This is a genomic window from Helicobacter pylori Shi112 (assembly GCF_000277405.1).
GTDB classification, from domain to species: domain Bacteria; phylum Campylobacterota; class Campylobacteria; order Campylobacterales; family Helicobacteraceae; genus Helicobacter; species Helicobacter pylori_C.
Map to the genome: position 1 here is coordinate 749,284 of NC_017741.1, position 230,686 is coordinate 979,969.

Sequence of the window (230,686 nt, forward strand, 5' to 3'; positions counted from 1 at the left end):
GTAGCGTTATTATAACTAATCATTCTTAAAAACGCTAAAAATTATTAAAATTTCTGTATAAAATTATACAAACTATCCCTTTCTACCGCAACAAAACCAGCGTCCTTGATTTTAAATATCAAATCTTCTTTTTCCAAACCATGCCGGCTCTTCGCGCCTGCTGCGCTTTGAATGCTCTCTATTTCTATCGTGCCGTCTAAATCGTTAGCGCCAAATTCTTGAGCCACTAAAGCTAAATTCAAGCCCAAAGTCGCCCAATAAGCTTTAATGTGGGGGATATTATTTAAAAGAATGCGAGATATGGCGATGGTTTTTAAGATTTCTATCGCGCTAGGGGATTTTTCCACTTTCAAATAATTGTTTTCTTTTTGATACAATAAGGGGATAAAAGCGTTAAAGCCCCCTTCTTTATTTTCTACTTTATCTTTAGGGCTTTGGATTTTTTTGATTCTTAGCATGTGATCGATGCGATGGATTTTATTTTCAATATGCCCAAAAAGCATGGTAGCGTTACTCATTTTGCCTAATTTGTGCCAATAAGCATGGATTTCTAACCACCGAGAAGATCCCACCTTACCATTACAGATTTTACGCCTGATCTCTTCATCAAAAATCTCCGCTCCCCCACCAGGCATGGAATCCACCCCGGCTTTGAGCATGTCTTCTAGCACCAATTCAAAAGGTTTGTTGAATTTGGCACTCAAAAAATGCACTTCTGCAGCGGTCATGGCCTTTAAATGCAAATTAGGCATTTCTTGCTTGATGGTTTCAAACACCTTTAAATACCATTCATAAGAGTAATTAGGGTTATGAGCGCTCACGATATGGACTTCTTTAATCCCTTTGTTGTAGGAGTTTTTAACCTTTTCTAGGATTTCTTCTAGGCTCATTTCATAAGGGTTAGGGTTTTTTCTGTGGGCTGAAAAAGCGCAAAATTTGCAAGCGTCCGCGCAAATATTGCTAGGGTTTAAATGCCTATTGACATTAAAATACACGATTTTTTGGTGCATGTTCTGGCGTATGCGATCCGCTACTTCCCCTAGCGTGTATAAATCATAACCATAAAGCCTGACTAATTCCTTACTTTCAGTCACTTGATTGTCTAATACTTTTTCTAAAAAGTCCATGGTTAAATTGCCCTTTCGTTTTAAAAATAAACATTGTAGCATTTTTAGATTTAAGAATGCTTTTTATATATTATATAATAATACCCCCTTTTAACCCCCTAATTACCAACCCCTTTTTTCACATAATTCTCATTAAAAGAATTTTTATGATAAAATCTAAGCTCTATCAAGCCATTAGCTGGTGTTCTCTCTCATTTTTGTAAGTTTTTAAAAATTTTCATACTCCTATTTACTTTTTCATTATCATTTATGCTATAATTATGGGACAACTTAAACCAACACAAAGGAGATACTATGTTATCAAAAGACATCATTAAGTTGCTAAACGAACAAGTGAATAAGGAAATGAACTCTTCCAACTTGTATATGAGCATGAGTTCTTGGTGCTATACCCATAGCTTAGATGGCGCGGGGCTTTTCTTATTTGACCATGCGGCTGAAGAATACGAGCATGCTAAAAAGCTTATCGTCTTCTTGAATGAAAACAATGTGCCTGTGCAATTGACCAGCATCAGCGCCCCTGAGCATAAGTTTGAAAGTTTGACTCAAATTTTCCAAAAAGCCTATGGACATGAGCAACACATCAGCGAGTCTATTAATAATATCGTCGATCACGCCATAAAAAGCAAAGATCATGCGACTTTCAATTTCTTGCAATGGTATGTGGCTGAACAGCATGAAGAAGAAGTGCTTTTCAAGGATATTTTGGATAAAATTGAGTTGATTGGTAATGAAAACCATGGCTTGTATTTGGCTGATCAGTATGTCAAAGGGATCGCTAAAAGCAGGAAATCTTAATTTTAGGGTCATTGAGTGCAAAAACTAGCCGTTTTTGATTTTGACTCCACGCTAGTCAATGCTGAGACGATTGAGTCTTTAGCGAGGGCGTGGGGGGTTTTTGATGAAGTGAGAAAAATCACTTCACAAGCCATGAATGGCGAAACAGATTTTCATAAAAGTCTTATTTTAAGGGTTTCTAAACTCAAAAACATGCCCTTAAAACTAGCCAAAGAAGTTTGTGAAAGTCTGCCTTTATTTAAAGGAGCGCTTGAGCTTATTAGCGCCTTAAAAGAGAAAAATTACAAGGTGGTTTGCTTCAGCGGGGGCTTTGATCTAGCGACGAATTATTATAGGGATTTATTAAAATTAGATGCGGCTTTCAGTAACACGCTGATAGTGGAAAATGGCGCCTTAAACGGCTTGGTTACGGGGCATATGATGTTTTCACATTCTAAAGGCGAAATGCTTCTCGCCCTACAACGCTTATTAAATATCAGTAAAACGAACACTTTAGTCGTGGGCGATGGAGCGAATGACTTGAGCATGTTCAAACATGCCTATATTAAAATCGCTTTCAACGCTAAAGAGGTTTTAAAACAGCACGCCACGCATTGCATCAATGAGCCTGATTTAGCCCTAATCAAGCCTTTGATTTAAAAAATTTTTTTTGTAAAATACTCCTTTAAACCATAAGGATAAGAGAATGTTCCAACCTTTACTAGACGCCTTCATAGAAAGCGCTTCAATTAAAAAAAAATTGCCTCTAAATCTCCCCCCCCCCCTAAAAAATCGCTGTGGCGAATTGGTTTAACGGCCCTAAAGAGTTTAAAGCGAGCGTTCTTTATTTCATCCTAAAACAACGCTATAAAATCATTCTCCACAGCAACCCCAACGAACCCTCAGATCTAGTCTTTGGCAGTCCTTTGGGACAGGCTAGAAAAATCTTATCCTATCAAAACACCAAAAGAGTGTTTTACACCGGCGAGAATGAAGCGCCTAATTTCAACCTTTTTGATTACGCTATAGGCTTTGATGAATTAAATTTCAACGATCGTTATTTGAGAATGCCTTTGTATTACGCTTCTTTGCATTATAAAGCCGAGATTGTTAATGACACCACTTCACCCTATAAACTCAAAGCTGACAGCCTTTATGCTTTAAAAAAACCCTCCCATCAATTTAAAGAAAACCACCCACATTTATGCGCGCTAATCAAAAATGAAAGCGATCCTTTGAAAAGAGGGTTTGCCAGTTTTGTAGCGAGCAACGCTAACGCTCCTGTTAGGAACGCTTTCTATGAGGCTTTAAATTCTATTGAGCCAGTGGCTGGGGGAGGAGCCGTGAAAAACACTCTGGGCTATAATGTCAAAAACAAAAACGAATTTTTAAGCCAATACAAGTTCAACCTCTGTTTTGAAAACTCACAAGGCTATGGCTATGTAACCGAAAAAATCCTTGATTCGTATTTTAGCCATACCATCCCTATTTATTGGGGGAGTCCTAGCGTGGCGAAAGATTTTAACCCTAAAAGTTTTGTGAATGTCCATGATTTCAACAACTTTGATGAAGCGATTGATTATATCAAATACTTGCACGCGCACCAAAACGCTTATTTAGACATGCTCTATGAAAACCCTTTAAACACCATTGATGGGAAAGCTGGTTTTTACCAAGATTTGAGTTTTGAAAAGATCTTAGATTTTTTTAAAACGATTTTAGAGAACGATACGATTTATCGCAACCCTTCCGCTCTTTGTCGTGATTTGAATGAGCCGTTAGTGTCTGTTGATGATTTGAGGGTTAATTATGATGATTTGAGGGTTAATTATGATGATTTGAGGGTTAATTATGATGATTTGAGGGTTAATTATGATGATTTGAGGGTTAATTATGATGATTTGAGGGTTAATTATGATGATTTGAGAAGAGATTACGAACGCCTCTTATCAAAGGCTACCCCTCTTTTGGAGCTATCCCAGAACACCTCTTTTAAAATCTATCGCAAAGCTTATCAAAAATCCTTACCCTTGCTATGCACCATAAGGAGATGGGTTAAAAAATAAGGCGTATTTTAAGACTGGTTAAGAAATTGGAGCGCTGTTTTAAAATGCGCTAACGCTTCTTTTTTGAGCGTGGGGTTTTTGAGCATGTCCTCTAAAGCATGGGTGCTTAAAAAATGTTTTGTTTTTAAAGACACGATGCGCCCAAAGGATTCTTCTTTAGAAAGGTTTAAAAGGCGTTGGGGCAAAATCTCGCCAAATACCACAATGACTTTTGAAGCGCTGTTGTCTAATTGCCAGGTTAAATGAAATAGGCATGCGTTGATTTCTTCTTCTAAATTAAGGCTGTTAGAGTCGCATTTAAGGAGCGATAAAATACTGCAATCTTTTAAGGGGCAGTTAAAAACTTTTTGGATAATGCTCTCTAACATGGCCGCTTTTAAATTGTTTAAGAAATTCAATTGGCTATCCAGCATGGGGGTTAGCGTGATGAAAGTGAGCTTGGAAGTGGGGTTAAAAAGCCCGATCACCGGTTTTGAATTTTGATGGCGTTTGCACAGATTGCAATTTTCTATGCCCTCATAAACTTGTTTGTTAAGGGGTTTATTTTGGGGCTTGGTAAGGTTGATATTGGTGTAAGTTTCACCCAAAAGACGCTCCATATAAAGGGAGCGTAAAGTTTGAAGGCGTGAAAGTTGCAAAGCGTTCAGTCTTTATGCTTTTTGAAAGCGTGAGGGCTTAGCATGTTTTCTGGCTTGAAAATATCGTCCAGTTGCTCTTTAGTTAAGATTTTCTTTTCTAAAGCGATGTCATAGATAGAGCGATCGCTTTTTAAGGCTTCTTTAGCGATCATAGCGGATTTTTCATAGCCGATATGAGGGTTTAGCGCGGTAACAATGCCAATGCTGTTAAAGACATAATCGTGGCAAATCTTTTCATTAGCCGTGATGCCTTCCACGCATTTAGTCGTTAAGGTTTCAATCGCACGCCCTAAAATCACAAAGGAATGGAAAAGCTTGTAAGCGATAACCGGCTCAAACACATTGAGTTGCAATTGCCCTCCTTCTGCGGCTAACGCCACGCTCAAATCATTCCCAATCACCGCAAAGCACACTTGATTGACCACTTCAGGAATCACCGGATTGACTTTACCGGGCATAATAGAGCTGCCCGGCTGCATTTTAGGCAAATTGATTTCATTCAGTCCGGCTCTAGGGCCTGAGCTAAGCAACCTGAGATCGTTACAGACTTTAGAGAGTTTCACTGCAATACGCTTTAACACCCCACTCACTTGCACATACGCCCCCGTGCTTTGAGTGGCTTCTATCAAGTTATTAGCCATGACAAAGGGACGGCCCGTTACTTCTTGGATTTTCTTTTCAATCAAACTGCGATAATCCGGGTGCGAATTGATCCCTGTGCCAATAGCCGTTCCGCCTAAATTAAGCTCTCTTACCCAATTCCTAGCGTCTAAAACCTGCTCAATATCCCTATCAACCATCAAAGCGTAAGTTTCAAACTCTTGGCCTAAAGTCATAGGCACAGCGTCTTGAAGCTGGGTGCGCCCCATTTTAATCACATGAGCGAATTCCTTAGCTTTTTGAGCGAAAGCGTCCCTTAAAGCCTTCATGGGAGCGACTAAATTACTCAAGCGCTCATAAATAGCGATTTTTAACGCACTAGGATAGGCATCATTGGTGGATTGAGAGCGATTGACATGATCGTTGGGGTGGCAAAATTGATACTCGCCCTTTTTATGCCCCATGTATTCTAAAGCCAAATTAGCAATCACTTCATTCATGTTCATGTTCGTGCTTGTGCCAGCCCCCCCTTGAATCATATCCACAATGAATTGATCATGGTATTTGCCATCAACCAACAAATCGCACGCATGACAAATCGCAATTTTAAGCTTTTCATCAATCAAGCCTAATTGCGCGTTCGCTAAAGCAGCCGCTTTTTTGACTTGAGCAAAAGATTTGATAAAAACAGGATAACTGCAAAGCTTGTCGTTGGTGATGAAAAAATTTTCACTCGCTCTTAAAGTTTGGATCCCGTAATAAACCTCATCGCTAATTTCCATTTGCCCAATGAAATCATGCTCAATACGCATAAAAGCTCCTTATGTAATAATTGAAAAATATTCTAGCTATTGTAACCAAATATTGAGTTATTTTTCTTTTAAGCGCGCAACTTTTGCCCCTAAGGCGTTGATTTTATCCTCTAATCTCTCATAACCCCTATCCAAGTGGTAAATCCTATGCACCCTACTCACGCCCTTAGCCACTAAAGCGGCTAAAATGAGAGCCGAAGAAGCCCTTAAATCGGTCGCCATCACATCGCTTCCGGTAAGCTCTGCGGATCCGCTAATGGTAGCGATATTGGTTTTTAGGCTGATATTAGCCCCCAAGCGTTGCAATTCGCTTGCATGCATGAAGCGGTTTTCAAAAAGCGTCTCTTCAATCACGCTCGTCCCCAAACACTGCGTGGCTAACGCCATGAATTGCGCTTGCATGTCTGTGGGAAAGCCTGGGTATTCTTTCGTGGTGATTTCAAAGGCTTGGCGTTTTTGGGCCGGATAAATTTCTATAGAATTTTCTTGAATGTCTAGCGAAAAACCAATTTCTATGAGCTTATCAGTGATCGCTTGAAGATGGTTAGGGATGATGCGATTGATTTTAAGCTGGCTGTTAGTGATAGCCCCCACGCATAAATAAGTGCCTGCTTCAATCCTATCGGGTATGATTTGAATGTCTTTTAAATTTAAAGCGTCATTTTCAACCCCCCTAATCTTTAACTCGCTGCTGCCAACGCCCTCAATTTCTACACCCCCACTCTGTAAAAACGCACACAATTGAGTGATTTCTGGCTCTTTAGCGGCGTTAATGATGCGCGTGATCCCTTTAGCTAAGCTTGCGGCCATGAGGGCGTTTTCTGTGCCTGTAACGCTGATCTTATCAAATAAAATATCATTCCCTTTCAAACCTTTAGGGGCTTTTGCATGGATATAGCCTTGCTCAATTTTGATTTCAGCCCCTAATTGTTGCATCGCTTTCAAGTGCAAATCCACAGGCCTTGCTCCTATAGCGCACCCACCGGGCAAACTCACCAAACATTCTTTAAAACGCGCTAATAGTGGGCCTAAAACCAAAATGGAAGCGCGCATTTTACGCACCAAATCGTAAGTGGCTTCGGTGTGGTGCAAGGATTTGGCGCTGATTTGAAGCGTGTTAGGATCAAGCCATTCTAAGCTTGCGCCTAAATTTTGCAACAATAACGCCATCGCCTTTATATCCACCACTTGGGGCAAAGATTTGATTTTAACTTCCTGTTGGCTTAAAAGCGTGGCGGCTAAAATGGGGAGCGCGGAGTTTTTCGCCCCTGAAATTTCTACCCCCCCTTTTAAAGGGACTTGTCCTACAATCTCTAAAAAATCCAATTCTATCCTTTTTCTTTTTTATTCTTAATGGCTAAGCCGGTAGAGTTAGCGATTTTTTGCGCATGACTGGGGTTAGCGTTTTCTAAATCCTGCCCAAAATTGATAGCGTCTTCTAATTCAAAAAATTCTGAAGCGACTAAATTTTGGATCGTTTCTAGCCACAAAGTTTCTTTATCTTTAGGGCAAATTTTAAAACGCTCATTGAAGCTGTTTTTAAGTTTTTCTAAAGTTGGTGCGCTTTTAAGGTTTTTAACTTGTTCGCTCAAATATTCTAAAGAGAGGTTTTTATTAGGAATATTTTGCTTTAAGGGGGGGCGAGAAAGCCTCCAAGCAAGCCCCACCAATAACACAGGTAGCAAGCATATAAAGAGGATCAAATACATGTAAGCATAATACGCTAAATTGCCCATGTTAATAAGATTTACAAGCGTTTTTTATAATAAGCGTTACTCGCTTCAATATAGCCTTCCACGCTCCCGCAATCGTATCGTTTGCCTTTGAATTGGTAAGCAATGATCCGTTTTCTTTTGGCTTGAGTGAGTAAGGCGTCTGTGATTTGGATTTCATTGTTTTTGCCCGGTTTCGTCTCGCTTAAAATTTCAAAAATATCCGGGGTTAGAATGTAGCGCCCTATCACGGCTAGATTGCTTGGAGCGTCTTCTTGGCTTGGTTTTTCCACCATGTCTTTAATCTCATACACCCCCTCTTCTAACCATTCGCCCCTGATCACGCCGTATTTTGAAACTTCTTCTAGCGCCACTTCTTCAATGGCTACAATGGAGCATTGGTATTTTTGATACAATGAAATCATTTGCTTTAGCACGCTTGGGTGATCATGGCTTATGCATAAGTCATCGGCTAAAATCACCGCAAAAGGCTCATTGCCTATGAGGGCTTCTCCGGTTAAAATCGCATGCCCTAATCCTTTCATTTGCTTTTGGCGCACATAGGAAAAACAGCATTTTTCTATAATGTTACGAATGCTTTTTAGGGCGTTTTCTTTGTTAGTGCCTTGGATTTGATGCTCTATTTCATAGCTCGTGTCAAAATAATCTTCTAAACTGCGCTTGTTTCTGCCTGTAACAATCGCCATCACTTCACAGCCTGCTTCCATCGCTTCTTCTACAGCGTATTGGATTAAAGGCTTATCCACAATGGGCAGCATTTCTTTAGGAATGGTTTTAGTAATCGGCAAAAAGCGCGTGCCGTAGCCAGCGGCAGGAAAAAGGCATTTTTTAATCATGGTTTGTCCTTTGAGTTAAGAGTTTGTTCTAAAAATGCATCAACAGGGATGAAATTCCCAAAAATTTCTTGATAAATCAAGTAATTGCGCATGACCCTAAAGCCATACAAACGGGTTTCGCTATAAGGCATAAGCTCCATGCTAAGCCATGGCTCAAAATGATTTTTTTCTTTAAATCGTTTGGAGCTTTCTAGCCACCTCCTTAAAAACCCAGGCCCAGCGTTATAAGCGTAGGCGACAAAAAGGGGGTGGTTGAATTCTTTTTTTAGATGGTTCAAGTAATAATTACCAAATTTGAGAGCGATATTGGGGTTAAACATGTCGTTTAGATCAACATTATCCATGCCAAGGCTTTTAGCGAAAGGCCCTACATTAAAGGGCATGATTTGCATAAGCCCCAAAGCGAACGAGCGCGAAATGACTGCCGGGAGCAAGAAACTTTCTTGCCTAGCGATCGCATACGCCATAGCCTTTTCATCCATATTTTGCCATTCAATAATGCCTTCATAAGGGGATAAATAATAATAAATCTTGTCCTTATTGCGTTGGCTTAAAAGATAGGTCAATTCAGGGGCGCTTTTTTCATAATACAAGCTTTTTAGCATCGCATTAAACGCGCTCTCATCTTTCAAACTCAAGGTTTTTTCCTTAAAAATTTGCCACGAAAAAGGGTCATAAGTGTTAAAAGGAGGGTCTTCTTGGCTTAAATTTTGAATGTGAGAAATGATGCGATAACTGGGCGTGGTTTGGAGCTTACGGCTCGCATAAAGACTATAGAAGTTTAAGGCAGGGCTTTGTGAAAGGCGTTCCAAAGTTTTTTTCTTTTTAGAGACTAAATACTGCCAAAAAACCGCTCTGTCTTTTGAAAAATCATCGTCCTTGATAACCGATTCTGATCGTTCAAAATACTTGAGCGCTTTAGAGGGTTTTTTGCGCAAAATTTCATTAATCCCTAGGATAAAAAAGGTTTGCGCGTTGCTGTGGGTAGCGTTAGTTTTAGTGAGAGCGTCTTTAAAATGATCCAATTTAGGATCTAAAATAACTTGATAGATCAAGCGGTTAAACGCCGGGTAATCTTCATCTAAAAGGCGGTTTAACTCTTTAATAGGGATATGCTTTTCAAAAATTTGGAGCTTTTTTTCATAACTCAAATGGTTGAAAAGCGCGCTAAACACTTGCGCGTTAGCCTTAAATAAAGAAGCGCTCACATTCTTACTTTGCAAAATTTCTAATTCTTCATAAAGAACGGGGTAAGCCTCTTTGATTTTAATTTGTAAGGGCTTAAGGGTTTGAAGGGGGATTTTATCAAAATCTTTGATTTTTGATTTTAAAGCGATAGCGATACAGCTTGCTTGGAAAGTGTCTGTTTCTTCTAACATGCTTTCTAAAGCCGTTTGCTTGCAATAAATATCTTCAGGCAATTTAACATCAGGGCTTTTTTCTGGATTGTCTGAGCCTTTTTCTTGCATGGCCTTTTGCAGGGCGTTATTTTTATTTTGAGTCAATTCATAGGCTTTTTTAGCGTTTTCTAAAGTGGTTTTTTTATCGCTAATATAACGCCATAAATAATAATCCCTAACGATCCCAGCGGGCTTTTTTTCTAAATCTTTTAAATTGAACTCAGTTTGAGAAAAACCAACGCCAAGCATGCCGATAAAAAATAAAATAAAAAAACGCATGGTTTTCTTTAAAGACTTTTGGCGAGTGCAAAAAGCCATTGGATGAGGGTTAAATCTAAAAATTTCAAAACAATGACCACCACTAAAGGAGCGAAATCCAACCCGTTAAACACAAGCTTGAATCTAGAGCGTAAAAAATAAAACACCGGCTCACACAAGCGAGCGAGGATTTGCATGATGGGGTTATTGGGGTTAGGCTGCACAAAGCTAATAAGCGAATAAATGATCACTACCCACATATAGATCGTAATGAGCGAGCTTAAAATCACCGCTACCGCATTAATAAGAGTGGAAAATATCATGCTTTGAGCCTTAAAACTTTTTGATGATGGCTTTGGATATAGGGGAAAATCAAAGGCAATTCAATGCCATGCGAGTTTCCGGTTAAAAGGATGCGCAAAGGTTTGAAAAAATCCTTACCCTTAAGCTGGCTTAATCGCATGGCTTCTTTTTTAAAACTTTCAAAATCCTTATACGCTTGAAAATCCATGCTTTTTAGGGCGTTAAAAAGCACTAAACAACGCTCTTTAAAATCTTCATTTTCATAAGTTTTAACAATATCTTTTGGCTCTAAAAACAACGAAATTTTTTCCCTCAATTCTAAAAGCGTGCCGCATTCTTCTATAAACAATCTTAAAAGCCCTAAAAGGTTTTTATCTTTTATTAAAGTGAGTTCCAATAACTTTTCATCGTCTAAAAGCTTTAAATGCTCATGGTTTAAGTGTTTCAAATATTTTAAATTAAAATGAGCCGGGGAACTGGAAAGATTTTCTAAATCAAACCATTCTATCGCTTCATCAAGGCTAAAAACTTCCTTAGGCACTTTATTACCGATAGCGATGAGGTAATTCACAATAGCCTCCGGTAAAAACCCTTGATTCAAAAGCCATTTCACGCTAGAGGCTTCATCTCTTTTGCTCATCTTTTTACCGCTTGTTTCGTCTAAAATAATGGGCAAATGCGCATAAACAATCGGATCGTTTGAGCCTAAAGCTTGCTGGATTAAAATTTGTTTAGGGGTGTTACTCACATGATCTTCGCCTCTAATAATCAGACTGATTTCATAGAGCAAATCATCGCATGCGCAAGCGAAATTATAAGTCGGGCTTTTATCCTTTCTTAAAAGCACAAAGGAATCCAACTCATAAGGCTCAAATTCCACTTCTTTTTTAATCGCATCATTGAAAGACACCGCATGATTTGGGGATTTTAAACGCACCACAGGGGCATGGTGCTTGTCTTTTTCTAAAGCCGCCCACTCGTCTAAATACCTGAAAGGGCGTTTTTCATTTTTGGCTTTTTCTTTTTCTCTTTCTAAAAACTCCGCGCTCGCATAGCAATAAAACGCTTTATTTTCTTTCAGTAACTTTTCTGCCATTTCTCTGTGATAATCTATGTTATGGCTTTGATACACGAGTTTATCCCAACTTATCCCCATAAGCTTTAAAATCTCTAAAATTTCTTGGTCTTTGCCTTCAATGTTGCGCTCTTTGTCCGTGTCTTCAATGCGAATGAGAAAGGGTTTGTGTTGCTGTTTGGCTACAATGTAGTTAAAAATGGCTGCCCTTAAATTCCCTATATGCATATCCCCTGTAGGCGAAGGCGCAAAACGAAGCATAAAAACCCTTTATTGAAAAATAGTTTTTGATTATACCTAAAGAATACTTAATTATGCTGTGGTGGTTCTGTTTTTATCAAACATGAACAAGCATCATTTAAGAGATTAGCACTTGGCTAACGCCAATCTCTTTATGGTTGGCCATCAAAAAGCCAAAAGCGTTTCTTATTCAATCACTTCATAAATAATTTCTGTTTTCCAGCGGGTTTTAGGGGTGATTTCTTGGTTGCGATAACCAAAACTAGCCATTACCGATACCCCAAATTCCGCCGTGTTCAGATAGCCTTTTTCCTTTAAATAAGCCTCCACTTTTTCTTGATCATACCCTTCAATCGGGCAAGAATCAATCCCTAACATGGCCGCTGCCATCATCATGTTCGCCATTTGGATATAAGTCTGCTTACTAGCCCAATCAAACAAAGATCGTTCGCTATTGAGTTTTATATCGCTCTCTTGGAAATTTTTGATGATTTGAGCGAACCTAGAATCAGCGTCATAATCCCTTTTTTTAACCTCATGCATCACTTTTTTAACATAATCGCTGTCATAAGTAACGCCTTTTCGCGCAAGATAAATGACAAAATGGCTCGCTCCCTCTAAACTAGAAATAGCCCCCCAGGCCATCGGTTTTAAATCTTCTTTCATGCGTTCATTCTTTAATAAAAGCATTTTCCATGGTTCAAGCCCGACTGAAGAAGGGGCCAATCTCCCCACTTCAACCAACGCTTCCCAATCCTTTTCAGAAATACGGCGATTGGGATCGTATTTTTTCGTAGCGAATCGCTGGTGCTGTAAAGCAATCACTTGTTCTCTGTCCATTTTGATCTCCTTTTCCTAAAATATTAAAATATAATGATAAACGATAATGATAAACGGCTGCCATATCCAATGCACTTAAACCGGATTTTTGCTTGAGAATAAAGCTCTTGCTCTTTGAAAAGGAGCGATAGCGCTCATATTCACCACACTCGCTACTTCATTATCACTTTTTCCATGCAAAACTATTAACATAACTTGGCATTATTAAACCTCCGTTTTTGTATTTTTTAAGGCGCAGTTATTATTGCAAAAAAACAAGTCAATAACCCCTATCCCTCACCCACTCCACCAAGCGTTCTAAAGAATTATTTTCAGGGTGAGCGATGACTAAATTTAGGCATGCGTTCAAGATTTCGCCGATTTGTTGGCGCTGGTAGCCCAAATTTTGAAGCGTCCCGCCCTTAAGGACTAGGTGTTCTTTTTTAAAAGGCTCGTTAGCGTTAAATATTTCTTTTAACAAGCTTTTAATTTTTAAAGCGCGTTTGGGGTTTTTGAGCGCGTAAAAATCTAAAGCCAAATTAAAAGGCTCTAGATCGTAGTTTTTTAATAAAAATTTTAATCCTGTTTTGTTATGAATATTTAAAAAAGCTTTATGGCATTCTTTAGCTTTTAAAAATAAAACACAAGTTTTTTTAGGGTATCGTAAATTTTCTAAACTTTTTTGGTGTTTAAAAAACCCTAACAATCTTAATTCCAGATTGAAAGGCGCGCTTTTTAAAAACCCTAAACTTTCTATTTTCTCTTGAGTAACCAACTCTAAAATTTCTTGATACTCTTTAGCCACTTCATAGGCGTTTTTCCCCATAAGAAACTTATTCAATTCACTTTGTAAGCGCTCTTTAGAAAGATGTTTTAACAAATCCTTATACGCAAAAATCGCTTCTTTAGTGCTTGGCGCTATCTTAAAGCCTAAAGTCGCGCTAAATCGCAACGCTCTTAAAATCCTTAAAGCGTCCTCAAAAAACCTCAATCGCACTTCCCCCACGCATTCAATCATTTGATTTTCAATCGCATTTTGCCCCTTAAAAGGATCAATAATCCCTTTTGTAGGGCTATAAGCGATCGCATTCATGCTAAAATCGCGCCGCTTTAAATCGTCTGTTAAACGAGCGCTAAAAACCAATTCTTTAGGCTTTCGGTGCTTGATATGCCCTTTTTCAATTCTAAAGGTTGTGATTTCATAGCTTTGATTGTTTTTAAGAGCCGTGATCGTGCCATGCTTGATGCCGGTTTCTAGCACCCTAAAATGGTGTTTTAAAAGAAGTTCTTTACTTTCATTGACTAAAGCGTTTGAAGTTAAATCGTAGTCTTTAGGGGTAATTCCCATCAAACAATCGCGCACGCACCCCCCTACCAAGTAAAGCTCATGAGAGGATTTTTCATAAATGTCAAACAATTCTTTTAATTCTTTGTCTAACTCAAACACGCTTTTTACTCTTAAAATTTCTTTGTGTTATTATATCTTTTTAGAATTTTAAGGAATTTTGATGGAACAAGAAATTTGCGCAATCAGTTTTAGCGGCGGGCAAGATAGCACCACTTTAGCCGTATGGGCAAAAAAGCGTTTTAAAAAAGTCTGTTTAGTGGGGTTTGATTACGCGCAAAAACACTCTGTGGAATTAGAATGCGCTCAAAAAATCGCTTCTCTTTTACAACTCCCTTATGAAATCATCCCATTAGATTTTTTAGAAAATATCACCCACTCTGCGCTTTTTAAAAACTCTAACGATTTAATGGGGCATTCGCATGCGCAAAATAAAGATTTACCCAACTCTTTTGTGCCTAATCGTAACGCTATTTTTATCACCCTTTTGCATTCTTATGCGCAAAAAATAGGGGCTAGTAACATCGCTTTAGGGGTTTCGCAAGCGGATTTTAGCGGCTATCCGGATTGTAAAGAAGATTTCATTAAAAGCATCGAGCATGCCCTCAATTTAGGATCAAACACGGCGATTAAAATCCTAACGCCTTTAATGTTTTTGAATAAAGCTCAAGAATTTCAAATGGCTAAAGATTTAGGCGTCTTGGATTTAGTCATCAAAGAAACGCACACCTGCTATCAAGGAGAGCGAAAGATTTTGCACGCTTATGGTTATGGCTGCGGTGAATGCCCGGCATGCCAATTGAGAAAAAAAGGCTATGAAGAGTTTGAATCTAATAAAAAATAAGGCTTTGTTTTAAAAAACCAACTAAAGAGCGATAAAAAGCATGTTTTAATTTTTGTTTTTAAAGTTATATGCATAGTTAACATAAACGCTCACCACTCTTTTATAATCCAATTTATCCCCATAATTATCGCTATAGTAATTGACTTTAAAGGCTGGCACTTTAACCCCTAATTCAACACTATATTTATATTTAACATTATTATAACGAACGCCAAATTTTCCTTGTAACTGAAAAATCGTGCGGCTCTTGACTTGATTGAAAGGGTTGAGATTCACACTTGAAAACGGATAGAGATTGTTACTTGAAAACCAAGTGCTAGCCCCTATATCCATGCCAATCACAAGCCCTAAAGAATACTTTTCATTGTCGATTAAATTGATAAGCAAATCCGTATTGAAACCATAGGGTAAAAAAGCTATTGAACCGATATTAGAATAAGAAATAGAACTAAAAGTGAACAAACTCAAGGGTGAAACAGCTATTAAACTGGCGATAGGAGCATAAGCAAGCCTACTAGTTTGGTAACCGAAAAAAAGAGAGTGCCTAAACCCTATAATCCTTTTTTTACCCAAAAAATATTTATACCCAAAGCTGAGTTCATTAAGAATACCGCCCGTTCCACCCTTTCCTTTTAATTGGATAGCGATTTTGTTTGAATCTTTCACTTTGTTTAAAGCGTTTTGCGCATCTTCCACATCTTTTACTAATGGTTTTTCGAAGGGGTAATTGTTTGCGTTTTTGATCGCTTGATTTAAGGCGGTTTCTTCTAAAATTCTTTCGCCGATACTACCTTGTTCTTGAATGTAGCTTCCTTCTAGAGCATTTAAACCTAAATAAAATCCATTCCTTTCAGCGTGGAGCCAAAACGAGAGAGAGAGAGAGAGAGTAAGAGAGCTTTTTTCATGGTTTTTCCTTGAGTTTAGAATTTTGTTATTAGTAAGTATTTTATTATAAAAATAAGATTTTAGTTGTTGGGTTTTAATGAAAAACAAAATTAAAATGAAATAGCCACAAAACCACCGCTTAATGAATATTAAATTAAAAACATGTTAATCTTTAGTTATTTTTAAATGAGGAAATCCCATGCATCAAAACAATAAAACTTTTTTACCCAACCAATCCGCTCACCTCTCTAAAACCATTCTTTTTTTAAACGCTGGCTTTTTAGCCTATCTGTTAAGCGCTTGTGGGGCGAATGTGCCTGTAGAAGAAGTGCTAGTTAAAGATCCTAAAGAGACTAAAGCCCAAGAGGTCGCTAGAGAAGAAAACGCCATCCAGCAAGAAAACGCCATTATTGATGCACACACCACGCCTTTAATCAATCGTTTCACCAATTATAGCGCTTATGGCTCTTTAAACGGCTTTTACAATTCAGTGGATAACCTCAATTCGCCCATGCAAAACGGGATGTATGGAGGCTATTACATGCCTTATTATTACATGCCCTATGGTTTCATGCCTTATGGGTCAGGTCTTATGCCTTATGGGCCTTATGGGTATGGAGCGCCTGGATACTTCCCTTACGCTTTTTATTGATTGAGTGGCTTTAGCGAGCGTGGTCGGTGTTTTCACTCAAACGCGCTTGTATTTTCTAATAGTTATTTCTAACATGCTAGGGTGGTGTGATAGAAAAAGACTATAGGAGATCCTGTGCGTATAGTTAAAAATTTATTTCTTGTATCGTTTGTGGCTTATAGCAGCGCGTTCGCAGTGGATTTGGAAACCGAAACTAAAAGCGAAAAAAAAAGCGATAAAAAGTTTTACAAACTCCATAAAAACCATGGGTTAGAAACCGAGACTAAAAACGACAAAAAGCTTTATGATTTCACTAAAAACAGTGCTTTAGAAGGCATAAATTTAGAAAAAAGCCCTACCCTTAAAAGCCATAAAAAAAGCGATAAAAAGTTTTACAAACAACTCGCTAAAAACAATATCGCTGAAGGCGTGAGCATGCCGGTTGTTAATTTCAATAAAGCTCTGTCTTTTGGGCCTTATTTTGAAAGGACTAAAAGCAAAAAAACCCAATACATGGACGGCGGGTTGATGATGCACATCCGCTTTTAAGCCCTTATTCATAATCCAAAAACGCATGCGTTTTAAGGGTTAGGGTTTTGGGGAAATATTGCACAAACAAATCCAAAAACACTTTTTCGCCAAAAAAATCCCCAGCGATCGTTACTTCTTGGACGCTAAAATTCTGCGCGTTATCCCAAATGAAATTCCCTAAAAACTCCGCTAAAGAATCCAAGATCCCCAAACTCAAAATTTCATTTTCCACGCCTGCGAGCCTGAAACTCATCGCGCTGTGCATGATTTTTGAAAAGTTTAAAGCCATTTTAAAAGAATCGTCTTTAAGGATTTTATAATCAATCCTAGGACCTTTAGGGCGTAAGCATTCTTTAGCTAAAGAAATAACGCTTTGTGCGCAAAAATCCTCGCTATAACCCAAAACAAACCCCAAAATTTGAAAAAAATCCAATAAATTCTCGCCCCCTAGCTGGTATTTAGAAAGCTCTAAAATGCGCGCGTAAAAATTAGGGAATTTAGTAGCGTAGTTTTTTAGCATTCTGGAGGCTTTTTCATCTTGTTTGAGGAGGTTAAACGATTGGTTGAAATCAAAACTGACGCTTAAAAGCGTTTTTAAAGAATCATTAGCATGCAATAACAACCTTGTAGGGCGCTTGAAACTGAGATACAAAACGACAGAATGGGGGGTTTCTTTTAAAAACTCTAATTCATCTTTAAAAGCAATGGCAGAAAGATTGTTTTCTAGCACGAATTTTTTAGTGGGCGTGATCAAGCGCTTAGGGGTTCTAAAAAGCGTTTCATAATGCAAAAGCACTTCTTGTGAATGATTAGCATGAGTAAAAACAAATTCTATACCCTCATCTTGTAAAATACGGCACAATAAATTCAATATGGGGTCAAAAGGTAGTTGGGCTATGATTTCATCGTTTTTAAAAGTGTCCTTAAAGACGCTTTTTAAAGAGGCTTTGATAGAGGGTTTTTCCAAACTCGCCAAATATTTAGCGTCTTCTAAAGGCAATTTAGTGCAGCTCAAAACGCTAGAAAGATCGCTAAAAATAACGCTTGGAGAGGGATTTTTTAAAGAAAGGGATAATGCCCCTCTAGAAGTGTGAATAGGGATAAAATCTTGCGTTTTGAGCGCCTCTTTTAATTGGGTTAAGCAATCTATAAGCTCTTTAGGGCTATGGATTATAGTCCCCTTAAAAGCGGTGTTTTTGACAAAACCCAACGCATTGGCATACAAAGATGAATTTTTGTCCAAAAAATCTTGATGCTCTTTAGCGTTCATAAAAAGGGGCTTTGAAAGGCTTGCTGTTTGGAAAAGATTTTCATCTAAAGGCTCTGTGATTTCCTTTAAAGACAAAAAGCTAAAATCCAAAGAAAAGGGCAGAATTTCGCTGAGTTTTTGCGCGAACTCTAAAGTGGTTTCAGCGCTCGCTTGGAGGCAGAAAGAAGCGGTATTATCCTTATAAACGCTATAAAAACGCACTTGCAAATTGCATGCCATTTGCTCTAAAAGGGGCGTAAAATTCAGGCTTGTTTCTTCATTAGCGCATTTAAAAAGAAAAACAAACGCCAATTCAAAAACCCTTATAAGAGAGTTCAGCGATACAATCTAGGGCGATATGATCGGTGCGTTGCATTTGAACTCCCCATGCGTTGAGTTGGGTTTCTATGGCTTTTAAGGCTGTTTCTAAAGCGTTTAAAATTTCGCTTGAAAGCTTGAAAGTGGTCTCGCTCCCTATCACAAAAGGCACAAGCCCCACGATAAAAGTTTTAGGCAAATCCCCTAAAAACTCCGTGAGCCTTAAAGTGTGTAGCATTTCCACTTCATGCGCGCTCCCAGCCCATGTGATTTCTTTAGGAGCGTCCTTAAAATCAAAAGCATAGACTGATCCTATCTCAACGCCTTTAGCGCTCACGCAATCTAAAATCAAAACCTTTTCATACGAAGTGATTAAAGGAATGAGCTGTTGCGCCATAGTCCCCCCATCCACAATATCCACGCTAGGGAAAAAAGAAAAATTTCTTTTGAGGTAGTGGGCTAAATGCACCCCAATCCCTTCATCGCCAAAAAGGATATTGCCAATGCCTAGAATTAGGATTTTTTGACTCATTCTTTGGTATAACCATAGCCATTAATCATAGAATCCGCCCCCGAACTTTCATACCTGATAGAATGGAAAAACACCATATAAACATGCACAGGGACAAACAAAATAAACCCCCAAGTCGCCAAGTGGTGGATAAAACGAACATTCGCTAACCCCCCACAAAGCGCTTCAAACCACTTAAAAGCGCTCGCTAAAAACGCTCCAAGCCCCGCATGATAGACATTATAATAGAGCACCACCCCGCTCAAACTCATCAACACTATCAAAACAACCAAAGTGGAATAAGCCACGAGTTGGATAGGGTTATACGCTCCCTTAGTGTGAGGCTTGCCGCTGATAAGAAAATACGCTTTCATCTGATCAATCCAGGCTTTTGGGCTTAAAAGTTGGCTAAAACTCCTGCGTTCCATCAAGCTTTCTTTAGTGAAAAAAAGATAGGTTCTAAAGATTAATGCGCTAATGAGCAAAAACCCAAACATGACATGAAAAGAGCGCACATAAGCTTGTAAAAGATACACCCCTTTATAAAAGCTGGAATTAGGCTGCAAAAAAGGGTAAGCGATGTAAAACCCTGTAGCGATTAAAGCGAAAATACTCAAAGCCCTAACCCAATGGAAAAAGCGCACAAAACCTGAATATTCTTTGTGTAAAACGACCTTATTCATTTTATCCATGCGTAACCCTTTTTAGAATTTAGCGAAATTAGGCTCTACTTTAAACTCGTTTAAAGACTGCCCTTTAAAATCCATCACATGCACCGAACATGCGATGCATGGATCAAAAGAATGGATAGTCCTAATGATTTCTAAAGGCTGGGTTAAATCAGCGATTTTAGTGCCAATCAAGCTCATTTCATAAGCCCCCCTTTGATTTTTAGAATCTCTAGGCCCTGCATTCCAAGTAGAAGGCACCACCGCTTGATAATTTTCCACCACGCCGTTTTTAATACGCACCCAATGGCTTAGCATGCCCCTTGGCACTTGACCAATGTAGCGCCCTTTATATTCTTGATTTTTATCAATGTGATAAGGAGCGCAAGTGCTTTGATCGCTTTTTAGATTTTCCACTAACGCATCAAACGCCAAAAGGCCATTATCAGCAATTGTCTTAGCTTCAATACACCTTGCAGCCGTGCGCCCAAGCGTTGAAAACAACGCTTCTAAAGGCAGTTTAGTGTCTTTTAAAAACTTAGTAGCCACTTCAGTAACATAAGGGTTTTTCGCCGCTAAACCTACCACTACGGAACTTAAAGGGCCTACTTCCATGGGCTTACTATCGTATCTGGGCGATTTTATCCAAGAATATTTATTTTGAGTGTCAAGCACTTTAGCAGGGATGATTTTATTTTCAATCCCCACGCTCTCGCCGTCTTTTAAACCGGTATAATGCGGGTTAGTTTGCCCGTCATAAGGGTGGAGTTGCACTTCTTTAGTGTCTTCGTATTGATACCAAGAATGCGTAACTTCTTCTTTAATCAAACTCTCATCAATGGGGTGCAGTTTGGAAATATCGCCATCAAGCACCACCCCACTACTCAAAAGGTATTTATCCTTCCCAAGCAACACTTCTTCATAAGCGATAAAATTCCTTAAGCCACAGCCTTTAATAACGGACGGCTCATTAGCGAACATTTCGCCCGCCATCACTAAATCCGGGTAGTAAGCATGGTTGATGAAATGAGCCACCACTTCAAATTTGCTCTTCCATTCAGCCAATCTCGTCGGATCCAATATATCCATAACGCTCGTAACACCCCCCACCGTTAGGCTTTGTGGGTGAGGCTGTTTGGCCCCAAAAATAGCGGTCATTTTCGCCGCTTCCCTTTGGATTTCTAAAAGCTTGAGATAGTGGCTTAAGACGATTAAATTTTGTTCTGGGCTTAAACGATAGGTTTTATGCCCATAGTAGCCGTTATTAAAAGGCCCTAACGATCCACTTTTAGCGAAATCGCTCAAGCGTTTTTGAACCGCTTTTAATTCGCCGGCACCGGTATTGATAGGATAAGGGCTGTATTTGAAAGAAAGTTTTGCCGCTTGAATGGGATCGGCTTTTAAAGCGCTCATAATATCGCACCAATCAAGCCCATGCAAAGTATAAAAATGCACCACATGATCGTGAAAAAGCAACGCCATGTTCATCAAAGATCGCACCAATTGCGCGTTCAATGGGGGGGTGATGCCTAGAGCGTTTTCTACTGCCGTGATACCGGCCTTATAATGCGAATAAGTGCATACCCCGCAAATCCTTTGAGCGATGAAGCCTGCATCTCGTGGATCTCTGCCTTTAATGATCGTTTCTAGCCCCCTAAAAAGCGTAGAAGAAGAAAACGCATCAGTGATCACATTATCATCATCTACGATCACTTCAATCCTTAAATGCCCCTCAATCCTAGTGATAGGATCGACTACTATTTTTTTTGACATGTTAATCCCTTATTCATTACTCTTTGTTTTTGATCGCTTTAGAAAGGAGTGCATGCGCAACAATGCCAATAGCGGTTGCACTCAATAAAGTCGTGCCTACTTTATCCGCTACTTTATCAGCCCCTAAGCCGTCAAAGGCGGTTTTAATGGAACGATTCGCTAAAGGCTCTTCAAAAGGACTCATCGTATCCCAAAAATTAGGCTCAGAACACCCTATGCACCCATGCCCTGCGCCTATGGGCCAAGAAGTGTGTGAATTGAAGCGGAGTTTGGAGCAATTGTTGAAAGTGTAAGGCCCTTTACAGCCCATTTTATACAAACAAAAGCCCTTTTTAGCGTTTTCATCGCCAAAATGCTCCACAAATTCGCCCGCATCAAAATGCCCTCTCCTTTCGCATAAATCATGGATCCTGTTCCCATAAGCCCAAGAGGGGCGGTTATAGGCATCAAGTTTAGGGAGAGCCCCAAACATCAAGTAATAAAGCACATTGCCCACGATATTTTTTTCACTAGGCGGGCAACCGGGAACATTGATCACGGGTTTATCAATGATTTTATGCAAGGGTTGCGCGTTAGAGGGGTTAGGGTAAGCCGCTTGCACGCCCCCAAAACTTGAGCATGTGCCTATGGCAAAAATAGCGGCTGCGTGTTGGGCGACTTTCTTGCACTCTTCAGCCCCCGTTTCAGCGTTTGGGCCTTGAGTGAGAAAGTATTCTGTGCCTTGGGGGATACCGCCTTCTACCATTAAAATGTAATTGTTTTTATGCTTTTCTATGGCGTCATGCAAGCTTTTTTCGGCTTGAAAACCGCTCGCTACCATGATGGTTTCATGGTATTCTAAGTTGATATAATCAAAGATAATGCTATCAATGGTGGGGTCTGCGCTCCTTAACAAGCTTTCGCTACAACCGGTGCATTCTGCCATGTGCAACCAAATCACGGGCAATCTGTTAGCCACTTCTACCGCCTTCAAAGTCAAGGGAGTAAAACTAGCCGGCAAGGCTAACGCTGTACTCATCATGCCCGCCCACTTCAATAAATCACGCCTAGAAATGCCCGCCCCCCTAAACTCCTCTTGCAAATTCTTATGCTCGTTATGAGCGTTAAACGAACGAATTGTATCAAGGCGTTCTTCAATCTTTTGATAGGTCTTTTTTTCATCGTAGAACATCGCCATTCCTTCCTTAATAGAAATTTTCATTATCTTAACATAATAAAAATAATACAATCGCAATTTAATCGCTTTTTAAAAATACCCTTTTGAGGTATAATCGCAATTTATAATTATCAAAAAAGGAACAAAATGAAAAAAGTACTCATCATTAATGGGGCCAAAGCGTTCGGGAGCTCTGGGGGGAAACTCAATGAAACCTTGAGCGATCATGCAAAAAAGACTCTAGAATCTTTGGGGCTAGAAGTGGATACTACAATCGTGGATAAGGGCTATAATCATAGTCAAGAAGTGGAGAAAGTCTTTAGCGCTGATGCGACGATTTGGCAAATGCCTGGCTGGTGGATGGGAGAGCCTTGGATTGTGAAAAAATACATTGATGAAGTCTTTAGTGCAGGGTATGGGAAGCTTTGGGCTAGCGATGGCAGAAGCTCGCAAAACCCCACTAAAAACTACGGGAAAGGGGGCTTGATGCAAGGCAAAAAATACATGTTGAGCTTGACTTGGAACGCTCCCATTGAAGCCTTTAATGATCCTAGTGAATTTTTTGAAGGGGTGGGTGTGGATGTTGTGTATTTGCATTTGCATAAAGCGTTCCAATTTTTAGGGCTTTCAGCGCTGCCCACTTTTATTTGCAACGATGTAATGAAAAACCCCCAAGTAGAGCAGTATCTTAACTCTCTCACTACGCATTTGCACCAAGCTTTTGGCAAGTGATTTTAAAATAAGGGTTTTTAACCCCCCCATTTCTTTGGGGGGCTTGTTTATTACACAATAAAATCTCTAGGATTGAGATCACAGCCTAAGATAAGATCCCTAAGGTTATTGCCCACCGTTTGATAACTCGCATTGCTGACAAAGTAGAATCCGTATTTTTCAAAAGGCACAACAAGAGTGCCATCTCTATCCCTTAATTGCACTTTTGCTTTATCCCAACAAATGTATCTTTGAGCTTCATCCGTGTAGCTTTCAAAGGCCTCTCTGGCGTTTTCTAATAAGTAGTCTATGACAGCTTTCACCAACCCTTCAGCGTTTTTTGCCAAACGCCTCTCATTATTGGGGAGCTTAACGCTTTGAAGATTATGGAAAGTTAAGTCATCATCAAGCGTTTTACTGATCTCTCTGGTGCGGTATTCTTTGGGCAGATCTTTAAACAATTCCACTTGACAAAATTGATCCGCTAAATATTCGCTCCTAGCCTTCACTTCCTCTATCCCCCAAGAATGGGTATTATTGATGAAATAGTCGTTCAAATGCAAGGAGCTGTATTGTTCCATAAGCTCTATTTTTGCCTCGTAAGGTTTGTTGCCAAGCTTTTGATTTTGCCCTGATAAGGTCAGATTCCCAAAATTATTGAGGTAGTCTTGCTCAAAAGTGAAATAGTCCCCCACCCTATCACGCCATTCTTGTGTGGGTTTTTGGGGGTAGAAATGCTCCACTTCTAAATTCTCTTCTTTGGGCGGTTCGGCGTTACTTAATTTTTCTATCTCAAGCAGGATGAATTTGCACACTTGATTTGCTGAATAAGCGTTACGCACAGCAAACGCTACTTTAATTTTATCGTCATTAGGGAATACCATTTGACCAACGCTCTTGCCCAGATACCGCTTGAATGCATCGGCTGAAACATTTTCTAGCTGTCTGTATAAAGGATAAAGAACTTTGTTAAGCGTGCCGGTAGGATCTCCGCACACGCTCCTGCGCACGAAGTAGCTGATAAGGATTTGCAAAATTTCGTAGAAATTTTCATAATCCAGCTTGCCTTCTTCAAAATCTCTGGTGCAACGCAAAACAAAGGGCTTTGCCACGCCAAATTTGATTTTTACGAGATCTTTAATGCGCAGGCGTAAATTCGCTAACTGCTGCGGGTTTCCACGCTCTAAAAAATGGTGATCTCTGTCTAAAAAGATTTGATAGATTCTGCCATACTCTCGCATATCGCTCATAAGACCTTGTATATCGTTAGGGAAATTTTTTCTGTGGTGGTCTTTTAGCACGTAATACACTTCGCGCTCTCCCTCTTTTACTTTATCTTCAAAATAGATTCTCAGGTAGGTTTTGATAAAATCATTCAAATCCTTTTCACCAAGCCAATTTTCTAAAGGAACCCAATAAGTATCATAGAGATGTTTTTGTTTTTCAGAATTTTCCCCCATCATCAGATAGTTGCGTATGAGATCTAGCCCTTTTAATTGCACGCCTGTAGCGTTGATGCTCTCAAACACCACTTGCGGATCGTCTTCGCCCAACTCTAAGCCTATGGCTACGATTTTAAGCCGCAAAAACGCCCCATAAATCTCTTCTATGCGATACCCTTTGCTGATATAATTGTCAAGCTCTTTGGTGAAAAATTTATAATTATTCCTAATGTGTGATACGCCTTGTATCTCATGCGATCGATTTTGCATGACTAAATCAAAGGCTTCTTTGTCGCTTTTAATGGGCTTGAGACGCAGCCTTTGTCCCGAAAGATTGAGTAGATTATCAATCTCTTTTTTTATCTCTTCATTTGGTATGTTTGTTTCTATGGCTTTAAGCAAAAGCATGATGGTAGTAACCCTTTGCTGCCCGTCAATGATGACAAATTCTTGCAGTTGTCTTAAGCTCTTTTCATCATCAATCCAATGCAAAATATAAGTGATAGAACCCATGAAATGCGTTTTCTTATTTTGAGAGATATTGATAATATCTTGCAGTAATTTTTCACAATTTTCTTCTTCCCAATTGTAGTTCCTTTGGTATACAGGGATAGAAAAGATCGTGCCTGTTAAGGCAAAAAAGTCGTTAATGGTGCTTTGTGTTGCTTTCATAGCTCTTCCTTTTAAATAAGATCAAAATCACACCGAGTATTAAATCAAAAAAAAAAAAAGAGCTTAAACTTTTGAAAAAACCGCAATTTGTGGCTGAATTTATTAAAAAACGGCTATTACTAGGGTATCTCATAAGAATGATACGGCATGAACAAGCGCCCGTAATTAGGATTCACGCGCAATAAATGCTCTTTGAAATTCCCGTAATTGCGACAGCTTGACTCAAAACCATTATCGCACGCATACGAGAATAAATCCAAAGCCCTCTGATCGTCTTGAGGCACGCCTAAGCCCTTTTGATACAGCACGCCTAAATTGTTACAGCTTCCCAAAATCCCCCCATCGCATGCCATTTGAAAATATTTCGCTGCGTAGTGGTTATTCAAAGGAGCCCCTAAATCCCCATTTGCATAAATCCAGCCTAAATTCGCGCACCCCATCATATCCCCAGCGTTACACGCCAAATAATTCAAATCCACTTGATTGAGTTGCGCTTTATCAATGCCATAAATATTATTCACATTAGACATCAAGCCCAGATTATAACACCCCATATCATTCCCATTCTCGCATGAAAATTTATAATAACCCATCGCTTTGTAATAATCTTTTGGGACCCCACTCCCGTTAGCAAACATCCACCCCAAATTATTGCATGCGATCATATCCCCCCCTTGACAAGCCACCGCATACAACTGCAAAGCGTTTTCTTTGTCGTTCGTATCCGCATTTTTCTTGTTTTCATACATTTGAGCCAGATTCGCGCAAGCGGTCGCATCGCCCCCACTGCAACCCATTTCATAATAGCGAGCGGCTTTTAATCTGTTCGTTTGGATGCCTACCCCATTAGCATACATCGCCCCCACTGCAAAACACCCGGCCGCATTGCCGTTATCGCACGATTGGGAAAAAAGCTTGAAAGCCCCTTGATAATCGCCCTTTTTAGCCAATTCAATACCGGCAGAAAGCTCGGTTTGAGCGTTTTCAGGCGATCCTAATTTGTCTAACAGATTAGAGTTATCGTTTTTAGGGGTGATTTGGGTGTTAGGGTTTGGCGCGCCCTTAGCGTTAGCAGGGTTTAATTCAGGGGGCGTGTTTTTTTGGGCTTGATTATTTTCTTCAGCGCCACTAAGCTGTAAGACTAAAAAAACAAGCAATAACAAACTTTTTTTGAGCATTCTTTTAATCCTTAATGCAGGTTTTGATTCAACTCAATTTTTTTCACGCTCCTAAAAGCAATCAGCTTGCCATTTTGGCTATTGGAACGAAAATGCACGCCATTTTTTCCGGAAAGCTCTTTGCCTTTGTAAAGATTGTTGGCATGCTTTTCTAAATCGCTATTCACTTCTAAAAGCTTTTTAAACTCATTTTCTTCAATTTCTATCACGCTCCCAGCTAGTATCGCAACGCCTGCATCCACAATACAGCCATCGCCTAGACTAATTCCGGTAACGCTATTAGCCCCTAGCAAACAATTTTTCCCGATGCTAATAGGGTTGTTATTCCCTCCGCTTAAAACGCCTAAAACGCTCGCTCCCCCACCAATATCAGTGCCTGCTCCCACCACCACCGATGAAGAAATACGCCCCTCATTCATGCACACTCCCATAGCCCCTGCGTTAAAATTCACATAACTAGCCCCGGGCATTTGAATGTAACCACCGGTCCCTAAATACGCCCCAAAGCGCGTTTTTGAGCTATCTAGTAAGCGGATATTGTCAAACTCAGGGATTAATTGCATCAAATAGCGCGGGAATTTATCTATAAAATCAATACTAGGGAAATTGCCTTGCATTTTTAAAGCCACTTCGTTCATTCTAAGCCATTCTAATTCATAAGGCTTGTTGCCGCTCCAAGCCGCATTAGAAAGCTGGTTAAAAATGCCCTCTAAATTCAAACTCCTTAAAGGGGCTTTACCTAAAGAGAGCGCTAAAAGTTTCATATACGCGCTCTCCACGCTCTCGCAAGGCTTATCTTCAAACAAGATCACCAAGCGATAAAGAGACTCCCCATCGCTATTTTTCAAACGATTTTCTTCTAAAGCTTTTAAAAGCTCTAAAACCACTTGGATATTTTTATGAGTCATTTTATTGGAATAGGCTTCATTCAAAAAGGGCGTATAAAAATCCAGCGCTTTTAACACAAAACTTTCATCAATCTCAATGACGCACTCGCTCGCGCTCTCTTTTAGGATTTTTTCTTTAGAAAGCGAGTTGCAAAACACCGCATAAGAGCCTAAATTTTCATCTTTCCAATTCAAAACGGGGTAAGTGGCGCATAAAATCTTTTTGGAAATAGGGGCAATATCCACTCTGGCAATGCCAAAGCCTAAAGGCTCTTTATAGTGGTTAGATTGCTGGTAGTTGCTCACAAAATTTTTAAACTTATTGATCATGCCTAATCCTTTAAACTTTTTTCTCTTTCTTTAGCTAAATTTTCCACTTCTATCACAAAAGTTTCAAACAAATCCTTTTCAGCCAGTTTGTGAATGACTTTACCCTCTTTAATGATCAAACCGCTGCGATTCCCAAAAGCGATCGCCATGTCTGCATGCTTGGCTTCACCTAAAGCATTCACCACGCAACCCATCACGCTAATGTCTAAAGGGGTTTTAATGTGGCTTAGGCGTTTTTCTACCTTGCTCGCCATATCCACTAAATTGGCTTCAATGCGCCCGCAAGTGGGGCAAGAAATCAAATTAATCCCTTCTTTCAAACGCCCGCTATGGCGTAAAATCGCTCTAGCCACTTTGATTTCATTTTCTAATTCCCCTGTGATGGATACGCGCATCGTATCCCCAATGCCCTCCATTAAAAGCCCCCCTAAAGCCATGGCGGATTTGATACTGGAGCTAAAAAGATTACCCGCTTCAGTAACCCCCAAATGGAAAGGATAGATCACAAGAGGGCGTAGCATCCTATAAGCTTCTATGGTGCGTATCACATCGCTCGCTTTTAAAGAAATCTTAAAATCAGTAAAATCCAAATCTTCTAAAAGTTTGGCGTTATACAAAGCGCTTTCTACCATGCCTTTTGGGGTGGGCCCGTATTTTTGATCAAACTGCTTTTCTAAACTCCCAGCATTCACGCCAATTCTTATAGGGATGTTTTTTTCTTTGCAAGCATCAACTACTGCTTTGATTTTGTCTTTAGAGCCGATGTTTCCGGGGTTAATCCTGATCGCATCCACGCTTTGAGCGGCAATGAGAGCGAATTTATAATGGAAATGAATATCAGCGATTAAAGGCAAAGGGGACACTCTTTTCAATTCTTTTAAGGCTAGGGCGTCCTTTTCATTACTCACCGCCACCCTCACTAAATCAGCCCCGGCGAGTTTGAGTCTGTCAATTTGATTTTTAGTGCTTTCAATATCAGCGGTTTTACTAAAGGTCATGCTTTGCGTGCTTATAGGAGCATCACCTCCTATGGCCACGCCACCGATAAAAATTTGCTTGGTCTTCACTCTGTTTTCTAGCATTAAACCTCTTCATCAGTTAAATTCTCACTCGCTATTATACTCTTTCTTAGTGGTTTCACACCATAACGCTTAAATTTTAGGTAAGATTAACTATTCCATTTTAAGATTAAAGTAGCCCTATGACCTTTGAGCCTTATCCTTTTGAACGATTAAGAGCCTTGTTTAAAGAAATCACCCCTAAAAAAAAGGGGCTAGATTTAGGCATCGGCGAGCCGCGATTTGAAACGCCCAAATTCATTCAAGACGCTCTTAAAAGCCACACCCATTCGCTCAATATCTACCCTAAAAGCGCGTTTGAAGAGAGTTTGAGGGAGGCTCAAAGAGGTTTTTTTAAACGCCGTTTTAAAATAGAATTGAAAGAAAACGAATTAATCTCCACGCTAGGATCTAGGGAAGTGTTATTCAATTTCCCTAGCTTTGTTTTATTTGATTATCAAAACCCCACTATCGCCTACCCTAACCCCTTTTATCAAATCTATGAAGGATCAGCCCAATTTTCTAGAGCCAAAAGCCTTTTAATGCCCTTAACTAAAGAAAATGATTTCACGCCAAGCTTGAATGAAAAAGAGTTGCAAGAAGTGGATTTAGTGATCTTAAATTCCCCCAACAACCCCACCGGAAGAACCCTTTCTTTAGAAGAGCTGATTAGTTGGGTCAAACTCGCTTTAAAACATGATTTTATTTTAATCAATGATGAATGTTACAGCGAAATTTATGAAAATACGCCTCCCCCTTCGCTTTTAGAAGCTTGCATGCTTATTGGTAATGAAGCGTTTAAAAATGTTTTGGTTATCCATTCGCTCTCCAAACGCTCTAGCGCTCCAGGGCTAAGGAGTGGCTTTATCGCTGGGGATAGCAGCATTTTAGAAAAATACAAAGCGTTTCGCACCTATTTAGGCTATACGAGCGCTAATGCGATCCAAAAGGCTAGTGAAATGGCTTGGCTAGATGATGCGCATGCAGAATTTTTCCGCAATATTTATGCGAATAATTTGAAACTGGCGCGAAAAATCTTTAAAGACACGCTCATTTATCCTTATAGTTTTTATGTGTATCTGCCCGTTCAAAACGGCGAAAATTTTGCCAAAACGCTTTATCAAAACGAAGGCATTATCACTTTACCGGCTTTGTATTTGGGGCGTAATCATATCGGCACTGATTGCGTGCGTTTAGCCCTCGTCTATGACACCCCCCTTTTAGAAAAGCCTTTAGAAATCATAGAAACTTATCGAGAAAATCATGCTTGAAACCCCAAAAGTTTTACTCAAAAACCTGCAAGATTGCAAGATCCATTTTATCGGTATAGGGGGGATTGGCATTTCAGGCTTAGCCAAATACCTTAAAGCGCAAGGGGCTACAATCAGCGGCTCTGATATTGCCATAAGCCCCAGCGTTAAGTATTTGAAAGCTTTAGGCGTAGAAATCAATATCCCGCATGATCCAAAAGCGATTAAAAATCAAGATGCCATCATCCATTCAGCCATTATTAAAGAAGACAATACAGAAATACAAAGGGCTAAGGAATTAAAAATCCCTATTTTATCTCGTAAAGACGCTTTGTATTCTATCCTTAAAGACAAGCGCGTTTTTAGCGTGTGCGGGGCCCATGGAAAAAGCAGTATCACCGCCATGTTAAGCGCGATTTTCCCCTTTTTTGGAGCGATTATTGGGGCGCATTCTAAAGAGTTTGATTCCAATGTGCGAGAGAGCGCGAATGATAGCTTGGTTTTTGAAGCCGATGAGAGCGATTCAAGTTTTTTATTTTCTAACCCTTATGCCGCGATTGTGCCTAACACAGAGCCAGAACATTTGGAGCATTATGACCACAATTTAGAGCGTTTTTTCTTCGCTTATGAATATTTTTTAGACCATGCTCAAAAAAGAGTGATCTATAAAGAAGATCCTTTTTTAAAAAACTATTCTAAAGACGCTATTGTTTTAGAAAAAAAAGACATTCGCAATATCCAATACATTTTAAAAGACGGCGAACCTCACACTTCATTTGAATTGAAAGATTTGGGGGCTTTTTTGGTGTGGGGGTTAGGCGAACATAACGCCACGAATGCGAGTTTGGCGATTTTAAGCGCTTTAGATGAATTGGATTTAGAAGAAATTAGAAATAATTTATTGAATTTCAAAGGCATTAAAAAACGCTTTGACATTTTGCAAAAAAACGCGCTCATCCTCATTGATGATTACGCCCACCACCCCACTGAAATCAGCGCCACTTTAAAAAGCGCTAGGATTTATGCTAACTTACTGAACACGCAAGAAAAGATTGTAGTGATCTGGCAAGCGCACAAATATTCTCGCTTAATGGATAATTTAGAAGAATTTAAAAAATGTTTTTTAGAGCATTGCGACAGGTTGATCATTTTACCCGTTTATAGCGCGAGTGAAGTTAAAAAAGATATTGATTTGAAAGCCCATTTTAAGCATTATAACCCCACCTTTATAGACAGGGTGCGTAAAAAGGGGGATTTTTTAGAGCTCTTAGTCAATGATAATGTGGTAGAAACGATCCAAAAAGGCTTTGTGATAGGCTTTGGAGCGGGGGATATTACCTATCAATTGAGAGGCGAAATGTAATGGGTGCAGCGGTTGTTTTATTTTTAACGCTGGTTTTATTGTTTTTAGTTTTAAGGGATTTTGGTTTAGCAAGCCCTAAACAAAAACTTGTAGCTTTTTTAATCGTAGGGATTATAGGAGCGAGCATAAGCGTTTATACTTACCAACAAAACCAACAAAACCAACGAGAAATCGCTTTACAAAGAGCGTTTTTAAGGGGGGACACATTGTTGTGTAAAGGCATTAAAGTGAATAACCAAACCTTTAATTTAGTGAGCGGGACTTTGAGCTTTTTAGGCAAAAAACAAACCCCTATGAAAGATGTTCTTGTGGATTTGGATTCTTGTCAGACGCTTCAAAAAGATCCCTTAATCCAACCCCAATGAATCCCAATGAATAATAATAATAATACCCCACCCAAACCCCTAGAAGAAAGCCTGGATTTAAAAGAGTTTATCGCTCTTTTTAAAACTTTTTTTGCAAAAGAAAGAGATACTATTGCTTTAGAAAACGATCTCAAGCAAACTTTCACTTATTTAAACGAAGTGGATGTGATCGGTTTGCCTACCCCTAAAAGCGTGAAAGAAAGCAATCTCATTATCATCAAACTCACCAAATTAGGGACGCTCCATTTAGATGAAATTCATGAGATTGTCAAACGATTGCGCTACATTGTCATTCTACAAAACGCTTTTAAAACTTTCACGCATTTAAAATTTCATGAACGCCTTAACGCTATTGTCCTGCCCCCTTTTTTTAATGATCTAATCGCTTTATTTGACGATGAGGGAAAAATCAAACAAGGGGCTAACGCTACCCTAGACGCTTTGAATGAAAGTTTGAACCGCCTTAAAAAAGAGAGCGCTAAAATCATTCACCATTACGCCCATTCTAAAGAGCTTGCCCCTTATTTAGTGGATACGCAAAGCCACCTTAAGCATGGTTATGAATGCCTTTTATTGAAAAGCGGGTTTTCTAGCGCGATTAAAGGCGTTGTGCTAGAAAGGAGCGCTAATGGCTATTTCTATCTTTTGCCTGAAAGCGTGCAAAAAATCGCGCAAAAAATCGCACAAATTGATAATGAAATAGATTGCTGTATTGTTGAAATGTGTCAAACTCTAAGCCATAGCTTGCAAAAACACCTTTTATTTTTAAAATTCCTTTTTAAAGAATTTGATTTTTTAGACAGCTTGCAAGCCCGGCTTAATTTCGCTAAAGCCTACAATTTAGAATTTGTCATGCCAAGCTTTACTCAAAAAAAAATGATTTTAGAAAACTTTTCGCACCCCATTTTAAAAGAGCCAAAGCCCTTAAATTTGAAGTTTGAAAAATCCATGCTCGCTGTTACCGGCGTGAATGCGGGCGGGAAAACCATGCTCTTAAAATCGCTTTTAAGCGCGGCTTTTTTAAGCAAGCATCTCATTGCTATGAAAATCAACGCCCATCATTCCATTATCCCCTATTTTAAAGAAATCCACGCCATTATTAATGACCCCCAAAACAGCGCGAACAATATCTCTACTTTTGCCGGCAGAATGAAGCAATTTAGCGCTCTTTTATCCAAAGAAAACATGCTTTTAGGCGTTGATGAAATTGAGCTGGGGACTGACGCTGATGAAGCGAGCAGTTTGTATAAAACCCTGTTAGAAAAATTGCTTAAACAAAACAACCAAATCATTATCACCACGCACCACAAACGCCTGAGCGTGTTAATGGCAGAAAACAAGGAAGTGGAATTACTAGCCGCTCTTTATGATGAAGAAAAAGAACGGCCCACTTACACTTTTTTAAAAGGGGTTATTGGCAAAAGCTATGCGTTTGAAACCGCTTTGCGCTATGGCGTGCCGCATTTTTTGATTGAAAAAGCGAAAGCTTTCTATGGCGAAGATAAGGAAAAATTGAATGTTTTGATTGAAAATTCCAGCGCATTAGAAAGGGAATTGAAGCAAAAAAACGAACTTTTAGAGAACGCTTTAAAAGAGCAAGAAGATTTAAAAAACGCATGGCTTTTAGAAATGGAAAAACAAAAAGAAACCTTTCACAATAAAAAATTGGAATTGGAAAAATCCTACCAACAAGCCCTAAATATCTTAAAAAGCGAAGTCGCTTCAAAAGATACCAGCTCCATGCATAAAGAAATCCATAAAGCGAGCGAAATTTTAAACAAGCATAAAACAAATCAAGAGATCCCGCAAATCATAACGAGCTTTCAAGCCAACGAAAAAGCGCGCTATAAAAATGAAAGCGTGCTGATTGTGCAAATTTTAGACAAGGGCTATTATTGGATAGAAACCGAGCTTGGCATGCGTTTAAAAGCGCATGGGAGTTTGTTGAAAAAAATCCAAAAACCCCCTAAAAACAAATTCAAACCCCCTAAAACGACCATTCCTAAACCCCAAAAAGCGAGCTTACGCCTTGATTTAAGGGGGCAACGCAGCGAAGAAGCCCTAGATTCACTAGACGCTTTTTTAAACGACGCGCTTTTAGGGGGCTTTGAAGAAGTGCTTATTTGCCATGGCAAGGGGAGCGGGATTTTAGAAAAGTTTGTGAAAGAATTTTTAAAAAACCACCCTAAAGTGGTAAGCTTTAGCGACGCTCCCATTAATTTAGGCGGTAGTGGGGTTAAAATCGTTAAATTGTAGTTTTTGGCGCTTTTTATGGGGGATTAATACAAAAATCCGCTTTAAATTATAAAGCCATTTTACACCAACACTCAATGAGAACAAAGCCTTTTTAAAAGAGCGTTAAAAAGGGCTTTAAGCTTAATTGAGCCAAAACCCTTAAAAATCTTTAGCCTTGATAGGCTTTTATCGCTTTCTCTAAAACCTTAATCGCGCTCTCTTTGTTTTCAAACCCCTTGACTTTCACCCATTTATTAGGCTCTAAATCCTTGTAAGTTTCAAAAAAATGCTTGATTTTATCTAAAGTGTGTTTGGATAAATCATTAATATCTTTGACATAGGAATGCGTGGGATCAATCTTATCTATGGGTAGAGCGAGCAATTTTTCATCCATCCCGCTTTCATCTTCCATGTTCAAAACCCCAACCAAGCGCGCTTTCACCACGCTCCCGGCTTGAAAAGCCACATCGCTTAAAACAAGCGCATCTACAGGGTCGCCATCAGATCCTAGAGTGTTAGGCACAAAGCCATAATTTGCGGGGTAATTTTGCGCCCCATAAAGCACCCTATCCACCATTAAAGCCCCGCTTTCTTTATCCAATTCATACTTGATATTAGAATGCTTGGATATTTCAATCACCACGCACAAAGCGTTAGCGTCATGGCTAATTTCTAGTTTTTCTAAATTCATTGCAATCTCCTTTGAATAATAAAAAAGACTTATTCTAACATAAAGCCCGCTCTTTTTAAACCCCTTTAGGGGTTTTTAAATGATCGTATTGTTTGCTGTATTTGTGAAAGGCTCTCAAGCACTTTTTGGTGTTTAATTGATCATAAAAAAGATTATCAAAATAAGACTTTTTAGGGGGCTTTAATGAAATATCAGGCTTTTTCGCATTTTGAATGGTGCTATTGAAAGCATGCTTATTCAAAGAAACAGGGCAAGGCACATAGGTAAAATTAGCAATATCATGGTAAGTGGGGTTGTTTATGAACATATCCACCGGCTCTATGATTTTAAAACGCTCCGTGGCTTCTATAAAAGTTTTAGCGCCCTTAGGCGTGAGGTAGTAGCCGGCTGTAGTAGAAACATACACGCTAGTGAGGTAAAAATGCTCTAAAAAAAAGGCTTCTTTTTCACTATCAGCACGCCTTTCCCAAAAGGTCTCTTTAATGTTTGCCTCTTTTGCCAATAAGGATTCGTATTTTCCTGTGAGATCATCGTATTTTCCTGTGAGATCATCGTATTTTCCTGTGAGATCATCGTATTTTCCTGTGAGATCATCGTATTTTCCTGTGAGATCATCGTATTTTCCTGTGAGATCATCGTATTTTCCTGTGAGATCATCGTATTTTCCTGTGAGATCATCGTATTTTGCCACGAGTTTCTTATACACTTCTGTCCGAGCTAAAATATTTCCAATGAAATGGTTGAGTTTCCTTTTAATTTTTTTAAAAACCACTTGATTAAAAGAGATTTTTTGGGGCGCTATTTTGCAAGGATCAAATGGTTCTTTGGGGTTTTGTTGCGTTTCAATAACCAAATCTTGTTGCGTATCTTGTGTGGAATTGGGGGGGGGGGGGGGTAACTTCATGGTTTTCAATAGTCTCTTCAATCTCTGTATAATCAATCTCTTCAGCCTCTGTATAGATAGGGAGAGCGCACAAATTGGTTTTATGGCCTCCCCAATAATGCCCATAGAGTCTCACAAAATCAAAAGGGCTTTTCAGGCAATCTTCTAAGGCTTGCATGAAGTTAGGCTCTAGCGCTACATCATCTTCTAAAATGGCGACCGGTTGGTTTGTTTTAACGCATTCTTTCCATAAAAGATAATGGCTTAAATAGCACCCAAATTCTTGGGGCAATAACTCTTGATAACAATAATCAGAATGGAACCAATCGGATTTTAACATGCTTTGCGCATCATAAAGTTCTTGAACGAATTTTTCAAAATCTTCGTGTTTGGGGCTAATAGCGTCAAAGATTTGAAAAACACAACGCCCTTTAAATTTTTCATTGGATTCTGAAACGAGTTTTTCAGTATCCAAACGCCTTTGACTTTCTTTTAAAGAAATGATATAAACTTGTATCAAATGAACTCCTAAATATGGTATTTTATTCTACCATAAAGTTTTTTCATTCTTTTTAAACCTCTTTAGGGGTTTTTAAATGATCGTATTGCTTGTTGTATTTGTGAAAGGCTTTTAAACGCTTTTTAGCATTGAGACTATAAAAGAAAAGCTCCCTAAAAGTTGATTTTTTAGGCGGAAGCGGGTAGGATTTCAAGCTCTTTTTTTGGGGCTTTTGAATCGTGCTGTCTAAAGAATGCTCACTTAAAGAAACAGGGCAAGGCACATAGGTAAAATTAGCAATATCATGGTAAGCGGAATTGTCCATAAACATATCCACCGGCTCTATGATTTTAAAACGCTCCGTGGCTTCTATAAAAGTTTTAGCACCCTTAGGGGTTAAGTGATAACCGGCTGTAGAAGCCACATACACGCTGGTAAGGTAAAAATGCTCTAAAAAAAAGGCTTCTTTTTCATGCGTTGAGTAATAGCTTTTTTGTATTTTTTTGAGAATATAGTGGATGACTTTATGGGTAGAAAGATTTAAAAATCTAGAAACATCAAAAAATTTTTTAAATTTTTCTAAAATAGGGTTATTTTTAAAAGGATAATCAAAGGGAGGAAATACAAATTCTTTGGGTAAAACATGGAATTTTGTCTCGTGGTAATACCAATAGCACCCATAAAGTCTCACAAAATCAAAAGGGCTTTTCAAGCAATCTTCTAAGGCTTGCATAAAGTTAGATTCTAGCGCTACATCATCTTCTAAAATGACGACCGGTTGGTTTGTTTTAACGCATTCTTTCCATAAAAGATAATGGCTTAAATAGCACCCTAATTCAGGCAAAGTCAAACCATCGCCAACATAAGAATGGAACCAATCGGATTTTAACATGCTTTGCGCATCATAAAGTTCTTGAACGAATTTTTCAAAATCTTCGTGTTTGGGGCTAATAGCGTCAAAGATTTGAAAAACACAACGCCCTTTAAATTTTTCATTGGATTCTGAAACGAGTTTTTCAGTATCCAAACGCCTTTGACTTTCTTTTAAAGAAATGATATAGACACAAATCACAGCTCATTCTCCTTTAGGGTGCATTTTAATTCCCAAAAGACAAAATATACTCTTGCATTTCATGCACGATTTCTTCAATGCTTCTTTCACCATTGATCGCTTTATACACCTTCTTATTCTTGTAAAAATTTTGGATCTCACCCAACGGATCCAAAAACACCCGCATGCGGTTATGAAACACCACCTCATTATCATCAGCCCCCCTAGAGCGCCCTAAAACCCTTTCTTTAGCGGTGTTTTCACTCACTTCCACTTCAATCACGCTTTTTAAAACCACTTCGTTTTGAGCGCTCAATTCCTTATTTAAAGCCTGCATTTGTTCCACGCTCCTAGGATAGCCATCAATTAAAATGATCCCCTTACTAGAGCTTTTAATCGCTGAAAGGATCGTTTCTACCACAATTTCTAAAGGCACTAATTCGCCTTGAGAAGTGAATTTCTCAATCAATAAGCCTCGCTCGGTCTTTTTAGCGCTCTCAGCCCTTAGTAAATCCCCGGTAGAAAAATGAGCGATTTTTTCGCTGTTATTCTTAGTGATAAGCTCTGCATCGGTGGTTTTACCACTCCCTGGGGCTCCAATAATCAAAAATAGTTGTTTCATATCTTATCCTTTCAAATTATTTTCTTAAGCGAATGTGTAATTCTCTTAGTTGCTCTTCGTTAATGGGGCTAGGAGCGTCAGTCAATAAACATGAAGCTTTTTGCGTTTTAGGGAAAGCGATCACATCTCTAATGCTACTGGATTTGGTCATTAGCATGATCAAGCGATCAAAGCCTATCGCAAAGCCCCCATGAGGAGGAGCGCCAAACTTTAGCGCCTCTAGTAAAAAGCCAAATTTCTTTTGCGCTTCCTCTTCGTGGATATTGATTTTTTCAAAGACTTTTTTTTGCATTTCTTCTTTATGAATCCTTATGCTCCCCCCACCAAGCTCCACGCCATTAAGCACCACATCATACGCATGCGCTTCAATCTCTTCTAAATCTTTGCATTCTATATTTTTAGGCATCGTAAAAGGGTGGTGCGCGGCATGATAGCCGTTTTCGGTTTTTTCAAACATGGGGAAATTGACTACCCATAAGAAATTTAAAGCGTCTTTATCAATCAAGTCAAGCGTTTCCGCCACCTTCAAGCGCAAACGCCCCATGTAATCTAACACGATTTTTTTATCCCCGGCTCCAAAAAAGACAATATCCCCGGTTTTTGCACCAGTTTTTTCTAAAATATTCTTAAGCCCCTTTTCGCTTAAAAATTTAACTAAAGGCCCTTTAACCCCATCTTCTTTAATTTGCAAATACGCTAAGCCTTGAGCCCCAAATTGGCGCACAAATTCTTCTAATTCTTTTAAAACGCTGCGGCTAAAAATCGCATCAGCCCCCTTAACATTCAAAGCTTTAATGCGTTTGTTTTTAGGATCTTGCGCGATATTAGAAAAAATAGCGTTTGAGCTGTCCATAAAACAATCCCCCACTTCTATTAAAGGCAATCCAAAGCGTAAATCCGGCTTATCGCTCCCGTAATTTTCCATCGCTTCCTTATAAGGCATGCGTTTAAAAGGTTTAGAAATATTATGCCCAATCGCTTTAAAAATCTCTTGCAACAAATCTTCCACCACGCCCATCACATCATTTTCACTACAAAAACTCATTTCCGCATCAATTTGCGTGAATTCTGGCTGCCTGTCCGCTCTCAAATCTTCATCTCTAAAGCAACGAGCGATTTGAAAATACCTGTCCATTCCCCCCACCATTAAAAGCTGTTTGAACAATTGCGGGCTTTGAGGGAGCGCGAAAAATTCGCCCTCATGCACCCTGCTTGGCACTAAATAATCCCTAGCCCCCTCAGGCGTGGTTTTAGACAAAATGGGGGTTTCAATCTCTAAAAAGCCCTTTTGGGCTAAAGCGTTACGAGCGATTAGAGCCACTTCGCTGCGCAATTTAAAGATTTCATAAGCGTTCAAAGAGCGCAAATCCAAATAGCGGTATTTCAAGCGCAAATCTTCATTCACATTTTTATTGCCAATTTCAATCGGTGGGGTAGCGCTTTTATTTTCAATGACTAACTCTTCTAAAACAATTTCAATTTTACCGGTCTTTAGTTTAGGGTTTTCTAACCCGGGCCCTCTTAAACGCGTTTTTCCTTTAGCCACTAGCACAAATTCACTCCTAACTTCTAAAGCCTTTTCATAAGCCTTAGAGCTAGGATCACAAACTAGTTGCACTAAACCGCTTTTATCCCTTAAATCAATAAAAACCACGCCTCCATGGTCTCTATAAGTGTTACACCACCCGGCCACTTTGATGGTTTTACCCACATCTTTTTCACTAATTTCTGCACAGAAATGACTTCGCATGTTTTATCCCTTTAATTAAAACAAAAATTAAATTTATGAAAGCGTTTTTTTAAGCATTTCATGGATTTCAAGAATGTTAGATTTTACCACAAAACCATCCGCTTCTAAAGATTGGGCTAATTGGCGGTTAGAATCGCTGCTCATGGACGAATTGATAATCACAGGAAGATGCTCAGTCCTGCTATCAGCTTTAATGGTTTTTAGCACTTCAAACCCTGAAATAACAGGCATTTCTAAATCCGTAATGACCACGCCGACTTGTTGGTAATGTTCTTTTTCATACAAATAATCCAACAATTCTTTTCCGTTTGGAAAGGCTAAATAACGCAATTCTAAGGTTTGAACGATTTTTTCTAGGGTTTTAAGAGCGCTCAAGGAGTCTTCAGCGATTAAAATGAGTTTTTGGCTTTGAATGGCTTCTATGCAACGCAAAGTCAAATCGTCTAAATCTTTCAAGCTAGGGAAAACATCGCTAATCATCTTTTCCACATCTAAGATCTGCACCACTCGTTCTTCATCAAAACGAGTGATAGCGCTAAGCTTACCCTCTTCATTAATGCCTTGTTTGTCCCCGGTGCTAATCTCAGTCCAATTTTTATGAATGATCCTTTCAATTTTTAAAACCTTTAGAGCGATGGAATGGTTAGAAAAATGGCACACAATCACCAAATTATGCTCATCTTTAACGCTGCATTCTTTTAAATTGCGACTTGTATCACTAGCGTTATAATGCAACCACCTTTTCACATCCACTAAAGGGATAGACTCGCCCCTAATACTAAGAAATCCAAGCATCACGCCATCGCTCCCCCCAAGAATCTCTGTAACCTCCCCATCATAATGGATAATTTCTCGGATCTTAAAAATGTTTAAGCCATAAAGTTGGGCGTCTTTTTCTCCATCCAATCTAAAACACAAAAATTGCGCTTCGTTGTTTAAGTGCAACGAAGTCGTTTTGTCAATGCCTCTTACCACCTAATTTCCCCTAAAGCCCTATCAAAGATTAAATGTTATAATACTACCCTAATTTAGTTTAAAAGGTTTTTACAGACATGATAAAAAGCCAAAAAGAATATTTAGAAAGAATTGAATATTTAAACACCCTATCGCACCATTATTACAACCTTGATGATCCCATCGTAAGCGATGCGGTCTATGACGAACTTTATCAAGAATTAAAAGCTTATGAAGAAAAAAACCCTAATAGCATTCAAGCCAATTCCCCTACCCAAAAAGTGGGGGCTACTACCCCCAATTCGTTCAATAAAAACCCCCATTTAATGCGGATGTGGAGCTTAGATGATGTGTTCAATCAAAGCGAATTGCAAGCGTGGTTGCAACGCATTTTAAAAGCCTATCCTAGCGCTTCGTTCGTGTGTTCGCCCAAACTTGATGGGGTTTCGCTCAATCTTTTGTATCAACATGGCAAGCTAGTGAAGGCGACCACTAGGGGCAACGGCTTAGAAGGGGAATTAGTGAGCGCAAACGCTAAACACATCGCTAATATCCCCCACGCTATCGCTTATAATGGAGAAATAGAAATCAGGGGCGAAGTGATCATTTCTAAAAAGGATTTTGACGCTTTAAACAAAGAGCACTTAAACGCTAATGAACCCCTATTCGCTAACCCTAGAAATGCCGCATCAGGGAGTTTGAGACAGCTTGATAGCGAAATCACTAAAAAGCGTAAATTGCAATTCATTCCTTGGGGCGTGGGCAAGCATTCTTTAAATTTCCCAAGCTTTAAGGAGTGTTTGGATTTTATTGTTTCGCTAGGTTTTAGCGCTATTCAATACTTAAGCCTAAACAAAAACCACCAAGAAATAGAAGAAAATTACCACACCCTAATTAAAGAAAGGGAGGGCTTTTTTGCCCTTTTAGACGGCATGGTGATCGTTGTGAATGAATTAAATATTCAAAAGGAGCTAGGCTACACGCAAAAATCCCCCAAATTCGCTTGCGCTTATAAATTCCCGGCTCTAGAAAAACACACCAAAATTGTAGGAATCATTAACCAAGTGGGGCGCAGCGGGGCGATCACACCGGTCGCTGTTTTAGAGCCTGTAGAAATTGCTGGAGCTATCATTACGAAAGCGACCTTACACAATTATTCTGAAATTGAAAAAAAGAATATCATGCTCAATGATAGGGTTGTGGTCATTAGAAGCGGCGATGTGATCCCTAAAATCATCAAACCTTTAGAATCTTATAGGGACGGCTCGCAACATAAGATTGAGCGCCCCAAAGTTTGCCCTATATGTTCGCATGAGCTTTTGTGCGAAGAGATTTTTACTTATTGTCAAAACTTAAACTGCCCGGCAAGGTTGAAAGAAAGCTTGATTCATTTCGCTTCTAAAGACGCTTTAAACATTCAAGGCCTAGGCGATAAAGTCATAGAGCAACTTTTTGAAGAAAAACTCATTTTTAACGCCCTGGATTTGTATGCTTTAAAATTAGAAGATTTAATGCGGCTAGACAAATTCAAAATCAAAAAAGCTCAAAATCTATTGGACGCTATTCAAAAAAGCAAAAACCCTCCCTTATGGCGTTTGATTAACGCTTTAGGGATTGAGCATATTGGTAAGGGAGCGAGTAAAACGCTGGCTAAATACGGCTTAAATGTGTTAGAAAAAAGCGAAGCCGAATTTTTAGAAATGGAAGGCTTTGGGGTGGAAATGGCGCGCTCTTTAGTCAATTTTTATGCGAGCAATCAGGAATTTATCCGATCGTTATTTGATTTGTTAAACCCTAAAAACAGCGATATGGCCAAAGAAAAGCAAAAAAGCTCTTCTGTTTTCAATCATAAAACGATTGTTTTAACCGGCACGCTTTCTAAACCACGGCAAGAATACGCTCAAATGTTGGAAAATTTAGGGGCAAAAATTTCTTCAAGCGTGAGCGCTAAAACCGATTTTTTAATCGCTGGAGAAAACGCCGGCTCAAAACTCGCTCTAGCACAAAAACATGGCGTGAGCGTTTTGAATGAAGAAGAATTGTTAAAGCGCCTTAAAGAATTTGATTAAATTCTAAAGAAAAATTCCAATTTTCATTCTTAATGAATTTACTCACAAGATCCTATTTTATAGTAGAATGCGAAAAATAAAGATACTTTAAGGAGCAATAATGGAACACCATAAAGCGCACACAACCATTCAGGCTTTACAAGCCAAACGCAAAAAATTGCTAACAGAATTAGCCGAGTTAGAAGCAGAAATAAAAGTGAGTAGCGAACGAAAAAGCGGTTTTAACATTTCGCTCTCGCCCAGTTTGTTAGCTGAAATAGAAGAGATAGAATACGAAGAAAAAACCAGTAAAGAGCGAAGAATCAATCATAGCGTTTTACTCTCTCCTAGTTTTATGACTAAAGTGGATGAATACATGAAAGAGAAAGGTTTTTCTAACCGCTCGCTCCTCTTTGAAAAAGCGTTGGAATTTTATATGTTAAAGCACCCATAAAACCAATAACGGACAAAAATGAGAGAGTGTTTGGGGTTTTGATCGTGAAAAATCAAAAACTCCGTTTCTTTTTTAGGGTCTTTCTTATTTAAAACTTTGGCTTTGTCTATTTTTTAGAGTTGGAGTGCTTTTTAAAATCGTTTTATGTTGTTTATGCGATTAGAGCGTATCTATCAGTAACTCTTTTGGCTCGTTTTATCAAAGATTAGTTAATTTTTTAGCAACACTACGCTAAATAAAACCACCGTTTGAATACAATAATCCTAGATGGGATTTTAAATCATTTCTGTCAAAGGGGGTTTTATGCAAAGGGGATTTTATGATTTCTAATATCAACATTACACCTAAAAAAAACATTAAAAACGCTTTAAATGTAAATAATTTTTCATTTAAGAGTAATACTAGCACAGCTATTATTGGCACAAACGGTGCTGGAAAGTCAACGCTTATCAATACTATTCTAGGTATTAGAGCGGACTACAATATCAAAGCACAAAACAATAACACCCCATACAAAAATAATATTATGCCACAACGCAAACAATTTGGAGTTGTATCTAATCTGTTCAATTATCCACCTGGACTAAATGCAAACGATATATTTAGATTCTATAAATTTTTTTATAAAAACTGCACCATAAATCTATTTGATAAAAAACTTTTAAATAAAACTTACGAATCATTAAGTGATGGACAAAAACAACGATTGAAAATTGACTTAGCTCTTAGCCATCACCCACAATTAGTTATCATGGATGAACCAGAAACCAGTTTAGAACAGAATGCTCTTATAAAACTATCAAGTCTTATTGAGTTGCGTAATACCCAACAACTTACAAGCATTATTGCTACTCATGATCTGATTGTTTTAGAAAGTTGCAAATGGGTCTTGCTTCTTAATGGTGGCAACATTGCTAAATATGAGACTTTAGATTCTATATTAAAAACTATAACTATATCTTTCAGCCTTAAAGAAAAACTGAGCGCAAAAGACTTATTGGCATTACTAAAGGATATTTAATGGGTGCAATTTTATCTATTTTAAAGCTTGAAATCAAATCTTATCTTACCAATACAAGTGCATTATTTTGGACTTTTATTTATCCCATTTTAATGCTCTTACTACTAGTTTTTGTTTTTTCAAAAAATACCACTGAGGTTTTTTATTTTAATAGCATCATAGGTCTAATGGGACTGCTTATTATCTCTAGTGCAATTTTTGGTCTCACACAAGCTATAGCAAGCTTGAGATCACACAATGTATTCTTGTTTTATATACTATCGCCAGCAACTTTAAAACAAATAACTCTTGCACTCATTGCTTCAAGACTAATAATTGTGATCATATATGCGTTTACCTTTATCGGAATCTCTTTTTATACACTCAACATTTTTGATCTCCTTAATTTTAAAACGCTCATTTTTGGATTTATTAGCATTTTTTCAAGCTCATTATTTTGCTTTTGTTTAGCCATTTTTGTCGCTAAAATCTTTCAAAATGAACAAAGTATCTTAGGATTTGCCAACATTATCAATCTCTACGCAGTAATTTCTTGTAATGTATTTGTTTCTCTAGACTATCTACCTAGTATTGGTCAGTTATTTATCAAAACTTCTGTTTTTTACCAACTTAACCAACTTTTACTAAAGTCCTTTCAAGGAATTGACCCTATACTAATACTGATAGCTTCAACACTTTTCATTGTTTGTGGCATTACCCTCTTTTTACTAAGCGCTAATCGCATGCTGTTAATAGAACGCATGCGTTAAATATTTTAATCCCACCATTGATTCATTTAATGGCTCAAAAAGGGGTAAGCCCCCACCTTTTAAAACGCTAAACGCATTCCAATGTTTCCGGTGATATTGATCATTTTGTAATCCAATCCAAACCTAGCCCCCACCCCAGCATTCGCATAAAAGCTTTTAAACAACCTCACTTCCCCACCTGTAGTGATGCTCGCAAAAGTGTTGTAAAGCTCGCCTTTTCTGTAGCTCAAAGTGTTATCGCCAATGAAACGCACCAATTTATCCCCCATTGATCGCACCAATAAATCCCTACCAATGCCGCCAATCGCATAAAAATAAGAGTTTTTATTGAAATAATGGCGGTTTTCAAAAGCAAAATCAATCGTTAAAACGGATTTTTTAGACGGATCCGCGTTCGCTTTAAACTGGTTATAGAGTGCGTTATTCATCACCCCTTCTAAACCGGTCATGCCAATATAGTAATACCTTAAACCAATTTGAGGTTTTAAAATGATGCTTTTGTTTTTAAACATGAAATCATACCCGTAATTGACTCTCGCGTTCGTCGTCCATGTGCTGTATTGATAAGATTGGTTGATCATAGAAAGCAGAGCGTCGTTGGAGCTGATCTGGGTTTTATTAGCCCCCCAAGTTTCATTGACGCTAAAGGTTAGCTCGCTCTTTTTAATGAAAGCTCTCGCATACAAGCCCACATCCACATTATCAGATTTAGAACTAGTGATGCGTTCATAAAACCCGCTATACCCATAAGCCGCATACCCTCCAACAATCACACCCTTAATAAATCTGTCATAGCCCACATTGATACCATAGAGCGTTCCTGTGCCATTTTCCACAAAGCTCACGCCCCCAACGCCGGTTGCCCAAAGGTTGTTTTTTAATTTATCCCTTTGAGAGTATTTTAAAATCACATCCATCGCGTTAGGGATTGCGTCAGCAAATCTTTGGTTTTTAAGGCTGCTCAAGCGCTCGCTAAAATCCGTTGAATCAAAGGAAGCGAAATTAGAAAGCTTTGCTAAACGGCCCATTTGTTGCGTGTAAGTGTTGAGCTGTAAAACATCGGTGGAATTGTTTTTAAGATTGGAGTTAGTAAGCATGCCTAAAGCACCGGTAATATCTTTCATTAAAGTAACAATGTGTTCAGTGGGCGTGTCTTGCAAATAATAAGGCGCAAACAAGGGATTACCCCCTTTAGCCATAAAAAGCGCATTCAGCCACATAAGGGAATTATTGCCCGCAGATTCGATCGCATTCAAACCAGCGCTGCCTTGAATGTATTTGATGTAATACTCCAAACTAGGGGCTTGAATGTTAATGGGTTTATCAGAGACGGTAACTTGAACCTTATCATAAAGGATAGATGAATACACCATTTGCCCTTGATTATCTTTAAAGCTTACCACAAGACCCCCATCTTTAATATTGACCGGTTTATTGTCATAACTTAACGAATCGCCATTTAGTCGCATGCGTTTGCCATTAAAATCAATGAGGGTGTAAAGCTTGAGGTAATCGCTCAAGCTCCCTCCAAGAATCATTTGATTATCATAGCCATAAACCATGCGTTTAGCGTCCATAAGCGTGTAAGCGCCTTGCTTGAGTTGAGTGTTAAAATTAATTAAAGCTTGATTATTGTAAGACATGATCGTAGAAGTGCGAGTTACATTAATAATCGTTTGATGGGTGGGATTATTAAGATTAAAGATTAATGGCCCTTCGCTCTTGAAATCGCCCCCCACATTCAAGCCGTTTTCATTCGTGCTGAGAGTCGCTCCTTTTACCACATTGAGATTACCGCTAATATCAGCCCTATGATTAGAGTTATTGTTAAAAGCGTTATTCACGATCAAATTATTCGCCCTTAAAAGAGCGTTTGATCCTAAATCCAAAGTCCCGATCGTGGTATTTTGTAAGACTTTTGAAAAATCCACTAATCCGTTCGCTTTAATTGTTCCTAAAAATGTGAAATTATTCGCATTCACTTCTAGCGTTTCATCGGTTGGAGCGCTTAAAGAATTAGCTTTTTTCTCGCCCATGCAATTTAAAACATTCACGCAAATCTGACCTTTTTGAACGCTAATGTCATTTTTAGAAGCATTCAGCGTTAAGCCGTTGGTAGCGTTTAAGGTATCTAGTGAAATACTAGAAAAATCTTGAGAAATAAATGAAAGCTTGCCCTGATATTGCGTGAAATTGATCGTATTTTTCCCGTTAAAGATAATGGACTTGCCCGCTACAAAATTCAATCCCCCCCCTGTGGCGTTACTAAACGAGCTGTTATTCACAAACACATAATCTTTAGCTAAGAAATTAAAATTCCCTTTTTGCCAGAGGTTGTGCAAGCCTTTAGGTTTGAGCAAAGAGCCCATGCCCAATTTCTTCAATTCATCTTGTAAGGGTTTAGGCAGTATAGATCCCAAACCTTGATGATAAACGCCTCCAAAGCCCTTATCAGCGATGATTTTATTAATCATTTGCCCTAAGACTTGATTGCTCATGATCTTATTCACTACGCCTTCGCCTAACAAATCGTTCAGCACTTTTTGACCCATTCCAGAAATCGCGCCCAACAATTCCTTACTGGGGTTAGTGATGCTATTTAAAGCGATATTCACTAACACGCTTAAATCCTGCGGGCCTAGCCAAGAAATGAGCTTATTGATTAAGGGGGCTTGATTGATCATTTGATTTAGAATATCCCCAAAGGTCGTTTTGTCTAAGAAATTCTGTAAGTCTTTAGAATTAGCGTTAGAACCTATTTTATCAAGGGCTTGATTTAACCCTCCAGGCACAAAATTATTGGCAAAAGAACTCAAACTTTGTTTTCCATACCAGTTATTGATGAAATTCTCTACATTTTCAATCCCTAAAGTTTTGACAATGAATTTTTCAAATCCTGAAGAATGGGCTTGGATTTGTTCTAAGAGCATTTGATCGATTTCTTTTCTTTTTATAGGATCTAGCGCGTTTAAAAGCCCGTTTTCACCAAAAACATCGCCCACCGTTTTAGAATTTAAAATTTCCATGATCGCGTTTTTAAATGCGCTCACGCCTAAGAGGTTATTCACTTCAGTAGGGTTAAGCAATGAGCTTAAAGTTTTAGAGCCAAAATCTTTAGGGATCATGCTGGCTAGATCTTTAGGGATGGCATTATCATTCAAACTCTCTTCATAAATAATATTAGAAAGGATATTCCCCAAACCTTTTTCCCCAAAAAGCTTATCAATACCCTCTTTCCCCAGATAAGAAAAGATTTTATCGGTCCCTTGAGCGTCAATATTGGCTTGATTGAGCACCAAATTTGTGCCGCTTTCAAAAGACACATTCGCGCTCCCTCCGCTCCCCCAAGCGTTCCCGCTGCCGATTGTCCCGGTAATGTAAATGTTTTTAGCCCTAAAATTAGCGTTAATGTAGCCCAAATAAGGCGAAGTGGAATTGAGCAACTGCCCTAAATTAGTCTGCCTAAACATCTGGCAAGTGTTATCCCCAACCGCGCATGGCTCTTTATAGCCATCGCCTCCAAACCACACCACGCTTTTAGTGTTCGTTTGCCCTTCTTTGATTGCCCCCACAACGAGATTGCCTTGAGAGAAATGATAATTAGCCGTGTTAGAAAATCCATTAATGATCTTTAATAAGCTCTTCCAATTTTCTTGGTTTAAAGTGATACCATATTTTTCAAAGATACCAAGAATAGTTTCAAAACTATTCGGGCTATTGAAATTGAGATTATCTAAAGCCCCCGAAGATAAAAGATTGGCTATTTTAGGCAAAAATTCCTTACCCAAGCTGGCAATAATACTTAAATCTTGCTTAGTGATAGCCTGATTATAAATGTGTAAGGCTTGTAAGGGCTGGTTTTGCGCGTTATAAGTCCCTGGTATCTCATTATTTTGATTAAAGCCTTTGATATTGCTATTCAAATAATAAGTGCCGGTCTTATCGCTTGTGTAATTATAGGAATTAGAGCTTTCATCATAAGGGTTTTTTTGGTAATCATACAAGCTGGGAGCGAGATTAAACATCTCATTATTAGAAGCGTAGTTCTGAGAAATCTGCACTTTCAAGCGGTTGTTATGCAAGGTTTCTGTAATCGTTTCAGTCGTGTTGAGCGGGTTAGTGAAACTCCAAGAATGAACGCCGTTATTAAACGAGTAATCAGCCTTTTCAATCTGTATGCCATAAAAACGGATCTTTTCATAGCCGTTATTCCCCATTAAACCCTGAATATTTTGGGCTTGTAAAATATTATAAACTAAGGGCTTGTTTTCTGCATCAAATAAATTCACATTAGACAGATTCAAAACCCCTTGAGTTCCAAAGCTGAAATTCCCGCTTGCATTAATGGATAAAGCGTTAGCGCCATTACCTAAAAGGTTTAGAGTGCCGTTTAAAAGAACGCTTTGAAAATTCAGGGTGCTGTTGTTGCCTAAATCAAATGAAGCGTCTGCATTAAAGGTCGCTAGTTTAGTGAAAGAAATTTGAGAATTATTAGCATAAAAACTCACAGGAGCGTTAAAAACGCTATCGCCATTGAAGTTCAACAAGCTTGATCCGTTGAGGTTGAAATCCGTTTCCCCTTCTACGCTAAGCGCATTAAAGCTCGCTTGAGAACTTTCAGCTAAATTCATCGTAGAGTTATTTTCAAAAGTGGAAGCCCCTTGGAAATTGATATGGATATTTTTAGCCCTTAAATTGAGCGTGGCTTGATTAAAATTCGTATTCCCTTTGAAATTGATAAGGCGCACAGAGTTGCCAAAATCAGGCGTTTTACCAAATAGCGGGATGCCATAAAAGGTTACATTAGCGTTATTGAAATTTGCTTGATTGAAGCTTAATTGAGCGTTAGGGTTCAAATTCAAATAAGACACCCCATTAAAAGCGGTTGTGCCGTTAAAATTCGCCACGCTGTTGTTGTAAAAAGAAAGGCTTGAAGCGTTTTCTAAAGTCGTTTGGGTTTGGCTATCCCCAATATTAATAGCAGCGTTGGGCTTGACTGAAAGCCTGGAATTATTGAAAGTAACATTCCCATTCAATGAAGACTGATTCACATTCTTAGACACATCAATAACCATTTGAGAGTTATTGAAAATAATGTTATTAGCTTTCAAATCATAGCGGATACCCCCCCCTAAAATGGAATTAGTAAATATCAAATCCGTATTCGCAACCATATTCACATACGATGAGCCGCTCTCAGTCGCTCCGTTAATATTGGTCCAGCCGCTAAAAGTGGTGTTTTCAAAAGTGATACGCCCTGAATTAAAATTAAAGCCTCCCCATGTGAAATCCCTAAAGTTAGAGTTTTTAATATCCATAGAAAGCCTGGAATTGAAATTCGCCCAAGAATGCTGACTCGCGCTGGTTTGTAAGCCCATAGCCACGGTTTGGAAATTCGTGTAATTTAACCCGTCAGCGTTCAAGGTTTCATCAGCGTTAAAATTAATCGTCGCCCCACCGCCAGCGTTAGGGTTGCCGACATTAAAATTATTCGTTAAAAAGATATTAGTCGCGTTGAAATTGCCATGCAAATACAGCAAATTATTCTTACCAAACCAGATAGATCCGCCATTATTATTGGCTTTTTCTTGCGCGCTCCCTAAAAGCAAAGTCCCTACCACCGTAGCCCCAAAGTTCAGCGACCACGCAAAAGCGCTAGAGCCAATAAGGTCTTGATTTTTATAAGGCGCGATATAGCACACGCCAACACACACAGGGGTTTTTCCTGGAATAAAATCAAATTGCTTCCTCACTTGACTCCAAATATCTTTAGAATCAGCGTCTGTGTGGAAAGGCGAAGAATTGAGCGTAAGGTATTTATAAGTGATAGAGCCCGGGTTAAAAGTTTCTTCAAAAACAAATTTTTGGCCGTTGCTTTGGGTGAATTGCACAAAAAAAGTATTATTATCCGCTCTTAATAAAGTCCCTTGTTCGCCGCCATAATGGATCAGATTCCATAAATTTTTTGAAAAAACATTATCCGCCAAAATTTCATTATTATATTTAATGTTATTCCCGCTTAAAAGCGTGTAAGTGGTTTTATCGGTCAAATCCCTTTCAATATTAAAAATACTATTATTGTCAATAGCGATTGATCCTTGAAGACGGCTGAAAGGATCGCTGTTAATGAGCGTGTTTGTGCCTTTAAAAGTGGTGTTTTTAGTGTCGTTAAACGAATAGCTACCGCCACTAAACGAGTTGTTGTTGAAAATAAGGTTTTGCGCTTTTGCGTTGATATTATAGGAATTGAAGGTGTTGTTTTCTAGGGTTAAAGAATTTCCAGCACTGTTTTCACCCCCTTTATAAATCAAAGTGCCATTATCGCTAAAATTAACATTCTTAATCACGGCATTTCCGTTAGCACTAGCGTTATCCACGCCAAAATTCCCCCCTCCATTCACAGAGCCTTTATCCCAAGTAATGTTATTGGCCTTAAGGTTAAAGCCTCCATGCGGGGTTTGGTTGCTAAAATTGGCGTTTGTTACATTCAAATTACCATTATTAACAATGAAATTCATCCATGAATCTTGCAAACCGGCTTTATCGTTATTCAAACTAGCGTTAGCGATATTCAAACGCTCTTGAGCGTTAAACACTAAAGTCGCACCCCCACCGGTTTGAGCGCCGTTACCAGAGCGAATCGTGCCGGTAATATCAATTTGATTGGCTTTAAAAACGCCTTGAATATAGCCCACTAACCCCCATTCAGCCCCCGAAGTTTTCCCAAAACTCACCACGCTATTAGAAGCGGGATTCGCCCCAGCAAGAAAGGGGGTGGTTTGGTTGAACACTAAAACGCTGTTAGAGCCGCTATAATCTTGCGTGAAAACGCCTGTGCCAGCGATCTTCCAAGTCGTCATGCCGTTGAGATAGAACACGGTGTTACTGGCGTTGTTATTGACATTTTTAAGATTAAACGCATCGTTATAAATATTCACGCAATGCGTATAGCCTAGAGTGCATAAACGAGTGAGCGTGATCCCATTATTAAAGTTTTCTTTGATGTAGTAAGTCAAGCCGTTATCAATGAATTGGACATTATAAATTTTAGCGCTGCTTGGCACGGATTGATTCTCATCAACTAACCTACCACTAGGATTTTCCCCGCTCGTCCAGCGCAACATTTGATACAAAGCGTTATTATTTTTATAATCCACGCTTTTAGCGTTAAGCAATTGATAAGTCGTGCCTACGCTTAGGCTGTTCAAAAGCCCTTGCATGTTAAAAACAACGCCCTTATTGAAAGTGAAAGTTGTTTGAGCGCCGTTTATTTTAAATTGGTTATTCGCATTGAAAGTGTCATCAGTAAAACTGACTTTAGGGGTATTATTGAAATCAAACACACCCCCATTGAACGAGTTCCCACTAAAATCCACTTGCTTGGCGTTGAAACTAAACGATCCGCCATTGAACGAGTTGTTATTGAAAGCGTCTGTCTGCTCCGCGTGGTTGAAACTAAACGAACCGCCATTAAATTTGTTTTCATTAAAGGCGTTATTTACGCCATTAAAAGTGTAAGAAGCGTCATCTAAAACGGATTTTTCAATGGTAGTCTTGCCTTGAAACTTAAAATTCCCTGCTAAAAAGTTCGTGTTTTTAAAATGGTAAGAATTTTCAGCGCCTTGAAATTTGTAATAAGCCTTGTTGAAATTCACGCTATCAAAAGCGCCATTACCGGTAAAATCATACCCCCCACCCGTCCAATCGTAAAAATCAGACTGAGAAACATTGATCTTGCCGCTCCCAGAGCTATCCCCTAACGCCATAAAAGTCATGTAAGAGTTTTGTGAAGTGGTTTTTAGGTTTTTAAAATCAGCCCCGGCGATATTAATTTCAGTCGCGCCCACAAAATTCAAAGTCGCCCCCCCACCGGTTTGAGCGCCGTTACCAGACATCATGTTACCGGTGATATAAACCCTATCGGCTGTGAAAGTGCCGGTGATATAGCCCGTTTTCCCCCAATTGACTCCCTCATACCCCCCAAAACGCACCGTGCTGTTAGATTTAGGGATGCTGCCATTAGCCCAAGGGGTCGTAGCGTTAAAGACTAAAGCGCTGTTTTTCCCACCATAGGTTTGAGTGAATCTCGCATTAGTGTAATTCCAAGTGTTTAAGCCGTTAAGATAAAAAATCGTGTCAGATCTATCATCATTAATATTTTTTAAATTAAAAACATTGTCATGGATATTCATGCTATTGGTGTAGTAAATATTGTTCGCGCCATAATAGACAGATTGTAAAACAATAGAATCAGGGCTAAAAATTTGTCTAAAATTATAGAGCGTGCCGCCTAAATTGTAGGTTACATAGTAAGTGTGGGTGTTGTTATTAGAAGTGGCGTTTTTGCTGTTGTCTTTTGTGGCTTGCGTGTTTTTAAGCCTGATAATATTCCATAAGTTGCTGACATCATTGTAAGCGATAGAGCCATTTTTCATGCTAAAGAGCGTGTAAGCGCTCCCTATTGTGGGCGTGTAATTTTGAATATTAAAAACCGCATTAGGATTAATGGTAACTTTAGCGCTCATATTGATAAAGGGCGAAGTGGGATTGTTGATCGTGGTTGTGCCTTGAAAATGAACACTAGCATCAGATCTATCAAAAACGAACCAACCCCCATTAAAGGTCAAATTATTAAAAGTGATATTGCTTGCATTAAGAATGTAGGCATTTCCTATAGTATTAGTGTTGGGCATGCTCCCTAGAGTGCTGTTGTTAAAGGTAACGCTATTGGCGTTAAGATTGAGTTTATAATGATTGATATTAGAGTTAGTGAAAGTGATGCTCCCCCCGATACCATTCCCACCCTTATAAGTGAGCGCGCCGTTATTATTGAAAGTTACCCCGCTAATGGTGGTTGTGCCATTGCTATCCACATTATCAAAGCCAAAATTCCCGCCATTGACGATCCCGCCATTATAAGTAATCTTTCGCCCCATCACATTAAAGCCCCCATTAGGGGTTTGGTTGCCAAAATCCGTGTTTGTCAAATTCACGCTATGATTGGAAATCAAATTGATCCAAGAAGTTTGCATCCCAGCTCTGTTATTTTGAAAATAAGCCCCATTAGCGCTTAATTCGTTTGAGCTTTCAAAAACAAGTATCGCCCCTCCGCCGGTTTTTAACTCATTACCCGATCCAACAGCTCCTGTGATAAAAATATCTCTAGCCTTAAAAACCCCTGTAATAAAACCTATATAGCCCTTTTCCCCAAACCACACAGAAGAATTATTGGGCGTTGAAGAAGCGTTTTTTGTCCCTATGTATAACTTACTATTATTATAGTTTTGCGTAAAACTCCTACTCCCCCCAGCCCAGGTGCGTAAAGGGCTGACATAGTAGGATTTGTTGTTATGATTTTCATTCACGCTATTGAGCCAATACACCGAACTATTATAATCTTCACTTTGAGCGCTCAAAGCTGAAACAAACCCTAAGGCTAAAAAGATTTTTTTATTAAAGGATACGCAAAGATTTGAATGCGTTTTTAAGGGATAAATTGTCAAAGACGAGTTTTTGATTTTATATTTTTTAGCGATTTTCTTTTTAACGCCCTTAAAAGAGCGGTTTTTAAAGCGTTTGTTTTTTAAATCTGTTTTATCATTTTTATCAATCATTTTAAACTCTTTCATGCGGTCATGCTAATACTTGCTAATACTTTTTGCACTGCCTATTATAACAATTAAAAAAGAATGCATGATCTCTTTGTGTGGTTATAGGGATCGTATCTTGTGAATGGAAGCCATCATTGGGTTATTTGGAACCTTTTTAAAACGCGTAACTATAAGCCGCATGGATAAAAACGCTCTCTAAAAAATAAGAATTTTTAAAAGAATTTCTAGTGTTTGAAAAAGGGATTTTAGCCCCAAGCTCTATGCGGTGGTGATGAGCAATCGTGCTGCCAAGCCCCACATTAAACAAGCCGTTATACCCCATAAACGAACTATTTTTCATGCCTAAATGGTTGCTTTGGTAAAAATACCCTATCCCAAGCCCCCCATACACCCCAAAGCTGTATTTTTTGTAAGTGTAAAAATCGCTCAATACATCTGCATTCAGGCTCAATAAGGAAGTGTTAATCGTGTGCAATGCGGTGGGTTTTATCGCCATAAGGTAGGAAAATTCACCCCTTAGCGCTAGAGCTTTAAAAAAAGCGAATTGATACCCCCCTTTAGCCCCCCATAAAAAAGCCGTATAAGAAGAATCGCTAACGGGTTTTGGGGTTATTTTAATAGGGGCTAAACCCACCATAGCCCCAAAATAAATATGACTTTTTTTAGGCTCAAACGCCCCTAACAAGCCCACCCATAAAGCCAAAATTAAAACAATTTTTTTCATTCTAAAGTTTTTTGGTTTTGATAAAACCGCTTGATTTTGTCGTCTATGGGAGCGAGAAGGCGATAAAACACCGGCACAATGAGTAAGCTTAACACCATAGAAATCATCAAGCCCCCACTCATCGCAATCCCTATAGGGGATTTCATCGCCGCTCCATCCCCACTCGCTAACGCTAAAGGCAGCATGCCGCAAACCATCGCAATGGTCGTCATTAAAATCGGTCTCAGACGGGTTTTGCCGGCAAACAAAATGGCTTCTTTGATATTCAAACCTTTTTTACGCTCTTCATTCGCCACATCAATTAAAAGCGTGGCGTTTTTACCCACCATACCAATGAGCAAAATTAGGCCTATCATAGAGAACATGCTCAAAGGCTGATGGACTAAACCCAGAGCAAAAAACGCCCCTGAAAAGCTTAAAGGCATGGTAACCATGATGATAAAAGGCTCTAAAATGGACTCATACAACGCCGCTAAAATCATATAAATCAGCACAAACGCTGTCGCTAGAGCGATCAAAAACTCCCCATTGGTCTCTTTAGCGTTATCCGCTTCACCGGTGAATCTGTAATTCGCCCCTTCAACCAGCCATTCTTTAGTGTTTTTGCTCACTTGCGTTAAAATCTCGCCCAAAGAAACGCCCGCATTCCTATTAGGCTCAGCAAGCACCGTAACGCTGCGTTGGCGGTTATAGCGAGAAATACTGGATGGGCTTTTAGTTTCTGTGATTTCCACTAAAGCGTCTAAAAACATCAATTTATCGTATTTATTACGCACTTGCAAGCGTTTGATGTCTTCTACAGAAACGCGCTTGTTATCAGGCACTCTAATAATCATGTCGTATTCTTTACCATCTTGCTTGAACACGCTCGCTTGAGAAGTTCCAGAGAAAGCAGAGCTAACCACTGAACCAATGGTTTGAGCGCTCACGCCGTATTTGTTGGCGTTTTGTCTTAAGATTTTCAGTTGCAGTTGCGGTTGCGATTCGCTCGTGCTTGTATGGTAGCTTTCAACCTTGCCTTTTAATTCAGGGCTTTCTAATAAGAATTTTTTCAAATTCGCCACGCTTTTATCCACCGCTTCTTGAGAATGGGAAAACACAAAGGTTTGGAAGGGCGAACTATCCCCACCGCCCCCTATAAGAGAGACTTCAGAAAGATTGATACTCTCTAAACCTTTAGCTTCAGGCATGCTTTTTAATTCCTTTTTTAAAGCGCTCATCAACTCAAATTGCCCCAATTTGCGCTCCTTTTTGCGCTCTTTTAAAGGCTTGAGTTGCACAAAAATTTTAGCCTTAAAAGGGTTTTGTGCGGTGCCATAACCCACTTGCAAGGTGGTAAATTCCACCTCAGCATGCTTTTCAATCGCTTTTTGAAAGATCTTACTCTTTTGTGTCATGTAATCTATGCTCACGCCCGGTTTAGCCTTAAGCCACACTAAAAACCTCCCCCTATCTTCTTTCAGCATGAACTCCATACCGATCTTAGAAGCCACAAAAAGCGAACCCACAAACACCAAAACCACCGCTATAAAGATAATGAGCTTGTGGTTTAACACCCACTGGAGCAATCTGGTGTAATAAGACTCTAAAGCCTTAAAAAAAGGCTCACTCCACACATAAAAACGAGAATGCCTGGGATTGACCACCACTGAGCTTACCATGGGGATAATCGTAACGACCACCACATACGATAAAGCGATCGCTAAAGCCACCGTGATCCCAAAGCTTTGGAAAAAGCGCCCAATAATGCCTTTCATGTTCCCTATAGGCACAAAAACAGAGAGCAGCATCGCTGAAATCGCCACTAAAGCAAAGCCAATTTCCCTCACCCCCTCATAACTCGCTTTCCGTTTGTTCATGCCCATTTCTAGCTTTTTATGGATGTTTTCAATCACCACGATCGCATCATCAATGATAATCCCTATCGCTAGCGTTAAAGCCACCATGGTGAGCATGTTTAATGAAAAGCCCATCCATTGAATAAGCGCAAAAGTCCCCATGATAGAAATAGGGATAGAGATCGCTGAAACTAAAGTGATCGTGCCGTTACGCAAGAACGCAAACACCACTAAAACCGCCAAAATCGCCCCTAAGACCAAGTCAAATTTCACATCTTCAATAGAGGTGCGGATATAGCCCGTGGTGTCTAAAAAGGGTCTGATTTCATAGCTAGGGCTAATGGCTTGAATGTGTTTTAAAGCTTCATACACCCTATCTACGATTTCAATTTCATTCGCTCCGGCAATCTTTTGGATTTCCAAAATCACACCGGGTTTGTCTTTAAAGCTCGCAAAAGTGTTGTCTTCTTCCAAACCGATTTCAATCTTTGCAATATCGCCAAGACGCACATGATTACCCACTTGGATCTTTTCCACATCCGCAACGCTGTAACTATTCGCATTAATTAAAATAGACAATTCCCTTTGGCTATTGACAATGCGCCCCCCATCAATTTCCACATTCTCCGCTTTAAGCGTGTTGAAAAGATCCGCATAAGTTAGGTTGTATTTATTCATCAAAGTGGGATCTGCATAAATCCTAATCTGGCGCTCCCTAAAGCCGTTGAGTTGCACGCCCCCTACCCCATTGATTTTTTGGAGCATGGGTTTAATGGTGTTTTTAGCGTAGTCATTAAGGGTTGTAGCAGGCACGCTTGAACTGCTCACGAATAACGAAATAATGGCTTGGCTGTCGGTATCAAATTTATTGATAGAGGGTTTTTTAATGTTAGAATCATCAAAACGCACCGAAGAAATTTTATTAACCACATCGTTTAAGGCTTCTTCATTAGGCTTTTCTAATTCAAATTCAATGACGACGATACTCACATTTTTAGAACTCGTGGAAGTAACCTTTTTGATCCCATCAATCCCCATCACCGCTTCTTCAATCTTATCGGTTACCTTACTCTCTATGATTTCAGCGCTAGCCCCAGGATAAGTCGTAGTAACCACCACCGTAGGCATATCAATTTTAGGGAAAAGCGCCACGCTCAATTTTTTAAACCCCATAGTCCCAAAAAAGACAATCGCCAAAGCAAACATCAAGGTCGTAATAGGACGATTAATCGCTGTTTTATACATCAAAATACCCTATTATTTCGTTTGGATAAACCCATCGCCAAAAAGCCCCACTGCCATAGGCTTAGACAAAAGGGCTTCAGCGCTCACTTTTCTGGTGTTTTCGTCAACCGTGGGGTAAATTTTAGTGATTTTAGCTTCATGCTGATTGGAATCCCCGTCTATAGAATAAGTGTAAGTGTCCCCCACTTTGACCGCATTAATATATTTAGAATCAAATTCAATAACCAATTTCCTAGCATGGCTGACTAATCTCAATAACACCGTGTTATTCGCGTTCACCCCTTCGCCCACTTGAATGTTTTTGCTCGCTATTACGCCATCAAAAGGGGCTCTCAAAATGGTTTTATTCAATACTGCAATAGAATAAGCGTAATCTGATTCCAAACGCCTGTAATTGAACTCATAACTCTCTAGAGTGTTTTTATCCACAGCGCCCCCAATTTTGCTGTATCGTTGGTATTGCTTTTTAGCGAAAATGAGTTGTTGCTCGGTAGAATCGCTTTGAGCCTGCTTGTCTTGATTATACAAAAGCAACAAAACATCGCCCTTTTTGACCACGCTCCCCTCAGCAACCTTAATACTATCCACAATCCCTGTGCTGTCTAAGGTGAGCTTGGAATCTTGTGCCGCTTTCACATTGAAAATCGCATACACTTTCTCGCCAGCTTCCAAACTCAAAAGACTCAAAAAAAGTCCTATTAAAATTTTTCGTATCATTTTTATCCCTTAATGCACATAGTCGTCTATTTTATGCCCGCTGTTGAAAATGTAATTGGCTTTTTGCACTTCATAATTGTTGAGCGCTAAATTGTAAGCCACTTCTGCATCAAAGCGCGTGGTTAAGCCCCTTAAATAGGTGGTGAAATCCACTAAATTAGCGTCGTATTTCCTTTTAATATTGGCAAAAGAAAGATTAGCCGCATCCAAACTAGCCTTTGAAGATTCAATCTTGGCTCTGGCAATATCAAGCGACTTCCTGTAAAGCTGTTCGTCTTTTTCTTGCTCTAATTTTTTATACGCTAAATTCTTTTCATTCGCTAATCGGCCTAGCATGATGGATTGTTTTTGCAAGCTCAACCCTATATCATCAAAAAATTTCATGCTCGCAGTAACCCCAGCCGTATTTTGCTGACCGGGGAAGAAGTTCCCAAAACTCCCCAAAGCGTAAGCGGGTTTTTGGATCCAATAAAGCCATGAGTCATAAACATCCACCGTAGGGTAATAGTTGAGTTGCTTGTTTTGGTATTTGAGTGCAGAAATCTGCTCCCTTAAAGAGACCAAATCTTGCCTTTCTCTCAATTGCAAATTAGGCGCATCAATCGTAGTCTTTTTTAAATTTTTCACACTGAGGTTAGTGAGATATTCTAAAGTCAAGCGGTTTTGCTCCAAAGCAAATTGCATGTCTAAAATATCGTATTCGCTCAAATTCCCTTGCGCTTTTAAGCTTTGCAAATCGTCAATCGTGGTTAGCCCTTTGTCATAGAGTTTGGTAACCCTTTTAATGTCTGTTTTGATTTGCTCTAATTTCTTTTGTAAAGCGATCATGCGAGCGAGGTTGTTAAAATACTCATAATATTGTTGCACCACTTGCAAATACACGCTCTGGCGGCTATACTCTAAATTAGCCACAGTGGATCGGTAAGTCGCAGACTTTTCTTTGACATTATTCACATCGCTAAAACCATTAAACACATTCAATTTGACTTCAGCCTGGAGTTGTTGCGTGTTGTAGCGTTTGAAGTGCGGAGTATCCCTATTTTCATTTTTAAAGTTATAGTTCATATTAAGAGTGGGCAAAAACATCGCTTTGGAGATGGTGTGGTTTTTCATCGCTTGCTTGACACTGAGTTCTTGCGCTTGCAAACTGAGATTAGTGGTAGCCCCCTTTAGCAATTCATAAAGCCCCAAAGCGGCTTTATCGCTTTTTTCATGGTATTTAGCAATCTCTTGATTGATAGTGGTCGCTGTTTCTTTAGACGAGGGCAAAAAACTCGGTGTTGCTTCTAAAGAACTTGTCGGCGGATCAATGAGTTTTAAATTCTTATGGCTGTAATTGTTAAGGATTTGCTTGATTTCATCTGGGGTTTTAGAGGGGGTTTGGGCTAGAGTTAAAGCTGCACACAAGCCCCATAAACTAACATATCTTATAATAGTTTTCATCAATCCCCCCTATCGCCTGGTTTTAGCATGCACTAATTGCACTAAATATTTTGCGTTTTCTCTGGGTAAATCCGGTAGCATCCCATGCCCTAAATTAAAAATATGCCCTTGATTGCCCATGACTTTTAGAATCCTTTCAACCCCTTCTTCTAAAGCGTTTTTATCATAAAGGCGGGTGGGTTCTAAATTCCCTTGCAAAACATACTTATCGCCTAAAATCTTTTTTGCCACCTCTAAAGGCGTGCCCCAATCCACGCCAAACACATCAAATTCCCCGTCTATGCTATCCAAATAAGCGCCAATCCCTTTAGGGAAAAGGATAACCGGGATATGCACATAGCGTTTTTTAAGCTCTTTAGAGATTTTTTTCAAATAATCCCAACTGAATTTCAAATACGCTTCTTTTTCTAAAGCGCTAGCCCATGAGTCAAAGATCATCACCGCATTGACCCCTGCTTGGATTTGAAGGCTCAAATACTCTATCAATTCAAGGCTTAATTTTTCTAAAAGCGCTTTTAAAACTTCAGGCTCGCTATAGAGCATTTTCTTGCTTTTAGCATACGATTTGCTCCCTTCGCCTTCTATCATGTAAGTCGCTAAAGTCCAAGGCGATCCGCAAAAACCGATTAACGCTTTCTCTTTAGAAAGCTTTTGGCGCGTTTGAGAAATCGTATCATAGACATAGTTTAGTTGTTTGTAAGCCCCTATTTTTAGGCTTTCCACGCTTTTTAAATCCGTAATAGTCTCTAAAAAATGCGGCCCCTTTTTGGGGATAAACTCCAAATTCAAGCCCATTTCCAAAGGCACTACTAAAATATCGCTAAACAAAATAGCCGCATCCACGCCTAAAATCTCTACTGGCTGTAGGGTAACTTCTGTGGCTAAATCGCTATTTTTACACAATCCCAAGAAGCTACCCGCTTTTTGGCGGCTCTCTTGGTATTCGCTAAGGTAACGCCCCGCTTGTCTCATCATCCAAATGGGCGTATAGGGTGTTTCCTTTCTAAAACATGCATCAATGAAAATCATTATAAATCCTTAAAGGTTTGTCTGATTATGGTTTTTATACTCTATAATTGATTTCAAAATGAATATTTTACCCTAAAAATCTAGTAAAATCATAAAAGGTGAAAGTGATACCAATAGAATAGATATTCAATCGTGGCGTGCCGAAAGCTTTAGAAAATTTGCTTTGGATAAAATAAAAAGGGATACCACCCCTTGCTTCAATGCTCAAGCCAAAATTTTTAGCCGCATTGAAAAACAAGCCCACACTCCCCACCGCTGATTGGATATTGAATTGATACTTATCAATCTTAGCCCCTAAAATTTGAAGCTGATAGCCTAAGGCGATTTTAGGGATAACCCACCCCTTAAAAAGCCTCACCCCAGCCATAAACCCAGCGCTCATGAAATACGAATCGCCCATTCCTGCATCCAAATACCCCCCTAATAAAATTTTCTTTCTCAAAGTATAACCCGCTTCAAAGCCCAAAGAAGCGTCATGGTAAATTTTATCCATCAAAATAGGAGGGCGGTTTTTAGGGCGGATGGGGGATCTTTTAGTCGTTTCTGCATGCTGATAAAGATAGCCGATTTTAAAAGAGCCAAAATATTTTTTAGTAGGCTCTAAAGGTTTAAAAAAATTCCAATCCTTTTTGGCCAGTAAAACCCCTTTTAAAAGGCTTAAGATTAAGAAAAATCTAAAAATCAAAGCTTTAATTCCAATTTTTGTTTGGAAAATTCTACAATCTTTCCATGGAATCTCGCATAAAGTTGCGCTAAAGAAATGGTGTTTTCATAAAGCGCTAAAGCGGAATTTAAATTCTCTTGAACGCCTTTTTCAAAAAAATGTTGCAATTCGTCATAATCTTCTATCTCTATGCCTAATTTTTTTAAAAAAAGATAGCTGTATTTATCCACCACCATCACTTCTTTAGCGCACACATAGCATAAAATCGCATCCGCGCTTTCTTTGCCAATGCCCTTTTGGTCTAAAAGCCACTCCCTAGTAACTTCTTGTTTAAAATTTTCAAAACTTTGAAAGTCTTTTAAAATATTCTCGCTCAAGTCAATCAATCGTTTGGCTTTTTGGTTATAAAACCCGCTAGGGCGGACACACTCTGCAAGCTTTGAAAACTCTATATAAGCGATTTTTTTAAGATTGATCTCATCATCATTTTCTAAAATGAAAGCGTTTTTTAGATTTTCTAAAGATTTCAAAACGGCTTCAAATTTAGTGTTTTGCGTTAAAACCGCCCCTAGTAGAGCTTCAAATTTCAAAGCGTTAGGCCACCACCAAGCAGGGGCGTTTTTCAATAAATCCAAGCTCTTTAAAGCCTTTAAAACCTCAAAACTATCCCACACAATAACCGCCTGTAATAAAAAGAAATAAAAAAGAGTATTTTATTAAAAAAGAAGGAAAAATTAAAGCGACAAGCCAACGCTTAAAGCGTTAGCCCCATACAAACACCTTTCTTAAAACTAAGTTAAAAGCCTTAAGATATTTTGTTGGACGGTATTGGCTTGACTCATCGCATAGCTACCTGATTGCGCCAAAATGTTGTTTTTATTGAAATTCGCACTCTCTTCAGCAAAATCCACATCCCTGATTTGAGATTCAGCCGCTTTAACATTCACTTGAGTGATGCTGATATTATTCACGGTGCTAATCATTTGATTTTGCACAGAACCTAAATCAGAGCGGACTTTATCCAACATTTTCATCGCAGACTCGGCAATATCAATCACCACCATCGCGCCTCTTAAGGTTGTAACCCCAGCTCCCAAGCTTTGATTGCCACTAGCGAACACGGCGTTATAGTTCGCGCCACTGGCTGATTTGACATTAGCGTTAAAATTCCCAGTAACATCGCGCAAATTCACCGTGGTTTCTGCCACTTGAGATTCCCCAAAACCAATCGCGCTAAAACCTAAATGCTGTGAGTCAGAAGCCGAAACGACATTGATGCTCTTAGCGTCTAATCGTGTGAGAGAAAGCCTTCCGTAGTTAGTAGAGCCTTTTGTTAAATCCTGACCACCATTAACCATCGTTAAAGCGCTAGGCCCGTTACTAGTGCTATCGGTTTTGATTTCAATCCCACGACCATCTAAACTGCGCAAATTCAAGCGCCCGTTTTGATCCGTATAAGCTTCCACGCCGGTTTCTGAAGTAACCGCATTGATCGCTGCGACTAACCTCCCGTCTGAGTCGTTTTTCTTAATGTCTGCGATATTACCCAAATGAATCCCGTTTAAGGTTAAATTACTCAAACTTCCTGACTGGACCGCCACATCGCTCGTGGTGATAACGCTCGCATGAGCTATAACCCCTGTTTGGTTAGAGTTTTTGTTAATCACTTCCGCTAACACGCCAATCCCTGTGCCTGCTGAACTAGAGATTTTCACGCTCTCTAAAGTTACATCATTCACGCCATCCACTTGTTTAAAAGTCAAGCTAATATCTCCAGAAGCCGTGATTAACGCGCCTGTAGCGATACGAACCTGACCGATTTTATCTGAAGTGGTAGAGCCGATAGAAGCCTTAATGCTTTGGTTAGAATAAGCCCCTACTTGGAATTCTTTGTTAGTGAATTGGCCAGACAATAACGCTTGCCCGTTATAAGTAGTCGTGTTACCGATATTGTCTAAACCTTGAATCAAACGAACAATGTCAGATTGAATCGCTTTACGAGATTCTGTAGTTTGCCCGTCTTGAGCCGCTTGAGTCGCTTTAACCTTAACGGTGTCTAAGATTTTCAACTGCTCATCCATAGCCTTATCCGCAACTTGGATAATCCCCATGCCGTCATTCGTGTTGGCAATCGCTTGACCCAAACTGTTCGCTTGCGAACGCAAAGAATCCGCCACCGTCATGCCTGATGCGTCATCAGCCGCTTTATTAATCCTTAAACCTGAACTCAATCTCTCCAATGAAGTTTTAAGCGCATTTTGAGTGAGTGCGGATTGCACATGCGCATTCATCGCATTGATATTTGTATTGACCTGAAAAGCCATTGTTGTAACTCCTTGTTATAAAAAACCCAAAGGCATCCTTGCTTTTGGTTGAAACTATTATCGGTTAAAGTTTGAAATTTTAAAGGGCTTTATTTTCTTCAAAGCAAAATTTAAAAGAACATGAAAATGGATTATAATTAAAGAAAATTTATACCAAATCTTATTGAATGCAAACACCAATGGATACCATAAAAAACATTCCCCTAAGGACTTTCATTTTACTCTATAAAAGCTCACCAAAATGTGTCGTGTTGGCATCAATTATAGTGCTATTTGTCGGCATTCTTCCATCTCTAAATATTCTTGTTATGATAAGATTGATTGATATTGTGGTAAATCTATTACAAAAGCATACGCATTTTGAATACAGCTTGCTATTACCAACTTTGCTACTATGGGGAGCCTTGCTGTTTTTAACGCATGTATTCTCAGGAATTTTATCAAGCTTGCAAACCATTATTGCCGAACAATTTTCTATAAACATCATCACTCAGCTTGCTAATAAACTCACACAAGTTAAAAATCTAAGTTTTTTTGAGAATAAAGACCATACTATCAAGCTTAACACTATCCATAACGGACTGCACATCCGCCCCCTAAATTATGTCAGTAATCTCTTTTTCAATCTACAACGCATTATAGGGCTTATCAGTCTGTTTGGGATATTATTTTCCATTAGTATTTATCTACCCTTTATCATGATTTTTGCAACAGTTCCTTGTATTCTCATCTCCAACCATATAGCAAAAAAACATAGTGCTTCCATAGATAGGCTTCAAGACCAAAAAGAGAGCATGCAAAATTACCTATACTCTGGACTAGATAACCAAAAGAACAAAGACAATCTATTGTTTAACTTTAAATAGCTACCACCAACAAATGAGTGCTATATTCCAAGATTTTTCTCTTTATGTTGGGTATAGCATTGATGATAAACTATATCATGCAAGACAATCCTACAAACGAACAATTAAAACAAAAGAGAGAAATGCTAAAATCTTTTGATGAAAATTTTCAAAATTGTCTTAATGATTATAACAACATACCATTTGGAACACAATATAATGGGGTAGATTTTTCTCTGGGTCAAAAGCAACGCATAGCCACTATAAGAGCCTTTTTAAAACCAAGTCATTGTGTTATTTTAGATGAGCCAAGCAGCGCTATTGACCCCATTATAGAAAAAGAGTTTTTAGATTTTATTTTTAAAAAATCGCAATCAAAAATTGCCTTAATCATTACACACCGCATGGGTAGTGTCAAGCAGTCTGATGAAATTATTATGTTAGACAAAGGCAAACTTATAGAACAGGGTAATTTTAAAACCCTTATGGATAAACAGGGCTTATTTTCTGAATTGTATTTGAAGCAACAATACTAACGAGCGCTTAAAATGTTTGGTAATTTTGGGTATAATCCCAAAAGATTCAAATTTAAATAAGGAATGCCACCATGTTTGGGAATAAGCAGTTGCAACTTCAAATCAGTCAAAAAGATTCCGAAATTACGGAGTTAAAAAAAGAAATCAATCTCTATCAAAACCTTTTAAATTTGTGCTTGCATGAAGGTTTTGTAGGTATTAAAAACAATAAAGTCGTTTTTAAGAGTGGGAATCTTGCAAGCTTGAACAATTTAGAAGAACAAAGCGTTCATTTTAAAGAAAATGCAGAGAGCGTTAATTTACAAGGGGTCTCTTATTCTTTAAAAAGCCAAAATATTGATGGCGTGCAGTATTTTTCGTTGGCTAAAAAAACGAGTTGTGTGGGGGAATACCATAAAAATGATTTGTTTAAGACTTTTTGTGCGAGCTTAAAAGAAGGCTTAGAGAACGCGCAAGAAAGCATGCAGTATTTCCATCAAGAAACGGGCTTGCTCTTAAATGCGGCTAAAAGTGGTGAAGAGCATTCTGCTGAAGGATTGGGGACCGTTAATAAAACGGGTCAAGACATTGAATCGCTTTATGAAAAGATGCAAAACGCCACTTCATTAGCGGACTCTCTCAACCAGCGGAGCAATGAGATCACTCAAGTCATTTCTTTGATTGATGATATTGCAGAACAAACCAATCTCTTAGCCCTAAATGCCGCTATTGAGGCCGCACGAGCGGGCGAGCATGGGAGAGGGTTTGCGGTGGTGGCTGATGAGGTGAGAAAACTCGCTGAAAAAACCCAAAAAGCCACTAAAGAAATCGCTGTCGTGGTTAAAAGCATGCAACAAGAAGCGAACGACATTCAAACCAATACCCATGATATTAATTCTATTGTAGGCTCTATTAAGGACGATGTGGGAGAGCTGAAATCCACCGTGAAAAATAACATGATTGTCGCGCAAGCGGCAAAATACACCATCTACAATATCAATAACCGGGTGTTTTGCGGTCTGGCTAAGCTTGATCATGTGGTCTTTAAAAACAATCTTTATGGCATGGTTTTTGGTCTTAACTCCTTTGACATTACCAGCCATAAGAATTGCCGCTTAGGCAAATGGTATTATGAGGGCGCGGGCAAAGAGAATTTTTCCAACACTTCAGGCTATAGAGCTTTAGAAAGCCACCATGCGAGCGTGCATGCTGAAGCTAACGATTTGGTTAAAGCCGTTCAAGAAGACCACATTACCGATTTAAAATACCTAGAGCATAAAGTGCATTTAATGGAAGATAGCGCTAAACATGTCAAAGAAAATATTGATAAGATGTTTTACGAAAAACAAGACGAACTCAATAAAATCATTGAAAAAATTCAAAAAGGCGAATGATTCCATTCAATGAAGTGTTTTTATGTTTTCTAAATCCTTAGAAGCCCTACACCATGCCAAACGATACCGCAAAAGAGAATTGTTTGACCCTTTATTGAAAGATTACGCTTCTAATGATTATTTGGGTTTGAGCGTTAAAAAAGATTTGCTTCAAAACGCTTTTAACAAGCTCCAATCCTTTGACGCTCATTCCCCCAAGGCTTCCATGCTAGTGAATGGCTACCACCCTTTGCATGCAGAATTAGAAGAACGATTAGCGGATTTGTTGGGGTTTGAAAGTGCTCTTTTAGTGGGGAGTGGTTTTTTGGGCAATCTGGCTTTAATAGACGCCCTTTTAGTCAAAAACGCCCTCTTATTCATGGACGAACACTACCATGCAAGCGGGATTTTTAGCACCAAAGCCAAGCCTAATCAAGTGGTTTTTTTCTCGCACAATGACTCTAAAGATTTGCAACAAAAACTCTTTAACGCCCCTAAAAATAAACTCAAATTCATAGCCATTGAGGGGGTTTATTCTATGGATGCGAGCGTCGCTCCTTATGATTTTTATGCAATCACTCAAGAAATTCCTAACGCTTTTTTAATCGTTGATGAAGCCCATAGTTTTGGGACTATCGGCGAGAATTTGTTGGGTTTTTTAGAATATTATCGCATCAAAGAAAAAGAAAAAATCATTAAACTCAGCACTTTCTCTAAAGCGCTTGCGAGCTATGGGGCGTGTATTTTAGCCCCCTTACAAATCATAGAATTTTTAACCAATCGCGCTAAAAGCGTGATTTACACCACCGCTTTAAGCCTGTTAGACACCGCTTTAACTTTGGCTCATTTAGAATACTTTATCGCGCAAAAACAAGAATTAAAAAATGAGCTTAGCAAACACCAACAGATTATTTTTGAAACCTTAGGTATTAGAACGCCCACAGGATTTTTCACTTTAGAATTTGAAAACAATCTTGCTCTTTTAAACGCCCATCGTTTTTTGAAAGAAAAGGGGTTTTTAGTAGGAGCTATCCGCCCCCCCACGGTTTCTAAACCCCTTTTACGAGTCTCTTTATCCCTTAAAAACAGCTTACAAGACACTAAAGAGCTTGCGAACACCCTTTTAAATTATTCTAAAATACAATCTTCTTTTAAGAGTGATTAAATGCTAAAAAAGATTTTTTATGGTTTTATCGTTTTATTTTTGATTGTCATAGGGTTATTAGCCATTCTTATCGCTCAAGTTTGGGTAACCACAGATAAGGATATTGCTAAAATTAAAGATTATCGCCCGGGCGTCGCTTCACAGATTTTAGACAGAAAAGGGCGTTTGATCGCTAATATCTATGATAAGGAATTCCGTTTTTATGCGCGTTTTGAAGAAATCCCCCCACGATTTATTGAAAGCCTTTTAGCGGTAGAAGACACCCTCTTTTTTGAGCATGGGGGGATCAATTTAGACGCTATCATGCGCGCTATGATTAAAAACGCTAAAAGCGGTCGTTACACCGAGGGGGGTAGCACCCTAACCCAACAACTCGTTAAAAACATGGTGCTCACACGAGAAAAAACCCTAACCAGAAAACTCAAAGAAGCTATCATTTCCATACGCATTGAAAAAGTCTTAAGCAAAGAAGAAATTTTAGAGCGCTATTTGAACCAAACTTTTTTTGGGCATGGGTATTATGGCGTCAAAACCGCAAGTTTAGGGTATTTTAAAAAACCCCTTGACAAACTCACGCTTAAAGAAATCACCATGTTAGTCGCCTTGCCTAGGGCTCCGAGTTTTTATGACCCTACCAAAAATTTAGAATTTTCACTCTCTAGGGCTAATGATATTTTAAGGCGGTTGTATTCTTTAGGTTGGATTTCTTCTAACGAGCTCAAATCCGCTCTCAATGAAGTGCCAATTGTCTATAACCAAACTTCCACGCAAAATATCGCTCCCTATGTCGTGGATGAAGTGTTGAAACAATTGGATCAATTAGACGGGTTAAAAACTCAAGGCTATACCATAAAGCTCACGATAGATTTGGATTACCAACGCTTAGCGTTAGAGTCCTTGCGTTTTGGGCATCAAAAAATCTTAGAAAAAATCGCTAAAGAAAAGCCAAAAACTAACGCCTCTAATGAAGATGAAGACAACTTGAACGCTAGCATGATAGTTACAGACACAAGCACCGGTAAGATTTTAGCTTTAGTGGGGGGGATTGATTATAAAAAAAGCGCTTTCAATCGCGCCACGCAAGCCAAACGGCAATTTGGGAGTGCAATCAAGCCCTTTGTGTATCAAATCGCTTTTGATAATGGCTATTCCACGACTTCTAAAATCCCTGATACCGCGCGAAACTTTGAAAATGGCAATTATAGTAAAAACAGCGAACAAAACCACGCATGGCACCCTAGCAATTATTCTCGCAAGTTTTTAGGGCTTGTAACCTTGCAAGAAGCCTTGAGCCATTCGTTAAATCTAGCCACGATCAATTTAAGCGATCAGCTTGGCTTTGAAAAAATTTATCAATCTTTAAGCGATATGGGGTTTAAAAACCTCCCTAAAGACTTGTCTATTGTGTTAGGGAGTTTTGCTATCTCACCGATTGAAGCGGCTGAAAAGTATTCTTTATTTTCTAATTACGGCACCATGCTCAAACCCATGCTCATTGAAAGCATCACTAACCAACAAAACGATGTCAAAACTTTCACGCCCATTGAAACCAAAAAGATCACCTCTAAAGAACAGGCTTTTTTAACCCTTTCAGTGCTGATGAATGCGGTAGAAAATGGCACAGGGAGTTTGGCTCGCATTAAAGGTTTAGAAATCGCCGGTAAAACCGGGACTTCCAATAATAATGTGGATGCCTGGTTCATTGGCTTTACCCCCACCTTACAAAGCGTGATTTGGTTTGGGAGGGACGATAACACGCCTATTGGCAAAGGAGCGACAGGAGGCGTTGTGAGCGCACCTGTGTATTCGTATTTCATGCGTAATATTTTAGCGATTGAACCTTCTTTAAAAAGAAAGTTTGATGTCCCCAAAGGCTTGCGTAAAGAAATCGTGGATGAAATCCCCTACTATTCAACCCCTAATTCCATCACCCCCACCCCCAAAAGAACAGGCGATAGCGAAGAACCCTTATTGTTCTAAGCCTACATGGCTATAGGGACTTTAACATCTCCGTAATTGATAGAATCTTTAAAGATTTCTTCCACTTTAGAAACAAGGACACTCACCGCTTGATTGTCTAAGGACATTTTATGCAACCCTTCGCTCAAAGCGTCCTTATCAAAAGAACGCGCGCGCACTAACGCAAACACTTCCTCATTGTTAGGATTGATATAAATCCCTAAACGATCCACATTCATCAAGCTGTCAAAAATGGGCTGTGTCATTTGGATAAACATCTCATTAGTGATCTTTTGCTTGATGCGATTGGATTTGGAAAGGTAAGCCTCTTTGAGTTTATGCACGATATTTTGCGCCACTCTTATTGTCGCTCTTTTGGTAGCGATTTTTTCTATCTCTTCAGTTGCCTTACCATCCACAATGTGCGAGCTATCCACCCCTTGGGTGATATACTGGCTGCGATTTTGCAACATCCAATAAGGCACATCTTGTAAAAAAGAATTTCTTTGTGAAGTGTTTGGGCAAGTGCAAGCTTGCAACATCAAAACACCCAATCCGCATAAAAACAATTGCTTGCTTTTTAAAAAAGGTTTTTCTAACACGCTATCCCCTTTGATTTTGATTTTACAGAGTGTAACACAAATCTTTAAGATTTTAAACAATAATTGGGTAAAAAATAAAATGATTAAAACCTTATTTAAAAAATCAACACGCAGTTAAGCATTAGAATAAGCCGGGTTCTGTCAATGGATGGCCATTTATCTGGGAAATATTTTGCAATATTCCTCAAGCGAAGCGTGTATCAATTTAGACTTACCATGCGCTTCTTGCTACAAATTGGGTTTGCCCAAACAAGCTAAATTGCTTTAGCTCTGGTGGGCTCTTACCCCACCCTTTCACCCTTACCTTAAAAAGGCGGTTTGCTTTCTGTGGCACTTTCCCTTAGCTTACGCTAGCCATCCGTTAGATGGAATTTTGTCTAATGTAGCCCGGACTTTCCTCTATTCTAAAATAGCGACCATCTTCTAATGCGTTAATATATTAGAAAAAAGTAGCTTTAAAAGAGTTTAAAAATTAAGAGTATAGAGAATATTTTTATGATTCTCATAACTCACAAGGATAAGCTCATTATCCCTAAACCCTCCAGCGCTGATATTTTTAATCTCTTTAGGCAAGCCATAAACTTCAAGAATCTCTTCTTTTGTAGGGTTTATAACTAAAAGCGTGTTAAATTCCTTACTGAACGCATAAAGCTTATTATCCTTTAAAGCTAGTGCGCTGATAACTAACTCGCTCAGTTTCCTTTTTTCTTTAAGTTTGGCATTGCCTAATTCAAGTAAAAACTCCCCATGCACCTGTTTGTCGCTATTAAGCATGGAGATGACAATCAAATCCTTATAACGCTTGTTAGGAGCGGTGATTAAATAAGTGAATTTAGCCCCTCTTCTTGCAGCGCTAACATAATAGTTTTTCGCCCTAGAAGTTTTCAAGCGGCTGCGTTCCACTTCATCAAAAGAGTTAGCCCCTTCTAAAAAATAAGGGAAGTTTTTAAGCGCGTTAGCGTTTTTGTTAGGAGTGATTTCTACGCTCGTTTTATTATTGCCCATGATCACAATGTTTTCATCTTCGTTAAAATCTGCCCCCACAAACGACCCCACCGTCGCGCTATAATAGCTATCTAGCACCATATGGCTATGAATGGTTTTCAAATCGTTACCCACAAGATAAAGGCCTTGGTTTTCTGTGGTAAGGATCGCCTTGTCTTCATTGAAACTCAAATCCGTGATCGCTCCGTTCAGTTTTAAAAAAAGCTCTTCTTTTTTTCCAATCTCCAACGCTTTTGTAATTTCTAAAGGCGAACGCTCATAATCATTATCTTTAGGCAAAGCGCTCAATTTCAAAGGCTCACCCACATCTCTTCTGCCCAAAACGCTTCTTGGGAATTTCAAATGATTCCAATTTTCCATAGACCAGACAGATTCTTTTAAATTCCACGAGAAACGCACCGGATCGCTTTGCCCTATGTAAGGGAAAGGCCCGGTAGAGAAAAACGCTTGCACGGCGTTAGAACCCACCACAATAAAGAAAACATAAAAAGCGCTTTTTTGGAGCGTGTTTAATGGATAATCTTTAAAAAGTTGGGTATTAGGAGCAAAAAAGAGCAAAACCGCTAAAAGCACCACCACGCTAAAAAAGACAAAAAGCGCCCAAAACTGCGTGTGCAATCCCAAAATAGCGAGTGCAAAGCCCTGCCCCACATCTTCTAATGCATGGCTACTGGTATGATAAAAGCTCTCATATAACCCGCTACTAGCCATGAGTAATAGCAAGGCGATGTATTTAGGCTTAAACCCAAAACGCACCACCAAAAGCGCCACAGCCCCTATTAAAATCATGTTGATGCGTTGCACCCAGCAAAAAATGCAAGGCGAATCTTTCAAAACATAGCCAAAATAAAAATTCGCCAAACCCACAGGAAAGATTAAAATCCCTAAAATCGCCAAGGAAAAAAGATTATAAAATCGGGTTTCTTTATTCATGCATCCCCCTATAAATTCATATTAGGCAAAACGCTAGAGCTGTGGGCTATAAAAATAATAAGCTCCACCAACCACACCACAATCAAAATCCCAAACGCCCAATTTTCTTTTTCAGGCTTTTTAAACGCCATCAAAACAGCGGTTAGACTTAAAAGCAGTCCTAAAAACTCCATGCCATTCCTTAAAATTTTCGTAGGATTATACTCAAAAACAAACTATTGGATAAATAAAAAATATCTAGTGGATAACTTTTGAGAGAATTATTTTAAGGGAGAAAGCCCTAGTTATCCATATTTGATTGAAACAGAGCCAATTTTATGATTTCTTTTTTAACTTCCCATAGATTTTTTTAATTAGAGATAATATTTTAAACAATCTCTCTTGCTTGTTTGTCCTAAGGCTTCTTTTTAATATGCCATAACTTTGTGAAGGTTTTAAAATACAAGACAATAAAGAAACATCGTTGCAAAACAAGGGCAGAGCGTTTTTATGCGTTGCATCTGGAAGAAAATAAATTTGTTTAAATTGCTCTTGATCTTGAATACTAGGATGATCAATAAAGAAATTGACCCACTTTATCACATCATGAATGTCTAAAGAAATTTGACTTTCTTTAAAATATAAAGCATATCCAACAGCCCCTTCTACTATTTTTTCATAAGCTTTAGAGCGGTGTTTTTCGCAAGATGAAACATTTTTTTGATAAATTGGAACGCCATTTTCTACATTTAAAATGGGGTATTCAGGGCTTGTTAGCAAAAACTCCATAAAATCCCAATTATGAAAATAAATGGATTTAGGGTGTGAAAAAGGTAAGAAACTCACGCAATCATGATTTAAAATTCTTAAGAGATCCACATAGCATCCAAAAACTTCTTTATTCAAAGCTTTTTGTATTAACTCTTGCGAAGAGTAGCCCAAAGTAATCGTATCTACAATAGCGATATTTCCCTCTAAATTTAATGAAGACAAGTATTTTCTGTAATTATCTAAACATTTTAACGCTAAATGGCGGCAATGTTCAAAGTTACTATATATATATATATATGCTTGTTGGTTAGTGGTGATTTGCTTCTTTTTAATTTCTTCTTCGCCTTCTAAAATACGCAAAATTTCCAAACTCTCGCCCTCTATGACTTCTAAAAATACCGCTTTTTTTAAAATTCTGGGAGCATAGACATAAGTAGTTTTATATGAATTTGGATATAAAATATTAAAAATTTTTTGCAATAAATAACCATCTCGTGCAACAAACACTAAAGTATCAATATTTCTTTTATGAATCTCTTTATAGATAAACTGGCAATAAGCAATGGCTACAATTCCTGCCTGCATCGCTCCCAAAAGAAACCAATAATCAAACTTTTCATGTTTTTGAATATAATTTTTATAAAAAACGCATAAAGATCCTAAAATAAAGCTTTGTGCAACACTAGTTGGACTAAATGTTTGGTATTTAGGAAAAATTTCTTCAAATTGTTTCAACACGCTTTTTCTAAATAGCGTTGCTATACCTAAACTTTTAGGCATAGCGTCATCTGCCCAAGAATTATCACCAACATGCAACATTTGTGTGTGAGTAATATTTTCTTGTTTTAAAACATGTTTAAACAAATCCTTTGAATGTTTAGTAAGCATTATATGGCTACTAAGATAGAAATTTGTATAACCATCAAAACCCTTAGAAATTAAAATATCTTCAAGGACCTCTAAAGGTAAATACATATCTGATACAATAATCACTCTCTTATTGTTCTCTTTAGCGAAACGATAGAGTTCTAACATCTCTAAGTTTGGAATAAGCATCTCTTTTTCAGTGGCAATTTCTACTTCCTTATATGAATGAAACTCTTTTGGAATTTGATGATAAATTTCATCTAGAGTAATGTCTTGTTCTTTACTGATTTTTCTAGATTGCATTTCTGCTAAAATCCTTGCTTGACAAAAACCTTTAATATCATATTTAGTCTCAATATACAAAAATAAATCTGTGGGTTTAATGAAAGGTCTTAAAAGAAGGGTATCAAAAATATCAAAAGAAATCACATCGTATTTTAAAATCTCACTTTTTGCCCCATCCAAAAATTTGTGCATACAAGAATCCTTTGTAAAATTTGAGCATTATATCATTTTTTTTTTTTTCAAAAATACAAGAAAAGGGGGAAAGCTATAGCTAAAGAAATGAGATAAGGAGTTACCCCCTTATTTTTTCAAAGCTTCTAAAGCATGTTTTTTCCCAATTTCAAAGGCTTTTTTGTTGGTGTCAGCGACTTTTGCAGGGACTTTTTTAAGCATGGTGTCTAGCACGATATTTTCTTCTACGCATTTGGTAAGCTCCACGGTAATGGCTAACGCTACCACAGATTGCGTGATGATGTTACCCACTTCATCTTTAGCGATACTGATAATGGGGATTTTATAAATTTGATACTTTTCTTCATCTTCTTTGGTGGGGGTTACCAGATTGGGATCAATGACAACGATACCGCCTTGTTTAATATCGCTTTTAAACTGGTTGTAGCTGATTTGAGCGACTGAAAGCATGAAATCAATCTCGCCCTCTTTAGCATAGGGGAAAATAATTTCATCTTTGTCTAGCAAAATATCCACCTTAGTAGGCCCCCCGCGCACTTGCGAAGTGTAAGTGGAAGTCTTAGTGCCATAGCCCCCACTCACAATCTTAGCTTCAGCTAAAATCTCTCCTGCTAACAGCACGCCTTGCCCTCCAACGCCCGTAAATCGTAATTGCGCTTCCATTATTGTTTTCCTTGTGCTTTTTCAATGATTTCTTGATACGCTTCGCAATATTCTTTCCTGTCTGTGTCATGTTTTAAAACGCCTGTAGGGAATTTATCCACCCTTTCTTCAGGGCTCATGGCTTCAAATTGGCGTTTGCTCACTAATCGGCTTTCCATCCATTTTAGCATTTGAGACGCTTCGCCCATTTTATTCTTACGCCCTAAATTGATATGGCAATTACTATGGACATCAAAGAAGCTAAAGCCCTTGTGCGTAAAACCTTCTTTAAGCACTTTTTCTAATTTTTGAGGGTCTAAAACGCTCTCTCTAGCCACAAAACTCGCCCCTGCAGCGGTGGTTAAAGCGCATGGGTCAAATTGGTTATCAATATTCCCCCATTGAGCCGTAACCGTCCACATGCCATTAGGCGTGGTGGGCGAAGTCTGAGAATTGGTCAAACCATAAATGAAATTATTCACTAAAATAAAATTCAAATCAATGTTTCTTCGGCATGCATGCATGGTGTGATTGCCTCCAATAGCAAAGCCATCGCCATCGCCAGAAACCACGATCACATGCTTACTAGGGTTAGCCATTTTAATCCCTGTCGCATACGCTACAGCCCTACCATGCGTGGTATGAACGGTGTTGCAATTCACATACGAACTCATGCGCCCGCTGCAACCAATCCCGCTCACCAAACACACATCATCCATTTTCCAGCCTAAAGCGTCAATCGTGCGGATAATGGATTTCAAAATCACGCCATCGCCACAGCCCCAACACCACAAAGTGGGTATTTTATCCACACGCAAATATTCATCATAATTAAACGCCATTTTAAAGCTCCTTCAATTTTGCGATGATTTGTTTAGGCGAAATCGTGCGCCCATTGGCTTGCCCCAAGAAATGCACCTCTCTTTGCATAGCCCTTTCAATTTCTTCTAAATACTGCCCTTTATTCAATTCAATCACAAGGATTTTTTCGTATTTATCCCCTATTTCTTTCAAGCGTTTAGCCGGGCTTGGCCATAAGGTTTTAGGCCTGAAAAAGCCGACTTTTTGCTTGCTCTCTTTATGGTAATCTTTCAAGGCTTCTTTAACCGCTAGAGAAACCGAACCATAAGCGATAATGACGATTTCAGCACCCTCTAAATCCATTTCCTCATTTTCGTTGATAATGTCTTGCTTGGATTCAATCTTATGGAATAATCTGTCAATCAAATCCCCACCGATTTTAACGTCTTCAGTAGGAAAGCCAATAGGCCCATGGTGCAAGCCTGAAACATGGTAGCGATAGCCTTTAAAGAAAGGGTTTAAGACGGCCGGCTCGTCTTGTGCGACCCCATAAGGCTTGTAGTCTTTTTTATCGCCCACAAATTCCTTACGATTAATAGTCATCTTTTGCACTTCTTCTAAATCTGGGATTTGCACCTTGCCATACATATGCCCCACGGTTTCATCCATGAGCAAGAATACAGGAGTCATGAGCATTTCAGCCAAATTGAACGCACGAACGGTTTCTGTGTAAGCTTCCTCCAAATTTGCAGGAGCGAGCGCGACGGCTTTAAAATCCCCATGTATGGGGTGTTTTAAGAAATTCACATCGCCTTGAGCCACACGAGTGGGCATTCCGGTTGATGGGCCTGAACGCATCACATCAGCGATCACTAAAGGGATTTCTGCCATGAAAGAATAACCGATTTGCTCCACTTTTAATGAAATACCAGGCCCAGAGCTCGCGGTCATAGACTTCGTCCCGCTCATGCTTGCTCCTAAAGACACGCTAATCCCGCTGATTTCATCTTCCATTTGGATAAAATGACCGCCGCATTTGGGTAAAGCCACGCTCATCGCATGCATAATATCCGAGCTTGGCGTGATAGGATAGCCCCCAAAAAACCGACACCCCACTTCAATCGCCGCTTTAGCGACTAATTCATTCCCATCAGAAATAATCTCACGCATTATTTGCCTCTCCCTTCTAAAATAGTCTCTTCTAAGAGCATGTATTTATTGGCCTTAACCTTTTCGCTTCTTTCTTGAGCGTCTTTAGAAACTTTAGCGAATTTGAAATCCTTCCTGTCAGCCACATAAATCGCAAAATCCGGGCAGTTCAACTCGCATTGCATGCAACCGATACAACTCTCTGGGTAGGCTACTTTGGCCACTTTTCCAAGCACCCTTTCTTTTTCAATCCCCATGCCAAGAACCCCAGCAGGGCATACCGATACGCAAATATCACAACCCTTACACCTGTCTTCATTCACCCAAACGGCAACCCCATCTGGAGCGCTCATTTTAGCCATTCATTCTCCTTTGTGCTAAAAGCTGTTAAAGCCTTAGCAATCAAAATTTGCCTAAAATTGTAGCAAGCCTTTTTTAACAAAATCTAAAATGCTTTAATAATAAGAACTTAAAATTAAAATGAGAAAATAATAAACACTTTTTACTCAATTTAAAAGAAAAAACGCCCCATTAACCCTAATCATAAAAATGATTATTAGAAAGATTAATGTTTTTTAAATGCTCCTTATAAGTCGCGCTGAAAGCATGTTTTTTATCCGGCATTTTCACAAAATACAAGAAATCAGTTTTTTTAGGGAAGATCACGGCTTTAATCGCTTCTAGGCTCACGCTCCCTACAGGATTTTTAGGCAAGCCCTTAAATTTATAGGTATTGTAGGGGGTGTTATCGGTTTTAATGCGCTCTTTTGTTACTTTAGCGTGTGAAAATTCCTGATAATTCAAAGCCCCATCCATTTGTAAGGGCATGCCTTTTTTCAAGCGGTTAAAAATCACGCTCGCAATCAAGGGCATTTCTTCAATATTAGCGGCTTCTTTTTGCACAATAGAAGCGAGAATGATTTTTTCAAACCACTCTTCTTTATAGTAGTATCCAAGCCATTGTTTGCTTAAGGCTTCGTGTTTTTTCATGGATTGGCCGATCAAAGTTTGCATGATTTTAAAGGCGTCCTCCCCTAAAGGCAAATGATAAGTGTCTGGCCATATCACCCCATCTTCTATTACAGCGCCATTCAATCGTGGGGCGATGCTTTCATAAGCTTGATTGAGATCGCTTGTTTCTAGTTGGTAAGTCTCGCTCAAAATTTGCGTGAAAAAATAGCGGCTTTCTCCAGGGATTAGAGTCGCGCTTTTATATGCCGCTTTTGCTTTAATCAAGCGGACTAAAAAATCCCCCTTCCTTAAAGCCCCATCGCCCATATCAATATAACCTTTTTTAGGCATGCCCATCAGGCGTAAAAAAAGCACATCCAAAGCGTTAATATCCACGCCTTGCTCTTTTAAAGAAAAAAACACTTTTTTGAGCGAACCTTGCGGGACAACCACCACTTTGTTAGGATAAATTGGTATACTTAAATAAAAAAGAACGCTGATGAATAAAAGAAGAAACATATCCAAGAAAGTATTTAATGTCATTATCTTGTTTGTGGCAGTATTCACTCTTTTATTTGTCATCCATAAGACCCTTTCAAACGGCATTCACATACAAAATTTAAAAATTGGAAAGCTTGGCATTTCTGAATTATACTTAAAACTTAATAACAAGCTTTCTTTAGAAGTTGAACGGGTTGATCTATCTGCTTTCTTCCATCAAAAACCCACTAAAAAGCGTTTAGAAGTTTCTGATCTGATTAAAAATATCCGTTATGGCATTTGGGCGGTGTCTTATTTTGAAAAGCTTAAAGTCAAAGAAATCATTTTAGATGATAAAAATAAAGCCAATATCTTTTTTGACGGGAATAAATACGAGTTAGAATTCCCGGGAGTCAAAGGGGAATTTTCCCTAGAAGATGATAAAAATATCAAGCTTAAAATCATCAATTTGCTTTTTAAAGATATTAAAGTCCAAGTAGATGGCAACGCCCACTATTCACCCAAAGCTAGGAAAATGGCGTTCAATTTGATCGTCAAGCCCTTAATTGAACCCAGCGCTGCAATTTATTTGCAAGGGCTAACCGATTTAAAAACCATAGAATTAAAAATTAACACTTCTCCAATGAAAAGCCTAGCGTTTTTAAAGCCTCTTTTCCAACGCCAATCGCAAAAAAATTTAAAAACATGGATTTTTGATAAAATCCAATTTGCTAGCTTTAAGATTGATAACGCTTCAATCAAAGCCAATTTCACTCCTAGCGAGTTTATCCCATCGCTTTTGGAAAATTCTGTAGTTAAAGCCACTTTGATTAAACCTTCAGTCGTTTTTAATGATGGCTTATCGCCCATTAAAATGGATAAAACCGAATTGATCTTTAAAAACAAACAGCTTCTCATACAGCCCCAAAAAATCACTTATGAAACCATGGAATTAAACGGCTCTTACGCCACTTTTTCCAATTTGTTAGAAGCCCCTAAGTTGGAGGTTTTTTTAAAAACGACCCCTAATTATTATGGCGATAGCATTAAGGATTTATTGAGCGCTTATAAAGTCGTTTTACCTTTGGATAAAATCAGCACGCCATCTAGCGCGGATTTGAAACTCACCTTGCAATTCTTAAAAAACACCGCCCCTTTATTTAGCGTTCAAGGCAATGTTAATTTGCAAGAAGGCACCCTCTCGCTCTATAATATCCCCCTTTATACGCAAAACGCTAGCGTGAACCTAGATATTACCCAAGAATACCAATACATCTACATAGAAACTACCCACACCCGCTATGAAAACATGCTGGATTTGGACGCTAAAATCGCTTTAGATTTGAATAAAAAAACCCTTTCTTTGGATTCTTTAGTCCATAAAATACGATTCAACACTAACAATAATATCAACATGCGTTCTTATGGCTTGAATAACGACCCAGATAACCCACAGCCTACTAAATTTTCTTTAGATTTAAAAAGCTTGCATTCTATTATTCAAGAGGGTGAAAACTCAGAGGCGTTTAGAAGAAAAATCATAGACACCATTAAAGCCCAAAGTGAAGACAAATTCACTAAAGATGTTTTCTACGCTACAGAAGACACTCTTAAAAACCTTTCTTTGAATTTTGATTTTTCTAACCCCAGCCACTTGCAATGGAGCGTGCCACAACTTTTATTGGAGGGCGAATTTAAAGATAACGCCTATGTTTTTAGAATCAAAGATTTGAAAAAAATCAAGCCCTATTCCCCTATTATGAAATATTTCGCCTTAGAAGATGGCTCTTTAGAAGTTTCTACGAGCGATTTTGTCAATATTGATTTTTTTGCTAAGGATTTAAAAATCACTTTACCCATCTATCATAGCAACGGCATGCAATTCAATTCCCTCTCTTTATTTGGCTCTATTAATAAGGATGAAATTTCTGTCTATACTCCAAGCAAAAGCATATCTATAAAAGTTAAGGGGGATCAAAAGGATATTATCCTTAATAACATTGATTTGAGTATTGATGATTTTTTAGATAGCAAGATGCCAGCTATTGCGGGATTATTCTCAAAAGAACGAAAAGAAAAGCCTAACTCTAAAGAAATCCAAGATGAAGATATTTTCATTAGCGCCAAACAACGCTATGAAAAAGCCCACAAAATTATCCCTATCTCTACACGCATCCATGCTAAAGATGTCGTGTTAATCTATAAAAAAATGCCTTTTCCTTTAGAAAATCTTGATATTGTCGCTCAAGATGATAGAGTGAAAATTGATGGCAATTATAAAAACGGCATGATCATGGCGGATTTAGTGCATGGGGCTTTGTATCTTAAGGCTCATAATTTTAGCGGGGATTATATCAATACCATCCTCCAAAAAGATTTCGTAGAAGGGGGCTTATTCACGCTTATTGGGGCTCTTGAAGATCAGGTTTTCAACGGCGAATTGAAATTCCAAAACACAAGCTTAAAGAATTTCGCTCTCATGCAAAACATGATCAATCTCATCAACACCATTCCCTCCCTCATTGTCTTTAGGAACCCTCATTTAGGGGCTAATGGCTATCAAATCAAAAAGGGGTCTGTTGTTTTTGGGATCACTAAAGAATATTTAGGGTTAGAAAAAATTGATCTTATCGGCAAAACGCTTGATATTGCTGGCAATGGGATCATTGAATTAGACAAAAACAAATTAGATTTGAATTTAGAAGTTTCCACTATCAAGGCTTTGAGTAATGTCTTAAATAAAATCCCTATTGTGGGCTATCTTGTCTTAGGAAAAGGAGGTAAAATCACCACTAATGTGAATGTCAAAGGCACGCTGGATAAACCTAAAACTCAAGTAACTTTAGCAGCAGATATTATCCAAGCGCCTTTTAAAATCTTGCGCCGTATTTTCACACCCATTGACATCATCGTGGATGAAGTCAAAAAAAACATTGATTCAAAAAGGAAGTAAAATGACGCTCAATGAAGCCGTTAAAGACAAAGTTTATGAAATCGTAGAAATCGCTAACTGCGATGAAGCCCTTAAGAAACGCTTTCTGTCTTTTGGTATCCATGAAGGGGTTCAATGCACCCTTTTGCATTATTCCATGAAAAAAGCCACGCTTTCGGTTAAAATCAACCGTATTCAAGTGGCTTTAAGATCCCATGAAGCGCAATACCTTCTCATCAAAGAAAGCGTGTGAAAATGGGGTTAAAACGCGCTAAAACTTACCAAAAAGCCCAACAAATCAAAGAATTGCTTTTAAAACATTACCCCAACCAAACCACCCAATTGCACCATAAAAACCCCTATGAATTGCTAGTGGCTACCATTTTAAGCGCTCAATGCACGGACGCTAGAGTGAATAAAATAACGCCCAAGTTATTTGAAAAATACCCAAGCGTGAAGGATTTAGCCCTCGCTTCTTTAGAAGAAGTTAAAGAGATCATCAAATCCGTTTCTTATTCCAACAATAAAAGCAAGCATTTAATCAATATGGCGCAAAAAGTGGTTAGGGATTTTAAGGGCGTTATCCCCTCTACGCAAAAAGAATTGATGAGCCTAGATGGCGTGGGGCAAAAAACCGCTAATGTGGTGCTTTCAGTGTGCTTTAATGCAAATTGCATAGCCGTAGATACCCATGTGTTCCGCACGACTCACCGCTTAGGCTTAAGCGACGCTAACACGCCCATTAAAACCGAAGAAGAACTCAGCGATCTTTTTAAAGACAACCTATCCAAACTCCACCATGCCTTAATCTTGTTTGGCCGCTACACCTGCAAGGCTAAAAACCCCTCATGCGGCGCGTGTTTTTTAAAAGAATTTTGCGTTTCTAAGGCTAGCTTTAAAGCGTAGTGGCTTTATTTGTTATAAAATTTATAGTAAAATTAAGATTTCATAATCAAAGTTAAATCATTCTTGAAAGAGTAGGGTTTTATGTCAGAAACAGAATCTAATAAGTTAAAAATAGCCGAAAAAGAGAAAGAAAAAGCTAACAAGGAAAGAGAACTAGAGCTTTCCACTTATTTAGAAGAACTCATTTGCGATTATAAAAACCTTTTAGACATGGAGATTGTTTTTAGCGCAGAACTTGGCTCTACGCAAATCCCTTTATTGCAAATTTTGCGTTTTGAAAAAGGCTCTGTGATTGATTTGCAAAAACCCGCCGGAGAGAGCGTGGATACTTTTGTGAACGGGCGGGTTATTGGTAAGGGTGAGGTGATGGTTTTTGAAAGGAATTTAGCCATTCGTTTGAATGAAATCCTTGATTCTAACGCCATTGTGTATTATCTCGCTAAAAATTCATGAGATTGTTATTCTTGTTATTGAGCGCTACTTTTATGTTACTGGCTGAAGAAAAAATACCTTTAAATGATGACGCCCCCACTAAACTAGTGCATTGGCAAAATGCATTAAAAGAAGTCCAACCTGACTCAAACGCTTCAGCAACACCACCTATAAAAGCCGTGCAAACCACGCTCACTTTTGAAACGCCGTTTAACAAAACGCCTAAAATCATGGAAGTTGAAGGGCAAAAGGTGATCGTTTTAAAAAACGCTAAACTGGATTCTAAAAAAACCATGGATTTTAAAGAAGCTTCTTTGAATGCTTTAGAAATGTTTTCCTACCAAAATGACATCTATCTCTTGTCTAAAAAAGCTAAAGTGGAATTAGAAATCCAAGCTTCAAACAGCAAGGATAAAAAACGGATCCGCTTTCTTTTTTTGCCAAAAGGGTTTCATTTAGCCCCACCGCCTAACCATGAAGAAAAACCTCAGCATGCCAATCTCGCAAGCCGAGATGAAAAAGAGCGAGCCAAAAGCCCCTTAAACACTCTAGAGTTAAAACCCCCACTGGATTTAAGCCATGCTTATAAGGCGTTAGCAGTTATTGTTGCCTTACTCTTAATATTGTATATAATCAAAAAAAAAATTGTTCCTGCACAAGGGTCTTTTTCTACAAAAGATCTTAAGTTAGAAATTAGTGTTTTGGGTCGTGTTGATGCGAACCATAAAATCATTTCCATAGAAACCAATAAGGAGCGTTACTTGGTCTTACTAAGCGATAAATACAGCCTGCTTTTAGACAAAATAAGCCCAAAAACATCTAAAGAAGAACTGATTAAAGAAGCTGAAAATAATATAAAGAATTCAAAATTAGGAAATTTATATGCCGGAAAATTCTAAACTACAACCTGCTAAGTTAGGGAAAAATTTTGACCCTGTGGATCATTCTAACAGGAATTTTTTCTTTTCTCTCATTCTGTCTGTATTGTTACACTGGTTGATTTATTTTTTATTTGAACACAGAGGGGATTTTTTTCCTTCAAAACCCAAACTCGTTAAAGTGGATCCTAAAAATTTATTGATTTTAAAAAGAGGCCATTCACAAGATCCCAGTAAAAACACCCAAGGCGCTCCTAAACCCACGCTGGCTGGCCCCCAAAAACCTCCCACACCCCCAACCCCACCCATTCCGCCAACCCCGCCAAAACCTATAGAAAAGCCTAAGCCTAAACCAAAACCCAAACCTGAACCCAAAAAGCCCAATCACAAACATAAGGCTCTTAAAAAAGTGGAAAAAGTGGAAGAGAAAAAAGTAGTAGAGGAGAAAAAAGAAGAGAAAAAAATAGTAGAGCAAAAAGTAGAGCAGAAAAAAGTGGAAGAGAAAAAACCTGTCAAAAAAGAATTTGACCCCAATCAGCTTTCTTTCTTGCCTAAAGAAGTTGCGCCACCCAGACAAGAAAATAATAAAGGCTTGGATAACCAAACCAGGAGGGATATTGATGAATTGTATGGCGAAGAATTTGGGGATTTAGGCACAGCCGAAAAAGATTTCATCAGGAATAATTTAAGGGATATTGGGCGCATCACGCAAAAATATTTAGAATACCCTCAAGTGGCGGCTTATTTAGGGCAAGACGGGACGAATGCGGTAGAGTTTTACTTGCACCCTAATGGCGATATTAGCGATCTTAAAATCATCATTGGCTCTGAATACAAAATGCTTGATGACAACACCTTAAAGACCATTCAGATCGCTTATAAGGATTACCCACGCCCCAAAACTAAAACCCTCATTCGCATTAGAGTGCGTTATTACTTAGGGGGCAATTAAGAAATGGAGATCACGCTTTTTGACCCTATAGACGCCCACTTGCATGTGCGAGAAAACGCACTTTTAAAAGCGGTGTTAAGATATTCTAGCGAGCCTTTTAGCGTTGCGGTGATCATGCCTAACCTCAGTAAGCCCTTAATCAACACTCCAACCACCCTTGAATACGAAGAAGAAATTTTAAACCATTCTTCAAACTTCAAGCCTTTAATGAGTTTGTATTTTAATGATGGCTTGACTTTAGAAGAATTGCAACGCGCCCAAGAAAAAGGCATCAGGTTTTTAAAGCTCTACCCCAAAGGCATGACCACAAACGCGCAAAACGGCACTTCGGATTTGTTGGGTGAGAAAACTTTAGAGATTTTAGAAAACGCCCAAAAATTAGGCTTTATTTTATGCATCCACGCAGAACAAGCCGGGTTTTGTTTGGATAAAGAATTTTTATGCCATAGCGTTTTAGAAACTTTCGCCCTTTCATTCCCTAAACTCAAAATCATTATAGAGCATTTGAGCGATTGGCGCAGTATCGCTTTAATTGAAAAGCATGACAACCTCTATGCGACTTTAACCTTACACCATATCAGCATGACCTTAGATGATTTATTAGGGGGGAGTTTGAACCCGCATTGTTTTTGCAAACCTTTAATCAAAACCAAAAAAGACCAAGAAAGGCTTTTATCCCTTGCTTTAAAAGCCCACCCTAAAATCTCTTTTGGCTCTGATAGCGCCCCGCATTTTATCTCTAAAAAGCATAGCGCTAACATCCCAGCAGGCATCTTTTCTGCCCCTATTTTGTTGCCTGCGTTGTGCGAACTTTTTGAAAAACACAACGCTTTAGAAAACTTGCAAGCCTTTATCAGCGATAACGCTAAAAAAATCTATGCACCAGACAATTTGCCAGCTAAAAAGGTGCGTTTGTCTAAAACACCCTTTATAGTCCCCACGCACACGCTTTGTTTGAATGAAAAAATCGCTATCTTAAGAGGGGGCGAAACGCTATCTTGGAACATTCAAGAAATCGCCTAAAACATGCCGCCTTTTTTGTGGGGCTTTTTATCGTTTTATTTTTAATTATAATGAAGCACCAAACCCCCCCCTATGCTTTTTTGCACAATCAAACCCTTTCAACCAAAAGCCCCCCCTATTTCACACAATTCACTATCCCTAAACCAGATGGTGCTTTAAGCGTGCATGCGAGCGCTTTAATCAGCTTGCCTAACGATAACCTTTTGAGCGCTTATTTTAGCGGCACTAAAGAAGGGGCAAGGGATGTGACAATCAGCGCGAATCTTTTTGACAGCAAGATCAATCGCTGGAGTGAAGCCTTCATCATTTTAACCAAAGAAGAGCTTTCTTATTATTCGCATGAATACATCAAAAAACTAGGTAACCCCTTGCTTTTTTTGCATGGCGATAAAATTTTGTTGTTTGTCGTAGGGGTGAGCATGGGCGGGTGGGCCACTTCTAAAATCTATCAACTTGAAAGCGCTTTAGAGCCGATTCACTTTAAGTTTGTGCAAAAACTCTCTTTAAGCCCTTTTTTAAACTTAAGCCATTTGATAAGGAATAAGCCTTTAAACACCACTGATGGCGGGTTTATGCTACCGCTTTACCACGAATTAGCCACCCAATACCCCTTGTTGTTGAAATTTGACAAACACAATAACCCAAGAGAGCTTTTAAGGCCTAATGCCCTAAACCACCAGCTCCAGCCAAGCCTAACCCCCTTTAAAGACTGCGCTGTCATGGCGTTTAGAAACCATTCTTTTAAAGATAGCCTCATGCTAGAAACCTGTAAAACCCCCACCGCTTGGCAAAAACCCATGCTTACGAATTTGAAAAACTTGAATGACGCTTTGAACTTGATCAATTTAAACAAAGAATTGTATTTGATCCACAACCCTAGCGATTCATCACTGCGTCGTAAAGAACTCTTGCTTTCTAAATTAGAAAACTCAAACTCTTTTAAAACCTTAAAAATTTTAGATAAAGCAAATGAAGTGAGTTACCCAAGCTATAGTCTTAATTCTCATTTTATAGATATTGTCTATACCTACAACCGCTCTCATATCAAGCACATCCGTTTTAATATGGCTTATTTAAAATCCCTTCTCAAGTGATTAGTCATGTTTATACATTCTTCTTACACGCTGAGTTTTGTATGGCTTTTTTTAATTTTCTTTTTTTTCAAAAATAAGCCATTGGGTTTGAGATTTTCACTCTCTTTTGTAAGCGTGATTTTAAGCAATACCGCTTTTAAAGACTCTCTATCGCTCAACGCCTTTTTAAGCAGTTTTACAGCCCCCTTAAGCCCCTTTAGCTGTCTTTTGATCCTTTCTTATGCGCTCTTTTCTTGCCGCCTCCTCCAAAAGCCCCCTTTAGAAACCTTGCAATCTTATAGCGTCATGCTGTTTTTCAATCTGTTGCTTTTGATAGATATTTTAGGGTTTTTGCCTTTTTCAATTTATCATCATTTCATGGCTTCTCTTATTTTTAGCGCGCTTTTTTGTGGCAGTTTGTTTTTGAGCAGTCCCTTATTAGGCGTGATCGCTTTAGTGGCGTTATCCAGTTCGCTTTTAATGCGTTCTAATTTTCAAATTTTAGATTCTTTATTGGATTTCCCCTTGCTTCTTTTTGTCTTTTTTAAGACTTTATCTCTTGTTAAAAAAAGGTTGTATTAACGCTCATGAAATCCCTATCCCATGCCCTTTTTTCGCTTTTTTTAAAAGGTTTTTATTTCACCTTTTTTATGAGCTTGTTGTTTGTGTTTAATCGTATCGGCTTTATCCTTTATACTGGCTATTATAAGCATGCTTTAAAAAACCCTATTTTTGATGAAATCATCAAAACCCTATTCAATGGAGCAAGATACGATAATCGTGTGGTTTCAAGCTTAGCGATTCTTTTTATCATCATCGGGTTATTGGGGTTATTTGCCCCTAAACACCAAACCAAAATGCTTAATATTACGGCGTATTTTTCTATCGCTATTATCCTGTTTTTAAACATTGCAAACATTGTTTATTATGGCATTTATGGGAATGTGTTTGATGAAAATTTATTGGAATTTTTGCATGAAGACACGCTCACGATTTTAAAAATGAGCGGGGAATACCCTATTTTTTCCAGTTTTTCACTCTTTGTGATCCTTAGCGTTTTAATCTCTTTTATCTATTTCAAACTCCAAAACGCCCTTTTTAAACCCAATGTTTATCAAGCCACCAAACCCCTTAAAACTTTCATTTTATTTACGCTTTTTGCACTCATGCAAATGTTTTACATTAACGCGCAATTGAGCTTTGTTGGCGCGTCTTTAGATCTCAGCATAGAGCCAGCCAAAGATCCTTTTTTAATGAAAATTACCCCCGGGGCGTTTCGCAACCTTTATCTTTTGGCACGCAATTACAGACAAAGCCATAACCTTAAATTCAGCGATTTTGCTAAAGGATCGCCCCTAGAAGTGGCGAAAAATTATTTCAATCTTAAAGAAAACCCCTCAAACAACCTCTATGAGTTGCTTTCTCAAACAAGCCGCAACAATTCCAATCAAACCATTCAACATGTTTTTTATATCGTTTCAGAGTCTTTGAGTTCATGGCATTTTGATCCAAAATTTGACGCCATAGGGCTAACGAGCGCTTTACAAGATTTGGTTAAAAAAGAGCATGCCTACATGCTTTCTGCTTTTATTGAAAGCGCCCCACGGACCGTTAAAAGCCTAGATGTCCAAATCACAGGCTTGCCTTATATCAATGATAATAATTTAGTCAATTCAGGAGTGATTCTTCCTAGCTTTCCTATGGCGATTGGCAATATCACAAAAACTCTGGGTTATAGAAACAACTTTTATTATGGGGGTAGCGGGATTTGGAACAAACTAACTAGTTTCACCAAAAAACAAGGTTTTCACGCCCTTTATTTCAATAACCACCTCTTAGAATTTGCCAAAAACAAGCCCTACCCTAAGCCCATAGAAAGCAACTGGGGAGTGCATGATAATATTTTATTTGACTATATTTTAGAAAACACCAACCCCAATGAAAAAACTTTCAGCATGGTCATGACTTTAAGCAACCACGCGATCAAAAATGTGAATCTCAAAGCCTTTGGCGTGCCTTTAGAAAAAATCCAAAAATTTGTGGAAAACACCCCCAAAGCAGAAAATCTACCGGACGCTAATTCTTTAGGGCATATTTACTGGTATGACAAAGTGGTAGTCAATTTCATCCAAAAAGCCAGCCAAAAATTCCCTAACTCGCTTTTTATCATCACAGGGGATCATTTTGACAGGAGTTATGAATACGCTAAAAACGATTTATATACGATTAAATCCGTGCCGCTTATTTTGTTCGCCCCTACTTTAAAGCCTGAAAAAATCAGTCAAGTCGGATCGCATTTGGACATCGCTCCTACGATTGTTGAACTAGTCGCTCCTAAAGGTTTTCAATTTGTGAGTTTTGGAAAGCCTTTATTTTCTAACAATACAACAAACCCTCCAAGCCACCCCAATTACGCGCTGGGTTATGAAGCGATCGCTACCAAAGATTATTTTTATAACCCCAGTTTGGGGTTAAGGTATTTGAACGAAAATTACAAAGAACAAAAGGATAAACAAAACGACAAAATAGAAGCTTCTCAGTTTTACCAGCAATTAGAATCCTTAAAAGCTCTCAGTTATTACTTGCTCTATCATGGGGCTAATCTTAAAGATTGACAAACTGAGTTTTTAATTCCATTAAACGCATGATTTTTGCTACAATAATAGGATTTTAATGGATAAAGGACAATAAGCATGCCAAACACGGGCGTTGTTTTATTAGACGGGCAAGCGCTAGCTTATGATATAGAAAAAGATTTGAAAAATAAAATCCAAATAATAACCGCACAAACGCATAAACGCCCCAAACTAGCCGTGATTTTAGTGGGGAAAGATCCCGCTAGTATCACTTATGTCAATATGAAGATCAAAGCATGCGAAAGGGTGGGCATGGATTTTGACTTAAAAACCCTCCAAGAAAATATTACTGAGGCCAAATTGCTGTCCTTGATTAAAGATTACAATACCGATCAAAACATTTCAGGCGTTTTAGTCCAGCTCCCCCTACCCAGACACATTGATACTAAAATGGTTTTAGAAGCCATTGACCCCAATAAAGATGTGGATGGTTTCCACCCCCTTAATATCGGCAAGCTCTGCACTCAAAAAGAATCGTTTCTGCCAGCTACCCCTATGGGCGTGATGCGTCTTTTAGAGCATTATCATATTGAAATCAAGGGTAAGGATGTGGCGATTATTGGGGCGAGCAATATCATTGGAAAACCTTTGAGCATGCTCATGTTAAACGCTGGGGCTAGCGTGAGCGTGTGCCATATTTTGACTAAAGACATTAGCTTTTACACCCAAAACGCTGATATTGTCTGCGTGGGTGTGGGTAAGCCTGATTTGATTAAAGCGAGCATGTTAAAAAAAGGGGCTGTAGTGGTGGATATTGGGATCAATCATTTGAATGATGGGCGTATCGTGGGCGATGTGGATTTTAACAACGCGCAAAAAGTCGCCGGTTTTATCACCCCTGTGCCTAAAGGCGTGGGGCCTATGACGATTGTTTCGCTTTTAGAAAACACTCTCATCGCTTTTGAAAAACAACAAAGGAAGGGACTTTAAATGAAATTTTTACGCTCTGTTTATGCGTTTTGCTCCAGTTGGGTAGGAACGATCACTATTGTGCTGTTGGTTATCTTTTTTATCGCGCAAGCCTTTATCATTCCCTCTCGCTCTATGGTAGGCACGCTCTATGAGGGCGACATGCTCTTTGTCAAAAAATTTTCTTACGGCATACCCATTCCTAAAATCCCATGGATTGAGCTCCCTGTTATGCCTGATTTTAAAAATAACGGGCATTTGATAGAGGGGGATCGCCCTAAGCGCGGCGAAGTGGTGGTGTTTATCCCTCCCCATGAAAAAAAATCTTACTATGTCAAAAGGAATTTTGCCATTGGAGGCGATGAGGTGTTATTCACTAATGAGGGGCTTTATTTGCACCCTTTTGAAAGCGACACAGACAAAAATTACATCGCTAAACATTACCCTAACGCCATGACTAAAGAATTTATGGGTAAAATTTTTGTTTTAAACCCTTATAAAAGTGAGCATCCGGGTATCCATTACCAAAAAGACAATGAAACCTTCCACTTAATGGAGCAGTTAGCCACTCAAGGCGCAGAAGCCAATATCAGCATGCAACTCATTCAAATGGAGGGCGAAAAGGTATTTTACAAGAAAATCAATAACGATGAATTTTTCATGATCGGCGATAACAGAGATAATTCTAGCGACTCGCGCTTTTGGGGGAGTGTGGCTTATAAAAACATCGTGGGTTCGCCATGGATTGTTTATTTCAGTTTGAGTTTAAAAAATAGCCTGGAAATGGACGCAGAAAATAACCCCAAAAAACGCTATCTGGTGCGTTGGGAGCGCATGTTTAAAAGCGTTGAAGGCTTAGAAAAAATCATTAAAAAAGAAAAAGCAACGCCTTAAGGTTTTTTGTGCAATTTTTTGATTCCTCTTTAGAAAGTTTTATCACCACCTTAATGAAGATTCTAGCCCTTTTAATCGCTATCATAGGGCATGAGATCATGCATGGCTTGAGCGCGTTTTTATTTGGGGACAGGAGCGCTAAAGACGCTAATCGTTTGAGTTTAAACCCTATCAGGCATTTGGACATGATGGGATCGGTGCTTTTACCGGCTTTATTACTCATTTTTCAAGCCCCTTTTTTGTTTGGGTGGGCTAAACCCGTGCCCGTGGATATGCGCTATATTGTTTCTCAAAAAGGCTCTCTGGCATGCGTAGTGGTGAGTTTAGCCGGGGTGGCTTATAATTTCATCTTGGCCGTTCTGCTCGCTTCCATCACGCATTTGAGCTTCCAAAAACTAGGGATCAACGCTTTAAGCATCAATGAATTGAACCTTTATCAGCTCGCTTTAGTAACCTTTCTCATTCAAGGCATTCTTTATAATCTTGTCTTAGGCGTTTTCAATAGCCTCCCTATCCCGCCCTTAGACGGCTCCAAAGCGTTAGGCTTTTTAGCGTTGCATTTTAAAAGTGCGTTTTTATTGGAATGGTTTTCTAAAATGGAACGCTACGGCTTGTTGGTAGTGTTTATCTTTTTGTTTATCCCCCCTTTATCGGAGTTTTTTATCCATGCACCCACAAGATTTTTATTTTACTTACTCCTTTCTTAATCTTTCATCAAGGAGAGCTTATGAATAAGCCCTTAAAGCCTTCTCAAATTTTTATAGGAAGCGATCATGCAGGGTTGCATCTTGCAGAGTTTGTCCAACATTTTTTAGAAGACAAGGATTTTAAGATCCAAGCTTTTTTACCCGCTATGAGAGTGGATTACCCTGATTACGCAAAGTTAGTGTGCCAAAAGGTCCTAGAAAATGCGCAAAGCTATGGCATTTTAGTGTGCGCTACAGGGATAGGCATGAGCATGGGCGCTAATCGTTTTAAGGGTATTAGAGCCGCTTTGTGCCTTGATGCTTACATGGCTAAAATGACTCGCTTGCACAATAACGCTAATGTCTTGTGTTTGGGCGAAAAGATTAGCGGTATTGGCGTGGTGGAAAGCATTTTAGAAGCGTTTTTCTCTACAGAATTTGAACAAGGCCGTCATGTGTTGCGCATCCAAAAACTAGATGAATCGCTGAAATCATAAACCTAATATAGTATAATTACATCGTTTCGTTAAAAAGGATATTTTAATAGGCATGTTCACCCAATGGTTTATCATCACTATCGCTATTGTTTTTATCCTTTATATGGGTGTGCGCACTTTCTTTTTTAAAACCGTGGCTAAACGGCAAGAACGCACCAACGCATCCATGAAGCTCACCTTACAAGAAGCTGAAATTTTGATCCAAAAACACCAGTTGCAACTCCAAAGGGCTTTAGGCAATATTGACATTCTTACCCAAGAAATGAGCTCGTTAAAAACAGAACTAAAAGCCCTTAAACAGCGCAACTCTGAATACAAAGGCGAATCGGATAAATATAAAAATCGTATTAAAGAATTGGAGCAAAAAATAGAAGCTCTCCTTTAAAAACGCTATAATAAATCAAAATTATACAACCAATCAGTTATATTAAAGGATATTAAAATGAATGAAACGCTCAAAGAAGAACTTTTACAAAGCATCAGAGAAGTGAAAGATTACCCTAAAAAAGGGATTTTATTCAAAGACATTACCACACTACTCAACTACCCTAAACTCTTTAGCAAGCTCATTGACGCGCTCAAAAAACGCTATCTCGCTCTCAATATAGACTTTATCGTGGGCATTGAAGCGAGAGGGTTTATTTTAGGCTCTGCTCTCGCTTATGCACTTGGGGTGGGTTTTGTGCCTGTGAGGAAAAAGGGCAAACTCCCCGCGCACACCCTATCTCAAAGCTACAGCCTAGAATACGGGAGCGACAGCATAGAAATCCACTCCGACGCTTTTAGGGGGGTTAAGGGGGTAAGGGTGGTGTTAATTGATGATCTATTAGCCACTGGAGGCACAGCTTTAGCGAGCCTTGAGCTTATCAAAGCCCTACAAGCCGAATGCATAGAAGCATGCTTTTTGATAGGGTTAAAAGAATTACCGGGTATCCAACTTTTAGAAGAGCGAGTGAAAACCTTTTGTTTGTTAGAGTGCTAGAATAAGGGTGAATTTTGGAAGAATACATCATTGACTTATGGAATCAGCATGCAGCGACTTGGGGGTATCTCATTTTATTTGGGTGGAGCATTTTAGAAGGCGAAATTGGGTTAATTTTAGCAGGGATTGCCAGCTATACCGGTCATATGCATTTAGGGTTAGCCATTTTAGTCGCAGGGATTGGGGGTTTTGTGGGGGATCAGATCTATTTTTACATCGGCCGCACCAATAAAGCCTACATCCAAAAAAAGCTAGAAAAACAACGCCGAAAACTAGCCCTAGCCCATTTATTGTTGCAAAAACACGGCTGGTTTATCATTTTTATCCAACGCTACATGTATGGCATGCGCACCATCATTCCTATTAGCATAGGCCTCACGCGCTATAGCGCTTTAAAATTCGCTATCATCAATCTCATTAGCGCGATGGTGTGGGCGAGCATTACCATTATTCTAGCGTGGTGTTTAGGAGAAGAGTTATTGCATGCGTTAGAGTGGCTTAAAAAACACCCTTATGCGCTAATATTACTATTAGTATCTTTCTTAGCGTTGGTTCTATGGTATTTCCAATACTATAGTAAGAAAAACCGCTAGATTTCAATACAATTCTTGGAAGATATGAAATTAAAAAAGGAGACTTTATGTTGAAAATCAAATTAGAAAAAACCACCTTTGAAAACGCAAAAGCTGAATGCGGTTTGGTTTTTATTATCAATAAGGATTTTGATCACGCTTGGGTCAAAAATAAAGAATTGCTAGAAACCTTTAAATACGAAGGCGAAGGCGTGTTTTTGGACCAAGAAAATAAAATCTTGTATGCGGGCGTTAAAGAAGACGATGTGCATTTGTTAAGAGAGAGCGCATGTTTAGCCGTTCGTGCCCTTAAAAAACTCGCTTTTAAAAGCGTTAAAGTAGGGGTTTATACTTGCGGAGTGCATTCTAAAGATAACGCGCTTTTAGAAAACTTGAAAGCGTTGTTTTTGGGCTTGAAATTAGGCTTGTATGAATACGACACTTTTAAATCCAACAAAAAAGAAAGCGTTTTAAAAGAAGCAATCGTCGCTTTAGAATTGCACAAGCCTTGCGAAAAAACTTGCGCAAATTCTTTAGAAAAGAGCGCTAAAGAAGCTTTAAAATACGCTGAAATCATGACAGAAAGCTTGAATATCGTTAGGGATCTAGTCAATACCCCCCCTATGATTGGCACTCCGGTTTATATGGCTGAAGTGGCGCAAAAAGTGGCTAAAGAAAACCATTTAGAAATCCATGTTCATGATGAAAAATTTTTAGAAGAAAAGAAAATGAACGCCTTTTTAGCGGTCAATAAAGCCTCTCTTAGCGTCAATCCTCCCCGCTTGATCCATCTAGTCTATAAGCCCAAAAAAGCGAAGAAAAAAATCGCTTTAGTGGGTAAGGGCTTGACTTATGATTGCGGGGGTTTGAGCTTGAAACCGGCCGATTACATGGTTACCATGAAAGCGGATAAAGGCGGTGGCTCTGCGGTGATTGGGCTTTTAAACGCGTTAGCCAAACTGGGCGTGGAGGCTGAAGTGCATGGCATTATTGGGGCTACAGAAAACATGATAGGCCCGGCCGCTTATAAACCGGATGATATTTTAATCTCCAAAGAAGGCAAGAGCATAGAGGTGCGCAATACCGACGCTGAGGGGCGTTTGGTTTTAGCGGATTGCTTGAGCTATGCTCAAGACTTAAGCCCTGATGTGATCGTGGATTTTGCGACCCTTACTGGGGCATGCGTTGTGGGCTTAGGTGAATTCACTTCAGCGATCATGGGGCATAATGAAGAGTTAAAAAATCTCTTTGAAACTTCAGGGTTAGAATCCGGCGAATTATTAGCCAAACTCCCCTTTAACCGCCATTTAAAGAAATTGATCGAATCTAAAATCGCTGATGTGTGCAATATTTCTTCTTCACGCTATGGCGGTGCGATCACAGCGGGCTTGTTTTTAAATGAATTTATTAGAGATGAGTTTAAGGATAAGTGGTTACACATTGACATTGCAGGCCCTGCTTATGTGGAAAAAGAATGGGATGTGAATAGCTTTGGAGCGAGTGGGGCCGGGGTTAGGGCATGCACAGCTTTTGTGGAAGAATTTTTGAAAAAGGCTTGAAATGGGCTTGTCTGTAGGCATTGTGGGTTTGCCTAATGTGGGCAAATCCAGCACCTTTAACGCGCTCACTAAAACCCAAAACGCAGAGAGCGCGAATTACCCTTTTTGCACCATTGAACCCAATAAAGCCATCGTGAATGTGCCTGATAGGCGGCTTGATGCGTTGGCTCAAATAATAAAGCCTGAACGCATTTTGCATTCTGTGGTGGAATTTGTGGATATTGCCGGATTGATTAAGGGAGCGAGCAAAGGGGAGGGTTTAGGCAATCAATTTTTAGCCAATATCAAGGAATGCGAAGTGATCTTGCAAGTGGTGCGCTGTTTTGAAGATGACAATATCACGCATGTGAACGATAAAATTGACCCCCTAAACGATATAGAGATCATTGAATTGGAGTTGATTTTAGCGGATATTGCCACTTTAGACAAAAGGATCGATCGCTTGCAAAAAGCCCTAAAAAGCTCAAAAGACGCTAAAAATCTTTTAGAATGCGCTTTGAGTTTAAAAACGCATTTAGAAGAATTAAAGCCAGCAAAAACTTTTCCTTTGAATGCAAGCGAGGCTTTTTTAGAATTGGACAAGGAATTGCGTTTTTTATCTAATAAAAAAATGATCTATGCCGCTAATGTGGGCGAAGAAGATTTAAACGCTCTCAATGAGCATGCTAAAAAAGTCCAAAATTATGCCAAAGATCAAAATAGCGAGTTTGTTGCCTTGTGCGCTAAATTAGAAGAAGAAATGGTTTCTATGAGTGAAGATGAAGTCAAAGAATTTTTGCAAAGTTTAGGCGTAGAAGAAAGCGGGCTAGAAAAGACCATTCGTTTGAGTTTTAAGGAATTAGGCTTGATCAATTACTTTACCGCTGGAGTCAAGGAAGTGCGATCATGGACCATTAAAAAAGGCTCTAGCGCGCCTGTGGCTGCTGGGGTGATCCATAAGGATTTTGAAAAAGGCTTTATCAGAGCTGAAACCATCAGTTACGATGATTTTATCGCTTATAAGGGCGAAGCCGGAGCGAAAGAAAAGGGAGCGTTACGCATTGAAGGTAAGGATTATATCGTTCAAGATGGCGATGTGTTGCATTTTCGCTTCAATGTCTAGTGTCTTTTCAAACAAGCGTTACTATTTTCTGAATTGACACCCAGTAAGAAACTTTTTAAAAAGATCTATATAGAGTTAAGCGATATTTGCGGGTTGCAATGTGGTTTTTGCCCTAACCCCAAAAATATCAGAGGCGTGATGCCCTTAGAATTGTTTGAAAAAGTTTGTGAAGAAGCGGCCCTTTTAACCCAAATTATCACCTTGCATGTCTTAGGCGATCCTTGCAAACTCAACAATTTAAACCACTATCTCAACACCGCTAAACGCTTTTCTTTGAAAGTGGATTTGGTTACTAGTGGGGTGTATTGGCACGATTTTGAGACGCTTTTACACGATGCAATCTATCAAATTTCTATTTCTTTGGACGCAGGGCTAGACAATCACAACAAAATCAACCAGCACCGCTATATCCAAAAAATTTTAGAATTTTGCCGCTACAAATTTGAAAAAAACAGCGAAGTGTTTTTGAATTTACGCATTCAAGACAGCACCCTTGAGAAACACCAGAATTTGATCAAGCCTTTTTTAGAAAGCTTTGAATGTGTTTCTTTAGAGGGTTTAAAAACGCAAGGGCGCGCTCGTTTGTTTAAAAAAAGTTTTTTGAATATCCAAAAAACCTTTAAATGGCCGAATTTGAACGCCCAAAATCCCTTAAACCAAAAATCAAAGATCCCCTATTGTTACGGATTAATCAAGCAAATCGCTATTTTATCTAATGGCGTTGTCGTGCCGTGCTGCATGGACACGCAAGCTAATATCAGCCTTGGGGATTTAAATCATACGCCCTTAAAAGATGTTTTAAAGAGCCAAAAAGCTATGGCTATCAAAACCCATTTTTTAAAGGGCGAAGCGTTAGAACTTTTATGCAAAAACTGCTCCTACCCTTTGATCCGCTATAAAAAATGAAATTTGTATCTATTATGGGTTTAAAGTTGCGTTCGCATTGAATGAGGTGTTTGAAAATTCTTCAATGGTTATTTCTATAACTCACTCTTATCATTTTTAAAAATTTCGTTGTGAGCCATAGGACTTTCATTCGCATGCTTTTTGATCGTTTTGGATAAAGTAATTTTCATACAATCGCAGTAACGCAATAAAAAACGCCGTGATAGTAGGCCCTACAATAATCCCCCAAAAACCAAATTGTGAAATCCCAGCAATCATGGAAAAGAAAATCAGCATTTCGTTGATTTTAAGGGTGGTTTTAAAGATTCTTTTTTTGATGAAGACGATTAAAATTGGCTTGATCACGCTATCAATCAGCACGCTAATCAATAAAATGGAATACAAAGCGATAAAAATCGCCTCATTCACATTCCCATGATAAAGCTCATAAATCGCTATGGGGATCCAAATCAAAGCCCCCCCAACAGCCGGCACCAAAGACGCCAGGCCGTATAAAATCCCTAAAGACCAGCCGTCATGCCCAAACCATACGATCATCGCCCCAAACGCCACGCCCTCTAAAATAACCGTGATGAGAGAAGTTAAAAGCACGATGCGTAAAATCCCAGCCACTTCTTCAAAAATCTTTTTGCTTTGATTGATTCCAAGAGGCAAGACCCCCAAAAAATAACGATAAAATCTCTCCCCATAGTAAAAAAAGAAAAACAACAACCCCAAGATAAACAAAGCGTCTGTAATGAGTTTCAAGCTGTATTTTCCCACATAGCTGCTTATTTTCAGCAAATAGCCCGTGATTGAAGTGGCGTTAAAATTTTCTAAAAACTTGCTCACTCCATCATGAATGGTGGGAAAATGCGATAAATTTTCGGTAATTGTCCCTTTAAGCCATTTGATTAGGGCTGAAAATTTTTCAAAATTGATTTCAAAAATGATATTAGAACTTTTATAAACAATAAAATACAACGGCACGATCAAAACGCTCGCTAAAACCAAAACGCATAAAAACGAACTGGCAATATTGAAAAAGCGTTTATCTAAAAAAACTTTCACTTGAAAAAACCCCACGCACAAAAGCCCAGCGATCAATGCGTCCATTAAAAAATCTTGATACAAATAGATCATCCAATAAAAACCAATCAAAAAAAGAATCCAGAAGAAATACTGAGCTTTCATAAAATTATCCCCATTAAACTGAACCAAAAATTATCAAATGTTAGCTAAAAAACGCTCTTTTAAGGATAAAAAACCTCTTTTAACTTATAATTAAAATCAAAAAGGCTTATATTAGATGGTGTTTTACAAATATTCAGGGAGCGGGAATGATTTTTTAATCGTTCAAAGCTTCAAAAAAAAAGATTTTTCAAATTTAGCCAAACAGGTGTGCCATAGGCATGAGGGTTTTGGGGCTGATGGGCTTGTAGTCGTTTTACCGAGTAAGGATTATGACTACGAATGGGATTTTTACAATTCAGACGGATCTAAAGCTGGCATGTGCGGGAATGCGAGCCGTTGCGTGGGGTTATTTGCCTACCAGCATGCTATAGCCTCTAAAAACCATGTTTTTTTAGCCGGAAAAAGAGAGATTTCTATTTGCATAGAAGAGCCCAATATCATAGAGAGCAATCTTGGTAACTACAAAATCCTAGACACCATACCCGCTTTAAGATGCGAAAAATTTTTCACCAACGACAGCGTTTTAGAAAATATCCCTACTTTCTACCTCATAGATACAGGAGTGCCGCATTTAGTGGGATTTGTGAAAAATAAAGAGTGGTTAAATTCCCTTAACACGCTGGAATTAAGGGCTTTAAGGCATGCGTTTAACGCTAATATTAACATCGCTTTTATAGAAAATAAAGAGACGATTTTTTTACAAACTTATGAAAGAGGGGTTGAAGATTTCACGCTAGCTTGCGGGACGGGCATGGCGGCGGTTTTTATCGCCGCGCGCATTTTTTATAACACGCCTGAAAAAGCCGCTCTCATCCCTAAAAGCAACGAATCTTTAGAACTTTCTTTAAAAAATGATGAAATTTTTTATAAAGGTGCGGTGCGTTATATTGGCATGAGTGTTTTGGACATGAGTGTTTTTGAAAATGGGTGTTTTTGATCGTTATTTCTTGTAATAGTAATGATTTTGTCGTAATTAAACATAATGCGCTATCATTTCTAAGCTGTTTTTAGCAATATAAAAAATATCCTAAAGGAATAAAACCATGCAAGCGTTAAAATCATTACTTGAAGTGATTACAAAACTCCAGAATCTAGGCGGCTATTTGATGCATATAGCTATTTTTATCATTTTTATTTGGATTGGAGGGCTTAAGTTTGTGCCGTATGAAGCCGAAGGGATCGCTCCTTTTGTGGCTAACTCCCCTTTCTTTTCTTTCATGTATAAATTTGAAAAACCCGCATACAAACAGCACAAAATGTCTGAATCCCAATCCATGCAAGAAGAAATGCAAGATGACCCTAAAATCGTTGAAAACAAAGAATGGCATAAAGAAAACCGCACTTATTTAGTGGCTGAAGCTTTAGGGATCACGATTATGATCCTAGGTATTTTGGTGCTTTTAGGGCTTTGGATGCCTTTAATGGGCGTGATTGGGGGCTTGCTTGTCGCTGGAATGACGATCACGACCCTATCTTTTTTATTCACAACGCCAGAAGTGTTTGTCAATCAGCATTTCCCATGGCTTTCTGGGGCTGGAAGGTTAGTGGTTAAAGATTTGGCGTTATTTGCTGGAGGCTTGTTTGTGGCCGGGTTTGATGCGAAACGCTATTTAGAGGGGAAAGGGTTTTGTTTGATGAATCGCTCATCGGTAGGGATTAAAACTAAATGCTCTAGCGGGTGTTGCTCTTAAAGAGCGAACGCCTTAAAGTAGGCTTAAAGCCTACTAGAAGAATCTTGGTTAGCGCCTTTTTTGTAAATGATTGTTTTTAAAATGTGGCGTTTGACAAAGGAATTAACACTCTCTACTTCTTCATCAGCTAATCGTCTCAAAACATCATGCTCGTCTTTAGAGAGATAAAAAGTCACTGAAAAATTGCGTTTCAACTCATCTACAGCGACACGCTTACGACCGGGTTTTATATTTTTATTTTCTAATTCCATTAAAATTTCCTTTTTTAGTTAGTGTGTAGTAATATCATAACGGCTATTCTAACATGAAATAAACGCCATTTTATATTAAATCTAAAGAAAAATATTTTTAGATGTGCTAGAATACCCATTTGTTACAAGATAAGCTTTTTTATCAAAAATAATGATGACATAGGGGTAACAAGTGGCAATAAACACCTTTTTAAAACATTCTTTTCTGGTCTGTTTGTTAGCGGTTAATTCTTACGCTTTTGACTGGAATATTTTTAAATATAATTTGGGTTTCAATATGTTTATCATGGACCATGAAGGCTCAACGCCTTATTGGGTCAATACTAACACCAATCTTAAAACCCGTTTGACTCCAAATTTTGGGATCCAATTTTATACAAAAGGTGTGGAGCAAAGCCTTACTGTGGGGGCGTATTTTTTTCAAAACTTCCATAACTACAGCACTAATTTTCCCTACCGCTGGGGGCCTACTATGTATTATAAGGCTAGGGGGAAGCGTTTTACTTTTTATGGTGGGATTTTTCCCAGGAAAAACCTCTTAGGAAGGTATGGTTTGAATATTTTTGCCCCTTATTATTGGTTTATAGATCCAAACGCTAGAGGGTTTTTATTGCAATTTCAAAACCATTATTCGCCTTCAAAACCCTATTATGGGCATGCGGAGTTCATGCTAGATTGGTTTGGAGGCAATTGTTACAACACTTGTAAATTCGGAAGAAACCCTTATGGGAACGCAATGGACAGGTTTCAAATGAACGGCTCTGTCGCTTATAATTTCTTTAAGGATTTATTGGGTATTGGAGGGTATTTTGTCTTGTTCCATAACGAAGACAAATACCTTTTGAATGGGGCTGATGGCATGCAGTTTAATGAAAAAAAAGCGATTGACAATAATAATATTTATCTTATGGATCGCCTCTACTTTAACGCTTACATAGGGACAAGCCTTTTAGACATCGCCCCCTTTATGGAAAAACTCAACGCCAGTTTTGGTATGGTTTCTGAATCAAGCCGATTAAGGCAAATTCACAAAAATGTGCCTTTTATGAACAGCGTGGGCGGGCAATTTGATGTGGAGATTCAATATAAAGGCTTTGGAATACACAATTTATTTTTCTTCGCCAAGACCCCAGAAATGCCTTTTTATAACCAATACCAGTATGTTGAAATGTATTGCACGCCTTCTTATTGCCCCACGCCTATTTATCGCGGCGTGCCATTCTTTCAAGCCAACATGTATAATCGTTTTGATTTGTATTACAATTGGAAAAACGACTTCGCATCGGTCCGCATCAACTTCGTGCTTAATGCGATGCGTGGGGGCTTTGATAGGAGCTTGCCTTGGTCAGAATCTTACCAAGTGTATATGACGGTTGCCTTTGATCCTTACAACCTTATTAACAAAATTGCTAGAAAAAAGTGAAAATTCTTGACAACCAGTTAATTCGTCTTATATAATGCTATTTCATTTGTAGCCATTGTTAAGCAATGATTTTAAGCTATGGAAAAGAGGTGATAGCAGTATGCCAGGGATTAAGGTTAGAGAAGGCGATGCGTTTGATGAAGCTTATAGGAGATTCAAAAAGCAAACCGATCGCAATTTGGTGGTAACAGAATGCCGCGCTAGAAGGTTCTTTGAGTCTAAGACTGAAAAACGCAAAAAACAAAAAATCAGCGCTAAAAAGAAGGTTTTAAAGCGTCTTTATATGTTAAGGCGTTATGAATCAAGACTATAAGAACTTGAACAAATTTAAAATTTAAGGACTATTGAATAATGCAATTCACAGGGAAAAATGTTCTCATTACTGGGGCTTCTAAAGGCATTGGGGCCGAAATCGCCAAAACTCTCGCTTCTATGGGGCTGAAAGTTTGGATCAATTACCGCAGTAATGCTGAAGTGGCTGACGCTTTGAAAAATGAGCTTGAAGAAAAAGGCTATAAGGCAGCTGTCATTAAATTTGATGCGGCTTCTGAAAGCGATTTTATTGAAGCGATACAAACCATTGTCCAAAGCGATGGAGGTTTGTCTTACTTGGTGAATAACGCCGGTGTGGTGCGCGATAAATTAGCGATCAAAATGAAAACAGAAGATTTTCACCATGTTATAGACAATAACCTCACTTCAGCGTTTATAGGTTGCCGAGAGGCTTTAAAGGTGATGAGCAAAAGCCGTTTTGGGAGCGTGGTCAATATCGCTTCTATCATTGGTGAAAGAGGCAATATGGGGCAGACAAACTACTCAGCGAGTAAGGGGGGGATGATTGCGATGAGCAAGTCCTTTGCTTATGAGGGAGCTTTAAGGAATATTCGTTTCAACTCTGTAACGCCCGGTTTTATAGAAACCGACATGAACGCCACTTTAAAAGATGAACTCAAAGCGGATTATGTTAAAAACATTCCTTTAAACAGGCTAGGGTCTGCTAAAGAAGTGGCAGAAGCGGTAGCGTTTCTTTTGAGCGATCACTCTAGTTACATCACTGGAGAGACTCTCAAAGTCAATGGCGGGCTTTATATGTAGTCCTAAACAAAGGGTTCTTTTAGCGATAAAAGTTTGTAAGTGGCGAAAATCATGCTAACATTATGAGGTTATTCTAAAACAAAGAGGTTATTATCAAATGGGGATTATTTACTTAATATTGTTTCTCATTGTAATTTATTTGTTGTATAGGATTTTAGATGTTTTGGAGCAAAAATAAACGCTCCAATGATGGTTGATTTAATTTTTACAAAAACAAGGGAGTTTTAATTATGGCTTTATTTGAAGATATTCAGGCAGTTATTGCTGAGCAGTTGAATGTGGATGCAGCACAAGTTACGCCAGAAGCGGAATTTGTGAAGGATTTGGGTGCGGACTCTTTAGATGTCGTGGAATTAATCATGGCGTTAGAAGAAAAGTTTGGCATTGAAATTCCTGATGAGCAAGCGGAAAAAATCGTCAATGTGGGCGATGTGGTGAAGTATATTGAGGATAATAAACTAGCTTAATCTTTTTAACTTGGAGCGTTTTCTCCAGGTTTTAGTCAAAAATTTGGCTTTAGCTAAAATCTAGTTTTATCCCAACAGTGCAAAAAACTCTGTCCTTTAGGGTGCAAGGTGCAAGTGCATAGCTGTTAGGCTATATTCAAGCTAAAAGAGATTAAAATACCACCAGTCTTTTTGGGGTAGGAAATATCCATGCAGACTATAAAGAACAAAGCCTTTCGTGTTAGCATTCAATGGAATGCTTTAGTTAGGAAGCCCCTTACTTTTAGAAAGGGGCGGTTTCACTGAATTAAAGTTTTGAAATGAGGAGCTATTGGTGCGTCGGATTGTAGTAACTGGAATGGGAATGATCAATTCGCTAGGTTTAAATAAAGAAGATTCTTTTTTAGCGATCGCTAAAGGGGAATGCGGTATCAAAAACATAGAAAGTTTTGATGCGAGCGCGTTTCCTGTGCGTATCGCTGGAGAAATCACTGACTTTGACCCTACAGAGGTGATGAATCCCAAAGATGTTAAAAAGGCGGGTCGTTTCATTCAATTAGCCTTGAAAGCCACAAGAGAGGCGATGAAAGATAGTGGGATTTTAGACGCTCACAATAGATGCCCTGAAGAATTGGCAAATCGCATGGGCGTAAGCTCTGGCTCTGGGATTGGTGGGTTAGGCAATATTGAAGCGAATTCCATTTTTTGTTTTGAAAAAGGCCCTAGAAAAGTCAATCCCTTTTTTATCACTTCTGCGTTAGTGAATATGATTGGTGGTTTCACTTCCATTGAGTTTGGCATTAAAGGGCCTAATCTCTCTAGCGTAACGGCTTGTGCAGCAGGCACTCATGCCATTATTGAAGCCGTTAAAACCATTTTGCTTAATGGGGCTGATAGAATGCTAGTCGTGGGAGCGGAATCCACCATTTGTCCCGTAGGGATTGGGGGGTTTGCGAGCATTAAAGCCCTTTCTACAAGGAATGATGAGCCTAAAAAAGCTTCAAGACCTTTTGATAAGGATCGCAATGGTTTTGTAATGGGCGAAGGTGCTGGGGCTTTAGTGCTTGAAGAATACGAGAGCGCGAAAAAAAGAGGGGCAAAAATTTATGCAGAATTTGCCGGATATGGCGAGAGCGGCGATGCTAACCATATCACAGCCCCGGCTCCTGAGGGTGAAGGGGCTTTTAGAGCCATGAAAATGGCTTTAGAAATGGCGAAAGTGGAAGTAGGCTATGTGAATGCTCATGGGACTAGCACGCATTATAACGATTGGTATGAAAGCATCGCTCTAAAAAATGTGTTTGGCTCTAAAGAAAAAGTCCCTCCCGTTAGCTCCACTAAAGGGCAGATTGGGCATTGTTTGGGCGCTGCGGGCGCGTTAGAAGCCGTTATTTCTATCATGGCCATGAATCAAGGGATCTTACCTCCTACCATCAATCAAGAAACGCCTGACCCAGAATGTGATTTGGATTATATCCCTAATGCGGCCAGAGAAAAGCAAGTGGGTGCGGTGATGAGTAACTCATTTGGTTTTGGTGGCACTAATGGTGTTGTGATTTTCAAAAAAGCCTAGTTTTACAAAGTTAGGATTTTGAATGGCCATTTATTTAGATTTTGAAAATCATATTAAAGAGATTCAAAATGAAATTGAATTAGCCCTTATTAGAGGCGATGAAGATGCTAAAGAAATCTTAGAAAAAAGATTGGACAAAGAAGTTAAAAGCATTTACTCCAATCTCACTGATTTTCAAAAACTCCAATTAGCAAGACACCCTGACAGACCCTACGCTATGGATTACATTGATTTGATCTTAAAAGATAAGTATGAAGTCTTTGGGGATAGGCACTATAACGATGATAAAGCGATCGTGTGTTTTATAGGGAAAATTGATAATGTTCCGGTTGTGGTGATCGGAGAAGAAAAGGGCAGAGGGACTAAAAACAAGCTCTTAAGGAATTTTGGCATGCCTAACCCTTGTGGCTATCGTAAGGCTTTGAAAATGGCAAAATTTGCTGAAAAATTTAATTTGCCTATTTTGATGCTCGTAGATACAGCCGGGGCGTATCCGGGGATTGGCGCAGAAGAAAGAGGTCAGAGTGAAGCGATCGCTAAAAACCTCCAGGAATTCGCTTCCTTAAAAGTCCCTACCATTTCTGTAATTATCGGTGAAGGGGGCAGTGGTGGCGCGCTAGCGATTGCGGTGGCTGACAAATTGGCTATGATGGAATATTCCATTTTTAGCGTTATATCCCCAGAAGGTTGCGCGGCGATTCTTTGGGATGACCCTAGCAAGACTGAAGTGGCTATTAAAGCGATGAAGATCACGCCTAGAGATTTAAAGGAAGCAGGGCTTATTGATGATATTATCTTAGAGCCTAGCAAAGGGGCTCATAGAGACAAATTTTCAGCCGCTAACACGATCAAAGAGTATTTTTTGGACGCTCTAAGGACTATCCAACAAGATCCTCATTTCCTTGACAACCGCTATCAAAAATTAATGTCGCTTGGTTCGTTTGTGGAGAGCATGAATTAGATCTATAAAAAACATTGTGTGTTTAAACTTTATTTTAAACCCATTCTCTTAAAGAAATAAGGGGTATTTTGAAATAATTCCCCCCTACAACTAAAATTCCCCCTAAAGAACGCTTTAAAAATACCGCTTGAATAAGCTCTTTACTATCCGATCTTAAAAAATGCAATATTTTTTTATAACTAACGCTCAATAAAAGCAAAGCCAAATTTTTCACTCCTTGCTATCATTTTATCGGCGTGTTGAATGAAAGCGTTCTCATTTTACAATACAAAAGTTAGGTCTAATGGTATTTTTAAAAAAGAAAGAAATCCCATGGTTACACATGAAAAATCAAAAGCCGCTTTTCTAGGAATTGGTCTTTAAGGAATAGGGGTAGGCATTTTGCATCTTCAAGCGTGTATTTTTTCTCATTTTTTGTCATTACAATGGCGTTTGGCAAAAAGATAAAATCTTTAAAACTCGCCTTGGAATTTCTATTGTTAGTAGCACTTTATTTCATTATTGCTTGGTGCTCTACACACACTAGCGCATTTATTTTTTGTATGGTTTATTAATTGGTGGGCTGTCCTTTTTATAGAAATGAGAATCTGGGCTTATTAGTAAGCTGTTTTATTCCAGTCAATAAGGTTATCCCCTACTTAAGGCATCGCATCAAAAACCACGCTAATCCCATTTTTTAAAATGATAGGGTTTTTTGCGTCAGTGATATGGATAAAACGCACGCCATCAAGCAAATTAAGAGCGATTTCTTGTTGTCTGTTTTCTTTAGCAATGATTTGAATGATCTTTAAGTTTTCATCATAAAAGATCACTTTGGGTTGCCATAAAGGGTTATTAGAGCTTATTTTTAAATACGCATTCTGATTCACGCTCAGCCAGTATTTCCCGCTCGCTTCCTTAAACTCCACAGGATCGCTACTCAAAACTAAAGCTCTCGCACTAGGAAGCTTGACTTCTTGTAAAGAAAAGTCGTATTCCCACTCTTTTAAAGACACCCGTCTAATATCTGTAAAATCAAAACCATGCCTTTTCATTGTCTCTATCAAAATGTTAGGGTCTAAAACGTATTCCGTTTTAAGCTCGTATGAAAAAATATTCTCGCCCAAAGAGCTTTGCATTTTAATGGGCAAAACATACGAATACCCCATCATGCTCAAAGAATTATTAATGCTTTTGGCAAACGCTAGGGGATTGCTTGAAGCCTTGAAAGTGATTTTTAACATGCTTGGCTTGTTAAAATTAAAAGACAAAAGCCCGTTTTCTTTGAGAGTGTTGAGCAGTTTCAAGGAATCCAAACGCCCCATTGCATAGAAATCCTTACGATTTTTAAACAAACGCTCTAAAAAAAGCTTGTTCGTATGATAAGCCCGCTCCCCCATTAAATTCTCAATCTTATCGTTTAAAGCATCAGCGCTTAATAGCGTTCCCCCAACAATAAAAGCTAAAAAAAGGTTTTTCATTGCTGGAGTTCTTTGTATTGGGCCTCATTGATGAGCGTCAAGCCTTTAGCTGGCTCGTATAAAAACCGCCTAGCTTTGTTATCGTTATAATTTTGTGCTTGATTATTGTTTTTAAGGATAAGATACCCATGCCCAAAACGCAACAACAAGCGGTGGTTTTTGGTCTCTAAAGAATAATTTTTTTTAAAAACTTTTTGAAAAGAGTTTTTTTTCTCATCTAAATCAATCACTTCCACCCAAATATCTCGTTTAGGGATAATATAAATGGTATTAGGATATTCTTTGATCGCTTCTTTTTCTTGCTTGTCTTGTTCTGTTTGTTTTTCTTGTTTTTCTTCTGGCTTAGGCGTTGTCTCTGGCTTGTTTTCTTCTGCAAGATTAGCTTTATTGAAAGAATTCTTTTTAGTGCCGGATTTAATAGCGCTTTCTTGCTCTCTTTCTTCTTTTAAAGAAGAGCTGTTTTGAATGATAACGACCGCCAAAACAATGACAATCACCCCTAAAATCAAAACAAAGGGCTTCCATTTGGAAGATTTTTTGGATAATGAAGTATTGGCTTGATTGATGCTGTAATCCAATTCAACCTTAAGGGGTTTTTTTGCTGTTTCTTCAGGATCTGTTTCTTGATTTTTCTCTTCACTCACGCTCTCTTTAAAAACACACACTTTGTCAAATTCTTTCATCCATGCGCTCAAATCAATTTTATACTCGCGCTCTAAAATTTGTATAAAGCCCCTAGCACGCACCCTTGATAAAGACTCATAGCGTTTTTCCAAGATAGAATGGATATTTTTAGAAGCGATTTTAGTCGCCTTGCAAATTTCTGCTACTCCAACTTCTTTTAAAATTTGCAAATTTTTATCTAAATTTTTAAGCGATAATTCTTCCAATGCCGCACCAGAAATATCTTTAGAAATGTTTTGAACATCAGTAAGATCTAAATTTTCTAAACTTTTTTTATGCTGTTCCATTCAATTGACCACCTAGTTGATTTTATCCATTAAGATCCCTGCTGCCACGCTCACATTGAGCGAATCAAAATCTCTTCGCATTTTTACGCTTAATATAGTGTCCATTTTAGCGAGGATTTTTTTAGACAACCCCTCATGCTCGCTCCCCAAAAAAAGAGTGCATTTTTTTAAGGATAGATTTTCTACTTGACTAGAGCCTTGCATGCTCGCACCCAAACATAAAAACCCGCTCGTTTTCAATTCATTGATTAAATCCAGCGTGTTAGGCGCAACGCTAAAAGGCAAATCATACATAAGCCCCAAGCTGGATCGCACAATCCCCTCATAAGCCAATTCTTTAGCAAAATCTAAAATAACGCCATCCATTCCTAAACAATACGCGCTCCTAAAAATACCCCCAATATTCCCCACATCCGTAATCCCACAAAGCACCAAAAGTTTTTGAGCTTTTTTAATCTCTTTTAAAGGAACCGCTAAAGGCAGTTCCACCTTAGCTAAAACCCCTTGATGGTTCCCCCCCTTAGCCAAGCTTTGCGCTTTTTTATTATCCACTTTGATGATATTAGGGCATGCTTTTTTGAGCGCGAAAAAAAGCTTTTTGTCTATTTCTTTAGAAAGATAGATTTCTTGCAATTTTTCTTGATGAGAGTTTAGAATGTGCATGATCACTTGCTTGCCATAAATTACTGCTTGCATGCTAAACCCCTTTTATTGATTTTTTTCTTCTAACAAACGCTGGAAATAAAGCTCTTTAGCGTTTTTTTGTGTCATAGCGGCTTCAATTTTAGCCTTAATTTTAGGAGGTAAATCCAACTCCAATAACGCCGATAGCCCCAGGCAAGGCTCTATTTTTTTTTCATTCAAAAGCACTAAAACCCACTCCCCTTGGATATTACTTTGTTGCAACCGCTCTATGATTTGAGAAATCTCTCCTAAATAGTATTGCTGGTGGAGTTTGGTAAGCTCTTTAGCCGCAAACAAATGCATGCCTTTAGCCAAATCGTTTAAATCCTTTAAAGTCTCTAGCAATCGGTGCGGGCTTTCATAAAAAACCACCGGAGTTTTTTCTTCTAAATACGCTAAAGCGTTTAAAATTTTAGCGATTTTTAAGCGCCTTTCCTTACTCTTATGAGGTAAAAAGCCGGCGTAAAAAAACCGCCCTTCTAAAAACCCGCTCGCGCAAAACGCCGTAGTGAGCGCGTTAGCCCCAGGCAAAACATCGTAGGGAATGTCATGTTTTAAAGCGTGAGCGACTAAACTCATGCCTGGATCGCTCAAACTTGGCATGCCCGCATCGCTCATCACAGCGATTTCTTTGTCAAAAAAAGAAAGCTCTACTTTGTTTAAAAATTCCTGGTCATTGTGCGAATGGAATGCGATAAACTCCCTTTTTTGAGTGGCGATATTAGGGAAAGAATGGCTAATAATAGGGTTTTGTGTAAACAAGTGCAACAACCTCTTACTCACCCTTGTATCCTCGCATAAAAAAACCTCGCAACGCCCTAAAACTTCTAAGGCGCGTAGCGTAATGTCAGCGAGATTACCTATAGGAGTGGGCAAAAAATACAGCACAAAAAGCCACGCTTTTTAAAAGAGTTACTTCAAGTTGTAGCGTTGCTTGAATTTCTCTACTCTCCCTGCAGTGTCAGCGATTTTATCGCTACCGGTATAGAAAGGGTGGCAAAAGCTAGAAATATCAATACGCATTTCAGGTCTAGTGCTTAAAACTTCAATTTCTTTCCCGCTAGTTACGCAAGTAACTTTGCATGGGATATATTCAGGGTGAATGCCTTTTTTCATCAAGTATCCTTTATTTTTAAATTTAAACTTAAAATTATAGCATAAGTAACAATAAATTAAAACCACTCTAAAGTTAAAATAAAATTTGACTTTGTTAAAAAACTTATGATAGCATGATCATTACAAAATCCAACACCTTATGGCATCCACCATTTTAATTTAAATATCTTGTTGGTTACACCATTTTGCCTTATTTGCTTTTTGTATTTTTTATCTTAATTGCAACAAACTAGAAACCTCTTTTTGTTAAAAGGAAATTTAATGAACGAAAACGCGCCTGCACACAAGAGTCCGCACAAAGTCAAAACACACACGCCAGTGAGCGGTTATCACATTGAAGATTTACGCACCTACCCTACTGAAAAGCTTTTAGAAATCGCTAACAAGCTCAAAGTGGAAAACCCCCAAGAATTCAAACGACAAGACTTGATGTTTGAAATTTTAAAAACCCAAGTTACGCAAGGCGGATACATTCTTTTTACCGGGATTTTAGAAATCATGCCTGATGGCTATGGCTTTTTAAGGGGGTTTGATGGGAGTTTTTCAGACGGGCATAACGACACTTATGTCAGCCCTTCTCAAATCAGGCGTTTTGCTTTAAGGAATGGCGACATTGTTACCGGTCAAGTGCGATCCCCAAAAGATCAGGAAAAATACTACGCCCTTTTAAAAATAGAGGCCATCAATTATTTGCCTTCAGATGAGATTAAAAACCGCCCTTTGTTTGACAATCTAACCCCCCTATTCCCGGATGAACCAATCAAATTAGAATACGAACCCACTAAAGTTACCGGCAGAATGCTGGATTTATTCAGCCCTGTGGGGAAAGGTCAAAGGGCTTTGATCGTCGCACCACCAAGGACTGGGAAAACGGAGCTGATGAAAGAACTCGCCCAAGGCATCACCTCTAACCACCCTGAAGTGGAACTGATTATCCTTTTAGTGGATGAGCGCCCTGAAGAAGTTACGGATATGCAACGAAGCGTTAAAGGTCAAGTTTTTAGCTCCACTTTTGATTTGCCCGCAAACAACCACATAAGAATCGCTGAGTTGGTGCTAGAAAGGGCTAAAAGGCGAGTGGAAATGGGAAAAGATGTGGTGGTTTTATTGGATTCTATCACCCGTTTAGCCAGAGCGTATAACGCTGTAACGCCTTCAAGCGGTAAGGTTTTAAGTGGGGGCGTGGATGCGAACGCCTTGCACAGGCCCAAGCGCTTTTTTGGAGCCGCAAGGAATATTGAAGAAGGCGGGAGCTTGACGATTATCGCTACTACATTGATTGAAACGGGATCTAGAATGGATGAGGTGATTTTTGAAGAATTTAAAGGCACTGGGAATAGCGAAATCGTTTTAGCGAGGAATATTGCAGACAGGCGCATTTACCCGGCCTTTGATATTTTAAAATCCGGCACACGAAAAGATAATATCTTGCTTGGCAAAGACCGCTTGACTAAAGTGTGGGTTTTAAGGAATGTGATGCAACAAATGGATGACATAGAAGCCTTAAGCTTTGTGTATTCTAAAATGCAACAAACTAAGGACAATGAAGAATTTTTAAATTTAATGAATGAAAAATAAAATCCCTAATTAATCCCATTAAATTAAAAAAGTGTCATGAAAATAGGCGTTTTTGATAGCGGTGTGGGAGGGTTTAGCGTTTTAAAAAGCCTTTTAAAAGTGCAATCATTTGATGAAATCATCTATTATGGCGATAGCGCTAGAGTGCCTTATGGCACTAAAGACCCCACCACGATCAAGCAATTTGGCTTAGAGGCTCTGGATTTTTTCAAACCGCACAAGATTGAATTATTGATTGTGGCATGCAACACAGCGAGCGCTCTAGCCTTAGAAGAGATGCAAAAGCATTCCAAAATCCCTATTGTGGGCGTGATTGAGCCAAGCATTTTAGCGATCAAACAACAAGTAAAAGATAAAAACGCCCCTATTTTAGTGTTAGGGACAAAAGCGACGATTCAATCCAACGCTTATGATAACGCCCTGAAACAACAAGGATATTTGAATGTTTCGCATTTAGCCACTTCTCTTTTTGTGCCTTTGATTGAAGAAAATATTTTAGAGGGCGAATTGCTAGAAACTTGCATGCGTTATTATTTCACTCCATTAGAGATCTTGCCTGAAGTGGTTATTTTAGGTTGCACGCATTTTCCCTTGATCGCTCACCAAATTGAGGGCTATTTTATGGAACATTTTGCCCTTTCAACGCCCCCCCTACTCATCCATTCTGGCGATGCTATTGTGGAATATTTGCAGCAAAAATACGCCCTTAAGAAAAACGCATGCACATTCCCTAAAGTGGAATTTCATGCGAGTGGCGATGTGGTTTGGCTAGAAAAACAGGCTAAAGAATGGCTCAAATTGTAAAACGCTAAATGCTTTCCATCCACAAACCCTCGCTTTACTAAAAAATCTAGGTGTTTTTGAATGGTCATAGAATCAATCTCTGTAACTTGCGATAATTCATTAAGATTTAATCCATCCCCAAAAGCATGCAAGCAAAACAGAGTAAATTCCCCCACATCTTCAATTCTTGCTAGATGAAGGCTTAACTTATACCCCTAATAAGGAACACTCACATCCACAAAACCAATGCCATGCTTCATTTTTGCAACTCCTAAAATTCTCTCTTTTTAGTTAGGAATCCCCTTTCTTTAGAAAGGGGTGGTTTTTGCGTTTTTGATATTCCTCAATCCTTTAAGATTTCTGGAAACCACTTTTTGTAACTCCATATTCCGCTTTCTTCGGGCTATAAGATCCTGTAGAAAAGCAATCGGTTAAAAATTGCTCAAAGCCAGACTTAATGTTTTTTACGGCATTGTTGAACTTGGTGGAAAACTTGAACGAATCAGAATAACCTTTCATATTCTTTTGGTTGAATCCAATTTTATCATAATCTGACAAAGGAACGCTTCCCACATTATGCGCAACTATCTTATCATTCACGAGCTTGAGCCACTCAGGGTTTTTTTGCGTTAGCATGCCGGTCGCTTTTTCATTGATTGCTCCATTTTTGACATTGCTATTAATGTGTATGTGGCTGTTAGTAGCGTAATTGTCCAATTTCGCTTGCAAACTAGTAGGCACTTTTTTTGCACCTTCAAACCATAGATTCACAACATTCTTTTTTGTAGAATCTTTGAGTCCATGCATCATTTGTTCTAGATGTGTCATTTGTTGTGGGTTTACAAAAAGACCTGCTTTAGCTTCTAACACTGCCTGATTGAGATTGCCAATTTTCTGAGTCAATTCTTGATCCCTTGAAAGCCCTACCTTACTCCTGAGATTATCATCTCCAGCATGCATTTTCAAAGTATAAGGTCCGCCGAGATCATCAATCGTAACATAAATGGGTTCACGGCCATCTAATCGCGTTGCTAATCGCCCTAATCCTAATCCACTGAAATCGTCCACTCCTTTACTTGCTGATGCAATTTTATTGAGTTTGTCAATTTTTGCACTTACATCTTTAGCAACTTGATCGTAAATGGACCCTTCAGGGCTAGTTACTTGTCCTGTTTTCTTTTTATTAACTTGAGCGTAAATGGGCTCTGCACTGTTTTTGAGTCCATTATTATTGTTGAAATTTGCAAATTTCTCATTCAATTCTTTCTTAATACCCGAAATTTTTCCGGTGAGCGTTGTGGCTTCTGTTTTAGATAACCCATTACCGACTAGGGTTCCATTCACACGATTTTTAACGGATTTTTGTAGATCAGAATCTTTTCCAACATTGAAACTTTCATTTTTTTGATCCAATTTTTGATCCGTTGAGAAGTTTTTGAGGTCGGCTAGCGCTTGATCTAACATACTGAAATTGCATGCCGTTTTAGCCACTAATACAGCCTGATTGAGATTGTCAACTTTATCCGTTATCTCTTGATTGACGATCGCATCCTTAATGGAATTTTCAAGGTCGCTTTTTGCTTGTGTTACCTTGCTGAAATCCTTATTTTTGCCATTTTTAAATTCATTCAAAGCTGTACTAAGGTTTTCAACTTTTGAAATCCATTCTGGATTGATACCCAAATCTTTCACCGAGCTTTTAAGGGCTTTTAGCGTTTCTTCTACCTTGCTGAAATCCTTATTGTTGCCACTTTTGAGCGCATCAAAAGATTTATTAAAGTCTTTCAAATTCTTGTTGATATTTTCAATTTTATCAGACAATTCCCTCCTGATGCCTTCAAGATTCTGATCGTAACTGGCATTTCTTGCTTCCTTATAAGTCTCTTGATTGATAAGCGCAAAAATCTCATCTTTTTGGCTGTTAGCTTGAGCTTTTGCTTCCATTTTATTTTTGTTGCCGCTCTTGCTCTCAATTTTTTTCGTTACTTCTTTCTCTAAATGCTCTCGTTTCCTTATAGATTTTTCAAGATCTTTTTGAGCTTTTTTCACTCCGCCATAATTGCCTGTATTTTTAGCTTCAGCTACAGCTTTATTGAAACTTGAAACTTTTCCAACCAATTCCTTGTTACTGTTCAAAAAGTCTTTGACGAGCTTATTAGCTTCTTTTGGGGACAATCCTTTAGCGATCACCTTATCCTCTAAATTTTGCCTTACAGGATGATTAGAGAGAACGAGACCATTTAATTTAGGCAAATTAAAGATAGCTACCTTGCTAAAATTTGCTTCCAAATGGGAAACGCCATTCGTAGCGCCTATACCCTCATTAGGACTCTTGGAGGCGTTGGTGTATTTGAAATTGGAATAATTGACAAACATCACGCCATCATCTTTTAGGTTACCTTGAAAAGTGGTTTTTGTCTCCCTATCTAAAGCTCTATCTTGTTCTTTCCCATAATCTTTGAGGGTATAGCTCAATTCCCCATTACCAAAATCGGTAACCAAAGCTAAATGCTTGTTGTCTTTTTTAGAAACAAAAGCAATGTGATCACTCCCTAGGGTGTCTAAATAAGCCTTAGGGTCTTTTTGGAAATTTCCAATTTCAGTTTGGAACTTTTCTTTCTCTTTCTCGCTCAAGTTATCTAATTTAGTGCTGTTTTGTGCAAGAAATTCCATGAAATCCACTTTGTTTTGGATCTCTTCTTGACTCAACGCTTGTTCCAAGCCTGTGAGTTGGTCTTTTTTGTAGAGATAGAAGCTAGGGTTGTTAATCCCACCTTCATTACCCGCTATGACTAACCCACTGCCGTTTTTAAGATGCATATTGATGAGTGTGGCCACATTGTTGCCTTGTTGGTTTTTATAACCAACGGTGGCGTTCCAATCATGCCTAGCTTCAGGACCACCATTATCCCCATACAACAATGAAACTTTTTCAGGTTCCATGTTGCTATGACTCCCCATTGACATAGAAGACAGAACATTACTGTGAACCAATAACTGGCTGAACTTGTAATTAGGATCAATGTCGGCGATACCCTCAACATCCAACATTTCCATATCACCAAGAGTGAATTTAGGAAAATTACCCCTTCCATCAAGCAAATCCCTAGCTTGAGGTAAACCTTGCATGTTGGTGGTAGTGGCTATATTTTGTTCAACATTAGACCTTGGCTCTTGATTGAGCGTTTCTTCGAGATCGGAAGATTGTTTTTTGCCAAGTGCAAACAAATCGGTAAGTTTTGAAAAAAACTGATTCTTTTTGGTGGGATTTTTGATCGCTTTATTATCGTTCTTATCAACGATTGGTGTTTGATCTGGTTTTTTTGTTTGATCGATGGTTTCGTTAGCCATTGTTTCTCCTTTACAGCTAATTTGGTATCAAAGACTGCTAAAAACCACTACACGCTTGAGTGGTCAATTTATAATCTTTGAACACTTTTATTATAATACAATATTAGGAATTTTTTCATTAATCTTGTTAATATTGAAAAATTCCAGTCGTTGCAAGCATCTAAAGGCTAGGAACGATTCACATTTTTACCCACAATTAACAAAAACTTGCTAAAATAGACAAATTTTAACAAGAAAAAAAATAAGAAATGAGCCTTCAAGAAGAAATCAAATGCAATGCTAAAGTATGGTTGGAGGAATGGTTGGAAGCAAGGTGAGTGCATGAAGCGTTCTAAAAATAGTTTGGTTTGTGTGTGTCATACTTACCATAAGTGTGTGTTTGTGATTTAGGTGTTTGTGATTCGCATGGAAAACAAATCAATAGGACAGATTTTCAAAGACAGCTTCAAAAAAGGTTTCTTTAGTGGTCTATGGAGTTGCTTAAAATGGAGCTTTATTCTCACTCTGATCAGCTTGGGTTTGTTTTTGCTTGTTTTTAGGTTTCAACCTGAGACTATTAAAAAATACATCAAAGATCCTAAAGATCTACAATTCTACAATGACTTGAGAAACAAAAAAGGTTGGGACAAGTAGGTTTATTGTTTCTAAATTGTGTCAATTGTCAAACAAAAGTGTCGGTTTTTATTTGAATCAAAAAGGATACACGCAAGACCAATTAATCTAGTGGTGCTTGCGTGAAAGTTTGACATACTCCCCATAGCTAAAGCTAGGGGATTCTAGCTAAAGCTATGGGACTTCTTTTGGTATCAAGCAAATTCTGCCTAACAAGTAGGTCTTACAAATTCTACACCTAGGGTTTAGATGCCCCTACCCTGCGAATATTGATAGCTGCGTTCAAATCCCTATCTATCACCAAGCCACAATGCTTGCAATGGTATTCATCACCTGTCTTGCCGCTTTTTCTGAAATCTTTATTAATTTCTTCATTGACAAACAGGCAATTAGAACAAGTCTTAGAACTGGGATAAAATCTATCAATTTTAACGACATTAGCCTTATTTTCAAGGATCTTCACAAACTCGCTAAAAGCTAAATCGCTCACCTTTCTGCCCCAAAGTTTTTGCATGGCTTTCATGTTCAAGTCTTCAATGAAGATCGTTTGGTATTCTCTGCTCAGCTTCAAAGCCAATTTATGGAAGAAATCGGTCCTTAAACATTTGATTTTTTGGTGCAACTGAGTCAATTTCTTTTTAGCTTTCTTGAAGTTATTAGAACCCTTAATTTTTTTGCTAAGGTTTCTACTAATTCGTTTGATTAAAGGCAAGTATTTAGAGAAAAACAAAGGCGATTCTATCTTAGTGTGGTCAGACCCTGTCAAAAAAGTCTTTAACCCAAAGTCAAAACCCACGCTCTTATCGCATGCGGTTTGCTTGTTAGGATGGTTTTCTAATTCACAGACTAGACACAAGAAATAATCGCCTGTGTTGTCTCTCTTAATGGTTAAAGTTTTTATTTTCCCTATAAACGCATAAGTTTTGATGAACTTGTATCTATAACCATTAAAAGAAATAACATTGTCTTTTAATGCAAACCCCACTCCCTTATTCAATCCTGTCTTTTTGTCAATCTGACTCTTAAAAGTGAAAGACTTGTAGTTGGCTACTTTTTTGAATCGTGGCAGTTTGGCTTGTTTGTTAAAGAATTTTTTGAACGCTTTGTCTATCCTCTCAGCCAAATCTTGTATGGTTTGTGAGCCTAGTGTTTTTAAAAAAGCATAACGATGGGTCTTTTTTAGCTTGGTGATGTGTTTTTGCAGATCGTAAAGTTTTAGATACTTTTTGAAAAGCCTGTAATAGCGTTTGTGCAAGGCGATACAATGATTATACAGCACCCCATAACGCCTTAATAGTGTGTCTATATGCTTAGTCTTATCATTGGTGTAGAGCTTTTGTTTGTAGGTTATCAACATAATTTTTCCATTTTTCTTTTTGCTTAGGGCGGTTGCTGTTTTGTTGGTTTTCAATGTATTGTTTGACAACATTCAAAGGCACACCACCCACTGTTGAAATGAAACAAGAATTAGTCCATAAAGTAGGCAGTTTTGTTTTTAAGTGGTTAAATTCTTGTCTTAATACCTTACTGCTACGACCTTTAGCGGTTTTAATGAATTTCATCACTCCAAAGCTTGGATCAACATCAGCTAAAATGTGGATATGGTCTTTATCAGTTTGCATTTCTATGATTTCCACTCTCAATTCTTTAGCCACTTCTTGAATGATTTCTTTCAATCTCAATTCCACAGCTCCTACTAATACCTTACGCCTGTATTTAGGACACCACACAATATGGTATTTGCAAGAATAGACAATGTTGTGGTTGTTTTTGTATAAAACAGCGTCTCATATTTGTATTATATTTAAAAAAAATAACTGATACAAGATATTGATAGCGTTAGCATTATTTTTGGATATAACGACAACACTGATACGCTATTAACGCCTAATGCGTTTCGCCTTGTATCCCCATAGCTAAAGCTAGGGGCTTTACGGCGTTAGGTGGTAAAAATATTTTTTTTTGGTATAATAACACCATTATTTCAATCTGAAAGGAAACGCATGAAATTTCTTACAAGAATCACTGACAGCTACAAGAAGGTTGTAGTAACTTTAGGGCTAGTGATAACAACCAATCCTTTAATGGCGGTCAGCAATCCTGCAACAGGCATTAGTGAGACTAAAACTTTGGTTGTTCAGATCATTTCTGTTTTAGCGATCGTAGGTGGTTGCGCTCTAGGGGTCAAAGGCATAGCGGATATTTGGAAAATCTCTGATGACATCAAAAGAGGTCAGGCGACTGTTTTTGCTTATGCACAACCCATAGCTATGTTAGCGGTGGCAGGCGGTATTATCTATTTGAGCACTAAGTTTGGCTTCAATATTGGCGAAGGTGGAGGAGCTAGCTAAATTGATCAACAATAATAGTAATAAAAAACTAAGAGACTTTTTTTTGAAAGTTCTCTTAAGTCTCGTTGTTTTCAGTTCGTATGGGTCAGCAAATGATGATAATCAAGCGAAAAAAGAAGCGCTAGAAAAAGAAAAAAACACTCCTAGTGGGCGTGTTTATACGAATTTAGATTTTGATAGTTTCAAGGCGACTATCAAAAATTTGAAAGACAAGAAAGTAACTTTCAAAGAAGTCAATCCCGATATTATCAAAGATGAAGTTTTTGACTTCGTGATTGTCAATAGAGTCCTTAAAAAAATAAAGGATTTGAAGCATTACGATCCAATTATTGAAAAAATCTTTGATGAAAAAGGTAAAGAAATGGGGTTGAATGTAGAATTACAGATCAATCCTGAAGTGAAAGACTTTTTTACTTTCAAAAGCATCAGCACGACCAACAAACAACGCTGCTTTCTGTCATTGCGCGGAGAAACAAGAGAAATTCTATGCGATGATAAGCTATATAATGTTTTGTTGGCCGTATTCAATTCTTATGACCCTAATGATCTTTTGAAACATATTAGCACTATAGAGTCTCTCAAAAAAATCTTTTATACGATTACATGTGAAGCGGTATATCTATAAGGAGAGGGGTGTTTGTGGCAAGCAAGCAAGCTGACGAACAAAAAAAGCTAATCATAGAGCAAGAGGTTCAAAAGCGGCAGTTTCAAAAAATAGAAGAGCTTAAAGCAGACATGCAAAAAGGCGTCAATCCCTTTTTTAAAGTCTTGTTTGATGGGGGGAATAGGTTGTTTGGTTTCCCTGAAACTTTTATTTATTCCTCTATATTTATATTGTTTGTAACAATTGTATTATCTGTTATTCTTTTTCAAGCCTATGAACCTGTTTTGATTGTGGCGATTGTTATTGTGCTTGTAGCTCTTGGATTCAAGAAAGATTATAGGCTTTATCAAAGAATGGAGCGAGCGATGAAATTTAAAAAACCTTTTTTGTTTAAGGGCGTGAAAAACAAAGCATTCATGAGCATTTTTTCCATGAAGCCTAGTAAAGAAATGGCTAATGACATCCACTTAAATCCAAACAGAGAAGACAGACTTGTGAGTGCTGCAAACTCCTATTTGGCGAATAGCTATGAATGTTTTTTAGATGATGGGGTGATCCTTACTAACAACTATTCTCTTTTAGGCACAATCAAATTGGGGGGCATTGATTTTTTAACCACTTCCAAAAAAGATCTCATAGAGTTACACGCTTCTATTTATAGCGTTTTTAGGAATTTTGTTACCCCTGAATTCAAATTCTATTTTCACACTGTTAAAAAGAAAATCGTTATTGATGAAACCAATAGGGACTATAGTCTTGCTTTTTCTAATGATTTTATGCGAGCCTATAATGAGAAGCAAAAGAGAGAAAGCTTTTATGATATTAGTTTTTTTCTGACCATAGAGCAAGATTTATTAGACACTCTCAATGAACCTGTTATGAATAAAAAGCATTTTGCAGACAATAATTTTGAAGAGTTTCAAAGGATTATTAGAGCCAAGCTTGAAAACTTCAAGGATAAGATAGAGCTCATAGAAGAGCTATTGAGTAAATACCACCCCACTAGATTAAAAGAATACATTAAAGATGGGGTTGTTTATTCCAAACAATGCGAGTTTTACAATTTTCTTGTGGGAATGAATGAAGCCCCTTTTATTTGCAACAGAAAAGACTTGTATCTCAAGGAAAAAATGCATGGTGGGGTGAAAGAAGTTTATTTTGCCAATAAGCATGGAAAAATCTTAAATGATGATTTGAGTGAAAAATATTTTAGCGCTATTGAGATTAGTGAATACGCCCCTAAATCACAGAGCGATTTGTTTGACAAGATCAACGCTCTAGACAGCGAATTTATCTTTATGCATGCTTATTCGCCTAAAAACTCACAGGTTTTAAAGGACAAGCTAGCTTTCACCTCTAGAAGGATTATTATTAGTGGGGGTTCTAAAGAGCAGGGCATGACTTTAGGTTGCTTGAGCGAATTAGTGGGTAATGGTGATATTACGCTAGGCAGTTATGGTAATTCTTTAGTGCTGTTTGCTGATAGCTTTGAAAAAATGAAACAAAGCGTCAAGGAATGCGTCTCTAGTCTTAACGCTAAAGGTTTTTTAGCCAACGCAGCGACTTTCTCTATGGAAAATTACTTTTTTGCCAAACATTGCTCTTTTATTACGCTTCCTTTTATTTTTGATGTAACTTCTAATAATTTTGCTGATTTTATCGCTATGAGAGCGATGAGTTTTGATGGCAATCAAGAGAATAACGCTTGGGGTAATAGCGTCATGACGCTAAAAAGCGAGATCAATTCGCCTTTTTATCTGAACTTCCACATGCCTACTGATTTTGGTTCAGCTTCAGCAGGACACACTTTGATACTTGGCTCAACAGGTTCAGGTAAGACAGTGTTTATGTCAATGACTCTAAACGCTATGGGACAATTTGCTCACAATTTTCCTGCTAATGTCAGCAAAGACAAGCAAAAGCTCACTATGGTCTATATGGATAAAGATTATGGCGCTTATGGGAATATTGTCGCAATGGGTGGGGAGTATGTCAAAATTGAGCTAGGGACAGATACAGGATTAAATCCTTTTGCTTGGGCGGCTTGTGTGCAAAAAACAAATACAACAATGGAGCAAAAACAAACAGCTATTTCTGTTGTCAAAGAGCTTGTGAAAAACTTAGCAACCAAAAGCGATGAAAAAGATGAAAATGGCAACAGCATCTCTTTTAGCCTAACTGATTCTAATACGCTTGCAGCGGCAGTAACCAACCTTATCACAGGAGATATGAACCTAGATTATCCCATCACTCAACTTATTAATGCTTTCGGAAAAGACCACAATGATCCTAATGGGCTTGTCGCGCGATTAGCGCCTTTTTGTAAATCAACCAATGGTGAATTTCAATGGCTTTTTGATAATAAAGCAACAGATCGCTTAGATTTTTCAAAAACGATTATTGGCGTTGATGGGTCAAGTTTCCTAGACAATAATGATGTTTCGCCCTTTATTTGTTTTTACCTTTTCGCTCGTATCCAAGAGGCAATGGATGGGCGTAGATTTGTCTTAGATATTGATGAAGCTTGGAAATATTTAGGCGATCCAAAGGTCGCTTATTTTGTAAGAGACATGCTAAAAACTGCAAGGAAAAGAAACGCTATTGTTAGACTTGCGACTCAAAGCATCACTGATCTTTTGGCTTGCCCTATTGCTGATACTATTAGAGAACAATGCCCTACAAAGATTTTTTTGAGAAACGATGGGGGCAATCTTTCTGATTACCAAAGATTAGCTAATGTTACAGAAAAAGAATTTGAAATCATCACTAAGGGGCTAGATAGGAAAATTCTCTACAAACAAGATGGAAGCCCTAGCGTTATCGCTAGTTTTAATTTGAGAGGCATTCCTAAAGAATATTTGAAAATTTTATCCACAGATACTGTATTTGTCAAAGAAATTGACAAGATTATACAAAATCGTAGTATCATAGATAAATATCAGGCCTTGAGGCAAATGTATCAACAAATAAAGGAGTATTAAAATGAAACAAAGTTTGCGTGAACAAAAATTATTGAAAATTTTAGAAAATGATGTCTTGACGATTTTGGATAGTTTTTCTAATTATCTTTTTGAACTGAAAGAAGAATTGGACTTCATAGAAGAAGAAATGGAAGGCGAAATCACTGAACAAAACCTTACCACTCTTTATGATTTTTCTAATTTCTTAGAAGACCATGTCAATGTGTTTTATGAGAATGTTTTAAATATAGATGATGTCAAAGCAGAACACCTTTATTCAGGTCTCATAGATAGTCTCAATGCTAATCTTCACTTTGTCAAGTCATTTCTCAGTAATCAGGATTTAGACTTCCGCTTTTTTAAAGAAATAAACGATGGGCAAGATCCCCAAAAAACACTATCAAGATTGATTCCTCTTCAAAGTGGGAAGAATGACGCAAGCTCGTTTAAAGAAAATAATTCTTTTGTATCATTAGTTTATGTTTATGTTTACTCCATGCTAGAAACTATCATGCAGTCGTATAGGATTCTCAGATTACTAGAAAAACCTATCAATAACAACATAAACGAGGATATGCAGAGCGATATAGAGAATTTTTTTGTTCAAGCGAATTTTTTAGAATACTATGTTCAGAACAAAATATACCCAACAAGTCATGCCTATGACTTCACGCATTTAATCATGGACTCCATTGTTCCTAATTGGATTCAGGTTGATATGAGCGTTGAAGCTAAAAAGAAAGAGCTTTTTGAAAAATATTTTCAAAACATTGATGAAGTAACAAACAAAATGCTCGATCAAAAAGATCAAAACAAAAATAGCGATTGAGTGGTGTTAATGTGCTAGAATAGTGCTAAAAATAAGAATAAAGGAGTCAAAAGTATGAAAACGAATTTTTATAAAATTAAATTACTATTTGCTTGGTGTCTTATCATTGGTATGTTTAACGCTCCGCTTAACGCTGACCAAAACACTGATATAAAAGATATTAGTCCTGAAGATATGGCACTAAATAGCGTGGGGCTTGTTTCTAGAGATCAACTAAAAATAGAGATCCCTAAAGAAACCCTAGAGCAAAAAGTGGCCATACTCAATGACTATAATGATAAGAATGTTAATATCAAGTTTGATAACATAAGTTTAGGGAGTTTTCAACCTAATGATAATCTAGGTATCAATGCGATGTGGGGCATTCAAAATCTTCTCATGAGCCAAATGATGGGCGATTACGGACCAAACAATCCTTTCATGTATGGTTATGCACCAACATATCCAGATTCATCGTTTTTACCACCAAGCTTAGGGGGGTATTAACATGGCAGGCACACAAGCTATATATGAATCATCTTCTGCAAGCTTCTTATCGCAAGTCTCATCAGTCATCTCAAGCACAAGTGGTGTTGCAGGGCCATTTGCAGGAATAGTGGCGGGTGCTATGACAGCAGCGATTATTCCTATTGTTGTGGCATTTACTAATCCGCAAATGACCGCTATCATGACCCAATACAATCAGAGCATCGCTGAAGCCGTAAGCATGCCTATGAAAGCCGCTAACCAACAATACAACCAATTGTATCAAGGTTTTAACGATCAAAGCATGGCTGTGGGGAACAATATCTTAAATATTAGCAAATTAACAGGGGAATTTAACGCGCAAGGCAACACGCAAGGCGCGCAAATTGGTGCTGTTAATAGTCAGATTGCAAGCATTTTAGCGAGTAACACTACCCCTAAAAATCCCAGTGCTATTGAAGCTTATGCGACGAATCAAATCGCTGTTCCTAGCGTGCCAACAACGGTTGAAATGATGAGCGGTATCTTAGGCAATATTACAAGTGCAACACCAAAATACGCCCTAGCCCTACAAGAGCAACTGCGTTCTCAAGCAAGCAACAGCTCAATGAATGATACAGCCGATTCCCTTGATAGCTGTACCGCTTTGGGTGCGCTTGCTAGCTCATCAAAAGTGTTTTTTAGTTGCATGCAAATTTCTATGACTCCTATGAGTGTCTCTATGCCCACTGTTTATGCCAAATACCAAGCGTTAGCCGCTAATGCCCTAACTTCAGGCGTTAATCCTATGACCACTCCTGCATGCCCTACTGGGGACAAAGTTCTTGTCGTTTATTGCTATGCTGAAAAAGTAGCAGAAATTTTGAGAGAATACTATATAGAATTTGTGAAAAACAATACCAATTTGTTGCAAAACGCTTCTCAAATGATACTTAATCAATCAGGATTAGCTACTAGCACCTATGACACTCAAGCGATTTCTAACATAAGCTCGCTATATAACTACAATATAGTAGCGAATAAATCTTTTTTGAAATCACATCTGACTTATCTTGATTACATCAAAGACAAACTTAAGGGGCAAAAAGATAGCTACCTAACAGAAAGGGTGCAAACTAAAATAATCGTGAAGTGAGGAAAGAGATGTGAAGTATTTTTTAAGCATATTTTCTTTCTTAACTTTTTTGTTTCTGAATGGTGGAGAGGCAGTAATAACGCTTGAACCTGCCTTAAAAGCCATTCAAGCGGATGCACAAGCCAAACAAAAAACCGCTCAAGCCGAATTAAAAGCCATAGAGGCTCAATCTAATGCCAAAGAAAAAGCCATTCAAGCGCAAATAGAGGGAGAATTGAGAACTCAGCTTGCAACTATGAGCGCTATGTTAAAAGGGGCTAATGGTGTTATTAATGGTGTCAATGGCATGACAGGGGGGTTTTTTGCAGGTTCAGACATCTTGCTTGGCATCATGCAAGGGTATTCAAGCGCGCTTAGCGCATTGGGGGGAAATGTCAAAATGATCGTAGAAAAACAAAAAATTAATACCCAAACAGAAATCCAAAACATGCAAATCGCGCTCCAAAAAAATAACGAAATAATCAAGCTCAAAATGAACCAGCAAAACGCTCTCTTAGAAGCGTTAAAAAACAGCTTTGAACCGAGCGTTACCCTAAAAACACAAATGGAAATGCTTTCTCAAGCTCTAGGAAGTTCTTCTGACAACACTAAATACATCGCTTACAATACGATTGGTATCAAGGCGTTTGAAGAAACTTTAAAAGGTTTTGAAACATGGTTGGAAGTGGCTATGCAAAAAGCGACCCTTATTGACTACAATTCCCTAACAGGTCAGGCTTTGTTTCAAAGCGCCATCTACGAGCCTGCTCTTAGTTTTTTTTCAAGCATGGGTGCACCATTTGGAATCATTGAAACATTTACTCTGGCACCCACAAAATGCCCCTATCTTGATGGGCTAAAAATTTCAGCATGCCTTATGGAACAGGTTATTCAGAATTACAGAAAGATTGTAGCCCTTATTCAAAATAAACTGAATGATGCAGATTTTCAAAATATCGCTTATTTGAATGGGATCAATGAAGAAATCAAAACCTTAAAAGGATCAGTAGATTTGAATGCGCTCATAGAAGTTGCTATCTTAAACGCAGAAAACCATTTAAACTATATAGAGAATCTTGAAAAAAAAGCCGACCTTTGGGAAGAACAACTGAAATTAGAGAGAGAAACGACAGCAAGAAACATTGCTAGCTCTAAAGTTATTGTCAAATGAAAACACTCGTGAAAAATACCATATCTTCTTTTTTGCTATTGTCTGTTTTGATGGCAGAAGATATAACAAGCGGCTTAAAGCAACTTGATAGAACCTACAAAGAGACCAACCAACAAGTGCTCAAAAACTTAGATGAGATTTTTTCAACCACTAGCCCTAGCGCTAATATAGGTAAAGAAGATGCTCTAAACATCAAAAAAGCAGCCATTGCTTTGAGGGGAGATTTAGCGTTATTGAAAGCCAATTTTGAAGCGAATGAGTTATTTTTCATCTCAGAAGATGTGATTTTCAAGACTTATATGTCTAGCCCTGAACTTTTATTAACCTATATGAAAATCAATCCCTTAGACCAAAACACTGCTGATCAGCAATGCGGAATATCCGATAAAGTTTTAGTTCTTTATTGTGAGGGGAAGCTGAAAATCGAGCAAGAAAAACAAAATATAAGAGAGCGTTTAGAAACTTCTCTAAAGGCGTATCAGAGCAACATTGGAGGTACAGCTTCCTTAATCACTGCTTCACAGACGCTTGTAGAAAGCCTAAAGAATAAAAATTTCATCAAAGGAATCAGAAAGCTTATGTTAGCTCACAACAAGGTCTTTTTAAATTATTTAGAGAAGTTGGACGCATTAGAAATATCCCTAGAACAAAGTAAGCGACAATACCTACAAGAAAGGCAATCAAGTAAGATTATTGTTAAATGATTTTTCTGAGACAACAAGCTATGATTTCTAACCTTTGGGATTTGTTTCTCTAGTTGTTTTTTTGAGCTAATAATTTTGATCGCTATTTTTTTCCATGAGCGATGCTTTGTTCTATTTGATTAATGACGCTATTGGGCAGTTCAGATTTAGAGCGATTGTTTGAGAATGCTGCATCTTTTGCTTCATTTTTTTTTGTATCAGTAGCTCCAAACTCACTTGCATTTGTAGTATCTTGGTAGTTATTTTCTTGCTCCATTTCTTTTTTTCTCTTCTCACAAATAGCACACGAAGCTATAAGAAAGGTTCTATTGTTGCTGTTATTAAGAGCGAGCTTTAAACCACTCAAGTGTTGTCTAGAAAACTTGTTATTTTCTGTCTCTATTTCTTGAATTTTTTCTAATAAGGGGGCAAGAATTTTTTGATCCTTGATGCCTTTGATCAAACACTTTCTTAACCCATCGTAATCGTTGCTTGAAATAATACACTCATTGATAATGGCTTCAATTTCAGGCGTTCTCCACTCATTAGGCACAAGCGGAGTAGCAGGTTTCACAAAAGCTTCATTCACCTTATTGATCATCTCATCAAAGTTATCATCTTTATTAGATTTGGTTTCAGTGGAAGAATTACTATTAGGATTGCCATTCAAAGGGTTAGCGTTAGTTTCATTTAATTCTTGTAATCCCTTGTGCTTAGTCGCTTTTTTTTGAATAGAAGAGTTGTTCTTTTTTTCAAACGCTTCAATATTTTTTTGAATTTGCTCCGCTCTCGCCCTATCATTTCGTAATTTTTCTCTCAAAGCGTTAGTGGCGAATTTTTTTTCCTCTTCTGTAACTTCTTTGTCGTCATGTCTTTGATGGAGTGTTTTGATTTTTTTAAAGCCTAAAGCCACTAATTTTTTGTATTCACTCGGTAATAATGCTGTATTGATAGCGTTTAAGCCCCCATAAATAACTAAAAAATAAAGAGCGACAGAACCTAGTTTTTTGAAGATACTTTTCAAGAGTGTCTCCTTTCCTATTCAAAGGGATTATTTTTGGCAACATTGTTTCGGTATGCAGAAAGCACTGTTTTGAAGAAGTTAAATATCTTGTAGTGTTCTTTTTGCATAGTTGTTTTGTCGCTCATCATAGGATCGCTATCTACGAAAATATTGTATTCATTAGTCTTTTTTAATATAGATTTTTTGGATTGGGTATCAAAATTGAAGCTGTCTAAAACCAACAAACACAATTTTTGTTTTTGAGCGAAACTCAATTTTTGATTGGTAAAGTTTTTAGTCAGAGTATTCAATTCCACATCATCTTTGACATTTTTCAACAAGTTAGAAAAAGCCTCATAGCCCCTTAAGTATTTCTCATTGATCTTATCAATCGCCATGCTAAACGCCAAGCGTTCCGAGTTAAAAATAAGCGTGTTAGTAGCTTTTTGAGCGATATCTTTTGCTTTGGAGTCAAACTTGTTTCTTTCAAGCTGTAAGTAATAATCTATATTATCCAATTCTTTTCTGCTCAATAAATTAGAAATGTTATTGGAATATTCTTCAATCGCTTGCTTGTAAGATAAAGCTAATCGGCTCGCTTTTTTGTTTTGTTCTTCATCTAAAGAAAACACACCCATTTGAAGCAAAGCCTGAGCCTTATCTTTAGTGGTAGCGGTAGTTTTTTTGAAAATGTTGCTGTTTTTGACTTGTGGGTAGTAATAACTCAAACGCTCCTTATCTTCTTTGGTGAATGTTTCTTGGTTTAAAACATAGGCATAAGGGTTAGGAAGAAGTTTCTTATAGAGAGAGTTATCTTTTAAGGCTTGCTCTAGATCCCCATAAGCCTTTGACTTAGCAGTAAGGATCTTACCTCTTGTCTCTTTCTCTAGAGCCTCTTTTTCTTTTTTGTATTTGTTTTCTAAATCTAAAAGAACTTTAGCTCTATGATCCACAAGCTCTTTGATTTTTTGTTTTCTAAAAATCAAGTCTTCTAAGAAATCATGCGTATTATTTAAGAGCTTTTTGCGGGCCTTAAGAGCGTCTTCTTTTGCAGCCACCTCTTCTTGTTCTTTTTTTATCTCGTTGAAAAATGAACCAAACTGCTCCACATTAGCCGACAAAACTCCAAACGCAACCAATGAGCTAAAAACGATTTTTGCAAGCATCTTATAATTTTTGTAACCTAAATTTCAAAGAATATCAATGCATTTTACCACAATTTTTACAAAACTATGGATCAAAATTTTTCCATATCCAAAAGGTAAGTAAAATCCAGGTCTTATAGTGTTATGTTTTTCTTGCTTGTATGCGGCTTGTTGGTATTTTTTAAGTTTCTCTTAAGATTATTTTTATAAAATGGGCTAGTGTTTTTTAAATGAAAAACTCCTTTGTTCTTTAACAGATGTTTTCTGTTCTTTGTTTGGCATAAACAAACAAATCGTTGGTTTGTGCTATACCACATGCTAGTATCAGCAAGTGGGGGTATTCTTTGAGATTTGGAGTTAGATTAGGGTGGTTTTGTAAAATATTTATTATTTTATGCTCCTTTATAGGTTCACCGCCTTGAACTATTGCTTTAAAAACCAAAATGAAACAACCGATTAGCAAATTAAAACAAAACTTCTTACAATTCAAACATTCTTTCAATAAACATTTAGATAAGTACAGCTTATATTATAGGCTGTTCAATATTAGCTCTATCGTTATAGGTTTTTTAATAGGGCTTTTTTCTTATGGGGCAGGGGTGATTTTAGTTTATCCAATATTATTCTTATTTGCTCTTATAACAAAACCTAGCTTTTTTTATTACACTACTTATCTTTTGCTACTCGTTTCTCTCAGTGCAATAAGCAAATACTATCTCTTAAGCCACGCAAATTTCACAATGAAGCTAATCATACTTATGACTCAATGGCAAAACTGGTTCTTGTAAGTATCTCAAGCTCTAATAATAACTTTATCTTACTAGCGAAAACTCCGTCCTTTAAAGCACTATATGCAAGCGCCTAGCCCATTAGGTTATTTTTAGTATGGTTCTATCTCATCCATTTAATTTTTAGTGTATTCTGCTAAACATTGGAGTGTCCCCACAACTCCTAACAATAGATCAATTTAAACTAAAAAGTGTTAAGATACTTCCATGAAATCCAATAAATTACAACACTCCTTTTGTCTATAACCAAGCCTATCATTTAATAAAGGGTCAAGATAACTCAATTTTCAAAAAGGAGTCTTAAGTTACCACTATTACGATGTTAAACAAGTTTTTAATTAAAATTCTCAAGACCAAATTCAGAGAGATTATTCAATATTTTTCAATGGATATTGAGCTTTTCAAAATAGCATAAATCAATCATAAATCAATAATCAATAAAATCATGATGTTCAGCTAGTGAGCTATTACCCATTTTAAGGGAATTTAGCAACCTTGATGAGATTATAGTGTAATAGCGAGAAATCTTATGATAGATTAGTGGGCTATAAGATCAAAACACACTATAGAGTGAAACTCTTAAAGAATTAAAGAATAAATGGCGTAGAGAGTTTTTGTTCTTTTTAAAAAGGTTGTTTAATAAAATTAAAGTCATAAAAAGAGTATGCGTTTTTAGCGTGTTTTTAGGTGGAAAATCATTGGTTTTTTAAGGTTTTTGTAGTGAAAAGGCAGATTTTAGTGGGTATTGCGGTGGTTTAGTTATTAATATTGTAATTGTTTTTATCTGATAGATACAAGCGCTTCTCTTTTAATTCTTTGATTCTACTGAGTGAAAATCCTTTGTCTTGTTGTTCTAAAGTCTCTTTTGAAACGAGTAGAAAATTAAGGGCGGTAAAAACCTTGTTGATCAAACAAATCCCTCCGTGAAAGATGAAAAAATTCCATCTTTAGTATGGTTAATACACCACTAAAGTTTTACTTGGGGGACACCCATTTTATTAGCGGTTTTGTCTGATTTGCTACTGCTAAAACCATTGCCAATCAAAGCAGATCCCATGTTTTTCATACTACCAAATCCATTCTTCAGCACTTCCGTCATAAAATTCTTGATATTATCCATGGGTAAGTTGAATTTCTTCTCTAATATTTCATTAAGTCCCATCATTAACATTAGAAAGAACAAAAAATTTAATATCATAGAAAACAAATCACTAGATAAACCCATAAAAAGATTTGTTCCGCCACCCAACAAAGAAGCTAAAATTTTTCCCATAATCAGTCCTTTTATTTTTGGTTGTACAAGTTCTCGCTTGCTCGGAGTTCTAATGCGTGTTTTAGCAGAGAGCACTCCACAGCAGTATACAAACCACTAAGAAAATCCTTTAATCCATTGGTAAAATTATTCACAAAATCAAGTGCTAAATAATCACCAATCACAAACAAATCAAATATTTTTGCCACCAAACATTCATATTCTTTTTGTTTTTATCCCCCTATTATAGCAAATTTTTCTTAATATTAAATTGGAAAACCACCACCATACCAAAAACAAAATTGCCAACACACTTAACACAGAATTGTTTTTAAAGAACGCTCCTTTGAATTTAAAATCATGGAGTTTGGGATTAAGATTGCTATGGGTTTTTAAAAATAAAGAAAGTTTAGAAAATTTACGATATTCTAAAAAATTTGTATTTTATTTGCTTAAATTAAAGAATGCTACAAAGCCTTTTTAAATATCCATAACAAAACAGAATTAAAATTTGTGTCAAGACAACTTAAAGCGGATTTTTCTAATCTATTTTAACAAGGCTTGATACAAGTTTTCCTTATACCTAAACTCACACTCCTTTTTAAAAGGATCAAAAACTCTCTATGCCATTGATATGGTTTTTTCTTTTTTCCCAATGTATTTGGTCTTGAGAATTTTAATTAAAAACTTGTTTAACATCGTGATAGTGGTAACTTAAGACTCCTTTTTGAAAATTGAGTTATCTTGACCCTTTATTTTAGTTGTAACGCATTTTTACGACTTATCTTGCTTTTTTATAGCATTAAAACTTTTTTAAATCGGTTTTTAGAACTATTTGTGAAAGCGTTTTTTGTAGGTTTTGAAAAATAGATATAAGAGTGATTGAAACAATATTTTATGGTTAAAAAATAGTTTCTTGCTCTTTGAATTATGACTGCTCTGAAATTTTCACACAACAGATATTGTATAATTTTAATATAAAACTTTACGATTTAAACAATCTGAAGAGAAACAAAATCCATTGAAGGGATCAAGAGCGATATGAGTAATAACATGCGAAAACTCTTCTCAATGATTGCTGACTCAAAAGATAAGAAAGAAAAACTTATTGAGAGTTTGCAGGAGAACGAACTTTTAAACACTGATGAAAAAAAGAAAATCATAGATCAAATAAAAACCATGCATGATTTTTTCAAACAGATACATACGAACAAGGGAGCGTTAGATAAGGTTCTAAGAAATTACATGAAAGATTATCGCGCTGTTATCAAAAGCATTGGTGTTGATAAGTTTAAAAAGGTTTATCGATTGCTTGAGAGTGAGACTATGGAGCTGTTGTGCGCGATTGCAAAGAATCCTAATTTCTTATTCTCTAAATTTGATCGATCAATTCTTGGAATATTTCTGCCTTTCTTCAGTAAGCCCATCATGTTCAAGATGAGTATTAGAGAAATGGACTCGCAAATAGAATTGTATGGCACTAAGCTCCCACTATTGAAATTGTTTGTGATGACAGATGAAGAAGTGAATTTCTATGCTAATCTAAAAACCATTGAACAATATAACGACTATGTTAGGGATTTGCTGATGAAATTTGATCTTGAAAAATACATGAAAGAAAAAGGAGTGCAAAATGCTTGATGTGGAAAACGAACAAAAAATCTCGGTGTAACTAACAAAGTTTGAAAAATATTTGTCTCAGGCAGAGATAGAATTAAAAAATGGTGAGTGCTTTAAAAAGATTACCTACTTGATCGCCCTACCTATCAAGTAAGGCTAACGCCTATTGGCGTTGCTCTCTACCCTTAGAAAAAAGCACTCTCTCCCTTTCTTCCAATCACTTACCACTGAGCAAACTTCTGATTTGATTGCGCAAGTATTCATTCTCTCTTTCTTCTTGTAGCTTCTCCCTAACTTCTTCTTCTTTGGTTTGCATGTTCAAGTTGCCATTCTTAAAAATCTCAGAACTAATCACATTCTGTCTCATTTGATAACCTGCACGATTACTCAATGTTTCTAAAATTTCTCGTTGGTTATTTTTTCTAGTGGTATATTCTTGTTCCTTGTCTTGTAAGAGCATTTTGTAATACTGATTGATTTTTTCTAGCTGAGCTTTTTCTCTTGCCACTTCATTGATCACTTGCTTGTTGTTTGCTCCACTCACATCATAGCCATGCAAGTTTTTTGTGTTAGCTCCTAGCATTGGCTGACTTCCTTGCAACACATCAAAGGTCTGTGGTTGTTCTTTGTTGTTAGGATTATCATTATAGTTACTCGCTATCATCACCACACCCTTTTGATTCAAAGTAGGCTGCAAGTAAAAATCAATATCGGATCTCGCTCCATTAGCTTGGAAGTAATTCTTGTATTGAAGTATCTTATTGGCATCGCCTATGAGCGTAATCTTTTTAGAATGATGAACAAGTTTGAAAGTTAACACAACTTGTTTATTATCCAACAAATAGTCCTTGTAATTTGGCAACTTCACTTGCACCATGAATGGTGTGTCTTTGAGTTTGTCATTTAAGGGTATCTCACTATACTTCTCTATCAGTTCATTATACACAGGCGTATAAACATGGTTCTTTTGTTTCACCACTTTTTTCGCATAATTACTGCACGCGCTTAAAGTTAAGCACAGAATTGTCGCACCGATTAAAACACTTGCTCTCAGTTTCATTGTTGTTTCTCCTTATTACTCTTGTTTCTTTGAAGTGAAAAGACCATAGATAAAATTTTTTATACCAATGACCTTAATAACTTTATAGATCAAATAGCCCATACCTATGAAGCAAATATTTTTCAAAACAAAAAGCACCTTATCGTTAGTGCTACCAATTCCTAATATATATAGTTCATAAATAGATCTAATTGTTTCTAATCCAAAAAACAAAACCGCACCTACACCAAAGGCATAGTAAAAATACTGAAGTTTTAGTTTTGTTTTTAAACTTTCCACCAGATCCGTGTTTTTGCTAGTTCTTAAAAATACAAAATAGATTGCAAACAAAACAAATATCCCACCCATACATAGTCCTAACAGATGCTCTAGTCCACCTATATATCCCAAGAATGAATGAGCGTATGCTTCCATTATTCTCTGTTTGGCTTGTCCTATCTGCATCAGAAGTTCATACCTTTTTTCTTGCGGTAGCTTTTCTATTTCTATTAGGATATTTTTCAACTCTTCTTGATTCTTTAGAGCTTCGTGAAATCTTTGCTCCCCTAAACTCCCTTTAGGATATAACGAGTCTAGCAAATTTAAAAGATCATTGCTCTGTGAGTTGCTAGGTGATGGAGCGTTTAGCGAATTGGATCCATGGTGCTCTGTTGTATCGTTCATGAAACTCCTTTCAAGAATTAAATTGAGAAATTGTTTTGTTATTATACCATTCTCTCTCTGAGTTGTGATTGTCTTATCTCTTTGAATTAGGCGCTTCTAAAATTTCATTACTGAGTTACGGCTGCTTACTCATTGCTCTTACCTTAAATTAAATACATATTTTTACAGAAATTTTGCTATACTACAAATTAGTGTATTTTAAGGGGTTCTTAATGAAAAAATTTCTCAAGTTTTACAACCAACAAACCAATAACTAAACAATAGAGCTGTCGCATGTTAGGGAAAAAAAACGAGGAAGTCTTGATTGATGAAAATTTAGTTGGGGGTGTGATAGCCCTTGATAGATTGGCAAAACTCAATAAAGCCAATAGGACTTTCAAAAGGGCTTTTTATCTCTCTATGGCACTCAATATCGCTACTGTAACGAGTATTGTGATGATGATGCCTTTGAAGAAAACAGATATATTTGTTTATGGCATTGATCGATATACAGGAGAATTTAAAATTGTCAAACGCTCCGATGCTAGGCAAATTGTCAATTCTGAAGCTGTTGTGGATAGTGCAACTTCAAAATTTGTTTCATTGCTGTTTGGTTATAGCAAAAATTCTTTGAGGGATCGCAAGGATCAACTAATGCAGTATTGCGATGTGAGTTTCCAAACCCAAGCAATGAGAATGTTCAATGAAAATATCAGACAATTTGTAGATAAAGTCCGAGCAGAAGCTATCATTAGCTCCAACATACGAAGAGAAAAAGTCAAAAATAGTCCCTTAACGAGATTAACATTTTTCATTACCATTAAAATCACACCTGATACAATGGAAAATTATGAATATATTACTAAAAAAGAAGTAACTATTTATTATGATTTTGCCAGTGGTAACTCTTCTCAAGAAAATCTTATCATCAATCCTTTTGGCTTCAAAGTGTTTGACATTCAAATCACAGATTTACAAAACGAACAGACGGTAAGCGAAATTTTGAGAAAGATTAAAGAAGTGGAATCAAAAAATAAGGCATTAAAGAAATAAGAGCATGTTTAATATCAAAAGGACTTTTTTAATAACGATCATAAGTTTTTTTCTCATTGTTCCTAATTGGTTGAAAGCTATTGATTTGCCCATTGTTTCAAATCTCAAAATTTACCAAACAGTTTATTGCATGCTGATACCGAGTTATGTTTTAACCAACAAAAGTTTTGCAGATATTTTGACAGGTTATACATCTATTGGTGCATCAGGGAGTGGAAAGAGTTCAGGGCAGGGTGTGATCGAAGCGCTTAGTGCACCATTAGCTACAAGTTTAGCCGCTAGCAATCTAGTGAAATATTTGAATACTTTAGGTCCTTTATGGGGATCGGCGTGGGCAAGTGTTGCTACAGCTATACAAGGTTTTGCTCTAACCCCATCAGGTGGTTGCAATTTTGGTTGGAACGCATTGATAAATAAAAACATAGATGTATCCATGGATAGCATGCTAGACAATTTGAGCAACAAGATTCGGAATTTTACCAAAGGCGGTGTTGAGGACAATGTGAAAGGCAATGTTCTTTTACAAATAATTGGCTCAATAACCGCTCAAGTTTCTACGAATATTACAGCTGATGGTTTAATTTGGCTGATTGGCAAAGAATTCACTGCAAATAAACTGCAAAACAACACTACAGCCATGCTTGCTTTTGCCGCACTAGAATCTATTGTCAAAGGAGCGGACGTTGCTGTTCTTCCTGCATATGGTGTAGTCAATCTGCCTGATATTATCATAGGGCAAGGGTCATATCTTGATTTTGTTTCTTACCTAATTTATATTGTTTTTGGGATTTTTGTTTTTATTTCTTTTATGAAATTGAGAGATATTTCAAATAACATTCAGATTAACATAGGTTTTGAATACATGCGATTTGTTGGGGGGACATTATTCAAAATGGCGATGGTCTCTTTTATCGCCTATGCAGGTTTTGGTTATCTTTATAAAATCTCTTATTCCATTTATTTTGGTTTAGCAGGCGCTTTTGGGCTGAATCAAACTCTTTTTTGGGCTTTAGATTTAGTGCTGAATTACACTGTTAATTCAATTTTACCTGCGGTAAGAGCTGTTTTTTCTAATGTTGGCAACAACGCTCCTAGTTTATTACAAGGCTTGCAAGTTGCAGGTATTTCTTTATTCGCTATTTTTATGCAAGTAACTGTCATTATGAGAATAAGCACTGTTGTTGTGAAACCTTTGATAGCGGGGGCTTTTAGCGGTATTGTGTTCCCTATTGCGGTATGTTTGATCGTGCTAGATTGGTTCAAAGATTCTATGAAAAACATATTGATATGGTTTATTAATAATTTGTTTATCTTGGTTCTAGCTATTCCTATTTTGCTCTTTGGTGTTTTGGCATTATTGGCATTCAATTTGACCATAACGCCCTCTGCTGCTATACAAAACATCAATCAAGGGGGACTGGGTATCGATTCGACTCTTGCGAGTTTGATCACTTTATTTATTTTAAAAGGTTTCATAGAGACGATTATTGAGAGTGTCAATGCGATCGTTAATACCATTTTCAGTTCTGTCTCTATGGATGGTAGCAGAATGGATAGAGAAAGAGATGCCTTAATGGTGGGAAAAGTTGGTGGATCTATGTTTAAAAGATAAGCTACTTTATTCTTATGTTACAATTGCAAATATTTTTTAAGAGGAATTGTTGATGGAGCAGGCATTTTTTAAAAAAATTATTGGCTGTTTCTGTCTTGGTTATTTATTTTTATCTAGCGTAATAGAAGCAGCAACACCTGAAATTAAAAATTTTAATCGTGGTAGGGTGAAAGTGGTGAATAAGAAGATTGCTTATTTAGGAGATGAAAAACCTATTACGATTTGGACTTCATTAGACAATGTTACTGTGATCCAACTTGAAAAAGATGAAACTATTTCTTACATCACAACAGGTTTCAATAAAGGTTGGAGTATTGTGCCTAATTCTAATCATATATTCATTCAACCTAAATCGGTAAAAAGTAATCTCATGTTTGAAAAAGAAGCAGTGAATTTTGCCCTAATGACAAGAGATTACCAAGAATTTTTAAAAACAAAAAAACTTATCGTAGATGCACCTGACCCTAAAGAATTAGAAGAACAAAAAAAAGCTCTAGAAAAAGAAAAAGAAGCTAAAGAACAGGCGCAAAAAGCGCAAAAAGATAAAAGAGAAAAAAGAAAGGAAGAGCGTGCAAAAAATAGAGCCAATTTAGAAAATCTCACTAACGCTATGAGTAACCCACAAAATTTGAGCAATAACAAAAATCTTAGCGAATTTATCAAGCAACAACGAGAAAATGAATTAGACCAAATGGAACGACTAGAGGACATGCAAGAACAGGCTCAAGCTAATGCGCTCAAACAAATTGAAGAACTCAACAAAAAACAAGCTGAAGAGACAATAAAACAAAGAGCCAAGGATAAAATCAATATTAAGACAGATAAGCCTCAAAAAAGCCCTGAGGATAACTCCATAGAATTATCTCCTAGCGATAGCGCTTGGAGAACTAATCTTGTTGTGCGGACCAATAAGGCCTTGTATCAATTCATTTTGAGAATAGCTCAAAAAGACAATTTTGCTTCGGCGTATCTAACAGTCAAATTAGAATACCCACAAAGACACGAAGTCTCTAGCGTTATTGAAGGGGAGCTAAAAAAGAGAGAAGAAGCAAAGAGGCAGAGAGAATTGATTAAGCAAGAAAATCTTAACACCACAGCCTACATCAATAGAGTAATGATGGCGAGCAATGAACAGATTATCAACAAAGAAAAAATAAGAGAAGAAAAACAAAAAATTATCTTAGATCAAGCAAAGGCACTAGAGACTCAATATGTGCATAATGCATTAAAAAGAAACCCTGTGCCTAGAAACTACAATTACTACCAAGCGCCTGAAAAACGCTCTAAACATATTATGCCCTCTGAAATTTTTGATGATGGCACATTCACTTATTTTGGTTTCAAAAACATCACCCTCCAACCTGCTATTTTTGTGGTTCAGCCTGATGGGAAATTAAGCATGACTGATGCTGCTATTGATCCTAACATGACCAATTCAGGATTGAGATGGTATAGAGTTAATGAAATTGCAGAAAAGTTTAAGCTCATTAAAGACAAAGCCCTTGTAACAGTAATAAATAAAGGCTATGGGAAAAATCCATTGACAAAAAATTACAATATCAAAAACTATGGTGAATTGGAGCGCGTGATTAAAAAGCTCCCTCTTGTCAGAGATAAATAAAAAGGCGTTAAGACATGAATGAAGAAAACGATAAACTTGAAACTTCTAAAAAAACCCAACAACATTCACCCCAAGATTTATCCAATGAAGAAACAATAAAAGCCAATCACTTTGAAGATTCTTCAAAAGAATCCAAAAAAAGCTCAGATCATCATCTTGACAACTCCACAGAAACTAAAACCAATTTTGATGGAGAAAAGTCAGAAGAAACCCAAACTCAAATGGATTCTGGAGGTAATGAAACTTCAGAATCTAGCAATCTAGCAGACAAGTTATTCAAAAAAGCCAGAAAATTAGTTGATAATAAAAAACCTTTCACTCAGCAAAAGAATTTAGATGAAGAAATCCAAGAACCGAACGAAGAAGACGATCAAGAAAATAATGGGTATCAAGAAGAAATTCAAATGGATTTAATTGATGATGAAACTTCTAAAAAAACCCAACAACATTCACCCCAAGATTTATCCAATGAAGAAACAATAAAAGCCAATCACTTTGAAGATTCTTCAAAAGAATCCAAAAAAAGCTCAGATCATCATCTTGACAACTCCACAGAAACTAAAACCAATTTTGATGGAGAAAAGTCAGAAGAAACCCAAACTCAAATGGATTCTGGAGGTAATGAAACTTCAGAATCTAGCAATCTAGCAGACAAGTTATTCAAAAAAGCCAGAAAATTAGTTGACAATAAAAGACCTTTCACTCAGCAAAAGAATTTAGATGAAGAAATCCAAGAACCAAACGAAGAATACGATCAAGAAAATAATGGGTATCAAGAAGAAACTCAAATGGACTTAATTGATGATGAAACTTCTAAAAAAACCCAACAACATTCACCCCAAGATTTATCCAATGAAGAAACAATAAAAGCCAATCACTTTGAAGATTCTTCAAAAGAATCCAAAGAAAACTCAGATCATCATCTTGACAACTCCACAGAAACTAAAACCAATTTTGATGGAGAAAAGTCAGAAGAAATAACTAACGATTCTAACGATCAAGAGATTATCAAAGGAAGCAAAAAGAAATACATTATTGGTGGCATTGTAGTCGCTGTTCTTATCGTGATTATTTTATTTTCTAGAAGCATTTTTCACTATTTCATACCTTTGGAAGATAAAAGCTCTCGTTTTAGCAAAGACAGGAATCTTTATGTCAATGATGAAATCCAAATAAGGCAAGAGTATAACCGATTGCTGAAAGAACGGAATGAAAAAGGCAATATGATCGATAAGAATCTTTTCTTCAATGACGATCCCAATAGAACCTTATACAACTATTTGAATATTGCAGAAATTGAGGACAAAAACCCATTGAAGGCCTTTTATGAATGTATTAGTAATGGTGGAAACTATGAAGAATGTTTGAAGCTTATCAAAGACAAAAAACTTCAAGATCAAATGAAAAAGACTTTAGAGGCTTATAATGACTGCATCAAAAATGCCAAAACTGAAGAAGAAAGGATCAAGTGTTTAGATTTAATCAAAGATGAAAACCTGAAAAAAAGCTTACTGAACCAACAAAAAGTTCAAGTGGCGCTAGATTGTTTGAAAAACGCTAAAACCGATGAAGAACGAAACGAGTGCCTAAAACTCATAAATGACCCTGAGATTAGAGAGAAATTCCGTAAGGAATTAGAGCTTCAAAAAGAGCTTCAAGAGTATAAGGATTGTATCAAAAACGCCAAAACAGAAGCTGAGAAAAACGAATGCTTGAAAGGCTTGTCTAAGGAAGCTATAGAAAGATTGAAACAGCAAGCACTAGATTGTTTGAAAAACGCTAAAACCGATGAAGAACGAAACGAGTGCTTGAAAAATATTCCCCAAGACTTGCAAAAAGAACTACTGGCTGATATGAGCGTCAAGGCTTACAAGGATTGCGTATCAAAAGCTAGAAATGAAGAAGAAAGAAAAGCTTGTGAGAAATTGCTTACCCCTGAAGCGAAAAAAAAGTTAGAACAACAGGTTCTAGATTGTTTGAAAAACGCTAAAACCGATGAAGAACGAAAAAAGTGTTTGAAAGATCTCCCTAAAGACTTACAAAGCGATATTTTAGCTAAAGAGAGTCTTAAAGCTTATAAAGACTGCGTATCTCAAGCTAGAAATGAAGAAGAAAGAAAATCTTGTGAGAAATTACTCACGCCTGAAGCGAAAAAACTTTTAGAAGAAGAAGCCAAAGAGAGCGTTAAAGCTTATTTGGATTGCGTATCTCAAGCCAAAACTGAAGCTGAGAAAAAAGAATGCGAGAAATTACTCACGCCTGAAGCGAAAAAAAAGTTAGAAGAAGCTAAAAAAAGCGTTAAGGCTTATTTGGACTGCGTTTCAAGAGCTAGGAATGAAAAAGAGAAACAAGAATGCGAGAAATTACTCACGCCTGAAGCGAAAAAGCTTTTAGAGCAACAAGCGCTAGATTGTTTGAAAAACGCTAAAACCGAAGCTGAGAAAAAAAGGTGTGTCAAAGATCTCCCTAAAGACTTGCAGAAAAAGGTTTTAGCCAAAGAGAGTCTTAAGGTTTATTTGGATTGCGTATCTCAAGCCAAAACTGAAGCTGAGAAAAAAGAATGCGAGAAATTGCTCACCCCTGAAGCGAAAAAACTTTTAGAAGAAGCCAAAGAGAGTCTTAAAGCTTATAAAGACTGCGTTTCAAGAGCTAGGAATGAAAAAGAGAAACAAGAATGCGAGAAATTGCTCACCCCTGAAGCGAAAAAACTCTTAGAGCAACAAGCGCTAGATTGTTTGAAAAACGCTAAAACCGAAGCTGAGAAAAAAAGGTGTGTCAAAGATCTCCCTAAAGACTTGCAGAAAAAGGTTTTAGCCAAAGAGAGTCTTAAGGTTTATTTGGATTGCGTATCTCAAGCCAAAACTGAAGCTGAGAAAAAAGAATGCGAGAAATTGCTCACCCCTGAAGCGAAAAAACTTTTAGAAGAAGCCAAAGAGAGTCTTAAAGCTTATAAAGACTGCCTCTCTCAAGCTAGAAATGAAGAAGAAAGAAAAGCTTGTGAGAAATTGCTCACCCCTGAAGCGAGAAAACTCTTAGAGCAAGAAGTTAAGAAGAGCGTTAAGGCTTATTTGGATTGCGTATCTCAAGCCAAAACTGAAGCTGAGAAAAAAGAATGCGAGAAATTACTCACGCCTGAAGCGAGAAAGCTTTTAGAGCAACAAGCGCTAGATTGTTTGAAAAACGCTAAAACCGAAGCTGAGAAAAAAAGGTGTGTCAAAGATCTCCCTAAAGACTTGCAGAAAAAGGTTTTAGCTAAAGAGAGCGTTAAGGCTTATTTGGACTGCGTTTCAAGAGCTAGGAATGAAAAAGAGAAACAAGAATGCGAGAAATTGCTCACCCCTGAAGCGAAAAAACTTTTAGAAGAAGCTAAAGAGAGTCTTAAAGCTTATAAAGACTGCGTATCTCAAGCTAGAAATGAAGAAGAAAGAAAAGCTTGTGAGAAATTACTCACGCCTGAAGCGAGAAAACTTTTAGAGCAAGAAGTTAAGAAGAGCGTTAAGGCTTATTTGGACTGCGTTTCAAGAGCTAGGAATGAAAAAGAGAAACAAGAATGCGAGAAATTGCTCACCCCTGAAGCGAGAAAATTTTTAGCGAAGCAAGCACTAAGTTGTTTGGAAAAAGCTAGAAATGAAGAAGAAAGAAAAGCATGTCTTAAAAATATCCCTAAAGACTTACAGAAAAATGTTTTAGCTAAAGAGAGTCTTAAAGCTTATAAAGACTGCCTCTCTCAAGCTAGAAATGAAGAAGAAAGAAAAGCTTGTGAGAAATTGCTCACCCCTGAAGCGAGAAAACTCTTAGAGCAAGAAGTTAAGAAGAGCGTTAAGGCTTATTTGGACTGCGTTTCAAGAGCTAGGAATGAAAAAGAGAAACAAGAATGCGAGAAATTGCTCACCCCTGAAGCGAGAAAATTTTTAGCGAAAGAGCTCCAACAAAAAGATAAAGCGATCAAAGATTGCTTGAAAAACGCCGATCCTAACGACAGAGCAGCTATTATGAAGTGTTTGGATGGTTTGAGCGATGAAGAGAAGCTCAAATACCTGCAAGAAGCTAGAGAAAAGGCTGTCTTGGATTGTTTGAAAACGGCTAGGAGCGATGAAGAAAAAAGGAAATGTCAAAACCTTTATAGCGATTTGATCCAAGAAATCCAAAATAAAAGGACACAAAGCAAACAAAATCAATTGAGTAAAACAGAAAGATTGCATCAAGCAAGCGAGTGCTTGGATAACTTAGATGACCCTACTGATCAAGAAGCCATAGAGCAATGTTTAGAAGGCTTGAGCGATAGTGAAAGAGCGCTAATTCTAGGAATTAAACGACAAGCTGATGAAGTGGATCTGATTTATAGCGATCTAAGAAACCGCAAAACCTTTGATAACATGGCGGCTAAAGGTTATCCATTGTTGCCAATGGATTTCAAAAATGGCGGCGATATTGCCACTATTAACGCCACCAATGTTGATGCGGACAAAATAGCTAGCGATAATCCTATTTATGCTTCCATAGAGCCTGACATTACTAAGCAATACGAAACAGAAAAAACCATTAAGGATAAGAATTTAGAAGCTAAATTAGCTAAGGCTTTAGGTGGCAATAAAAAAGATGACGATAAAGAAAAAAGTAAAAAATCCACAGCAGAAGCTAGAGTAGAAAGCAATAAGATAGACAAAGATGTCGCAGAAACTGCCAAAAATATCAGTGAAATCGCTCTTAAGAACAAAAAAGAAAAGAATGGGGAATTTGTAGATGAAAATGGTAATCCCATTGATGACAAAAAGAAAACAGAAAAACAAGATGAAACAAGCCCTGTCAAACAGGCCTTTATAGGCAAGAGTGATCCCACATTTGTTTTAGCGCAATACACCCCTATTGAAATCACTCTGACTTCTAAAGTAGATGCCACTCTCACAGGTATAGTGAGTGGGGTTGTGGCCAAAGATGTATGGAACATGAACGGCACTATGATCTTATTAGACAAAGGCACTAAGGTGTATGGGAATTATCAAAGCGTGAAAGGTGGCACACCCATTATGACACGCTTAATGATAGTCTTTACTAAAGCCATTACGCCTGATGGTGTGATAATACCTCTAGCAAACGCTCAAGCAGCAGGCATGCTGGGTGAAGCAGGGGTAGATGGCTATGTGAATAATCACTTTATGAAGCGCATAGGTTTTGCTGTGATAGCAAGCGTGGTTAATAGCTTCTTGCAAACTGCGCCTATCATAGCTCTAGATAAACTCATAGGCCTTGGCAAAGGTAGAAGTGAAAGGACACCTGAATTTAATTACGCTTTGGGTCAAGCTATCAATGGTAGTATGCAAAGTTCAGCTCAGATGTCTAATCAAATTCTAGGGCAACTGATGAATATCCCCCCAAGTTTTTACAAAAATGAGGGCGATAGTATTAAAATTCTCACAATGGACGATATTGATTTTAGTGGCGTATATGATGTTAAAATTACCAACAAATCTGTGGTAGATGAAATTATCAAACAAAGCACTAAAACTTTGTCTAGAGAGCATGAAGAAATCACCACAAGCCCCAAAGGTGGCAATTAATTCAAAAGAAAGGATAAAATATATCTATGTTACCAAACTTGGTTTTTTACAAAATAAAAGACAAAACCAACAACAGGCTCTTCTAGAGGATGTAGTGGCGGAAAAAACCAAGCAAAAACAATGAAAGGAAACAGCAATGGAACTCGGTTTCAATGAAGCAGAAAGACAAAAAATCTTAGACAGCAACAGATCTCTTATGGGAAATGCAAATGAAGTAAGGGATAAGTTTATTCAAAATTACGCCACTTCTTTAAAAGATAGCAACGATCCGCAAGATTTTTTGAGAAGAGTTCAAGAGTTAAGAATCAATATGCAAAAGAATTTTATTAGTTTTGATGCTTATTACAACTATTTGAACAACCTTGTGTTAGCCAGTTACAATCGTTGCAAACAAGAAAAGACTTTTGCAGAAAGCACGATCAAAAATGAACTAACGCTTGGGGAGTTTGTTGTAGAAATTTCTGACAACTTCAATAATTTTATGTGTGATGAAGTGGCAAAAATTTCAGACCTAGTGGCTTCTTATCTGCCAAGAGAGTATTTACCGCCATTTATAGATGGCAATATGATGGGCGTGGCGTTTCAGATTCTAGGGATAGATGATTTTGGAAGGAAGCTCAATGAGATTGTCCAAGATATAGGGACTAAATATATTATTTTGAGCAAAAATAAGACTTATCTCACTTCTTTAGAAAGAGCTAAATTGATAACCCAATTAAAATTAAATTTGGAATAAGAACATGACTGAAGACAGATTGAGTGCAGAAGATAAAAAATTTCTAGAAGTAGAAAGAGCTTTAAAAGAAGCGGCATTAAATCCTTTAAGGCATGCTACTGAAGAACTTTTTGGTGATTTTTTAAAAATGGAAAATATCACTGAGATTTGTTACAATGGGAACAAAGTTGTATGGGTTTTAAAAAATAATGGCGAATGGCAACCATTTGATGTGAGAGACAAGAAAGCCTTTAGTCTATCTCGTTTAATGCATTTTGCTCGGTGTTGTGCAAGTTTTAAGAAAAAAACAATAGACAACTATGAAAATCCTATTTTGAGCAGCAATTTAGCGAATGGTGAAAGGGTGCAAATTGTCCTTTCCCCTGTTACAGTTAATGATGAAACCATTTCCATATCCATAAGGATACCTAGCAAAACAACCTATCCTCATAGCTTCTTTGAAGAACAGGGTTTTTATAATCTACTAGATAACAAAGAACAAGCGATCAGCGCGATTAAAGATGGTATTGCTATCGGTAAGAATGTGATTGTTTGTGGTGGCACAGGAAGCGGTAAGACGACTTATATCAAAAGCATCATGGAGTTTATCCCTAAAGAAGAAAGGATCATATCCATTGAAGACACCGAAGAGATTGTATTCAAACACCACAAGAACTACACACAGCTTTTTTTTGGTGGGAATATCACCTCTGCTGATTGTTTAAAGTCATGTTTGAGAATGCGACCTGATAGAATCATTTTAGGAGAACTCAGAAGCAGTGAGGCATATGATTTTTATAACGTGCTTTGTAGCGGTCATAAAGGCACGCTAACCACTCTACATGCAGGGAGCAGTGAAGAAGCGTTTATTCGTTTAGCCAACATGAGTTCATCTAATAACGCAGCAAGGAATATCAAGTTTGAAAGCCTCATTGAGGGCTTTAGAGATTTAATTGATATGATTGTCCATATCAACCACCACAAACAGTGTGATGAATTTTATATCAAACATAGGTAGTAGGCACAATGGAAGACTTTTTATATAACACCTTATATTTCATAGAGAATTATAAGCTGGTTGTTATTTTTAGTTTCATAGGGTTAATAGCGTTATTTTTTCTCTACAAATTCATAAAAGCTCAAAAAAAGGCTTTTAAAGATAAAGCTAACCAACCTCAAAAGAAAAAAAACTTTAAAGAAATCATTATAGAGGGGCTGAAAGAAAGAGTTAAAACCTTTGGCTTTTGGTTACAAGCTATACTATTACTATCCTATTCTTTTATCACATCAGGGTTATTTTTCTTGATTCTCTTAGGTAATTTTTATGATGACAATAAATTGCCTGAGAGTGATGATGATCTTTTTGATATATGGATCTATGCGATACAAGATTTTCCTGCATACTATTTTAAGGCGCTTTGTTTTAGTTCACTCAAGATTTATGGGTTCAATATATCCTTAGTCGTATATAGTTCTATTTTATGCTCTTATATATTCATTACCTTTTTTGTGTGGTTCTTAAAATACTTAACTCGGACTAGAGACATAGGAGCGAATAAAAAAGTTGATGATCTCTTTGGTAGCGCGAGTTGGGAGAGCGAAGAAAAAATGATCAAAGCTAAACTTATCACACCCAATAATAAAAAACGCGCCTTTGACAAACGAGAGGTTATTGTAGGCAGGCGTGGTTTAGGGGATTTTATCGCTTACGCAGGACAGGCGTTCATTGGCTTGATTGCTCCTACCAGAAGCGGTAAGGGTGTGGGTTTCATCATGCCCAATATGATCAATTACCCTCAAAATATCGTTGTGTTTGACCCTAAGGCTGACACTATGGAAACTTGCGGAAAAATCAGAGAAAAACGCTTCAACCAAAAAGTGTATATCTATGAACCTTTCTCCTTAAAAACACACCGATTTAATCCTTTCGCTTATGTGGATTTTGGTAATGATGTGGTTTTGACTGAAGACATACTCTCTCAAATTGACACGCGCCTAAAAGGTCATGGGATGGTGGCTAGTGGGGGGGATTTTTCCACTCAAATCTTTGGATTGGCTAAGTTGGTGTTCCCTGAAAGACCTAATGAAAAAGATCCTTTTTTTAGCAATCAGGCGCGAAATCTTTTTGTCATTAATTGCAATATTTATAGGGATCTCATGTGGACTAAAAAGGGGCTTGAGTTTGTCAAAAGAAAAAAAATCATCATGCCTGAAACCCCCACGATGTTTTTCATCGGTTCTATGGCGAGCGGTATCAACTTGATTGATGAAAACACAAACATGGAAAAAGTTGTGTCTCTGATGGAATTTTTTGGAGGTGAAGAAGATAAGAGTGGCGACAATCTAAGAGTGCTTAGTCCTGCTACTAGAAACATGTGGAACAACTTCAAAACAATGGGTGGCGCTAAAGAAACTTATAGCTCTGTTCAAGGGGTCTATACTTCAGCGTTTGCACCTTACAATAACGCCATGATTAGGAATTTCACGAGCGCTAATGATTTTGATTTCAGGCGTTTGAGGATTGATGAAGTGAGTATTGGCGTGATCGCTAACCCTAAAGAAAGCACTATTGTTGGGCCGATATTAGAGCTGTTCTTCAATGTGATGATTTATAGCAACCTTATTCTGCCAATCCATGATCCACAATGCAAAAGAAGTTGTTTGATGCTTATGGATGAGTTCACGCTCTGTGGCTATTTAGAAACCTTTGTGAAAGCGGTAGGGATCATGGCAGAATACAACATGCGCCCTGCCTTTGTGTTTCAAAGTAAGGCACAACTAGAGAATGACCCCCCACTTGGTTATGGTAGGAATGGCGCTAAGACTATTTTAGACAACCTTTCTTTAAATATGTATTATGGGATCAACAACGATAACTACTATGAACATTTTGAAAAACTTTCTAAGGTGTTGGGGAAATACACAAGGCAAGACGTGAGCCGAAGCATTGATGATAATACCGGTAAGACCAACACTTCTATCAGCAACAAAGAGCGGTTTTTGATGACCCCTGATGAATTGATGACCATGGGCGATGAGCTTATCATTCTAGAAAACACGCTCAAACCCATCAAATGCCACAAGGCGCTCTACTATGACGATCCTTTTTTCACCGATGAACTCATTAAGGTGAGTCCAAGCTTGAGCAAGAAATACAAATTGGGGAAAGTGCCTAATCAAGCAACTTTCTATAATGATTTGCAAGCCGCTAAAACTAGAGGCGAATTGAGCTATGACAAGTCTTTAGTGCCTGTGGGTTCAAGCGAACTGTGATTAAGACAAAATATCTTAACAAAAAGAAAATTAAAAGATAATGATGTAAATGATATTATTATAAATTCTAGTAGAAGTGCATCATCAAGATTGCTTGTAAAATTAGCATGCTCTACCCGTTATATCGCACCTGAGAATAAATGCAACGAAATCTCTTCACGTAAGCGCCATTAGGGTTGTGTTTCATTCCCCCATTGTAAGCGCCTACTGCCATTTCTACTATTTGATACACGCTTTTATTAGGGTGTTTTTGTTTGTAGTAATCAAAATTTTCTTTCAAAATTCTTTTAGCCAACGAAATCGCAAAATCCACATCATTGAGCAATTTGTATTTGAGAAGCGTTTTAGAATAGGTGGGGTAGAATTTTTTAGCGGTGTTCAAAGTGATGTGAAACATGGAATAGGAAGTGTCTTTTAGGGAAATTTCGCGCTTGTTGTTCAACCCTAAAGAACTTTCCAATAAGGCGATAGAGATGAGCGTTCTGCACACCACTTCATTGTCGCAGCCTTTTTGGTGAATATGGATAAGATTTTCATACTGCTTGAAACTAATGGTTACTTTTTGGCATGGATAGGCTAAGGAATTAAGAAGTAAAGTCAGACCAATCCATTTCTCAAACAAAACTTTAACTTACTTTAAATCTTTCAGTAACGCTTTTTGTAACTTTTGCTTGTCATACTTGAGCTTGTCCTTTAGAGGTGAGAGCAGATTTTGAACGCTCTCATAACCACACAACATTCCCTCTTTATAAGGGTCGTTTTTGATTTTCACATAGAGACTAATGCCATTAGCATAACACAAGCCATTAGACTTAATATAGTAGCTCTTAATTTCTTCTTCTAAGCTTCTCAAGTCATTAGGGTTGATGGGTGTTTTTTTGCTGTAAGAATTTTCACTGATCAAAGTCCCTTGATAGCTTCGTTTGATCGTGGTTTCTTTATCCACTAGCAATCCATTATAGTTTTCTTTTTCCTTGACAACTCTCATTGTTTCATCAGGATTACTTGTTCTAGGAGAAATAGGCACTTCCACTACTCTAGGTTTCTTAGCATTTTTCTTTTTCAACTCTGCTTCCAAAGCTTTTAGTTTCTTTTGATTTTCTAAGTCTTTGAGCTTGTATTTAGCCAATTCAGCCTCTTGTTTTTCTTTTTCTGCTAAGAGTTTCTTTTCCCTCTCTTCTTCATTGGCTATGAGTTGGGAGTTAGCGATTAGCTCTTCTATGAGCTTCTCTTTGCTGTTTTCAGGAGCGGTTTGAGTGGCATAAGGTGATGGTTGAGCCTCATTGGCGTTATTTGTCTCTTTTAGTCTATACAAGCTATAAGGAGCAATGATATTGGGTTTTTGAGTAGCGCTATCGCTAGTGGGCATAGCTACCATTTCATCTCTTAGGGGCGAACACACTTCATCATTGGGTCTGCAGATCACATCGTTGGCGTAGTTGAAATACGCGCGTTTTTGTTGTTCAAAAAGCTTATTCTCATCAATTGACGCTCCCTTATCAAGCGTGTGGGCATTGGGATCGCTTCTTTTTGGCACTCTCAAAAAAGTCGCTTGGGCGTAAGGCAGGTTGTCATTGATTTTTAGGACAAACTTAGCGTTTCGTTTGTTGAGCGCTTTGAGAATGTTGTAATACCCATTGACCTGTTCTAACGAACCTGTGATGATGATGAGATCCGCATAAGTCCCCATCGCTCTTGTTTTGATAATGGGGTTTTCTATGGATAAATAGTTGTTGTAATCCAATAGATCCATAGCGTAGAGATAGGTTTTGTCTTTCAAAGCGCTATTACCAAACCAATCCCCAAAGCTTTTATCATTCACATTCAAGGTGTCGTATATATCAAAAAGCGCTTGAGTTTTTGTGTCATCAACAGAGGCATATTGAGGTTTCTTATGATCAGGGATCTGTTGGCGCTGTTTAGCTTCTTTTTTGAGTCGTTTAGCTTCTTTCTTGGTCTCTTTAGTTTCTTTAGTGGCCTTAATGACCTTATCGGCTTCACTTATTTCTTTAGCATAAAGAGTGTTAGAGGTTAGTAAGCCTATGAGCGATACAGCGGTTGCTAGTTTTCCAAACATTAGTTTCCTTTTTTTCAGTTGGTTTCTATTTTTAAAGCCTTGCCAATGGATTTGATCAACCCCACCAACTCGTAGCTAGACTCATATTGCAAATAACCATTCTTAAATCTAAAAAAAGAATTTATAGGTCGCTTGTGTGGGCCATGCAGTGAACAATAAACCACTAGAACACCTAAATTTTTGAAATTTTCTCTTACTCTTTCTTCAGTCAAAATCGTTGTTTTGCCTCAATCTTTAGTCTCTTTAGCTTCAGTTGGTTCGTTGGTAACGCTTGTTGCTTGAGATTTTTGGGTTTCGTTATTGACAGTCGTTACCACTTTAGATTGCTTTTTGAACAATTTTTCAACTAATTTCACTAAGTTGATATTAGAAAAAGACAAAAAGATTCCTATTGCGACAAAGATTATCCCAACAATCCCAATAGCACCGCTCAAGACACAACATAAAACCCCTGCTCCAATGAGACCTAATGAATCATAACGCTTGTCAGCCAAATTGTTTTTGAAAAAATTTACAAAAGCGTTTGGCTTTTTTGTTTCATGGGTTGCTTCAGTTGTATTGATTGTATCAGCCATAGTGTTACCTCCATAGATGGTATATTCTCAATTTGTTACTATGAAACAAATCCATGTTATTATAGCAAAAAATATAAAACCATCTCCATGTTGCCATTATGCTATTGTTTGTAATTTAAAAAAAGATGATTTGATAAATGAAGCGTTTAAGATAGATCGATTGAGATTGCTCTTTTGTTTGACATTTTTGAATTTAGCTCTTTTGGTCATGTTATTTAAAAGGATCTGACATGTTTAAAGATTTTTATCGCACCACTTTCTCTTTTTTAAAGCCTTTATTGCTTTTATTGTGTTTATTGTTGCCGTTTTCGCTTCATGCAGATTCAGATGATTGCAGGATAACTTGTGTTTGGGATCAATACGCAAAGGAATTTAAGACAAATTTTTGTAAATTTGGGTTAAACAATCTTAATTACGGCCAATACAAGCAAGCTTTCCAATTTTTTAGATGGGCACAAGAATACGGCATTGGGCTTGGCAGTGTTTATTTAGCCAAAATGTATTTGGAAGGAAAGGGCGTGAAAGCGGATTACAAAAAAGTGCAACTCTATGCAAAAAACGCTATCAAAGGGTATGGGAGCGGGTTATTGGGGGGCGCTCTTATTTTAGGACGCATGCAAGCAGAAGGCTTAGGGATGAAAAAGGATTTGAAACAAGCGCTCAATACTTACAGGCAAGTGCTTCGCGTATTTTCTAATAAAGGCATAAATTTTCATAACAATTTTAGATTACCAGATCTTACGGAAATGACTGGCATGCTTATTGGAGCGCGTTTCATTGATCTTTCAAGTTTGAACGCGAATCCTATAAAATTTGAAAAGCAATTTGCAAACATGGTGGAGTTTGTCTCAGGCATTAAGAATGAACCAATAGTTCCTTATGATGTTGCTGAAATTTCAAGCAATATTATTTTACTCAAGCAACAAATGGGGGAAATCCTTTATAGAATTGGGATCGCTTATCAAGAGGGGCTTGGCACCAAAAAGAAAAAGGAGAAGGCTAAAAAATTCTTGCAAAAATCCGCAGAATTTGGCTATGAAAAAGCTATGGAAGCTCTGTAGTTTTTAATCAAACTATCAAGCTTTAAGATTAGAAAAATCCGCTTAAATCGCTCTCATTAAAACAAAGCCCTATTTTTCCATTATAATAGAAACTTGATTGTTTTCAATCTCTACATAGAGTTCTTTTTGAGAATTAGAGCTATAAGAGAGTTTGTTTTGCTGATAAGCTTTGTAATCTTGGTCAAACACCACATAAAACAAGCGTTTGTTCTGGGAGTTGGGGTAAGGGATCACGCTAATAGAAGAAAAAGCGATATTCTTTTTTTCGTTTTTCGCAAACACCCTTTTTTTATACTCTTTAAAAGCGTTGAATTTCATGCCGTCATAGCGAGTGAAATTGGGGTTATAAAAACGCATGTAGCGTTCAAAATCGCCCCTAGCCCAGGCTTCTTTCCATTGAAAAAGGGAGCTTAAAACCATGCTTAATTCTTCTTTAGTGCTGGGGAAAAACTTGTCTTCATAGGTGATAAGGAACGCTTTTTCGCCTTTTAACGCTTTATCATAAGAGCTTAAAAGCGGGTTTTCAATCGCAATGCAGCCTTTGGTGTTCAATTCATTCCGATCGCCATTTAAAGGCATTCCATGCACCCAAATGCCATGCCCGGTGCGTTTTTTCAAGGTGTCATACAAATTAGGGTAATTCGTTACAAAAGCTAAAACGCCATAATATTGATCCAAGCGCTCTAATTTCTGCGTGATACGATACACCCCAATAGGCGTGGCCAAATCGCCCTCTAAAGTTTTATCGCCCTTTTTAGAGCCTACAAGGGCTTTAGAGCTGTTGATTTTTTTAAGCATGTTGCTTTCTATTTCATAAAACTCTAAACTAGGCTTGGATTTATCCGCCACAAATAAAAACTGCTTGTTTTGATAATAGCCAAAATCCGTGTCCTTATTTTGAAGCTCTTCTAACCAAAAAGATTTATCCGATAAGTAAGAATCCAGCTTTTGACCCACCACTTCCAAGCCTTGTTTTTGATAAAGACGCATAATTTCTAACAAACGCTCATCAGCATTCAATCCCACAAACCCCATTAACAGAGCCGGTAATATTTTTTTCAATCCATACCCCTTTTATGGATATAGCCCAGTTTTTGCAAGCTCTTTTCTTCCTTGCTCCATGATTTTTGAGCGATCACTTGCAAGTTTAAAAAAACCTTTTTTTCGCCCACTTCTTGCATTTTCAATCGCGCGTTAGTCCCGATGCGTTTGATATTCACCCCGTTTTTGCCTATCACGATTTTTTTTTGGCTTTCTTTTTCTACGATAATATGCGCATACACCTTGTCTATGCGTTCTTCTTCTATAAATTTATCAATCATCACATCGCTTTCATAAGGGATTTCATCGCTCAAAAAATCAAACAAACTCTCCCTAATGATTTCCTTATAAATATCGCGCATTTTTTCATCGCTCATCAAATCCTTTTCAAAAAGCCATGCGCTAGGGCTTAAATGCTTACTGATGCATTCTAAAAGCGCGTTTAAATTTTGAGATTTTTTCGCGCTCAAAGGCACGAGAGCTAAAAATTGCGAAGCGTGTTGTTGATACTCTTGCAATTTTTGCAAAACCTGCTTATGCGTGGCGGTGTCAATCTTACTCACAGCCAAGATATGGGGTTTTTGGCACAAACTCAAAAACTCTTCATAGCCTTTTAAATCATCATGCACAGAAGCTAAAAAAACGCACAACTCGGCATCGCCCATCGCTTTTAAAGCCTGTGAGAGCATGCATTGGTTGAGTAATTTTTCTTGATGATGAAGCCCTGGCGTGTCTAAAAAAATGATCTGGCTCTCATACCCCTCTTTATCTTTAAAAGGCACGATGCATTTCATTAATTTTCTTGTCGCATTAGCCTTATGCGAAACGAGGGCTAAATGAGCGTTTAATAAAGTGTTTAAAAGAGTGCTTTTTCCAGCGTTTGGTTTGCCTATAAGAGCTACAAAGCCCGCCTTAGTTTTCATTATAAAATATACTTCACCAAATTTTCATCAGCCACTAAATCCCCTAGCTTTGATTGGACCAACTCTTTAGTGATAGTAACCTTTTGCCCAGAATAATCCTCCGCTTCAAAACTAATGTCTTCTAGCACTTTTTCAATGGTGGTGTGCAACCTTCTAGCGCCTATATCTTCGCTTTTTTGATTGGCGTTATAAGAAAGTTTGGCTAACTCTTTGATCGCATTGTCTTCAAACACAATTCCTACGCCTTCCACTTTTAAAAGGGCTTGGTATTGCTTGATGATAGAGGTTTTAGTTTGGGTTAAAATCATATACATGATTTCTTCGGTTAAACTCTCTAACTCCACCCTTAAAGGGAAACGCCCTTGCAATTCAGGGATGAGATCGCTTGGCTTAGAAAGATGAAAAGCCCCTGCTGCAATGAATAAAATATGCTCTGTTTTAATAGGACCATACTTCGTATTCACCACACTCCCCTCTACAATCGGCAACAAATCCCTTTGAACCCCCTCTTTACTAGGATCTTGACGGCCTCCTTCTTTAGAGCTTACAGCGATCTTATCAATTTCATCAATAAAGATCACCCCTGAACTTTCCGCGCGCTTCAAGCCTTCCATTTTAATGGCTTCGCCATCTAAAAGCGTGTCGCTAATTTCTGCCTTTAGGGCTTCTTTAGCCTCTTTAACGCTTAAAGTTTTTTTGACTTTATCCTGTTCTTTATGGAAAAACTTAATCACATTTTCTTGAACCCTTAAAATTTCAGGCGGCACATTAGAATCGATCTCTATGCTTTTTTTACGCACTTCAATTTCAATTTCTCGGCTATCCAACTCGCCTTGCGCGATTCTTTGTTGCATTTTCAAAAGGCTGTTAGCGTATTCTTGTTTTTTTTCTTCGCTCACCCCATTAGGCAAGGGGGGTAGGAGTTTTTTAGCGATTTTTTCTATAACCGCTTCTTCAATCTTGTCTTTTAGTTTTTCTTTATGCTCATTTTCCACTAAAAGCACGCTGTTATTGACTAAATCCCTTACCATAGACTCCACATCGCGCCCCACAAAACCCACTTCTGTGTATTTGCTCGCTTCCACTTTCACAAAGGGGAGTTTCATGATTTTTGCTATTCTTCTAGCGATTTCAGTTTTACCCACGCCAGTAGATCCAATCATTAAAATGTTTTTAGGCGTGATTTCTTCTTGTAAGGATTTTTCCAGCTGCAAACGCCTGTAACGATTCCTAAAAGCGATAGCGATAGATTTTTTAGCTTCCTTTTGCCCAATAATGTATTCATCTAAATAAGCGACAATTTCTCTTGGGGTCATATTCAATTCAGACATTAAAGCTCCAAAATTTTAATATTCGTGTTGGTGTAAATGCAAAGATCCCCTGCGATTTTTAAGGACTCTTCTACAAGTTTTCTAGGCTCTAAATGAGCGAAATTATCTAAAGCCCTAGCCGCGCTTAAGGCAAAATTCCCCCCACTCCCAATGGCAGCGATCTTATTGTCTTCGGCTTCTAAAACATCGCCCGTACCGCTCAAAATGAAAATGTGATCCAAATTTAAAACGATCATCATCGCTTCCAGTCGGCGTAAATACTTGTCCTTGCGCCATTCTTTGCTGAAATCCACCACGCTTTTAAACAAATCCCCTTTTTTGCTCTCTAAAATGCGCTCAAACATATCAAACAAACTAAAAGCGTCCGCAGTGCTCCCAGCAAACCCGCTTAAAACCTGGTTGTGATACAAGCTTCTGATTTTTGTCGCATTGGCTTTGACTACGCAATTCCCCAAAGTTACCTGCCCATCGCCTCCAATGAGCGCGAACTTCTTACCCCCCATTTCCCCTCTATAGCCTAGAATCGTCGTCGCTTCAAACATTTTCTACTCAGCCACCACATCAATTTTAAACGCGCCCACAACCCCAAATCCAAGCTTGACTTCAATCTCATAAATCCCTGTGCTTTTAATCGGGTGTTTGAGTTCAATGTCTTTTTTATCCAAATCTAAACTCGCATGCTGTTCTTTCAAACGCTCCGTAATCTCTTCTTTAGTGATCGCTCCAAATAAAGAGCCATTCGCGCCGACTTTTTTATGGATGGTCAGCGTGATGGTTTGTAAGGTTTCTACCATTTGCAATTTTTGCACCTTTTCTAGGGCTTCTTTTTCAGCTTTCTTTTTAACTTCGGCTTTGTATTTGTTGATCACTTCGTTAGTGGCGAGTTTGGCTTTTTTGTTAGCGATTAAAAAGTTATTCCCATAGCCATCTTTAACCTCACACACTTCACCCGCTTTGCCTAAATTTTTCACATCTTCTAGTAATAGAACCTTCATTATATCCCCTTTAAGTTTTAAGTAATTTGTAATTATACTCTTTATTTTAATAAGTTGGGTTTTTATTGCCTGTTCCTACCACCCATCTGTTTTTCTAAAGCCTGTTTGATTAACCCCAAACAATAAGGGATATCCTCTTTTGTTTCTAGCTTGATTTCTATGTTCCAATTCGCTGGATTACCTGTACCGGTCTTATCCCTTGCCAGATTTTTTTCATCTTGCAATTCATTGAATTTCATATTTAAATACAGGTTTAATCCTTTTTTTAGCGGTTTAATAGCCACAAAATTTTTGCCAAACTCATAAGAGATATAATCTTGATTAAATTTTTCAACAATCTTTTCATCAAGAGCTTTAATCTCTTTGCTTAAAATATCAAATAATTCCCTTGAACGAGAGCCAAATTTATAAGAGTTTAAATCATAAACCTTTTTTTCTTTCTTGTCTTTCTTGGGTTTATATTTCTCTAGCGTTTCTGCATCTAGATTTGGATAAGTCCAAATCTTTAAAGCCAAATCCGCTAAGTCATTAGCTCTTTTTTTAATCTCTTCTTCGCCAAAAGATTCTAAATCCCTCAAACCTTGATTGAGCCTTAATGGGCTATCCTTGAAGCCTTTTTCCATGTCTCGTTTTTCTTGGAAAGGTTTGTTGCTGTATGTAGGGTTATAGCCTGTCAGAGTGAGATTGCCTATTGTGTGGAGGTATTTTTTGTGTATCTTTTGAAAATTTTCACCCAAATCCTTTTCCCATTGTTCCGTGAGTGTTTGAGGCATGATGTGCTCAATAGTGTATTCATGGGTATAGACTCGCTCTTTTCTGTCAAAATTTTCTAGCCTTTCAAAAAAGTATCTATTTTTTTGAAACTTATAAAAATCTGTCGTAATAAAACAATCTTTAAACTCGTCGTTGTTTGGAAATCTTTGTTTTTCTGTCAGATAACCAAAATGCGCCTTTAGGCTTTCAAAATATTCATCTTTTTGAATGTGCTTTGTAAAAGAGGGAAAGACTTTATTGAGACTATTTGTGCCAAGCCCGCACACCGCCCTTCTGCAAATATAGCTCTCTATCAAAGCGATGCTACGGATAAAATCAGCCTTGGATAAAACCCCATCGCTATAATCGCTATAAAGCTCTAATAATGGCGGATAAATCACATCCATCTCTAAATCCACCAAAAAACCTAAAGCCTTGTTTAAATCCTTATCGGCTTCTTTTTTGAATACGATCTGGCAAAAATACCCGCAATATTTTTGTAAATCTTTTAATAAATCCTCTACTCCTATCCCCTCTTTTTGCTGGTAATCCTTGAAAGCTACATAAACCTTCTTGATATTAGGGATTTCTCTTGTTTTGATCGTGAGATAATGCCGGACAAACTGATTAAACAATTTTTCATTTTGTTTAAGTTCCTTCTCCATAGCCCTCCAGTATTTATTATAAAAGCGTTCTCGCTTTTCAATCTCTGTTTCCATTACGATATGGTTTCTGATCAAATCCGTTTGCGCAAGTTCCATACCTTTTGAGTTCATGCTCTCAAAGATAAGTTGAGGATCATCTTTTCCTTTTTCTAAAGCAATTTCAACTATCATAAGCTTTTCTAATCCTTTAAAAATCGTTTCTAGCTCGTTGGTGTTTTTACTGATCCATTTTTCAAATAATTCAAAATTTTGCACTATTTTTGATGAGATCTCGCTCGGTTCTCTTCTGTCTTTATCAATCAAATAGAGCAAGGTATCTTTATCAGAGTCTGAGAGGATGAGTCTGAATTTCTTATCGCCGTCCTTATCGCTGTTGATAAGATAGTGGTCCTCTATTTCTTTACGCTTATCGCTCCAATGATCTCTCAAAGCGATGAGTAAAAGCGTGATAGTGGTAAGCCTTTGTTGGCCGTCAATGATGAGTAATGGATTGTCAGAGTGCTTAATGCCATCTAGCACATACAAAATAGAACCGATAAAATGCCCGTCCATCTTATTATCTCCACCAATTTTTATAATATCATCCCATAACTGCTCGCATTGTTCCTTTTCCCAACTATACACTCTCTGATAGATGGGAATGACCAATTGATTCTTTTGATTGTCTTTAATAAATGTTAATAGCGGGGTTGCCTCTGCTTTCATAAATAACACTCCTTGATTTAGCGGATTTTACCTCATGCATCTTAATAAAACTTGATGCAGATTTCACTTTTTTACCCCATAAATGCTATAATCACCCCTATCAATCAAACTCAATTTATAACAATTAAAGGTGGTTAATGGTAGTAAGAACTCAAAATAGTGAAAGCAAGATCAAAGAGTTTTTTGAATTTTGCAAAGAAAATGAAGTGGAATTTGTGGATTTTAGATTCAGCGATATTAAAGGCACTTGGAATCACATCGCTTATTCTTTTGGGGCTTTAACGCATGGCATGTTTAAAGAGGGGATTCCTTTTGATGCGAGTTGTTTTAAAGGCTGGCAAGGCATTGAACACTCCGATATGATTTTAACCCCTGATTTGGTGCGTTATTTCATTGACCCTTTTAGCGCGGATGTGAGCGTGGTCGTGTTTTGCGATGTGTATGATGTGTATAAAAACCAGCCTTATGAGAAATGCCCTAGAAGTATCGCTAAAAAAGCCTTACAGCATTTAAAAGATTCAGGTTTGGGCGATGTGGCTTATTTTGGTGCAGAGAACGAATTTTTCATCTTTGATTCCATTAAGATTAAAGACGCTTCCAATTCCCAATACTACGAAGTGGATAGCGAAGAGGGCGAATGGAATAGGGATAAGAGCTTTGAAAATGGCGTGAATTTTGGGCATAGACCGGGCAAACAAGGGGGCTATATGCCTGTGCCGCCAACGGATACGATGATGGATATTCGCACAGAAATTGTGAAAGTCTTAAACCAAGTGGGGTTAGAAACTTTTGTCGTCCATCATGAAGTCGCGCAAGCGCAAGGCGAAGTGGGCGTGAAATTTGGGGATTTAGTGGAAGCCGCTGACAATGTCCAAAAACTCAAATATGTGGTTAAAATGGTCGCTCATTTAAACGGCAAAACCGCCACTTTCATGCCAAAACCTTTATATGGGGATAACGGGAGCGGGATGCACACCCATGTGAGTGTTTGGAAAAACAACGAAAACCTTTTTAGCGGCGAAACTTACAAGGGCTTGAGCGAGTTGGCGTTGCATTTTTTAGGGGGTGTGTTGCGCCACGCTAGAGGGTTAGCCGCTTTCACTAACGCTTCCACTAATTCTTATAAACGCCTAATTCCTGGCTATGAAGCCCCATCTATTTTAACCTATTCGGCTAATAACAGGAGCGCGAGCGTGCGTATCCCTTATGGGATTTCTAAAAACAGCACGAGGTTTGAATTCAGGTTTCCTGATAGCTCATCAAACCCCTACTTGGCTTTTTCAGCGATTTTAATGGCGGGCATGGATGGCGTTAAAAACAAGATCGATCCCGGCGAAGCGATGGATATTAACCTTTTCAAATTGACTTTAGATGAAATCAGAGAAAAGGGCATCAAACAAATGCCCCACACTTTAAGGAGTTCGTTAGAAGAAATGCTAGCCGATAAGCAGTATTTAAAAGAAGGTCAGGTCTTTAGCGAAGAATTTATTCAAGCCTATCAGTCTCTTAAATTCAACGCTGAAGTGTTCCCATGGGAGAGCAAACCCCATCCTTTTGAATTTATCACCACTTATTCATGCTAAAACAATGAGCGGATCAATAATCCCCTTTTAAAAATTTAGAACAGGGCAAAAGTGTCTCGTTCTTAAAAATGGGGTTTGAAAAAATTTATTTTCTTTATTTTTTTGGATAAGTCTTACTTGACGCTTTTTAATCTTTAAAAATGGGGTTTTTAACTTTATTTTTATGTAAAACCCATTTTTTAAGGGGATAGAGAGCGTTTGAAATAACACCCCCTAAAACCCCCAACTAAACTCCTCTAAAACCCAACATTAGTTTGATTGCTTAAAATAAGGGCTATCAAAGTCTTTAGGCGTGTAGCGCATTTCTTTCTCTATAATAGCGTTTTTAACACAAGCAACACGCAAAGCCTCAAAGCGAGTCTCAACGCAAGCACAACCGCCAAGTAAAGACGCTCCAATGAACACGCTATTTGTTTTCATTTTATATCCTTTTATTTTAGAATTTTTTAATAACTTAAATATTTTAAATTATTTATCTAGGATAATAAGAATTATTATCAAATAAAAAGTAAATGGAACTCAAAACAATCACAATAACGCTCTACATCCAAACCAAAAACGCTACTCTTTGTAATCCTTGATAATTTTTGCTATAATAAAGCCCTAACTGAAATTGTTCATTTTGTTTTAGTTAGGCTCCTTGAATTAAGATTATAAGGTCTTAGCGTACTAGCCTTGTGTTACTAATCACACAAGGCAAGATTAATCCTTATAAAATAAATTCTTCCAATACAAAAAAGAATTAAAAACATTCAACCAAACATCTCGTTGATTTCATATTTTTTAGCGGCTTTATCTTTAAGCCATAGAGCCACTTCTAAAGCCCCTTTAGCAAAAATAGATCGGTTAGTCGCCGTATGGCTAAGCTCTATGTATTCGCCCTCCAAATAAAACCCTATCGTGTGCTTCCCGGCAACATCGCCCCCTCTTAAAGCGGCTATGCCAATGCTTTCTTTAGAGCGCAAACCTTCTCTGTGAGTGGTAAGAGCGTTTTTTTCATCATACCCCCTAGCCTTAGCACAAGTTTCATACAAACTCAACGCAGTGCCGCTCGGAGCGTCTTTTTTGAGATTGTGGTGCGTTTCTACAATTTCAATATCCGCATCTTTTAATTTCAAAGAAGTTAAAAAGGCTAATTGATTGAGCATCATGATCCCTAAAGACATGTTGTGCGCATGCAAAAGCGGCGCTTTCAAGGCTAATTGTTGCATTTTTTCTAGCGTTTCTTTTTCTAAACCGGTCGTTCCAGAAACTAAAATTTTAGGGCATTCTAAAAGAGCCTCTAGCAAATTATCCACGCCTTTAGGTAAAGAAAAATCAATCACGCATTCGCAAGCCCTCACAAACGCTTTTAAATCATTGGTTACTAAAGGGGCGTGCGAAAAAGAGCTGAAATCCGTTTCGCATTTTTGCCTGACAAACACGCTAGATAGCTCTAATCCCTTATACCCCCCTTTTAATTCTTCTAAAAGCAGTTTTCCTATACGACCGCTCGCTCCATAAACACCGATTTTCATGCGCTTTCCTTGCTTTTAAATCTTACAACCCCATTTTAAAAGGGTTTAAAATATTATTAGGATCAAGGGCTTTTTTAATATTCCTAAAAAGATCCATTTCACTATGATTGAACGCTAAAGGCATGAATTTGGCTTTAGACAAGCCTATGCCATGCTCCCCGCTTAAAGTCCCCTCCAAACTGATAGCGGCCTGAAAAATCTCTTCCATAGCCTGATGCCCTTTTTCTAAATCCCTATTAGGATCTTCTAGCATGATATTCACATGCACATTGCCATCGCCCGTATGCCCAAAGCAAGGGATTTTAAAGCCGTATTTTTGGCTTATTTTAGCGACTTCTTGCAATAAACTCGGCAAACTCGCCCTAGGAACGGTCACATCTTCATTCAATTTCTTTTTACCATAAACGCTAATACTTTGAGAAGCGTTACGCCTTGAAAACCATAAATCCTGCTCTTCTTGTTCGTTTTGAGCGATCTTAAAACCCACGCAACCATTGGCTTTAAAATGCTTTTCTATCTCATTGAGTTGCCATGCAATCTGCTCTTTTACCACGCCATCCACTTGAGTGATGAGTATCGCTCCAGCGTCTTTGGGTAAGCCTTTAGAAAATCGTTCTTCAACCGCTTTGATACTCAAATTATCCAAAAATTCCATCGCCACAGGCGTAACGCCGCTGCTCATTGTCTTATAAACGGCGTTCATGGCGTCTTCAATATGGTTAAAAACCCCCATCGCGCTTTGTTTTAAGGGTGGTTTGGCTAAAAGCTTTAAAGTGATTTCAGAAATCACGCCCAAGCACCCCTCACTAGCAATCATCAGCCCTGCAACATTAAAACCGGCGACATCTTTGATCGTTTTTTTGCCTGCCCTTATGATTTCACCATTCGCTAAAACCACTCTTAAAGCCATGACATAATCTTTCGTGATGCCGTATTTAGTCGCGCGCATGCCACCGGCGTTTTCAGCGACATTCCCCCCTAAAGTGCTTTGATTCTCACTCGCTGGATCTGGGGGGTAGAATAAATTTAATTTTTCCACTTCGTTTTGGAAATGCTTGTTGATCACGCCCGGTTCTACTCTAGCGATTAAATTTTTAGTGTCAATCTCTAAAATCTTATCCAAATGCTTTTCCACGCTTAAAACTAGCCCTCCGCTCACGCTCAACGCCCCCCCCGGTAAAACCGCTCCCAGCCCCCCTAGGCACAACGATGATGCGATGCTCGTTGCAATATTTTAAGATCTGGCTGATTTCTTGCTCGTTTTTAGGGAAAATCACACCGCTAGGCAAATGCCTTTCTTTGGTAGCGTCATAGCAATAAGCGTTCAAATGCATTAAATCAGTGAAAAAATCCTCTCCCCCCACTAGGTTCTTAAAATATTGGATGTGTTGTTTCTCTAACATGTTATTTTTTACCCGCTTCTAGCGCCTTTCTTCGCTCTTCAAGCTCTTTTTCATCTCTTTCTTGATGCTCTTTGGCTCTTTGTTCAAATTCTCTCGCTCTTTGTTCGGCTTTGGCTTTTTTCTTTTCATCTTTCAAGCGGCGTTTTTCTTCTTTAGAATTTGGTTTGTTTTCGCCTTGTTGGGTAGCGTTATTTTCGTCACTTGGCTCTTTAATGGCTTCTTGCTTGATTTCTTGATCATTTTCTTTGGCATTGACTTTTTCATTGCCTTGATCCATGCCCAGAGCCTTTCTTCGCTCTTCAAGCTCTTTTTCATCTCTTTCTTGATGCTCTTTGGCTCTTTGTTCAAATTCTCTCGCTCTTTGTTCGGCTTTGGCTTTTTTCTTTTCTTCTTTCAAGCGGCGTTTTTCTTCTTTAGCATCAAGTTTGCGCTCTGCTTTTTGGTAGTTTTTCTCTTCTAAAGTAGGAGCGTTTTCTGTGCCTTGATTGGCTTTTTTAGGCTCTTTAATGGTCTCTTGCTTGATTTCTCGTTTAATTTCTCTAGCATCAACCTTTTCTTCTTTCTTTTTAATCCTTACTTCTTTGCGTTTTTCTTTCTTCACTAAAGCGTCATAGTAAGCGAAGTAATTTTTAGATTGACTGCCTGAAAAAACTTTCCCTAGCGTGCCTGCATCAATGCCCTCAACCCTAGAAAAAAACGGCGTAGAAGTTTTAGTAACACCGCTTGTATCCAGATCTCTTTTTTCTAAAATTTCAAAACTCTCACAGCTTAAAATATTGAGCGTGTTCGTGGTTACAATATAAATCACCCCCACGCTATAAACATTGCACGCTTTTCTTAAATTAGCGATTTTTGGGTCAAACCCGTTCAAAAAAGTCACCAACAAATCAGAACTGATAAAATTAATATCGGTGTTAGTCGCTCTGATTTTCTCATAGATTTCATCATTAGGAGCGATTAAAAACGCTTGGTTATTGAATTGCCTAAAATAGACCAAATCCCCCTTTTTAGCGACCATTCTTGGAGTGGGCAAATGGCTTTGTTTCATAGACTCAAACGCTCTGAATTTAGCCGTTGCGACGCCATTTTCAACGGCAATAATAACCACTTCAGAATTAACGATTTCATAATCTGAAAGTTTAGTAACGACAAAACCAAACTCCCCCACTTGCAAATCATGAGCAGGAAAACGAATGATTTTTTTAGGCAAATCCACAAATTCTATACTCACTCTTAAGGGTTCTTGCCAAGAGGCCGATTGCAAGCTTATAAAACTCATTAAAAGAAGTCCTATCAAAAGCCTTAACATACAATTCCTTTTAAACATTTTTAAACTTTTTTAAATGCCATAAAATGGCTAAAGACAATCCGGTGGTTTTAGCGTATTGAAAATCCATTATAAAATCAAGAGCTTTTGATCGCTTCAAAAACAGCACTTCAATCTTTTCTGTATCAATCCCCCCACCCTTTGAAACTTTCAAATGCGTGCACACTTCAGCGTAATAGAGCGTTTGCAAACTCCCACTCAAGCCGGTTGCGCTATAAAATTGGCCTATGGTTTCTAAATTTTTAGGGCTGATCTGATAACCGCATTCTTCTAGCGCTTCTTCGCAAGCGATTTCTTCTAAACTCTTATTAGCTTTATCCACAAGCCCTGCGCACAATTCATAAGTGTATCCGTCAATATTTTGATCTTGATCACACTTAAAATGAAAATGGCGCGCATAAATGGCTGGGCGGAATTGTTTCACAATCACAAAACAATCGGATTCTTTTTCATAGAGTAAAACCGCCACGCTGTCTAAAGACTTAATAATATCCCATGTTTTCTTAGTATTCTCTTCATTATAATGCATGCGTTTTAATTCTATGAAATTAGAGCTAGAACAAGGCTCTAAATACACACTAGAATCATCTATTAAAGATTTTTGATTGAAAGCATTCTTAAAATAAGACATTAAAAACCCTCTAAAAGATAAAATGAATTTTTTTCAAAAGAATGGGTTTTAAGAAGTTCTTCTAATTTTTGCTTAGAATGCTGAGCTTTTTCTAAAAAAACCTCTCTTTGCTTGCCGTGTAATTTGCTTTTAGCGGTGCGGATATAGCCTAAAGGATTAATAGGGCGGGAGTTTTTATACACGCCAAAATGCAAATGCGGCCCGGTGCTTAAACCGGTGCTTCCCACTTTTCCTATGATTTGCCCTTTTTTAACGAATGATCCTTTTTTCAACCCCTTAGCAAACGCGCTCATGTGAGCATACACCAAGCGCAATTCGTTCAAATGGATTTCAACCACATTCCCATACCCCACCTTAACCCCTATAAAACCCACACGCCCGTCTGAAGCAGAATGGATCAAACTGCCATGTTTAGCCACATAATCCACGCCGTAATGAGGCCGTCTGACTTTTAAAATAGGGTGGTACCTCCCATACGAAAAAGGCGAAGAAATGCGGGTGTATTTCACCGGGGTTTCTAATAAAAACCCTGCCACTTCTTGCGCCTTTGAGTCATAATAGCGCCCGTTTGAATGGGAAAAAAGATAGTATTGGTTAGAGCGAGAGCTAACCATTGCCATTTTGATAGTCGGCTGGCCAAACGCTTGCCCCACACGATAATCTCTTGTATAAACGATAGCGATTTTATCGTTTTTTGCTAGGCGTTTAAAAGGCACGCTTTTTTTATACGCGTTCATCAATTGGTTGGCTAAAAGGGGGTCATTGGTGGCTTTGACAATATCTTGATAGGGCGAAGTTTGTAAAGAAAGAAGGAGGGTTTTTTCTTTACGAGTGAAGATAATGGGGATAAAGTCTAAAAAATAATCCTCCCCTTTTTTATAAATATGGATTTGTAAATCCTGGCTTATAGGGATAAGGGCTTGAATGAGCGTGTTGTTTTCATCTCTTAAGGTGTAGTAGGTAACATTGCTTTGAATTTCAGCGCTCAATTCTTTATCTTGAGAGCTTAGGTTGTAGTAGAGTTTTTGAGGGATATGGTTTTTTTCTAAAAACCCTAACAGCGTAAGCTTATCCCACACAAGCCTTTCACCCACCAATAAAGTTTGCTTTTTAGCCGTTTCATCGGCTTTTAAAAACACCCCATGGGATAAAAAAGCAACCACTAAAGAATAGATAAAATTTAAAATAATTTTCTTATGAAAAAATACCATGCAGTTGTTTAATGCCTTCAATCGAATCTGTATTTTATTAGTATAACATAAGCCGTTAAAGAAAAACGATACAAGTTTAAAGCCTAGCCTTGTTTTTATAGCTTTATGGAGCGCGTTTTATTGGTGCATGGTGGTTTCTCATAAATGGTTTTATCTCGCCTTATAGCGTTAAATATTCCCTTTTTAATCAATCCGTATTATTGTTAATTTTGAAGTATCTTTTCTAAAATCTTTAACGCATCGTCATGGTGTGCTTGGCTTAAAAGTCCAAAAATTTTAAGCGTTTCTTAAAAAATGCTTTTTAGTATTTTTTACAATCTAGTAACCAAAGAGCTTGTGTGAGCAAGCGATAATTTCATTCAATCAAAATAAAGCCTTTTTTGATCAAACCCCTTGATTTCTCTCTCTCTAGTATAATGTAACAAATTATTAAAAGGAGACATGGTGGCTACGACTATCAACTTGAAAAAAGGTAATCTCATTAAAAAGGGGTTTATTGGGTTTTCTTGGACGACTTTATTTTTTAACTTTTGGGTGCCCATTATTAGAGGCGATGCAATATGGGCGATAGTCATGTTCATTTCCCTTTTCTGTTATTTTGTTGTGGTGGATACCATCATTGATGGAATGTTTCCAGACATTGATAAAATTCCAGATGATGAACTTATAGAGATATTTTTACTAGTTTTTTTAAGTTATATATTTAATATAATTATATTTGCATTTATCTATAACAAACAATACACGACCAGACTTTTAGAAAGCGGCTATGAACCCGCTGATGAATACTCTAGGGGTATCTTACGATCAAAAGGCATGATCGCCTAGCGCTTCCTCACGCTCAATAACAAGGCGTGTAATAAGCCCCTAAATTCACGCTCTCTCGCTTATTTAATGTTTAGGGGTTCTGATCAAAAACCCTTACACATCTAGCTGTTTCACATCTTTAGCATGCGCTTGGATAAAGGCTCTTCTAGGCTCTACCTCATCGCCCATGCAAAGCGAAAAGACTGCATCGGTTTTTTCTAAATCTTCAATTTTGAGTTTGATTAAGCTGCGGTTTTCTTTATGCATGGTCGTTTCCCACAAATCATTGGGGTTCATCTCGCCTAGCCCCTTATAGCGCTGGATATTCGCTCCCTTTTTAGCGTGATTTTCCACTTCTTCTAAAAACGCCAAAATATCCTTATTTTCTAAGAAGTCTAAATTATATTCCATAAGTTTTTGGTAAGTGTAATTCGCTTCTTCAAACAACACTTCTTTAAAGAGATTGTCATCTAGGTTAAATTCCACCAAGCCTTTAGGGGTTTGCACGTGCAAATGCAAGCTTTCTTCAGTAGCAAAAGAGCGTAAGATCTGATAATTCAAGCCCTCTAATTTTTCCAAAATGCTTTTTTCTAAAATTTTCATATCAAAGCTTAAGGCGTCCTTGGTTTCAATCAAAAAGCGTAAAATTTCTAGCAAATTGTAGCGTTTTTCTAATTCCAAAAGCGCGTAGCGGTAATGGCGCGCCACTTTTAACAAATTCATCAAATCGTTCTTGCCAATCCCTTCAATATCCACCGAATTGATGCCATGCTCAATTAAGAAATGATCCAAGGCGACGCTGTCTTTAAGATAGATTTCTGTCTTGCCTTTCTTGTATTTGTAAAGAGGGGCTTGAGCGATATAAACATGCCCTTGTTCAATCAGCGGGCGCAAATAACGATAGAAAAAAGTCATCAGCAAGGTTTGGATATGGCTCCCATCCACATCAGCATCGGTCATGATAATGATTTTATGATAGCGCAATCTTTCTATATCAAAACTCTCTTGAATGCCACACCCAAAAGCCGTGATCATGTTTTTAATTTCTTCTGATTTTAGGATTTTTGACAAATGGCTTTTTTCCACATTTAAAATCTTACCTTTTAAGGGCAAGATCGCTTGGAAAACCCTATCGCGCCCTTGTTTAGCGCTCCCGCCTGCACTATCGCCCTCCACTAAAAAGATTTCACTCTCTAAGGGGTCTTTACTCTGGCAATCGGCTAATTTTCCAGGCAAAGTGCCGACACTCAAATTATCTTTTTTCCTTGTAAGCTCTCTGGCTTTCTTACTGGCTTCTCTGGCTTTTGCGGCTAAAAGGGCTTTATTGGCAATGATTTTGGCTTCGTTAGGGTTTTCTTCTAAAAATTGATGGATTTTATCATAGACTAATTTTGAAACCAACGCGCGTGCATACGAACTACCGAGTTTGGATTTAGTCTGCCCTTCAAATAAAGGCTCGCTCATTTTCAAGCTCACAACCGCAATCAAGCCCTCTTTAATGTCTTCAGAGATGGGGCGGGATTCTCTTGTCTTAATGTTTCCATCAATATATTGTAAAATCGCCTTAGACAGACCCATTTTAAAGCCCGCTTCATGCGTGCCGCCCTCAGAAGTTTTAATGTTATTCACAAAGCTTAAAGTGTTTTCGTTGTAATCATCAGCATACGCTAGAGCGACTTCTATAGAAGTGCGCGTTTCTTCATCCATGCTTTTAAACGAAATAACGGGGGTGAGCAATTCTTTTTTAGCGCTGTCTTTAACGAATTGTTTCAAGCCGTCTTCATAGAAATAAGTCTCTTGCAGCTGGGTTTTTTCTTCTTTGAAAGAAATTTTTAAGCCGTCGTTAAGATACGCCATTTCTTTGAAGCGTTTTTGCAAAATGCCCGCTTGAAATTCAACGACTTCCATCACGCTCTCATCAGGGAAAAATTCAATAGTCGTGCCGCTTTCTTTAGCGCTTTTGGTTTTGCCAATGATTTCAAGCTCGCTAATGGGGATACCCTTTTCAAACTCCTGGCGATAGATTTGACCCTCTTTTTTAATGGTCATAATCAAGCGTTTGCTCAAAGCGTTCACAACCGAAACGCCCACGCCATGCAAACCGCCTGAAACTTTATAAGTATCATTATCAAACTTGCCCCCCGCATGCAAAATCGTTAAAACCACGGTGCAAGCGGGGATTTTTTCCGTGGGGTGAATATCTACAGGAATGCCTCGCCCGTTATCTTCCACGATGCATGAACCCTCATCAGTCAAAGTGATATTAATCGTATCGCAAAAACCCGCCATGCTCTCATCTACAGCGTTATCCACGACTTCATACACCATGTGGTGCAACCCACCCACATTGGTATCGCCAATATACATTCCAGGGCGTTTCCTAACCCCCTCTAAGCCTTTTAAAACCTTGATACTATGGCTCTGGTAATTTTGCATTCAATCAGCCTTTATAGTGTGATTGGCATCATCAAAGTGGAAATTTTAGCGTTCAAGTGGCTCTGCTTTTCATCAAGAGACTCTTGGATCAAAAAAGGCGAAGAAGGCTCATTGCATTTTAAAACAAATTGCGTTGTCCCTAAAGCGTTTAAGGCTTCAAGGAAAAATTTCGCGTTCACGCCCAAATGAAAGGCTTTTTCAATGTCCAAACCTTTTTCAATCTCAACAGAGGTTTTAGCCGTTTCGCTATGTTCAGAATCCAAAGATTCAAACAAAGCGTTGTTTTTTTCTAAAGTGAGTTTAATAGTGGAGCTTAAAGAACTGCACAGCCTAATGCTCTCTTTAAATTCTTCCTTGCCCAAAGTGAAAGAAGAAATGTATTCTTTAGGGAGGATTTTTTGATAATCAGGGTAATTCCCATCAATAAGCTTGGTGAAAAAAGTGTGCGTTTCGTTTTCAACCACCGCTAACATGCCATCGCTTTTAAAACTGAAATTTTCATAAAAAAGCTTAAGGATTTCTAATAAAGCTCTTTTAGGTAAAATGCAAGAGATGTCTTCTTCAGTGGAATGGATAGAGACTTTTTCTAACTGCGTGTAAGAGAGCCGTTTGGTATCCGTGCCTACCACTGAAAGGGTTTGATCTTTTTGATTGAATTGCATTAAAATACCGGCTAATTCCCTTTTATGGCTGGTTTGCTCAATCACAGGAGCGATCTTTTTAAACGCATCTGTTAAAAAGGGGGCATTGACTTCTAAACTCACTTTTGGCTCAATAACGGGGAATTCAGGGAACTCATCAGCGTCAAACATGGGGAGTTTGAAAGAGCTTTTATTTTGTTTGATCACCAAGCTGTCATCTTTAGTCTCTAAAATAATATTAGAGTCTTTTAAACATGAGATAATATCCAAAAACTTTTTCCCGTTGATCGTGCCAACGCCCTCTTTATCGCTAGATTGCGTAAAAATATAGCTTTTTAGCCCAATATCTGAATCGCTAGCTTTCAAAAAAAGCTTATCTTTAATGACTTCTAAATGGATGTGTGAAGCGATAGAAGAAGCGTCCTTTTTATCCAAAAAAGCTTGCAAGTAGCGCAAAGTATTTTCTAAATCGTTTTTACTAACACTGATTTTCATAGCTAAAATAATCCCCTTGAATTTTTGGTCTTAATTATAGCATAAAAGAACGCTTTTTTAAGGGTTTAAGCGTATTCCTACCCCTATACGATTGGAAAAAACATCGTATTCATACAAACCATCGCCATAGCCGTTAAACCACTGCGCATAAATCCCCACAAAAGGGTTAATGCGGTAGGTATAGCCTAAGCGGAAAGCTCCATGCCAGCGATCATAACGCCAGTATTGCGTGAAAATATCATAAAGTTGCAATTCAAAATGATGGCGCCCTCTCCTGTAATCAATTTTAGCGTTACCATACCCCATGTAATCAATCAAATTAGGGTTGGATTGATCATAAGGGACATAGGGCCAATAAGCGACCATGATTTTCAAGCCTCCCTTTTCCCACACCAAACGAAACACAGGGCGTTGCCCCGCGCTCACCGAACGACACCCCCCCCAGCGCACATCTTTTTGCCCGTTATAATCTTTAACGATTACAGGTTGTCCTGGAAACTGGTTTTCAGGATTGCCTTCTTTATTAAAAGGCTGGTAACATTGCGCGCCTCCCACGCCATTAGAAATGTGCTGCCAACCTATCCAAATCTCAGAAAATTTCCCTATTTTACCCCCAAAAGGTTCAAAATTGATAGGATAAACATAAATGAGTTCAGGCATGAAATTGATCATTCGCATGGGAGCGGATTGGGGGTCATTGTAAATTTGAAACCAGTTAGTTTGGGTGTAAGCCAGATAAAGCGTGCCTTTAGTCCAAAGAATATGCCTAAATACAGGCACTCTAAAACTAATTTGGAACTTAAACTCATTGCGTTGATAGGGGTTGATATTGGGGTGGTACCATTGAAAAATGGGAGTGAAACTATGATAAAAAGGCAGAAAATAAGTGCCTAGATAATCCATCATGTTTAAATATTTTTTAGCAAAATCCACCCAAGAATGTTCTTTGGGGGCTTTTTGTGGAGGGAGATACCAGGCATTGGACAAATCGTTTTGCGTTTTAATGATGTGCAAATCCTGTTTGCGCAAATAGTAGTTATAATCCACCTTAAAATTATCTTGTGAAAATTTTTTGCTTTCTAACTGACAAACTACAAAAATCATAAAGAGCAAAATGCTTTTCATCAAGCGTCCTTATTTCACTTAAATTGCAAGATGAAAATCGCTAAAATCACTACAGGCGCGATAAAACGAACGCTAAAATGCCACGCTTTAAAAGCGTTTGTATTAAAGAAATGCTTCGTGGCTAAAAAAGCGTTTTCTTTATTTAAAATCCATCCTACAAACAAGACTGAAAACAAGCCTCCCAAAGGCATTAAAAATGAAGAAGTGATGAAATCCAGCCACCCAAACACGCTCTTATGAGCAAAACTCAAAAACTTAGCGTATCGTTCATTCATAGAAAGAATGACTAAAACGCCTAAAACATACACAACAATCCCTATCCATAGCGACGCTTGAGTGCGCGAAAAATTAAAACGATTGATTAGATAAAGCGCTAAAGGCTCTATCAAAGAAACCGTAGAAGTGATCCCGGCAAAAACAAGCGCCATAAAGAAAAAAAGCGAAACAATCTGCCCGCTTGTTCCCATTTTAGCGAAAGTCAAAGGTAAGGAAATAAAAACAAGCCCTGGCCCTTGAGAAACATCTGCATGGTATTCAAACACAAAGGTAAAAATCATCACCCCGGCAATCAAAGAGATTAAAATACCGGGCAAGACAATCAATAAAGAGCTTTTGAACAGATTTTCTTTTTTGGGCGTGAAAGCTGAATAAGTAATAATCGTGCCTACCCCCAAACTCAAAGAAAAGAACATCTGCCCTAAAGCGTCCATAACAACCTTAAAATCAATCTTTTGAATCTCAAAATTAAATAAAAAGTGCAAAGCTTTAGGCATGCTTTCTAAAGTCATCGCATAGATTAAAAGCCCTATGAAAATCACAAACAGTAACGGCATCAGCACTACATTTAATTTTTCAATCCCCTCTTCAATCCCCCTAGAAACAAACCAAATTGTTGGCAATAAGCATGCGCTAAAGCCAATAACAGGCCAGATTAAACTGCCATTTTGGAGCATGCTAAATTGCATTTTAGCCTGCTCTAAATCTTTAGGCAAATCAAAAGTGACTACAAAAAGATAGTAAAGCACCCAGCCTAACACCACCGCATAAAAGGATAAAATGAGAGGGCCGCCTAAAATAAAAAAAGAAGTGAAGGGGTAATATTTTTTCCGTTTAGGATCTAGTATTTGATAATTAGAAACAACATCTTTTTTACCCAAATTCCCAATCAGCATTTCCACTAAAAGCATAGCAATGCCTAAACTCAAGGTTAGCGCTAGATATAAAAGCACAAACGCACTCCCCCCATTATGGCCTACCATATAAGGAAAGCGCCAGATATGCCCTAAACCGATAGAGCTACCCAAAGTGGCTAAAATAAAGCCTAATTTAGAAAATTTTCCCATGCTAAATGTTTTAATAAATCTTGCTCAACCAAATGGAAAACACAATTAAAGGGGTGATGTATTTAAGCAAGAAATACCAAGTTGCAAACAATTTAGGGCCTAAAAAGTGTGCGCTCAAAAGACGCAATTTTTCTTTTTTCAAAACCCAGCCCATAAAAATAAAGGTTGCCATCCCGCCTAAAGGCATGATAATGGTGCTTGATGCAAAATCCAACCAATCAAAAAGACTTTTTTCAAAAAAAGTGAGTGAGTCTTTATAATCGTTATGAAGCGAAAAAATCAACACCACGCCTACGATAAAAATTAGCGCTACAAGACCCCAAGTAACCTTAAAACGAGAGTATTGATACTTCTCGGTAAGATACATCACGCTTGGCTCTAATAAAGCCACCGTAGAAGTGATGCCAGCAAAAGCGAGCGCGAGCAAGAAAAGAACTGAAACAAGAATGCCTATCGCTCCCATTTGGCCAAAAACCACCGGTAAAGAAGTGAAGATTAACCCTGTGCCTTGTGAGACATTCGCCCCATATTCAAACACAAAAGTGAAAATCATAAGCCCTGCCACAAGAGAAATCAAAATCCCTGATAAAACCACCCAAATAGTGCTTTTAAGCAAATTCTGCGTTTTATCAGTAACCGCAGCATAAGTGACATTGATCCCTAAACCTATGCTTAAAGAAAAGAAAACTTGCCCCAAGGAATAAGTGAACACTTGAGAAGTCAAATCTTTTGGTTTGAAATCAAACATGAAATGAAAAGCTTTAGAAAAAGAATCCATGCTCATCGCATAAAAAAGCAAACCAAAAAAAGTAGCAAAGAGTAAGGGCATTAAAACCAAATTGAGTTTTTCAATGCCTTCTTTAATCCCCCTAGAAACGATCCATCCGGTTATCAATAAAACGCTAAGAAGCCCTATGGATTGTAATCTAATGGATTGTAAGGTATCATTAAAGATTTGTTCAGATGCTTGGATACTATTAGGTAAATTAAAACTAATACTCACTAAATAATAAAGCACCCAACCTAAAATAGTGCCATAAAAAGTCAGTATTAAAGGCCCAGAAACAAGCAAAAGCCCTGCGTATTTCCAGCGTTTTTTAGGGTTAATATCAAGCTCTTTAAAAGCTTCTGTTACATTTTTTTGCGTGCTTTGTCCTAATAGCATTTCAGCGATAAACATCGCCGCGCCAACGCTTAAAGATAAAAATAAAAACAATAAAACAAAAGCACCCCCACCACTCACCCCAGTCATATAGGGGAAACGCCAGATATGCCCTAAACCTATCGCGCTTCCTAATGCGGCTAAAACAAATCCTAATTTAGAAAAATGATTACCCATATCTTAACTACCAAACTCCTTGTAAATGATTAAAATTAAAGAGCTATGTCCTTAATCGTCCAACTATTGCTGTATTAGTTTTTTAGATTTAAGAAAAAACCCGCTTTAAAAATACCTAAAAAAAATATAAAGCAACGCCCTTGGATTATACTATAGTTAAGTTACATATTGTATAATTTTGAGAAAATTTCATTATTTAAGTAAGGGGAATTAATGCGCTGTAGGGTATATTACGAAGATACCGACTCTGAAGGCGTGGTCTATCATGCGAATTATTTGAAATATTGCGAAAGGGCTAGGAGCGAGTTTTTTTTTAAACAACATGTCTTGCCAGAAAATGAAGAAGGCGTGTTTGTTATCCGCTCTATCAAAGCGGATTTTTTCACCCCCGCAAGCCTTGGGCAGGTCTTAGAAATAAGAACGCAAATTAAAGAATTAAGAAGGTTTTTTGTGGTGCTTTTTCAAGAAATTTATTGTATCCAAAACGCTTCTTTAGAGCCTATGAAGCCTTTTAAAGTCTTTGCTTCAGAAATCAAGTTTGGCTTTGTCAATCGCTCCACATACAGACCTATTGCCATTCCTAAGTTGTTTAAGGAGCTGTTCAATGCCGTCTGATTTAAAAAAACCTACCATTATTTACCCTTGCCTTTGGGATTATAGGGTGATTATGACCACTAAAGATGAAAGTGCGTTAAAAGAGTTTTTAGAAACCTATCAACGCCCCTTTAAATTGGAATTAAAAAACACTTCTAAAAACGCTAAATTTTATAGCTTTAATGTTTCTATGGAAGTTTCAAACGAAGCAGAACGGAACGAGATTTTTCAAAAAATTTCACAATTAGACAAAGTGGTGCATGCGCTTTAATCTTTTAAAACAAACGCTTTAAATTTTTCACCCCTTTCTTTATACGAAGAAAATTGATCCAAACTGGCCGCGCTTGGGGAAAGCAAAGCGATTTCATTTTGCGATAAAACGCTTTTAATTTCTTGAACCGCTTTTTCTAACTCCAAACAAACCCGACAAGAAACATTAAATTCTAACGCTAAGGCTTGGATGATAGAAGCGCTTGATCCTATCGCATAAAGGCTTATTTCATAATTTTTAAATTCTTCAAAAAGGGGGGTTAAATTGACCCCTTTAATATCGCCCCCTAAAATCAAATGGATTTTTTGGTTTTTAAAGGTTTTTAGAGCTTGCAAGGTAGCATCAATATTCGTGGCTTTGCTGTCATCTACCCACAAACGCCCTTGTTTATCCCTAAATTCTTCCATTTTATGCGAGCCGACTTTAAAAGCGTTCAGTTTTTTAAGGGCGTTTTCTCTATAGTCTTGCCATTTTAAATTCTTTATTTTTAAAAATTGCTCATAAACTAAAAGGGCTAAGGCAGCGTCTAATAAAAACGCCCCCTTAAAAAAAAGGGCGTTAGAAGGGATTTTTAAACGCTCTAAAACCTCTTCGCTTTTGTCAAAAAAGATTTTTTGCGCTTGCGAGTTTTGAACGCTTGAATGTTCTTTGAATTTTAAAGGGAGGATAGCGAGCGAAGTTTTAGGCATCAATGTTAAAACCTTGAGTTTAGCGTTCAAATAATTTTCAAAATTGCAATGCCAAGTCAAATGATCGGCTTCCACATTGATGAGCAAGTAGATTAAAGGGTAAGCCTTATTGGTGTAGTGCAAAGAAAAGGAGCTTGTTTCTAGCACCCATAAGGGCGATTGTTTTTCAAACAATTCAATCAAGGGCGTGCCGATATTCCCCCCACTCACAGCCTTAAAATCTTCTAAAAGCATGGTGAGCATTTCTGTCGTGGTGGTTTTACCATTAGTGCCGCTAATACTTATTATAGTAGGCGTGAAAACCAAATCAAACAAGCTATCAATATAATCGTATTCGCTCACTAAATGCTTGGCTTTTATCACTAAAGGGTGCGTGAAACTGATGCCAGGGCTGACTATCTCTAGTTGGGAATCGTTAGGGTTGAAATCCTTACTGGGATAGCAAACAAAACCCTCGCTATCTTTAAAAGATGAAGTGAATTGGTCGTCAAAAAATTTGACTTCGTTATGGTTTTTTCTAAAAAAACGCCCTAAGGCTAGAGTGGTTTTGCCATGCCCCAATAAAGAGATTTTCATTTAACGCACCTTCAAGCTTAAAAGAGCGACTAAATTACTCAGCATAGAAATGATCCAAAAACGCACGATCACCTTGTTTTCTGACCAGCCCTTTTGCTCAAAATGATGGTGGATAGGTGCCATTAAAAAAAGGCGTTTTTTACGGGTTTTATAGCTCCCTATTTGCAAGATCACAGACAAAGTTTCTACCACGAAAATCGATCCCATTAAAACCAATAAGATTTCATTATGCGAAACAATAGCGTTATAAGCGATAAACCCCCCTAAGGCCAAACTCCCGCTATCGCCCATAAACACGCTTGCCGGGTTGCAGTTATACCACAAAAAGCCAAAGAGCGATCCCACTAACGCCAGCGAGATAACAAACAATTCCCCCACATCTATGACTTTAGGATAAAGCAAGTATTTAGAAAATTCCGCATTCCCTGCCACATACACAAAGATAGAAAGGCTTAAAAGGGTGAAAATGCTAGGCACGCTCGCTAAGCCGTCTAACCCGTCGGTCAAATTCACCGCATTGCTTGTGGATAAAAAAACCAACACCCAAAAACCAACCGCCAAAATCGTGGGCATTTCAAACAAGGGGTTTTTCAAAAAGGGCGCGTATAAAAAAGTGTCTAACCCCTTAAGGCTCAATAAAACAGACACCACAAGCGAAAGGACAAAAAGCATGCCAAATTTCATTTTCGCGCTCATTCCGGCGTTATTTTGTTGGTTGATTTTAGTGTAATCGTCTTTAAAACCCACAAAACTAAAGCCCACTAACACTATCATCCCTAACAGCACATAAAGATTACCCAAAGACGCGCACAACACGCTCGCAATAATGGTTGCAAAAACAAAAACAATCCCCCCCATCGTAGGGGTATCCTTTTTATTCTGGTGGCTTGGCACGAAGCTAGAAATGGGCTGGTTAGCCTTTTTAGCCTTGGCCCATAGAATGAATTTAGGCATTAAAAAAAGCGTGAGGAAAAAGGCTATGAAAAACCCTAACCCTGCTCTAAAGGTCAAATACTGGAAAAGATTGATATTAAAATAGCCATATAGTAAAGAATAGAGCATAAAATCCCCTAAAATCGCCGTGCTTGAGAAAAAATAGAATTGTAGCGCAAATTGGTTTACTTAAAAATAGCATAAATAGAGTAAGATAGAATCCTATTTTAATTTTTAGGAGTCTTTTATGGAGCGTTCGCTTATTTTTAAAAAGGTTAGAGTTTATTCTAAAATGTTGGTTGCTTTAGGGCTTTCAAGCGTGTTGGTTGGTTGCGCGATGAATCCAAGCGCTGAAACAAAAACACAAAATGACGCCAAAAATCAACAACCAGTTCAAACTCATGAAAGAATGAAAACAAGCTCTGAATATGTTACGCCGCTAGATTTTAATTATGCGATACATATTGTTCAAGCCCCACAAAACCATCATATTGTAGGTATTTTAGCGCCACGCATTCAAGTGAGCGATAATCTAAAACCCTATATTGATAAGTTTCAAGACGCTTTGGCCAATCAAATCCAAACTATTTTTGAAAAAAGAGGCTATCAAGTGTTGCGTTTTCAAGATGAAAAAGCTTTAAGCGCGCAAGATAAGAGAAAGATTTTTTCCGTTTTGGATTTGAAAGGGTGGGTAGGAATCTTAGAAGATTTGAAAATGAATTTAAAAGATCCCAATAATCCTAATTTAGACACGCTAGTGGATCAAAGCTCAGGCTCTGTGTGGTTTAATTTTTATGAGCCAGAAAGCAATCGTGTAGTCCATGATTTTGCTGTGGAAGTGGGAACTTTTCAGGCAATGACCTACACTTACAAACATAGTAATTCTGGGGGGCTTAATTCTTCAAACAGCATTATCCATGAAGATTTAGAGAAGAATAAAGAAGATGCGATCCATAAGATCTTAAACAGAATGTATGCCGTTGTCATGAAAAAAGCTGTAACAGAACTTACAGAAGAAAATATTGCCAAATACAGAGAGGCGATTGATAAAATGAAAGGGTTTAAAAGTTCTATGCCTCAAAAAAAGTAGTTCTTAAACAAACCATTTAAAAATTAGCTTTAAAATCAGTCTTTTTAAAGGCTATTTTAAGTATAATGCAAAGTTTATCCCACTAGTGCGAAAAACTCCGTCCTTTAGGTCAGAGATATAAGCACATAGCTGTTAGGCTATATTCAAGCTAAAAGAGGTTAAAATACCACCAGTCTTTTTGGGGTAGGAAATATCCATGCAGACTATAAAGAACAAAGCCTTTCGTGTTAGCATTCAATGGAATGCTTTAGTTAGGAAGCCCCTTTCTTCAGAAAGGGGCGGTTTCACTTCAATATTTAAGGATACACAATGGCAAAAAGATGTGCTTTAACTTTTAAAGGGCCTATGGTAGGCAATCATGTCAGTCATGCGAACAACAAAAACAAACGCCGCTTACTCCCTAACTTGCGATCGATTAAGATCCAATTAGACGACGGCACGACTAAACGCATTAAAGTGGCTGCTTCCACTTTAAGAACCATGCGTAAAGGGGCTTAGCCGTTTAGGGTTTTTACAACATCTTTAAAAACCCTTAAAACTAAACTTCTTTATTTATCAATTCTAGTGCGATTGGGCTTGATATTTTAAGGGAGTTTAAAAATGAAACGCTTTCAAAAGAATTTATTTTGATCTAGGAATTGGTTTTGTTTGAAAAGTTGAAATTTTTTAAAATCAAAAAAGACGATGAAAATCAGCCAGAAGTCAATTTAAATTCTGAAATCTATGAGCAATTTAAGGTCTTTAGACTCCCACTTATTTTAATCCAATTACTCGTGCTTTTAGGCACTCTAGGATACTTCGCCCTAGAAAATTATAGCCTTATGCAAGCTTTCTTTCAAACGACTTACACCATGACAGCTACAGGGTTTGGCGCTTTAAATGAAAGCCAGTTTGGGCCTATAAGTATTTTTTTAACTTCCATTTTAATGTTTTTTGGGGCAGGAATTATTGCCTTTAGCGTGGCTATTTTAGTTAGCGTGGTCAATAAAGGCACGCTTACCAGATTGATTAAGGAGAAAGGTATGATTTATAAAATCGCGCGCCTTAAGGATCATTATGTGATTTGTTACCACAACGAATACACCATTGAATTGAGCAAGCAGTTCCGCTCCGCTCAGATCCCTTTTGTGGTCGTGGATAATGACCCTAGTTTTGAAGAAGAAGCCATTAAGCACAAATACCCCTACTATATCATAGGCGATCCGCACACCAATTTAGCCATGCTCAAAACCCACTTAAGCAGCGCTAGGGGCGTTGTGGCTTTGTCTAAGACTTTACCGGTGAATGTGGCGTTAATGGTGAGCGTGCGCTTGTTTGAAAAGGAATTAAAGCGCAAACCTTACTACATTATTGCGAGCGCGCATAGCGATGAAGGCTTAGAAAAATTAAAAAAATTAGGGGCTGATATGGTGGTTTCCCCTACAAAACTCATGGCGCAGAGAGTGAGCGCGATGGCGGTGCGTCCGGATATGGAAAATATCTTAGAGCGTTTTATCAATAAAAAAGACACGCTTTTAGACTTAGAAGAAGTGATTGTCCCTAAAACCAGCTGGCTTGTGTTAAGGAAATTAAAAGAAGCCCATTTCAGAGAGATCGCTAAAGCGTTTGTGATTGGTATCACTCAAAAAGATGGCAAATACATCCCCATGCCTGATGGAGAAACGATCATTGCAAGCGAATCCAAGCTATTAATGGTTGGCACTTCAGAAGGCGTTGCAACCTGTAAGCAACTCATCGCTAACCATCAAAGACCCAAAGAAGTGGATTACATTTCCTTGTGATTTATACAGCCCTTTTTAAATAAAAATGTTTTCGGTGTTAGCGTTTAAGGTAGCGCTCACTTCTTGCTCGTTAGATCGCATGCTCGTATTGAAATCGTTAAAAAAGCTCTCGTATTCTTTCATTTTGATTTTCAAACTCTCGCCGGCGTTAGTGAGCCATTCAATGGAGTTTCTCAAACTGCTATCAATCTCGTTGGCGTTTTTGAAAAAATCCAAACTCAAAAGCACTTCTAAAATCCTAACGATTCCTTTAAGGCTTAGTCCCACTTGATCCGTAAAAACGCTATTAGAATGTAGCGCGCTTTGTAATTGCTTTAAAAGCTCGTTAGTGATTTCTTTAACTTCTGGCTGGTTGGTGAAATCTAGCGCGCTATTAGGTAGGTTAGGGTATTGCATGGATATTTCCTTTTTATGCTATCATTACTAAAACAAAAACACTTAAAACCGGTTGCATGTGTGCCAAAAGTCCCTAACGGAAAAGATTTTTCTTTTTGACTGGGTGGGTGAGGCTTTCTTTTCATTTCTTACTCCTTGACTGATTAATCTTGTTTTATAAAGGCTCGTTCCTTAATCCCTTTTTGTGTCTTCTCTGCACTCTTTTTGCTTGCTTCTTTGGCGTTCTTGCTTTCTTTTTGCATGTCCTTTACGGCTTCAATCAAACGATTTAAGGCGGGATTAGTTTCATTAGGCTCTCTATTAACCATTAAAAGGTAATGCGTGAAATCGTAAATATCAATGTCCTTAAATTCCTTACTATTAGGATCAAACATGTCCTTTGCAACATCAGCGATCTTAAATTCTTTCAAACCTTTTTTAATGTTATCGCTTCTTAAGGCTTCAAATAACGCTTTAGAAGGATCATCAAACCTCGCAAACCTTGCGATCGCTCCTCCTAAAATCTCGCTGATATCGCTTATTCCTTGATCGCTCTTTTCAAACATTTCTAAACTATTCGTTTTATAGAATTTTTCGCTCAAGTCTTTCAGGCTCTCGCTCGTGCTTTGGTAGTTCTTTAAATTAGCAAAAGACCGATCCATTATGTCGCTTAAATAAGCGTTCAGGCTTACATTGGGGAAATTCATGTCATGGATTAGATTGTGAAAACTCCCGGCGTTATCTACAAACATTTTTTTTATTTTTTCATAGCTTTTAATGTCGTTAGAAAATTCTTTCTGCCAGCGGTTTAATAGCTCTATGCCTTGCGTTTTCGTCCTTGGCATGTTATACATCAAAAGACTCAAGTTGCTATCGGTTACATTAGGATGAGTAGCCTTATCAAAATTAAGATTTTTAGCAACGATATTTTTTAAAGAATAGACGCTATCAGCGTTTAATTGGCTTTCTAATTCTTTTAATTTGCTTTCATAGTGGCTTAAAACCGCTATTGCATGATCGCTCTCGCTATTAAAGCGTCCTTGATTGCTTGATGCTGCTAAATTGTTGATCTCGGTATTATTTAAGCGTTTAGAAGGCAAGCGCACTAACAACTCGTCCGGCTTTAAATCTATATGATAGTATTCCTTGATCGCTTTCTCGTAAGAAAAACGGCTTTTAGGCGTGAAATTTAGCATGCCTTGGATTCGGTGGTTTCCTGCGATCACTTGCCCGTCGTGTAAAATGATCGGTAAATCTTCAAAACCTCCGCTTCCAAATATCTTTTTTGGATCAAAATTCTCTGAAATGCTTTTAATCTGTTCTTCGTTCATGTCGGTGCGTTTCTGCGTTCCGCCTGTGGTAAAGCTTGGTTTTAGGTCTTTAGCTTTCACGATCGCATAATCTAGATCGTAAATCTCTCTTTCATTCAACCTCACTCGGCTTTTAGGGATTTGCGCTTGCGTGTGTGCTGGTATATCTTCTCCAACTTCTATTTTAGTCTGGCTTTCAATGTTGCCTGCATTGCCTCGCTCGTGTTCTAATTTCTTTTTTAAAGCGGCTTTTCGTGCTTGTTCTTGCTCTTTGGCTTTCAAAAACTCTTTTTCGCTCTCTATGCGATCGCTTTCTAATTTGGCAAGCTTTTCGGCTTTGGCAAGTTCTAGAGGGCTTAAATCTTGCGTGTTTTTTGGCGCGTTTTCTTGTGTTTTGAGTAAATCCTCTTGACTTGTTAGAGGTTTTTTAGTAGTATTCTCTCCATAGACCACTACGGCTTCTAAGTCGTCGCTATTTGCGGTTCTGTTCGGCTGAATGAAAGAGTGGATAATGTCAGCATTTCTTACATGATTTCTTACATATCTCTCAGGTGTATCTGGTATAAAAGTCCTTAAAATCGTATCGTTATCTTGTGTGATTAGCATATATAGGCGCGCTTGGTTTTCATCTTTAAACGCTTTGATATATTCTTTTTTATCTGTAGCGTTATTTTTATCTTTAGTGAAAATTTCAATGTGAGGCTCTCTAAGAGTTGGTTCTACTAAATTAAGCGCTTTTAACCTTTCATCGCTGTTTTCTCTTGTTTGTAAATGTTCTAAAAACCTTTCTTTGTTTTCAACGCTCTCTAAAGTTTGCTTAAATTCTTCAACGCTCATGCCTTTAGGCAAGGCGGTAGCGTTATCGTTTAGATTTTGGTTCAAGTCTTTAAAAAAAGCTTCTTTGTCTTTTATGACCTCAAAAGGGCGCGCATCTTGCTCTCTTATGCTTTTAACTAGATTACTCGGTTTTGTGGCTTCTTTGAGTTCATCGCTGGCTTGTTTAACGCCGTTATTAAGCTCTTCAATGATTTTAAGCGTGTTGTTGGTGAATTGGGAGTTTTTAGCGCTTAGTTCTAATTGCTTGCTAGGTTTTTAGTAATGGAATACTAAAAACCTTTTTTAAGAGCGCAGTTGTTGTAAGGCTTCTTTAATCGCTGCTTCGGTGCTGAGATGGGGTTTTAGGGTTTTTAAAACTTTATTGATTTCAGCGCTTTTAAAGCCCAAACTCTCTAGGGCTAAAAAGACTTCATTATGCATGGGTTTTGTTTCATCTTGAATGAAAAAACCAATCAAATCCACCATGATCTTATCAGCGAGCTTTTTGCCAATGCCTGGGACTTGCTGGAGTCTTTTGACTTCTTTAGTGGCGATAATGCTTTCAAATTCATTCGGCGAAAAGCTTGAAAGAATGGCTAAAGCGATACGCCCCCCTACCCCATTGATTTTTAAAAGCCTTTCAAAGAGGATTTTTTCGCTCTCTTCTAAAAACCCGTATAAAAGATGCGCATCTTCTTTAATTACTTGTAAGATTTTCAAACGCGCTTTTTGGCCCGCTTGGAGCAAAGCAGAAGTTCGCATAGAAACTTGCACCCCATAAACAACCCCTTGCACTTCTATATGCACTTCTAAAGCAGAGATTTTTTCCACAACCCCTATCAAACCCACTATCATTTTATCCCTTTTTTATTCCTCGCTCTAGCCTTTTATAGCGCTTTTAGGGACTTTTTTGATTTTATGATCTTCATAGATCACATTCACGCTTTCATTATGGCTTAACATGGCGCTCAAGTTGCTCACTTTAGGGTAATTGCGATGGTAGATTACGATATTTTCTTGCTTGAAAGGGTTTTTAGTCATAACGCTTGCATGCTGGAAGCTGTTTTCTATGCTGATGAGTTTAGCGTAACATTCGTTATTGATTTTTTGCAATTCTAGCATTTGGGCTTTTAAGATTTTCAAACGCTTTAAGGCAAACACAAACTCGCTATAAGCGTCTTTCACGCTTTCTTGTTGCATTAAAGAGCGTTTGATTTCTTCGGTGGCGTTTTTAAGTTTTTCCATGATGGCTTGATGGTTTTTGACTAAATGGTTTAAGGACTGGTGCTGAGCGATGATTTTTTTGGATTTTAACCCTAATGCATTGAGTTTTTGTTTAGCGGCTTTCAATTCTTCTTGGTTTTCTCGCCCCCCAAAAGCGTAAAAAATAAAGCGGTTGCCATTACCATCCACCTCATCAATCAAACATTGCTTGGAAAAATACAGCTTGTTATCGCTTTTGAGCTTTTCTAAAGCGATTTCTTTCGCATAGACCACGCTCCCCGCGCTCGCTTCCACTTTAACGCTATTGGCATACACCTTAGCGCGCTCTAAATACTTGCACTCAAACTCTTTAGCGTAGCACACGCCCTTATGGTTAGTGATACGCGCTTTATTGGCATAGACATAGCTTTCAGGGTGGATTTGCCCCTCTATAGTGATTTCTTTAGCCACTAAGATCACATTTTTGCCCACATTGCCCTTAATGTTAATCGCGCTCGCTTCTAAAATGAGATTAGAATCAATCGCATCGCTCAATTCATCTTTAGCTTGAATTTCTAAAACCAACCCGCTCTCCACTCCCCCTAAAAGATTGGGCGTTTCAATAGACTTGATCCCGTTTTTAAAAATAAAATTTTGCTTAGAAACCAAACGCCCTTTTTCCATTTTAACCCCTTGTAAGGCTTTGGAGTAATACACTAAAGCGTTATTTTCTTCTCTTTCTTCAAAAGCGTTTTTGTCATGCCCTATAGGGGTGGGCGAATTGGCAACTTTAGGCAATTCAATATAAAGGCCTTTAAGGTTACGGCCGTCTTTGCCTTGTTTGGGGTAATTCACGCAAGCGACTTTTTGATTTTCTTTAGCGATATAATCATTTTCTTTAACAAAAGATTCTTCTTGATCGCTTAAGGGAATAATATGCGTTGGAAGGTATTCTTCTTCTAGTAAAAAATGGGATTGTTCTTCTGTATTAGGGATAAAGGTTAAAGAAGCGTATAAAATAAAGCGTTTATTTTGGGCTTCTTTTTTATATTTTCTTAACTCTGTTTTTAAATTTTCATACATTTGTGAAAGGTGGCGAAACACCACGCCTTCAAAGGCTAAACGCTCTTTAATATACCCAAACATTTCTTGGTAATGCTCTTCAGTGTCTAGGACAATAAAACACTCGTCTAAAATAATTTCTATTTTACTCAAATGTTCATCCACTTCCACTTCAAAAAAGCGCTTATAGGCGTTTGATTTGATTTTAATGTCGTGGGTTTGATAAAGGGTTAGCTCTTTTTTTTCATAGTATTCATCTTCTTCTAGTTGTTGCAATTCCCCACCAAAAGCCTCACTAAAATCGTCTTTAGCGCTGTTTTTGATAAAAATAGAAGTTTTTAAAATCTCAAACCATAGATCTTCTGTTTGCAATTTATTTTCAGCGGCCGCTTTTTTTAATTCTTTTTGAATGTCTTTGCACCGCTCAACTTTTATAGGGGCAAAATGCTCCAAGCTCATTTTTTAATCCTTAAATGGTATAATATAAGAATTTGAAAAAAGGAATATGCTAACAAAAAAACGCTGAAAATTAGGTAATAAATACAACTAGTATGCTAAAAAAAATATTTTTAACCAACAGCTTAGGGATTTTATGTTCTAGGATTTTTGGCTTTTTACGGGATTTGATGATGGCTAATATTCTAGGGGCTGGGGTGTATAGCGATATTTTCTTTGTGGCTTTCAAATTGCCTAATTTGTTCAGGCGTATTTTTGCGGAGGGCTCTTTTTCACAAAGCTTTTTACCAAGCTTCATACGAAGTTCCATTAAAGGGAGCTTTGCGAGTTTGGTGGGGCTTATTTTTTGTGGCGTTTTATTGATATGGTGCTTATTGGTGGCATTAAATCCCTTGTGGCTAGCTAAACTCCTCGCTTATGGCTTTGATGAAGAAAAACTCAAACTATGCGCCCCTATTGTAGCGATCAATTTTTGGTATCTTTTATTGGTGTTTATCACCACCTTTTTAGGCGCGCTTCTGCAATACAAACACAGCTTTTTTGCCAGCGCTTATAGCGCAAGCTTACTCAATTTATGCATGATTTTAGCCCTTTTTGTTTCTAAAGAAAAAACGCATTTAGAAGCGTTGTATTATTTGAGCTATGGCGTGCTTTTAGGGGGCGTGGCTCAAATTTTATTGCACTTTTATCCTTTAGTCAAATTGGGCTTATGGGCTTTATTGTTTAAAGGGTTGTTGGGTTTTAAGACTAAAAACGCGCTCAAAAAAAAATACCGCTCTCAAAGAATTAAAAGGGATTTGAAAGGGTTTTTCAAGCAATTCCTCCCCAGCGTCTTCGGCAATTCTACCACTCAGATCGCTTCTTTTTTAGACACCACGATAGCCTCTTTTCTGGCGAGCGGGAGCGTGTCTTATTTGTATTACGCTAATAGAGTCTTCCAGCTCCCTTTAGCTTTATTTGCCATAGCCATATCCACAGCCCTTTTCCCTAGCATTGCGATCGCCATTAAAAACCATCAGCAGGATTTAATCTTACAGCGCTTGCAAAAGGCGTGGTTTTTTTTGGTGGGGGTTTTGCTTCTTTGCAGCATTGGGGGGATAATGTTAAGCAAAGAAATCACAGAGCTTTTATTTGAAAGGGGGCAATTTAGCCCTAAAGACACCCTAATCACTTCGCAAGTCTTTTCGCTCTATCTTTTAGGCTTGCTCCCTTTTGGGCTAACCAAACTCTTTTCTTTGTGGCTTTATGCGAAATTAGAGCAAAAAAAAGCGGCTAAAATCTCTTTAATTTCGCTTTTTTTAGGTTTAGCGGCTTCTTTGAGTTTGATGCCTTTGTTAGGGGTTTTAGGCTTGGCTTTAGCGAATAGTTTGAGCGGGTTATTTTTATTTGTTTTAACGATAAAAGCGTTTGGCTTTCAACCATTCTTGGGTATAATTAAAAATTTAAAATTATGGCTTGTAATTCTTTTCCTCGCTTGCGTGGAAATCTTATTACTCTTAGCGTTCAAATCGTGGGTTACACATTTATATTTATTTTATTATTTTCAAGGTTTTTAAATGTTTATTTATGATACCAAACTAAAACAAAAAGTCCCTTTTGAGCCTTTAGTTGAAAAAAAGGCGAATATTTATGTGTGCGGGCCTACGGTGTATGATGACGCTCATTTAGGGCATGCCAGGAGCGCGATTGCTTTTGATTTGTTAAGGCGCACGCTTGAATTGAGCGGCTATGAAGTGGTGCTAGTAAGGAATTTCACGGATATTGATGATAAAATCATCAACAAAGCCCTAAAAGAAAACAAAAGCATTCAAGAACTAAGCAGCATTTATATTGAATCTTACACGAGGGATTTAAACGCTTTGAACGTGAAAAAACCCAGCCTAGAGCCTAAAGCGAGCGAGTATTTAGACGCTATGGTGGGCATGATTGAAACGCTTTTAGAAAAAAATATCGCTTATCAGATCTCTAATGGGGATATTTATTTAGACACGAGCAAGGATAAAGATTACGGATCTTTGAGCGTGCATAATAGCAGCATGGAATTTGGCCGTATTGGTTTGGTGCAAGAAAAACGGCTTGAGCAGGATTTTGTGTTATGGAAAAGCTATAAGGGGGATAATGATGTGGGCTTTGATAGCCCTTTAGGCAAAGGGCGCCCTGGCTGGCATATAGAATGCTCTAGCATGATCTTTAAAACTTTAGCGCTCACTGACACCCCTTATCAAATTGACATCCATGCAGGCGGAGCGGATTTGTTATTCCCCCACCATGAAAATGAAGCGTGCCAAACCCGTTGCGCCTTTGGCGTGGAGCTTGCCAAATACTGGATGCATAATGGCTTTGTGAATATCAATAACGAAAAAATGTCTAAAAGTTTAGGGAATAGCTTTTTTATTAAAGACGCCCTCAAAAACTATGATGGCGAAATTTTGCGCAATTACTTACTAGGGGTGCATTATCGCTCTGTTTTGAATTTCAATGAAGAAGATTTATTGGTGAGTAAAAAACGCTTGGATAAAATCTATCGTTTAAAACAGCGTGTTTTAGGGACTCTTGGAGAAATAAATCCAAACTTTAAAAAAGAAATTTTAGAATGCATGCAAGATGATTTAAACGTTTCTAAAGCGTTGAGCGTTTTAGAAAGCATGCTTTCTTCTACTAATGAAAAACTGGATCAAAACCCCAAAAACAAGGCTTTGAAAGGCGAAATTTTAGCGAATTTGAAATTTGTAGAAGAACTGCTTGGCATCGGGTTTAAAGACCCTGTAGAATATTTCCAATTAGGCGTGAGTGGAAGCGAAAAACAAGAAATTGAAAACAAGATAGAAGAAAGAAAACGCGCCAAAGAGCAAAAAGATTTTTTAAAAGCCGATAACATCAGAGAAGAGCTTTTGAAACAAAAAATCGCTTTGATGGACACCCCACAAGGCACGATCTGGGAGAAGTTTTTTTAAAACGCCTCCAATTTTACCTTTTTACACATTCTAGCCACAAATTTCAGCCATGTTACTTTTTAATCTTGTTAAGTTTTATGTTCATTTATCTTAACTTGATAGAAGTTGAACATCGGTTGTAAATACTATATATTTATAACCTTAATCGTAAATACAACAGAAATTTTCTGGTCTAAAGTCGCACCCTTTGTGCAAAAATCGTTTTACAAAAAGAAGGAAAAGAAATGGAAATACAACAAACACACCGCAAAATCAACCGCCCTCTGGTTTCTCTCGCTTTAGTGGGGTTATTGGTTAGCATCACACCGCAAAAAAGTCATGCCGCCTTTTTCACAACCGTGATCATTCCAGCCATTGTTGGGGGTATCGCTACAGGCGCCGCTGTAGGAACGGTCTCAGGGCTTCTTAGCTGGGGGCTCAAACAAGCCGAAGAAGCGAATAAAACCCCGGATAAACCCGATAAAGTTTGGCGCATTCAAGCAGGAAGAGGCTTTGATTCTTTCCCTAACAAGGAATACGACTTATACAAATCCCTTTTATCCAGTAAGATTGATGGAGGTTGGGATTGGGGGAATGCCGCTAGGCATTATTGGGTCAAAGACGGGCAATGGAACAAGCTTGAAGTGGATATGCAAAACGCTGTAGGGACTTATAAACTCTCAGGGCTTATCAACTTTACTGGTGGGGATTTAGATGTCAATATGCAAAAAGCCACTTTGCGTTTGGGCCAATTCAATGGCAATTCTTTCACAAGCTTTAAGGATGGTGCTGATCGCACCACGAGAGTGGATTTCAACGCTAAAAATATCTTAATTGATAATTTTTTAGAAATCAATAATCGTGTGGGTTCTGGAGCCGGGAGGAAAGCCAGCTCTACGGTTTTAACTTTGCAAGCTTCAGAAAAAATTACAAGCCGTGAAAATGCGGAAATTTCTCTTTATGATGGCGCCACGCTTAATTTGGTTTCAAGCTCAAATCATAGCGTTGATCTATGGGGTAAGGTGTGGATGGGCCGTTTGCAATATGTGGGAGCGTATTTGGCCCCTTCATACAGCACGATAAACACTTCAAAAGTGCAAGGGGAAATGAATTTCCGCCATCTCGCTGTGGGCAATCAAAACGCCGCTCAAGCGGGCATTATCGCTGGCAAAAAGACTAATATTGGCGTGTTGGATTTGTGGCAAAGCGCCGGGTTAAACATTATCGCCCCTCCAGAAGGCGGCTATGAGAGTAAAACCAAAGATAACCCTCAAAATAACCCTAAAAATGACACGCAAAAAACAGAAATTCAACCCACGCAAGTCGTTGATGGGCCTTTTGCTGGCGCCAAAGACACGGTGGTCAATATTTTTCGTTTGAACACTAACGCTGATGGCACGATTAAAATAGGAGGGTATAAAGCTTCTCTTACCACCAATGCAGCTAATTTGAATATCGGCGAAGGCGGTGTCAATCTGTCCAATCAAGCGAGCGGGCGCACTCTTCTAGTGGAAAATCTAACCGGCAATATCACCGTTGAGGGGGCTTTAAGGGTGAATAATCAAGTGGGCGGTTCTGCTGTGGCAGGTTCAAGCGCGAATTTTGAGTTTAAGGCTGGTCAAGATACCAACAACGCCACAGCCACTTTTAATAACGATATCCAATTAGGAAAAGCGGTGAATTTAAGAGTGGATGCTCATACAGCTTATTTTAATGGCAATATTAGTCTAGGAAAATCCACGAATTTAAAAGTGAATGGCCATAGCGCTCATTTTAAAAATATTGATGCCAGCAAGAGCGATAATGGTCTAAACACTAGCGCTTTGGATTTGAGCGGCGTTACAGACAAGGTCAATATCAACAAGCTCATTACAGCTGCCACTAATGTGTCCGTTAAAAACTTTGACATTAAGGAATTAGTGGTTACGACCCGTGTTCAGAGTTTTGGGCAATACACTATTTTTGGCGAAAATATAGGCGATCAATCGCGCATTGGTGTCGTTAGTTTGCAAACTGGCTATAGCCCGGCCTATTCTGGGGGCGTTACTTTTAAAAGCGGTAAAAAACTGGTTATAGATGAAATTTACCATGCCCCTTGGAATTATTTTGACGCTAGGAATATTACCGATGTTGAAATCAACAAGAAAATTCTTTTTGGAGCCCCAGGATACATTGCCGGCAAAACAGGGCTTATGTTTAACAACCTAACCCTAAACAGCAACGCAAGCATGGATTATGGTAAGGATTTGGATTTAACCATTCAAGGGCATTTCACTAACAATCAGGCCGTGATGAATCTTTTTGTCCAAGATAGGCGTGTAGCGACCTTAAATGCAGGCCATCAAGCAAGCATGATCTTTAATAACATGATAGACAACACAACCGGATTTTACAAACCACTCATTAAGATCAATGACGCTCAAAACCTCACTAAAAATAAAGAGCATGTTTTAGTGAAAGCGCGAAACATTGATTATAATTTAGTGGGAGTGCAAGGCGCTAGTTATGACAATATTTCTGCAAGCAACACCAATCTCATGGAGCAATTCAAAGAGCGTCTAGCCCTTTATAACAACAACAACCGCATGGATATTTGTGTGGTGCGCAATACCGATGATATTAAAGCATGCGGGATGGCTATCGGCAATCAAGCCATGGTGAATAACCCTGACAGCTACAAATATCTTATCGGTAAGGCATGGAAAAATACAGGGATTAATAAAACGGCTGACAACACCACCATCGCTGTTAATTTGGGCAACAACTCTACGCCTACTAGTTCTGAAAGCAATACCACAAAATTACCTACAAACACCACCAACAAGGCGCGTTTCGCTAGATACGCTCTCATAAAGAACGCTCCTTTCGCGCATTATAGCGCCACTCCTAATTTAGTCGCTATCAATAAGCATGATTTTGGCACCATTGAAAGCGTGTTTGAATTGGCTAACCGCTCTAAGGATATTGACACGCTTTATGCTAACTCAGGCGCGCAAGGCAGGGATCTCTTACAAACCTTATTGATTGATAGCCACAATGCGGGTTATGCCAGAACCATGATTGATGCTACAAGCGCTAATGAAATCACCAAGCAATTGAATGAAGCCAATAGCGCTTTAAACAACATAGCCAGTTTGGATCATAAGACAAGCGGCTTGCAAACTTTGAGCTTGAGCAATGCGATGATTTTAAATTCTCGTTTAGTCAATCTCTCCAGAAGGCACACCAACAATATCGACTCGTTCGCCAAACGCTTGCAAGCTTTAAAAGGCCAAAGATTCGCTTCTTTAGAAAGTGCCGCAGAAGTGTTGTATCAATTTGCCCCTAAATATGAAAAACCCACCAATGTTTGGGCTAACGCTATTGGGGGAGCGAGCTTGAATAATGGCGGCAACGCTTCATTATATGGCACAAGCGCAGGCGTAGATGCTTACCTTAATGGGGAAGTAGAAGCCATTGTGGGCGGTTTTGGAAGCTATGGTTATAGCTCTTTTAGCAATCAAGCGAACTCTCTTAACTCTGGGGCCAATAACGCTAATTTTGGCGTGTATAGCCGTATCTTTGCTAACCAGCATGAATTTGATTTTGAAGCTCAAGGGGCTGTAGGGAGTGATCAATCAAGCTTGAATTTCAAAAGCGCTTTATTGCGAGATTTGAATCAAAGCTATAATTACTTAGCCTATAGCGCTGCAGCAAGAGCGAGCTATGGTTATGATTTCGCGTTTTTTAGGAACGCTTTAGTGTTAAAACCAAGCGTGGGCGTGAGCTATAACCATTTAGGCTCAACCAATTTTGAAAGCAACAGCACCCATAAAGCGGCTTTAAAAAATGGCGCCAGCAGCCAGCATTTATTCAACGCTAGCGCTAATGTTGAAGCGCGTTATTATTATGGGGACACTTCATACTTCTATATGAATGCTGGAGTTTTACAAGAATTCGCTCAGTTGGGCTCTAATAACGCCGCATCTTTAAACACCTTTAAAGTGAATGTTGCTCGCAATCCTTTAAATACCCATGCAAGAGTGATGATGGGTGGGGAATTGCAATTAGCTAAAGAAGTGTTTTTGAATTTGGGCTTTATTTATTTGCACAACTTGATTTCCAACGCAAGCCATTTCGCTTCCAATTTAGGAATGAGGTATAGCTTCTAAGCTCTTAAACCCATGCTTTGGCATGGGTTTCTTAAGAAATAACATTTAAAACCACCCAAGCAGAAATCCCAAACACCTTTAGTGTTTGGGATGAATGCCACTAATTTGTTATAATACCCCCATACATTTGTATCTAGCGTAGGAAGTGTGCAAAGTTATGCCTTTATAAGATATGATGTGTGGGACCGAATGCGTTGGAGATCAAACTCTGTAAAATCCATTAGGGACACAGAGTGAAAACCAAACTCTCCCTCAACACCAGCCTAGGAAGCCAATCGTCTTTAGCGGTTGGGCGCTTCACCCCCTACAACGCATACACGACAAGCTTGTTATCATGCCAGATCGCTTCTAGGGGCGTGTCATAGAGCGTGCTTAAATTGTGTGAAGTCATAGCGATTTGCGTGGAAGCTTGCAAAAAAAGTTTTTTATCTTTGAGCATGACCACATGCGTGGAGTGCCTAGCAACTAAATTGGGGTCATGGATATTGACCAAAACGCTCAATTCTCGTTTTTTCATCTCATCTTTAATCGCATCAAAAAAAAGGGCTTGGTTTTTTAAATCTAAAGCGCTCGTAGGCTCATCCAGTAACAGTAAAGGCGTTCTTTGCAACAAACTTCTGGCTAAAAGCACCATTTGCCTTTGACCGCCGGACAAATCGTTGATGCCTTGATCTTTTAAAGCCTCTAAATTCAAGCGCTCTAAAACGCTAGTAGCTTCTTTAATGTGCTTGGCTTTAGGCGTAGCGAATAGACTCAAATGCGTCGCCTTCCCCATTAAGACAAAATCCAACACGCTGAAATTAAACGCATAATATTCCACTTGGGGGATATAAGCGATCAATTTGGCTTTTTCATAAGGCTTTAAGGGTAAAATATCTTTGTTACACGCTTTAATTTCGGTTTCTTCTAAAGGCTTTAAAAGCCCTAAAAGGCATTTTAAAAGCGTGGTTTTACCCGATCCATTAGGTGCTAGAATGCTGGTGATGCTGTTTTTTGGCACGCTAAAACTCAATTTATCCAAAATGAGTTTTTGAGAATATTTAAAGGATAGGTTTTTAACTTCTAAGACCATCACACCCCCCTAGTCCTGAATAAAAGCCATAAGAAGAAAGGCGCTCCTAAAACGCTTGTCGCAATGCCTACCGGTAAATCATAGGGGGTAATGGTTTTAGCCACCACATCCGCTAAAAGCAAGAAAAACGCTCCCATTAACAAAGAGCTTAAAAGCAGTTTTTGTAAGTTCGCCCCAAAAAACAACCTCGCTACATGCGGAATGACTAACCCAATCCAGCCAATCGTGCCAGACACGCTCACCGCTAAAGCGCTCGCAACGCTCACGCACACCAGACAAAGCGATCGCAACAGCACCGGATTAATGCCCAAACTCAAACTTTGCGCATCGCTCAAGCTCAATAAATTAATGCGCCACCTTAACAAAAAAAGCGGGATAAAGCCTAAAGATAGCCCTATGAAAGCGATCAAGCAATCCTTATAACTGCTCAAAGACAAGCTCCCCAAAAGCCACACGACAATCGCTTGCGCTTTTTGGGGGATCACAAAGAATTTTATCGCTCCGGCTAAGGCGCTCAAAAACGCGCTCAACACCACCCCTGAAAGCACTAATGAAAGGACGGAATTGCCTAAAACCCTATTCATCGATAAGACAGCAAGGCTGGCTAAAATCGCCCCAAAAAACGCTAAAATCGCAATGTTGGATTCAAGAATCGCTATCGCCATCGCCACGCCTAGCATCGCCCCGCTAGAAATCCCTAGTAAAAAAGGATCCACTAAGGGGTTTCTAAAAATCGTTTGCATCACCACCCCACTCCCGGACAAACTCGCTCCCACCAGGAGCGCTAAAATCACTCGTGGTAGTCGTATTTCTAAAATAATAATACTTAAAGAGCTCAGTTCTTCATTATGCAAAAAGTGGTTTTTCACATTAAGGCACACTTCTTGCCATTCTTCAAAGCTCAAAGACTCCCCTCCAAACAAAAGCACCACCACCGCTAAAATCACGCAAGCTAATGCAATATGATAGGTTTTAAGCATCACGCCTCCTTTTAAGAACGATTAATCTGAACAAAGAATCATACCAACTGCTTGGGAGGATTCTATACAACGCTAACAATAATTGGGTTTTTAAGCCGATCAAATAGCGGGCCTTGATTTTTTGACTCATGGCAAGAAAAACGATTTTTTGCGCCACGGCTTTGGCGCTTAGGGCTTTTTGATACACGCCAGAATAAAAGCTTTTAGCCGCATTCACTTCTAACGCATAAAGGCTGTTTTCGCTCTCAAAATTCTCAACTGAAAAAGCGGTTTTTTCCCAGTTGCTTTTCACCGGGCCTGGCTCAATCAAACACACTTGAACGTTAAAGGGTTTAAGCTCTAAACGCAAGGCATCGCTATAAGCCTCTAAGGCATGCTTACTCGCGCTGTAATGGCCTAAAAAGAGCATGCTCACACGCCCTGCTATGGAAGAAAGATTAAAAATTTTAGAGTGGGGCTTGTTTTTTAATAAGGGCAAACAAAACTGCACCACTTCACAAAGGGCGAAAAAATTCACGCCAAATTGTTTTTTAACTTCATCAATAGGCGTGTCTTCTACGCTCCCAAACACCCCATAACCGGCGGAATTGATCAAAACATCGCAATGATCTTCTTTAGCGCTGATGTTTGAAAACGCTTCTTTTAAAGCGTCAGAATCGCTCACATCAACATCAATGCTCTCGCATAACGCATGGTTTAACGCTACGCACAAAGTCGCATGCCTAGAGAGCGCATAGACTTTATACCCTTGATCTAGCAGCATTAACGCGCACTCCAACCCAATCCCAGAACTCGCTCCGGTGATAACCGCCACCTTTTGGCTTTCTTTTTTCTCGCCCATTATCTAACGCCAACTCTCTTATTATTTTTATAATTCCTCTAATATTCACTTAATATTACTTAATTTTTACTAATATATAGTTCTTGGAATGTTTTTTACAAAAGACATTTTTAACACCAATTTTAACTCAAGGAGAAACAATGCCTCACATACAATCATCGCATTCCAATCATTTTGATTTCACCCTAGACACAGCCGATTGCACTAAATTATTGATGAGCTATCTGGTCGTGCCTACAACCGCTAATTTCAACAATGTCATGCATGGGGGGGAATTATTGAATTTATTGGATAAAGTGGCTTATGTGTGCTCGGCTCGTTATTGCGGTAAAGGAACGGTCACTTTAAGCGTGGATGGGGTTACTTTTAAATACCCCATTCCTGTAGGGAATTTGCTCACTTTTTTAGCCAGCATCAATTATGTAGGCAACACCTCGTGCGAAGTGGGGATTAAGGTTTTGAGCGAAGATATTAAAACTCGTGAAATCATGCACACTAATTCATGCTATTTCACCATGGTGGCTGTGGAAAATGGCAAACCCACCCCCATGCCTAAATACGAGCCTAAAACAGAGGTTGAAATCCGCCGTTATGAAGGGGCTTTGAAGCGTAAGGAAATGCGCACGCGAGGGTATTTGAAAAGCGGGAAACACGAAGGCATTTGAAAAAAGCAAAAAGCGTGAGCGGTGTTTTAACCCTAAATTTTATCCCTAAAAAGGGGGTAGTTGGTGAGCGATTAGTTTAAGCGTTATAAGTTGTGCGGGTGGATTAAAACAGCTCGCTATGACTGCCTAGCCTTAACAAAATAAGCTCATCATCTTTCACTAGATACACAAGCAAAATATCAGCTTTGATGTGGCATTCCCTAAAAGGCTTCCACTTTCCCTTTAAAGCATGATCTTTAAATTGTGGGTCTAGCGGTTCTTTTTTTCTTAGGGTTAGAACGACTTCATTCAAAACGCTATCATCAAACCCGTTCAAAAGCAATTTATCAAAATCTTTTTGAAAAGATTTTTTAAGATTGAGTTTTAACACCTAACGCCTTTTTTCTCTCATCGCTATAACTAGAAAAATCCTCAACAATCAAATCGGTTTCTAAGTTCTCGCCATTTAACGCATCTCTCATGGCTTGTTGCGTTTCAAGGTTTGGGATTTCATGCCCCAAACAACAATCTCTTTTATCGTCAAAAACTTGGCTGATTTTTTGCAAGAGTTCATTTAATGCGTCTATTTTATCCTTAAAGTTTTGATCCCTTTTTTCCAATTCTTTAGCCATTTTTTCTTTAAAAGAAGCTCTATCATTTTGCATCTTTTTGATTTTTCGCTCTAATTGATTGATTAAGTTAAAAAGCTGTTTTTCGCTGTATTGCGTGTAGTCTTTTTTGGTGGGAGAGTTAGGCATGCTTTATCCTTTTTTAAAAATACCAACTCATTATAGCGCAAGCGATAGAACGAGAAAGGTTAGAAATAAAAACTTAAAGATTAAAAAGCGCTTTGAAAAGTCAGTGAAAGTCAGTGAAAGTCAGTGAAAGTCAGTGAAAACAAAAAGATCAAACCCCCCTAAAAAATAGCACCTTTTAAAAATTACCGCTGAAGCTTTCCACCAACTAAAAGGCTAAAAAGGATTTGCATCAAACCCCCCAAAAAAAAAGAGAGTTTAAAAAAGAAAAGCTTTAAAAAAGAAAGTTTTAAAAGAAACCCCTTAAAAAGGGAGTTTCACAAAAGCTTAGTAAGCGAACACATAGTTCAAATACACGCTATAGAGCCTTCTGTATTTGAGTTCAGCCCCCATGAAGGAGTAGTAGTTCGTGTTGATGGTGGGGATTTTAAGCCCTAGTTCAATGCCATGCTGAGCGGCATGATCGCTGCCTTTTTTCTTAGACCTAGCGAGATTCATCCTCACTCCCATGTTGAATAAGAATTGGAAGTTCGCCACATTCATTTTAGCGTTATAGACATTATTCACGGTGGCTAAATTCACATACTCAGAATTAAGCCATGAAGTGCCCGCTAACGCAATCCCGCCAAAAAGCCCCACAGAAAGCTTGTTGTTTTTGCCTAAGAAATTGGTGGCTTTATCGTTGATGAAGTTATAAAGCGCGTCCGCTCCAAAACCATAAGTCCATACATCAGAAGCCGAGTTGAAAAAGCTGGATTTGATGAACGCATGGTTGTAGTCAAAAAAGCCGTAATACCTAGCGCCCCACTTCCTTTTTTGGCCAAAGAATTGTTTGTAGCCCACTTGGATACCGATCCCATTCATCGCGCCGTTGTTGGTTTGAGAACTGACGATGCCCACTTTCCTAAAGGGGTTACGCCCTAGCTCTTGGTTGATGGTTTGGACTTGGTTGTAAGCGTTTTGATTGAGGTAGTAATTGGTTTCTATGCCTTGCGGGCTATAGGGGTTATTCTTTTTGCTCACCACATTTTGCAAAGATTGAGCGTTAGGGACTTTAGAGAGCGCGGTGGTGATGCTGTTATAAGTGCTGCCCAATTCGCTGTATCTAGATTTGAAATGCACTAGAGTGTCAGCGATGTTTTCTGCTTGCTCTATTTGCTGCTCTTGAGTGCCAAAATGAGCGATGCTGTTGCTTAAATTCGTTATGGTTTGTTCCACATAGGCGCAACCGGAAGCGAAAGTTTGAGTGGTAACTGTGCCAGGAGCTGAACCTTGTGTGCCACCAGTGCCAGCTGTTGAGGGGTTGTGGCATGTGGCTAAAAAGCCTGTAACAAAATTTTTAAAAGTCCCGCTAAGATTGTCTGGGTTAATGGCCTGCCCCACTTGATGGGATAAATCGAGCATTTTGGCTTGCGCGCTAGCGTTAGCGAGCATGCCTTGCGCAAAGCTAGCGTCTGTGAAAGGGTTGAAAGGCTTGCCTCCACTGCCTCCCACTTGTTGAGTTGATTGCTCGTTACTATTAATGACGCTCGTTTGATTGACAAGCTCTTGCGCGTCTGCGATCATCTTTTGGATCGCGCTGATTTCGTCTGAAAAAGCGCCGCACAGCTTATTAGCGGGCCATTCCCACTTTGGACCATTCGCTTGATTATTAGGTGCAGTGAAATACGGGCATGCCGTGTTGATGGTGTTGATGAGCGTGCTCGCTTGCGCTAAGAGAAATTGAGCGTTATCAGGCACATCTTTTAATGCGTTGGTGATTTCGGTGTAGGAGACCTTTGATGTATTACCTGCTGCGTTCGAATCAACGACTTTTGAGCTGATCGTGGTGTTCACGGTTTTGCCGTCTATGGTTTGGGATTTGGTTGTTCTTCCGCCATTTCGCCCATCGCCATTTTCGCTGGTGCCTGTTATACCAAATAGTGACGGATCGCAGTTAGTATTCCCTTCCCCTGAGCATGTGTAAGTATAGGTTACATCAACCTTCCCGTTGTTTTGATTGAGCGCGCTCAAGCCTTTCTTTAAAGCCGTTTGGAGGATTTGATAGGCTTCGTTAAGCTTTTTCATGTTATCAATGCTCATAGGGCCATAGTATCCAGGGGAATATTTGTTCAAAGAACAAGTCAAGGAAGCGGATCGATACCCTGGCTCGTTGTTGAAGATGGTGGTTGAAGAGGTGCTTTTTTGACTACCATTACCCCCGCATTGCGTAACATAGCCCACGACATTCCAAAACCCTACCGCCGCATTGATCGCTAAAAGCACGGCTTGATAGGCCGGGGAATTTTTGGTATCGCCGATCAAGTTCTTCGCGCTCGCGCCCAGATTTTCACGCGCCGCGTTGATCGCGCTCGGATCAGAGGACAATCGGATAAGGTTGGTTAAGGTGCTGTATCTGGTTAAAAGCTTGCTCAAGTTTTCATAATTGTCTGAAAGCTGTTGGATGCCTTTGGTGTTGCTCACCATTTGAGCGGCTTCACCGATTTGATAGCCCGCGCTCATGTAAAAGCCGTCGTCTTCAGCGCTCAAAGTGGAAACTAAAAGCGAGCCTAAAGCGAATGAAAGGATGTGTTTTTTCATGTTTTCTCCTTTTTGAATTGGATTGGATTTAGTAGGATTTCATACATTCAATAGAATGTATTTGGAGCATTATAGCATAAAAGTCGTTTTTTTTTTTTCATTTTGGAAAAATGTTGTCATTTTTTTGATTTTAGATTCTTTTTGTTTCATTTAGTGTAGTTTGGTGGTGCGATTGGGTGGTGCGGTTTAAAAGATTGGTTGCGGAGAATGGATTTGAACCACTGACCTTTGGGTTATGAGCCCAACGAGCTACCGGACTGCTCTACTCCGCGCCAAAATACGCTAAAAGGAAAAGAAAAATGGCTGGGGTGCAAGGATTCGAACCTCGGAATGCCAGGACCAAAACCTGGTGCCTTACCGCTTGGCGACACCCCAACACAAATACACAAATAATAAAAGAAGCATTATACAAAAGCTTTTTAAAAAAGTCAAGCTAAAATGCTATAATTTCATCATGGAAAATGGATTTGACCCCCTAATTTACCAACGCTATGTGAAAAAGAAAGAAACCTTTTTGCTTTTTAAAAAAATCGCTCAGGTGTCTGCGTTTAAAAATTTAAAGCTCCAACTCAAGCGAAGAGAAGCGATTAAGTGGTATGTTTCTCAAGCTTTAGGGGATTTAAAAAAAGGGTTTAGATACGCTAAAATAGAAAATCAAATCCTAAAAATCTATTTCACGCACCCTAGCTATTTGAAAGCCTTTAAAATAGAGAAAGATCATTACACCCACAACCTAAAAGCCCATTTCAAAGAAACGCAAAAAACCCTAAAAGCCTTGAATCACCCTTTTGATTTTAAAGCCATCCAAGCGAGCGTGAAAAAAAGGGCTTATGAAAAACCGGTTGCAAAAAAAGAAAACCCCCCTAAAAGCGTGAATGTCCATTGCGAGGGTTTGAGCGATTTCACTAAAAAGCAATTTCTAAAGCTCAAACGCGCTTGTAACGATAATACGCCGCGCACGCCCCCTCAGAGCTGACCATGCAACTGCCGATCGGGTTTTGTGGGGTGCAAGTTTTGGCAAATAGCGGGCAGTCTAGGGGCTTGGCGATGCCTTTTAAAATCTCCCCGCACTTGCATGCCTTGTTTTCTTTAGAGGTTTTGTGGCTTAAATATTCTTGAAAGACTTTTTCAGCGTCATAAGAAGCGAAGGTTTCTTTGAGTTTTAGAGCGGAATGTTTGATATTCCCCAAACCTCTCCATTCAAAATTTTCCCTAACTTCCATGCATGCATGGACTAACTCTTGCGCTTTCACATTCCCCTCATAGCTAACCGCTCTTTTATACTGGATTTCTAGCTTGGCTTCTTTTTTTAAGGCTTGTTTGATGAGCATCAGCACGCTTTCTAATATATCCACCGGCTCAAAACCGCTCACCACAATAGGGAGCTTGAAGCGATCAATTAAAGGAGCGTAGATTTGAGCGCCGCTTATCACGCTCACATGGCTAGGGGCTAAAAGGGCGTTAATCCGGCATGCTGGATCTTTTAAAATCGCGCTCACGCTAGGAGGCACTAAAACGTGGTTGATGTGGAAAAAAAGGTTGTGGATTTTTTCTTTTTTGGCGTTCCATAAAACGCTAGCGCTCATGGGCGTTGTGGTTTCAAAACCGATCGCAATATAAATGACTTTTTTATGCGGGTTTTCTTTAGCGATTTCTAAAGCTTGCATGGGCGAATACAAAAAACGCGCATCTAGCCCCTTTTCTCTGGCTTGTATCAAACTCCCATAGCTCCCTGGGACTTTCATCATATCCCCTAAACTTAAGATGATGCTATCTTTAATCGTAGCGAGTTCATAAGCTTCATCAAGGCGCGCTCTTGGCATCACGCATACCGGACACCCGGGCCCATGCACGAACTCTAAACGATTGGGCATCAAATCCAAAAGCCCGTATTTCATGATGGAATGCGTATGCCCTCCGCACACTTCCATGATGACTAATTTTTTTTCAAGTTTAAAAGCGAGTTTTTTGATTTCATTAGAGAGCGCTAAAATGGTTTGCTTGTCTCTAAAAGGGGCGATGAGATGGTTAACGCTCATTATTATTCGTGCGTTTCGTTCATTTTGGCGATCATTTCTTGATAAAGTGCAATGGATTCTAGGGCTTCTTTTTCATCCATCTTACCCATCACATAGCCGATGTGCAACAGCACATAATCGCCCACTTTAACGGACTCGCCCATTAAATCCAAGCTCGCCTCTCTTTGAACGCCTAAAGTTTCTAAGAGTGCCACATTATCGTTAATGGCTATGACTTTAGAAGGGATCGCTAAACACATTAAAACGAATGCGTGGATTGGTAATTTTCACGCTTTTTTTCTAAAAGGAAATTTTTAAAATCTTCCAAGCTTTTAGGGTTTTTGGAGCTCATTAAAAAAATAGGCGCTTCAGGCTTTAATTTTTGCATGTCTTCTTTGACTTGAGAAACCCTGAAATTAAACACTTCAATCATATCCGCTTTACTGATAATCACCGCATCAGCGCACATAAACATCGTGGGGTATTTTAGCACCTTATCATCGCCCTCTGGGACTGAGAGTAAAACGATATTCATCGCCGCTCCCAGATTATAGCTTGAAGGGCAAACCAGATTCCCCACGTTTTCAATGATTAAAAAATCGCTTTTTTCTAACGCTCCCTCACTTTTAAGCAAATCAAACGCCCCCTCAATCATGCTCGCTTCCAAATGGCACGCTTCGCCGGTGGTGATCTGGTGTGCGCTCACGCCTTTTTTACGCAATCTGTCTGCATCTCTATTGGTTTGCAAATCGCCCTCTACCACGCAAAACTTAAAGTCTTTAAAATCCGCTAGGTTTTCTAGCATCGTGGTTTTACCGCTGCCTGGAGAGCTCATGAAATTCAACACATACAGCCCTTCTTTCAGGTAGCGTTCTTTCATTTCAGCGGCTTTGATGTCGTTCTTGCTCAAAATCTTTTCCACGATTTTGACATCTTTTTTACTCAAATTAGGGTTATTTTGTAAAGATTCTTTTCGTTGTTCGATCATTGCTTGTTCCTTTCTTTTAAAATTTTCGTATCGTAGCATGCTTAATTAAACGGCTATGATCTAGCGGCTTATCTTCTTAGCTGATTTTTAGCTCAAAAAATGCGCCTGATTTCAATCCTTTTCGTTGCTGTCGTCTTTATTCTTTAAAACTAACCTAATAATCCTCCAAATGATGATTAATAAGATTATGGTTAAAAGCAAATACCAAGTATTCATAAAACAACTTTCATCGTTTCATTTTCATTTCACTTTCCTTATTTTTTACTTAAAGATAGTCTTATAACGCTATTTTCTAAAGCGTCCAAACGATGCAAAACTTGAGCTTCTAGGCTGATTAGTGCTCCTTTTGGCATTTCTATTTTTTCATTTTTGGCTTCAAAAATGATTTTGCCCTCTAAAACCTGCACGCTGATAGCTCCCGGGGCCTTGTGTTTGTCTATGATCGCTCCTTTGGGCATGCAAATGCGCATTTCCTTATTGGAAGAATTTTCACTCAACGCTTCAATGTGGAGCTTTTCAAAATGAACGCCCTCTAAAAAATGAACCATTTTCATCAAACAACCTTTATTTTAATTTTTCTGCTATTTCTTTCGCTTGTAAAGCGATTTCTAGCTCTTCATCAGTAGGGATTAATAAAACCTTAACTTTAGCGTTAGGCTGGCTCAAATCCACTAATCCGTTGCCCGGATTGTCGTTGGTGGGCTTGTGCAAAGCGATCCCTAAATCTTCTAAGCCTTCGCACACGCTCTCTCTTAAAGCCGAGTAGTTTTCCCCTAATCCCAAAATGGGCCCTATCGCCACGGCTTTAGCGCTTCGTTGCACCGCTTTATAAGCGATATTCCCAGCGTTTAAATCCGGGAAAATAAAAACGCTAGCTTGCCCGGCCACTTGGCTGTTAGGCATTTTTTTCTTGGCTACGCTTTGATCAATGGAAGCGTCAAATTGTAAGGGGCCATCAATTTCTAATTGCGGATCTAAAGCTTGCGCGATGGTTACAGCTTCGTTGATCTTGTCTATCATTTCGCCTTGAGCGGAATCGCCTGTCGCATAAGAGAGTAAGGCCACTTTAGGCGCGATATTGAATTGTTTAGCGCTCTTTGCGGAAGTGATAGCGATTTCAGCCAATTCTTTAGGGCTAGGGTTAGGGATAATCGCGCAATCCCCAAAGACTAACACTTGAGTGTCTAAACACATTAAAAACACGCTTGAAACCAGGCTCACGCCGGGCTTAGTTTTAATGATTTGCAAAGCGGGTCTAATGGTGTCAGCCGTGGTGTGATTCACCCCAGAAACCATCGCATGCGCATAGCCTGAATGCACGAGCATGGTCGCAAAATAAGTCTTATTGAGCACCAATTGCTTAGCTTCTTGCTCACTCAAGCCCTTTGATTTTCGCAATTCATACAAATTGTTAGCGAACTCTTCTTTATAATGAGAAGTGTTGGGATCAATGATTTCTGCATTTTCTAAATTCAAGTTCAAATTTTTCGCTTGGGAATTAATAACTTCTTTATCGCCTAGTAAAATCAATCCTACCGCACCCATAGCGTTCAAACGATGCGCAGCTTTTAAAATCCTTTCATCTTCGCTCTCTGGTAAAACCACTTTTTTAATCTGCTTTTTAGCCTTTTTTTCCAAACCCATTTGAAAGGCTAAAGGGGTGGTGATCTCGCTTTTTGTTTGCAACACGCTTTCTATCAGATCCGCTTCTAATTCGCCCTTGCAAAGAGACGCGCTTAAAAAATTGGGTTTTTCAAGCATTTCGCCCGCAAATAACCCTACAGCGAAAGGGGCTTCTTTGTTGAGAATATGAGAATGCATGGCTTTCAAACGCTCTAAACTCGTTTGCGCGACAGCCACAATAGGAGCGTTTAAATGCTTGGCTAAAGTGGTGTTTAAATCTAAAAGAGCGTTTAAGAAAAACTTCGGCGCATACCCTAAACCAATGACAAAGTCATGCGTGGTTTGTAATTCATCATAGCGTTTGAGAATCGTTTCAAAGAGTAACTCTTCTTGAGCAGCGCTCGCAAGCTCTAAAGCCTTTTGTTTGTCTATGGCGCTATGAAACTCTAAAGGGTTCAAGCCCTCACACTCCAAAAAGCCCTCACACCCCCCATCAATGGGCGAAAACAATGCGATTTTTTGATAGCGCGGCTTTAGTGCTTTTAAAAGGCTCTTACAAGCAACCCCTAAAACTTCTGTATCTTCTGGGTAAATCCACAAACCTTGCATGCAAAACTCCGTAAATTATCGTTTTTATTTAATTGTAGCAAAATTTAATTAAACCTAAACGAAACCATGATTTTGTAAAACCCTTTTAGCATTTTTTACCACACAATGATAAAAGAGCTTGACGCTAGTCAAGCGGTATCTGATTAAAAAACAGAGTTAAGGAACTCTTTTTGCTTAACTCCTACCATGTAAAATAAAAGAGTTGTTTTAAAGGATAATCATGCCATCTCCTATTAATCCCATTCACACCAACGCAAGCGCCAACGCAAGCGCCAACGCAAGCACTTTAATAAATAGCGGAGCGAAAAACGAAGTTAAAGACACCAAAAACGCCCCCAAAAACGCATCAAAGGATTTCAGTAAGATCTTAAACCAAAAGATCTCTAAAGACAAAACCGCCCCTAAAGAAAATCCTTTAAAAGCCACGCCAAAAGACACTAAAGAGAGCGCTAAAGAGCTTGAAAAAACCCATACCCCACACCACCAACACGCTCAAAATCTCGCCAAAGACCAACAAGCCCCTACTTTAAAAGATTTACTCAACCACAAAAAAACCACCGCCTCGCATGAAGCTCAACACGAAACGCATGAAAACCATGAAACTAACCCAAAAACCCCTAACGAAACTTTAAACAAGAATGAAAAAAAGCCTAATGGAGTTATTTCTAACGCTCATCAAGCGAACTTAACCAATAAAAACCCACTAACCCCCACTAACCACGCTATCAAAAACCCCACAGCCCCAACTCATAACGCTAAAGATCCAAAAACCCTTAAAGACATCCAAACGCTGAGCCAAAAACATGACTTAAACGCCAGCAACATTCAAGCAACCGCTCCGTTAGAAAAAAAAGAAACCCCCTTAAATGCAAGCGACAAGCTCGCTTTAAAAACAACGCAAACGCCCATTAACCACACCCTTGCAAAGAACGACGCTAAAAACACCGCCAACCTTTCTAGCGTTTTGCAATCCTTAGAAAAAAAAGAATCGCACCATAAAGAGCGCGCAACCCCCCCTAGTAACGAAAAAAAAACGCCCTCTTTAAGGGAAGCTTTACAAATGAACGCCATTAAAAGGGATAAAACGCTTTCTAAAAAAAAGCCAGAAAAAACCCTTACTAAAACCCAAACTACAGCCCCAAGCCCAGAAAATGCCCCTAAAATCCCTCTTAAAACGCCCCCTTTAATGCCTTTAATAGGAGCTAACCCCCCTAATGATAACGCTCCAACGCTATTAGAAAAAGAAGAAAAAACTAAAGAAGTAAGCGAAAATAAAGAAAAAACTAAAGAATCCAATAACAGCACTCAAAGCGTGCAAAACGCCCAAGCTAGCGATAAGGCAAGCGAGAATAAAAGCGTTGCCCCTAAAGAGACGATCAAGCATTTCACCCAACAATTAAAGCAAGAAATCCAAGAATACAAACCCCCCACAAGCAGGATCTCTATGGATTTATTCCCTAAGGAATTGGGCAAGGTTGAAGTGATTATTCAAAAAATGGGTAAAAACCTTAAAGTGAGCGTGATTTCTCATAACAACAGCTTGCAAACCTTTTTAGACAACCAACAAGATCTCAAAAACAGCCTGAACGCTTTAGGCTTTGAAGGGGTGGATTTGAGCTTTTCGCAAGATTCTTCTAAAGAGCAACCCAAAGAGTCATTAAGAGAGCCATTCAAAGAGCAGGAATTAACCCCCTTAAAAGAAAACGCCCTAAAAAGCTACCAAGAGAATACGGATAATGAAAACCAAGAAACGAGCATGCAAATCACTCTTTATGCGTGATTTTAAGCAAGTTTGCTCTATAATAGGACATCTTTAATAAGGAAGAGATCATGGCCATTGATTTAGCAGAAGTTACAGGGGCTAAAGCCGCGCAAGAAAGGAAAAAAGAGCAGCCCGCAATCGCTAACGGGTTGGATAAAAACGCTTTCATGAAACTCTTTTTAGAGCAATTGAAAAATCAAGACCCCACCGCTCCTATGGAAACGGATAAGATCATCACCCAAACCGCGCAGCTCACGCAAGTGGAAATGCAAGAAGAAAACAAAAAGACCATGCAAGAAGTCGCCAGCGCCATGAAATCCAATAAAGAAACTAACGAGTCTTTAAAAGACTTTCAAGGCGCTTTAAAAGACACCATGGAAAACCTTAATAAAGGCATGGACGATAGCCTAAAGGCTAATAACGCTTTAAGGGAAGTGAGCGCGCTCAATTCTGTAAGCATGATAGGCAAAATCGCTGAAACCGATGTGAGCGGGGCGAATTTTGATGGCAACAATAAGCTTTCTTTTTCGCTCTTTTTTGATGAAAAAATTGACGCTTCTAAAGGAGTGCCAGCGATTCAAATCCTGAATGAAAACAATGAACTAGTCAAAACGATTCCTTTAAAAGATTATAACGGGCAAAAGGGGTATATCAATTTTGAATGGGACGGCTTGAACGAAAAGGGCGAAAAAGTCCCTAAAGGCAATTATAAAATCAAGGCTGAATACAATTTAGACTCCCAAAGCAAGCAGTATTTGCAAACGCGCATCGGTAGGGGCGAAGTGGAAAGCGTGATTTTTGATAAAGGCAAACCCATGCTGAGAATGGGCGAAATGGTTTTACCCATAGACAGCGCAATAGAGTTTTATAAACCGGATCAAAAACCACTCGAACAAAAACCGCTTGATCAAAAGCCACTTGATCAAAAACCGCTTGATCAAAAACCGCTTGATCAAAAGCTCTCTGATCAAAAGCCCCAAACCCCCCCTAAAGAGACAGCATGAACGACACCTTATTAAACGCTTACAGCGGGATTAAGACCCACCAGTTTGGCATTGACAGCCTTTCAAACAATATCGCCAATGTCAATACTTTAGGCTATCGCTCCAACGATCCGGAGTTTAAGACCCTATTTTCTTCGCATTTAGACGCTTTGAACGCCAAATCCGTTGTGGCTAATGACCGAAATTACGGCGTTACAGGCTCAGGCAATGTCCTTTCTAATAAAGACGGGGAATACATGCCAAGCGAGGGGGAATTCCACATGGCGTATCAAGGCAAGGGCTGGTTTGTGATAGGGCCCAATAAAAATGGGGAAATGACCATCAATAAAGACGGCTTTAGCAAAAAACAGGATAATTTCCTCACGCGCGCCGGTAATTTCGCCAGGGACGCTGATGGCTATTTAGTAACCCCTGAGGGCTATTATGTTTATGGCATTGATTTGAAAAAAATCAAAGACGGCACGCTCAATTCCACCGCTAGAGATGAAGACATTGAAAAATTGCATGGCAACACCCTTTCGCCCTTACAAATCCCCCAAGATTTGACTTACCAGCCCGTGCTTAGCACGAAAGTGGGTATTAGCGTGAATCTAAACCCTAAAGACCATTTAAAAGGCGTGCAAGATTTTTTCTTAAACGACAAGGGCGAGATCATTAAAGAGCGTTTTTTAAACCAGGATATTAACGCTTTAGCGAATGACGATAACGAGCCAATAGATGCGATCACCAATCGTAAATTAAACATCAGTATCCAAAAAGAAGATGGCAAAAAAGAGGATTTGGTTTTCACTTATGGGGACGCTGAAAAGGGCGAAAACCAATTCAAAACTTTAGGCGATTTGCAAAAACTCTTTAAAGAAAAAACCGGGCTAGACTTGAATCTCATCAAAAGCGAAAAAGACGCCAAAAGCCCACCCCTTTTATTAGAGATCGCTAATCCTAGCCAAACGCCTATCACCTTTAGCTTGAGCGGGGGCATTGCGGATAAATTGGGCTTGAATGCGAACGGGATGGAACTAAAAAAGGGCATCAGCAGGGATTCAGTAGCGATTAAAATCCCTTATTACAGCACAGAAGTGGATATTTATGATAAAGCCGGGGATAAATACTTGCTCCAAAGCGAATATTACATGACCAATTCCAACGATCCCACATCAAGCCCCACGAGTAAAAGGAAAAACCAAACTTGGGAAGTGAAAAGCTACATCGTGGATCCCAAAAACAAAACCCCTATCAATGATCCTACTTGGGAAATTGTCGGCTTTGATTCAGCCACGCACAAAATGAAATCCGCCCCCATGACTTTGGATTTTAAAGGCAATAAGCTCACCTATTCTTTAGATAAAAGCGAAAACCATGATTCTAGCGATTTGTCTTACCAAGACTCCAAACTCTTAGAAGCGAGCCAAGACGGCAAGCCTAGGGGCATTTTTAGAGACATGCGCATTGAAGAAAATGGCGTGATTTCTCTAGCCTTTAGTAACGGGGTGGTAGAGCCAGTCGCTCGCATCGGTATTTTAGCTTTCACTAACGATCAAGGCTTGAGAAAAATCGGCGGTAACCTCTATGAAATGCAAGAAGGCACCATTAATGGCGAAAACAGACCCCTAAGCGGTAACCCCATTTTAGGGTGGGACGAAGAGGGCAAGCTCAAGTTTGGGAAAATCAGGCACAAATATTTAGAAACGAGCAACGTGAATGCCGGGAACGCCCTAACCAATCTCATTTTAATGCAAAGAGGCTATTCTATGAACGCTAGAGCCTTTGGCGCGGGCGATGACATGATTAAAGAAGCCATTAGCTTGAAAAAATAAAAAAAGCTTGATTTTAGCGATAACCCCTTAAAAAGCGCTCTTCTTTAGGGGATTTAGTTGGGGGTTGTAGGGGGTTTTAAACGCTCTCTATCCCCTTAAGAGAATGGGTTTTGCCATAAGAATAGAGTTTTTTAATAAAATAAAGAGCGTTAAAAGAGTTAAATTCAGTAAAAACTCCATCTTAAGCGCTTTAGCTGAAAGTGTTAAGTTACGAGCTAATATTTATTGAGCATTCAAAGAATTTTTTGGAGGGTTTTTTGTATCAATTAGACATTAAAACTTTAGGGCAGGTTTTCACCCCTAAAAATATAGTGGATTTCATGCTCACTCTCAAACACAATCATGGGAGTGTTTTAGAGCCAAGCGCGGGCGATGGGAGTTTTTTAAAGCGCTTAAAAAAGGCTGTAGGGATTGAAATCGATCCTAAAATCTGCCCTAAAAATGCCCTTTGCATGGACTTTTTTGACTACCCTTTAGAAAATCAATTTGACACCATTATTGGCAACCCGCCCTATGTCAAACACAAGGATATTGCGCCAAGCGCTAAAGAAAAACTCAATTACAGCCTTTTTGATGAAAGGAGTAATCTGTACTTGTTTTTCATAGAAAAAGCGATCAAGCATTTAAAACCTAAAGGCGAATTGATTTTCATCACCCCAAGGGATTTTTTAAAATCCACTTCCAGCGTGAAATTAAACGAATTGATTTACAAAGAAGGCACGATAACGCATTTTTTTGAATTAGGCGATCAAAAGGTTTTCCCAAACGCCATGCCTAATTGCGTGATTTTTCGTTTTTGTAAGGGCAATTTCAGTAGAATCACCAACGATTGTTTGCAATTCGTGTGCAAAAAAGGCATTTTATATTTCCTCAACCAATCTTACACGCAAAAATTAAGCGAGGTTTTTAAGGTTAAAGTGGGGGCAGTGAGTGGGTGCGATAAGATTTTTAAAAATGAAAAATACGGGAATTTAGAATTTGTCACCTCAATCACGAAAAGAACCAATGTTTTAGAAAAAATGGTTTTTGTCAATAAGCCTAATGATTATTTACTCCAGCATAAAGACAGCCTGATGCAAAGAAAGATCAAAAAATTCAATGAAGCCAACTGGTTTGAATGGGGTAGAATGCATCACATATCCCCTAAAAAACGCATTTATGTCAACACTAAAACGCGCCAAAAAAACCCCTTTTTTATCCACCAATGCCCTAATTATGACGGCTCTATTTTAGCGCTATTCCCTTATAACCAAAACCTGGATTTACAAAAACTCTGCGATAAACTCAACGCTATCAACTGGCAAGAATTAGGCTTTGTGTGCGATGGGCGTTTTTTGTTTTCGCAGCGCTCTTTAGAAAACGCGCTTTTGCCTAAAGACTTTTTAAATGAGGATAAAACTTGTTAGAAACTTTGCAATTAAACCCCGAGCAACTAAAAGCGGTCAAGGCTTTGAAAGGGTATAATTTAGTGATTGCGAGCGCTGGCACAGGAAAGACTTCTACGATTGTGGGGCGCATTTTATACCTGCTTGATAACGGCATCAAGCCTGAAGAAATCTTGCTTTTGACTTTCACCAATAAAGCGAGTAATGAAATGATCGCTAGGGTGGCTAAATATTCCAAGTTAAGCTCCAAAATTGAAGCGGGCACTTTCCATGCAGTGGCGTATCGCTATTTGAAAGAGCATTACCCCAATTTAAGCCTAAAGCAACCTAAAGAATTGAAAAAACTTTTAGAAAGCATTGTGGACACTAAAAACGCGCTAACAGATGACGATAAAAAGCCCTACACTTCGCAACATCTCTACGCCCTCTATTCTCTTTATACCAACGCTCTAAAACAAGAAGATTTTAGCGCATGGCTTTCTAATAAAAACCCTGAACACACGCCATACGCCGCCTTTTATGAAAACATTTTAGACGAATTTGAAAACACTAAAAAAAAGCATAATTATATTGACTATAACGACTTACTGCTGTTATTTAAACAAGCGATGCTAGAAAGACCTAGCCCTTATAAAGAAGTGCTTTGCGATGAGTTTCAAGACACTAACCCCTTACAAGAATCCATTTTAGACGCTATCAACCCTCCCAGTTTGTTTTGCGTGGGCGATTACGATCAGAGCATTTACGCTTTTAATGGGGCGGATATTTCTATCATTTCTAATTTCACTCAAAAATACAAAAACGCCCAGGTTTTTACGCTCACCAAAAACTACCGCTCTTCTAAAGAGATTTTAGATCTCGCTAATCAAGTGATACAACACAACGAGCGCATTTACCCTAAAAATTTAGAAGTGGTGAAATCAGGGCATTTCAATAAGCCCGCGCTTTTAAATTACAACGACAATATCGCGCAATGCCAAGACATCGCTAAACGCATTGTCATGCGAAAGAATTTTAAAGAAGTGGCAGTGATTTTTAGGAATAACGCGAGCGCGGATCAATTAGAAGCCGCTTTAAGATCCCACAATGTGCCAAGCAAAAGAAAAGGGAGCGCAAGCTTCTTTGAATCCAAAGAAGTGGCGTTAGCGTTAGACATTTGCACGCTCATCTTTAACCCTAAAGACATTATGGCAGCAATCCATGTTTTAAGCCATATCAGCGATATTGGCTCTAACACCGCTAAAGACATTCATGAGGCCTTAATGCTTTTAGGCAATGGCGATCTCAAACTAGCCCTAACCCACCCTAATAAAGAAGCCAAAATTTACACCAAGAAAAAAGAAATCACCTCTATGGGGCTTTTTGAAGAAATTTTTGCTTTAGAAAACAGCTCAAGGTTTAATAGCGTGATAGATAAAGCGTTCCATTCGCACCCGGTGTTGATGCACCCTAAAATCTCACTCAATGGGGCTAAAATGCTTAGCGATTTTTTCATTCTTTATACCAAAACCCCTACCCATTCCCCTAGCGCTTTAATCAAACACATTTTAGAAAGCGTGTTTTTTCAAACCTTTAAAACACGCCTTTTAAAAGAGCGCTCCAAAAATAAGGACGGCTCTTATAACGAATTTAAAAAACTCCAAGCGCAAAAACGCTTCAATGAAAAAATGGATTTGCTGAGTTCTTTGGCGAAAAATTACCAGAATTTAGGGCGTTTTTTAAACGGCACTTTAATAGGCTCTAGTGAAGCCACGCAAGGCGAGGGCGTGAATCTATTGAGCGTGCATGCTTCTAAAGGCTTGGAATTTAAAGATGTTTATATTATCGATTTAATGGAGGGCCGTTTCCCTAACCACAAGCTCATGAATACCGGTGGGGGCATTGAAGAAGAGCGGCGGCTTTTTTATGTCGCTATCACAAGGGCTAAGGAAAATTTATGGCTTTCTTATGCAAAAAACGAATTGAGAGAAAACGCCAAACCTAAAGAGCATAAGCCCTCGGTGTTTTTGTATGAAGCGGGGCTTTTGAAACCCGATTTAAAATAAAATTGGTTTTTGTGTTGTTTGTTTAAAACGCTAGCAACCACAGATTTTAAACTCTAGCTTGCGCTAGAGCCAAAATTTTAGTATAATGGCGTTGTGAGGACCATTAAAACTATGATTACCAATAGTAATTTCATAGTTGGTTATCTCCTTTCGGGGTAACCGCCCACTATTACCCCAAACCCTAACATGCTCCAAATTTTCACAACAAAAGAGATAACTTAAAATCATTATTTGCGTTGGCGTGATTATAGTTTAAAAAACTAAATTAATAATCAAAGAGATTGATGCTAGTCAAAAAAAACGCTAGTAACCACAGATTTTAAACTCTAGCTTGCGCTAGAGCCAAAATTTTAGTATAATGGCGTTGCGATGGTCATTAAAACTATGATTACCAATAGTAATTTCATAGTTGGTTATCTCCTTTCGGGGTAACCACCCGCTATTACCCCAAACCCTAACATGCTCCAAATTTTCACAACAAAAGAGATAACTTAAAAGGACTATTTGCGTTGGCGTGATTATAGTTTAAAAACCCAAAAATGCCAAAAAGCGTTTTTAAAACCCCAAAAATTTAAGGCTAATCCCCCCATGAAATCTTGTTTTTTTTTTTTTTTGTAAAAAGCGCTCCAATTGTTGTAACTTTATTGCTTTATAAGGGGTCTTTAAGGGGATTTTTAAGGCTAGTTTAATTTTTCTTATGTGAAAATATCACAATTACATCTAATAATTTGTATTACTAAACGTTATTTACTGATGTAACTTAAATCCCAAATTTAAACTCAATCAAGGAGCATCCCATTGATAAGGAAAATCATGATAAAGAAAAATAGAACGCTGTTTCTTAGTCTAGCCCTTTGCGCTAGCATAAGTTATGCCGAAGATGATGGAGGGTTTTTCACCGTCGGTTATCAGCTCGGGCAAGTCATGCAAGATGTCCAAAACCCAGGCGGCACTAAAAGAGACGAACTCGCAAGAGAGCTTAACGCTGATACAACGAACAACATTTTAAACAACAACACCGGAGGCAATGTCGCAGGGGCGTTGAGTAACGCTTTCTCCCAATACCTTTATTCGCTTTTAGGAGCGTATCCAGAGAAACTCAATGGTAACGATGTGTCTGCGAACGCTCTTTTAGGGGGTGCGGTAGGCAGTGGGACTTGCGCGGCTGCAGGGACGGCTGGTGGCAATTCTCTTAACACTCAAAGCGCTTGCACCGCTGCGGGCTATTATTGGCTCCCTAGCCTTTCTGATAGGGTTTTAAGCACGATCGGCAGCCAGACTAACTACGGCACGAACACCAATTTCCCCAACATGCAACAACAGCTCACCTACTTGAATGCGGCGAATGTGTTTTTTAATGCGATGAATAAGGCTTTGGAGACCAAAAATGGAACTAATGGAGCTAGTGGTGCGACTGGTTCAAATGGTCAAACTTACTCTCAAGACGCTATTAAATACCTTCAAGGCCAACAAAATATTCTCAATAACGCAGCTAACTTGCTCAAGCAAGATGAATTGCTTTTAGAAGCTTTCAACTCTGCCGTAGCCGCCAACATTGGGAATAAGGAATTCAATTCAGCCGTTTTTACAGGTTTGGTGCAAGGCATTATTGATCAATCCCAAAAAGTTTATAACGAACTCAATAAAAACCCCATTAGCGGGAGCGCGGTTAATAACGCTGGGATAGATAACAACCAAGCTAACGCTGTGCAAGGGCGCGCTAATCAGCTCTCTAACGCTCTTTATAACGCGCAAGTAACTTTGGATAAAATCAATGCGCTCAACAATCAGGTTAGGAGCATGCCCTACTTGCCCCAATTCAGGGCCGGGAACAGCCGTTCAACGAATATTTTAAACGGGTTTTACACTAAAGTGGGCTATAAGCAATTCTTCGGGAAGAAAAGGAATATCGGTTTGCGCTATTATGGTTTCTTTTCTTATAACGGAGCGAGCGTGGGCTTTAGATCCACTCAAAATAATGTAGGGTTATACACTTATGGGGTGGGGACTGATGTGTTGTATAACATCTTTAGCCGCTCCTATCAAAACCGCTCTGTGGATATGGGCTTTTTTAGCGGTATCCAATTAGCCGGTGAGACCGTCCAATCCACGCTCAGAGATGACCCCAATGTGAAATTGCATGGGAAAGTCAATAACACGCACTTCCAGTTCCTCTTTGACTTTGGTATGCGGATGAACTTCGGTAAGTTGGGTGGGAAATCCAACCGCCACAACCAGCACACGGTGGAATTTGGCGTAGTGGTGCCTACGATTTATAACACTTATTACAAATCAGCAGGGACTACCGTGAAGTATTTCCGTCCTTATAGCGTTTATTGGTCTTATGGGTATTCATTCTAAGAAAGGGGGGATCAGACAAATATGAAACAAAATTTAAAGCCATTCAAAATGATTAAGGAAAATTTAATGACACAATCTCAAAAAGTAAGATTCTTAGCCCCTTTAAGCCTAGCGTTGAGTTTGAGCTTCAATCAAGTGGGCGCTGAAGAAGATGGGGGCTTTATGACCTTTGGGTATGAATTAGGTCAGGTGGTCCAACAAGTGAAAAACCCGGGTAAAATCAAAGCCGAAGAATTAGCCGGCTTGTTAAACTCTACCACGACAAACAACACCAATATCAATATTGCAGGCACAGGAGGCAATGTCGCCGGGACTTTAGGCAACCTCTTCATGAACCAATTAGGCAATTTGATTGATTTGTATCCTACTTTGAATACTGCTAGTATTCATCAATGTGGTAGTGGTAGTGGTAGCACTAGTGGCACTACTGCTGCTGCTACTAATAATTCTCCTTGTTTCCAAGGTAACCTGAGTCTTTATAACGAAATGGTTAGCTCTATCAAAACTTTGAGTCAAGACCTCAAAAACAATATCTTTCAAGGCAACAACAACACCACGAGCGCGAACCTCTCCAACCAGCTCAGTAATCTTAACACTGCCAGCGTTTATTTGGCTTACATGAACTCGTTCTTAAACGCCAATAACCAAGCGGGTGGGATTTTTCAAAACAACACCAGTCAAGTTTATGGGAATGGTGTTACCGCTCAACAAATCGCTTATGTCCTAAAGCAAGCTTCAATCACTATGGGGCCAAGCGGTAATGGCGGGGCTGCCGGTGCGTTTTTGGACGCCGCTTTAGCGCAGCATGTTTTCAACTCTGCTAACGCTGGGAATGATTTGAGCGCTAAGGAATTCACTAGCTTGGTGCAAAATATCGTCAATACTTCTCAAAACGCTTTAACGCTAGCCAACAACGCTAACATCAGCAATTCAACAGGCTATCAAGTGAGCTATGGCGGGAATATTGATCAAACGCACTCTACCCAGCTATTAAACAACACCACAAACACTTTGGCTAAAGTTAGCGCTTTGAATAACGAGCTTAAAGCTAACCCATGGCTTGGGAATTTCGCTGCCGGTAACAGCTCTCAAGTGAATGCGTTTAACGGGTTTATCACTAAAATCGGTTATAAGCAATTCTTTGGAGAAAACAAGAATGTGGGCTTACGCTACTACGGCTTCTTCAGCTATAACGGCGCGGGCGTGGGTAATGGCCCTACTTACAATCAAGTCAATTTGCTCACTTATGGGGTGGGGACTGATGTGCTTTACAATGTGTTTAGCCGCTCTTTTGGTAGCCGAAGTCTTAATGCGGGCTTCTTTGGGGGGATCCAACTCGCAGGGGATACTTACATCAGCACGCTAAAAAATAGCCCTCAGCTTGCGAGCAGGCCTACAGCGACAAAATTCCAATTCTTGTTTGATGTGGGGTTACGCATGAACTTTGGTATCTTGAAAAAAGACTTGAAAAGCCATAACCAGCATTCTATAGAAATCGGTGTGCAAATCCCTACGATTTACAACACTTATTATAAAGCTGGCGGCGCTGAAGTGAAATACTTCCGCCCTTATAGCGTGTATTGGGTCTATGGCTACGCCTTCTAAAAAAGCTCAAGGCCTTTTAAAGGCCTTTTATAGGCTTTGACGAACCCTTTTAACCCCCACTTTAAAACAACAAAAATCCTTATCTCAAATTAACCCCCCTAAAGAACGCTTTATTAAAGCTGTTATTTTGCTTTAAAGCACTCCAAAGCTCTTTTATTTTGTGAAGCGATCAAACGCTAAAGGCGTTCCCCTAACCCAAAAAAACCGCTTTTTAAACCACCCAAGCAGAAATCCCAAACATCTTTAGCGATTGGAATGGATGCCGCTAATTTGTTATAACACTCTCATACATTTGCATCTAGCATAGGAAGCGCACAAAGTTACGCCTTTATAGATATGATGGAGCTAATGCGTTGGAGCTCAAGCTCTGTAAAATCCATTAGGGACACAGAACAAGACCAAACTCTCCCCCAACATCAGGAAGCCCAATCGTTTTTAGCGGTTGGGCGCTTCACAAAACTAGCTTTGCGCAAAGTCTTTTATACTCAGATTTTAAAAAATGCCTTGGAGTGTTTTTAACTTGCTGTGATTGAAAATCAAAACTTCAGCGTGAGGTTGGTCATCATGTAACTTCTGTCTTGGTAATTAGCGCTAAAATCGGGGTTATTGAATTTGGGCGTTCCAAAATACCCCGCTTGATAGCCTTTATTGATCCTAGCCCCATAATAAGTGATCCTAAAGTTAAGAAGGATCGATTCAGTGAATGCATAGCTCGCATTGAATTGCAAGGAGTATTCATTAGCCCTCCCCACTTGCCCTAACGCATTTTTATTCGCATGAGAGATACGCCCAAAAACATGCCATGCAAAACGCTTATGGATCCCTCCAACAGAAGTGTAAAAAGTGAAAGTGTTAGCGTTAGTGATCGCATCAGCCAGCCCATCATAAGCCGTATTATCCCAAAAATCATAGCCAATCATTCCGGCATGCCTAGTCGTTACGGAGATTTCATTACCGATATAGGAAGTGTTATTACCCCTTGGCATCGTGTGAGAGCCTAAAAAAGCGTCTGAATTGCCAAAGGTGTTATAAAAGCCAATGGACCAGTTGAAATTATCCCACCAAAAAACCTGGCGGATATTTAAAGTAACGCCATTCCTCCCTAACAACGAGCCATGAGGCGTGCTGTCTTCTAAACTATAAGTTTTTGTCTCTGGGTTATACCACCCCCTATAGTATAAAGGAAAGGTTGTCATTATCATGCTTTGAGAGCGAAAGCCTACATTTTCAAAATTCCTATTCGTGTCATAGACCAGCTTAAAACCAGGAGCGTTATAAGTTTTAGGGGAAAAATAATAAAAAAATTGAGCGTCTAAACCTTTATAAGAATAAGTCGTGGTGATCCCATGCCAGCCATAATTGATGAAATCGTTGCTGTTATTAGGATTGCCTCCCTTTTTCAAATAAGGCACTGTCGCAAAAAACTCATAAATCCAAGAGTTGAACGCTAAACCCCTACCAAAAGAACTCCACCACCAAAATCTTAACCTTTGCGTTTCAGTCTTATAGGGCTGATAATACACTTCCCACCCTTGATTGGAACCGCTCATAAAATCAATATTCGCTTCATAACGCCCCGCCTTAAACCCAAAAACATCTTTGTAATCGTATCGTAAAAAAGCGGTATCCACCACATAAGGCCTTGCATGATAGCTCGCTGATTGAGAAGTCCCCGCATAAGCAGGGCCAAGATACTTATTAAAAAAGTATCCATGATAGCCCCCAATGAAATTCTCTACAATTGAGCCAAAAATCTTCCCGTTAGCTTGGTTAATATCGTTCTTAGTCTTATCATAAGGAATGGCTGCAATCGCCCCACCCAAAGAGACAGAGAGCCTATGGTTTTCGGTGCCTTTAGGGAGTAAATTGACTTTGACTTGCGCTAAAGTTACAATATCTATAAAACTTTCAGTAGGATAAATCCCTTTTTTAGTATTGATTTGAGAATTGTTAAAACCAATCTTAGAAAAGTTCTCCACACGACCGCTAAAGCGATAATCAAAAGCTTCTGCAGGACATAATAAAAACGATAAAAGCGATAAAGAAGAAGTCAAAAAATACTTTTCTTGCCTCACTAAACTCTCCCTAATTTTAATTGTATGATCTTTTTTGTTGAGATTATAATTATAATCAAAAATAACATAAAATTAAAATATTAATTAAAATCCACAACCCTATTTCACAAAAAGTAACCCTTCATTGTAAATTGGTTTAAAATGAAAGGATTAAAATCATATATTTGTTACTTCTAAAGAATGTTTTATTTTTGATTAACTCGCTACCCATGAAACCCTCATTTTTAGCTCCATTATTAAAACTTATAAGAAATTTCAAACCTAGCGTTAAAGCCAGGCTCTGCCATGCCCCTTGCGTATTTGTCTTGATTGGGTTCATCAGGGCTCATCACCGGGCTTGCTTGATCAATATATTGTTGGTTAAAAACATTATTAAACACCGCATTCAAACTCAAGCCTTCAAGCTTCTTATAGGTGGGTTTGTAGGTTACAAAAAAACTGCTCACCCCATAACCGGGCTTATGCACATAAAAAATCCCGGGCGTTTTAGGGCAATTGCTAGGCCGTCTGTCAATATCCGTAGGGCCGTTGCGATAAGGGCTATAAGAGCAATAACTCAAATCCGTAACGAATCGTGAAAGCCAAGTGATGCTAAGGCCAGTGCGTGGGATCGTGTAGCTTGCCGTTAAAATAAACACATTGCCTGTTGTGGCAGCCAATTCATACACATCAGCGATCAAGCGCCCTTTTAAAGAAGGCCATGATCGCGCCACGCTCAAGCCTAAAGAAAAGCCCTTGTATTTAGCCGTCCCTGAAACTTCATAACCAGGCACATAAATAATATCTTGTGCGGGCAAGTTGGTTACAAAAAGCGTTGAAGAAAATTGGTTGATGTAGTTAGAGATCAGTTGGACAAAACCTGCGGCCCTGAAATCAAAATACTTACTGCTGTATTCGGTGTTAAATTCCACATTTTGCCCAATTTCTGGCTTTAAATTGCGGTTATAGCGCAAATTATCTTGACGCATCCACACCAAACCTCCAGGCATAGGGCCTCTGGTTACATACGCGTAAGAAAGCCTGAAATTCAAATTCTCTAAAGGCGAGACATTTAAAGCCGCGCTAGGGCTAAACCCTTGGGTTATATGCAACTGCCAATCTTTATCCACTAAAGTATAGACATCATAACGAGTCCCTGCCCCTAAAGTTACCATAGGGTGTAAGGTGTAATTCGCTTGCGCATACACCCCAACCACATTCGCGCTAGCGCCATTCCTTTGGCAACGCCCGTTCATATTGGGATCATTAGGGCCTGTAACCCTTAAGCATGCATCAGGGGCATCGCCGGGTTTGACTAATTCGCTATTAGGGATCGCTTTATCAAAAGTGGTTAAGTTTTGGTAATTCAACCCGTATTCAAAAAGATTGTCATTCTTATGATCTATGGTGTGGATCACATTCGCATTAAACCCGGAATTGATGATGAATAAATTTTTATTAGCCACCACAGAACCCCCTCCAAGGCTTTTAAAAGTGATGGAGCAAGTTTGTTTAGCAGCGTCATAAATACCCCCTTGCGCCACGCATTCATTTTCTTCGCCAAGTTCTGGGTTTGGGGTGAAAGGAATGATAGTTGCTATATCGTTAGGCCTAAAAAGCGGATCAATTTGGACATTCCTAATGCTTGTATAACCATTGATTTTTAATTTAGGATCACCAAAACGACTCCCCCCTTCTCTTTCATAATTCAAGCTCACATTATGCACTAAATTGACGCTATAAGTTTTAAACAAACTAGCGTCATTTTCAAACAAGCAATCGCTAGGGTTTTTCTCGTTAGGGAAAGCGTTAAAATCACCGCAAGAATAGGGTAAAAAAGTGCCTGTAAAATTCGCTCTTAAGGGGCGATTAGCGTTATCTCTGGTCATGTTATAGCTGAGCGTTAAGGTATCCCTTTCGCTCAAATAACCATTGATCTTAGCCATCACATTGTTTTGCTCGCTAGGACTTCCTGTAACTTTATTATCCGCTTTAGGTCTAAAAAGATCTTTTGTGGCATTATCCCCATCACGATAATAGAAAATATTTTGATGCGTGTAATATAAAAGCATATCAAAATGATTGTTACGATAAGCGCCCATCACGGTTTCTCGATCCCCAAAGTTGGTTAAAAAAGTGGCAGCCCCACTCATGGCGTAGTCTTTACCTTTAGGGATAAAATCGCTCGCGCTTCTAGTTTCCATTCTAATTGCGCCAATCAAAGCCATAGGCCCCGCGCTCGCTTGAGCCGCCCCCTTAGTAACCACCACGCTTTTGAGCATTCCAGGGTCAATAATCGTATTGCCTTGATGCCCATAGCTTGCGCCCATTTGCGCTGCACCATCCACCGTAACCCTAGCCAATCTGTCTTCAATACCGCGCACATAAATTTTTTGCGCCATGACCGCGCCACCACCCACATTGATATTAGGGTTTCTTCTAAACATGTCGCTGATTTGGTTGGCTTGCCTTCTTTCTAATTCTTTACTTGAAATGGTTGTCTGGTTGTTGTAATTAAAGATTTTAGCCGCTTGAGTGGTAACTTTGCCTAGAGTGTGTTGGGCGTTCTTTTTTTTATCCTTTTTTCTTTCTGTCTTTCTTTCTTCTTTTTCTTCTTCTTTAGCCTCCAATTCAAACATTCCTAATAAGGACAAAAAAAGAGAAAAACTCCAATATTTCCTAAAACGCTTGTCATTCATTCTTAAAATCCTACTTATAATAATTTTTCTTAAAAAATAAGGGTGTTATTGTAGTCAAAAAAATATTACAACCACCTTAAAAGAGCTAGCCATTTTTGATAAACAAATGATAAACTTTTAGGAAAATCCCACAAAAACCTATTTCAAAACGCGCAGAATGCGAAAGGTCTTTTCTACCTCACTCTCACTTTTTTATCTTTATAGAGCCTGAATATTTTAGAGCTAGAGCTTTCAAACAAACCCCTTTCATCGCTCACAACCACATCAGCGAGCTTGGAAGCGATCTCTTTATCATAAGCGCATTGGGTGAGGTTGGCTGAGGTGCTATAGAGCGTTTTAAAACGCTTTAAAAAATCCCCATGCCTGCCCCTAACCACACGAACGGCCTTAGAGTTAGGATAAATAAAAGTGGTTTTAGCGCTTCTTCTGATGAGGTTTTTAAAAGCGTTGGGCGCGCGCACCAGGCTTTTTAAGGTGGTAAAATCAGCGCTTTCTATTAAAACGCTTTGATTTTTAGGGCGATTTTTTAAGGCGTTGAGTTTTTCGCTGTCTTTAGAAAGCAGTCCTATCGTGGTATCGCTTTGAGCCAGATACACTAACGCCATCAAACTACTTTAAATAATCTTGTAGGGCTAGCAACTCGTCTTCTTTAGAGCTTTCTTCTAACGCTAAAATCAAAACTTCTATCGCGCTTAAAGTCGTGAAATAACTCACATGGTTTTTAAGCACAGAAGCGCGAATGAGTTTGGCGTCATCTTGAGATTTGTGATCGCTGGTGTTGATAGCCATGCTGATTTCCCCATTCATCATTAAATCCATGACATTGGGGCGGCCTTCGGAGATTTTAAGCACTTTTAAAGACTCCACCCCGGCTTTTTCCAAAGCCTTATGCGTGCCTTCTGTAGCGCACAATTCAAAGCCTAACTGAACCAAGCGCTTCATTAAAACGCATGCTTCTTCTTTATCCTTATCCTTAATAGAAACAAAAATAAGCCCCTTGTTTTTAATGGGGTTAAAGCAAGCCGTTTGAGCCTTGAAAAAAGCCAACCCTAAAGATCTAGCAATCCCCATCACTTCGCCGGTGCTTTTCATTTCAGGCCCCAAAATCAAATCCGATCCATAAAGTTTATTAAAAGGGAAAACCGCTTCTTTTAAAGCCACAAAATGAGGCATTTTAGGCTTATAAACGCCTTTAGAATATCCCACGATATTTTTTTTATCATAGAACTTCAAGGCTTCTTTCAAATCTTTTAACACCATAACCCTAGTCGCTACTTTCGCTAAAGGAACGCCTAAAGCCTTGCTTAAAAAAGGCACGGTTCGGCTGGCTCTGGGATTGACTTCAATCAAATAGAGCGTGTTGTCATGCACAGCAAATTGGATATTCAATAGCCCTACTACGCCTAAATGCAGAGCGATTTTCGCGCTCACCCGCTCAATTTCATCTAAAATTTTAGGGCTTAAAGTGGAAGGGATAAAGCACGCCGAATCGCCTGAATGGATTCCGGCTTCTTCAATGTGCTGTAAAATGCCGGCAATATAGACCTCTTTTCTATCGCAAATAGCATCCACATCTAGTTCCACCGCTTTTTCTAAAAACTTATCAATGAGGAGCGGATTTTTAGGGCTAACCTCTAAAGCATGCGTAACGCTTTCTAAATAATGGCGCAATTCTTCAATATTTTCTAAAATTTGCATGTGTTGGCCGCCTAGCACATAACTAGGGCGCACGATAATAGGGAAACCAATCACATTAGCGATGCTATAGGCTTCATCAACACTCTTAGCCATGCCATTTTCAGGCTGCTTGATGTCAAGCTCTTTTAAAAAGAGGGAAAATTTTTCCCTGTCTTCTGCAACATCAATCACCTTAAAAGGCGTGCCAATAATGGGGGCTTGCATTTTAGCTAGATCTTTAGCGAGTTTTAAAGGGGTTTGTCCCCCAAAATGCACGATAATGCCATCCACTCGCTCCCTTTGAATGATGCTCTTCACGCACTCAAAATGAATGGGTTCAAAATAGAGCGTATCGCTTGTATCATAATCCGTGCTAACAGTTTCTGGATTGCAATTGAGCATGACGCTTTTGATGTTTAAATCTTTTAAAGCAAAGCTCGCATGCACGCAACAATAATCAAATTCAATGCCTTGACCGATGCGATTAGGCCCAGAGCCTATGATTAGGATTTTCTTTTCTTGTTTTTCTTGTTTGTTTTCAATAGGGGGAAAAGGGTTAGGGGCATAGGTGGAATACAAATAAGGCGTGAGCGATAAAAACTCCGCCGCGCAAGTATCCACCTCTTCAAAATGGGGTGCGATTTGCAAATTCATTCTGGCTAATTCCACTTCAAAAGGACTCACTTCTAAATTTTCATTTTCTTTGATTTTAGCGGCAATCCTAGCATCGCTAAAGCCTAAATTTTTAAGCCCTCTTAATTTTTTGGCGTCCGTTAAAACGCTAGAATTGATGCTTTCTTCTGCTTTGACTAGCTTTTGGATTTGAGATAAAAACCACCTGTCAATCTGGCATAATTCAAACACTTCATCAACACAAACGCCAAGCCTGAACGCATCAGCGATATAAAGCAAGCGCTTGAAATTCGGCCGGCGGATTTCCTTTTTTATCATTTCTAAATCTTTGCTTAACGATTCAAACCCTAGCCAATTGTTTTCCAAAGAGCATAACGCTTTTTGTAAGGCTTCTAAGAAATTCCCCCCTATCGCCATCACTTCGCCAATGCTTTTCATAGAAGTCCCTAAAGTGCTAGAAACACCGGCAAATTTTTCAAACGCAAAGCGAGGGATTTTCACCACGATATAATCTAAACTAGGCTCAAAACTCGCCGGGGTGTTGGTAATATCGTTTTGGATTTCATCTAAGCTAAAACCCACCGCAAGCATGGTAGCCACTTTTGCAATGGGAAACCCGGTCGCTTTTGAAGCTAATGCGGAGCTGCGGCTCACTCGCGGGTTCATTTCAATCACGACCATTCTTAAAGTCTCTGGGTGGATAGCAAACTGCACGTTGCTCCCGCCCGTATCCACGCCAATTTCTCTTAAAATCGCAAAGCTCGCATCGCGCATGCGTTGGTATTCTTTATCGGTTAAGGTTAAGCTTGGAGCGATGGTGAGGCTATCGCCGGTATGAACGCCCATGGGGTCAATATTTTCAATACAGCACACAATGATGCAATTATCCTTATTATCTCGTATGACTTCCATTTCATATTCTTTCCACCCCAATAAGGACTCTTCAATCAAAATTTCATTAATGGGCGAAGCGTCCAGGGCGTTTTTAGCCAATTCTTGAAACTCTTCAATATTGTAAGCGACCCCACTCCCCCCACCAGCCAGAGTGAAACTCGCTCTAATAATGGCTGGAAAGCCAATTTCATTAATGGCTTCTAGGGCTTCTAATTCGCTATAAGCGTAACGCCCTTTAGGCAAATCCATCCCGATTTTTAACATCGCTTCTTTGAAAGCCTGCCTGTCTTCGCCTTTTTTAATCGCTTCAATCTTAGCCCCTAAAAGCTCCACGCCTTCTAACATGCCCTTTTGGTGCATTTGCATGACCGCATTCAAAGCGGTTTGCCCGCCCATTGTGGGTAAAATAGCGTCAATCTTTTCTTTTTTGATGATAGCGGCGATATTTTCTGGGGTGATGGGTTGGATATAAGTTTGATGAGAAAATTCAGGGTCAGTCATCACGGTGGCCGGGTTAGAATTGATTAAGATCACTCTATAACCTAAAGATTTTAAGGTTTTACAACTTTGAGTCCCTGAGTAGTCAAACTCACAAGCTTGCCCGATCACAATAGGGCCTGAGCCTATCAGTAGAATGTTGGAAATATCGGTGCGTTTAGGCATAACTGATCCTTAAAGAAAGAATATCAAGCGTTATCAATATTTTAGAATATTTTTTATTAGGTTTTTGCGTGGCGTCCCCCCCTATTTTTTCAAACTATTTATCCCTGTCTGAAAAAATACCAATGATTTGCAAGATAGAAATAAAGACATTCAAAAAGTCTAAATACAAGCTCACCGCTGCATCAATGGGGCTATCATACATGCCTTTAACGATGTTTTGGGTGTCATAAGCGATATAAAGACTGAATAAAATCGCGCTCGCTCCCGCAATGACAACCTGGAACATGGGGCTACCCAAAAACAAGTTAATGAGCGAACACACCACCACCACAATCAAAGCGATAAAGAGCATTTTACCCATATTCGCTAAGTCGTTTTTAGTCTTAAGGGCATACACGCTCATCAAACCAAAAACAATAGTCGTCATGCCTAAAGCTTGCCAAATCGCTCCTAAACCAGCTTTTGCAATCACCATACCCAACAAAGGCACCAAAGTAACCCCTGATAATGAAGTGAAAGCAAACAGCATGAACAGATTCAACCCGGGTTTGGATTTAGAAAACATCAAACCAAAAAACGCCGCAATTTCAGCGATAAAAAACGCCCATTTATACTGCACTACGGCTTGAAAATTCATCAAACCTAATAACGCTCCGATAGTCGCTAGTAACAAACTGCCTGCAAAGAACTTGTAAGTCGTTTTAACAAAACCCACCAGCTCGCTTTCTTGCAATAAAGAATCCTCTGCATACGCATTACGAGAATTAGCTCTGTCATACAATGCCATGTTTTACTCCTTGAATTTCAACTCAATAAACAATTTAATTAACCCTACAGCTAGGTCTAATATAATAGCGCAAAATGTAGTAAAATACCAAACAAAACCCCCTAAAATTGAAATTGAAGTCTGAAAATAGGATAATAGTTACGATGAAAATTTTTATCAATGGATTTGGCCGCATTGGGAGATGCGTTTTAAGAGCGATTTTAGAGCGTAGCGATAACCCTCACTTAGAAGTGATAGGCATCAATGACCCTGCTAATTGGGAAATCCTCGCTTATCTTTTAGAGCATGACAGCGCGCATGGGCTGCTCAATAAAGAGGCGCGTTATTCTAATGGTAAGCTTATCATCGGCTCGTTAGAAATCCCTGTTTTTAATAGCATCAAAGACTTGAAAGGCGTGGATGTTATTATAGAGTGTTCAGGGAAGTTTTTAGAGCCTAAAACGCTAGAAAATTATCTTTTGCTTGGGGCTAAAAAGGTTCTGTTATCCGCTCCCTTTATGGGCGAATACGATGAAAAACAATACCCTACTTTGGTGTATGGGGTCAATCATTCTCTCTATCAAAACCAGGCCATTGTTTCTAACGCCTCTTGCACGACTAACGCTATCGCGCCCATTTGCGCGATTTTAGATAAAGCTTTTGGCATTAAAGAAGGCATGCTAACGACCATTCATAGCTACACGAGCGATCAAAAACTCATTGATTTGGCCCACCCTTTGGACAAACGGCGCTCAAGAGCGGCTGCAAGCAACATTATCCCTACCACCACTAAAGCCGCTCTGGCCTTGCATAAAGTTTTACCCAACCTCAAAAACAAAATGCATGGGCATAGCGTGAGGGTGCCTAGCCTTGATGTGTCCATGATAGATTTGAGTTTGTTTTTAGAAAAAAAGGCCTTCAAAGATCCCATCAATGATTTATTAATTAAAGCTTCCAAAGGGGTTTTAAAGGGCGTGTTAGAGATAGATTTAAAAGAAAGGGTGAGTTCTGATTTCATTTCTAACCCTAGCAGCGTCATAATCGCGCCTGATTTGACTTTCACGCTAGAGAATATGGTCAAAATCATGGGGTGGTATGATAATGAATGGGGGTATTCTCATCGTTTGGTGGATATGGCGCAATTTATGTATTATTATTAAGTCATTTTGCGAATCTTTTTGAGCTTGTTTAACATCAAGTTGTATAATGTGGGATTTATAAAAACGATCGGAGTTTAAATGGCGTTTAAAAAGGCTGGATTGATTTCTAAGTTTATTTCAAAGGGATCTTTCAAATTAAATAAGATCTCAAAGAAAATTTTCAAATTGAATCAAATCTTGAAGCGTGAAAAGCCCTTAAAACGCCATAAAAAAACAAAATCCGTTAAAAAGCCTTTTAATAAAAACAAATCTTTTTTAAAAGCTTCGGTTTTATTGATAGGAGCGTTGGGGGGATTATCCCACCTAAGGGCTAGCGAGTGCCGTTATTGGTCATGGTCGTCTTGGAGTTATCATGACAATATTGAAAGCGGTTCTAATTCCCCCACGCACAACTCTTATTGCCTTTTTAGCAGCACTCAAGGCTCTGGGACTTACTATTTAAACACCCTTACCACTTATAGCCCTGGTGGGGCTAGTTTCACGCAAAAATTCAATAATGGCACGCTTAATGTGGGAGGGAATATCCGCTTTGGAGGCACGGGTGTTAATGGGGGTGATGTAGGGTATATCACAGGTGCTTATGACGCTCAAACGATTAATTTTAATTCTAGCCGTATCACAACCGGCAACTCATTTTCTACTGGCGGTGGGGCCACTCTCAATTTTAATGCAACTAACCATATCACTATCAATCAAGCCAGCTTTGATAATAGCGATGCAGGAACACAGCACTCTTACATGAATTTCAGTGGTTCTAACATCAATGTGAGCGGCTCTAGTTTTACAGATGACACCAATGGGGGCTTTAGTTTCAGTGGGAATGGGACTAACAGCAATCTCTCCTTTAACAAAACAAACTTCAATCAAGGGACTTATAACTTTAGTAACAGCGCTAACTTAAGCTTCAACAACAGCACTTTCAATCAAGGGACTTACAACTTTAATAGCCTTCAATCCACTTTTAATAACAGCAATTTCAATCAAGGGACTTATCATTTTACCGACAACGCCAGCTTCAATAACGACACCTTCAATCAAGGGACTTATAGCTTTAATACAAGCAAGGTGAGTTTTTCAGGCGCTAACACTTTAAACTCAAGTTCGCCTTTTGCTAGCCTTAAAGGCAGTGTGTCTTTTGGTTCTGGTGCGATTTTTAACCTCAATCAAACCCTTAATGCCAATCAAACCTATGACATTCTCACCACAAACGCAACCATCCAATATGGGGTTTATCAAAGTTATTTGTGGGATTTGATCAACTATAAGGGCGATAAAGCTATAAGCCATGTTGAAGTGGGCAGTAACACTTATGATGTAACCTTTGACATTAACGGGCAAGATGAAACCTTACAAGAAACCTTTAACAATCAGTCCATTACCACCCAATTTTTAGGGGATGATTTACAAGCCAAAGCCCAAGCAACCTACCAACAAGACTTGAGTGGCTCCCAAACCGCTTTAAAGAACGCTACTAGTGATAATAAGATCGCAAGCAGTGATACAAGCTACACCAACAATCAAAACACCACTATTAAAAAAGACGCTCAGAATTTAGAAAACACTAGCCAACAAATCGCTCAAGACAAACAAACATTACAAGGAGATTTAGACAAGCTCCAACAATTAGCCAACGCCACAACAGGCTTTAACGAACAAGCTTTCAATCAAGCCCAAAGCAAAGAGCAACAAGATTTACAAACCTTACAAAACGAAGAAAAGACTTTTAATAGCGAGCAAGAGAGTTTGGATAAAGCGATAGCTAACGCTAAGCCTGCAAGCCCTACACCAAGCCCTACACCCACAAAACACACAGCGCAAAACACTCCTCCTAATAAAGTTTCACCCCCTACTCAAAATTTACCCACAACGAATGTGTGGAATGGGGTTTATTGGCTTCAAAATCAAACTTACTCAAAACAAGGCGTTTATTATATTGATCCCAATCTTTCAGGACAGAGCGGTCAAAGCGGCAACACGCTCAGCACTTATACAGCCAATTTGTTAGGAAGAAGTTTTGGCGTGAATATCCAAAATGGCGCTTTGATCATAGGGAATAACACAGAGAGCGTGAATGATAATGGGTTGATTTGGATAGGGCATGGAGGCTTTGGCTATATCATTGGAACTTTTAATGCGGCTAACATCTACTTGACCAATAATTTTAAAACCGGTGAAGGCGTTTCAGGCTCTGATGGTGGGGGAGCGAACATTACCTTTAAAGCAAGCGATAATATCACTATGGATGGCTTGAATTATAATGACGCTGAAACCGTTACTAAAATGATTCAAACGGGGGCTAGTCAGCATTCCTATGCCACTTTTGACGCTACAAACAATATCAGCGTAACTAATTCCAGCTTTAGCGATATGACTTGGGGGAAATTCAGTTTTAGTGCTAAGAATATTTCGTTTTCTAACGCTTCGTTTAGCGGCTTTACAAACCCTGGAGGATCAAGCGTGATCAGCGCTAATGCCACCAATTCTTTAAGCTTTAACAATTCTCGTTTGAATGGGGGAGCGGTTTATAATTTGCAGGCTAATAGCCTTATTTTCAACAACACGCAAGCGGTTTTTAATGTCTTGTATTCTAGGGGGACAAGCAATTTTAACGCTACCACACAGCTTTTAGGCAACACGAGTTTTACGCTCAGCTCTCAAAGTTTGCTGAACTTTAATGGCGATACAACCTTGCAAAACAACGCCAATATCACGCTTGGCAATAAAAGTCAAGCCACTTTTAAAAATTCTTTAACGCTTGATAATGATTCTAATTTAAGCTTAGACAATCAAAGCGTCTTGAATGCCAATGGTGCAAGCGCTTTTAACAATCAAGCGAGTCTCAATATTTATAACGGGAGTCAAGCAACCTTTAATAGCCTCTTTTTTAATGGTGGGATACTCAGTCTTAACGCTAACAGCAAACTCAACGCTTCTAGTGGTAGTTTTTCAAACAACACCACTATCAATTTAGACGATAGCGTTTTATCGGCTAATAACACAAGCTCTTTAAACGCTAATATCAATTTTCAAGGCGCAAGCCAGGCTGATTTTGGAGGCAACACGACTATTGATACAGCAAGCTTTAATTTTGACAGTGCAAGCTCATTGAGTTTTAATAACCTTACGGCTAATGGGGCGTTAAATTTTAATGGTTATGCGCCCTCTTTGACTAAGGCTTTAATGAGCGTTAGCGGGCAGTTTGTTTTAGGGAATAATGGGGATATTAATTTATCTGACATCAATATTTTTGACAACATTACAAAATCTGTAACCTACAACATCCTAAA

General features: G+C 38.6%; 195 protein-coding genes, 2 tRNA genes, 1 other RNA gene and 8 pseudogenes (1 of these 206 cut by a window edge). 93 read left to right on the forward strand and 113 right to left on the reverse strand.

All coding sequences use genetic code 11. From position 1 onward, the window contains the following. Positions 1–44: 44 nt before the first annotated feature. The gene (gene mqnE / locus HPSH112_RS03650; protein ID WP_000346645.1) at positions 45–1,127 is read right to left on the reverse strand and encodes an aminofutalosine synthase MqnE; all 1,083 of its coding nucleotides are present in this window, start codon (positions 1,125–1,127) and stop codon (positions 45–47) included. A 294-nt stretch (positions 1,128–1,421) separates the two neighbouring features. Between mqnE and HPSH112_RS03655 the strand changes: the two genes are divergently transcribed. From HPSH112_RS03655 to HPSH112_RS03670, 3 genes are all read left to right on the forward strand, one after another. Then, positions 1,422–1,925 (forward strand): ferritin, encoded by a 504-nt coding sequence (locus HPSH112_RS03655; RefSeq protein WP_000949223.1) that lies wholly within the window; start codon positions 1,422–1,424, stop codon positions 1,923–1,925. A gap of 15 nt (positions 1,926–1,940) precedes the next feature. Beyond that, positions 1,941–2,564, forward strand: a complete 624-nt coding sequence (serB, locus tag HPSH112_RS03660; protein WP_001170490.1) for a phosphoserine phosphatase SerB — start codon at positions 1,941–1,943, stop codon at positions 2,562–2,564. Between the two features lie 137 nt (positions 2,565–2,701). After that, the gene (locus HPSH112_RS03670; protein ID WP_014662240.1) at positions 2,702–3,970 is read left to right on the forward strand and encodes a glycosyltransferase family 10 domain-containing protein; all 1,269 of its coding nucleotides are present in this window, start codon (positions 2,702–2,704) and stop codon (positions 3,968–3,970) included. Positions 3,971–3,978: 8 nt separating this feature from the next. Here the strand turns inward: HPSH112_RS03670 and HPSH112_RS03675 are convergent, their stop codons facing one another. From HPSH112_RS03675 to HPSH112_RS03720, 10 genes are all read right to left on the reverse strand, one after another. Further along, on the reverse strand, positions 3,979–4,569 hold the full coding sequence (locus tag HPSH112_RS03675) for a uracil-DNA glycosylase family protein (protein ID WP_000440374.1): 591 nt from the start codon (positions 4,567–4,569) through the stop codon (positions 3,979–3,981). A 44-nt stretch (positions 4,570–4,613) separates the two neighbouring features. Beyond that, complete coding sequence (aspA, locus tag HPSH112_RS03680) at positions 4,614–6,020, reverse strand: aspartate ammonia-lyase (protein WP_001217500.1); 1,407 nt, start codon at positions 6,018–6,020, stop codon at positions 4,614–4,616. A gap of 57 nt (positions 6,021–6,077) precedes the next feature. Beyond that, the gene (murA, locus tag HPSH112_RS03685) at positions 6,078–7,346 is read right to left on the reverse strand and encodes a UDP-N-acetylglucosamine 1-carboxyvinyltransferase (protein WP_000346513.1); all 1,269 of its coding nucleotides are present in this window, start codon (positions 7,344–7,346) and stop codon (positions 6,078–6,080) included. A gap of 2 nt (positions 7,347–7,348) precedes the next feature. Then, complete coding sequence (locus HPSH112_RS03690; protein ID WP_000527292.1) at positions 7,349–7,756, reverse strand: hypothetical protein; 408 nt, start codon at positions 7,754–7,756, stop codon at positions 7,349–7,351. 11 nt (positions 7,757–7,767) lie between these two features. Beyond that, positions 7,768–8,589, reverse strand: coding sequence for a UTP--glucose-1-phosphate uridylyltransferase GalU (gene galU / locus HPSH112_RS03695; protein WP_000591466.1), 822 nt, complete (start codon positions 8,587–8,589; stop codon positions 7,768–7,770). Continuing rightward, a complete protein-coding gene (locus HPSH112_RS03700; protein WP_001210347.1) occupies positions 8,586–10,268 on the reverse strand; it encodes a lytic transglycosylase domain-containing protein in 1,683 nt (560 codons plus the stop codon). Before HPSH112_RS03700 ends, galU begins: the two co-directional genes overlap by 4 nt. A gap of 8 nt (positions 10,269–10,276) precedes the next feature. Beyond that, complete coding sequence (locus tag HPSH112_RS03705) at positions 10,277–10,570, reverse strand: YggT family protein (protein WP_000577949.1); 294 nt, start codon at positions 10,568–10,570, stop codon at positions 10,277–10,279. Continuing rightward, positions 10,567–11,886, reverse strand: coding sequence for a glutamate--tRNA ligase (gene gltX, locus HPSH112_RS03710; protein WP_000943213.1), 1,320 nt, complete (start codon positions 11,884–11,886; stop codon positions 10,567–10,569). Before gltX ends, HPSH112_RS03705 begins: the two co-directional genes overlap by 4 nt. A gap of 165 nt (positions 11,887–12,051) precedes the next feature. Beyond that, entirely contained in the window at positions 12,052–12,705 is a 654-nt protein-coding gene (locus HPSH112_RS03715) for an NAD(P)H-dependent oxidoreductase (RefSeq protein ID WP_000373509.1), read from the reverse strand. A gap of 259 nt (positions 12,706–12,964) precedes the next feature. Beyond that, on the reverse strand, positions 12,965–14,131 hold the full coding sequence (locus HPSH112_RS03720; protein WP_000462229.1) for a CCA tRNA nucleotidyltransferase: 1,167 nt from the start codon (positions 14,129–14,131) through the stop codon (positions 12,965–12,967). Positions 14,132–14,192: 61 nt separating this feature from the next. Here HPSH112_RS03720 and queC point away from each other — a divergent pair, with 61 nt between their 5' ends. Further along, positions 14,193–14,873 carry a 7-cyano-7-deazaguanine synthase QueC gene (gene queC, locus HPSH112_RS03725; RefSeq protein ID WP_000434363.1) on the forward strand — a complete coding sequence of 227 codons (681 nt, stop codon included), beginning with the start codon at positions 14,193–14,195 and terminating at the stop codon, positions 14,871–14,873. A gap of 45 nt (positions 14,874–14,918) precedes the next feature. Here the strand turns inward: queC and HPSH112_RS03730 are convergent, their stop codons facing one another. After that, complete coding sequence (locus HPSH112_RS03730; protein ID WP_154079364.1) at positions 14,919–15,800, reverse strand: outer membrane protein; 882 nt, start codon at positions 15,798–15,800, stop codon at positions 14,919–14,921. 157 nt (positions 15,801–15,957) lie between these two features. On the opposite strand from HPSH112_RS03730, the gene HPSH112_RS03735 reads away from it, so the two are divergent. Then, complete coding sequence (locus HPSH112_RS03735; RefSeq protein ID WP_000554106.1) at positions 15,958–16,410, forward strand: hypothetical protein; 453 nt, start codon at positions 15,958–15,960, stop codon at positions 16,408–16,410. A gap of 114 nt (positions 16,411–16,524) precedes the next feature. After that, positions 16,525–16,938, forward strand: coding sequence for a hypothetical protein (locus HPSH112_RS03740; RefSeq protein WP_001223599.1), 414 nt, complete (start codon positions 16,525–16,527; stop codon positions 16,936–16,938). A 4-nt stretch (positions 16,939–16,942) separates the two neighbouring features. Here the strand turns inward: HPSH112_RS03740 and hydE are convergent, their stop codons facing one another. From hydE to HPSH112_RS03765, 5 genes are read right to left on the reverse strand one after another with little or no spacing between them, the layout of a single operon-like run. Next, a complete protein-coding gene (gene hydE / locus HPSH112_RS03745; RefSeq protein WP_000896149.1) occupies positions 16,943–18,481 on the reverse strand; it encodes a hydrogenase biosynthesis protein HydE in 1,539 nt (512 codons plus the stop codon). Position 18,482: 1 nt separating this feature from the next. Next, a complete protein-coding gene (hydD, locus tag HPSH112_RS03750) occupies positions 18,483–19,019 on the reverse strand; it encodes a hydrogenase biosynthesis protein HydD (protein WP_000078652.1) in 537 nt (178 codons plus the stop codon). Then, complete coding sequence (gene cybH / locus HPSH112_RS03755) at positions 19,016–19,690, reverse strand: Ni/Fe-hydrogenase, b-type cytochrome subunit (RefSeq protein WP_000359897.1); 675 nt, start codon at positions 19,688–19,690, stop codon at positions 19,016–19,018. The genes hydD and cybH overlap by 4 nt, the downstream gene beginning before the upstream one ends. 12 nt (positions 19,691–19,702) lie before the next feature. After that, the gene (locus HPSH112_RS03760) at positions 19,703–21,439 is read right to left on the reverse strand and encodes a nickel-dependent hydrogenase large subunit (RefSeq protein ID WP_000038066.1); all 1,737 of its coding nucleotides are present in this window, start codon (positions 21,437–21,439) and stop codon (positions 19,703–19,705) included. A 16-nt stretch (positions 21,440–21,455) separates the two neighbouring features. Beyond that, the gene (locus HPSH112_RS03765; protein WP_000499041.1) at positions 21,456–22,610 is read right to left on the reverse strand and encodes a hydrogenase 1 small subunit; all 1,155 of its coding nucleotides are present in this window, start codon (positions 22,608–22,610) and stop codon (positions 21,456–21,458) included. 132 nt (positions 22,611–22,742) lie between these two features. On the opposite strand from HPSH112_RS03765, the gene HPSH112_RS03770 reads away from it, so the two are divergent. After that, positions 22,743–23,327, forward strand: a complete 585-nt coding sequence (locus HPSH112_RS03770) for an NAD(P)H-dependent oxidoreductase (protein WP_000756684.1) — start codon at positions 22,743–22,745, stop codon at positions 23,325–23,327. A gap of 50 nt (positions 23,328–23,377) precedes the next feature. Here the strand turns inward: HPSH112_RS03770 and HPSH112_RS03775 are convergent, their stop codons facing one another. The 4 genes from HPSH112_RS03775 to ispG all read right to left on the reverse strand — a co-directional run bounded on the left by HPSH112_RS03775 (position 23,378) and on the right by ispG (position 28,897). Then, the gene (locus tag HPSH112_RS03775) at positions 23,378–25,420 is read right to left on the reverse strand and encodes a DUF262 domain-containing protein (RefSeq protein ID WP_000648452.1); all 2,043 of its coding nucleotides are present in this window, start codon (positions 25,418–25,420) and stop codon (positions 23,378–23,380) included. A 119-nt stretch (positions 25,421–25,539) separates the two neighbouring features. Further along, positions 25,540–26,598 carry a tetratricopeptide repeat protein gene (locus HPSH112_RS03780; RefSeq protein WP_000914897.1) on the reverse strand — a complete coding sequence of 353 codons (1,059 nt, stop codon included), beginning with the start codon at positions 26,596–26,598 and terminating at the stop codon, positions 25,540–25,542. Between the two features lie 11 nt (positions 26,599–26,609). Beyond that, a complete protein-coding gene (locus HPSH112_RS03785; RefSeq protein WP_000608571.1) occupies positions 26,610–27,815 on the reverse strand; it encodes a 2,3,4,5-tetrahydropyridine-2,6-carboxylate N-succinyltransferase in 1,206 nt (401 codons plus the stop codon). A gap of 2 nt (positions 27,816–27,817) precedes the next feature. After that, on the reverse strand, positions 27,818–28,897 hold the full coding sequence (ispG, locus tag HPSH112_RS03790; RefSeq protein ID WP_000892507.1) for a flavodoxin-dependent (E)-4-hydroxy-3-methylbut-2-enyl-diphosphate synthase: 1,080 nt from the start codon (positions 28,895–28,897) through the stop codon (positions 27,818–27,820). Positions 28,898–29,016: 119 nt separating this feature from the next. On the opposite strand from ispG, the gene HPSH112_RS03795 reads away from it, so the two are divergent. Genes HPSH112_RS03795 through HPSH112_RS03810 form a run of 4 tightly spaced genes read left to right on the forward strand, consistent with a single transcriptional unit; the run spans position 29,017 to position 34,107 of the window. Beyond that, positions 29,017–30,144 carry a succinyldiaminopimelate transaminase gene (locus HPSH112_RS03795; protein ID WP_000142372.1) on the forward strand — a complete coding sequence of 376 codons (1,128 nt, stop codon included), beginning with the start codon at positions 29,017–29,019 and terminating at the stop codon, positions 30,142–30,144. Beyond that, the gene (gene murC, locus HPSH112_RS03800; RefSeq protein ID WP_000894754.1) at positions 30,137–31,486 is read left to right on the forward strand and encodes a UDP-N-acetylmuramate--L-alanine ligase; all 1,350 of its coding nucleotides are present in this window, start codon (positions 30,137–30,139) and stop codon (positions 31,484–31,486) included. The genes HPSH112_RS03795 and murC overlap by 8 nt, the downstream gene beginning before the upstream one ends. Then, positions 31,486–31,851: a hypothetical protein gene (locus HPSH112_RS03805; protein ID WP_000500530.1), complete on the forward strand. Its 366-nt coding sequence runs from the start codon at positions 31,486–31,488 to the stop codon at positions 31,849–31,851. The genes murC and HPSH112_RS03805 overlap by 1 nt, the downstream gene beginning before the upstream one ends. Positions 31,852–31,857: 6 nt before the next feature. After that, positions 31,858–34,107: an endonuclease MutS2 gene (locus HPSH112_RS03810; protein ID WP_001063743.1), complete on the forward strand. Its 2,250-nt coding sequence runs from the start codon at positions 31,858–31,860 to the stop codon at positions 34,105–34,107. Between the two features lie 148 nt (positions 34,108–34,255). Here HPSH112_RS03810 and ppa read toward each other — a convergent pair whose 3' ends face one another. Genes ppa through HPSH112_RS03845 form a run of 7 tightly spaced genes read right to left on the reverse strand, consistent with a single transcriptional unit; the run spans position 34,256 to position 40,557 of the window. Continuing rightward, a complete protein-coding gene (gene ppa, locus HPSH112_RS03815) occupies positions 34,256–34,777 on the reverse strand; it encodes an inorganic diphosphatase (protein ID WP_001047364.1) in 522 nt (173 codons plus the stop codon). A 55-nt stretch (positions 34,778–34,832) separates the two neighbouring features. After that, positions 34,833–35,681, reverse strand: a complete 849-nt coding sequence (locus HPSH112_RS08940) for a glycosyltransferase family 25 protein (protein WP_324185935.1) — start codon at positions 35,679–35,681, stop codon at positions 34,833–34,835. Beyond that, positions 35,620–36,180, reverse strand: a complete 561-nt coding sequence (locus HPSH112_RS08945; RefSeq protein WP_014662244.1) for a glycosyltransferase family 25 protein — start codon at positions 36,178–36,180, stop codon at positions 35,620–35,622. Before HPSH112_RS08945 ends, HPSH112_RS08940 begins: the two co-directional genes overlap by 62 nt. 52 nt (positions 36,181–36,232) lie before the next feature. Beyond that, on the reverse strand, positions 36,233–37,231 hold the full coding sequence (locus HPSH112_RS03830; protein ID WP_000564179.1) for a glycosyltransferase family 25 protein: 999 nt from the start codon (positions 37,229–37,231) through the stop codon (positions 36,233–36,235). A 25-nt stretch (positions 37,232–37,256) separates the two neighbouring features. Then, positions 37,257–37,832, reverse strand: coding sequence for an adenylate kinase (locus HPSH112_RS03835; RefSeq protein WP_000811296.1), 576 nt, complete (start codon positions 37,830–37,832; stop codon positions 37,257–37,259). Positions 37,833–37,848: 16 nt separating this feature from the next. Further along, positions 37,849–39,582 (reverse strand): aspartate--tRNA ligase, encoded by a 1,734-nt coding sequence (gene aspS / locus HPSH112_RS03840; protein WP_001256348.1) that lies wholly within the window; start codon positions 39,580–39,582, stop codon positions 37,849–37,851. A gap of 33 nt (positions 39,583–39,615) precedes the next feature. After that, positions 39,616–40,557, reverse strand: a complete 942-nt coding sequence (locus tag HPSH112_RS03845; RefSeq protein ID WP_000251465.1) for a chemotaxis protein — start codon at positions 40,555–40,557, stop codon at positions 39,616–39,618. A 77-nt stretch (positions 40,558–40,634) separates the two neighbouring features. Here HPSH112_RS03845 and ligA point away from each other — a divergent pair, with 77 nt between their 5' ends. The 4 genes from ligA to HPSH112_RS03865 all read left to right on the forward strand — a co-directional run bounded on the left by ligA (position 40,635) and on the right by HPSH112_RS03865 (position 44,808). Beyond that, positions 40,635–42,605, forward strand: coding sequence for an NAD-dependent DNA ligase LigA (ligA, locus tag HPSH112_RS03850; protein WP_000597599.1), 1,971 nt, complete (start codon positions 40,635–40,637; stop codon positions 42,603–42,605). A gap of 100 nt (positions 42,606–42,705) precedes the next feature. After that, on the forward strand, positions 42,706–43,038 hold the full coding sequence (locus HPSH112_RS03855; RefSeq protein WP_000399896.1) for a hypothetical protein: 333 nt from the start codon (positions 42,706–42,708) through the stop codon (positions 43,036–43,038). Between the two features lie 319 nt (positions 43,039–43,357). Then, the gene (locus HPSH112_RS03860) at positions 43,358–44,059 is read left to right on the forward strand and encodes an ATP-binding cassette domain-containing protein (protein WP_000624968.1); all 702 of its coding nucleotides are present in this window, start codon (positions 43,358–43,360) and stop codon (positions 44,057–44,059) included. Then, a complete protein-coding gene (locus HPSH112_RS03865) occupies positions 44,059–44,808 on the forward strand; it encodes an ABC transporter permease (protein WP_000500932.1) in 750 nt (249 codons plus the stop codon). The genes HPSH112_RS03860 and HPSH112_RS03865 overlap by 1 nt, the downstream gene beginning before the upstream one ends. 59 nt (positions 44,809–44,867) lie before the next feature. Here HPSH112_RS03865 and HPSH112_RS03870 read toward each other — a convergent pair whose 3' ends face one another. The 9 genes from HPSH112_RS03870 to HPSH112_RS03910 all read right to left on the reverse strand — a co-directional run bounded on the left by HPSH112_RS03870 (position 44,868) and on the right by HPSH112_RS03910 (position 64,403). Next, complete coding sequence (locus tag HPSH112_RS03870) at positions 44,868–54,422, reverse strand: vacuolating cytotoxin domain-containing protein (RefSeq protein ID WP_000565892.1); 9,555 nt, start codon at positions 54,420–54,422, stop codon at positions 44,868–44,870. A 151-nt stretch (positions 54,423–54,573) separates the two neighbouring features. After that, entirely contained in the window at positions 54,574–55,143 is a 570-nt protein-coding gene (locus HPSH112_RS03875) for an outer membrane beta-barrel protein (RefSeq protein ID WP_000725045.1), read from the reverse strand. Further along, positions 55,140–58,226 carry an efflux RND transporter permease subunit HefC gene (gene hefC / locus HPSH112_RS03880; RefSeq protein ID WP_000278434.1) on the reverse strand — a complete coding sequence of 1,029 codons (3,087 nt, stop codon included), beginning with the start codon at positions 58,224–58,226 and terminating at the stop codon, positions 55,140–55,142. The genes HPSH112_RS03875 and hefC overlap by 4 nt, the downstream gene beginning before the upstream one ends. A gap of 12 nt (positions 58,227–58,238) precedes the next feature. Continuing rightward, positions 58,239–58,943 carry an efflux RND transporter periplasmic adaptor subunit HefB gene (gene hefB / locus HPSH112_RS03885; RefSeq protein WP_000619679.1) on the reverse strand — a complete coding sequence of 235 codons (705 nt, stop codon included), beginning with the start codon at positions 58,941–58,943 and terminating at the stop codon, positions 58,239–58,241. Positions 58,944–58,952: 9 nt separating this feature from the next. Beyond that, the gene (gene hefA, locus HPSH112_RS03890; protein WP_000848896.1) at positions 58,953–60,386 is read right to left on the reverse strand and encodes an efflux RND transporter outer membrane subunit HefA; all 1,434 of its coding nucleotides are present in this window, start codon (positions 60,384–60,386) and stop codon (positions 58,953–58,955) included. A gap of 9 nt (positions 60,387–60,395) precedes the next feature. Beyond that, positions 60,396–61,415, reverse strand: coding sequence for a uroporphyrinogen decarboxylase (gene hemE, locus HPSH112_RS03895; protein ID WP_000576200.1), 1,020 nt, complete (start codon positions 61,413–61,415; stop codon positions 60,396–60,398). Positions 61,416–61,482: 67 nt separating this feature from the next. Further along, positions 61,483–62,100, reverse strand: coding sequence for a hypothetical protein (locus HPSH112_RS03900; protein ID WP_000577391.1), 618 nt, complete (start codon positions 62,098–62,100; stop codon positions 61,483–61,485). Further along, positions 62,097–62,753, reverse strand: coding sequence for a 3-methyladenine DNA glycosylase (locus HPSH112_RS03905; RefSeq protein ID WP_000263520.1), 657 nt, complete (start codon positions 62,751–62,753; stop codon positions 62,097–62,099). Before HPSH112_RS03905 ends, HPSH112_RS03900 begins: the two co-directional genes overlap by 4 nt. Before the next feature lie 117 nt (positions 62,754–62,870). Further along, entirely contained in the window at positions 62,871–64,403 is a 1,533-nt protein-coding gene (locus tag HPSH112_RS03910) for a flagellin A (protein WP_000885472.1), read from the reverse strand. A 248-nt stretch (positions 64,404–64,651) separates the two neighbouring features. Between HPSH112_RS03910 and HPSH112_RS08750 the strand changes: the two genes are divergently transcribed. From HPSH112_RS08750 to pbp1a, 5 genes and pseudogenes are all read left to right on the forward strand, one after another. Further along, the gene (locus tag HPSH112_RS08750) at positions 64,652–65,269 is read left to right on the forward strand and encodes an ABC transporter ATP-binding protein (RefSeq protein ID WP_228921631.1); all 618 of its coding nucleotides are present in this window, start codon (positions 64,652–64,654) and stop codon (positions 65,267–65,269) included. After that, positions 65,256–65,784, forward strand: a pseudogene (locus tag HPSH112_RS08755) (ATP-binding cassette domain-containing protein); the annotation flags it as partial. The gene HPSH112_RS08750 and the pseudogene HPSH112_RS08755, both read left to right, overlap by 14 nt. A 71-nt stretch (positions 65,785–65,855) precedes the next feature. After that, positions 65,856–67,157: a chemotaxis chemoreceptor TlpD gene (gene tlpD / locus HPSH112_RS03925; RefSeq protein WP_000467812.1), complete on the forward strand. Its 1,302-nt coding sequence runs from the start codon at positions 65,856–65,858 to the stop codon at positions 67,155–67,157. Between the two features lie 22 nt (positions 67,158–67,179). Beyond that, complete coding sequence (locus HPSH112_RS03930) at positions 67,180–68,301, forward strand: aminotransferase class I/II-fold pyridoxal phosphate-dependent enzyme (RefSeq protein ID WP_000491838.1); 1,122 nt, start codon at positions 67,180–67,182, stop codon at positions 68,299–68,301. Next, the gene (gene pbp1a / locus HPSH112_RS03935; protein ID WP_000913658.1) at positions 68,302–70,281 is read left to right on the forward strand and encodes a penicillin-binding protein 1A; all 1,980 of its coding nucleotides are present in this window, start codon (positions 68,302–68,304) and stop codon (positions 70,279–70,281) included. A 2-nt stretch (positions 70,282–70,283) separates the two neighbouring features. Here the strand turns inward: pbp1a and HPSH112_RS03940 are convergent, their stop codons facing one another. The 10 genes from HPSH112_RS03940 to mltG all read right to left on the reverse strand — a co-directional run bounded on the left by HPSH112_RS03940 (position 70,284) and on the right by mltG (position 79,019). Beyond that, entirely contained in the window at positions 70,284–70,862 is a 579-nt protein-coding gene (locus HPSH112_RS03940; RefSeq protein WP_000890600.1) for a tumor necrosis factor alpha-inducing protein, read from the reverse strand. A 114-nt stretch (positions 70,863–70,976) separates the two neighbouring features. After that, positions 70,977–71,292, reverse strand: an RNA gene (rnpB, locus tag HPSH112_RS08110) — RNase P RNA component class A. Between the two features lie 35 nt (positions 71,293–71,327). Continuing rightward, complete coding sequence (locus HPSH112_RS03945; RefSeq protein ID WP_001031567.1) at positions 71,328–72,800, reverse strand: disulfide bond formation protein B; 1,473 nt, start codon at positions 72,798–72,800, stop codon at positions 71,328–71,330. Between the two features lie 8 nt (positions 72,801–72,808). Beyond that, positions 72,809–72,973, reverse strand: coding sequence for a hypothetical protein (locus tag HPSH112_RS03950; protein ID WP_000394837.1), 165 nt, complete (start codon positions 72,971–72,973; stop codon positions 72,809–72,811). A 142-nt stretch (positions 72,974–73,115) separates the two neighbouring features. Next, complete coding sequence (locus tag HPSH112_RS03955) at positions 73,116–74,894, reverse strand: HAD-IA family hydrolase (RefSeq protein WP_000548638.1); 1,779 nt, start codon at positions 74,892–74,894, stop codon at positions 73,116–73,118. A gap of 108 nt (positions 74,895–75,002) precedes the next feature. Beyond that, positions 75,003–75,557: a 2-oxoacid:acceptor oxidoreductase family protein gene (locus HPSH112_RS03960; protein ID WP_000388028.1), complete on the reverse strand. Its 555-nt coding sequence runs from the start codon at positions 75,555–75,557 to the stop codon at positions 75,003–75,005. Continuing rightward, positions 75,557–76,378 (reverse strand): 2-oxoglutarate ferredoxin oxidoreductase subunit beta, encoded by an 822-nt coding sequence (locus tag HPSH112_RS03965; RefSeq protein WP_000885326.1) that lies wholly within the window; start codon positions 76,376–76,378, stop codon positions 75,557–75,559. Before HPSH112_RS03965 ends, HPSH112_RS03960 begins: the two co-directional genes overlap by 1 nt. A 1-nt stretch (position 76,379) precedes the next feature. After that, positions 76,380–77,507 (reverse strand): 2-oxoglutarate synthase subunit alpha, encoded by a 1,128-nt coding sequence (locus HPSH112_RS03970; protein ID WP_001206809.1) that lies wholly within the window; start codon positions 77,505–77,507, stop codon positions 76,380–76,382. Beyond that, positions 77,507–77,848, reverse strand: coding sequence for a 4Fe-4S dicluster domain-containing protein (locus HPSH112_RS03975; protein ID WP_001096889.1), 342 nt, complete (start codon positions 77,846–77,848; stop codon positions 77,507–77,509). The genes HPSH112_RS03970 and HPSH112_RS03975 overlap by 1 nt, the downstream gene beginning before the upstream one ends. A gap of 175 nt (positions 77,849–78,023) precedes the next feature. Then, a complete protein-coding gene (mltG, locus tag HPSH112_RS03980; RefSeq protein WP_000182685.1) occupies positions 78,024–79,019 on the reverse strand; it encodes an endolytic transglycosylase MltG in 996 nt (331 codons plus the stop codon). On the opposite strand from mltG, the gene HPSH112_RS03985 reads away from it, so the two are divergent. The 20 genes from HPSH112_RS03985 (at position 78,937) to HPSH112_RS04080 (ending at position 97,856) form a co-directional block, all read left to right on the forward strand. Beyond that, positions 78,937–81,870 (forward strand): DUF3971 domain-containing protein, encoded by a 2,934-nt coding sequence (locus HPSH112_RS03985; RefSeq protein ID WP_001042669.1) that lies wholly within the window; start codon positions 78,937–78,939, stop codon positions 81,868–81,870. The two genes, mltG and HPSH112_RS03985, sit on opposite strands and share 83 nt — an antisense overlap. Before the next feature lies 1 nt (position 81,871). After that, on the forward strand, positions 81,872–82,102 hold the full coding sequence (locus HPSH112_RS03990) for a FeoA family protein (RefSeq protein WP_000174157.1): 231 nt from the start codon (positions 81,872–81,874) through the stop codon (positions 82,100–82,102). Between the two features lie 2 nt (positions 82,103–82,104). Then, positions 82,105–82,755, forward strand: coding sequence for an endonuclease III (gene nth, locus HPSH112_RS03995; protein WP_014662247.1), 651 nt, complete (start codon positions 82,105–82,107; stop codon positions 82,753–82,755). A gap of 81 nt (positions 82,756–82,836) precedes the next feature. Continuing rightward, a complete protein-coding gene (fliN, locus tag HPSH112_RS04000; RefSeq protein WP_000004851.1) occupies positions 82,837–83,208 on the forward strand; it encodes a flagellar motor switch protein FliN in 372 nt (123 codons plus the stop codon). Continuing rightward, on the forward strand, positions 83,205–84,086 hold the full coding sequence (locus tag HPSH112_RS04005; RefSeq protein WP_001237742.1) for a hypothetical protein: 882 nt from the start codon (positions 83,205–83,207) through the stop codon (positions 84,084–84,086). The genes fliN and HPSH112_RS04005 overlap by 4 nt, the downstream gene beginning before the upstream one ends. After that, positions 84,070–85,017 (forward strand): energy transducer TonB, encoded by a 948-nt coding sequence (locus HPSH112_RS04010; protein ID WP_001114827.1) that lies wholly within the window; start codon positions 84,070–84,072, stop codon positions 85,015–85,017. The genes HPSH112_RS04005 and HPSH112_RS04010 overlap by 17 nt, the downstream gene beginning before the upstream one ends. 3 nt (positions 85,018–85,020) lie before the next feature. Further along, the gene (gene pyrC / locus HPSH112_RS04015; protein ID WP_000406762.1) at positions 85,021–86,040 is read left to right on the forward strand and encodes a dihydroorotase; all 1,020 of its coding nucleotides are present in this window, start codon (positions 85,021–85,023) and stop codon (positions 86,038–86,040) included. Continuing rightward, positions 86,016–87,134 carry a 3-deoxy-d-manno-octulosonic acid hydrolase subunit 2 gene (locus HPSH112_RS04020; protein WP_000401294.1) on the forward strand — a complete coding sequence of 373 codons (1,119 nt, stop codon included), beginning with the start codon at positions 86,016–86,018 and terminating at the stop codon, positions 87,132–87,134. Before pyrC ends, HPSH112_RS04020 begins: the two co-directional genes overlap by 25 nt. 6 nt (positions 87,135–87,140) lie before the next feature. Beyond that, the gene (locus HPSH112_RS04025; protein WP_000469859.1) at positions 87,141–87,695 is read left to right on the forward strand and encodes a 3-deoxy-d-manno-octulosonic acid hydrolase subunit 1; all 555 of its coding nucleotides are present in this window, start codon (positions 87,141–87,143) and stop codon (positions 87,693–87,695) included. A 5-nt stretch (positions 87,696–87,700) separates the two neighbouring features. Further along, positions 87,701–89,728, forward strand: coding sequence for an LTA synthase family protein (locus HPSH112_RS04030; RefSeq protein WP_000839035.1), 2,028 nt, complete (start codon positions 87,701–87,703; stop codon positions 89,726–89,728). 78 nt (positions 89,729–89,806) lie between these two features. Beyond that, positions 89,807–90,679: a bifunctional methylenetetrahydrofolate dehydrogenase/methenyltetrahydrofolate cyclohydrolase FolD gene (gene folD / locus HPSH112_RS04035; RefSeq protein ID WP_001133988.1), complete on the forward strand. Its 873-nt coding sequence runs from the start codon at positions 89,807–89,809 to the stop codon at positions 90,677–90,679. Next, positions 90,680–91,552, forward strand: coding sequence for a signal peptidase I (gene lepB / locus HPSH112_RS04040; protein ID WP_000670701.1), 873 nt, complete (start codon positions 90,680–90,682; stop codon positions 91,550–91,552). 8 nt (positions 91,553–91,560) lie between these two features. Beyond that, positions 91,561–92,259, forward strand: a complete 699-nt coding sequence (locus HPSH112_RS04045) for a site-2 protease family protein (protein ID WP_001159416.1) — start codon at positions 91,561–91,563, stop codon at positions 92,257–92,259. 20 nt (positions 92,260–92,279) lie between these two features. Then, on the forward strand, positions 92,280–92,735 hold the full coding sequence (rpiB, locus tag HPSH112_RS04050; RefSeq protein ID WP_001039768.1) for a ribose 5-phosphate isomerase B: 456 nt from the start codon (positions 92,280–92,282) through the stop codon (positions 92,733–92,735). Between the two features lie 52 nt (positions 92,736–92,787). Continuing rightward, positions 92,788–93,120 (forward strand): hypothetical protein, encoded by a 333-nt coding sequence (locus HPSH112_RS04055; protein WP_000495089.1) that lies wholly within the window; start codon positions 92,788–92,790, stop codon positions 93,118–93,120. Between the two features lie 57 nt (positions 93,121–93,177). After that, the gene (gene apt, locus HPSH112_RS04060; RefSeq protein ID WP_001006144.1) at positions 93,178–93,717 is read left to right on the forward strand and encodes an adenine phosphoribosyltransferase; all 540 of its coding nucleotides are present in this window, start codon (positions 93,178–93,180) and stop codon (positions 93,715–93,717) included. A 14-nt stretch (positions 93,718–93,731) separates the two neighbouring features. Beyond that, entirely contained in the window at positions 93,732–94,310 is a 579-nt protein-coding gene (locus HPSH112_RS04065; protein WP_000393397.1) for a DedA family protein, read from the forward strand. A 47-nt stretch (positions 94,311–94,357) separates the two neighbouring features. Further along, on the forward strand, positions 94,358–95,848 hold the full coding sequence (locus HPSH112_RS04070) for a leucyl aminopeptidase (RefSeq protein WP_000912792.1): 1,491 nt from the start codon (positions 94,358–94,360) through the stop codon (positions 95,846–95,848). 1 nt (position 95,849) lies between these two features. After that, positions 95,850–96,950, forward strand: coding sequence for a redox-regulated ATPase YchF (ychF, locus tag HPSH112_RS04075; RefSeq protein ID WP_000524533.1), 1,101 nt, complete (start codon positions 95,850–95,852; stop codon positions 96,948–96,950). Between the two features lie 33 nt (positions 96,951–96,983). After that, on the forward strand, positions 96,984–97,856 hold the full coding sequence (locus HPSH112_RS04080) for a radical SAM/SPASM domain-containing protein (RefSeq protein WP_000188974.1): 873 nt from the start codon (positions 96,984–96,986) through the stop codon (positions 97,854–97,856). A gap of 126 nt (positions 97,857–97,982) precedes the next feature. Here the strand turns inward: HPSH112_RS04080 and HPSH112_RS04085 are convergent, their stop codons facing one another. Continuing rightward, the gene (locus tag HPSH112_RS04085; RefSeq protein WP_000647319.1) at positions 97,983–99,029 is read right to left on the reverse strand and encodes an AI-2E family transporter; all 1,047 of its coding nucleotides are present in this window, start codon (positions 99,027–99,029) and stop codon (positions 97,983–97,985) included. A gap of 115 nt (positions 99,030–99,144) precedes the next feature. Between HPSH112_RS04085 and dapF the strand changes: the two genes are divergently transcribed. Next, positions 99,145–99,966, forward strand: coding sequence for a diaminopimelate epimerase (dapF, locus tag HPSH112_RS04090; RefSeq protein ID WP_000232456.1), 822 nt, complete (start codon positions 99,145–99,147; stop codon positions 99,964–99,966). Positions 99,967–100,072: 106 nt separating this feature from the next. After that, complete coding sequence (locus HPSH112_RS04095) at positions 100,073–100,720, forward strand: YkgB family protein (RefSeq protein ID WP_001148294.1); 648 nt, start codon at positions 100,073–100,075, stop codon at positions 100,718–100,720. A gap of 23 nt (positions 100,721–100,743) precedes the next feature. Here HPSH112_RS04095 and HPSH112_RS04100 read toward each other — a convergent pair whose 3' ends face one another. After that, on the reverse strand, positions 100,744–100,971 hold the full coding sequence (locus HPSH112_RS04100) for a ribbon-helix-helix domain-containing protein (RefSeq protein ID WP_000418249.1): 228 nt from the start codon (positions 100,969–100,971) through the stop codon (positions 100,744–100,746). A 172-nt stretch (positions 100,972–101,143) separates the two neighbouring features. Between HPSH112_RS04100 and HPSH112_RS04105 the strand changes: the two genes are divergently transcribed. The 6 genes from HPSH112_RS04105 (at position 101,144) to accA (ending at position 106,469) form a co-directional block, all read left to right on the forward strand. Beyond that, on the forward strand, positions 101,144–102,394 hold the full coding sequence (locus HPSH112_RS04105; RefSeq protein ID WP_000996919.1) for a hypothetical protein: 1,251 nt from the start codon (positions 101,144–101,146) through the stop codon (positions 102,392–102,394). A 100-nt stretch (positions 102,395–102,494) separates the two neighbouring features. Next, entirely contained in the window at positions 102,495–102,707 is a 213-nt protein-coding gene (gene rpsU, locus HPSH112_RS04110; RefSeq protein WP_001117778.1) for a 30S ribosomal protein S21, read from the forward strand. A 38-nt stretch (positions 102,708–102,745) separates the two neighbouring features. Then, the gene (fabG, locus tag HPSH112_RS04115) at positions 102,746–103,489 is read left to right on the forward strand and encodes a 3-oxoacyl-ACP reductase FabG (RefSeq protein ID WP_001160832.1); all 744 of its coding nucleotides are present in this window, start codon (positions 102,746–102,748) and stop codon (positions 103,487–103,489) included. 230 nt (positions 103,490–103,719) lie between these two features. Continuing rightward, positions 103,720–103,956 (forward strand): acyl carrier protein, encoded by a 237-nt coding sequence (acpP, locus tag HPSH112_RS04120; protein WP_001163091.1) that lies wholly within the window; start codon positions 103,720–103,722, stop codon positions 103,954–103,956. 313 nt (positions 103,957–104,269) lie between these two features. Further along, positions 104,270–105,508: a beta-ketoacyl-ACP synthase II gene (locus tag HPSH112_RS04125; RefSeq protein WP_014534225.1), complete on the forward strand. Its 1,239-nt coding sequence runs from the start codon at positions 104,270–104,272 to the stop codon at positions 105,506–105,508. Between the two features lie 22 nt (positions 105,509–105,530). Continuing rightward, positions 105,531–106,469 carry an acetyl-CoA carboxylase carboxyl transferase subunit alpha gene (gene accA, locus HPSH112_RS04130; RefSeq protein WP_001029386.1) on the forward strand — a complete coding sequence of 313 codons (939 nt, stop codon included), beginning with the start codon at positions 105,531–105,533 and terminating at the stop codon, positions 106,467–106,469. 34 nt (positions 106,470–106,503) lie between these two features. On the opposite strand, the gene HPSH112_RS08085 is transcribed toward accA, so the two are convergent. Next, positions 106,504–106,683, reverse strand: coding sequence for a hypothetical protein (locus HPSH112_RS08085; RefSeq protein WP_049760587.1), 180 nt, complete (start codon positions 106,681–106,683; stop codon positions 106,504–106,506). Positions 106,684–106,798: 115 nt separating this feature from the next. Here HPSH112_RS08085 and HPSH112_RS04135 point away from each other — a divergent pair. Beyond that, positions 106,799–107,149, forward strand: a pseudogene (locus tag HPSH112_RS04135) (hypothetical protein). Here HPSH112_RS04135 and HPSH112_RS04140 read toward each other — a convergent pair. From HPSH112_RS04140 to rpmE, 5 genes are read right to left on the reverse strand one after another with little or no spacing between them, the layout of a single operon-like run. Next, on the reverse strand, positions 107,108–107,929 hold the full coding sequence (locus tag HPSH112_RS04140) for a hypothetical protein (RefSeq protein WP_000792854.1): 822 nt from the start codon (positions 107,927–107,929) through the stop codon (positions 107,108–107,110). The pseudogene HPSH112_RS04135 and the gene HPSH112_RS04140 overlap by 42 nt on opposite strands. Further along, positions 107,926–108,900, reverse strand: a complete 975-nt coding sequence (locus HPSH112_RS04145; RefSeq protein WP_000434911.1) for a hypothetical protein — start codon at positions 108,898–108,900, stop codon at positions 107,926–107,928. The genes HPSH112_RS04140 and HPSH112_RS04145 overlap by 4 nt, the downstream gene beginning before the upstream one ends. 12 nt (positions 108,901–108,912) lie before the next feature. Further along, the gene (gene rlmB, locus HPSH112_RS04150) at positions 108,913–109,596 is read right to left on the reverse strand and encodes a 23S rRNA (guanosine(2251)-2'-O)-methyltransferase RlmB (RefSeq protein ID WP_001149302.1); all 684 of its coding nucleotides are present in this window, start codon (positions 109,594–109,596) and stop codon (positions 108,913–108,915) included. A 12-nt stretch (positions 109,597–109,608) separates the two neighbouring features. After that, positions 109,609–110,472 (reverse strand): 16S rRNA (cytidine(1402)-2'-O)-methyltransferase, encoded by an 864-nt coding sequence (gene rsmI, locus HPSH112_RS04155; RefSeq protein WP_000965310.1) that lies wholly within the window; start codon positions 110,470–110,472, stop codon positions 109,609–109,611. Between the two features lie 24 nt (positions 110,473–110,496). Then, positions 110,497–110,700, reverse strand: coding sequence for a 50S ribosomal protein L31 (rpmE, locus tag HPSH112_RS04160; RefSeq protein ID WP_000715282.1), 204 nt, complete (start codon positions 110,698–110,700; stop codon positions 110,497–110,499). Between the two features lie 261 nt (positions 110,701–110,961). On the opposite strand from rpmE, the gene rho reads away from it, so the two are divergent. Both rho and murI read left to right on the forward strand, forming a co-directional pair. Beyond that, positions 110,962–112,278, forward strand: coding sequence for a transcription termination factor Rho (gene rho, locus HPSH112_RS04165; protein WP_001004684.1), 1,317 nt, complete (start codon positions 110,962–110,964; stop codon positions 112,276–112,278). 36 nt (positions 112,279–112,314) lie between these two features. After that, positions 112,315–113,082 carry a glutamate racemase gene (gene murI / locus HPSH112_RS04170; RefSeq protein WP_000690404.1) on the forward strand — a complete coding sequence of 256 codons (768 nt, stop codon included), beginning with the start codon at positions 112,315–112,317 and terminating at the stop codon, positions 113,080–113,082. A gap of 330 nt (positions 113,083–113,412) precedes the next feature. Here murI and cagA read toward each other — a convergent pair whose 3' ends face one another. Beyond that, positions 113,413–116,412, reverse strand: coding sequence for a type IV secretion system oncogenic effector CagA (gene cagA, locus HPSH112_RS04175; RefSeq protein ID WP_001262943.1), 3,000 nt, complete (start codon positions 116,410–116,412; stop codon positions 113,413–113,415). Between the two features lie 405 nt (positions 116,413–116,817). Between cagA and cagB the strand changes: the two genes are divergently transcribed. Then, on the forward strand, positions 116,818–117,045 hold the full coding sequence (gene cagB / locus HPSH112_RS04180) for a cag pathogenicity island protein B (RefSeq protein ID WP_000428880.1): 228 nt from the start codon (positions 116,818–116,820) through the stop codon (positions 117,043–117,045). A 188-nt stretch (positions 117,046–117,233) separates the two neighbouring features. On the opposite strand, the pseudogene HPSH112_RS04185 reads toward cagB, so the two are convergent. Both HPSH112_RS04185 and tnpA read right to left on the reverse strand, forming a co-directional pair. Continuing rightward, a pseudogene (locus HPSH112_RS04185) lies at positions 117,234–118,381 on the reverse strand (RNA-guided endonuclease InsQ/TnpB family protein). Then, positions 118,344–118,781: an IS200/IS605 family transposase gene (gene tnpA / locus HPSH112_RS04190; protein ID WP_041199789.1), complete on the reverse strand. Its 438-nt coding sequence runs from the start codon at positions 118,779–118,781 to the stop codon at positions 118,344–118,346. Before tnpA ends, HPSH112_RS04185 begins: the two are co-directional and overlap by 38 nt. Before the next feature lie 246 nt (positions 118,782–119,027). Between tnpA and HPSH112_RS04195 the strand changes: the two genes are divergently transcribed. The 5 genes from HPSH112_RS04195 to cagG are packed head-to-tail and all read left to right on the forward strand — an operon-like array spanning position 119,028 to position 124,254. Continuing rightward, the gene (locus tag HPSH112_RS04195; protein ID WP_000670886.1) at positions 119,028–119,375 is read left to right on the forward strand and encodes a CagC family type IV secretion system protein; all 348 of its coding nucleotides are present in this window, start codon (positions 119,028–119,030) and stop codon (positions 119,373–119,375) included. A gap of 1 nt (position 119,376) precedes the next feature. Beyond that, the gene (gene cagD, locus HPSH112_RS04200) at positions 119,377–120,000 is read left to right on the forward strand and encodes a cag pathogenicity island type IV secretion system protein CagD (RefSeq protein WP_000609454.1); all 624 of its coding nucleotides are present in this window, start codon (positions 119,377–119,379) and stop codon (positions 119,998–120,000) included. Between the two features lie 8 nt (positions 120,001–120,008). Further along, positions 120,009–122,960 carry a cag pathogenicity island type IV secretion system ATPase CagE gene (gene cagE / locus HPSH112_RS04205; RefSeq protein ID WP_000495973.1) on the forward strand — a complete coding sequence of 984 codons (2,952 nt, stop codon included), beginning with the start codon at positions 120,009–120,011 and terminating at the stop codon, positions 122,958–122,960. Between the two features lies 1 nt (position 122,961). After that, the gene (cagF, locus tag HPSH112_RS04210; RefSeq protein ID WP_000814234.1) at positions 122,962–123,768 is read left to right on the forward strand and encodes a type IV secretion system chaperone CagF; all 807 of its coding nucleotides are present in this window, start codon (positions 122,962–122,964) and stop codon (positions 123,766–123,768) included. Positions 123,769–123,822: 54 nt separating this feature from the next. Beyond that, positions 123,823–124,254, forward strand: coding sequence for a cag pathogenicity island type IV secretion system translocation protein CagG (gene cagG, locus HPSH112_RS04215; protein WP_000855894.1), 432 nt, complete (start codon positions 123,823–123,825; stop codon positions 124,252–124,254). Here cagG and HPSH112_RS08760 read toward each other — a convergent pair. Further along, entirely contained in the window at positions 124,240–124,437 is a 198-nt protein-coding gene (locus HPSH112_RS08760) for a hypothetical protein (protein ID WP_041199798.1), read from the reverse strand. The genes cagG and HPSH112_RS08760 overlap by 15 nt on opposite strands. On the opposite strand from HPSH112_RS08760, the gene HPSH112_RS04225 reads away from it, so the two are divergent. The 3 genes from HPSH112_RS04225 to cagL are packed head-to-tail and all read left to right on the forward strand — an operon-like array spanning position 124,424 to position 127,222. After that, positions 124,424–125,368 (forward strand): hypothetical protein, encoded by a 945-nt coding sequence (locus HPSH112_RS04225; protein WP_041199799.1) that lies wholly within the window; start codon positions 124,424–124,426, stop codon positions 125,366–125,368. The genes HPSH112_RS08760 and HPSH112_RS04225 overlap by 14 nt on opposite strands. 10 nt (positions 125,369–125,378) lie before the next feature. Further along, a complete protein-coding gene (gene cagI / locus HPSH112_RS04230) occupies positions 125,379–126,518 on the forward strand; it encodes a cag pathogenicity island type IV secretion system translocation protein CagI (protein ID WP_000873306.1) in 1,140 nt (379 codons plus the stop codon). Then, positions 126,515–127,222, forward strand: coding sequence for a cag pathogenicity island VirB5 family T4SS-associated adhesin CagL (gene cagL, locus HPSH112_RS04235; RefSeq protein WP_000855278.1), 708 nt, complete (start codon positions 126,515–126,517; stop codon positions 127,220–127,222). Before cagI ends, cagL begins: the two co-directional genes overlap by 4 nt. An 82-nt stretch (positions 127,223–127,304) precedes the next feature. Here cagL and cagN read toward each other — a convergent pair whose 3' ends face one another. After that, complete coding sequence (gene cagN / locus HPSH112_RS04240; protein WP_000835485.1) at positions 127,305–128,225, reverse strand: cag pathogenicity island type IV secretion system protein CagN; 921 nt, start codon at positions 128,223–128,225, stop codon at positions 127,305–127,307. Positions 128,226–128,239: 14 nt separating this feature from the next. Continuing rightward, positions 128,240–129,370, reverse strand: coding sequence for a type IV secretion system apparatus protein CagM (gene cagM / locus HPSH112_RS04245; RefSeq protein WP_000879910.1), 1,131 nt, complete (start codon positions 129,368–129,370; stop codon positions 128,240–128,242). 422 nt (positions 129,371–129,792) lie between these two features. On the opposite strand from cagM, the gene cagP reads away from it, so the two are divergent. Then, on the forward strand, positions 129,793–130,137 hold the full coding sequence (gene cagP / locus HPSH112_RS04255) for a cag pathogenicity island protein CagP (RefSeq protein WP_041199800.1): 345 nt from the start codon (positions 129,793–129,795) through the stop codon (positions 130,135–130,137). A gap of 755 nt (positions 130,138–130,892) precedes the next feature. Here cagP and HPSH112_RS08595 read toward each other — a convergent pair. The 3 genes from HPSH112_RS08595 to HPSH112_RS08765 are packed head-to-tail and all read right to left on the reverse strand — an operon-like array spanning position 130,893 to position 131,601. Beyond that, positions 130,893–131,048, reverse strand: a complete 156-nt coding sequence (locus HPSH112_RS08595; protein WP_000608963.1) for a hypothetical protein — start codon at positions 131,046–131,048, stop codon at positions 130,893–130,895. Between the two features lie 56 nt (positions 131,049–131,104). Then, positions 131,105–131,485 carry a cag pathogenicity island protein gene (locus tag HPSH112_RS04260; RefSeq protein WP_080024708.1) on the reverse strand — a complete coding sequence of 127 codons (381 nt, stop codon included), beginning with the start codon at positions 131,483–131,485 and terminating at the stop codon, positions 131,105–131,107. Beyond that, positions 131,422–131,601: a hypothetical protein gene (locus HPSH112_RS08765; RefSeq protein ID WP_000225828.1), complete on the reverse strand. Its 180-nt coding sequence runs from the start codon at positions 131,599–131,601 to the stop codon at positions 131,422–131,424. Before HPSH112_RS08765 ends, HPSH112_RS04260 begins: the two co-directional genes overlap by 64 nt. A 116-nt stretch (positions 131,602–131,717) precedes the next feature. Between HPSH112_RS08765 and HPSH112_RS08770 the strand changes: the two are divergent. Both HPSH112_RS08770 and cagS read left to right on the forward strand, forming a co-directional pair. Continuing rightward, positions 131,718–131,938: pseudogene (locus tag HPSH112_RS08770) on the forward strand (CCA tRNA nucleotidyltransferase); the annotation flags it as partial. A 492-nt stretch (positions 131,939–132,430) separates the two neighbouring features. Continuing rightward, positions 132,431–133,030, forward strand: a complete 600-nt coding sequence (gene cagS / locus HPSH112_RS04275; protein WP_000069564.1) for a cag pathogenicity island protein CagS — start codon at positions 132,431–132,433, stop codon at positions 133,028–133,030. Between the two features lie 196 nt (positions 133,031–133,226). On the opposite strand, the gene cagT is transcribed toward cagS, so the two are convergent. Continuing rightward, positions 133,227–134,069 (reverse strand): type IV secretion system apparatus protein CagT, encoded by an 843-nt coding sequence (cagT, locus tag HPSH112_RS04280; RefSeq protein ID WP_000776469.1) that lies wholly within the window; start codon positions 134,067–134,069, stop codon positions 133,227–133,229. A gap of 15 nt (positions 134,070–134,084) precedes the next feature. Next, on the reverse strand, positions 134,085–134,732 hold the full coding sequence (gene cagU / locus HPSH112_RS04285; protein WP_001000464.1) for a cag pathogenicity island translocation protein CagU: 648 nt from the start codon (positions 134,730–134,732) through the stop codon (positions 134,085–134,087). A 273-nt stretch (positions 134,733–135,005) separates the two neighbouring features. Between cagU and cagV the strand changes: the two genes are divergently transcribed. From cagV to cag5, 7 genes are all read left to right on the forward strand, one after another. Beyond that, positions 135,006–135,764: a cag pathogenicity island type IV secretion system protein CagV gene (gene cagV, locus HPSH112_RS04290; RefSeq protein WP_000900772.1), complete on the forward strand. Its 759-nt coding sequence runs from the start codon at positions 135,006–135,008 to the stop codon at positions 135,762–135,764. Positions 135,765–135,768: 4 nt separating this feature from the next. After that, the gene (gene cagW, locus HPSH112_RS04295; RefSeq protein ID WP_000481889.1) at positions 135,769–137,376 is read left to right on the forward strand and encodes a cag pathogenicity island VirB6 family T4SS protein CagW; all 1,608 of its coding nucleotides are present in this window, start codon (positions 135,769–135,771) and stop codon (positions 137,374–137,376) included. Between the two features lie 52 nt (positions 137,377–137,428). Further along, complete coding sequence (cagX, locus tag HPSH112_RS04300; RefSeq protein WP_000433953.1) at positions 137,429–138,997, forward strand: type IV secretion system apparatus protein CagX; 1,569 nt, start codon at positions 137,429–137,431, stop codon at positions 138,995–138,997. Between the two features lie 14 nt (positions 138,998–139,011). Beyond that, positions 139,012–144,555: a CagY family CD-EC repeat-containing protein gene (locus HPSH112_RS04305; RefSeq protein ID WP_001001481.1), complete on the forward strand. Its 5,544-nt coding sequence runs from the start codon at positions 139,012–139,014 to the stop codon at positions 144,553–144,555. 136 nt (positions 144,556–144,691) lie between these two features. Beyond that, entirely contained in the window at positions 144,692–145,291 is a 600-nt protein-coding gene (gene cagZ / locus HPSH112_RS04310; protein WP_000418800.1) for a cag pathogenicity island translocation protein CagZ, read from the forward strand. Between the two features lie 4 nt (positions 145,292–145,295). Continuing rightward, complete coding sequence (gene virB11 / locus HPSH112_RS04315; protein WP_000133872.1) at positions 145,296–146,288, forward strand: cag pathogenicity island type IV secretion system ATPase VirB11; 993 nt, start codon at positions 145,296–145,298, stop codon at positions 146,286–146,288. 8 nt (positions 146,289–146,296) lie between these two features. Continuing rightward, on the forward strand, positions 146,297–148,543 hold the full coding sequence (cag5, locus tag HPSH112_RS04320) for a VirD4 family type IV secretion system ATPase Cag5 (RefSeq protein WP_000389375.1): 2,247 nt from the start codon (positions 146,297–146,299) through the stop codon (positions 148,541–148,543). A 112-nt stretch (positions 148,544–148,655) separates the two neighbouring features. Here cag5 and cag4 read toward each other — a convergent pair whose 3' ends face one another. Genes cag4 through cag1 form a run of 4 tightly spaced genes read right to left on the reverse strand, consistent with a single transcriptional unit; the run spans position 148,656 to position 151,195 of the window. After that, positions 148,656–149,165: a transglycosylase SLT domain-containing protein gene (gene cag4 / locus HPSH112_RS04325; RefSeq protein ID WP_000462184.1), complete on the reverse strand. Its 510-nt coding sequence runs from the start codon at positions 149,163–149,165 to the stop codon at positions 148,656–148,658. 9 nt (positions 149,166–149,174) lie between these two features. Next, positions 149,175–150,620, reverse strand: a complete 1,446-nt coding sequence (gene cag3 / locus HPSH112_RS04330; RefSeq protein WP_000467129.1) for a type IV secretion system outer membrane cap subunit Cag3 — start codon at positions 150,618–150,620, stop codon at positions 149,175–149,177. Between the two features lie 14 nt (positions 150,621–150,634). Continuing rightward, entirely contained in the window at positions 150,635–150,832 is a 198-nt protein-coding gene (locus HPSH112_RS08950) for a hypothetical protein (RefSeq protein ID WP_014662251.1), read from the reverse strand. 15 nt (positions 150,833–150,847) lie between these two features. Then, a complete protein-coding gene (gene cag1, locus HPSH112_RS04340; protein ID WP_000785738.1) occupies positions 150,848–151,195 on the reverse strand; it encodes a cag pathogenicity island protein Cag1 in 348 nt (115 codons plus the stop codon). 230 nt (positions 151,196–151,425) lie between these two features. Between cag1 and HPSH112_RS04345 the strand changes: the two genes are divergently transcribed. Then, complete coding sequence (locus HPSH112_RS04345) at positions 151,426–152,256, forward strand: SEL1-like repeat protein (RefSeq protein WP_000471654.1); 831 nt, start codon at positions 151,426–151,428, stop codon at positions 152,254–152,256. Positions 152,257–152,325: 69 nt separating this feature from the next. Here HPSH112_RS04345 and csd6 read toward each other — a convergent pair whose 3' ends face one another. The 6 genes from csd6 to HPSH112_RS04375 all read right to left on the reverse strand — a co-directional run bounded on the left by csd6 (position 152,326) and on the right by HPSH112_RS04375 (position 158,669). Further along, complete coding sequence (gene csd6, locus HPSH112_RS04350; protein WP_000722726.1) at positions 152,326–153,318, reverse strand: cell shape-determining L,D-carboxypeptidase Csd6; 993 nt, start codon at positions 153,316–153,318, stop codon at positions 152,326–152,328. Continuing rightward, positions 153,315–154,220: a GTPase Era gene (era, locus tag HPSH112_RS04355; RefSeq protein ID WP_000849819.1), complete on the reverse strand. Its 906-nt coding sequence runs from the start codon at positions 154,218–154,220 to the stop codon at positions 153,315–153,317. Before era ends, csd6 begins: the two co-directional genes overlap by 4 nt. Then, positions 154,220–155,551, reverse strand: coding sequence for an HslU--HslV peptidase ATPase subunit (hslU, locus tag HPSH112_RS04360; RefSeq protein WP_001292863.1), 1,332 nt, complete (start codon positions 155,549–155,551; stop codon positions 154,220–154,222). The genes era and hslU overlap by 1 nt, the downstream gene beginning before the upstream one ends. Continuing rightward, positions 155,551–156,093, reverse strand: a complete 543-nt coding sequence (gene hslV, locus HPSH112_RS04365) for an ATP-dependent protease subunit HslV (RefSeq protein ID WP_000461049.1) — start codon at positions 156,091–156,093, stop codon at positions 155,551–155,553. The genes hslU and hslV overlap by 1 nt, the downstream gene beginning before the upstream one ends. Positions 156,094–156,096: 3 nt before the next feature. Beyond that, complete coding sequence (rplI, locus tag HPSH112_RS04370; RefSeq protein ID WP_000866279.1) at positions 156,097–156,546, reverse strand: 50S ribosomal protein L9; 450 nt, start codon at positions 156,544–156,546, stop codon at positions 156,097–156,099. A gap of 62 nt (positions 156,547–156,608) precedes the next feature. Continuing rightward, entirely contained in the window at positions 156,609–158,669 is a 2,061-nt protein-coding gene (locus HPSH112_RS04375; protein ID WP_000642595.1) for a DUF262 and DUF1524 domain-containing protein, read from the reverse strand. A 137-nt stretch (positions 158,670–158,806) separates the two neighbouring features. Between HPSH112_RS04375 and glnA the strand changes: the two genes are divergently transcribed. Further along, positions 158,807–160,252, forward strand: a complete 1,446-nt coding sequence (gene glnA / locus HPSH112_RS04380; protein ID WP_000261539.1) for a type I glutamate--ammonia ligase — start codon at positions 158,807–158,809, stop codon at positions 160,250–160,252. 249 nt (positions 160,253–160,501) lie between these two features. On the opposite strand, the gene HPSH112_RS04385 is transcribed toward glnA, so the two are convergent. The 7 genes and pseudogenes from HPSH112_RS04385 to HPSH112_RS08490 form a co-directional block, all read right to left on the reverse strand. Next, entirely contained in the window at positions 160,502–160,672 is a 171-nt protein-coding gene (locus HPSH112_RS04385) for a hypothetical protein (protein WP_000856366.1), read from the reverse strand. A gap of 332 nt (positions 160,673–161,004) precedes the next feature. Next, complete coding sequence (gene dapB / locus HPSH112_RS04390; protein ID WP_000690529.1) at positions 161,005–161,769, reverse strand: 4-hydroxy-tetrahydrodipicolinate reductase; 765 nt, start codon at positions 161,767–161,769, stop codon at positions 161,005–161,007. A gap of 22 nt (positions 161,770–161,791) precedes the next feature. Then, positions 161,792–163,172: pseudogene (glcD, locus tag HPSH112_RS04395) on the reverse strand (glycolate oxidase subunit GlcD). A gap of 1 nt (position 163,173) precedes the next feature. Further along, positions 163,174–164,481 carry a plasminogen-binding protein PgbA gene (pgbA, locus tag HPSH112_RS04400; RefSeq protein ID WP_000945107.1) on the reverse strand — a complete coding sequence of 436 codons (1,308 nt, stop codon included), beginning with the start codon at positions 164,479–164,481 and terminating at the stop codon, positions 163,174–163,176. A 10-nt stretch (positions 164,482–164,491) separates the two neighbouring features. Beyond that, the gene (locus HPSH112_RS04405) at positions 164,492–165,130 is read right to left on the reverse strand and encodes a hypothetical protein (RefSeq protein WP_000119944.1); all 639 of its coding nucleotides are present in this window, start codon (positions 165,128–165,130) and stop codon (positions 164,492–164,494) included. Further along, on the reverse strand, positions 165,130–166,341 hold the full coding sequence (gene csd3, locus HPSH112_RS04410) for a peptidoglycan DD-metalloendopeptidase Csd3 (RefSeq protein ID WP_000231098.1): 1,212 nt from the start codon (positions 166,339–166,341) through the stop codon (positions 165,130–165,132). Before csd3 ends, HPSH112_RS04405 begins: the two co-directional genes overlap by 1 nt. 203 nt (positions 166,342–166,544) lie before the next feature. Continuing rightward, positions 166,545–166,628 (reverse strand): annotated as a pseudogene (locus HPSH112_RS08490) (R.Pab1 family restriction endonuclease); the annotation flags it as partial. 154 nt (positions 166,629–166,782) lie between these two features. Here HPSH112_RS08490 and HPSH112_RS04415 point away from each other — a divergent pair. Then, positions 166,783–167,169: a hypothetical protein gene (locus HPSH112_RS04415; RefSeq protein WP_000226672.1), complete on the forward strand. Its 387-nt coding sequence runs from the start codon at positions 166,783–166,785 to the stop codon at positions 167,167–167,169. 93 nt (positions 167,170–167,262) lie between these two features. Here HPSH112_RS04415 and gyrB read toward each other — a convergent pair whose 3' ends face one another. From gyrB to HPSH112_RS04440, 5 genes are read right to left on the reverse strand one after another with little or no spacing between them, the layout of a single operon-like run. Next, entirely contained in the window at positions 167,263–169,584 is a 2,322-nt protein-coding gene (gene gyrB / locus HPSH112_RS04420) for a DNA topoisomerase (ATP-hydrolyzing) subunit B (protein ID WP_001182005.1), read from the reverse strand. An 11-nt stretch (positions 169,585–169,595) separates the two neighbouring features. Then, complete coding sequence (gene dnaN, locus HPSH112_RS04425) at positions 169,596–170,720, reverse strand: DNA polymerase III subunit beta (RefSeq protein WP_000704221.1); 1,125 nt, start codon at positions 170,718–170,720, stop codon at positions 169,596–169,598. Positions 170,721–170,777: 57 nt separating this feature from the next. Beyond that, positions 170,778–171,845 (reverse strand): phospholipase A, encoded by a 1,068-nt coding sequence (locus HPSH112_RS04430; protein WP_000836145.1) that lies wholly within the window; start codon positions 171,843–171,845, stop codon positions 170,778–170,780. A 14-nt stretch (positions 171,846–171,859) separates the two neighbouring features. Beyond that, positions 171,860–173,188 carry a sodium-dependent transporter gene (locus HPSH112_RS04435; RefSeq protein WP_000514515.1) on the reverse strand — a complete coding sequence of 443 codons (1,329 nt, stop codon included), beginning with the start codon at positions 173,186–173,188 and terminating at the stop codon, positions 171,860–171,862. 10 nt (positions 173,189–173,198) lie between these two features. Further along, positions 173,199–174,527, reverse strand: a complete 1,329-nt coding sequence (locus tag HPSH112_RS04440; protein ID WP_000526630.1) for a sodium-dependent transporter — start codon at positions 174,525–174,527, stop codon at positions 173,199–173,201. 213 nt (positions 174,528–174,740) lie between these two features. Here HPSH112_RS04440 and ybgC point away from each other — a divergent pair, with 213 nt between their 5' ends. Further along, a complete protein-coding gene (ybgC, locus tag HPSH112_RS04445) occupies positions 174,741–175,142 on the forward strand; it encodes an acyl-CoA thioesterase YbgC (protein WP_001203782.1) in 402 nt (133 codons plus the stop codon). Continuing rightward, positions 175,132–175,392, forward strand: coding sequence for an HP0495 family protein (locus tag HPSH112_RS04450; protein WP_001138719.1), 261 nt, complete (start codon positions 175,132–175,134; stop codon positions 175,390–175,392). Before ybgC ends, HPSH112_RS04450 begins: the two co-directional genes overlap by 11 nt. Here the strand turns inward: HPSH112_RS04450 and murD are convergent. Then, positions 175,389–176,657 (reverse strand): UDP-N-acetylmuramoyl-L-alanine--D-glutamate ligase, encoded by a 1,269-nt coding sequence (gene murD / locus HPSH112_RS04455; RefSeq protein WP_000703532.1) that lies wholly within the window; start codon positions 176,655–176,657, stop codon positions 175,389–175,391. The two genes, HPSH112_RS04450 and murD, sit on opposite strands and share 4 nt — an antisense overlap. Beyond that, positions 176,658–177,719 carry a phospho-N-acetylmuramoyl-pentapeptide-transferase gene (gene mraY / locus HPSH112_RS04460; protein WP_000967080.1) on the reverse strand — a complete coding sequence of 354 codons (1,062 nt, stop codon included), beginning with the start codon at positions 177,717–177,719 and terminating at the stop codon, positions 176,658–176,660. Positions 177,720–177,837: 118 nt separating this feature from the next. Here mraY and HPSH112_RS04465 point away from each other — a divergent pair, with 118 nt between their 5' ends. The 3 genes from HPSH112_RS04465 to HPSH112_RS04475 all read left to right on the forward strand — a co-directional run bounded on the left by HPSH112_RS04465 (position 177,838) and on the right by HPSH112_RS04475 (position 180,461). Next, positions 177,838–178,680 (forward strand): HpaA family protein, encoded by an 843-nt coding sequence (locus HPSH112_RS04465; RefSeq protein ID WP_000442325.1) that lies wholly within the window; start codon positions 177,838–177,840, stop codon positions 178,678–178,680. A 309-nt stretch (positions 178,681–178,989) separates the two neighbouring features. Further along, on the forward strand, positions 178,990–179,178 hold the full coding sequence (rpmB, locus tag HPSH112_RS04470; protein WP_001119000.1) for a 50S ribosomal protein L28: 189 nt from the start codon (positions 178,990–178,992) through the stop codon (positions 179,176–179,178). A gap of 146 nt (positions 179,179–179,324) precedes the next feature. Then, on the forward strand, positions 179,325–180,461 hold the full coding sequence (locus HPSH112_RS04475) for a potassium channel family protein (protein ID WP_000462015.1): 1,137 nt from the start codon (positions 179,325–179,327) through the stop codon (positions 180,459–180,461). A 15-nt stretch (positions 180,462–180,476) separates the two neighbouring features. Here HPSH112_RS04475 and HPSH112_RS04480 read toward each other — a convergent pair whose 3' ends face one another. From HPSH112_RS04480 to HPSH112_RS04500, 4 genes are all read right to left on the reverse strand, one after another. Next, on the reverse strand, positions 180,477–180,857 hold the full coding sequence (locus HPSH112_RS04480; RefSeq protein ID WP_001199990.1) for a hypothetical protein: 381 nt from the start codon (positions 180,855–180,857) through the stop codon (positions 180,477–180,479). A gap of 143 nt (positions 180,858–181,000) precedes the next feature. Further along, entirely contained in the window at positions 181,001–183,175 is a 2,175-nt protein-coding gene (locus HPSH112_RS04485) for a PBECR2 nuclease fold domain-containing protein (protein ID WP_411155631.1), read from the reverse strand. 90 nt (positions 183,176–183,265) lie between these two features. After that, positions 183,266–183,817 (reverse strand): Holliday junction branch migration protein RuvA, encoded by a 552-nt coding sequence (gene ruvA, locus HPSH112_RS04495; protein ID WP_000635192.1) that lies wholly within the window; start codon positions 183,815–183,817, stop codon positions 183,266–183,268. A gap of 24 nt (positions 183,818–183,841) precedes the next feature. Beyond that, complete coding sequence (locus HPSH112_RS04500) at positions 183,842–185,686, reverse strand: FapA family protein (RefSeq protein ID WP_000051012.1); 1,845 nt, start codon at positions 185,684–185,686, stop codon at positions 183,842–183,844. Between the two features lie 92 nt (positions 185,687–185,778). Between HPSH112_RS04500 and murJ the strand changes: the two genes are divergently transcribed. From murJ to HPSH112_RS04515, 3 genes are all read left to right on the forward strand, one after another. Next, the gene (murJ, locus tag HPSH112_RS04505; protein ID WP_000913536.1) at positions 185,779–187,239 is read left to right on the forward strand and encodes a murein biosynthesis integral membrane protein MurJ; all 1,461 of its coding nucleotides are present in this window, start codon (positions 185,779–185,781) and stop codon (positions 187,237–187,239) included. Further along, positions 187,240–188,637, forward strand: coding sequence for a cysteine--tRNA ligase (gene cysS, locus HPSH112_RS04510; protein WP_000471316.1), 1,398 nt, complete (start codon positions 187,240–187,242; stop codon positions 188,635–188,637). It begins immediately after the preceding gene. 224 nt (positions 188,638–188,861) lie between these two features. Then, complete coding sequence (locus HPSH112_RS04515; protein WP_000405511.1) at positions 188,862–192,767, forward strand: vacuolating cyotoxin family protein; 3,906 nt, start codon at positions 188,862–188,864, stop codon at positions 192,765–192,767. 304 nt (positions 192,768–193,071) lie between these two features. On the opposite strand, the gene HPSH112_RS04520 is transcribed toward HPSH112_RS04515, so the two are convergent. From HPSH112_RS04520 to HPSH112_RS04530, 3 genes are read right to left on the reverse strand one after another with little or no spacing between them, the layout of a single operon-like run. Further along, on the reverse strand, positions 193,072–193,839 hold the full coding sequence (locus HPSH112_RS04520; protein WP_000242371.1) for an ABC transporter ATP-binding protein: 768 nt from the start codon (positions 193,837–193,839) through the stop codon (positions 193,072–193,074). Next, positions 193,839–194,819: a FecCD family ABC transporter permease gene (locus tag HPSH112_RS04525; RefSeq protein ID WP_000921444.1), complete on the reverse strand. Its 981-nt coding sequence runs from the start codon at positions 194,817–194,819 to the stop codon at positions 193,839–193,841. The genes HPSH112_RS04520 and HPSH112_RS04525 overlap by 1 nt, the downstream gene beginning before the upstream one ends. Further along, positions 194,812–195,660, reverse strand: coding sequence for an SDR family oxidoreductase (locus HPSH112_RS04530; RefSeq protein WP_000504120.1), 849 nt, complete (start codon positions 195,658–195,660; stop codon positions 194,812–194,814). Before HPSH112_RS04530 ends, HPSH112_RS04525 begins: the two co-directional genes overlap by 8 nt. A 140-nt stretch (positions 195,661–195,800) precedes the next feature. Here HPSH112_RS04530 and HPSH112_RS04535 point away from each other — a divergent pair, with 140 nt between their 5' ends. Continuing rightward, the gene (locus HPSH112_RS04535) at positions 195,801–196,325 is read left to right on the forward strand and encodes an acyl-CoA thioesterase (RefSeq protein ID WP_001120215.1); all 525 of its coding nucleotides are present in this window, start codon (positions 195,801–195,803) and stop codon (positions 196,323–196,325) included. Positions 196,326–196,428: 103 nt separating this feature from the next. On the opposite strand, the gene HPSH112_RS04540 is transcribed toward HPSH112_RS04535, so the two are convergent. The 5 genes from HPSH112_RS04540 to HPSH112_RS04560 all read right to left on the reverse strand — a co-directional run bounded on the left by HPSH112_RS04540 (position 196,429) and on the right by HPSH112_RS04560 (position 200,014). After that, positions 196,429–196,695: an HP0894 family type II toxin-antitoxin system mRNA interferase toxin gene (locus HPSH112_RS04540; RefSeq protein ID WP_000916171.1), complete on the reverse strand. Its 267-nt coding sequence runs from the start codon at positions 196,693–196,695 to the stop codon at positions 196,429–196,431. Further along, positions 196,676–197,062, reverse strand: a complete 387-nt coding sequence (locus HPSH112_RS04545; protein WP_001133868.1) for a type II toxin-antitoxin system HP0895 family antitoxin — start codon at positions 197,060–197,062, stop codon at positions 196,676–196,678. The genes HPSH112_RS04540 and HPSH112_RS04545 overlap by 20 nt, the downstream gene beginning before the upstream one ends. Positions 197,063–197,386: 324 nt before the next feature. After that, positions 197,387–199,639 (reverse strand): Hop family adhesin BabA, encoded by a 2,253-nt coding sequence (gene babA, locus HPSH112_RS04550; RefSeq protein ID WP_000716209.1) that lies wholly within the window; start codon positions 199,637–199,639, stop codon positions 197,387–197,389. A gap of 195 nt (positions 199,640–199,834) precedes the next feature. Further along, a tRNA-Met gene (locus tag HPSH112_RS04555) sits at positions 199,835–199,911 on the reverse strand. A gap of 28 nt (positions 199,912–199,939) precedes the next feature. Then, positions 199,940–200,014, reverse strand: a tRNA-Gln gene (locus tag HPSH112_RS04560). Between HPSH112_RS04560 and HPSH112_RS04565 the strand changes: the two genes are divergently transcribed. Continuing rightward, complete coding sequence (locus HPSH112_RS04565; protein WP_001146883.1) at positions 199,989–200,615, forward strand: hypothetical protein; 627 nt, start codon at positions 199,989–199,991, stop codon at positions 200,613–200,615. The two genes, HPSH112_RS04560 and HPSH112_RS04565, sit on opposite strands and share 26 nt — an antisense overlap. Here HPSH112_RS04565 and hypD read toward each other — a convergent pair. From hypD to pta, 5 genes are all read right to left on the reverse strand, one after another. Continuing rightward, on the reverse strand, positions 200,566–201,678 hold the full coding sequence (gene hypD / locus HPSH112_RS04570; RefSeq protein WP_000115665.1) for a hydrogenase formation protein HypD: 1,113 nt from the start codon (positions 201,676–201,678) through the stop codon (positions 200,566–200,568). The two genes, HPSH112_RS04565 and hypD, sit on opposite strands and share 50 nt — an antisense overlap. Before the next feature lie 2 nt (positions 201,679–201,680). After that, positions 201,681–201,917, reverse strand: coding sequence for a HypC/HybG/HupF family hydrogenase formation chaperone (locus HPSH112_RS04575; RefSeq protein ID WP_000335458.1), 237 nt, complete (start codon positions 201,915–201,917; stop codon positions 201,681–201,683). Next, the gene (gene hypB, locus HPSH112_RS04580; RefSeq protein WP_000572576.1) at positions 201,917–202,645 is read right to left on the reverse strand and encodes a hydrogenase nickel incorporation protein HypB; all 729 of its coding nucleotides are present in this window, start codon (positions 202,643–202,645) and stop codon (positions 201,917–201,919) included. The genes HPSH112_RS04575 and hypB overlap by 1 nt, the downstream gene beginning before the upstream one ends. 254 nt (positions 202,646–202,899) lie before the next feature. Then, on the reverse strand, positions 202,900–203,199 hold the full coding sequence (locus HPSH112_RS04590) for a cupin domain-containing protein (protein WP_000784751.1): 300 nt from the start codon (positions 203,197–203,199) through the stop codon (positions 202,900–202,902). 10 nt (positions 203,200–203,209) lie between these two features. Then, complete coding sequence (gene pta / locus HPSH112_RS04595) at positions 203,210–204,877, reverse strand: phosphate acetyltransferase (RefSeq protein WP_001161798.1); 1,668 nt, start codon at positions 204,875–204,877, stop codon at positions 203,210–203,212. Between the two features lie 220 nt (positions 204,878–205,097). On the opposite strand from pta, the gene fliK reads away from it, so the two are divergent. The 6 genes and pseudogenes from fliK to HPSH112_RS04625 all read left to right on the forward strand — a co-directional run bounded on the left by fliK (position 205,098) and on the right by HPSH112_RS04625 (position 212,887). After that, the gene (gene fliK, locus HPSH112_RS04600) at positions 205,098–206,657 is read left to right on the forward strand and encodes a flagellar hook-length control protein FliK (RefSeq protein WP_001139905.1); all 1,560 of its coding nucleotides are present in this window, start codon (positions 205,098–205,100) and stop codon (positions 206,655–206,657) included. A 50-nt stretch (positions 206,658–206,707) separates the two neighbouring features. Continuing rightward, positions 206,708–207,643: a flagellar hook assembly protein FlgD gene (gene flgD / locus HPSH112_RS04605; protein WP_000963229.1), complete on the forward strand. Its 936-nt coding sequence runs from the start codon at positions 206,708–206,710 to the stop codon at positions 207,641–207,643. Then, entirely contained in the window at positions 207,640–209,457 is a 1,818-nt protein-coding gene (locus tag HPSH112_RS04610) for a flagellar hook protein FlgE (protein WP_001000245.1), read from the forward strand. The genes flgD and HPSH112_RS04610 overlap by 4 nt, the downstream gene beginning before the upstream one ends. Positions 209,458–209,623: 166 nt before the next feature. After that, positions 209,624–209,686 (forward strand): annotated as a pseudogene (locus HPSH112_RS08775) (restriction endonuclease); the annotation flags it as partial. A gap of 16 nt (positions 209,687–209,702) precedes the next feature. After that, positions 209,703–210,863, forward strand: coding sequence for an Eco57I restriction-modification methylase domain-containing protein (locus tag HPSH112_RS04620; protein ID WP_000398296.1), 1,161 nt, complete (start codon positions 209,703–209,705; stop codon positions 210,861–210,863). Further along, the gene (locus HPSH112_RS04625) at positions 210,857–212,887 is read left to right on the forward strand and encodes an ATP-dependent helicase (protein WP_000894607.1); all 2,031 of its coding nucleotides are present in this window, start codon (positions 210,857–210,859) and stop codon (positions 212,885–212,887) included. The genes HPSH112_RS04620 and HPSH112_RS04625 overlap by 7 nt, the downstream gene beginning before the upstream one ends. 518 nt (positions 212,888–213,405) lie before the next feature. On the opposite strand, the pseudogene HPSH112_RS08995 reads toward HPSH112_RS04625, so the two are convergent. Beyond that, positions 213,406–213,586: pseudogene (locus HPSH112_RS08995) on the reverse strand (hypothetical protein). Between the two features lie 114 nt (positions 213,587–213,700). On the opposite strand from HPSH112_RS08995, the gene alpA reads away from it, so the two are divergent. Both alpA and alpB read left to right on the forward strand, forming a co-directional pair. Further along, complete coding sequence (gene alpA, locus HPSH112_RS04635) at positions 213,701–215,248, forward strand: Hop family adhesin AlpA (RefSeq protein WP_000592486.1); 1,548 nt, start codon at positions 213,701–213,703, stop codon at positions 215,246–215,248. A gap of 21 nt (positions 215,249–215,269) precedes the next feature. After that, the gene (alpB, locus tag HPSH112_RS04640) at positions 215,270–216,853 is read left to right on the forward strand and encodes a Hop family adhesin AlpB (protein WP_000812605.1); all 1,584 of its coding nucleotides are present in this window, start codon (positions 215,270–215,272) and stop codon (positions 216,851–216,853) included. Between the two features lie 536 nt (positions 216,854–217,389). Here alpB and hofG read toward each other — a convergent pair. The 5 genes from hofG to HPSH112_RS04670 form a co-directional block, all read right to left on the reverse strand. Beyond that, positions 217,390–218,928 (reverse strand): outer membrane beta-barrel protein HofG, encoded by a 1,539-nt coding sequence (gene hofG, locus HPSH112_RS04650; RefSeq protein WP_001248492.1) that lies wholly within the window; start codon positions 218,926–218,928, stop codon positions 217,390–217,392. A gap of 236 nt (positions 218,929–219,164) precedes the next feature. After that, positions 219,165–221,606 carry a TonB-dependent receptor gene (locus tag HPSH112_RS04655; protein WP_000998488.1) on the reverse strand — a complete coding sequence of 814 codons (2,442 nt, stop codon included), beginning with the start codon at positions 221,604–221,606 and terminating at the stop codon, positions 219,165–219,167. Positions 221,607–221,779: 173 nt separating this feature from the next. Then, entirely contained in the window at positions 221,780–222,211 is a 432-nt protein-coding gene (locus HPSH112_RS04660; protein WP_001229979.1) for an L-threonylcarbamoyladenylate synthase, read from the reverse strand. Between the two features lie 4 nt (positions 222,212–222,215). Next, positions 222,216–225,473 (reverse strand): carbamoyl-phosphate synthase large subunit, encoded by a 3,258-nt coding sequence (carB, locus tag HPSH112_RS04665; protein ID WP_001126543.1) that lies wholly within the window; start codon positions 225,471–225,473, stop codon positions 222,216–222,218. A 94-nt stretch (positions 225,474–225,567) separates the two neighbouring features. Beyond that, positions 225,568–226,260, reverse strand: a complete 693-nt coding sequence (locus HPSH112_RS04670; RefSeq protein ID WP_001240275.1) for a Bax inhibitor-1/YccA family protein — start codon at positions 226,258–226,260, stop codon at positions 225,568–225,570. Between the two features lie 143 nt (positions 226,261–226,403). Here HPSH112_RS04670 and gap point away from each other — a divergent pair, with 143 nt between their 5' ends. Further along, complete coding sequence (gap, locus tag HPSH112_RS04675) at positions 226,404–227,399, forward strand: type I glyceraldehyde-3-phosphate dehydrogenase (RefSeq protein WP_000688624.1); 996 nt, start codon at positions 226,404–226,406, stop codon at positions 227,397–227,399. Positions 227,400–227,477: 78 nt separating this feature from the next. Then, positions 227,478–230,686: the 5' portion of a vacuolating cytotoxin domain-containing protein gene (locus HPSH112_RS04685; protein WP_014662258.1), read on the forward strand. The gene runs 3,970 nt beyond the window's last position; 3,209 of the gene's 7,179 nt are visible here — the first part of the coding sequence; the start codon lies at positions 227,478–227,480; its stop codon lies beyond the right edge, outside the window.

Coding starts and splice junctions, on each gene's coding strand:
- apt (WP_001006144.1), top strand. CDS start 93,178: ATGAATGAAACGCTCAAAGAAGAACTTTTACAAAGCATCAGAGAAGTG.
- HPSH112_RS03865 (WP_000500932.1), top strand. CDS start 44,059: ATGGGTGCAATTTTATCTATTTTAAAGCTTGAAATCAAATCTTATCTT.
- pta (WP_001161798.1), bottom strand. CDS start 204,877: ATGCAAGGTTTGTGGATTTACCCAGAAGATACAGAAGTTTTAGGGGTT.
- HPSH112_RS04025 (WP_000469859.1), top strand. CDS start 87,141: ATGTTTATACATTCTTCTTACACGCTGAGTTTTGTATGGCTTTTTTTA.
- HPSH112_RS03970 (WP_001206809.1), bottom strand. CDS start 77,507: ATGCGTGAGATTATTTCTGATGGGAATGAATTAGTCGCTAAAGCGGCG.
- aspA (WP_001217500.1), bottom strand. CDS start 6,020: ATGCGTATTGAGCATGATTTCATTGGGCAAATGGAAATTAGCGATGAG.
- HPSH112_RS03715 (WP_000373509.1), bottom strand. CDS start 12,705: ATGGACAGAGAACAAGTGATTGCTTTACAGCACCAGCGATTCGCTACG.
- HPSH112_RS04520 (WP_000242371.1), bottom strand. CDS start 193,839: ATGGTCTTAGAAGTTAAAAACCTATCCTTTAAATATTCTCAAAAACTC.
- gyrB (WP_001182005.1), bottom strand. CDS start 169,584: ATGCAAAATTACCAGAGCCATAGTATCAAGGTTTTAAAAGGCTTAGAG.
- cagM (WP_000879910.1), bottom strand. CDS start 129,370: ATGCTTGCAAAAATCGTTTTTAGCTCATTGGTTGCGTTTGGAGTTTTG.
- acpP (WP_001163091.1), top strand. CDS start 103,720: ATGGCTTTATTTGAAGATATTCAGGCAGTTATTGCTGAGCAGTTGAAT.
- HPSH112_RS04145 (WP_000434911.1), bottom strand. CDS start 108,900: ATGGAACAGCATAAAAAAAGTTTAGAAAATTTAGATCTTACTGATGTT.
- HPSH112_RS04545 (WP_001133868.1), bottom strand. CDS start 197,062: ATGCCTAACTCTCCCACCAAAAAAGACTACACGCAATACAGCGAAAAA.
- HPSH112_RS03855 (WP_000399896.1), top strand. CDS start 42,706: ATGGAACACCATAAAGCGCACACAACCATTCAGGCTTTACAAGCCAAA.
- HPSH112_RS04480 (WP_001199990.1), bottom strand. CDS start 180,857: ATGCAATACCCTAACCTACCTAATAGCGCGCTAGATTTCACCAACCAG.
- HPSH112_RS04530 (WP_000504120.1), bottom strand. CDS start 195,660: ATGGGCGAGAAAAAAGAAAGCCAAAAGGTGGCGGTTATCACCGGAGCG.
- gap (WP_000688624.1), top strand. CDS start 226,404: ATGAAAATTTTTATCAATGGATTTGGCCGCATTGGGAGATGCGTTTTA.
- HPSH112_RS03965 (WP_000885326.1), bottom strand. CDS start 76,378: ATGGCGTTTAATTATGATGAATATTTGCGTGTGGATAAAATACCCACT.
- era (WP_000849819.1), bottom strand. CDS start 154,220: ATGAAAACTAAGGCGGGCTTTGTAGCTCTTATAGGCAAACCAAACGCT.
- HPSH112_RS04590 (WP_000784751.1), bottom strand. CDS start 203,199: ATGAAAATGGTTCATTTTTTAGAGGGCGTTCATTTTGAAAAGCTCCAC.
- aspS (WP_001256348.1), bottom strand. CDS start 39,582: ATGCGAAGTCATTTCTGTGCAGAAATTAGTGAAAAAGATGTGGGTAAA.
- rpmB (WP_001119000.1), top strand. CDS start 178,990: ATGGCAAAAAGATGTGCTTTAACTTTTAAAGGGCCTATGGTAGGCAAT.
- cag5 (WP_000389375.1), top strand. CDS start 146,297: ATGGAAGACTTTTTATATAACACCTTATATTTCATAGAGAATTATAAG.
- rplI (WP_000866279.1), bottom strand. CDS start 156,546: ATGAAGGTTCTATTACTAGAAGATGTGAAAAATTTAGGCAAAGCGGGT.
- HPSH112_RS04660 (WP_001229979.1), bottom strand. CDS start 222,211: ATGGCGTTAGTGTATCTGGCTCAAAGCGATACCACGATAGGACTGCTT.
- HPSH112_RS04070 (WP_000912792.1), top strand. CDS start 94,358: ATGTTGAAAATCAAATTAGAAAAAACCACCTTTGAAAACGCAAAAGCT.
- mltG (WP_000182685.1), bottom strand. CDS start 79,019: ATGACAAATAAAAGAGTGAATACTGCCACAAACAAGATAATGACATTA.
- gltX (WP_000943213.1), bottom strand. CDS start 11,886: ATGCTTCGTTTTGCGCCTTCGCCTACAGGGGATATGCATATAGGGAAT.
- HPSH112_RS03735 (WP_000554106.1), top strand. CDS start 15,958: ATGCATCAAAACAATAAAACTTTTTTACCCAACCAATCCGCTCACCTC.
- HPSH112_RS04670 (WP_001240275.1), bottom strand. CDS start 226,260: ATGGCATTGTATGACAGAGCTAATTCTCGTAATGCGTATGCAGAGGAT.
- murD (WP_000703532.1), bottom strand. CDS start 176,657: ATGAAAATCTCTTTATTGGGGCATGGCAAAACCACTCTAGCCTTAGGG.
- murJ (WP_000913536.1), top strand. CDS start 185,779: ATGCTAAAAAAAATATTTTTAACCAACAGCTTAGGGATTTTATGTTCT.
- HPSH112_RS04195 (WP_000670886.1), top strand. CDS start 119,028: ATGAAATTTCTTACAAGAATCACTGACAGCTACAAGAAGGTTGTAGTA.
- HPSH112_RS03960 (WP_000388028.1), bottom strand. CDS start 75,557: ATGGAAGCGCAATTACGATTTACGGGCGTTGGAGGGCAAGGCGTGCTG.
- hemE (WP_000576200.1), bottom strand. CDS start 61,415: ATGATTTTCATTGATGCATGTTTTAGAAAGGAAACACCCTATACGCCC.
- rlmB (WP_001149302.1), bottom strand. CDS start 109,596: ATGCAAGCAGTAATTTATGGCAAGCAAGTGATCATGCACATTCTAAAC.
- HPSH112_RS03870 (WP_000565892.1), bottom strand. CDS start 54,422: ATGATTGATAAAAATGATAAAACAGATTTAAAAAACAAACGCTTTAAA.
- HPSH112_RS04140 (WP_000792854.1), bottom strand. CDS start 107,929: ATGAAAAACCTTTTTTTAGCTTTTATTGTTGGGGGAACGCTATTAAGC.
- HPSH112_RS04085 (WP_000647319.1), bottom strand. CDS start 99,029: ATGAAAGCTCAGTATTTCTTCTGGATTCTTTTTTTGATTGGTTTTTAT.
- galU (WP_000591466.1), bottom strand. CDS start 8,589: ATGATTAAAAAATGCCTTTTTCCTGCCGCTGGCTACGGCACGCGCTTT.
- HPSH112_RS04010 (WP_001114827.1), top strand. CDS start 84,070: ATGCCGGAAAATTCTAAACTACAACCTGCTAAGTTAGGGAAAAATTTT.
- HPSH112_RS03795 (WP_000142372.1), top strand. CDS start 29,017: ATGACCTTTGAGCCTTATCCTTTTGAACGATTAAGAGCCTTGTTTAAA.
- pbp1a (WP_000913658.1), top strand. CDS start 68,302: ATGCTAAAAAAGATTTTTTATGGTTTTATCGTTTTATTTTTGATTGTC.
- fliN (WP_000004851.1), top strand. CDS start 82,837: ATGTCAGAAACAGAATCTAATAAGTTAAAAATAGCCGAAAAAGAGAAA.
- HPSH112_RS03765 (WP_000499041.1), bottom strand. CDS start 22,610: ATGTTCTACGATGAAAAAAAGACCTATCAAAAGATTGAAGAACGCCTT.
- murC (WP_000894754.1), top strand. CDS start 30,137: ATGCTTGAAACCCCAAAAGTTTTACTCAAAAACCTGCAAGATTGCAAG.
- HPSH112_RS04610 (WP_001000245.1), top strand. CDS start 207,640: ATGAACGACACCTTATTAAACGCTTACAGCGGGATTAAGACCCACCAG.
- tlpD (WP_000467812.1), top strand. CDS start 65,856: ATGTTTGGGAATAAGCAGTTGCAACTTCAAATCAGTCAAAAAGATTCC.
- HPSH112_RS04435 (WP_000514515.1), bottom strand. CDS start 173,188: ATGGGAAAATTTTCTAAATTAGGCTTTATTTTAGCCACTTTGGGTAGC.
- HPSH112_RS04465 (WP_000442325.1), top strand. CDS start 177,838: ATGGAGCGTTCGCTTATTTTTAAAAAGGTTAGAGTTTATTCTAAAATG.
- cagW (WP_000481889.1), top strand. CDS start 135,769: ATGTTTAATATCAAAAGGACTTTTTTAATAACGATCATAAGTTTTTTT.
- murI (WP_000690404.1), top strand. CDS start 112,315: ATGAAAATAGGCGTTTTTGATAGCGGTGTGGGAGGGTTTAGCGTTTTA.
- HPSH112_RS03860 (WP_000624968.1), top strand. CDS start 43,358: ATGATTTCTAATATCAACATTACACCTAAAAAAAACATTAAAAACGCT.
- HPSH112_RS03775 (WP_000648452.1), bottom strand. CDS start 25,420: ATGAAAGCAACACAAAGCACCATTAACGACTTTTTTGCCTTAACAGGC.
- cagT (WP_000776469.1), bottom strand. CDS start 134,069: ATGAAACTGAGAGCAAGTGTTTTAATCGGTGCGACAATTCTGTGCTTA.
- alpA (WP_000592486.1), top strand. CDS start 213,701: ATGATAAAGAAAAATAGAACGCTGTTTCTTAGTCTAGCCCTTTGCGCT.
- ligA (WP_000597599.1), top strand. CDS start 40,635: ATGATAAAAAGCCAAAAAGAATATTTAGAAAGAATTGAATATTTAAAC.
- rpmE (WP_000715282.1), bottom strand. CDS start 110,700: ATGAAAAAAGGCATTCACCCTGAATATATCCCATGCAAAGTTACTTGC.
- HPSH112_RS04440 (WP_000526630.1), bottom strand. CDS start 174,527: ATGGGTAATCATTTTTCTAAATTAGGATTTGTTTTAGCCGCATTAGGA.
- HPSH112_RS04415 (WP_000226672.1), top strand. CDS start 166,783: ATGGTGGCTACGACTATCAACTTGAAAAAAGGTAATCTCATTAAAAAG.
- HPSH112_RS03770 (WP_000756684.1), top strand. CDS start 22,743: ATGAAAAAAGTACTCATCATTAATGGGGCCAAAGCGTTCGGGAGCTCT.
- HPSH112_RS03990 (WP_000174157.1), top strand. CDS start 81,872: ATGACGCTCAATGAAGCCGTTAAAGACAAAGTTTATGAAATCGTAGAA.
- hypB (WP_000572576.1), bottom strand. CDS start 202,645: ATGATCGAACAACGAAAAGAATCTTTACAAAATAACCCTAATTTGAGT.
- cag3 (WP_000467129.1), bottom strand. CDS start 150,620: ATGTTTGGAAAACTAGCAACCGCTGTATCGCTCATAGGCTTACTAACC.
- HPSH112_RS04100 (WP_000418249.1), bottom strand. CDS start 100,971: ATGGAATTAGAAAATAAAAATATAAAACCCGGTCGTAAGCGTGTCGCT.
- glnA (WP_000261539.1), top strand. CDS start 158,807: ATGGTAGTAAGAACTCAAAATAGTGAAAGCAAGATCAAAGAGTTTTTT.
- HPSH112_RS04535 (WP_001120215.1), top strand. CDS start 195,801: ATGCCTCACATACAATCATCGCATTCCAATCATTTTGATTTCACCCTA.
- HPSH112_RS03675 (WP_000440374.1), bottom strand. CDS start 4,569: ATGGAGCGTCTTTTGGGTGAAACTTACACCAATATCAACCTTACCAAG.
- HPSH112_RS04375 (WP_000642595.1), bottom strand. CDS start 158,669: ATGAAAGCAGAGGCAACCCCGCTATTAACATTTATTAAAGACAATCAA.
- HPSH112_RS08760 (WP_041199798.1), bottom strand. CDS start 124,437: ATGATAGCGGTCATTTGCGGATTAGTAAATGCCACAACAATAGGAATA.
- HPSH112_RS03930 (WP_000491838.1), top strand. CDS start 67,180: ATGTTTTCTAAATCCTTAGAAGCCCTACACCATGCCAAACGATACCGC.
- babA (WP_000716209.1), bottom strand. CDS start 199,639: ATGAAAAAACACATCCTTTCATTCGCTTTAGGCTCGCTTTTAGTTTCC.
- virB11 (WP_000133872.1), top strand. CDS start 145,296: ATGACTGAAGACAGATTGAGTGCAGAAGATAAAAAATTTCTAGAAGTA.
- csd3 (WP_000231098.1), bottom strand. CDS start 166,341: ATGGTATTTTTTCATAAGAAAATTATTTTAAATTTTATCTATTCTTTA.
- HPSH112_RS03910 (WP_000885472.1), bottom strand. CDS start 64,403: ATGGCTTTTCAGGTCAATACAAATATCAATGCGATGAATGCGCATGTG.
- mraY (WP_000967080.1), bottom strand. CDS start 177,719: ATGCTCTATTCTTTACTATATGGCTATTTTAATATCAATCTTTTCCAG.
- HPSH112_RS03975 (WP_001096889.1), bottom strand. CDS start 77,848: ATGGCTAAAATGAGCGCTCCAGATGGGGTTGCCGTTTGGGTGAATGAA.
- cybH (WP_000359897.1), bottom strand. CDS start 19,690: ATGGATAAAATGAATAAGGTCGTTTTACACAAAGAATATTCAGGTTTT.
- HPSH112_RS04525 (WP_000921444.1), bottom strand. CDS start 194,819: ATGCTTAAAACCTATCATATTGCATTAGCTTGCGTGATTTTAGCGGTG.
- HPSH112_RS04345 (WP_000471654.1), top strand. CDS start 151,426: ATGTTTAAAGATTTTTATCGCACCACTTTCTCTTTTTTAAAGCCTTTA.
- cagP (WP_041199800.1), top strand. CDS start 129,793: ATGAAACAACCGATTAGCAAATTAAAACAAAACTTCTTACAATTCAAA.
- HPSH112_RS04405 (WP_000119944.1), bottom strand. CDS start 165,130: ATGTCTTATTTTAAGAATGCTTTCAATCAAAAATCTTTAATAGATGAT.
- HPSH112_RS03700 (WP_001210347.1), bottom strand. CDS start 10,268: ATGCGTTTTTTTATTTTATTTTTTATCGGCATGCTTGGCGTTGGTTTT.
- cagB (WP_000428880.1), top strand. CDS start 116,818: ATGGAAAACAAATCAATAGGACAGATTTTCAAAGACAGCTTCAAAAAA.
- nth (WP_014662247.1), top strand. CDS start 82,105: ATGGGGTTAAAACGCGCTAAAACTTACCAAAAAGCCCAACAAATCAAA.
- cagV (WP_000900772.1), top strand. CDS start 135,006: ATGTTAGGGAAAAAAAACGAGGAAGTCTTGATTGATGAAAATTTAGTT.
- rpsU (WP_001117778.1), top strand. CDS start 102,495: ATGCCAGGGATTAAGGTTAGAGAAGGCGATGCGTTTGATGAAGCTTAT.
- HPSH112_RS03810 (WP_001063743.1), top strand. CDS start 31,858: ATGAATAATAATAATAATACCCCACCCAAACCCCTAGAAGAAAGCCTG.
- HPSH112_RS03950 (WP_000394837.1), bottom strand. CDS start 72,973: ATGGAGTTTTTAGGACTGCTTTTAAGTCTAACCGCTGTTTTGATGGCG.
- cagZ (WP_000418800.1), top strand. CDS start 144,692: ATGGAACTCGGTTTCAATGAAGCAGAAAGACAAAAAATCTTAGACAGC.
- HPSH112_RS04430 (WP_000836145.1), bottom strand. CDS start 171,845: ATGAAAAGCATTTTGCTCTTTATGATTTTTGTAGTTTGTCAGTTAGAA.
- HPSH112_RS04515 (WP_000405511.1), top strand. CDS start 188,862: ATGGAAATACAACAAACACACCGCAAAATCAACCGCCCTCTGGTTTCT.
- HPSH112_RS03835 (WP_000811296.1), bottom strand. CDS start 37,832: ATGAAACAACTATTTTTGATTATTGGAGCCCCAGGGAGTGGTAAAACC.
- HPSH112_RS03780 (WP_000914897.1), bottom strand. CDS start 26,598: ATGCTCAAAAAAAGTTTGTTATTGCTTGTTTTTTTAGTCTTACAGCTT.
- HPSH112_RS04575 (WP_000335458.1), bottom strand. CDS start 201,917: ATGTGTTTAGCGATCCCTTCTAAAGTCATAGCCATTAACGATAATGTG.
- carB (WP_001126543.1), bottom strand. CDS start 225,473: ATGCCTAAACGCACCGATATTTCCAACATTCTACTGATAGGCTCAGGC.
- accA (WP_001029386.1), top strand. CDS start 105,531: ATGGCCATTTATTTAGATTTTGAAAATCATATTAAAGAGATTCAAAAT.
- queC (WP_000434363.1), top strand. CDS start 14,193: ATGGAACAAGAAATTTGCGCAATCAGTTTTAGCGGCGGGCAAGATAGC.
- cagS (WP_000069564.1), top strand. CDS start 132,431: ATGAGTAATAACATGCGAAAACTCTTCTCAATGATTGCTGACTCAAAA.
- cagX (WP_000433953.1), top strand. CDS start 137,429: ATGGAGCAGGCATTTTTTAAAAAAATTATTGGCTGTTTCTGTCTTGGT.
- ybgC (WP_001203782.1), top strand. CDS start 174,741: ATGCGCTGTAGGGTATATTACGAAGATACCGACTCTGAAGGCGTGGTC.
- lepB (WP_000670701.1), top strand. CDS start 90,680: ATGAAATTTTTACGCTCTGTTTATGCGTTTTGCTCCAGTTGGGTAGGA.
- cysS (WP_000471316.1), top strand. CDS start 187,240: ATGTTTATTTATGATACCAAACTAAAACAAAAAGTCCCTTTTGAGCCT.
- HPSH112_RS03760 (WP_000038066.1), bottom strand. CDS start 21,439: ATGTCAAAAAAAATAGTAGTCGATCCTATCACTAGGATTGAGGGGCAT.
- pgbA (WP_000945107.1), bottom strand. CDS start 164,481: ATGTTAAGGCTTTTGATAGGACTTCTTTTAATGAGTTTTATAAGCTTG.
- alpB (WP_000812605.1), top strand. CDS start 215,270: ATGAAACAAAATTTAAAGCCATTCAAAATGATTAAGGAAAATTTAATG.
- mqnE (WP_000346645.1), bottom strand. CDS start 1,127: ATGGACTTTTTAGAAAAAGTATTAGACAATCAAGTGACTGAAAGTAAG.
- pyrC (WP_000406762.1), top strand. CDS start 85,021: ATGGAGATCACGCTTTTTGACCCTATAGACGCCCACTTGCATGTGCGA.
- hslV (WP_000461049.1), bottom strand. CDS start 156,093: ATGTTTGAAGCGACGACGATTCTAGGCTATAGAGGGGAAATGGGGGGT.
- hydD (WP_000078652.1), bottom strand. CDS start 19,019: ATGAGTCAAAAAATCCTAATTCTAGGCATTGGCAATATCCTTTTTGGC.
- HPSH112_RS04095 (WP_001148294.1), top strand. CDS start 100,073: ATGCAAGCGTTAAAATCATTACTTGAAGTGATTACAAAACTCCAGAAT.
- cag1 (WP_000785738.1), bottom strand. CDS start 151,195: ATGGCTGATACAATCAATACAACTGAAGCAACCCATGAAACAAAAAAG.
- folD (WP_001133988.1), top strand. CDS start 89,807: ATGCCAAACACGGGCGTTGTTTTATTAGACGGGCAAGCGCTAGCTTAT.
- HPSH112_RS03945 (WP_001031567.1), bottom strand. CDS start 72,800: ATGAATAAAGAAACCCGATTTTATAATCTTTTTTCCTTGGCGATTTTA.
- dapF (WP_000232456.1), top strand. CDS start 99,145: ATGGTGTTTTACAAATATTCAGGGAGCGGGAATGATTTTTTAATCGTT.
- HPSH112_RS04655 (WP_000998488.1), bottom strand. CDS start 221,606: ATGAATGACAAGCGTTTTAGGAAATATTGGAGTTTTTCTCTTTTTTTG.
- HPSH112_RS03875 (WP_000725045.1), bottom strand. CDS start 55,143: ATGAAAAAAATTGTTTTAATTTTGGCTTTATGGGTGGGCTTGTTAGGG.
- fliK (WP_001139905.1), top strand. CDS start 205,098: ATGCCATCTCCTATTAATCCCATTCACACCAACGCAAGCGCCAACGCA.
- rho (WP_001004684.1), top strand. CDS start 110,962: ATGAACGAAAACGCGCCTGCACACAAGAGTCCGCACAAAGTCAAAACA.
- fabG (WP_001160832.1), top strand. CDS start 102,746: ATGCAATTCACAGGGAAAAATGTTCTCATTACTGGGGCTTCTAAAGGC.
- hefA (WP_000848896.1), bottom strand. CDS start 60,386: ATGAAAACTATTATAAGATATGTTAGTTTATGGGGCTTGTGTGCAGCT.
- cagF (WP_000814234.1), top strand. CDS start 122,962: ATGAAACAAAGTTTGCGTGAACAAAAATTATTGAAAATTTTAGAAAAT.
- rpiB (WP_001039768.1), top strand. CDS start 92,280: ATGAATAAGCCCTTAAAGCCTTCTCAAATTTTTATAGGAAGCGATCAT.
- dapB (WP_000690529.1), bottom strand. CDS start 161,769: ATGAAAATCGGTGTTTATGGAGCGAGCGGTCGTATAGGAAAACTGCTT.
- hslU (WP_001292863.1), bottom strand. CDS start 155,551: ATGTCTGAATTGAATATGACCCCAAGAGAAATTGTCGCTTATTTAGAT.
- HPSH112_RS04385 (WP_000856366.1), bottom strand. CDS start 160,672: ATGAAAACAAATAGCGTGTTCATTGGAGCGTCTTTACTTGGCGGTTGT.
- hefB (WP_000619679.1), bottom strand. CDS start 58,943: ATGATACGAAAAATTTTAATAGGACTTTTTTTGAGTCTTTTGAGTTTG.
- hypD (WP_000115665.1), bottom strand. CDS start 201,678: ATGAGCGTTAACCATCTCATCGCCCCTTTTAGAGACAAGCAAACCATT.
- HPSH112_RS04500 (WP_000051012.1), bottom strand. CDS start 185,686: ATGAGCTTGGAGCATTTTGCCCCTATAAAAGTTGAGCGGTGCAAAGAC.
- HPSH112_RS03705 (WP_000577949.1), bottom strand. CDS start 10,570: ATGATATTTTCCACTCTTATTAATGCGGTAGCGGTGATTTTAAGCTCG.
- cagG (WP_000855894.1), top strand. CDS start 123,823: ATGAAAACGAATTTTTATAAAATTAAATTACTATTTGCTTGGTGTCTT.
- HPSH112_RS04225 (WP_041199799.1), top strand. CDS start 124,424: ATGACCGCTATCATGACCCAATACAATCAGAGCATCGCTGAAGCCGTA.
- cagU (WP_001000464.1), bottom strand. CDS start 134,732: ATGAACGATACAACAGAGCACCATGGATCCAATTCGCTAAACGCTCCA.
- ychF (WP_000524533.1), top strand. CDS start 95,850: ATGGGCTTGTCTGTAGGCATTGTGGGTTTGCCTAATGTGGGCAAATCC.
- flgD (WP_000963229.1), top strand. CDS start 206,708: ATGGCCATTGATTTAGCAGAAGTTACAGGGGCTAAAGCCGCGCAAGAA.
- cagA (WP_001262943.1), bottom strand. CDS start 116,412: ATGGCTAACGAAACCATCGATCAAACAAAAAAACCAGATCAAACACCA.
- HPSH112_RS08940 (WP_324185935.1), bottom strand. CDS start 35,681: ATGAAGTTACCCCCCCCCCCCCCCAATTCCACACAAGATACGCAACAA.
- ispG (WP_000892507.1), bottom strand. CDS start 28,897: ATGCTAGAAAACAGAGTGAAGACCAAGCAAATTTTTATCGGTGGCGTG.
- HPSH112_RS03955 (WP_000548638.1), bottom strand. CDS start 74,894: ATGCACAAATTTTTGGATGGGGCAAAAAGTGAGATTTTAAAATACGAT.
- dnaN (WP_000704221.1), bottom strand. CDS start 170,720: ATGAAAATCAGTGTTAGTAAAAACGATTTAGAAAATACTTTGCGCTAC.
- ruvA (WP_000635192.1), bottom strand. CDS start 183,817: ATGATAGTGGGTTTGATAGGGGTTGTGGAAAAAATCTCTGCTTTAGAA.
- HPSH112_RS03785 (WP_000608571.1), bottom strand. CDS start 27,815: ATGATCAATAAGTTTAAAAATTTTGTGAGCAACTACCAGCAATCTAAC.
- HPSH112_RS04055 (WP_000495089.1), top strand. CDS start 92,788: ATGTTCACCCAATGGTTTATCATCACTATCGCTATTGTTTTTATCCTT.
- HPSH112_RS04005 (WP_001237742.1), top strand. CDS start 83,205: ATGAGATTGTTATTCTTGTTATTGAGCGCTACTTTTATGTTACTGGCT.
- cagL (WP_000855278.1), top strand. CDS start 126,515: ATGAAAACACTCGTGAAAAATACCATATCTTCTTTTTTGCTATTGTCT.
- ppa (WP_001047364.1), bottom strand. CDS start 34,777: ATGAATTTAGAAAAACTAGAAATTAGCCATGACGCTAACGCTTTGTGC.
- hefC (WP_000278434.1), bottom strand. CDS start 58,226: ATGTATAAAACAGCGATTAATCGTCCTATTACGACCTTGATGTTTGCT.
- HPSH112_RS04305 (WP_001001481.1), top strand. CDS start 139,012: ATGAATGAAGAAAACGATAAACTTGAAACTTCTAAAAAAACCCAACAA.
- HPSH112_RS03690 (WP_000527292.1), bottom strand. CDS start 7,756: ATGGGCAATTTAGCGTATTATGCTTACATGTATTTGATCCTCTTTATA.
- HPSH112_RS04450 (WP_001138719.1), top strand. CDS start 175,132: ATGCCGTCTGATTTAAAAAAACCTACCATTATTTACCCTTGCCTTTGG.
- HPSH112_RS03805 (WP_000500530.1), top strand. CDS start 31,486: ATGGGTGCAGCGGTTGTTTTATTTTTAACGCTGGTTTTATTGTTTTTA.
- HPSH112_RS04030 (WP_000839035.1), top strand. CDS start 87,701: ATGAAATCCCTATCCCATGCCCTTTTTTCGCTTTTTTTAAAAGGTTTT.
- HPSH112_RS03655 (WP_000949223.1), top strand. CDS start 1,422: ATGTTATCAAAAGACATCATTAAGTTGCTAAACGAACAAGTGAATAAG.
- HPSH112_RS03985 (WP_001042669.1), top strand. CDS start 78,937: ATGAATAAAAGAAGAAACATATCCAAGAAAGTATTTAATGTCATTATC.